Origin of the sequence: Pseudomonas sp. URIL14HWK12:I5, from assembly GCF_900176445.1 — a bacterium.
GTDB lineage: Bacteria > Pseudomonadota > Gammaproteobacteria > Pseudomonadales > Pseudomonadaceae > Aquipseudomonas > Aquipseudomonas monteilii.
This window is the reverse complement of sequence record NZ_FWXQ01000003.1, coordinates 229,469-423,472: the sequence shown is the minus strand read 5'-3', so window position 1 is coordinate 423,472 and position 194,004 is coordinate 229,469. Positions and strand designations below refer to the sequence as shown.

Genomic DNA, 194,004 nt, shown 5'->3' with positions numbered 1-194,004 from the left:
GCCAGAGCCAGAGCCAGAGCCAGAGCCAGAGCCAGAGCCAGAGCCAGAGCCAGAGCCAGTGCCGAAGGTGGGTAAGAAAAAATGACAGTTACCGCGCTGGAGCTCCTTCCGATCGAAACGATCAAGCAGCACCTGCGTGTCGATCATTCGGCTGAAGATGCGTTGATTGTGCTTTACGCCGAGTCGGCGCTGTCCTGGGCTCTGTGGTACTGCGACAACCCGAAGTTGATCGAAGCGGCTGACTTCCCGGCCAGCTTCAAAGCCGCGTTGCTCCTGTTGATCGGCCACTCGTATGCGAATCGGGAGGCCGTCGTGACCGGAACTATCGCCACAGAACTGCCGCTGGCGGTTGACTCATTACTTTGGTCCTCCCGTGATTGGAGGGGCCCTCCAGACGAGGTGACGCCATGAAGGCCGGGGATCTTCGACATCCAATAGAGATTCAGCATCTCACGGCTGTGCGCGACCCTGGCACTGGTGAGTTTGGCGATCCGGCCTGGATTAAGTTTTCCGATACCTGGGCTTCGGTAGAGCCTCTTTCCGCCAAAGATTTGATCGCTGCACAGGCGGCCCAGTCGGAAGCGACCGCCCGTATGGTCATTCGGTACCGCCCTGACATTCTCCCTACCATGCGCATCGTCCATCGCGGCCAGGTCTACAGCATCGAGGGCCCGCCCCTGGAGGACGACAAGTCCGGCCAGGAGTACCTGACCATCCTCGTATCGAAAGGGGTGAAAGATGGCTGACGGCGTCGATTTCAGCATCACAGGGTTGGATAGCCTGCTGGGGAAGCTGGAGTCGGTCAGCTATGACGTTCGTCGCAAGGGTGGCCGGGCCGCACTTCGCAAGGCCGCTCAGGTTGTTGTGCAGAAAGCTAAGGAAGGCGCCGAGCGGATCGATGACAAGGAAACCGGCCGCTCGATCGCGGACAACATCGCTCTTCGCTGGAACGGCAAGCTGTTCAAGCAGACCGGAGACCTCGGGTTCCGGATCGGCGTACTGCACGGCGCCGTGCTCAAGGATGGCGGCGCCCTCAGCCCGAACTCACCAACGCCGCATTGGCGCCTGATCGAGTTCGGTACCGAGAACATGGCCGCCGTTCCTTTCATGCGTCCGGCCCTGGCCAACAGCATCAGCGAGGTCACCAAAACCTTCGTCTCCGAGTACGAGAAGGCGATAGACCGCGCCATCCGGCGCGCTGCGAAGAAGGCTGCGTCCTCATGACTCCACCCATTTTTCAGATCTGCTCCCAGGCCGCTGACGTCACGGCGCTGCTCGGTGCCGGTGCCAATCTTCGACTCTACTCGTTCGGTGAGGCTCCGCAGGATGTGGCCAAACCGTACGCGGTGTGGCAGCTGGTCAATGGCGAGCCAGAGAACTACTTAGCTGGCCGGCCCGATGCCGACAGCGTCACCCTGCAGGTCGACGTATACGGCGTCACCGGCACCTCGGTACGCCAGGTGCGCGATGCCATACGAGACGCCATTGAGCTGAGCGCCTACGTCACCCGCTGGGGCGGCGAGAGCCGCGACCCTACCACAAAGAATTATCGAACCAGCTTCGACGTGGACTGGATTGTCCTCCGGTAGCTGATCAATCCCCCAATAGCCCGCCAAGTGCGGGTTTTCTTTTGCCCGCAATTGGAGATACCCATGGCGATTCTCGCTCAAGGCACCCAGATCTATGCCCTGGTGCCCAAGGTTGGCACCCCATCCCAGTTTGAAGTCATGGAAGTGGAGTGCGCGACCGCCTTCAACCCGGGCGGTAACCCAGCTGACCAAGTCGAGGTTACCTGCCTCAGCGACCGCGTTCGCAAGTACCTGCGCGGCCTGCGCACCCCTGGCCAGGCTTCGCTGACCCTGAACGTCGACCCGCGTAACGCCTCTCACGTGCGCCTCCACCAAATCTCGGAAGATGACTCGATCGAGAGCATCCGTTGGGTTGTGGGTTGGTCGGATGGTACCGACATTGCTCCGACCGTAGGCGTTGCCGGCGCACTGGCTGCGATCGAGTTGACCAATGGTGGTACTGGCTACACCTCGGCCCCGACCGTCGCGTTTTCGGGTGGGGGAGGCACTGGCGCCGCAGCAACCGCGATCATCGAGGATGGCAAGGTGGTCGGCTTCAACATCACCAATGCCGGCTCCGGTTACACCAGCGCGCCGAGCATCACCCTGACCGGTGGCGCAGGTTCCGGTGCGGCGGCCTCCGCAGTCCTGGGCGATGCGGATGATTTCGTCCTGCCCCCGACCCGCACCTGGTTCCTCTTCGACGGCTACGTCTCCGACTTCCCGTTCGACTTCGCGGCCAACGCGGCGGTTACTACAGCGGCCATCATCCAGCGTTCGGGCGGTTCTGCCTGGATCCGTAAAACCACCAACGCCTGAGACAAGTGATGAAGCTGACACTCGAATCGTTGAAGAAAACCGGCTCGTTCACTGGCCGGCCCGTGGCAAAGGAAATCACTTGGCGTCAAGGCGACGAGACCTTTACCGCCACGGTGTATGTGCGCCCGTTGGGCTACCAGGCGGCGGTGAGCGATGTTCTGGCGGCTGGCGGCAAGCAAGACAACATTGCTGGCCGTATCGCCGCGGCCATCTGCGACGAGGATGGCAACACTGTCTTCACCGCGCTCGACATCACCCATGGCCCGCTGGACCCGGTGGAGTTGGCCAAAGACCCAGAAAGCACCAAGCGCCTGGGGGCCTTGGACGGCAACCTCACCGTCGCCCTGATGGTGGCTATCAATGAGGTGACCAACATGGGAAAGACACCGAACTCAGCGACCTCGACGAGTTCTGGCACGAGCTAGTCCTATGCGGCGTTGGGGGTAGGACCATTGCCGAGGCGAAAGAGCGGATCAGCATCCAGGAGTTTCGCTCCTGGATGAAGTACCGCAGCCGCCGCGGCTCCCTGCACCTTGGGATGCGCTTCGAGCGTGGCACGGCTCTATTGGCCACGCTTTATGCGAACACCCACACAAAGGACGGCGGCTATACCGTTTACGACTTTATGCCTCACGAGTCCGCGCCTGCGCTGACGCTTGAGGAGGCCATGAAGATCTGGGCGTAGCCGAGCTCTGAGCCAGCGACCAGCAGGAGAAAGGTATGGCAAGTAAATCGCTGGGTACGCTGACCCTGGACTTGATCGCCAAGATTGGCGGTTTTACAGGGCCGCTTGACCAGGCCAGCCGTGAATCGCAAAAGCGCATGGCTGAGATCAAGAAGTCAGCTGAAAACCTCGGTAAAGGCATCGGTGCCGCCTTTGCCGCAGTGCCGGCCGTCGTCGCTGGTCTGGTCACCAGTTCGGCCATGGCGGCGAAGGAAATCACCAATCTTTCGAACCTGGCAGGCCTCACCACCACCGAGTTCCAGCGCTACGCTGCCGGCGCTGCTTCAGTCGGGGTAGAGCAGGACAAGCTGTCTGACATCTTCAAGGACACCAACGACAAGATCGGCGACTTTCTGGCTACCGGCGGCGGCGAGCTCAAGAACTTCTTCGAGACCGTCGCGCCAAAGGTCGGCGTGACCGCTGAACAGTTCCGCAACCTGAACAGCGCCGATGCGCTGCAGCTGTACGTGACCAGCCTGCAGAAGGCAAACGTGAGCCAGGCGCAAATGACCTTCTTCATGGAGGCGATCGCTGACGAAGCCACGGCCCTGGTGCCGCTCTTGGCTGATGGTGGCAAGAAGTTCAAGGAGTACGGGGATGCCGCGCAGCAGGCCGGCATGATTATGGACGAGCAGACCATCGGCGCTGCTCAGCAATTCAGCACAGAACTGACGGTCATCGGCCAGTACGCCAATTCTGCGAAGACAGCCCTGGCGGCCGAGTTCATGCCGGTACTGGCCCAGCTCGCAAAAGACTTGGCCGGGACAACGAAGGAGGCCGGAGGGCTTCGGAATGTTGTTGGCGAGTTCGCCAATGATTTCATCGAGGTCACCGCTGTTACCGCCAGCTTGGCGGACGGCATCGGGCGAACCTTCAAGGTGGTGGCCGCCGGTATTGTGAGTGGGTTCTCCACCACCATGGCCTATCTGCAGAGCATCGGCGCAACGGCAAATACTTTGCTCGGCGCCGTGACCTTCGGCGACATGTCGAAGGACTTCAAGGCCAACGCTGACAAACTGACAGCGGATGCCATTGACCATGCTCGAACAGCCAGCACCGTCATGGAGGAGGTTGCTGAGGCGTTTAACAAGCCTTGGTCTGGCGACACGATCCGCGCCTATGTGAAGGAGGCCCGCAAGGCTGCCTCCGAGCTTCCTAAGATCGTTCCGCCTGGTGGGCAAGGCGCCGGATTCGTCGGTCAAACGGACGAGCAGAAGGCAGCTCAGAAGGCGGCTGAAGCAGCAGCCAAGAAGCTGAATCAGTCCTTCGAGACCGCTGAGGAGAACCTGAAGCGGCAGATCACGCTGATCAATACCAGCACTGACGCCCGGAAAAACGCCACCGAGGTGGCAAAGCTGCAGTTCGAAATCGAATCCGGGAAGCTGGTCGGGATCAATGCCAAGCAGCAAGAGCGCCTGAACGGTTTAGCGGCTGAGCTTGACCGGTTGCAACAGCTGAAGAAGGCCAACGAGGACGCCGCGAAGGCCCAGGCCTTCGGCGATACGCTGTCTCAGGCGAACAGGACCGTCCGTGAAGGGTTCGACCTGGAGTTTGCCGGCGCGGGGAGCGGGGACAAGCTGAAGGAGCGGCTGAAGGCTGACCTGGCTATCCAGCAGGATTACCAGAGCCAGCTGGCAGACCTGCAGAAGCAGTACAACGGCGGCGATATCAGCGAGGAGCTGTACAAGCAGGAAACCGAACTGCTACGCCAGGCGCTTGAAGAGCGCATGGAGATCCAGCAGGACTACTACGCCCGCCAGGACGAGGCGCAGAACAACTGGCTGGACGGGGTCTCATCTGCCTGGGAGAACTACCGAGATGCCGCAGTAGATTATCAGCAGCAAGCTGCTGATTTCACGGCCAGTACTCTGGACACCATGACCAGTTCGGTTGGCGATGGCATAGCCTCGATGATCTTGGAGTCGCAGAGCCTGGGTGACGCTTTCGTTAATGTCGCTTCGACCATGGCCAAAAGCATAATCAATGCCCTCGCGCAAATGGCTGCGGAGTGGCTGGTTTATCAAGCCGTTCAGCTGGTGGTAGGTAAAGCAACGCAGGCCAGCGCCGTACCCAAGTTGATCGCGAATGCCCAGGCCACTTCGTTCCAGGCTCAGCTGGCTGCGTTCGCAAGCACGGCGGCCATCCCAATTGTCGGCCCGGCGCTTGCGCCTGGCGCGGCATTCGCAGCCGCTGCGGCCACAGCGCCAATGGTCGCGGGCGTGGCCAGCGCAGCTCTGGCAGGTATGGCGCACGACGGTATCGATTCCATTCCGGAGGATGGCACCTGGTTCCTCCAGAAGGGCGAGCGGGTGACCACTGCCGAAACCAGCGCAAAGCTCGATCGCACCCTGGAAGACGTTCGCTCCAAGCAGAGCGGTGGCGGAACAGTCGTCAACATCATCGGTGACCGAAGCAAAGCCGGCACCGTTGAGCGTCGTACAAATCCCAACGGGCAGGAGGAGACTGATGTGTTTGTTGCTGACATTTGGGGTGGAGGCGAGCGCGCGCAAGCCTTGGAGGCAGCGTACGGACTCAGGCGAAACGCGACCTAAACGGAGTGAACCATGAGCACGGAAGAAGCCCAGGTGAATGCGGGGCAGGAGTCCAGCACGGATCCAGAAGCCGCGGAGTCAATCGATGAGAAGGAACAGCTCCTGCAAAGGAGACTCGCCCGAATAGAAGAGGCGCTGGGCCTCAGCCCTCTTACATAACCTCAGTTGAGGACTGGCAATGATTCAATATCCGGCAGAACTGCCGCTTCCTCTGCAGGATGGTTATGGGCTGACCACGGTTGACCCAATACGGGCCACGCCGCTGGTGACAGGGCGAACCCGCTACCGGAAAGCGCATAGTTATGTCCCGACCGAGGTGAAGGTGAACTTCATCTTCCGAGAAGCCCAGGCTGCGCTGTTCGAAGGCTGGTACGTTTGGGCGATCAACAACGGTTTCGACTGGTTTGAGGTTACTCTTCAGACATCGTTGGGACTGAAGACTCACCAGGCGCACTTCAAGGGAATTTACCAGGGGCCAGAACTGGTTCAGGGAAATTTGCTTCGCTTTTCGGCAGTGTTGCAACTGAAGAATAGGCCGGTTCTGACCGAGGACCAGTACCTAGGCGTATCGATTGGCATGCCGCTCGATCAGTTCAACACACAGCTTTCTGGCAGCTTGGACAAGTGGTACACGAGGTACTTCGGATGAGCCTGATCGAGGAGTGCTACGCCTCGGGCAAGGGCGAACTGGTAGATACCATCGAAGCCAGGAAGGAGGGCGGCACCGTCTCCCACCTGTATTGCTCGGGATGGGAAGACCGGGTTTGCACCACCGAAGATGGACGCACGCTCACGTTCATCGCGATGGCCATGGACCTGGCCCTGCCCAAAAACGACAACAGCGCGTTCCAGAACCTAGTGCTCGGCCTGGACAACGTGACCGGCGAGGTGCAGGAGGTCGTTGAGGAGGCCAAGGCGGCAGACGAGCGCTTCATCATCACCTTCCGCCGCTACCTGGCTGAAGACCTTTCATTCCCGCAAGAGCGATATCGCATGACGCTGCTCAGCCGGGAGTATGAAGACAACGTGGCGAAGCTAACCGCCGGCTTCTTCGACCTGCTCAACACCAACGGCCTCCGCACCATCCTGACCACATCCCTGGCACCCGGCCTGGCGTACATCTGACCATGATCGAAAAATTCAAACGCGCCCCGTATCGCGAGGGTGCACGGGGGCCTTTTGCCTTCGATTGCTGGGGGCTCTGCATCGCAGTGCGCCACCAGGTGTTCGACCTGCCGCTGCTGCCCAGTCTGGGCGCCGTGGGCAAGGACAAGCTCAGGGCCAATACCGCCGCCTATCACGACCTTCGCCAAGGCATGGAGGAGTGCGTCCCGGAGCCAGGAGCCATCGCCGCCGTGTTCCGTGGGGCGCTGTGCCTGCATGTTGGCGTGGTGGTGGAAAGCGAAGGGCGCCTGAAGGTGCTGGACACAAACCCCGGCGGCGCCTGTCTCCGGACAACTGGCGAGTTCGAAGCCGCTCATCCCAAGGTGGTCTATTACCGTGATCGAGTTCTACCCGAACAAGCTGAGTGATACGGCGCCGCTCGGCACCTGGAAGACAGACCGCCGTATGACCATCGAGGCGTGGCTGAAGTCCATGGCCCCGTCGTACGAACGCCGTGAAAGCCCGCCAATCAGCGCTGTGCTGAATGACGAGGTGATCGGTCAGCACCTGTGGCACAAGGTGACGTTCAAGCCGTCAGACCTGCTCCAAATCTATCGCGAACCCAAAGGCACCGATCCATTCTCCATCACCTTCGCGCTGTTCAAGGGCGTACAGGCTGTCACGAAAATGCTCATGCCCAAGATGCCGGGCATGCCGTCCAGTGCAGGCACGCAGCAGGGCGATCCCCTGATGGATGCCAGCGCCAAGGGCAACAAGGTCAAGCTCGGCGAACCGGTGCGTCAAATCGCCGGTCACCAGCGGGTCTATCCGTCGTATCTGGCCCAGCCCCGCCGGGCATTCCTGGCGCCGCGGGACCAGCGCGTGGAAATGCTGCTGTACATCGGTGAAGGCGAATACGACGTGCCGCTGGCCAAGGTCAAGGTCGGGGAAACCCCGCTGATTTCCCTGGGCGCGGACGCCACCTTCACCGTCTACCCGCCAGGCGCTGACCTATCCGGCGATCCGGCCCACATCAACTATTTCAACGCTCCAGAGGTTGGAGCCAGTTCCAGCGGCTCGACAGGCCTGGAGTTGACCATGGCCACTGACCTGACCAGGTCGGCCACCGCCTCGGCATACCAGTTCGTTGGCGACACGATCAGCGTGCCGGCCGGCTCCGGTCAGTTCCCGGCTGACTGGTCGAACGGGATCATCGTCCGCGTGCTCGCCCCGTATACCTACACCGTCATTGACGGCGGGGCCGGGCGCGACATCGTGCGTGGTCCGCTGGACATGCTGAATCCAACGCCTGGCATGCTCATCGAGGTTGCCGGGGCGAATGCTGGCCTGTACGTCGTGCACAGCTACACGCCATACAGCCCAGCCGTTCCGGCCAACCCTGGCACTGCTTCGACGCTCACCGGTTCTGCGGCGCCCACCCGGTACGACTTCAACGTCACCCCGCTGAGCTTCACCCTGTTCCGTGGGGCGACCAACTACTCGATCACGCTGAACACCGCGACCACCAACCTGTCCGGACTGGTATCGGCGCTCAACACGCAGTTCAGCGGTAAGCCGTTCCAGGCGCAAGTGAGCGGCAGTGTGCTGCGTATCGTCGAGCTGACGCCGTTCGCCGGCCAGGCCATCACCGCTACCGGTGCCTCCACCATCCTGGGGGCTTCGCCGGTTGGCGTCACTGGCACGGCCACCACCAGCGCTGTCCCCGAGCAGCCGGCCGAGATGACCCTGGACTATGACGGCGGATCGCCGGTGGTAGGCCTGGCACTGGGTCAGGGCCTGGCAACCATCGGCCCGCGTGGCCTGCGGTACCGGATCACGGCCTTCAGCACGAGCCTGCTCGAGGTGGAACGCCTGACTGCATCCGGCTCTACCGACCCCGGCTGGCCAGGCTTCAACTCGATGCAGACGGTCAACGGACTGATCACCCTGGACGCATCGAACCTGCAGGGCGGCTACCGCGGCCCCTTCGCCTGCTGTCCGGAGAACGAGAAGGTCACTGAGATCGAGTTCTCGGTCACCTACGCCAATGGCCTGTGCGGCATCGGCCGGGAAGGGCAGATCTACGAGATCCCGACCTACTACGCCTTCGAGTATCGGGACATGGATGTGGCTGGCGCCTGGACCGTCATTGAGCTGATGAAGACGGGCGGTTCTCTGGATGCCCAAGGCTTCACCGACCGGGTGATACTGCCATACCCGATGCGGGCAGAGGCCAGGGTCCGAAAGCTGTACAAGGACCGCCCGGGGCGAATCAACGACGAGGCCCGGGACGACGCAACTTGGACGGACCTTCGCGGGAGGATGCAGAACTCGCCAACGAGCTATCCAGGCCTGACGGTGATGACCTGCAGAATACGCGGCGGCGACCGGCTCTCGGCCCAGTCGGAGAGCCAGGTCAGCGTCGAGGCAACGCGCATTCTGCCGCTGATGGAGGGCGGTACCGGCCCAAGCCGCGACATCGTGCCGTACTGCATCCACCAGCTGAAGCAGCGCGGCTACACGGACGACGACCTGGACCTGCCCGAGTGGCAGGCCTTCCATGAGATCTGTGTGGCCCGTGGCGACACCTACGACGAGACGCTGGACGCGACGATCACCGTGAAGGACATGGTGAACAACGCCCTGGCGTGCGGGTTCGGCGAGCTGGTTACGTTCCGGGGCTTGCTACGGCCAGTGCGTGACAGCGCCCGGGCAGCGTTCGATGTTACCTACGGCCCAAGGACGCAGACCTACTCGCCGCAGAACATGACCAAGATGCTCAAGATCAGCGGCGCCATGCCTTCGATCAATGACTTTGACGGCGTGGATGTGGAGTTCTTCTCACGCACCACCTGGGCGTGGGAAACGGTCGAGTGCCGCTGGCCTGGAGACCTGGGCAACAAGGTCGAGAAGATCAAGATGCCTGGCATCAGCGACAGGACCAGAGCTTGGCGCATCGGCATGCGCCGGCGGGGCCACCAGAAGTTCCGGACCGACGTCTACACCTGGGAAACCGAGATGGACGGCAGCAACAGCGGCTATCTCAGTTTTGCCGCGGTTGCCGACGACAGGCCGAAAGGGTGCCAGAGCGCGATCCTTCTGGCCTTCGAGGTGGTCGGGGCGGGAACTCTACTGACCTCGTCCGAGCCGCTGGACTTCAGCGCTGGTGGCGAGCATCTGATCGGTGTTCGCAAACAGGACGGCACGCTGTCTGGGCCGTGGACCGCCACGCAGGTGGACCCGTACACGGCGCGTGTCGATGCCCTTGACTTTACGCCGGAGGTCGATGGGCCACTGGAGCCGCCGCACATCCTGTTCGGTCCCGCAGCACGCTGGGCATACCCAACCCTGATCACCAGTTCAGACCCAGCAAACGGCAACGTCGCCATGAAGGGCATGCCCTACGACGCCCGCGTTTACACCTACGACGACCAGTCGCCACCCGCCTGATTCAACGATGCCCGGTTCCGGGATATGAGAGGAAACACATGACCGGCGCAGAATCTCTGCAGCAGTTTCAAGAGCTTGTGGCCAATGCCAACTCGCTTTTTCTGTCAGATGAAGACTTCGTGATCATCAATGGGGTCGCTAAACCTACGCTTCAGAAAGTTTATGCCGAGTTTCTGGCCAGCATGGGCGTGTACAACAGCGTCGCAGAAGGCCTGAGCAACACCAGTGGAACCGGCACAAACAACCGATTCTTCACCGTTCCAGGCACTGATGGCGTATTCGAAAGCCGCTATCGGAACGATGCCGGGTCAGCCGTTTTGGTTGGCCGATCGGCTACGGCAGAAGTCGTTTTTGACATCGATGAGCGAACCCAGGATCTCAAAACTACCCCTATGAACGACATTGGTTGGGGTGTAGCAGACCCCAAAGGAAACGTAGCGCTTGGCGTAAACAGCCAAGGGCAAACGCTGCTTCAGGATCTTGTTGCCAAGAAGATGGGGTCAGACGATGAGGCCTCAACCTTCTGGGATATAGCCTTCAAGGATAAAAATGGAAACATCGCTCTTGGATACGACAAACAAGGTCGTCTGTGGTCTGGCGGCCAGATCATCAACGGAGGTTCTGCGGCCGATACCTGGAAGGAGTTCGGACTGGGCCAAGATGACACCATTGTTCACGGTGTTGACAGTTACACAGCCTCTTACTACGTCGTGAAGGACAAGTCTTACCTTGCGCAGCTGTCCCAACTTTCTCCCTATCGGCACCTCAGCTTTGGTGTAAGCGGTGACGACCTTTTGGATGCGCAGTACCGGGCGATCAACGGATCTGCCGCCACCGGGGCAACGCTCAAGGCGATGAATGCCAGGTATTTCGTCATTGCATCGCTTACCAACGATGGCCAGTTCCGACTGGTTGATCAGACGTACTACGCGGAGAATCTTCGTCGCCTCATCGATACCATCAGGGCTTACGGTACCGAGCCCATTGTGGCTACCGAATTCCCCGCGACATCCATAGAGCATGCCCTGCTGTCGCGAGTAGCCGAGGAGACAGGCTGCGCTTTCATCGATTGCACAACGCTGAACCGGGAGGTTGGCGGCCTGCAGGTAGGTCCGTTCCATCAGGGGCATCCAGGATCTCGTACTGGCGGAGTCTTCTGGATGGCGATGCTCGATTACATCGACCGGATGCCTCGCCCGGACCGCGCCATTAAGATCTATCGGCGCCGTCAAGGTTGGCCAGTGAGTACGCCCGCAGACCTGCTGTACAAAGACAGGGTTGACCGGGCTAAGCGCTGGAAGGAGCTGACGACTTTTCATTACTCTTTTGATACCGCATCGGAAGGCAAGTACGACGAGCTTGGGCAGCTGAATTACAACGGTGAGACTCCAGGCTATACGGCTCAGGCGGACGAGTATCTGAAAATTGCCAGCGGACAGGCTGTTTCATTCACGGACTATGCGCTGCTGGAAATAACCCTGCCCGGTAACGCTACCAGCCTTGAGGCCGTCGAGATCACACTGGGCGTATCTGGCACTGCTCAGTTCTCGGTACGCGACTATTTGGATGTTGCTGCAAGCATGCCTGGCAAGATCCAGGGCTCGTCGCCAACAGATCCAACCTACCTGTCGAAGTGGGACAAGCCGCGTGGGGCATGGCGAAACCTGGGGAACTATGGAGCCGCGATCACTATTGCGCAGGCAGAGTTGTCCAGGTCGATGACCGGCAACACTCTGGTGGTTATGTTGACCGGGGCATTCAGTCTGAACGCTCTCAAAATTCGATATAAGGGCACCGAGAGAAAGTCAGACCTACGGAACTTGCGACCGTACAGCCCGGTTGGCGCAAACATGGTCACCCAGCCGCTTTGTGGCACAACTGCGCAGCAAGCATCCTGGGTTGTTACCCAAGACTCTGGCGGCCAAGGCCCGGTAATTCTGGTGCCGATCGATCAGTACAACGCGCCACGCAAGCCTGGAACATCAAACCCCGTGGACGGCGTCTCGGTAGTCACAAGCACTCGCATGCTTGGTCAAGCAGTGACCATTCCTGCGGACGAAGGCCGCCCTCGCCGGTATCGAATTACGGTCTGGGCTCGGTACTTCCCGAAGGCGTTCCTTCGCCCCGAGGTGTACCCAGGCCTTGATGCGGCTCAAGTCATTGACCGCGGCTTGAATCCGACCGCAGCCCCTGTAACCCAGCACACCTTGGATATTCGCACCCTCAAGTGTGAGATCTGGACTGGATCAAGCTATCCGACTGCTGGTGGAGCAGAGTTTCAGGACTTCGCAGCCATGCAATGGCGGCCAATCAAGTTCGACTACGACGCAGTGCCATACATCACCGGCACAACTTTAAACTTCAGGCTGTCTTGCCCAGACGGAGAGATCCAGATAGGCAAAGTCCTGATGCAGGAGATTCAGAAATGGGATTGATCATCGAAGTAACCGGAGTTGACTGGTCTGGCCGTGGATATCCATTGGCCAACGGTTTCGTGGCTAATGACAATCTTCTTGCCGGCTTCGACTTCAGGCTGCGTAGTGATCGGTTGACCGATGTGTCTGGCCGTGGCTTCACTGCGACACCGTATCGGAACAACATCAATGGTGCCGCCCTGGTAGAGGATGCCACCGTCCTGGAGAACGCATCTGGGGGGCAGGGGATCATCGTCCGGAATGGCATGCTGGATCTGAAGCTGTCAAACCGTGAGTTCCCACTGAATGGGAGCATCCACTTCACCACAATGGTCGTGGGTGGATACTCGGGAATCCCGTTTGATGCAGGGCAGCCAGGTGGAACGGCGAACATCTGCAATTTGGTCGATATGGGCAACGGCGTGAGTGCAGGCGACTGTCCGCCAGTGCTACAGCAGTACCGAGTGGATACCTCACTGGGTGCGCGTATACGCTCTTCCGCAGCTTCCAACATCGGCGCGGCAGCTGGTCTTGGTGTGAAGACCTGCTTTTTCGTAACCTACGACGGCCTGAAAGTTACCTACAAGAACATGACTACTGGTGCTTTAGTGGAGCGGACCAATGCTCAGCTTGGTATCGTTGGATCTTCACTGAAACCGGCGGTCAACTGCCCAACCTTGCGGAGTGGCAACTACCTCGTCGGAACTAGCGCTGTGATCGGCCTGTACCCAGAGCTCTATCAAGTCGCGCAGTGGGACAAGGTTCTCACTGCTGACGAAATGCAGGCCCAATACCTGTCTTCAAAGTCGCTGTTCCCTTCGATCGGTATTTGAATCAAACGTGCCGATCAGAGCGAGCTTCGTTCTCAACGTGCTCAAGCCAGGCTCTCTGCATTCTTGCATCTACGTACCGACCATCAGGCTTTCTCTCAACCGATCTCATTCGTAGTTCTGGAGTGAGCGAAGCGTGATGCTCGAACGACGGCCGCTCCGACTCGTAGAGATACTCATCTTTTGACAATCCCCGGAGATAGGTGGCTAAACGGATGAATTGGAAAAGCATGCTAGTCCTTTGGCGTAGCGATTGAGCGCGGTATTTGAGCACGCTTCGACTGAATCTTCCAACATCAAATCGCTTTCAAGGCCCGCCCAGTGCGGGCTTTTTTTGTGCCTGGAGAAAACCTATGGCAACCCCTAGAGGTATCCGGAACAACAACCCCGGCAACATCGATTTCAATCCTCGCAACGCCTGGCAGGGCCAGCTCGGTTTGGAGGTCGGCATTCAAAAGCCACGCTTCGCCCGGTTTGACCAGGCGGAGAATGGCATCCGCGCCCTGGGCAAGCTGCTGTTGAACTACCGGGGCAAAGACGGTATGCCCGGGGTTGGCCGACCAGGTATCGACACCCCACTGGAGTTCATCAGCCGCTGGGCGCCCTCCAGCGAGAACAACACCCTTGCGTACGCCCAGGCGATTGCGAAGCGCCTCGGAGTAGGCGTACGGGATTCCATCGATATTTCCAAGCCGCAGGTACTGCGCGAAGCCGTGGTCGGCATCATCGTCCACGAGAACGGCGCCAATCCGTACTCTGACCAGGTGATTGACGAGGGTGTGCGGAGAGCGCTGGCATGAAGTCCTTGGTACAGCAGGTCGCTGGCGCATGCCTGCTGATATTGATTGGTGTACTGATGGGAGCCTGGGCTTCCACACGGCACTTCCGCCCACTGCTCGACGCCGAGCAGGACCAGGTCACGAGCTGCAAGGCGGCCCGAGACAACCTCAGTGGCCTGGCGGCGGAGCAGGGCAAGGCTTTGGGCGACTTGACCCTGGCGGCGAAGGCTCGCCAGGCCGGGGCTGAGCGGGCGGTTGGCAAGGCCAAGGCCAGCGCGGAAGTCGACTACGCCGCGGCAAACCGCCTGCAGCAGGAGCGCACGGGCGGTGACCAGTGTGCGGCTGCCATCTTGATCATCGACAAGGAGCTGGGTCTATGAGGCTGGTGCTGAATTGGCATATCTGTGGGAGCGGAAGAGGCCTTATTCAGGCCGCAAGCCGCGTATTGCGTGGCCTGCCATGTGGGAGCGGGCTGGTGCTGACCCTGGGTCTAGCCGGATGCTCCGGCAAGGTAGAACCGCAGGTACAGTACGTGCGCGTCGAGGTGCCGGTGCAGGTGCCGTGCCGAACGCCTGAAGTGGCGGCGCCGGCGTGGGCTGCTGCCGGCCTGCGCAAGACCGACAGCTTGGAGATTAAGGTGCGGGCGTTGCTGGCCGAGCGCCGGCAGCGGATCGGCTATGAGAGGGAGCTGGAAGCGGCCGCGTCCAGTTGTCGTTAAGGCTCCAACTCTTCAAAAGAGAATTGAGGCTCTGCAGGCTTTAGATGGAATTTTACTAATGCTAATGCACCGTTCAAAAATGCGCAGGTGTACTGGAATAGTGCCCTGGTTCCAAATCGCTTCAGCATATGCTCAATGCTGAGATCGTCCTCTTGTCCGAAAGACATTCCTTTTTCTATTAGAGTTTCACCCATCACCAAGAGTAAGTCTTCGTTCTCTCGGAAGACATTTTGCACCCTGTCTTTGACGCTTTGTGTCTCAAACGTTAAATCACTTGCGATGTGAGCAAATTCATTTCGGAGCTTTCTGATTATCTCGAGAGATCTGATCATCGAAGGAGCGACCAACCTGAGGCGATCCGCGAGGATGATTTTAGTCCCAAAATCTCCCAAAGGACGGCCCGGGGAAAATAGATCATCAGCTTTTTCTGAAGGCTTCATGTAAGTCCTAAGGATAGCTGTGAGCGATTCATCTAACCATGCCGTAGCCAGGACAACAGTTCCGCGGTCGGTCTCATTGATAAGAGATTCAGCAACTAGTTTGAAGGCATTGGCCATTTCTAGGTTGCCATGTCTCGGATTATCATCCGCTGGTTTCATTGCTTTTCCTTAAAGGCCATTAGCCATAGATTCCATATTGTTGCAGCAGAATGCCATTGCTGCCGATGATCGGCAATTGCGCGCAAGGGACTGCACCCTTACGATACTGTATACATATACAGTATTAGGTGCAGCATGTACTTCCTCCTCGTTCGCCGCCGCGTGAATGGCGTGGCCATCCCTTCCGATCAGCTGAGGAAGGTCCAGCCACTGCGGGCCGACATCCATATTGGCGATCACCACAGCGAGCCTCTGGGCCGGGTATCGACTCAGGCCTGGGTGTTCAGCCCTGCGCCGGGGCCCGACATCATCCCGCGCCTGCATGACGCAAAGGTCAATGGCATGGCTCAACTCGGCATAAACATCAACGGCATCGAGGAGGTCGACGGCGTGCTGTACGCGCAGTCCTGGTGGTGCAGGGCAGAATGATGGCCGGGATACCGCAAGCATGGATGGATGAACTGAATGACCGATTTGCCTTGGTTACAGATCCCGATGGGCGCGCTGCCGTGCTCGACGAGATGGCCTATGCCGCCCATCGTCGTCGAGAGGTTGGAGACGACGACCTGGTTGATATGCTGGAGCTGGCGGAATCGGCACGGGCGTGGGCGCTGCTCGAGCACGAAGAAGCGTGGCACTTGGGCCTTTTCGAGTATGAGGGTTGGGTTGAGCGCGAGCCAGGAAGGATCGCTGTCGGCGGGACGCCGGGAAGGGGGTAGAGCGCTGTCTAAAACTGAGCTTATGTATCTCGGTTTTGCTGGGCGAAAGTCGGTGAAACTGGCCGAACCGTATTAGACAGTTGCGATCCGCAGGCCGCTAGCGGTGCGGCCTGAGGACCGTTTCTCACACTACTGCTGCATCATCGGGGTGTGTGCGGAAAGATCGGAGAGTGCTTTATTCATCAAAGACTTAGAGTGTAGGTCTCAACATTGTGGGGCAAATTGAGGCGTTCCGTGTTGCATGCGCGGCGCCGAGACCCACCTGAATTTTCAAGCCGCATAGGTTACCACGGCTGCCGCACCGGCAGAACCTTCAACGCCGGGCAGCGCAGGCGTGGGGTATGGCTTGTTGACATCATGGGGCTCCCATGGAAGATTGCGCCCTTTTGGCCGTGCCAAGTTAACCGTTATTGCAATCAGGTTGGTTAGTGCAGTGAGTGGAATTCGTTTTGATGTCGATGCGGTTTTTTGTATTTCCCTCGACACGCGGGATGACCGGCGCAAGCTGTTCAGTGAAACCATCGGGCGGCAGTTGGACAATGAAGTGGTCTTTCATGTCGTGGCGAAAAACAGTGACCCCAAGCGGGGTTGCTACGAATCGCACCAGCAGTTGGCACGCCACGCACTGGACAACGGGCTGGATCGAATCCTGATCTTCGAGGACGATGCCAAGGCTTATGATTTCAAGGCTTCGCGGGTGAGCTGGGTGAACCGCTTCATGCAGTCACGCTCTTTCCAGGCACTGCATCTGGGCTATTCCATGGGGCGAACCTGGCTGACGTGGTTCCCGTTCATTGCCAGGGGGCGGGTGGTTGCACTGCACGCTTATGTACTGTCGCGCGAAGGCTGCCGGATCCTGGCAGAGACGCCCTACGATGGCACGCCCGTGGATGTGGTGGTCAAGCACAAGATTCGTCAGCACTGCGTGTTCCCGATGTTGTATCGCCAACATGCGGCAGCTGTGGCAGGTAGCGATCTGGAGCAGGTAGTGCGCAATGAGGATGAGTGGTGGGAGCGCAACTGGGCCAAGCACCGGCGTTCACCGATCAAGAACTTCTGGCGTACCGTACTGCGGCTGAACTTCTGACATGTCCCATTGGCTGAGGCGCATGATTTGCGGGCTGTACAGGCACAAACCGGTCGAGGTCGAACGCCTGTTCATTGGCGAGTTCGTCATTTCGCGGCAGGTCTGTCGCCGTTGTGGCTGCCCGCTTCGCGACCTGGCCGAATATCAGTGAAAGCCACTAACTGATAGGGTAGAGGGCAGCCTTCAAGGAGCCCTGTATGGACCCGATCACCACGCTTGCCACCCGCCTGGGTGAACACCTGCGCCGCTTCAATGCACAGGTGACCACCGCCGAATCCTGCACCGGCGGCGGCATCGCCGAAGCCATCACCCGTGTACCCGGTAGCTCGGCCTGGTTCGAGGCCGGTTATGTCACTTATTCCAATGCCCAGAAAACTCGCCAGCTGGGGGTGCCAGAGGTGCTGTTCGGCCAGGTGGGCGCGGTTAGCCAGGAAGTGGTCGAAGCCATGGTCAGAGGTGCCCAGGCCGCCAGTGGCGCGCGCTTTGCCGTGGCGGTAAGCGGAGTGGCCGGGCCGGACGGTGGCTCGCCCGCCAAGCCGGTGGGTACCGTGTGGCTGGCCTGGGGCGATGGCAGCCGTGTCTTCAGCGAGCGCCGGCAGTTCGACGGTGACCGCGAGGCGGTGCGCCGACAGACGGTGATCGCCGCGTTAGACGGCTTGTTACAGCTTGGTACCGAGTAAATCGACGACAGGGGTTTGCGTGAGCGCCGGCCTGTGGAATAATACTGGCTACTTATACAGGTATTCCGGCCGTCAGGGCCACGTCGAACACGTGAGGATTTCAATGGACGACAACAAGAAGCGCGCCTTGGCTGCGGCCCTGGGTCAGATCGAACGCCAATTCGGTAAAGGCGCAGTCATGCGCATGGGCGACCACGAGCGCCAGGCGATCCCGGCCATCTCCACCGGTTCGCTGGGCCTGGACATCGCACTGGGCATTGGCGGCCTGCCAAAAGGCCGTATCGTCGAGATCTACGGCCCGGAATCGTCGGGTAAAACCACGCTGACCCTGTCGGTCATCGCCGAAGCCCAGAAAAACGGCGCCACCTGCGCCTTCGTCGACGCCGAGCACGCCCTCGACCCTGAATACGCGGGCAAGCTGGGCGTCAACGTCGACGACCTGCTGGTTTCGCAGCCGGACACCGGCGAACAGGCCCTGGAAATCACCGACATGCTGGTGCGTTCCAACGCGGTTGACGTGATCATCGTCGACTCCGTGGCCGCCCTGGTGCCGAAGGCCGAGATCGAAGGCGAAATGGGTGACATGCACGTGGGCCTGCAGGCTCGCCTGATGTCCCAGGCGCTGCGCAAAATCACCGGTAACATCAAGAACGCCAACTGCCTGGTCATCTTCATCAACCAGATCCGTATGAAGATCGGCGTAATGTTCGGCAGCCCGGAAACCACCACCGGTGGTAACGCCCTGAAATTCTACGCCTCGGTGCGCCTGGACATCCGTCGTACGGGTGCGGTCAAGGAAGGCGACGAGGTGGTCGGCAGCGAAACCCGCGTCAAGATCGTCAAGAACAAGGTTTCGCCACCGTTCCGTCAGGCCGAGTTCCAGATCCTCTACGGCAAGGGTATCTACCGCAATGGCGAAATCATCGACCTGGGTGTTTCCCAAGGTCTGGTCGAGAAGTCCGGTGCCTGGTATGCCTACCAAGGCAACAAGATTGGTCAAGGTAAAGCCAACGCCGCCAAGTACCTGGCTGAGAACCCGGCGATTGGTGCCGAGATCGAGAAGCAGATTCGCGACAAGTTGCTGACTTCTGGCGCTGTCGCTGCGGCTGGCAAAGCTGCTGCTGTCGAAGCAGATGCCGATGACATGGCCGACGCTGACGCCGGTTATTGATTGCGCGGTAGATAGCTGAACATGTCCGCCGTACTCGACACCCCCGTCGCCATTCGGCGGACAGCCATGGACCTGCTCGCGCGACGTGAGCACGGTCGCGTTGAGCTGACGCGCAAGCTGCGTCAGCGCGGCGCTTCGGATGAGCTGATCGAGCCTGAGCTCGATCGGCTCGCCGAAGAAGGGCTGCTGAGTGAAGCCCGCTACCTTGAAAGCTTTATCCGCTACCGTTCCGGTTCTGGCTATGGCCCTGCGCGTATTCGCGAAGAGCTTGGCCAGCGTGGTTTGGCGCGTGCGGATATCGAGCAGGCGCTACGCGAGAGCGAGGTGGACTGGGCAGAGCGCATGCGTGATGTGTGGCAGCGCAAGTTCGCCGGGCAGCGCCCGCAAGACCCGCGCAGCCGTGCCCAGCAGACCCGATTTCTCGCTTACCGGGGCTTCCCCATGGATTTGATCGGTCGCCTGCTCAGTGGGCGGGATCTGGATGATTACTGATCATTGCTGAAATGCCGGGGCCGCTCTGCGGCCCCAAAGCAGACGACGCTTATGAACTGACCTTCAACGCCTCCCTAGCCCGTTGCGTGGTATGCATCGGCTGCGGCTTGGCCCAGTTTTCCGGCAGGTTGATGAAATCCACCAGCTCGCGCAGCCGGCCCTGATCCCGGCCATTGAAGGCGAACGACAAGCGGGTCAGGTGGCTGAAATTACCCACCTCATGCTCGGCGCCACTGTCTGGCTGCTGGTGATACTTGCCACTCAGGCGCAAGTCGGCAAAACCCTCCTGGATGTCATACAGCGCTGCTTCGCTGAGCGGGTGGTGCATGCGGATTACGAACTGGCTCTTCAGCCAGCGGCTGGAGTGGTAGTTGCTGTAGAACTGGTTGATTTCCTCCACCGCCTCGTCGGCACTGTGCACCAGGCGTACCAGCTTCAGATCGCTGGGCAGGATGTAGCGGTTTTCTTCCAGCTGGCGGCTGATGAAGTCCAGGCAGTCTCGCCAGAAGCTACCGCCAGGCGAGTCAAGCAGCACCACCGGTACCAATGGGCTTTTGCCGGTCTGGATCAGGGTCAGAACCTCCAGCGCTTCATCCAGGGTGCCGAAACCGCCAGGGCACAGCACCAAGGCATCAGCCTCTTTGACAAAAAACAGCTTGCGGATGAAGAAAAAGTGGAACGGTAGCAGCTTGTCGGTACCGCCTACCGTGGGGTTGGCATGTTGTTCGAAGGGCAGGGTGATGTTGAAACCCAGGCTGTGCTCGCTGCCAGCGCCTTCGTGGGCTGCCGCCATGATGCCGCCACCCGCTCCGGTAATGACCATCAGATCGGAGCGTGCCAGGGTGGCGCCCAGCTCGCGGGCCAAGGCATACATCGGGTGTTCCAGCGGGGTACGTGCCGAACCGAACACGGTCACCTTTCGCCGACCTTTGTAGCGCTGCAGGGTGCGGAACGACTGGTCCAGTTCGCGCAGGGCTTGCAAGGTGATCTTGGCGCTCCAGCGGTCGCTGTCGTCATGGGCCATGCGCAGGATGGTCAACATCATGTCGCGGTACAGCGGCAAGTTGGGGCTGTCGGGTGCTACCAGTTGCAGTTGTGCGTCGATGTTGCTCAGGTCGATGTTGTTGTCGCGGAAGTGGCTGAACAGCAGTTCATTCGATTGGTAAGGCATGCAACGTCTCCTTCTGCACCAATGCCTATGACCTCAATCTAGACCGTCGCGCCCGATTGTGCCGGGTTGTTTGGCAGCGCCGCCTGTCGGCATGCACCCAATGGCGGCACGGGTTTGGTTAACTGGTAAAGCGAAACGTGTCGATGCAGGAGGTGGCGGTATGCATCGCTTGATCATCGAAGTGGACGGGCAGCTCTACCGGCTGCTGGAGAGCGCGGCCCAGGTGCATCACCTGAGCCTTGAGGCCGAGTGCTGCCGCAGGTTGGAGGGGCTGGAGTGCCAGTCACGCTACCTGCAGGCGTTGTTGGCCGAAATGCGTGCCGATGCCGCCGAAGGGCGCTGGTGCGCCCGCGAGAAGGAGCAGATGTAGCGTGATACGCGGCTGTTACTTCTTCTGGTTGCCGGCCATGCAGCTGGCACTGTCGAAGGCCTGATCCATGATTGGCTGGTTGGTCTTGTAGACAGTGAAACGGTAGACCATGACCGCGCCCTTGGACATCAGGTTACGGAACCCGCTGTTGCGGCAAACGCTGTCGCCCAGCTGGCTGCGTACCTGCTCGGGGTTGGCCTGCATGCGCTCGGCGTGGCTCTGGCGTACGCTCAGGTGGTTGACCAGCGCCTTGCCCTCTACGGTGTAACCCTGGTCGAGGATGTCCTCGTTGATGGCGCGCGGGGTGCCGACGCTGCTTTCTGTGGCAACCTTCTGCAGCATCTTGTTAAGGTCGTAGTCCTGCTTGGATGCCGCCTGTGCTGCCAAAGGCAGGGCGAGCAACAGGCTCAGGGCGGGGGCGATAAGGCGCAGCATGAATCTCTCCTGGTTCGATGACTGGCGCTTTGACATGCGCGGGTCGACGGTGTTCCGTGAAATCGCGCAAGGCAAGATCCGGGCACGGTAAAGGCCCGATTATAAAGACCGCCTTGCAGCCTGCACAGCAATTGCCCCCTGTTCTGGTAGACTGGCGCCCTTGTGTTCTCCGAGTCATCCTTGTGCCCATCTCCAAATCGACCAGAGGCCTGCCGGCATGAGCCATGCGGTAGCGCGCCTGCGCGCCGAACGCCTGGCCCGCAGCAACAAGCCATTCATCGCCCGTGGTTCGCGTGCAGAGCGTTGCCCGGATTGCCGGGTGATTGCCACCCATTGCCTGTGTGCCTGGAAACCCCGTGTACAGGCTGACTCCGGCGTGTGCCTGCTGATGCACGACACCGAGCCGTTGAAGCCTACCAACACCGGCTGGCTGATTGCCGACCTGATCGAAGACACTTCCGCTTTTGGCTGGCTGCGCACCTCGGTCGACGAGCGCTTGCTGGCCTTGCTCGACGACCCGCGCTGGCAGCCCTATATCGTCTTTCCGGGCGAGTTCGTGGCTGAACAGCGGGTGGTCAGCGAGGTGGTGCGCGAGCCGGGCAAGCGCCCGTTGTTCATCCTGCTGGATGCCACCTGGACCGAGGCGCGCAAGATGTTCCGCAAAAGCCCGTACCTGGACCGCTTCCCGGTGTTGAGCCTGCAGGCCGAGCAGATGTCGCGTTACCGCCTGCGGCGTTCCAAGCGTGATGATCACTTCTGCACGGCAGAAGTGGCCGCCATGTGCCTGGACCTGGCCGGCGACAGCCAGGCCTCGCAGGCATTGGATGCCTACCTGGATGTGTTCAGCCTGCATTACCTGAGCGGCAAGCGGCGCCTGCCGCTGGACGAGCAGGACGACACCCACCAGCGTTTGCATACCTTCCTATAGTCCAAGGGGCACAACCCCTGCTTTGGTTCATAATGACGGAGCTGGCAGCCAGGGTGGGCGAGACGGCAGGGCGATCGGCTTGACCACCCTTGACCGTGCTCGGCATCCTTGGCGCCGATTCCCCGCCGGACGCTTCCCTTACCCTCGAGCGCCTGGCACAGAACAGGATCCTTAGATCGATGGCCACTTACGAAATCCTGATTGCCGATGACCACCCACTGTTCCGTGGCGCCCTGCGCCAGGCCGTTACCCTCGGCCTGGGCCCGGATGTACGCTTGGTCGAAGTCGCGAGCATTGCCGAACTGGAAACCCGTCTGAGCGAAAAAGCCGACTGGGACCTGGTGCTGCTGGACTTGAACATGCCGGGTGCTTACGGTTTTTCCGGGCTGGTGCTGTTGCGCGGGCAATACCCGCAGATTCCCGTGGTGATGGTATCGGCGCAGGAAGAGGCTGCCGTGGTGGTCAAGTCCCGCGAGTTTGGCGCCAGTGGCTTCATTCCCAAGTCCAGCACCCTGGAAGTCATCCAGGATGCCGTGCGCAAGGTGCTCGATGGCGAGGTCTGGTGGCCGCCGCAGGCGTTCGAAAAGGTGGATGTGTCGGCTGAGGCCAAAGCCGCCAGCGAAGGCCTGGCCAGCCTTACGCCGCAGCAATTCCGCGTACTGACCATGGTCTGCGAAGGCTTGTTGAACAAGCAGATCGCCTATGAGCTGAACGTGTCGGAAGCTACCATCAAGGCCCACGTGACCGCGATCTTCCGCAAGCTGGGCGTGCGCACCCGCACCCAGGCTGCACTGCTGCTGCAACAACTTGAATCGGTTGCCAGCAACTGACTGCGCGTGGCTTCACGCTTTTTTGACCCGTGCCGGTCTAGTCTGCTGGCCTTTCCGTTGTGAAGTGACTCACATGACATCGCCATTCAAGGGCCAGACCGGCCTCAAACGCATCTTCAACGCCGCCGGCTACTCACTGGACGGCCTGCGCGCCGCCTTCAAGGGGGAGGCCGCGTTCCGCCAACTGGTACTGCTCAACGTGCTGCTGATCCCGATCGCCTTCTGGTTGCCGGTCAGCCGTGCGGAACGGGCGATCATGATCGCGGTGTGCTTGTTGGGCTTGATCGTCGAGCTGTTCAACTCAGCCGTGGAAGCGGCCATCGACCGCATCTCGCTGGAGCGTCACCCCCTGTCGAAAAACGCCAAGGACATGGGCAGCGCCGCACAGCTGGTGGCGCTGACCATGGTCGCGCTGGTGTGGGGCGTGATCCTGCTTTAAGCGATTGGCGGCAGCACGATCTCATCACTGCGGGTAAAGCCCGCGGTGAAGCTGCGGCAAAGTTCCAGAAACTCACGCATGGCCGAGGTCTGGTACTTCTGTTTGTGCCAGATGAAGTAGAACTGGCGCATCAGGTCCAGCTCGGGGGTTTCTACCGCTACCAGGCTGCCTCGGCGGAAGGCATCCCGCAGCGCCAGGCGTGAAATGCAGCCAATGCCCAGGCCCGACTCGACGGCGCGCTTGATGGCTTCGGTGTGTTCCAGCTCCAGGCGGATATTGAGGTTGGCGCGGTGATGGCGCATGGCCTGGTCGAAGGTCAGGCGCGTGCCTGAGCCTTGCTCGCGCAGTATCCACGCTTCTTGCGACAAGCTTTCGATATCGGCACGGCCCAGCGTGGCCAGCGGATGCTGCGGCGCGCAGAACACCACCAGTTCGTCCTCTACCCAGGGCTGCACTTCCAGGTCCGGGTGGTTGCAGTCACCTTCGATTAGACCCAGATCAATTTCGTAGTGCGCTACCTGCTGCACGATATGCGCTGTGTTCTGTACATGCAGCTTCACCTGGCTTTCCGGGTGGGTCTGCATGAAGCTGCCGATCAGCAGGGTGGCCAGGTAGTTGCCGATAGTCAGTGTGGCGCCAACCGCCAGCGAACCGAAACCGGACTTGCCATTGAGCAGGTCTTCGATTTCCTTGGCCTGGTCGAGCAGGGCAACCGCCTGCGGTAGTAGCTGATGGCCCAAGGCGTTGAGGGCCAGTCGCTTGCCGGCACGGTCGAACAACTGGCAGCTCGATTGCCGCTCCAGTTCGGTAATTGAAGTGCTGGCGGCCGACTGCGACAACGCCAGCAGGCTAGCGGCCCGAGAGACGCTTTGATGCTGGGCGACGGCGACGAAGACCTGTAGTTGACGAAGTGTGAATCGCATATCGATATAACCGATAACACATATCTTGATAATCCATTTAACAGATATTGTCGCTGCCCCTAAACTATCGCGCAACTGCGCGTTTTGCGCGCCGCGTTTTTCTTCAGGAGCCCCATCGATGAGCAACATGAACCACGAACGTGTCCTCAGTGTGCACCACTGGAACGACACCCTGTTCAGCTTCAAGTGCACCCGCGACCCGGGCCTGCGCTTCGAGAACGGTCAGTTCGTGATGATCGGCCTGCAGCAGGAAAGCGGCCGTCCGCTCATGCGTGCCTATTCCATCGCTTCGCCGAACTGGGAAGAGCACCTGGAGTTCTTCAGCATCAAGGTGCCGGACGGCCCGCTGACCTCGCAGCTGCAGCACCTGAAGGAAGGCGATGAGATCATCATCAGCAAGAAGCCTACCGGCACCCTGGTACTCGATGACCTGAACCCTGGCAAGCACCTGTACCTGCTGAGCACCGGCACTGGCCTGGCGCCGTTCATGAGCGTCATCCAGGACCCGGAAACCTACGAGCGTTTCGAAAAAGTGATCCTGGTGCATGGCGTGCGTTACGTGAACGAAGTGGCCTACCGCGAGTTCATCACCGAGCACCTGCCGCAGAACGAGTTCTTCGGTGAGTCGGTTCGCGACAAGCTGATCTACTACCCGACCGTGACCCGCGAGCCGTTCGAGAACCAGGGCCGCCTGACCGACCTGATGCGCAGCGGCAAGCTGTTCAGCGACATCGGCCTGCCACCGATCAACCCGCAGGACGACCGTGCGATGATCTGCGGCAGCCCGAGCATGCTCGACGAGACCAGCGAAGTGCTGGACAGCTTCGGCCTGAAGATCTCCCCGCGCATGCGTGAGCCGGGTGACTACCTGATCGAGCGTGCCTTCGTCGAGAAGTAAGGCGCAGGCTGGTACAAGAAGGCGACCCTCGGGTCGCCTTTCTTATGCTTGAACACAATCTATTCGACGCGGGTCTCGCCGCTGTACACCAGAATCTCCCTGCATCGCTTGCACAGGTACCGCCGCCCCTGGCGCACCAACTTGTGCCGCTGCGCCGTAAACGGGAAGTCACCCTGCGGGCATGGGCAGCGGTAAATGTAGCGGGTGACCGCGCGCCGTTGCACTGCGTAGTTGTGGCACCGGTTGGGCGGCAGCTCGTACACCCCGCGCATGATCAGCTGCCACTCCTCGCCATGGGCCTGGATGCGGTCGCCGAACAGCTGGTGGGCCACCAGGTGTGCCACTTCATGGGCCACGGTCTGGCGCAGGAAGTCTTCCTGGTTTTCGCGGTAGAGCTGCAGGTTGAAACGCAGCAGGTTCTCGTGCAGGTGGGCAACCCCGGCTTTTTGCCCGCGCAGCTTGAAGCTGACTTCCGGGCGCGGGAAGGGGCGTTTGAAGAAGGTTTCGGCTTGCTGGTAACAGGTTTCGACGCGTTGTCTGAGCAGCTCGGGCATGGCGGGGTGGTTCTCCTGACCGGGCATTATGCCGCAACTGCAGCGGGGGTGCCGAGCCACCGGTCAGCGCACAGCCAGAGGCCGCCTTGCGGCGGCCCCTGATTGATGCCCCAGTGTTGGTTGAATCTGTTCTAGTTGGTGTAGACGGGCCCCACGCCCAGTCCCCAGATAATCACCGTGGCGGCCATGATCGCCACCAGCACCACAAGGCCCACCGCCAGCACGGAGCTCGAGAACAGGAAGCCTTCGTCGGACGGTATGTTCATGAACGTCGGTAAGCCGACATACAGCAGGTACACCGTGTAGCAGATGGCGGCCGTGCCGATCAGCATGCCCAGCCACAAGTGCGGGTAAAGCGCTGCCAGGCCGCCGATGAACAAAGGGGTGGCGGTGTAGGTGGCAAAGGCGATGCACTGCGCCATGGACGGGTTGGCATCGTAGGTGCGCGCCATCCAGTGGATGAATGCGCCCATTACCGCCACCCCGGCGAGCATTGCCAGGTACGACATGATGCTCATCCAGATGGCGCTTTCCATGGTCAGCATCACTGCTGGGCGGTCGCCGATCACCCAGCCGACCTGGGTGGTGCCGATGAACGCCGAAACGGCGGGAATCGCCGCCAGGATAAGGGTATGCGTCAGGTACATGTGGCTGATGGTTTCTTCTTCGCCACGGATTTCCCGCCATTCCTGGTCGGGATGGGTAAACAGCCCCACAACGTGATGAATCATGCCGTCACTCCTCTCAATGTTGCCAAACGCCCCCCAGATGGAGCGCAAGCGGCCCGAGGCCCGAACACCGAAGCAAGCGGTAATGTGGCCTTATGTCGCAGTATAGGAAGCTGTTGCCGGCATAAACCGTGCTTTTTAGAGCAAATTGCGCTGTCAGGCGTACTGTTGATTACAACGAAGTCTTTATCGGAATGCCTACAGCGGCGCCGCGTTTGTGCGTAAAATAGCCGCCTTTTGTCACACCTCGCGGATTCAAGCGCTATGGGCACCCTCTCGGTCAACCAGAACAAACTGCAAAAACGCCTGCGTCGTCTCGCCGGCGAAGCCATCACCGACTACAACATGATCGAGGATGGCGACAAGGTCATGGTCTGCCTGTCTGGCGGCAAGGACAGCTACACCATGCTCGACGTTCTGTTGCACCTGCAGAAGGTGGCACCGATCAAGTTCGAGATCGTTGCGGTGAACATGGACCAGAAGCAGCCGGGCTTCCCCGAGCACGTGCTGCCGGCCTACCTCAAGGAGCTGGGCGTCGAGTACCACATCGTCGAGAAGGACACCTACTCGGTGGTCAAGGAACTGGTACCCGAGGGCAAGACCACCTGCTCGCTGTGCTCGCGCCTGCGCCGTGGCACCTTGTACACCTTCGCCGATGAAATCGGCGCGACCAAGATGGCCCTGGGGCACCACCGCGACGATATCGTCGAAACCTTCTTCCTCAACATGTTCTTCAACGGTGCGCTCAAGGGCATGCCGCCGAAGCTGCGCGCCGATGATGGCCGCAATGTGGTGATCCGCCCGCTGGCCTACTGCAGCGAGAAGGACATCCAGGCCTACTCGGACATGAAGGAATTCCCGATCATCCCGTGCAACCTGTGCGGCTCGCAGGAAAACCTGCAGCGCCAGGTGGTCAAGGACATGCTGGTGGAGTGGGAGCGCAAGCACCCGGGCCGTACCGAGAGCATTTTCCGAGCCCTGCAGAACGTGGCACCGTCGCAACTGGCCGACCGCAACCTGTTCGACTTCACCAGCCTGAAGATCGACGAAAACGCTACCCCGCGCTTCCTCGACGTGGTGAATATCTAGGCCTATGCGCGATTACCAGTGGCTGCATGAGTACTGCCTGAACCGCTTTGGCTCGGCCCAGGCGCTGGAGGCATTCCTGCCGCAGCCGCGCACGCCGGCGCAGTTGCGGGGCATCAGTGATGACCGCTACCTGTCGACCCTGGCCTTGCGTGTGTTCCGCGCCGGGCTCAAGCACAGCCTGGTGGATGCCAAATGGCCGGCGTTCGAGCAGGTGTTCTTCGGTTTCGACCCGGAGAAGGTGGTGCTGATGGGCGCCGAGCACCTGGAGCGGCTGATGCAGGATGAGCGCATCATCCGTCACATGGGCAAGCTCAAGAGCGTGCCGCGCAATGCGCAGATGGTGCTCGACGTGGCGAAGGAAAAGGGCAGTTTCGGCGCCTTCATCGCCGATTGGCCGGTGACCGACATCGTGGGCTTGTGGAAGTACCTGGCCAAGCACGGCAACCAGCTGGGTGGGTTGTCGGCGCCACGCTTTTTGCGCATGGTCGGCAAGGATACGTTCATTCCCACCGATGACATGGCGGCGGCGCTGATTGCACAGAAGGTGATCGACAAGCAACCGACCAGTCAACGCGACCTGGCGTTGGTACAGCAGGCGTTCAACCAGTGGCACGAAGAGAGCGGGCGGCCGCTGTGCCAGTTGTCGGTGATGCTGGCGCATACCGTCAACCATTGAGATTTTGGGGCCGCAGAGCGGCCCCAGATGTTAATTACCTTCGCCCGCCAGGCGCCGCTCATGCTGGAACTTCCAGCGCACATACAGCAGCCCTGCAATGAACAACCCCAGGCTCACCAGCACTTCAACCCAGCCGAACACCGCCCGCGCCGGGTCGAACGCCGCCAGCACGCCCTTGATGAAATAGATGTTCACCACGAAGCAGGTCCAGGCATGTGCCCGTGCGCTGCCTGTCAGCATGCCCGGCAACAGCAACAGCAGCGGCACCAGTTCGATCGCCAGGATCACCTCGACCCGTGCCCCGTGCAGGTTGGCAAACCACAGGTTGTTGACCACCAGCAAAGCGATCAGGCCGAAGAAAAACGCCAGGCTCAACGCTCGCGTCAGGCGCAGGCGCGGTGCCAACCATTCCAGTGGCGGCAACACCTTGGGCTTTTTAGCCACGCGCGGCCTCCAGGGCCTTGGCGGTGGTCGCCAGGCGTTGGCCAAGGGCGCGGCACAGGGCGATCTCGTGTTGGTCGAGCTCGCGCTTGCCATCGGCACCGGCATGGTGGCTGGCACCATAAGGGGTGCCGCCCCCGCGGGTTTCCAGCAAGGCCGATTCGCTGTAGGGCAGGCCCATCACCAGCATGCCGTGGTGCATCAAGGGCAGCATCATCGACAGCAGGGTGGTTTCCTGGCCGCCGTGCAGGCTGGCGGTGGAGGTGAACACGCCAGCCGGCTTGCCCACCAGTTCGCCACCCAGCCACAGGCTGCTGGTGCCGTCCAGGAAGTACTTCAGCGGCGCTGCCATGTTGCCGAAACGGGTCGGGCTGCCCAGCACCAGCCCGGCGCAGTGGCGCAGGTCGTCGAGGGTGGCGTACAGCGCGCCACTGGCCGGAATATCCGGCGCGACGGCTTCGCACTCGGTGGAGATCGCAGGCACCGTGCGCAGGCGCGCCTCCATGCCGGCCAGTTCGATGCCGCGAGCGATATGCCGGGCCATTTCGCTGGTCGAACCATGGCGGCTGTAATACAGCACCAGGATGTACGGGGCGCTCACGGCAGGATCTCCAGCACTTTTTCCGGCGGGCGACCGACCACGGCCTTGTCACCGGCGACCAGGATCGGGCGTTCGATCAGCTTGGGGTGCTGGGTCATGGCGTCGATCAGTTGTGCATCGGTCAATGCCGGGTCAGCCAGGTTCAGGTCCTTGTACGCGTCTTCACCTGTGCGCAGCAGTTGACGTGGTGTGACGCCCAGCTTGGCGAGCAGGGCCTTGAGGGTGGCGGCGTCGGGTGGGGTTTCCAGGTAGCGCACGATGGTTGGCGCCAGGCCGCGGGCTTCGAGCAGTTCCAGCGCGCCGCGGGATTTCGAGCAGCGCGGGTTATGATAGAGCGTGAGGTCGGTCATGTCGGGTCGCATCCAGCAGGGTGTGGCGGCTATTCTAACCGCAGCGACTGACCAATTTGCTTTAAAACTCGAGAAGGATTGACCCATGGCAAGGCGTCTGGCAGCAGTACTGGCCATCACCGCGAGCCTGTTGCTCGGTGGTTGCGGTGCCGATTATGGCGTGGACCAACACGGTAATACGGTTAAGGCCGAACAGATCGACGGGCACTGGCTGGTGCTCAACTACTGGGCTGAATGGTGCGGGCCGTGCCGTACCGAAATCCCGGAACTGAACGCGGCGGCCAAGCAGTGGGCGGCCGATGGCATCAAGGTGGTGGGGGTGAATTTTGATGGCTTGCAGGGTCAGGACCTGAAACAGGCCGCTGACACCCTGGGCATCGGTTTTACCGTGCTGGCCCAGGACCCGGCCGAGCGCTACGACCTGCCACGCAGCGAGGCGCTGCCGGTGACCTACATCATCGATGACAAGGGCAAGGTGCGTGAGCAGCTGTTGGGCGAGCAGACCCTGGAAGGGTTGCAGGCCAAGATCAAGGCCCTGAAAGGCGCTTGATCCAGGTGGGGCTGCAGGGCAGCCCCCCATGATATCAGCCTTCTTCAGGCCAGAATCGCAGCGGCTTGCCTTCGGCCGGCCAGAAGCGCATCTGCTCCACTGGCGACACATCCCAGCGCTGCACCGTTTCCAGTGCCTGCAAGAAGCGCTTTTCCTGCTCCATCAACGCTGGCGCGCACAGCTTGCGGGTCTTGCCGACCTTGCCGAAGCTCAGGTGCTCACCGTCCAGCGTGTACGGCGCAAACCAGTGGTTGCAACCGCCATTGCCATAGGCGCGGCCGTCGCTGGCCAGGGTCAGGGTCAGGTGGCTGTAGTCGATCAGCGGGCGTTCGCCAATCCACTCCAGCACATAGCTGCGTTCCTGCTGCAGCTTCGAAGGTTCTGCGGCGCAGCCGAGCAGGCCGGTGGCAATCAGCACGCCGGTCAGCAGATTTTTCACTCGACGCTCTCCTGGCAACGCGGGCACAGGTGTTTGTCGCCACGGCTGGCCCAGCCCAGTTCGGCAATGCGCGCGCTGGCAGCGGGTTGGCGGGCTTGTTTGCCCAGCTTGGCGTCCACGGCAAATTCGAAGTCCAGCACTGCATCGCAGCTGTCGCACTCGACCTGCCAGGTGAGGATTTCCAGCTCGTTGAACATCGGACCGCTGGCCACGGCAACCCACTGGCCGCGCGGGTTGATCAGGTGGCGCACGCTTTCCACGGTCAGGCGCATGGACAGGTCCTTGCTGCCTTTGAGGGTGACCAGCAGGGTGTCGCCTTTGTGCATCGAGCCGCCGTTGCCAGTGACCTGGTAGCGGCCTGGCACCAGTGCGCGGCACTCGATCAGGGTGTGTTGCGGGTTGAAAAGGGTGTAACGGAAATCGTGCTCGACCATGGGTCCTCCAGAAATGCCGCGTATCCTAGCATTAACCCATCACCAGATTCTGTGGATTGCCCGCCGCCCAGCGGTTGATGTTGTCCAGCGTGGTCGCGGCGATGGCATCCAGCGCCTCGCGGGTGAGGAAGGCCTGGTGAGCCGTGATGATCACGTTGGGGAAGGTCAGCAGGCGCGCCAGCACATCGTCTTGCAGGGGCAGGTCGGAGCGGTCTTCGAAGAACAGCTGGGCTTCTTCTTCGTAGACATCCAGGCCCAGGTAGCCGAGTTGGCCGCTTTTCAGCGCATCGATCAGTGCCGGGGTGTCGACCAGCGCGCCACGGCCCGTGTTTATGAGCATGGCACCGGGTTGCAGCTGGGCCAGGCTCTGTGCGTTGATCAAGTGGCGGGTGTGCTCGGTCAGCGGGCAGTGCAGGCTGATGATGCGGGCTTCGCGTAGCAACTCGGGCATGGTCAGGTAACGCGCACCGAGGGCCAGCAGTTCCGGGTTGGGGTAGGGGTCGTAGGCCAGCAGTTGGCAGCCGAAACCGGCCATGATGCGGGCAAAGGCCGCGCCGATCTGGCCGGTGCCGACCACACCGACGGTTTTGCCGTGCAGGTCGAAGCCGGTGAGCCCGTGCAGGGTGAAATCACCTTCGCGGGTGCGGTTGTAGGCCCGGTGCAGGCGCCGGTTGAGGGCCAGGATCAACGCCACGGCGTGCTCGGCCACGGCGTGTGGCGAGTAGGCTGGCACGCGAACCACCTCAAGGCCCAGACGCTGGGCTTCGGCCAGGTCGACGTGGTTGTAGCCGGCCGAACGCAGCGCGATCAGGCGTGTGCCACCGGCGGCCAGGCGCTGCAGCACCGGGGCGTCGAGTTCGTCATTGATGAAGGCACAAACGACTTCGTAGCCGCTGGCCAGGGCGGCGGTGTCGAGCGTCAGGCGGGCAGGCTGGAAGTGCAGTTCCAGGGTGCTGCCACTGGCGGCCCGGGTGAAGCTTTCCTGATCGTAGTGCTGACTGCTGAACAACAGGGCTCGCATGGTGGGGCTCCTCATTCAAAACTCGACCGCTCTGTTCAAGCGCTCAATCTGGCCTGCGCCGCCAGCCGGCTGATCGCACCGTCCAGCTCATCCAGCGCCTGCTGTGCCTGCGGACTTTCCTGCTTGAGCAAGGTCTCGCTGCGCTGGCAGGCCGCGCGCAACTGCGGCACACCGCAATAGCGCGAGGCGCCGTTCAGGCGGTGTACCTGCTCGATCAGGCCATTGCGGTCGTCTGCATCGCGGGCCGCACGAATGGCTTCGCGGTCTGCCTCCAGCGAGGCCAGCAGCATGCTCAGCATGTCGGCTGCCAGGTCCGCCTTGCCTGCCGCCAGGCGCAAGCCTTCTTCGGGGTCGAGTACCTTGAGCTCATCGCTGTTGGCCAACAGATCGGTTTGCGCCTGCCGCGGTGTGCCCAGGCTCAGCCCCGTCCATTTCATCACCACCTGGGCCAGTTGCCGTTCGCTGATTGGCTTGGTCAGGTAGTCGTCCATGCCGCCGTGCAGCAATGCGCGTTTTTCATTGGCCATGGCGTGGGCGGTAAGGGCAACGATCGGCAGCGGGTTGCCACTTTGGGTATTTTCCCAAAGCCGAATCTGCTCTGTGCAGGCGCGGCCATCCATGCCGGGCATCTGCACGTCCATCAGTATCAGGTCGAAGGGCTCGTCCTGTACGGCCTTTACCGCGGCATAACCGTTGTCTACGGCCAGCACCTCGGCGCCAAGGTCCTCTAGCAGGGTCTGGACCAACAGCAAGTTGGCGGCATTGTCGTCGACGCACAGGATTTTCGGCTGCCGCTGGCCGTTGATGCTGTTCGCTTCGCCCAGCGGGCGGCGTGGTTGCACCAGCTCCAGCAGCAGGCGGCGCAGTTTGCGGGTGCAGGTCGGCTTGGACAGCAACTGGCCATGACCATTGGGCAGGAACGGGTGGTAAAGGGCTTGCTCGGTGGTCGGGCACAGCACCACGCATTGGCAGTGGTGGCGCTCAAGCTGCTGGTGGTAGTGGCCCAGTTGCTCGGGCGACAGGGTGCCCAGGTTGGCCCCGAGCACGGCGAACTCGAACGGCTGGCCGGCCTGGCTGGCAGCTTGCACCGCTTGCAGCAGCTGGTCGTAGGAGGTGAACAGGCTGACACTGAGGCCGCAGTCTTCCAGTTGGTGTTCCAGCGCCTGACGGGCCAGCTCGTGGCCGTCGACGATGGCGGCGCGGCGGCCCAGCAGCGGCTGTAGCGCAAACGCCTCGACATCGTCGTGGGCTTTGGGCAGGTTGAGGCTGATCCAGAACTGCGACCCTTCGCCCGGGGTGCTGTCGACGCCGATTTCGCCGCCCATCTGCTCGATCAGGCGTTTGGAAATCACCAGCCCCAGGCCGGTGCCGCCGGGCTGGCGGGCCAGCGAGTTGTCGGCCTGGCTGAAGGCCTGGAACAGTGTACGTACATCCTGCGGCGACAGGCCGATACCGGTGTCCTGCACACTGATGCGCAGCTGTGCGCTGTCTTCGTGCTCGTCTTCGAGCATGGCACGTACGACGATGGTGCCTTCGCGGGTGAACTTGATGGCGTTGCTGACCAGGTTGGTCAGGATCTGCTTGAGCCGCAGCGGGTCGCCGATCAACGAAACGGGCGTGTCGCGATAGATCAGGCTGAGCAATTCCAACTGCTTGGCGTGGGCGGCCGGTGCCAGGATGGTCAGCGTATCCTGAACCAGGTCACGCAGGTTGAACGGGATGCTGTCGAGCACCAGTTTGCCGGCCTCGATCTTGGAGAAATCGAGGATCTCGTTGATGATCCCGAGCAAATTGTCGGCGGATTTCTCGATGGTGCTCAGGTAGTCCAGCTGGCGCGGCGTCATCTCGCTTTTTTGCAGCAGGTGGGTAAACCCCAGAATGCCATTGAGCGGGGTGCGGATCTCGTGGCTCATGTTGGCCAGGAACTCCGACTTGATGCGGCTGGCCTCAAGCGCCTCCTTGCGTGCCATGTCCAGCTCGATGTTCTGAATCTCGATGGTTTCGAGGTTCTGGCGCACGTCTTCGGTGGCCTGGTCGATGCTGTGCTGCAGTTCTTCATGGGCATTTTGCAGGGTTTCGGCCATGCGGTTGATACCGTGTGCCAGCTCGTCCAGCTCATGGCTGCCCATGGTTGGCAGGCGTTCTTCCAGGTGGCCGTCCTTGAGCTGGTTGACCGCGTGCTTGATGCGCTCGATGGGGCCGTTGATGGTGCGGCTCATGCGCAGCGCCAGCAGGCCGCTGAGGGCCAGGCAAGCGAGGATCAGCAACAGGCTGGTGAACAGGTTGCGATAACCGCGCAGCAGTGTGCCGTCGTGCGACAGCTCGATCTCGACCCATCCCAGCAGGCGCTCGGCCTCGGCCGGTACGGCATCGGTGGCCAGATCACGGTGGTGGCCGAAGACAGGCATCAGGTAGCGGGTGGCGTCGTTGCCGCTGCGTTGCAACAGCTGGGTGCCCGTACCACCGCTGGGGGGCTGGTTGAGCATGCTCGGGCCAGCGTGGGCCAGGCGTGTGCGGTCCGGGGCCAGGAAGGCAACGGCCCGTACATCGGACTGCTCCAGGGTCTGCGCGGCGATACGCTCCAGTTGCGCTGGCGCGAGCCGGGCCATGGCGGGGGCGGCCAGTGGCGCCAGTTGTTCGGCAATCATCTTGCCACGCTGCAACAGCTGGGTGCGCAGGTCGTTCTGTTGCAGCCAGGTGAAGTAACTGCCCAGCACCAGGGCCATCAGGCCGGCCGGCAGCAGTGCCAGCAGCAGGACCCGGCTACGGATTCCCAAGCGATCGAGCACACTCGCCTCCTGTGATGTGCCTGGATGCCGTCAAGTGGTGACGGCCAAGCCGCGAAGTTACTCCGCCTGCGGCACCATTGCACCTCTTTAGTATGTGTTTTGCGCCATTGCCGGTGCATTGGTCGCAGGGCGGTTGCCTGGCAGGCGGTGGATGCTCAATAATCGCGCAATTGAGAATGCATGGCAGTTGCCAATGAATCCTGTAGCTATTCACAACTCCACTATCCTCGCCATCGAGGATGATCCGGTGCTCGGTGCCTACCTGCACGAAGAACTGCAACGCGGCGGCTTTCAGGTGACCTGGTGCCGCAATGGCCTGGAGGGCCTGGAGACGGCCGGGCGTCAGGTGTTCGATGTGGTGCTGATGGACATCCTGTTGCCCGGGCTCAATGGCCTTGACGCGTTGGCACAGTTACGCCAGCGCAGCGCCACGCCAGTGATCCTGATGTCGGCGCTGGGTGCCGAGGCCGACCGTATCAGTGGTTTCCAGCGTGGGGCCGATGACTACCTGCCCAAACCGTTCAGCATGGCCGAGCTGCAGGTGCGCATCGAGGCCATCCTGCGTCGGGTGGCCCTTGAGCGGCGTCATCAGGCGCCGCAGGAGCAGGCCGGCGGCGGTGAGCTGCAGTTCGACGAGGGGCTGTGCGATGTGCGGCTGGATGGCCGCCTGGCAGGCCTTACACCCAGCGAATTCCGCCTGCTCGACATCCTCAACCGCAACCTCGATGACGTTCTGAGCAAGCCGTTCCTTTACCAGCAGGTGTTGCAACGCGGCTATTCGCGGCATGACCGCAGCCTGGACATGCATGTCAGCCAGATCCGCCGCAAGCTCAAGGGCATCGGCTATGACGAGCGGCAGATCCGCACCGTGTGGGGCAAGGGCTACGTGCTCAGCGCCACCGAGGCGGAGTAAGCCATGCTCGACCGCCATTCGTTGTTCTGGAAGCTGGCCATCTTGCTGGTGGGCTTCTGCCTGCTGATGATTGGCCTCAGTTATACCTGGGGCCGGCACATGGAAATCCAGAACGCTTTCCTCTCTGAGCCGGCGCGGCAAACGCTGCGTGGCTATGCCGCCGAGGCCGAGCAAGCCTGGCGTAGCGGTGGGCGGGCGGGGGTGGACCAGTGGGTGGCGGCGATGCACCAGCGCGAACGGGGCTGGGTGGGTGTGCTGGATATCAACCTGCGGCCCCTCGACAGTGCCACCCTCAACCCGCAGATCATGCAGCGCCTGACGCGCCTGCGCGGGGTCGATTGGCCTATGAGCCGTCGCAGCGTCGACCAGCCTTGGGTGCGTGTACCGTTCCCGTCGGCGCCGGAGCAGGGCATGCTGGTGATCGAACTGCCGCAACGGTTCAATCCGGACCAGTACCGCTTGCTGTGGCGCATCGTCACCAACGGCATCATCCCCGGCCTGTTCACCTTGCTGCTGTGCGTGGGGCTGTACCGCATGTTGATCGTGCCCTTGAACCAGCTGCGCGAACAGGCCAATGCCTGGCGTGCCGACCAGCTGTCGGCACGCCTGGACTCGCGCACCATCGCCCGGCATGACGAGCTGGGCGAGCTGGCCCGCGCCTTCGACCAGATGGCCGAGCGGCTGCAGGGCACGGTGGCCATGCAGCAGCAGTTGTTGCGCGACTTGTCGCATGAAATGCGCACGCCGTTGAGCCGGCTGCGGGTGGCCTGTGACGGTGAAACCGACTTGCAACGCCTGCGCGAGCGCCTGACCCGTGAAGTGGATGGTATGCAGCAACTGGTAGAAGACACCCTGCAGTTGGCCTGGCAGGACGCCGAACGTGCGCCGATGAACCTGGAGCCGATCGAAGTCCACGCGTTGTGGGAGCTGCTGGCCGAGAATGCCAGCTACGAGAACGGTTGGTCGCTTGAGCGCTTGCGCTGTGAAGTGCCGGCCGACTGCTGGGTGCAGGGCAACCTCAACCACTTGGCCCAGGCACTGGAAAACATGTTGCGCAATGCCATTCGTCACTCGCCTGCCGAGGGTGTGGTGCGCCTGGGTGGGCAGCGCGAAGGCAGTTACTGGTGGTTGTGGCTGGAAGATGAAGGCGGGGGTGTGGCAGAAGAGGACCTGGAACGGATCTTCGCGCCGTTCTCGCGGCTGGACGGTTCGCGGCCGGGGGATGGTGGTTTTGGCTTGGGGCTGAGCATCGCCCGCAGTGCCATCCAGCGCCAGGGCGGCACTTTGTGGGCGCAGAATGGCAAGCGTGGGCTGCAACTGTGGATGCGCTTGCCGTCACATGCGGTGGTCTCGGCGCGGGCGCAGGACGCCTTATAGCTTGTAGCTATATGTTCTACAGATTGCGTGATATGGCCGCGAAGGGTTTGCCGGTATGATAGGCGCCCCTGCCGTCCGGATTGTGAAATACGCCATGACCTTGCAGTACCCAACCATCGCCGATTGCGTCGGCAATACGCCACTGGTTCGCCTGCAGCGCATTGCTGGCGAAACCAGCAACACCCTCCTGCTCAAGCTCGAAGGTAACAATCCTGCCGGCTCGGTGAAAGACCGCCCTGCGCTGTCGATGATCACCCGCGCCGAGCTGCGTGGCCAGATCAAGCCCGGCGACACCTTGATCGAAGCCACCTCCGGCAACACCGGCATCGCCCTGGCGATGGCGGCGGCAATCAAGGGTTACAAGATGATCCTGATCATGCCCGACAATTCCACCGCCGAGCGTAAGGCCGCGATGACCGCCTACGGCGCCGAGCTGATTCTGGTGACCAAGGAAGAGGGCATGGAAGGTGCCCGCGACCTGGCCGAGAAGCTGCAGGCCGAAGGCCGCGGCCTGGTGCTTGACCAGTTCGCCAACGGCGACAACCCGATCGCCCACTACAACAGCACTGGCCCGGAAATCTGGCAGCAGACCCAAGGCACCATTACCCATTTCGTCAGTTCCATGGGCACCACCGGCACCATCATGGGCTGCTCGCAGTACCTCAAGGAGCAGAATCCGGCGGTGCAGATCATCGGCCTGCAGCCCATGGAAGGCTCGGCCATTCCAGGCATTCGCCGCTGGCCCGAGGAATACCTGCCGAAAATTTTCGACGCCACCCGCGTAGACCGCGTGGTCGACATGTCGCAGCAGGAAGCCGAAGACACCACCCGCCGCCTTGCCCGTGAAGAGGGCATTTTCTGCGGCGTGTCTTCCGGTGGTGCGGTCGCAGCCATGCTGCGCCTGTCCCGTGAGGTGGAAAATGCCGTGATGGTCGCGATCATTTGCGACCGCGGCGACCGTTACCTGTCCACCGGCCTGTTCGACCCGAGCTAAATGTCCAAGAAAAAAAGCAACAGCGGCCTGCGCTTTCAGCCGGCCGGCGGCAACCGTAGCCCCCAGGTCCCCGTGGGCAAGAAGCAGCGCCTGGATATCGAGCGCCTGGCCGGTGACGGCCGTGGCATTGCCTTCCTTGACGGGCGCACCTGGTTTGTCAGTGGCGCCCTGGCCGGTGAGGCCGTGGAGGCGCGCGTGCTCAATGCCCGTGGCAAAGTGGTCGAGGCCCGCCTGGAGCGCCTGCTACAGGCCAGCCCCGAGCGCCGCGAGGCGCCGTGCCGTTATTACGACCGCTGCGGAGGCTGCAACCTGCAGCACCTGCCGCACGAAGCGCAACTGGCGCTCAAACAGCGCACGCTGGCCGAACAGCTGCAGCGAGTGGCTGGCGTGCAGCCCGAGGAATGGGCCGCACCGCTGAGCGGGCCGGAATTTGGCTACCGACGCCGTGCCCGCGTGGCCGTTCGCTGGGACGTCAAGGCGCGTCAGCTGGAGGTCGGCTTCCGTGCCGAAGCCAGCCAGGCCATCATCGCCATCGACGATTGCGCGGTACTGGTACAGCCTTTGCAGTCGATTCTGCGCCACTTGCCGACGGTGCTGCGTTCGTTGAGCAAACCCCAGGCGCTGGGCCACGTGGAGCTGTTCAGTGGTACCGCCGAGGCGGTGCTGGTGCGTCATGTTGCGCCGCTGCCGGCAGAAGACCTGGCGAAACTGCAGGCGTTTTGCGAGCAGGCCGATGCCCAGCTGTGGTTGCAGGGTGAAGGTGAACCTGCGCCGGTGGACGCTACCGCACAACTGGGCTTTGCCTTGGCACCGTGGCAGCTGGAACTGGCCTGGCGCCCGGGCGACTTCGTCCAGGTGAATGCCCAGGTCAACACGGCGATGATCGAGCAGGCCCTGGCCTGGCTCGCACCGCAGGCCGACGAACGTGTGCTGGACCTGTTCTGCGGCTTGGGCAACTTCGCCCTGCCGCTGGCCCGCCAGGCGCGCGAAGTGGTGGCTGTGGAAGGTGTACAGGCCATGGTCGATCGGGCCGCGGCCAATGCCCGAAACAACAATGTGCATAACGCACGGTTTTTTCAGGCCGATTTATCGCAGCCTTTGGCAGGCACCGGATGGGCCGCCGAGGGCTTTTCTGCGGTACTCTTGGATCCACCGCGCGACGGTGCTTTCGAGGTGGTGCAAGGCATCGCACGCCTCCAGGCCAAACGGCTGGTCTACGTATCGTGCAACCCGGCCACGCTGGCGCGAGACGCCCAGGTGCTGGTCGGCCAGGGGTACCGGTTAAAAAGGGCCGGGATTCTCGACATGTTTCCTCAAACGGCGCATGTCGAGGCCATGGCGTTATTCGAAGCGGGCTAGCAGACTGGCCCCTTGGTGCGGCTTCCATGGAATGGCAGCCGCACGGTGATCGCCAGCGCATCCGCGTGGTGCGCTGTATGGAAAGGTAAAACAAAGATGGTACAGGTGAGAGTGCACCAGCCGGTCAACACCGACGGCAGTATCAATCTCGAAGCATGGTTGGACCATGTGGTAAGCGTCGATTCGGCACTGGATCGCGCAGCGCTGAAAGAGGCCTGCGAGTTTGCCCACGAGGTCGAGAAAAAGGGCAACCCGGCCAAGCATTCCTGGGCGGACGGTACGTCCAGCTTCCAGGCGGGGCTGGAGATCGCCGAAATCCTCGCCGACCTCAAGCTCGACCAGGACTCCCTGGTGGCAGCGGTCATCTACCGCTCGGTGCGCGAAGGCAAGGTCACCCTGGCTGAAGTCAGCCAACGTTTTGGCCCGGTGGTGTCGAAGCTGATCGACGGCGTGCTGCGCATGGCCGCCATCAGTGCCAGCCTCAGCCCGCGGCAGTCGCTGGTGCTGGGCTCGCAGGCGCAGGTCGAGAACCTGCGCAAGATGCTCGTGGCCATGGTCGACGACGTGCGTGTGGCGCTGATCAAGCTGGCCGAGCGCACCTGCGCGATCCGTGCGGTCAAGGCTGCTGACGACGAGAAACGCCTGCGTGTCGCGCGCGAGGTGTTCGACATCTATGCGCCGCTGGCGCACCGCCTGGGTATCGGCCACATCAAGTGGGAGCTGGAAGACCTGTCTTTCCGCTACCTCGAACCCGACCAGTACAAGCAGATCGCCAAACTGCTGCACGAGCGCCGGCTGGACCGCGAGCGCTTCATCAGCGACGTGATGAACCAGTTGCAGAACGAGTTGCTGGCCACGGGCGTGAAGGCCGATATCAGCGGTCGGGCGAAACACATCTATTCGATCTGGCGCAAGATGCAGCGCAAAGGCCTGGAATTCAGCCAGATCTACGACGTGCGTGCGGTGCGCGTGCTGGTGCCGGAAATCCGCGACTGCTACACCGCGCTGGGCATTGTGCACACGCTGTGGCGGCACATCCCCAAAGAGTTCGACGACTACATCGCCAACCCCAAGGAGAACGGCTATCGCTCGCTGCACACGGCGGTGATCGGCCCGGAGGGCAAGGTGCTGGAAGTGCAGATCCGTACCCACGGCATGCACGAAGAAGCCGAGCTCGGCGTATGCGCCCACTGGCGCTACAAGGGCACCGACGTCAAGCCGAGCTCCAACCACTACGAAGAGAAGATCTCCTGGCTGCGCCAGGTGCTGGAGTGGCACGAAGAGCTGGGCGACATCGGTGGCCTGGCCGAGCAGTTGCGCGTCGACATCGAGCCGGACCGGGTTTATGTATTCACACCGGACGGCCATGCCATCGACCTGCCCAAGGGTGCCACGCCGCTGGACTTCGCCTACCGGGTGCACACCGAGATTGGCCATAACTGCCGTGGCGCCAAGATCAACGGCCGTATCGTACCGCTGAACTACAGCCTGCAGACCGGCGAGCAGGTCGAGATCATCACCAGCAAGCACGGTAACCCCAGCCGCGACTGGTTGAACTCCAACCTGGGCTATGTCACCACCTCGCGGGCACGGGCCAAGATCGTGCACTGGTTCAAGCTGCAGGCGCGCGACCAGAACGTCGCCGCTGGCAAGACCTTGCTCGAACGTGAACTCAGCCGCCTGGGCCTGCCGCAGGTCGACTTCGAGCGCCTGGCCGAGAAAACCAACGTCAAGACCGCCGAGGACATGTTCGCCTCGCTGGGGGCGGGCGACCTGCGCCTGGCCCATCTGGTCAATGCTGCCCAGCAGTTGCTGGAACCCGAGCGTGTCGAGCAGATCGAGCTGGTGCCGCGCAAGCCTACCGGCCCGCGTACTGGCAAGCGCGGTGATATCCAGATCCAGGGGGTCGGCAACCTGCTGACGCAGATGGCCGGCTGCTGCCAGCCGCTGCCGGGCGATGCCATTGTCGGCTACATCACCCAGGGCCGTGGCGTGAGCATCCACCGCCAGGACTGCGCCTCGGTGCTGCAGCTGGCGGGCAAGGAGCCGGAGCGCATGATCCAGGTGAGCTGGGGGCCGATCCCGGTGCAGACCTACCCGGTTGACATCGTTATTCGTGCCTACGACCGCCCGGGCCTGCTGCGCGACGTTTCGCAGGTGCTGCTGAACGAGAAAATCAACGTGCTGGCGGTGAACACCCGCTCGAACAAGGAAGACAACACCGCGCTGATGTCGCTGACCATCGAGATTCCAGGCCTGGACGCGCTGGGGCGCCTGCTGGGGCGTATCTCGCAGTTGCCGAACATCATCGAGACGCGGCGTAATCGTACCCCTTGAGACTGCGGCGCCTGCTTCGAGGGTAAACCCGCTCCTACCCCTGTAGGAGTGGGCTTGCCCGCGAAGAGGGCGCCACCGAAGGACCTGCCTACATGACCTACACCCTCGAAGACCTGCTGCACCTCATGGCCCGCCTGCGCGACCCGCAGTACGGTTGCCCATGGGACCTCAAGCAGAACTACGCGAGTATCGTCCCGCACACGATTGAAGAAGCCTACGAGGTCGCCGACACCATCGAGCGCGGTGATTTCGAGCACCTGCAAGGTGAGCTGGGCGACTTGCTGTTCCAGGTGGTCTACTACAGCCAGCTGGCCCGGGAGGAGGGGCGTTTCGAGTTCGATGGCGTGGTCGACAGCATCACCCGCAAGCTGATTCGTCGCCATCCACATGTATTCCCTACCGGCGAGCTTTATGCGCCGCTGGATACCCCCAGCCTGAGCGAGGCCCAGGTCAAGTCCCGTTGGGAGGAGATCAAGGCCGAGGAGCGGGCCGAGAAAAGCACGCCCGAGCAACTGTCGCTGCTCGATGACGTGCCGTCAGCCTTGCCGGCCCTGTCACGGGCAGCCAAACTGCAAAAGCGCGCCGCCACGGTCGGTTTCGACTGGCCGGCAGCATTACCGGTGCTGGACAAGGTGCGCGAAGAACTGGACGAGGTGTTGCAGGCCATGGCCGACGGCGATGCCGATGCCCTCGAAGATGAAGTGGGCGACCTGCTGTTCGCCACCGTCAACCTGGCCCGCCACCTCAAGCATGACCCGGAAAACGCCCTGCGCCGCGCCAACCGCAAGTTCGAACGACGTTTCCGTTTTATCGAACAGGCATTGCGCGACAGTGGTCGCCCCATTGAAGATTGTCACCTTGACGAACTGGATGCCCTTTGGGGGGAAGCCAAGCGTCAGGAAAAGAACCTGCCCAGCTGCGGCTGAGCTGTTGCATAAGTGAGTGAACATTCATGAGCCTTTCCCTTCGCGACCAATTGCTCAAAGCCGGTCTGGTCAACCAGAAACAGGTCTCGCAGACCAACAAAGCTGAAAAGAAACAGAAGCGCATGGAGCACAAAGGCCAGGTCGAAGTCGACGACAGCCAGCAGCGCATGGCCAAGGAAGCCATGGCCGAAAAGGTCAAGCGTGACCAGGAGCTGAATCGCCAGCAGCAGGAAAAGGCCGAGCAGAAGGCCCGTGCTGCACAGATCAAGCAACTGATCGAAGCTACTCGTCTGCCTAAGCTGAGCACCGAGGATTACTACAACTTCGTCGATGACAAGAAGGTCAAGCGCATTGCCGTCAATGCCTTGATGCGTACCAAGCTGAGTAACGGCGCGTTGGCCGTGGTTTCTCATGCCGGTGGCTACGAGGTTATCCCTCGCGAAGCGGCGATGAAGATCCAGGAGCGCGACCCTGGCCGTATCCTGTTGCTCAATACCCATGTCGAGGAAGCGGACGAAGATGACCCGTACGCCGCCTACAAGATCCCTGATGATCTGATGTGGTAAACACGAAAAACCCCGCCTTGGCGGGGTTTTTTATTTGAAGGCTGGGTCATTGCGTGGTGCGCTGGTTTTCCAGGTCTTCCAGCTCTACGCGGTACTGGTGCGCTTCGTGTTCGTTGTGGAACATCCCCACCAGTTGACCTTGTTGGTGCACATCCCAGATCCGCATGCCGGCGGCCAGGCTTTCGTGGGACATTTTCGATTCGTCGCGTTCGGTTACTTGGACAGTCATCGGTAAACTCCACTTCTTCAGTTGGCTGCGACAGTGTGTCGCACACCCTCTTTATAGAGTTTGTTAGCAGGCTAAGTAAATAAAACAGGCATGAAACAAGTTTCATGAAGGCCAGTGCCTTTGCACAAGGGCATAAAAAAGCCCCGCACTGGGCGGGGCTTGGGATGTTGCAGGCAGTGCTGGATCAGTTGCCTTTCACCGGCTTGCCATCGACCGTGCCATCCTGCAGCACGATCACGTACTCCTTGCCATCGGTCTCTACCTGGCGCAGTTGCACCAGCAGGTAGTCCCAGTTCTTGGCGAACCACAGCTCGGTGATGCGCTTGCTCTGGCTTGGGTCGCGCACGCGCTCGACCTTCACCGCATCGACCTGGCCGGTCTTGGTGGTGACTTTTTCGGTGCCCAGCACGCGGAAGTCGTAGGTGTCGATCTCGTCACCATCAACCACCTGGTAGGTCATGCTTTTCTTGCCGGCGGCCACGTCATGCTGCAGGGCCAACTGGTAGGACGACTTGTCCAGCACGCCACGGTTCAGCGGCAGGCTGACGGCATCACCACGGTCGCTGCCGGTGACTTTCTTGCCAGTCCAGTCGAAGTTCAGGTCGACCTTCTTGGCCTTGCCCAGGCCGCCGCGCTCGAAGTGGTACTTCTGCGGCAGCAGGGTGTCGTTTTCCATGCGCAGGGTGCTTTGCTCGGTCAGGCTGGCGATCATCATGGAGGCCTTGAAGTTAAGGTCCCAGGTACCATTGGCATTCTTGACCAGGCTGCGCTCGGCGGTGCCGCTCATGGGCAGCTGCTTCCAGTCGGCGGTGTAGCTGGCCGAGAAAGGCTTCAGATCAGCTGCCTGGAGGGGCAGGGCGAGCACGGCGAGAGCCAAAAGCAGGGCGCGACGCATAAATTCTCCTAGGATCGAATCAAGTGACCGCTGGCCGCCAGGGGCTGGCCATCCAGTAATGCGCCCTGTTCGCCAAGGCGCAAGCGCCCTTCAGCGAACCAGCGCACCGCCAGCGGGTAGATCAGGTGTTCCTGACGGTGTACCCGTTGGGCCAGGCTTTCGACGGTGTCGTCAGACGCCACCGGTACCACAGCCTGTACGACCAGTGGGCCGCCATCGAGTTCCTCAGTCACGAAGTGTACGCTGCAGCCGTGCTCGGCGTCGCCTGCCTCCAGTGCCCGCCGGTGGGTATGCAGGCCCTTGTACCTGGGCAGCAGCGACGGGTGGATGTTGAGCAGGCGACCCTGGTAGTGGCGCACGAAGTCGCCACTGAGGATGCGCATGAAGCCGGCCAGCACCACCAGGTCCGGCGCAAAACCGTCGATGCGCGCAACCAGCGCGGCATCGAAGGCTTCACGGCCGTCGAACTGGGTGTGGTCGAGCACCACGCTGTCGATACCGGCCGCCGCGGCACGTTGCAGGCCGTAGGCATCGGCGCGGTTGGAAACCACCGCACGGATGCGCACCGGGCTGTCCTGGCCTTGGCAGCTGTCGATCAGGGCTTGCAGGTTGCTGCCGGAGCCCGACAGCAGTACCACTACATTGCAGGTCTTGCTCGGCATCAGTGTGCCTTGAGGTTCTGCAGCTCGACCTGGGCGGCGCCTTCGGCGGCTTCGGCGATGTGGCCGATGACCCATGGCTGCTCACCGGCGGCGCGCAGTTCGTTCAGGGCAGCTTCAACCTGGTCCTGGGCCACGCAGATGACCATGCCCACGCCGCAGTTCAGTACACGGTGCATTTCGTGCTCGTCGACGTTGCCTTTTTCCTGCAGGAAGTCGAACACCGCCGGGCGCTGCCAGCTGGCCACGTCAACCACGGCCTGGGCGTTTTTCGGCAGTACGCGCGGGATGTTGTCCAGCAGGCCGCCACCGGTGATGTGGGCCATGGCCTTGACGGCGCCGGTGTTCTTGATCAGTTGCAGCAGCGGCTTGACGTAGATGCGGGTCGGCGCCATCAGCAGGTCGGTCAGCGGCTTGCCGTCCAGCTGGGTGTTCTCGATGTCGGTAGCGGACACTTCGAGGATTTTGCGGATCAGCGAGTAGCCGTTGGAGTGCGGGCCCGAGGACGGCAGGGCGATCAGCGCGTCGCCAGTGGCAACCTTGGAGCCGTCGATGATTTCGGCTTTTTCCACCACGCCGACGCAGAAGCCAGCCAGGTCGTAGTCTTCACCTTCGTACATGCCAGGCATTTCGGCGGTTTCACCACCGACCAGCGAGCAGCCGGCCAGTTCGCAACCGGCGCCAATGCCGGTGACCACGGTGGCGGCCACGTCAACGTTCAGCTTGCCGGTGGCGTAGTAGTCGAGGAAGAACAGCGGCTCGGCGCCGCATACCACCAGGTCGTTCACGCACATGGCGACCAGGTCCTGGCCGATGCTGTCGTGCTTGTTCAGGTTCAGCGCCAGGCGCAGCTTGGTGCCGACGCCGTCGGTGCCGGAGACCAGCACCGGCTGCTTGTAGCCGGCCGGGATCTCGCAGAGGGCGCCGAAGCCGCCCAGGCCACCCATGACTTCAGGGCGTGCGGTGCGTTTTGCCACGCCCTTGATGCGTTCGACCAGTGCTTCGCCGGCGTCGATGTCTACACCGGCGTCCTTGTAGCTCAGGGAGGGTTGCTTGCTCATTGATCCAGGCCTTTAGGAGGGAGGGATTCTTAAAAACGACCAAGACGGCCAAGGCCGGCGGGTAGACGGCGGCTGCCTGAACGTCAGTGGTCTGTGAAGGCGCGCGATTTTATCAGGGTTGCCGGGCAGCGGCCATCCTCAGGCCGACGGGCAGGGCGGTAAATTGTTGAAAAAGGGCTGAGGGTGGTTGATGCGGTTGCATGTGTATAAGCTGCAAGTAGCGAGCTTCATGCTCGACTGGACAGGAATCCTCCATGCGTTTGTTCAATATTCTGGCGGTCGGCGGCCTGGCCCTGATATCGGTTGCAGCCCAGGCTGAAAATGTCGCTGGCCTTTATCAGGTGCGCGAGCCAATGGCCGGGCAGGGCGCCGAAGCCCGTACTGCCGCCACTGCCAAAGCCCTCGACACTTTGGTGCTGCGCCTGACCGGCGACCCCAAGGCAGTGCAAAGCCCGGCACTTGCCGAGTTGCGCAAAGACCCGCAGCAAATCATCAACCAGGTTGGCAGCGAGGCCGGCCCACCCGAGTCGGTGGTGGTCGAGTTCGACCCCGGTAGCACCGAACGGGCCTTGCGCAAGGCCGGCCTGGCGCTGTGGGGCAGCAATCGGCCTTCGATTCTCGGCTGGTGGCTGAATGACAGTGCCGAGGGCATCAGCCTGGTCGGTGACGGCCAGGCCAGCGCCCAGCCCCTGCGCCGTGCCGCCCAGCACCGTGGCTTGCCGTTGCGCTTGCCGCTGGCCGACTTGCAGGAGCAGCTGGTAGCCAATGCCAAGCAGGTCGAAGCCACCGACCCGGCACCTTTGCGTGAGGCCGCCGAGCGTTATGGCGCCGATGCCTTGCTGGCGGTGCATGCACAGGAAGCCGATGGCAAATGGCAGGGCAAGTGGCAGCTGTGGCTGGGCGACCAGCGTGAACAAGGCACGGCCGAAGGGGGCGACCCGGCTGCCCTGGCTGACGCGGTCATGTTGGCGGTCAGCAGTCGCCTGGCGCCGCGTTATGTCACCCGTCCGGGTGCCAGCAGCCAGATGCAGGTACAGGTGCAGGGGGTGAACCTGCAGCGCTATGCCGAGCTTGCCCGTGTGCTCGAACCCTATGGCCCACGCCTGCAAATGGCTGAAGGCACCACCCTGACCTATGGTGTGACCGGCAACCGCGAACAGCTGCGCGCCCAACTCGGCCTGGCCAAGTTGCAGGAGTTGCCCGCAGAGCAGGTGCCGGTAGCGCCCGCCACGCCAGCACCGGCAGCCGGTGAGCAACCTGCGCCGGCCCAACCTGCGCCCAAGCCGTTCGACGGCCTGCGTTTTCGCTGGTAAGGGGAGCATACCGTGACCGACGTTCGTCGCTGGATCTGGCTGGGCGCTGCCCTGCTGGTCGCTGTGCTGCTCTATAGCTTGCACAACATTCTTACCCCGTTTCTGGTCGGCATCCTGCTGGCCTACCTGGCCGACCCATTGGTTGACCGCCTGGAGCGTCTGGGGCTGTCGCGCACATGGGGTGTTGTGGTGGTATTCGGCCTGTTCACCCTGCTGTTGCTGGCCCTGCTGCTGGTGCTGGTGCCGATGCTTGCCAAGCAGCTGGTGCGCCTGTACGAGCTGGCGCCACAGATGCTCGACTGGCTTGAGCATGTTGCGTTGCCTTGGGTGCAGAGCCGCTTGGGCCTGGCTGATGGCTTCTGGAAGTTCGACAAGATCAAAGCTGCCATCGCTGGCCACATGGGCCAGACCACCGACATCGTCGGCATGCTGCTGTCGCATGCCACGGCCTCGAGCCTGGCGCTGATGGCCTGGCTGGCCAACATGGTACTTATTCCGGTGGTGGGCTTTTACCTGCTGCGTGACTGGGACCTGATGATGGCCAAGCTGCGCAGCCTGCTGCCACGCCAGCGTGAGCCGCAGGTGGTCGGGTTGGCGGGCGAATGCCACGAAGTACTCGGGGCGTTCGTGCGTGGGCAACTGATGGTAATGCTGGCCTTGGGCGTCATTTATTCGGCCGGGTTGATGCTGGTCGGGCTGGAACTGGGCCTGCTCATCGGTATGCTCGCAGGGTTGGCCGCCATCGTGCCCTACATGGGCTTCATCATAGGTATCGGTGCGGCCTTGGTGGCGGGGTTGTTCCAGTTTGGGGGCGACCTGTATCCGATGCTGGGCATCGTCGCGGTATTCATGGTCGGGCAGGCACTCGAAGGCATGGTGTTGACGCCGCTGCTGGTAGGGGACCGAATCGGCCTGCACCCGGTAGCGGTGATCTTTGCCATCCTGGCCGGTGGCGAACTGTTCGGTTTTACCGGGGTGTTGCTGGCACTGCCGGTGGCGGCCGTGATCATGGTGCTGCTGCGGCATGTGCATGACATGTACAAGGAATCGGACATGTATGCCGGGGATATCGACCCGCAGTTGTGATGTTGGGGCTGCGATGCAGCCCCCAACTTAGCGCAACTTGTTGATTTTGCTTGTGCTATCTGTTGCCGTGATTGTGCGGCCCGCCTTGCGGGTATAGACTTTGCAACATTGTTCACCAAAGGCCCCTTCGGTCCTGCTGACCGCCCGCGAGCATGAAACCACCGATCCAGTTGCCCCTGGGTGTGCGCCTGCGCGATGACGCCACCTTCATCAACTACTATCCGGGCGCCAATGCTGCGGCATTGGGCTACGTCGAGCGGCTATGCGAAGCCGACGCCGGCTGGACCGAGAGCCTTATCTACCTGTGGGGCAAGCAGGGTGTTGGCCGTAGCCACCTGCTGCAGGCTGCCACCCACCGCTTCCAGCAACGCGGCGAACCTGCTGTCTATCTGCCATTGGCGCAACTGCTCGATCGCGGCGTAGAACTGCTTGACTACCTCGCCCAGTACGAACTGGTATGCATCGACGACTTGCACGTGATTGCCGGCAAGGCGGACTGGGAAGAGGCCATGTTCCACTTGTTCAACCGCCTGCGTGACAGTGGCCGGCGCTTGCTGCTGGCCGCCTCGGCATCCCCGCGCGAATTGCCCATCAAGTTGCCGGACCTGAAGTCGCGGCTGACCTTGGCCCTGGTGTTCCAGATGCGTGGTTTGTCTGACGAAGACAAGCTGCGAGCCCTGCAACTGCGTGCTTCGCGCCGCGGCCTGCACCTCACCGACGAAGTCGGTCACTTCATCCTCACCCGCGGTGCGCGCAGCATGAGCGCGCTGTTCGACCTGCTGGAGCGCCTCGACCAGGCCTCGCTGCAGGCACAACGCAAGCTTACCATTCCGTTCCTCAAGGAAACCCTCGGCTGGTAACCCCCTGAAAACGCTGGGCCAGAGCGGAAAAACAAAAAAGTCACATCTTTTTCGATAAAATTTGCAAATGGCCATGATAGAGGGCATAGTTTCACCCTTCTAAAGGATTACAGACACGGTCGTGCCCATGCTAAAGCGCTTCGCACCCCTCGTGCCACTCGCACTCGTGACCCTGCTTTTTGGCTGCGCGGCCCAAGGCCCGGTTTCTCAGCCTCAGGATCACACCCCGGTCGCCACACAATCGGTGATCAAGGCTAAAGCTTCGTCCTCGTCGGTGTTCGGCGAGCCGGAAGAGCTGGCCACTGAAGATGACCTGGAGGCCTTCTCCAGCAACAGCAAGCCCTACCAGCTGCCCGTGCTGGCGGACAGTATTCTCGAGCGCGGCATGTCGTTGATCGGCACTCGCTACCGCTTCGGTGGTACCTCTGAAAAGTCCGGTTTCGACTGCAGCGGTTTCATCGGCTATCTGTTCCGCGAAGAGGCGGGTATGACCCTGCCACGCTCGACGCGCGAAATGATCAACGTCGATGCCCCGAAAGTGGCCCGCAACAAGCTCAAGCCGGGCGATCTGCTGTTCTTCAGCACCAACGGTCGCGGCCGCGTCAGCCATGCCGGCATCTATCTGGGTGACAACCAGTTCATCCACTCCAGCAGCCGCCGCAGCGGTGGCGTGCGCATCGACAGCCTCGGTGACCGCTACTGGAGCAAGACCTTCATCGAAGCCAAGCGTGCCTTGGCCATGGCGCCGACCAACATCGCGCGCAACTGATGGCAAAATGCTGTACCCTGCCACGGCGGCGATGCTTTGAAAAAAGCTCGCCGCCGTGCGTATTTACAGAAAGCGTCTAATCTAAATTCTCAACTCTTTTTGGCTGCAGCGCAGCAATCTCAGACAGGATGTTCTGGCCATGGTAAAGATGGCGCGCTTCGCATTTCTCTCCCTGGCAGCCTTGCTGGCGGCCTGCTCCAGCCGCGCTCCAGCGCCGGCACCTGTGGTTCAGCCGCAGGTTTCCTACAGCCAGCCAAGCCCCTCGCCGATTGCCGATGACGTATTGATCCGTGCCATTGGCCTTGTGGGTACGCCTTACCGTTGGGGTGGCAATACGCCGGACTCCGGCTTCGACTGCAGTGGCCTGATCAAGTACGTCTACCGTGATGCTGCCGGCATCAGCCTGCCGCGTTCGACGCGGGAGATGATCGTCATGCGCGCACCCACGGTGGATGCCCAGTCGCTGCAGTCCGGTGACCTGGTGTTCTTTGCTACCAGTGGTGGCTCGCAGGTCAGCCATGCCGGTATCTATGTTGGCGAAGGGCGCTTTGTGCATGCGCCCTCGACAGGCGGAACGGTGCGCCTGGACTACCTTTCCAACAGCTATTGGGCCAAGGCGTACTTGCAGGCCAAGCGGGTGATTCCGCAAGGGCACCTGGCGCAAAACCCCTGAATACCAGGGCCGTTGCCATTGCTTCTGATTTTAAGCGCGCGATACTTCAGGCGCCGCCGATTGCGACGTCAGGAGGCCTCACTCCGGCCTCCTGACGTCGCGAAGATCAAGACCAAGATCCCCGCTGCGCCGGCGTTGGTTCAAGCCTGCTTGAGCAGCAACGCCACCCCCGGAAAATACTGCCCCAGCTCGTTGTGCAATTTGCGATAGGGGTACGGAAAGTACCAGGCAATGGCACAGGCGGTATGGTTCTGCAAATCGTCGACCAGGTCCTGCAGTTCCTCGGGGCTGGCGTGCTGGCCAGCCTTCCACGGGCTGATGAACAGCGCGCCGGCTCTCAACTGACTGGGGTAGGCCACCTGGCGCGCGAGGGCAGCGGTCTGCTGCAACGCTTCGGCCATGTCCACTCGGGCAATTTTTGGCCAGCGCTGGCTGACACTGAGGTACAGCGCTTCATCGGCACTGGTGATCGACAGGTCGCAGCGCCCTTCGTGTTCGCCTTCGTCGCGCTGCTTCTTGCCGGCAAACTGTTGCAGCGCCGTGAGTTCGGCCTGCCACGCGGCTGCGGCAAGCAGCCCGGTATTCGCGGCTGCGCCATGCCAATAAGGCGCTTCGGCATCGCCAGCAAATTGATTGAAGCGGTCGATGCAGTCCCCCCAGCGCTCCAGCACCGGGGCGAGAAACTCCAGGCGCGGGTTGTTGATGATCTGGCCTCGCATGCTGCGCTCTCCTGTTATCGTTGTAATCGCGTCCAGCTGAAAGTGATGGCTATGTGATATCACTGCATTCAGTGTGGCACAACCCGGCGAATTGGCCATTACCCAGGCGCTGCCTGTTCGGCTGCAAAGCGGCCCGCTTCGATTGACGCTCCCGGTACAACCCTCTAACCTTCGCGCGTGTTTCAGGTGCCCTGCCAGCCCCGACTGGGCAGGGTGAAACTGGGAAGCCGGTGGGCGCCAGCATGGCGCGATTCCGGCGCTGCCCCCGCAACGGTAGGTGAGTCGCGGCCGCGCAGGGCCACTGGGTACAGGTACCCGGGAAGGCGCGCAGGCCCGGGCCAAAGCCCGCTCACAAGCCCGGAGACCGGCCTGTTACTGCCAACGGCATCACGGAGGGTGATGCGCGGTGCACCGTGGCGCCCTGCCATGGCCCCTGCGCGTACTCCGTTTGCCTGCCTATTACCTGTCAGCGTGCGTTGCCACGGTGCCAGCCAGCGGAGAACCCTGATGAGCGAATCCACCGAACGTGACGAACGCCACCTGGCGCGCATGCAGCGCAAGAAGGCGGTCATCGACGAACGTATCGCCAATTCCCCCAACGAATGCGGCCTGTTGCTGGTGCTGACCGGCAATGGCAAGGGCAAGAGCAGCTCGGCCTTCGGCATGCTCGCGCGCGCGCTGGGCCATGGCATGCAGTGCGGTGTTGTGCAGTTCATCAAGGGCCGCAACAGCACCGGGGAAGAGCTGTTCTTCCGCCGCTTCCCTGAGCAGGTGCGCTACCACGTGATGGGGGAGGGCTTCACCTGGGAAACCCAGGACCGCCAGCGTGACATCGCCGCCGCCGAAGCCGCCTGGGCGGTGTCGCGCCAGCTGCTGCAAGACCCAGATGTGCAGTTTGTGGTGCTGGATGAGCTGAACATCGCCCTCAAGCACGGCTACCTCGACCTGGACCAGGTGCTTTCAGACATCCAGGCCCGCCCGCCGATGCAGCATGTGATTGTCACGGGTCGCGCGGCCAAGCCTGAAATGATCGAACTGGCCGATACCGTGACCGAGATGGGTATGCTCAAGCACGCCTTCCAGGCGGGCATTCGCGCACAGAAGGGCGTTGAACTGTGAGTCAATCGCGCCATTGCCCCGCCGTGTTGATCGCGGCACCAGCCTCTGGCCAGGGCAAGACTACCGTCACCGCCGCGCTGGCCCGCTTGCACCGTAACCTCGGGCGCAAGGTGCGCGTGTTCAAGTGTGGCCCGGATTTCCTTGACCCGATGATCCTGGAGCGCGCCAGCGGCGCGCCGGTGTACCAACTGGACCTGTGGATGATCGGTGCCGAAGAAAGCCGTCGCCTGCTGTGGGACGCCGCGGGCGAGGCCGACCTGATCCTGATCGAAGGGGTGATGGGGCTGTTTGATGGCACCCCGTCCAGCGCCGACCTGGCGCGCCACTTCGGCGTGCCGGTGCTGGCGGTGATCGACGGCACGGCCATGGCCCAGACGTTCGGCGCATTGGCCCTGGGCCTGGCGCGCTACCAGGCCGACTTGCCGTTTGCCGGGGTGTTGGCCAACCGGGTGGGCAGCCTGCGCCACGCGCAACTGCTGGAAGGTAGCCTGACCCAGGGCTTGCGCTGGTATGGCGGCTTGTCGCGCGAGCGCGGCATCGAGTTGCCCAGCCGCCATCTCGGGCTGGTTCAGGCCAGCGAGCTGAACGACCTGGATGCCCGCCTGGATGCCGCCGCCGAGGCGCTTGGCGCCAGCTGCGACGCAGCCTTGCCACCGCCGGTGAGCTTTGCCGAGCCCGAAACACAAGCGTGTGCTGCTTCGCTGGCAGGGGTGCGCATCGGCGTGGCACGCGACGAAGCGTTTGCCTTTACCTACGGGGCCAACCTCGATCTGCTGCGCAACCTCGGGGCGCAGCTGGAATTCTTCTCGCCGCTGCACGACCGCGAACTACCGGCGGTGGATAGCCTGTACCTGCCGGGCGGCTACCCCGAGCTGCATCACCATGCCCTGGCCGCCAATGCGCCGATGTGCGAGGCAATCCGCGCCCATCATGCTCAGGGCAAACCCTTGCTGGCCGAGTGCGGCGGCATGCTGTACCTGCTCGATGCCTTGACCGACGTGGCAGGCGAGCGTGCCGAACTGCTGGGCCTGCTGCGGGGCGAGGCGACCATGCAGAAGCGCCTGGCGGCCCTGGCGCTGCAGGCGGTAGAACTGCCGGAGGGCACCTTGCGTGGCCATACCTACCATCACTCGCTGACCAGCACCGAGCTGGAACCGATCGCCCGTGGCCTTAGCCCTAATGGCGGGCGTGGCAACGAAGCGGTGTATCGCTCGGGCCGGTTGACGGCCTCATACGTGCATTTCTACTTCCCCTCCAACCCGGATGCGTCGGCGGCGCTGTTGCGGCCATGAGCGAACATGCCTTCAGCGACGTCGAGCGCGCCGCGATCTACCGGGCCATTGGCGAGCGTCGCGACATGCGCCATTTTGCCGGTGGCCAGGTGGCGCCAGAGCTGCTTGCCCGTTTGCTGGCCGCCGCGCATCAGGCGCCCAGTGTCGGGCTGATGCAGCCGTGGCGCTTTATCCGCATTACCCGGCGTGACCTGCGTGGGGGCATCCAGGCCTTGGTGGAGGCGGAGCGGGTGCGCACCGCCGAGGCGTTGGGCGAGCGTTCCGATGCCTTCATGAAGCTGAAGGTTGAAGGCATCAACGACTGCGCCGAGCTGCTGGTGGCGGCCTTGATGGATAACCGGGAACCGCACATCTTCGGCCGCCGCACGCTGCCGGAAATGGACCTGGCCTCGCTGGCCTGTGCCATCCAGAACCTGTGGCTGGCTGCGCGTGGCGAAGGGCTGGGCATGGGCTGGGTGTCGCTGTTCGAGCCGCAGGCTTTGGCCGCTTTGCTGGGCATGCCTGCGGGCGCCAAACCGGTGGCGGTGCTGTGCCTGGGGCCGGTCACCGAGTTCTACCCGGTGCCGATGCTGGTGCAGGAAAACTGGGCCGAAGAGCGGCCCTTGAGCGAAATGCTTTACGAGAACCAATGGGGAGAGCGTCAATGAGCGTGGCCTTGCTGACCGTGGCCGGGGTAGCCCTGGACGCTTTGCTGGGCGAACCGCAGCGGCGTCACCCGTTGGTGGCTTTTGGCAACATGGCCAGTAACCTTGAGCGCCGCCTGAATGCCGGCGGGCGCGGCTGGCGCAGCCATGGGGTGAGTGCGTGGTTTCTGGCGGTGGTGCCGCTGACCCTGGTGGCGCTGGTCTTGTCGTGGCTGCCTTACATCGGCTGGCTGGTGGATGTGCTGGCGCTGTACTGCGCCGTGGGGCTGCGCAGCCTGGGTGAGCATGTGCTGCCGGTGGCCAACGCGTTGCGCCAAGGCAACCTTGAAGAGGCGCGTCGGCGCGTCGGCTACCTGGTCAGCCGCGAAACCCGCGAACTGGACGAGCCGGCAGTGGCCCGGGCGGCCACCGAGTCGGTGCTGGAGAACGGCAGCGATGCGGTGTTCGCCGCGCTGTTCTGGTTCGTGGTAGCTGGCGCGCCGGGTGTGGTGCTGTATCGCCTGAGCAACACGCTGGATGCCATGTGGGGCTACCGTAACGAGCGCTTCGAACGTTTCGGCTGGTGCGCGGCGCGTATCGACGACGTGCTCAACTACCTTCCCGCAAGGCTGGTGGCGCTGACTTATGCGCTGCTGGGCAAGACCCGCCTGGCCCTGGCCTGCTGGCGCAAGCAGGGCCCCCTGTGGGACAGCCCTAACGCCGGCCCGGTGATGGCTGCAGGTGCCGGTGCACTGGGCGTGGAGCTCGGTGGCCCGGCGGTGTACCACGGCGAGCTTCATGAGCGGCCGCGCCTGGGCGAGGGGCCAGTGGCCGATGCCGATGCCATCGAGCGTGGTTGGGCCCTGGTGCAGCGGGGGGTGTGGTTGTGGCTGTTGTTGATCTGCCTGGGGGCTTACATCAATGCTTGAACACGGTGGCCGCCTGCTGCGCGCAGTGCAGCAGTATGGCATTCCTCGCGAGCAGTGGCTCGACCTGTCCAGCGGCATCGCGCCCTGGCCATTCCCGATCCCACCGATTCCTATGGATGCGTGGGCGCGTCTACCGGAGGTCGAGGACGGCCTGGAAGACGCTGCACGCGCGTACTACGGTGCCAGCCAGCTGCTGCCGGTAGCGGGCTCTCAGGCCGCAATCCAGGCTTTGCCGCTGCTGCGCGCCGCAGGCCGGACAGGGGTGCTGACGCCATGTTATGCCGAACACCCGTACGCCTGGCAGCGGGCGGGACATCAGTTGGTTGAGCTGGACGAGGCACAGGTTGACGCAGCGCTCGATAGCCTCGACGTGCTGGTGCTGGTCAACCCCAACAACCCGACCGGGCGGCGGGTCCCGCGTGAGAAGCTGTTGGCTTGGCATGCGCGCCTGGCTGCGCGCGGTGGCTGGCTGCTGGTCGATGAAGCGTTCATGGACAACACCCCGGCAGACAGCGTGGTGGACTGCGCGGGTCGCGAGGGCCTGATCGTGCTGCGTTCATTCGGTAAATTCTTCGGTTTGGCCGGAGTGCGGCTGGGCTTCGTCGCCGCTGAGCGCAGCCTGCTGTTGCGTCTGGCCGAGTTGCTTGGCCCTTGGACCGTCAACGGCCCGACCCGGGTGCTGGCCCAGGCAAGCTTGGCCGACGAAGCTGCGCAGCGTTTGCAGACTGAACGTTGCGCTGCTGCCAGCAAGCGCCTTGCCACCTTGTTGGCTGGCACAGGCCTGGCGCCAAGCGGCGGTTGTGACTTGTTCCAGTACGTGCGCAGCGAGCGTGCCGCGCCGTTGCATGACTTTCTTGCCCGTCGCGGCATCCTGGTGCGCCTGTTCGAAAACCCTCCGGCCGTGCGCCTGGGGCTGCCCGAGAGTGCGGCCGACGAACAGCGCCTGGCCCAGGCGCTGACCGACTATCAAAAGGAATCGGCATGACCACCCTCATGGTGCAAGGCACCACCTCCGATGCCGGCAAGAGCACGCTGGTGACCGCATTGTGCCGCTGGCTGTTGCGCCAGGGCGTCGCTGTGGTGCCGTTCAAACCGCAGAACATGGCGCTGAACAGCGCGGTAACCGCCGACGGCGGCGAAATTGGCCGCGCTCAGGCAGTGCAGGCCCAGGCGTGCCGGCTGGCGCCGCATACCGACATGAACCCGGTACTGCTCAAGCCCAACAGCGACACCGGTGCCCAGGTGATCATTCATGGCCGTGCGGTCACCAGCATGAATGCGGTGGCCTACCACGACTACAAGGCCATCGCCATGCAGGCGGTGCTTGCTTCGCACCAGCGCCTGAGTGCCGCCTGGCCGGTGGTCATGGTCGAGGGCGCCGGGTCACCGGCAGAGATCAACCTGCGGGCCGGCGACATCGCCAACATGGGCTTTGCCGAAGCCGTCGATTGCCCGGTGATCCTGGTCGCCGACATCAACCGTGGCGGCGTGTTCGCGCACCTTGTCGGCACGCTGGAGCTGCTTTCGCCCAGTGAGCAGGCGCGGGTCAAGGGCTTTGTCATCAACCGCTTCCGTGGCGACATCGCCCTGTTGCAGCCGGGGCTGGACTGGCTGGAGCAACGCACCGGCAAGCCGGTGCTGGGCGTGTTGCCCTACGTCACCGATTTGCACCTGGAAGCCGAAGACGGCATCGATGTGCGCCAAGGCGCCAAAAGCGAGCGTGTGCTCAAGGTGATCGTGCCGGTACTGCCGCGCATCAGTAACCACACCGACTTCGACCCGCTGCGCCTGCACCCGCAGGTGGACCTGCAGTTCATTGGCCCGGGCCAGCCGATTCCGGCTGCCGACCTGATCATCCTGCCGGGCTCCAAGAGCGTGCGTGGCGACCTGGCGCAACTGCGCGAGCGCGGTTGGGACAAAGCCATCGAGCGGCACCTGCGCTACGGCGGCAAGCTGATCGGCATTTGTGGTGGCCTGCAGATGCTGGGCCGTGAAGTGCATGACCCGCTAGGCCTCGAGGGCCCTGCCGGATCGAGCCCGGGGCTTGGCCTGCTGGATTACGCCACGGTGCTTGAGGCCCAGAAGCAGTTGCGCAACGTTGCCGGGGTACTGAACCTTGAAGCGGCCCCGGTTGCCGGTTATGAGATTCACGCAGGCGTCACCACCGGCCCTGGTTTGGAACAGCCTGCCGCGCAACTGGCTGATGGTCGTTGTGATGGCGCGGTGAGCGATGATGGGCAGATCCTTGCCACCTACCTGCACGGCCTGTTCGAGGGCAGCCACTCGTGCGCCGCGCTGCTGCGCTGGGCCGGCCTGGAAGATGTCCAGACCATCGATTACGAAGCCCTGCGCGAGCGCGACATCGAGCGCCTGGCCGACCTGGTGGAAAAACACCTGGACACCACGCGCTTGCGCCAACTCTGTGGGGTAGCCTGACATGCGCAGCCTGATCCTCGGTGGCGCCCGCTCTGGCAAGAGCCGCCTCGCCGAACAGTTGGCCAGTGCCAGTGGCCTGCCGGTGACCTACATTGCCACCAGCCAGCCGCTGGACGGTGAAATGAACGAACGTGTGTTGCTGCACCGCCAACGCCGTCCGGACGACTGGGGGCTGATCGAAGAACCGCTGGCCCTGGCCGCTGTGCTGCGCGCCGAAGCGGCCGAAGGCCGTTGCCTGCTGGTGGACTGCCTGACCCTGTGGTTGACCAACCTGCTGATGCTTGAAAATGACCAGCGCCTGGCTGAGGAACGAGATGCCCTGCTGGTCTGCCTTGAGCAGTTGCCTGGCACCCTGATCCTGGTCAGTAACGAAACCGGCCTGGGCGTCGTGCCCATGGGCGAGCTGACCCGGCGTTATGTCGACCTGGCCGGCTGGCTTCACCAGGCCGTGGCCGAACGTTGTCAGCGCGTTGTGCTGACCGTGGCCGGCCTGCCCTTAATGCTTAAAGGACCTGCACTATGACACAAGCCTGGTGGCGTGATGCCTGCCAACCCCTCGATAACGCCGCCATGGACCAGGCCCGCGCCCGTCAGCAGCAACTGACCAAGCCTGCCGGTTCGCTTGGCCAGCTTGAAGGCCTGGCCATTCAGCTTGCCGGCCTGCAGGGGCGGGAAAGGCCGGTGCTGGATCAGGCCGCCATCACTGTTTTTGCCGGTGACCACGGGGTGGTCGAGGAGGGTATCTCAGCTTACCCGCAGGCGGTGACCGGGCAGATGCTGCGCAACTTCCTAGGGGGTGGTGCAGCGATCAGCGTGCTGGCGCGCGAGCTGCAGGCCAGCCTCGAAGTGGTCGACCTGGGCACCATCGACCCTGATCTGGCCTTGCCGGGCGTGCACCACTTGCGCCTTGGGGCCGGTACGGCCAACTTCGCTCGCCAGCCGGCAATGACTGAAGGCCAACTGCAAGCTGCTTTGCAGGCGGGCCGCGACAGCGCGCTGCGTGCTGCCGAACGGGGTGCGCAGCTGTTCATCGGTGGCGAGATGGGGATAGGCAACACCACAGCCGCCGCCGCCTTGGCCAGCGTCCTGCTGGGCTGCCCGCCTGCTGAACTGAGCGGCCCGGGCACGGGCCTGGACAGCGCGGGTGTGAGGCACAAGGCCGAAGTCATTGAGCACGCCCTGCGCTTGCACAAGTTGCAGGCTGCGGACCCGCTGCAAGCCTTGGGTTGCGTCGGTGGCTTTGAGATCGCTGCGTTGGCGGGCGCCTACATCGCTTGTGCGCAGGCGGGTATCGCCGTACTGGTCGACGGCTTCATCTGTAGCGTTGCCGCGCTGGCGGCGGTGCGCCTTAATCCGCAGTGCCGGGCGTGGTTGCTGTTCGCTCACCAAGGGGCGGAACCCGGGCACAAAGCATTGCTCGAGGCCTTGCAGGCCGAACCGCTCCTGGCGCTGGGCCTTCGTTTGGGTGAGGGCAGTGGTGCTGCGCTCGCCGTGCCGCTGCTGCGCCTCGCCTGCGCGCTGCACGGGCAGATGGCGACGTTCGCCGAAGCTGCGGTGGCGGACCGCCCGGCATGATCCTCGACTTGTTGCGCCATGGCGAAACCGAACAGGGCGGCCTGCGCGGCAGCCTTGACGATGCGTTGACTGACAAGGGCTGGGCGCAGATGCGTGGTGCCGTGGCCGAGGCAGGGCCCTGGGAGGTGCTGGTCAGCTCGCCGCTGCAGCGCTGCGCCCGCTTTGCCGATGAACTGGGGGCGCAGTTGAATTTGCCGGTGCAACGAGAACCCGGCCTTCAGGAGCTGCATTTTGGCGACTGGGAGGGCCGAAGCGCTGCGCAGATCATGGAAGACCAGGCGGATGCTCTGGGTCGGTTCTGGGAGAACCCTTACGCCTTTACGCCACCCAATGGCGAGCCAGTCGAGGCGTTTGCCGAACGTGTGCTGGCTGCTGTCGAGCGGCTGGGCCGTCAACATGCTGGCAAGCGCGTGCTGCTGGTCACCCATGGCGGTGTGATGCGGCTATTGCTGGCCCGAGCCCGTGGCTTGCCGAGGGCGCAGCTGCTGCAGGTTGAGGTGGGGCATGGTGCGCTGGTGCGGCTGGTACCGGGTGTCGATGGCCAGTGGGTCGAGGCGTGCTGAAATGTTGCCATTCTGGATTGCCTTGCAGTTTCTCAGCAGCCTGCCCGTAAGCCTGCCTGGCATGCCGGCACCACGTGAAATGGGGCGTTCGCTGCTGTTCTACCCGCTGGTCGGGTTGCTGTTCGGCTTACTGCTGTGGCTGGCTAGCCATCTGCTGCAAGGTACGCCAGCACCGCTGCATGCCGCTTTGCTTCTGACAGTGTGGGTGTTGCTCAGTGGTGCCTTGCACCTGGATGGCCTGGCCGACAGTGCTGATGCCTGGCTGGGTGGCTTCGGCGACCGTGAACGCACCTTGCAGATCATGAAAGACCCGCGCAGCGGGCCGATTGCCGTGGTCACCCTGGTATTGGTGCTGTTGCTGAAGTTCTGCGCCTTGTGGGTGCTGGTGGAGCAGGGCATCGGAGCGCAATTGCTGCTGGCGCCCTTGATTGGTCGGGCGGCAATGTTGGCCCTGTTCCTGGGTACCCCCTACGTGCGCTCGGGTGGCCTGGGCCAAGCCCTGGCCGATCATCTGCCGCGCCGTGAGGCCTATTGGGCTTTGCTGGGCAGCGCGGTCATGTGCCTGGTCGCAGGTGGCTGGGGCGCATGCTGGATACTGTTGCTGACAGTCGCTGTATTTGCAGGGTTGCGGCAACTGATGTGCCGGCGCCTTGGCGGGACCACCGGGGATACCGCTGGCGCGATGGTGGAGTTGCTTGAGCTTGCTGTGGTGCTGGGTTTGGCCGTGGGGCTCTGAGCGATCGGTTGCTGTTACCTCCAAGGCGAAATTTCTTGCAACACCTATGACGCGGGTATATACACGTATCCATGCTGCCCAGTGAATGCATCTGTACCCATCTACGTCGCGCTGCCCGTGGGGTGAGCCGACATTACGACGAAGCGCTTGCCGGCTTTGGGGTCAATGTCGCCCAGTTTTCCCTGTTACGCCATCTGCAGCGGCTTGATCGCCCTAGCATCACGACCCTGGCCGAAGCGATGGGCCTGGAGCGCAGCACCTTGGGCCGCAACCTGCGGGTGCTTGAGGCCGAGGGGCTGTTGGCCCTGGTGGATGGCGATGACCAACGCAATCGCGTGGTGCTGCTGACCGAAGCGGGTAAGCAGCTATTGTGTGACGCCCATCCCGCCTGGGAGCAGGCTCAAACGGAGCTGGTGGAGCGACTGGGGGCAGGGCAGCGGGATGAGCTGGTGCGTTTGCTGGGCCAACTGGCCTGAATCGATACGACTATAAGCGGGTATATACCCGCAAAAACCTTGCGATGTGCTGGAGATAACGACAATGACTTCGGTGTGGCGAACCAGCGGTTGGGTATTGGTGGGGGCGGCGTTGATCCTGGCGCTTTCCTTGGGTGTGCGACATGGCTTTGGCCTGTTCCTGGCGCCGATGAGCGCCGATTTTGGCTGGGGGCGTGAGGTGTTCGCCTTTGCCATCGCCTTGCAGAACCTGATCTGGGGGCTGGCCCAACCCTTCGCCGGAGCCTTGGCCGACCGCCTGGGTGCCGCGCGGGTGGTGATCATCGGTGGCATTCTCTATGCCGTCGGTTTGATCCTGATGGGCATGGCCGATTCGGCCTTGTCGTTGTCGCTCAGTGCCGGCTTGCTGATCGGCATCGGCCTGTCCGGCACGTCGTTCTCGGTCATCCTTGGCGTGGTCGGGCGTGCTGTGCCTGCCGAGAAGCGCAGTATGGCGATGGGGATTGCCAGCGCTGCCGGTTCGTTTGGCCAGTTCGCCATGCTGCCCGGTACCTTGGGTCTGATCCAGTGGTTGGGGTGGTCGGCGGCGTTGCTGGTGTTGGGCCTGATGGTGGCGTTTATCGTGCCCTTCGTCGGCCTGCTGCGCGACCGCCCGCTGCCCAGCCATGGCGCCGAACAGACCCTGGGCCAGGCACTGCGCGAGGCGTGCTCGCATTCCGGCTTCTGGTTGCTGGCGCTGGGCTTTTTCGTCTGCGGCTTCCAGGTGGTGTTCATTGGTGTGCACCTGCCGGCCTATCTGGTAGACCAGCACCTGGCTGCAACCACCGGTACCACGGTGCTGGCCTTGGTCGGCCTGTTCAATATCGTAGGTACTTTCACTGCTGGCTGGCTGGGTGGTCGCATGTCCAAGCCGCGTCTGCTGACCGGGCTTTACTTGCTACGTGCGGTGGTAATCCTGCTGTTCCTGTGGGCGCCGGTGAGCGAGTTCAGTGCTTACCTGTTCGGTATCGCCATGGGCCTGCTTTGGCTGTCCACAGTGCCGTTGACCAATGGCACCGTGGCGACGGTGTTCGGGGTGCGCAACCTGTCCATGCTCGGCGGTATCGTCTTCCTGTTCCACCAGCTTGGGGCCTTCCTCGGTGGCTGGTTGGGTGGGGTGGTGTATGACCGCACTGGCAGCTACGACCTGGTCTGGCAGATTTCCATCCTGCTCAGCCTGCTGGCTGCCGCCCTTAATTGGCCGGTGCGCGAGCGTCCGGTTGCCCGCTTGCAGGCCCAGGCCGCATGAACCGCTACCTGGCCCGTGGGCTGCTGGCCCTTGCTGCTTTGGCGCTGTTGGCGCTGGTGTGGTGGGGCTGGCATCAGGGGGGGATGGCATTGATGCAACTGGGCATGGGTGTTTGTTAGGCGCTACCCTGCAAGCTCAAGGATCGTCATGCGGGAGAAACGAATCATGCGTGCACATTGGTTGATGGTGCCGGTGCTGGCCCTGCTAGCCAGCACATCGAGCTGGGCTGCCGATTGCCCGGCCGTGTTGCAGGGTAGCCTGCCGGAATTGCGTGGGAAGGGTCAGGTCGACCTGTGCCAGCGCTTTGCCGGCAAACCGCTGGTGGTGGTCAACACCGCCAGCTATTGCGGTTTTGCGCCGCAGTTCGAGGGGCTTGAGGCGACGTACAAGGAGTATCACGAGCAAGGCCTGGAAATGCTGGGCGTGCCGTCCAATGACTTCAAGCAGGAAGATGCCGACAGTGAGAAGACCGCCAAGGTTTGCTATGCCAACTACGGTGTCACCTTCACCATGACCAAGACGCAGCCGGTACGGGGTAAGGATGCGATACCACTGTTCGCTGAATTGGCCAGCCAGAGCAGTGCGCCGAAGTGGAATTTCTACAAATACGTGGTGGACCGTAAGGGTAAGGTGATTGGGAATTTCTCCAGCCTGACCAAACCGGATGACCCGGCGTTCAGGGCTGCTATCGAAAAGGCCATCGCTTCGCAGCAGTGAGGCGGTTTTCTGACTGTGTTTGATGCTGAGGACTGATAGCGAAAAGCGAAAAGCGAAAAGCGAAAAGCGAAAAGCGAAAAGCGAAAAGCGAAAAGCGAAAAGCAAAAAAGTGCTGGTTCTTATGTGGCGCAAAGTCCATTTGCTTTGGCGACGCCGACTCACCTTTTCGCCCTTACGGCGAGTCACTTTTTGTCAAACGCGACAAAAAGTAACCAAAAAACGCTGCGCTCCCATCATCCGGCCCCTACGCTGCGCTCCGGGGTTCCCTCACTCCGGCCTTGCTCCCGGGAGGACCGCGCTGCAGGCCCCATCCTGGGGCCCAGCGCTTGACGGGCATCCATGCCCGTCACCTCACTCCGCAAGGCCTGCGTTCGGCCTCCTGAAGTCGCGAAGATCAAGATCAAGATCAAGATCAAGATCAAGATCAAGATCAAGATCAAGAACGAGAGCGAGAGCGAGAGCGAGAGCGGGAGCGGGAGCGGGAGATGCGTCCGCTGTTGTTACTTCAGTTCGCATGCACCGTCATCGCCACCAGCCGCACCACCACCGGCCTGACCATCAACACACAGACAAACGCCACCGGCATTGCCAATTGATAGGCCTTCAGCACATTGCTGAGGTACTCCGGGTTAACCCCGGCATTGGCCGCTGTGATCACGAAGCACATCAGCAGTGCCATGATCGACGACATGTAAAAGGCAAAAACGTAAGGTGTGGCGCCCGGGCGTAACTTGCGTCGGCTGCGCGACTGGGACAGGTTCCTCATGCGAACTCCTGAAACGTGAGTGGAGGCGCAGGTTAGCAACGCATCCTCCTGCACCTGTAGACCCGCAGGATTGAGTTCTTTATAAAGAGATTCTTACGAATCCAAGGGCTCAAATGGACCTGCTCAACGCCATCCGCAGTTTCATCAAGGTTGTCGAAGCCGGCAGCATTGCCGCTGGCGCCCGCAGTCTGGGGCTCAGCCCGGCCGCGGTCAGCCAGAACCTGGCTCGGCTAGAGGGCCACTTGCAGGTGCGACTGCTCAGCCGTACCACACGCAGCATGGCTGTGACCCCCGCTGGCGCCCAGTATTACGAGCGTGTGAAGCATATCGAGCGTGACCTGGCGCTGGCCGAACAGGCGGTCACCACCCCCGACAGCGAACCCCAGGGGCGGTTATGTATTGCCTCGACTTCAGCGTTCGGTCGTCACGTGCTGGCGCCGCTGATACCTGCCTTCAGTGCCCGCTACCCATTGCTTTCGATAGAGTTGGTAACGACTGATCGCCGAGTGAACCATGCCCGAGAAGACGTCGACGTGAGCCTGCGTATTGCCCCTCAGCTGGAAGACCAGCTAATGGCCCGGCACATTGCCCGTATCCCGTTCATCTGCTGCGCCTCACCCGGTTACCTGCAAAGCGCCGGCGTACCCGCCACGCCTGAGGCCCTGCGCGACCACCGCTGCCTGGTGTTTCGCTATCCGGTGGATGGGCGCTTTCTGCGTTGGGGCTTCATGCGCGACGGCCTGCGCTTCGAGGCGGAATTCGGCAGCGTATTGATCAGCGATGACATCGATGCCCTGACCCAGATGGCCCTGCACGATGGTGGCATCACCCGCCTGGCCGAGTTCATCGTGCGGCCACACCTGGCCTCCGGTGCGCTGGTGCCCTTGTTCGAATACAGCGACCGCGGGCAAGCCTACGCCCAGACCGAGCCGATGGATATCTACCTGTGCCTGGCCGACCGTTTTGCCATGACCACCAAGGTACGCGTGTTCATGGATTATCTGCGCGAGTGCCTGGGTGACAGTTGGCAGGTGCAGGCATGAAAAAACCGCCACGGGGGCGGTTTTTTGTGTGGCGGGTACGAATCAGAAGCGGTAGGTGAGCGAAGCACCGATACCGTGGGCGCTGTTTTCGTACTTGGCCTGGTAGCTGCCTTTGGTTGCGCTTACCTGATTGACCTTGGTGTCTTCTTCCCACAGATAGGAATAGGCCACGTCGATGGTCATGTCGTCGTTCGGGCTCCAGCCGGCACCCAGGCTGAACACTTTGCGGTCGCCGGTCGGGATGCGTGGCGAGCGGTCGTGGTTGTTGGTCGGCGACTGGTCGACGGTGAAGCCGGTACGCAGTACCCACTCCTTGTTGACCTTGTACGACGCACCAATCGCGTGGGCCCAGGTGTCATGCCAGTTCTGTTCTTCGGTGATGGTCTGGAACGCCGAACCTGCCAGTGGGGCCGGCACATCGTTCTGCACGGTGATGTCTTTCAGGCGGCTCCAGCGGGTCCAGGTGCTACCTGCGTACAGGGTCCACTGGTCGTCCAGCTCATGGGTAACCGAAAGGTCGACAGACTCGGGCGTCTTGATCTTCAGGCTGGCGTCGAACTTGTTGCCGTTGAATGGCCCGATCAGCGGCGTGCTGACGCGGGTCTTGCCTTCGAGCTTGTAGTCGACCATCGAGTGGTAGGTAAGGCCGACACGGGTGCGGTCGGTGGCTTGTACCAGGATACCGATGTTGTAGCCAACGGCGGTATCGTCGCCCTTGATCTTCACTTCGCCATCGTTACGGCCAGGCGTGAACGGGTTGATCAGGTTTGAGCCCAGCTCACCCTTGATGCGGTTAATGGTCGGGCCGAAGCCGATCGAGACCTTGTCGTTGAAGGCATAGCTGACAGTCGGCTGGAAGGTGACAACCTCGACGTGGCTCTTCTTGCCCCAGTAGCGTGCGGCGTCATCGCTGCCGTAGTCGGTTACCAGGCCGAATGGTACGTAGACGCCGAAACCGACGCTCCAGTGGTCGTCGATCGGCTTGACGTAGTAACCCATCGGTACGCCAACCAAAGGCACCATGTCACCATCGGTTTCCCCCCCGAGGTTGCTGCCCCGGCCCGAGATGTCGGACTTGGCGATGACGGCAGCGCCGCCCACGGTGAATTGTTCGCGTTTGAGGCGGGACATGCCTGCCGGGTTGCCAAACACGGTGCTGGCATCTTCGGCAGAAGAGGAACGTCCCGCGAAACCTGTCCCCATGCTGCTGATGCTCTGTTCGTTGAGCGCGAAGCCGCTGGCGAGCAGTTGGCTGGAAGCAAGAGCAACGGCTACGCCGAGGGAGGTTTTGAGCATGACTTTTTTCATTATTAGAAAACTCCTTGGGATCTCCGGGGCGAAAAGCTACCAACAAATCACGCGCTGCGCTATAGCCTCAATCGCAGGAGTTAGAGCGGTTTTGTAGGACAATCCGACCAAAATTCCCTTTTTTCCGGTATTTTTGTAGGACGCGTCTCAAGATGCCTGTGGCAAGCTCCGATCTATGCAGGTATGCCAGGCGTGAGTGAAGTCGCGCAGGCGACCTTGGGGGTTGAAAATCTGTCGCCAGATGCGCGCCAGTGCCAGTAAATCGTCGGCAGCTGGCAGCGGCGTGGCCTGTTCTTCGACGAGCATCCAGGCAATGGCGGTGGAGTAGCGCAGGTTGACGGTGAGCTCCAGGTGCGGCCCGCCAAGGAAGGCGTGCTGGCTGGCCAGGCCGCGGACCAGACTGGCCAGGTCGGGATCACGGGCCAGGTAGTCGTCCCAGAGTGCCTGATGGCGGTGTTCGCCAATGCGGTAAAGGCCGTGCCCACGTCGGTCGTGCAACGCTGACCCGAGTGCCGATTGGCTGGCGGCGATGCCCAGCAACAAGGCCTCGGCGCTGGCGCAGTGACGGTTCAGGTAGACCAGGGTGGGTCGGATCACATACTGACACAATTCATTCGCCGCGATACCCATGATGCCCTCGAGCAGATAAGGGCCGGACGGGCGCTGGAGCTTGGCAGCTGGTGAATGATCAGGCCCGCCGGAAGCGGCAAGGACCGCTCGAGTTGAAGTGTAGTGTGATAATCGTGGTGTAAAGGGCTGTTTTTAAATCGTTTGCTGCCTGACGTACCGGGCTATATGCCCTCAGGCAATTACGCCGGGTACGTTCAGGCAGACTGGCGATGGGGTGATTCAGCGCTTGAATACTGCAGTATTCGCGGCTCACGCGGTAAGCGATTGGCGAGTACGGGCGATGACCGCCTGCAGCGGCTCGCTACGGCTGTACTGTTCAGGGTACAGGCGCTCGGTGTGGCAAGCGACGCCGTGTTCGTCTACCAGGGTGAAGCTGAAGCTGCCCTTGCGAGGGGCAACGATAAGGCACTTCAACGGCGAGAAGGCCTGGGAGAGGGTGCCAATGGCAGCCTGAATTTGATGATGGGTATGCATATTGTTGGAGGTTCCTGCTTTAAACACGGGGATTATGATCCGTGCATGATAGAAACGTTCCAGTGACGCCTTTATTAAGGGACGAACGAACCTGACTGGAACAGGGCAGCCAGAGGGAGCGCAATCAAAGGTGGGCGCTTGGGCTGACTGGTAGGTACTTCGGAAGGCAGGCAGCACGCCGGGGCCAAGGTTCTAGGCCGTCGGGGTGGAATCCTGATCAATCTGTCACGTGATTCGTGCTTGAGCAGCCTGAGGCTGGCGAGGGAATCATCGATTAGGCCGGTCCTGCTTTCAGCAGCGCCACTCTTGGGAGGAGGGGTTGCAAGGACGCTTGCGGCCAGAATTGACTTTCAGCTTGGTACTAACGAGGCGCACCTTACTGGAAATGCAGGCGCTTGGCAAGCACTACGTTCGTTCGGGTTAGCCGCGCAGTATGGCGTGTATTGGCATTGCTGTGAAGAGGGGGCAAATGGACCGTATCCAGGTTGATGTGCCCATTTCGTGCACTCGAATGGCGGTTTATGGTGCACTTGTTCACATTCGGGGCAACGGTTGTAACAGCCCGGCAACACGCATCGACAGCCTCGCCAATGCCTTGACTGCGCGGTTAAGTCAATGAAAAAAAACACTATTTTTAGCTGGTGAAAAAATCGTCAGTTTGACGCAAAGCCCCAATCCACGGGGCTTTGCGGGGTGTGTGAGAGGGTTGTCCACCGAGTTATCCACAGGAACTGTGGATTGTCCCGAGCGCTTGCTCTAGGACGGGCGTGCTAGCAAAGCAGTGAACTGTCCGACAATCGACATGCCTCGACAGACCGATTGGTCATCCCCTCGAAAACGTCAAGAAAAGATCATTTAAATTTTTTTCAATTCTCCAGAAATCGACAGGCCGCGGCGGAAAAAAAAGAGTAGAGTGGCGCGCCTTTCGAGTTGCCAAACCTGTTACTCATGAAGTTCCGTAGCAAACACCTCGCCAGCCCTGCGCCATCGACGCCTCCCCCCAAACGCTTTTCACTGAAAGTTGCCTTGTGGTTGCTCGACAGCCCGCGCCTGGGTGACAAGCCCCAGGTCAAGCACTTGGCTGGGCGCCTGTTGAAACAGCCGGCGCGCCAAGGCGTTGTGGTCGCACAAAGCCGCCTGGGGCAGATGCTGTGCCGTGATTGCGGCAATGCCCGTGACCGGCGGATTGGCCATGAACTGCTGCGTCAGGCCGCCCGCGCCGGTGATCGGCGGGCGCAACTGGAATATGCACGGTTGTGCCAGCACACGGAGCCTGAGCAGGCACGGTACTGGCTGGAGCTGGCGGCGGGGCAGGGGTCGCAGGAAGCGCGGCGGTTGCTGCGCCAGTGGTTCTCGGGCTGAGCACTCGGGCTGCAACAGGCAACACGCCCGCCGGGCTGATAAGCTGCGCATCAATCATCCAGGATCGTTCGGGGTAAGCATGACAGTGGATCTTGCCAGCATTCTGCTGGGCTTGGTGGCAGGCGCGTTACCCTGCCTGGGGTGGGTCATGCAGGTGCAGCGCCGCCAGGGCGCGCGACAAGGTGAGCAGGCGTTGCTTGAAGAACGCCTCAATGCCGCCCAGCTGGCCCAGGCTGGCCTGCAAGCGCAGTTGGAGGCCAGCCGCGATGAAGTCAGCGACCTCAGCGAAGCCAACACCGTCAAACAGACTCAGTTGGCCGCCCAGGGCCGTGAGCTGGAACTGCTGCAAGTCGACCGCGACAATGCCCGCGATGCCGCCCACGCCTGGAGCCTGGAGCGCGCCAGCCGGGAGGCTGAACTGCGCCGCCTGGAGGCCCAGACCGCACGCCTGGAGGCCGAGCTGCGCGAGCAGCAGGAAAGCCATCAGCAACGCCTCGAAGACCTGCAGGAAGCTCGCGATACCCTGCGCGCCCAGTTCGCCGACATGGCCACCAAGATCTTCGACGAGCGTGAGCAGCGCTTCGCCCAGACCAGCCAGCAGCATCTGGGCCAGTTGCTCGACCCGCTCAAGGAGCGTATTCATGCCTTCGAAAAGCGCGTGGAAGAAAGCTACCAGCAAGAGGCCCGCGAACGCTTTTCGCTAGGCAAGGAGCTGGAGCGCCTGCAGCAGCTCAACCTGCGCTTGTCGGACGAGGCCACCAACCTCACTCAGGCCTTGAAGGGCCAGAAAACCCAAGGCAACTGGGGTGAGCTGATTCTTGAGCGGGTGCTGGAGCATGCAGGCCTGGAAAAGGGCCGCGAGTACCAGACCCAGGTCAGCCTGAAAAGTGCCGACGGCGAGCGTTTCCAGCCCGATGTGCTGATCATGCTGCCCGGCGACAAGCAGGTGGTGGTGGACGCCAAAGTCAGCCTCACGGCGTACCAGCAGTTCGTCGCCGGCAACGACGAGGCCGCGCTCAAGCAGCACGTGCAGTCATTGCGCAGCCACGTCAAAGGCCTGTCGAGCAAGGATTACAATCGCCTCGAAGGCCTGCACAGCCTGGATTTCGTGCTGCTGTTCGTGCCTATCGAGGCGGCCTTCTCGGCAGCCTTGCAGGCTGAGCCCAACCTGTTCCAGGAAGCCTTCGACCGGCAGATCGTGATTGTCAGCCCCACCACCTTGCTGGCGACCCTGCGGGTGATCGACAGCCTGTGGAAACAGGAGCGTCAAGGCCAGAACGCCCGCGAAATTGCCGAGCGCGCCGGTTGGCTGTACGACAAGTTCGTGCTGTTCATCCAGGACCTGGACGAGCTGGGCAGCCGCCTGCAGCAGGTGGACAAGGCCTATGCCGCAGCCCGCAACAAATTGTGCGAAGGGCGCGGCAATCTGGTCAGCCGCAGCGAACAGCTGAAACTGCTGGGCGCCCGTGCCAGCAAGAGCCTGCCGGCAGACTTGCTGGAACGGGCGCTGTCCGACGAGGTGCCCGATGCAGCGGTTACTGAACCAGGCTCAGATGGCGGTTGAGCATGGCGCGCAGAGCCGCCGGCTTGACCGGCTTGGCCAGGTAGTCCAGGCCAGATGCATGCACCATGGCGATGGTTTCCTTGCTGCCGTCGGCACTGATCACCACCCCTGGCACCGGTTCACCCAGGCGCGCGCGTAGCCAGCCCATCAGCCCGATGCCGGTCTCGCCGTCATCCAGGTGGTAGTCCACCAATGCCAGGTGCGGGCGCATGCCCTTGGCCAGCAGGGCCTCACATTCGGCCTGGTTACGCGCGGTCCATACCTGGCAACCCCATCGGCTGAGCAGGCTGTTCATGCCGATCAGGATGCTGTCTTCGTTGTCCACGCACAGCACCTGCAGCCCGGCCAGCGGTTGGCCACCCTGTTCCACCGGGGCGCTCGGCGCCGGTGCGGGCTGGCGGGCAATCGGCACGCAGACCCGGAACACCGTGCCTTTGCCCGGCCATGAGCGTACTTCCAGCGGGTGCCCCAGCACCCGGCACAAGCCGTCGGCAATTGCCAGGCCCAGGCCCAGGCCTTTTTCGGCGCGGGTCTGGTGGCTGTCCAGGCGTTTGAACTCCTGGAAGATCACCTGCAGCTTGTCGTCGGCAATGCCCGGCCCCCGGTCCCACACTTCCAGCCACAGGCGTTCGCCCTGGCGGCGAGCACCCAGCAGGATCGGGCTCTTGCCATAACGCAGGGCATTGGTGAGGAAGTTCTGCAGTACCCGCCGCAGCAGCTTCATGTCGCTGTCCACCCGCAGGCGGCTGCCACGCAAGCGGAACTCCAGGCCTTTCTCGGCCGCCAGTACCTTGAATTCTGCCCCCAGGGTGTCAAACAGTTCGTTGAGGGCAAAGGGCTTGGCGTCCGGAGTGATCTTGCCGTTTTCCAGGCGCGAGATGTCCAGCAGGTCGCTGATCAGCTCTTCGGCCGAGCGCAGCGAGCTGTCCATGTGCTGCACCAACTGCTGGGCCTCTTCGTTCATGCCCTCGGCCTGCTGCGACAAGGCGGCGGAGAACAGCCGGGCGGCGTTCAGCGGCTGCATCAAGTCATGGCTGACCGCTGCCAGGAAGCGGGTCTTGGACTGGCTCACTGCTTCGGCATGGCTCTTGGCTTCCGACAGTGCCTGATTGAGCTGCGACAGCTCTTGGGTGCGCTCTGCCACCCGTTGTTCCAGGCCTTCGTTGGCGTCGCGCAGGGCCTGCTCGGCCTCGCGGAACGGGGTGATGTCGGTGAAGCTCATGACGAAGCCGCCGCCTGGCATCGGGTTGCCGATCAGCTCGATCACCCGGCCATTGGGGAACAGCCGTTCGGAGGAGTGCGCACGGCCCTGGCGCATCCAGTGCAGGCGCCGCGCCACATGCACCTGCGCTTCGCCCGGGCCGCACAGACCGCGCTCGGCGTTGTAGCGGATGATGTCGGCAATGGGCCGGCCCACGCTGATCAGGCCGTCGGGGTAGTTGAACAGCTCCAGGTAGCGCCGGTTCCAGGCCACCAGGTGCAGGTTCTGGTCGACCACGCTGATGCCCTGGTTGATGTTCTCGATGGCGCCTTGCAGCAGGGCGCGGTTGAACTGCAGCACTTCGCTGGCTTCGTCGGCGATGCGCACCACATCTTCCAGCTGCATGTCGCGGCCTTCGATGGCGGCCTTGACCACGGCGCGGGTCGACGAGGTGCCCAGTACCCCGGCCAGCAGGCGTTCAGTGTGCTCGATCCAGTCGCCGTCGGCGTTCTGGTTGGGGTTGAAGCCCTTGCCCTGGCGGTAGGCGAAGCGGATGAAACTCTGACGTGCACGCTCTTCACCCACAAAGCGCGAGGCGAGGGTCAGCAGGTCGTCGATCTGTACCGCCAGCAGCGGCTTGCTGCTGGGCCGCGCGGTTTGCTGGCCAATGAAGCGGCCGGCCTGCCAGTGCTCGGACACCCGCGTGCGCGAAAGCACCGAGACCCAGGCAAACAGGGTGAAGTTGCCCGCCAGTGACAACACCACGCCCTGGGTCAGCGGGCTGATAGGCAGGCCCAGCGGGTTGCCGTGCAGCCACGCCAGCCCCGGGAACAGTTGCAGTGACCAGCCAAGGCTGTGCGCGGTGATCGGCAGCACCAGGGTGTAGAACCACAGGAAGATACCCGCGGCAAGGCCGGCGAACACGCCGCGCCGGTTGGCCTGCTTCCAGTACAGCGCGCCAAGCATGGCCGGGGTTAGCTGGGTCACGGCGGCGAAGGCGATCTGGCCGATGGTCGCAAGGCTCGCGGTGGACCCCAGCAAGCGGTAGCTGACGTAGGCCAGCAACAGGATCACCACGATGGTTACCCGGCGCACCGAGAGCATCCAGTGGCGGAACGCCTCGAACGGCCGCTCGGCGTTGTTGCGGCGCAGCAGCCAGGGCAGCAGCATGTCGTTGGACACCATGGTCGACAGCGCCACGGCTTCGACGATGACCATGCCGGTGGCCGCCGAAGCGCCGCCAATGAACGCCAACAGGGCAAGGCTCGGGTGTGCCTCGGCCAGCGGCAGGCTGATGACGAACGAGTCGGAAATCACCGTGCCCGGCAGCAACATCTGCCCGGCCAGGGCAATCGGCACCACGAACAGCGCGGCCAGTGCCAGGTACATCGGGAACACCCAGCGCGCCAGGCGCATGTCCTGGGGTTCGATGTTCTCTACCACGGTGACATGGAACTGCCGCGGCAGGCAGATGATCGCCATCATCGCCACGGCGGTTTGCACCACCATTGATGGCCAGTTGATGGTCTCCTGCCAATAGTCCTGCAAGTGGATCGACTGGCGAGCCTGGCTGAACAGGTCGTCGAAGCCGTCATACAGGTTGAAGACGATAAAGATGCCCACCGCGAGGAAGGCCAGTAGCTTGATCAGCGATTCGAAGGCAATTGCCAGCACCATGCCGCGGTGGTGTTCGGTCACATCCAGGCTGCGTGTACCGAACACAATGGCGAACAGCGCCAGCACCAGCGACACCACCAGTGCGGTGTCCTGCACGCGGGTGCCGGTGGCATCGGCGTTGGCGCCGATCAGCAGGTTCACGCCCAGCACGATGCCTTTGAGCTGCAAGGCGATGTACGGCAGCACACCGACCAGGCAAATCAGCGCCACCACGACCGCCAGCGTCTGCGACTTGCCGTAGCGGGCGGCGATGAAGTCGGCGATCGAGGTGATGTTCTGCTGCTTGCTGATCAGCACCATCTTTTGCAGCACCCAGGGCGCGAAGATCAGCAGCAGCACCGGGCCCAGATAGATCGGCAGGAACGCCCAGAGCTGTTCGGCGGCCTGGCCGACCGCACCGAAGAAGGTCCAGCTGGTGCAATACACGGCCAGCGACAGGCTGTACACCCAGGCACGCAGTTTCGGCGGCAACGGCGTGCTGCGGCGGTCGCCATAGAAGGCGATGGCGAACATGACGGCCATATAGGCCAGGGCGACCACGGCGATCAGCCCGCTGGACAACGACATGAAGACTCCGAAGCAAAAAAGATAACGCGGTCCCGATCAATCAGTCTGGCACGCAGGTGCCGCTTCGTCAGCGCAGACGATGGTTGTAGGCGTGAGCTTGCTTGCGATTGACCTGAAACAACACATCAATCTTTTCGGGTACCCAACCCGTAAAACACCCCCGCCAGTATCACCGACAATATCAACAGGTAGAAGATCGCCCCCGGCCACAGGTGTACCAGGGCGAACCCCACCATCACCGGCCCCAGTGCCGCCCCCAGGTTGGACAGGTTCTGTGCGCCGTAATACACCCCGCGCAAGTGCTCCGGCGCAATCAGGTCGATGAACATGTACTCGGCGGGGATCACGATGATTTCGCCCAGGGTGAACACCAGCATCGCCAGGCACCAGGCCAGCACCGAACCTGCCGATGCAAAGCCCAGCAGCCCGGCGATGAACAGGGCCATGCCGGCCAGCAACCAGGGCATCAGACGCTGGCGGCTGATACGCCGGCCAATCAGGTACTGCAGGGCAATCACCGTTATTGCGTTGGTGGTCACCAGATAGCCGACCAGGCGCGCCGCCTCGGTCGGGCTGCTGGTGACGACCAGGTACTGCGAGAGGTAGGCCGTGAACTGGCCAAACACCACCGCACTCAACACCCCGCCCAACGTGAAACACACCAGCCGGCGGTCACGCGCCAGCCCCAGCGCCACTTGGCCGAAACCGGCCGCAGGCTTGTCGGCACTTGCCAGCAGGCTGCGGTCGCCCAGGCACCAATAGGCCAGGCACATGGCCAGGCCAAGCAGGGCAGAGGCGATGAATGGCATGTGGTCGTTCAGTTCCAGCATGGCCACACCCAGTAAAGGGCCGGCGGCGTAACCAACGTTGCTCAGGGTGTACTTGATGGCGAACACCTCGGCCCGTTGCTCTACCGGCAGCAGGGCGCAGAAGCCGGCCTTGGCGGCGATGTCGACCACCGCAAGGGCCAGGTTGATCAGAACCAGGCACAGGAAAAACAACAGCGCCGAACGGCTGGCGACCGCACCGACGAAGGCCAGGGCGAACGACAGGGTGCTCGCGCTGACCAGGGTGTGGTTGCGCAAGGTGTCGACCAAGTGGCCGCCATACAGGCTCAGCAGCGAGGCGATGATCAGCGCGCCACCGATCAGCAAGCCGATCTGGCTGATCGGCAGCTGGAAGTTGTCGGCCAGGTACACCACCAGGTAGGGCAGGGTGAGGGCACGGGCGACGGTGAGGGTGAAGGTGGTCAACAGCAACAGGCGTACGGTGTGCGGGTAGCGTTTGATGGCGGCGAGCATTGCCACGTCCTTGTTGTTCTGGTTTCCCGGCCACAAGCATAAGCCAGGCACTGTGTCTGGCGACAGGCGGAGGATTGACAGCACGCCACCCGCGGGGAATACTCTCGCAAAATTCATATATATGTTTAGATAACAAGACGAGAGCGAGACCCATGCACCCATTGACCGGTGATGCTCGACTGCCCCGCTACCAACAATTGCGCGACCACATGGTCGAGCAGATTGCCAATAACCGCTGGCGCCCGGGCGAGGCGATCCCGACCGAAGCGGCCCTGGCCACCGAATTCGAGATGTCGGTCGGCACCGTGCGCAAGGCCGTCGATGTGCTGGTCGCCGAAGGCGTGCTGGAACGTCAGCAGGGACGCGGCACCTTCATCCGCCGCCCGCAGTTCCAGTCTTCGCTGTTCCGCTTCTTCCGTTTCGAGGCTGCCAATGGCGAGCGTGTGGTGCCAGAAAGCCGCATCCTGTCCATCGAGCCGCTCGCAGCGCCATCGGCGGTGGCCGAGGCCTTGGGCCTGGCGGTGGGCGCCGAAGTGATCCGTATCATTCGTACCCGTCTGCTGGGTGCCCAGCCCGTCCTGGCCGAAGAAATCTGGCTGCCGCGCCAGACCTTCCAGCCATTGCTGGACGTGGAGCTGAACAGCAAGGGGCCGCTGCTGTACCCGATCTATGAAGCTCTGTGCGGCCAGGTGGTCGCCTACGCCGAAGAGACCCTGACCGCCGAAGCGGTCGACGCAGTGCATGGCCGCTTGCTGCAACTGCCGGCCGACAGCCCGGTGGTGGTGATCGAGCGTCTGGCCCGTGACTACGCCGGCAAGCCCCTGGAATGGCGCCGCTCGCGCGGCCATGCGCAGCACTTCCGCTACCGCATCGATATCCGCTAAGCCGGCCGCTTCACCCGTTTTACCTGTCTGCGCCGCGTTGCCACGGCGCAGTGGCTTCGCCTGCCCGTAACACACACACGACCAAGAAGGATAACAATCATGTTCAGCTGGTATCGCCAGATCACCTCACGGGAACGCAAGACGTTCTGGGCCTGCTTCGGCGGTTGGTCGCTCGATGCGCTGGAAGTGCAGATGTTCGGCCTGGCCATCCCCGCGCTGATCGCTGCCTTCTCCCTGACCAAGGGCGATGCCGGCCTGATCAGCGGCCTGACCCTGGTGACCTCGGCGATCGGCGGCTGGCTGGGTGGCACCTTGTCCGACCGCTACGGCCGCGTGCGTACCTTGCAATGGATGATTCTCTGGTTCTCCTTCTTCACCTTCCTTTCGGCGTTCGTCACCGGCTTCTACCCGCTGCTGTTCGTCAAGGCCATGCAAGGCTTCGGCATTGGCGGTGAATGGGCGGCTGGCGCGGTGCTGATGGCCGAAACCATCAACCCGAAATACCGTGGCAAGGTCATGGGCACGGTGCAAAGCGCCTGGGCCGTGGGTTGGGGCCTGGCGGTGGCGCTGTTCACGCTGATCTACTCGCTGGTGCCGCAGGAATTCGCCTGGCGGGTGATGTTCTTCGTCGGCCTTTTGCCAGCGCTGCTGATCATCTGGGTACGCCGCAACGTGCCAGAGCCGGACAGCTTCCAGCGCCTGCAAAAAGAAAAGGCCATCCCCGCCAGCTTCCTGCAATCGATGGCTGGCATCTTCCGCCCGGAACTGCTGCGCGTGACCCTGCTCGGCGGTTTGCTCGGCCTCGGTGCCCACGGTGGCTACCACGCAGTCATGACCTGGCTGCCGACCTTCCTCAAGACCGAACGCAACCTCTCGGTGCTGAACTCGGGCGGCTATCTGGCGGTGATCATCCTGGCGTTCTGGTGCGGTTGCGTGGTCAGCGGCCTGTTGATCGACCGCATCGGTCGGCGCAAGAACATTCTGCTGTTCGCCCTGTGCTGTGTGCTGACCGTACAGGCTTATGTGTTCTTCCCGCTGACCAACACGCAAATGCTGTTCCTCGGCTTCCCCTTGGGCTTTTTCGCCGCCGGCATCCCGGCCAGCCTGGGCGCGTTCTTCAACGAACTGTACCCGGCCGATGTGCGCGGTGCCGGGGTGGGCTTCTGCTACAACTTCGGCCGTGTGTTATCAGCGGTGTTTCCGTTCCTGGTCGGCCACATGAGTGAGTCGATGTCGCTGGGCAGTGCCATCGGCATCGACGCCGGCATTGCCTATGGCGTGGCGATGATCGCCGCCCTCTGCCTGCCGGAAACCCGTGGTCGCAACCTTGAATCTGCACCTGCGCCGGAAATGGCTGGCGCTGCCACCAAGTAACTTCACCTTGTTTGTATGAGAACCATGCCCGACGCTCCTGCTTTGCACCTGACCGCCATCGACACCCACGCCCACGTATTCAGCCGCGGGCTGAACCTGGCCAGCGAGCGGCGTTACGCGCCCAGCTACGATGCGCCGCTGGGCGACTACCTGGGCCAACTGCTGGCCCATGGTTTCAGCCATGGCGTGCTGGTTCAGCCCAGTTTCCTGGGCACCGACAACCGCTACCTGCTCAGCGCCCTGCAAACGGTGCCGGGGCAGTTGCGCGGGGTGGTGATGCTGGAGCAGGACGTCGAGCGTGAGAGGCTGGATGAGATGGCCCGGCTAGGCGTGAAGGGCGTGCGGCTGAACCTCATGGGCCAGGCGTTGCCCGACCTCACCGGTGCCCAGTGGCGGCCCTTGCTTGAACGCATTGGCGAGCAGGGCTGGCACCTGGAGCTGCATCGCCACGTGGCGGACATTCCGGCACTGGTGCGGGCGCTTGAGCCTTATGGGCTGGACATCGTGGTCGATCATTTCGGCCGGCCTGATGCCCGCCGTGGCCTGGGCCAACCGGGTTTTGCCGAGTTACTGACCCTGGGTGGGCGGGGCAAGGTATGGGTGAAGGTATCGGGTATTTATCGGTTGGAAGGCTCGCCGGAACAGAACCTCGCCTTCGCCCGGCAGGCGCTGTGTGCGCTGGAAGCGCATTACGGCGCCGAGCGGCTGATGTGGGGCAGTGACTGGCCACATACCCAGCATGAGTCGGCGGTGGGTTTCAGTACGGCTTTGGAACAGTTTGAGGCCTTGGGGTGTTCGGCGGAGTTGCGTCGGGCGCTGTTGGTGGATACAGCGCGAGCGTTGTTCGGCTTCGAATGATGGGCTGTTTCTGAGGCGACCTGGTCATTGTGGGCGTGAAGGTGCTTGCCAGTGCACGCATTTCCCATGCAGATTTGTGGCCTGACGCGCCCGGCGCGCCTCCAATTGAAAAGCCCTCAGGACCAAGGACGATGAGTCACTCCTCGCAATTCACCTTGCTCGGCAAGCGGCGCTTCCTGCCGTTTTTCATCACTCAGTCACTGGGTGCATTCAACGACAACCTGTTCAAGCAGTCGCTGATCCTGGCGATCCTGTTCAAGCTCAGCCTGGGCGACGGTGACCGTTCGATCTGGGTCAACCTGTGCGCCTTGCTGTTCATCCTGCCGTTCTTCCTGTTCTCGGCACTGGGTGGGCAGTTTGGTGAGAAATTCGCCAAGGACGCGTTGATCCGTGCGATCAAGCTGGCCGAGATCGTGATCATGGCGATCGGTGCGCTGGGCTTTATCACCAACCACCTGACGCTGATGCTGGTGGCCCTGTTTGGCATGGGCACTCACTCGGCGCTGTTCGGCCCGGTGAAGTACTCGATTCTGCCGCAGGCCCTGCGCGAAGAAGAGTTGGTCGGCGGCAACGGGCTGGTGGAAACCGGCACCTTTCTGGCCATTCTCGCCGGCACTATCGGCGCCGGGGTGATGATGTCGGCCGACAGCTACGCCACGGTGGTGGCGGGTGGCGTGGTCGGCACCGCAGTGCTCGGTTACCTGGCCAGCCGCTGGATCCCGCGGGCCGCTGCCGCTTCGCCGAGCATGCCGCTGGACTGGAACATCTTCAAGCAGTCGTGGGCGATCCTGCGCATGGGCCTGGGCCAGCCGCCGGCCGTGTCGCGCTCGATCGTCGGCAACTCGTGGTTCTGGTTCGTCGGGGCCATCTACCTTACGCAGATTCCGGCCTACGCCAAGGACTGGCTGCACGGTGACGGCACGGTGGTCACCCTGGTGCTGACACTGTTCTCGGTGGGCATTGCCCTGGGCTCGCTGCTGTGTGAGCGGCTGAGCGGGCGCAAAGTGGAAATCGGCCTGGTGCCGTTCGGCTCGTTCGGCCTGACCCTGTTCGGCCTGCTGTGGTGGTGGCATTCCGGCGATGTGCCTGCTGCAGCGGTCCCGCACGACTGGCTGACGCTGCTGGGCATGGGGCAGGCCTGGTGGATCCTGCTGTCGATCGTTGGCCTGGGCGTGTTCGGCGGCTTCTACATCGTGCCGCTGTATGCCTTGATCCAGGCCCGCACGGCCGAGGATCAGCGCGCGCGGGTGATCGCGGCCAACAACATCCTCAATGCATTGTTCATGGTGGTGTCGGCGGTGCTCACCATCATCCTGCTGGGGCTGGCGGGCTTCACCATCCCGCAGCTGTTCCTGGTGGTGTCGCTGCTCAACATCGCGGTCAACGCCTATATCTTCAGGATCGTGCCCGAGTTCACCATGCGTTTCCTGATCTGGCTGCTCAGCCATTCGATGTACCGCGTGCAGCATCGCGACCTGGAGCGCATCCCCGATGAAGGTGCGGCGCTGCTGGTGTGCAACCACGTGTCGTTCGTCGATGCGCTGCTGCTGGGCGGGGCGATCCGCCGGCCGATCCGCTTTGTCATGTACTACAAGATCTACAACCTGCCGGTGCTCAACTTCGTGTTCCGCACCGCTGGCGCCATCCCGATCGCCGGGCGTAACGAAGACCTGGCCACCTATGAGCGGGCCTTCGCGCGCATTGCCGAGTACCTGGCCGACGGCGAGCTGGTGTGCATCTTCCCGGAAGGCAAGCTGACCGGCGATGGTGAGATCGATGTGTTCAAGGGCGGCGTGAACCGCATTTTGGAAGAAACGCCGGTGCCGGTGATTCCGCTGGCCTTGCAGGGGCTGTGGGGCAGCTTCTTCAGCCGCGACCCGGCCAAGGGCTTTTTCAAGCGCCTCTGGTCGCGGGTGACCATCGTGGCCGGCGCCGCCATCCCGGTGGAGGCAGCGCGGCCAGAAACCTTGCGCGAGCAGGTCAGCCGCTTGCGCGGCAACCTGCGTTAGGGGGGAGGGTTAGCTGGCGCTGACTTTGAGGCCGACCAGGCCGCAGACGATCAGCGCCACGCTGACCAGCCGTACCAGGGCCATGGATTCGCCGAACAGGATGATGCCGGCGATCACCGTGCCGACGGCACCCACGCCGGTCCAGATGGCATAGGCGGTGCCAAGCGGCAGCTCTTTCATGGCCAGGCCCAGCAGGCCCAGGCTGATGACCATGGCGCCAACAGTAAGCACGGTGGGAATCGGCTTGCTGAAGCCGTCGGTGTACTTCAGGCCGACGGCCCAGCCGACCTCGAACAGGCCGGCGAAGAACAGGATGATCCAGGACATAGGTGTGTCTCCATCGTTTGAATGATGGGGCCGTCCCCGGAATGGTCACGCGGTGCGTCGTGAGGTCGTCCTCACCGTGACGCCATGGTGCCCAACCGTTCCCCGCCAGGCAAGTTCCAGTTAAGCGTAAGCGCTAGCCGATCAGAATCGGTACACGCCCACTTTATGGATATGCACAACAAAGTGGCTACCGGCACCTTTGGCGGCCTTGCACTGGCTGTTGTTCGCTGTCCACACCCGACCACCCTTGGTTGACACTGTTATAGCCGCTTCAGGTGTAGAGCGCGGTACCAGAACTTCCCCGTCCTGCCTACGGATTCGCCAAGGGCGGCTCGATCCGGAGTAAAGTCCCAACCGGCCATCATCGTTCAGACTCAGGACGCGATCAGACTTGCTCCCGCCGTTGGTAAACTCTTTGATGATATAGATGTCGCCATCATCCTCTTGATAGCAACCGAACCATAATGTCACCGGCAGCACCTGCGCATCCATGATGCGTAACCAGCCACTGTCGTCGATGCGTATGGGGCGTCTTTTTCCATCCTCTTCCAGGCAAATATCGCCAGTGAAAGTTTTCGAGGTGTCTAGCCTGGAGTCATCCATTGTCATCTCTATCATTCAGTCATGTGATTTAAACGGCAGGCAACGGCGCCCGCCACCGCACACCGAACGTATCTACATGGCAGAACGATACGCAGACAGAAGCTTTTCCTGGAATGCTCAAGTTGTCGGAAGGTCAGGCAACCTCCGTATGCCGAAAGGCGGGTGCGGGCAGAAACATGTCATTCAGGCCAGCACCGGCATTTCAAGACACATCAGACGCCTTGCGGAATCTCCTCCCCACCCAGCGCCTCGAACAGCACCGGCAGGAACTCGGCAAAGGTCATCATCATCAGCTGGAAGCTGGCATCGAACTGCTGCGCTGCCTCATCACCACCATCCTGCTCGGCCTGCTCCTGCAGCAGCTCTTCGAACTTCAGGCGCTTGATCACCATCTTGTCGTCCAGGATGAACGACAGCTTGTCCTGCCAGGCCAAGGCCAGCTGGGTCACCACTTTGCCGGTGCTCAGGTGCAGCTGGATTTCCTCGCCGGTCAGGTCCTGGCGTTTGCAGCGCACGATACCGCCGTCTTCGGCGGTGTCGCGCAGTTCGCACTCGTCCAGCACATAGAAGCCTTCGGCGGCCTGCTGCGACTTGACCCAGTCGGTCATGGTGGCAACCGGTGCAATTTTTACGGTGGCCGGGCGTACCGGCAGCGAGCCCATCACTTCACGCAGGGTCGACAGCAGGTCTTCGGCACGTTTGGCGCTGGCCGAGTTCACCAGGATCACGCCCTGGCGCGGGGCGATGGCAGCGAAGATCATCGAACGGCGGATGAACGCGCGCGGCAGGAAGGCCTGGATGATCTCGTCCTTGATCTGGTCGCGCTCCTTTTTATAGACCTTGCGCATCTGCTCGGTCTCGATCTCTTCGACCTTTTCCTTGACCGCGTCGTTGACCACGCTGCTCGGCAGGATGCGTTCTTCCTTGCGCGCGGCAATCAGCAGGTACTCGCCGCTGACATGCACCAGGGGAGCGTCTTCGCCTTTGCCGAACGGCGCGACGAAACCATAGGTGGTCAGCTCCTGGCTGGCGCAGGGGCGGGCCGGCTTGCTGGCCAGGGCGGCTTCCAGCGCTTCAGGCTCGAACGGGACTTCCTGGGTCAGGCGGTAGGTCAGCAGGTTCTTGAACCACATGAGGGGCAACTCTCCTTAATGCATAAGGCGGGCATTATTCTCCGTGTGGTGATCTGAGGCCAGCCCTGTCACAGGGCCAGCAGCCGCTTCTGCCTCAAAGAAACACCCGGCAACGCTAGGTCTTTGAAAGGCATGAAGTTTTTTTTGAAGAAAGTTTAAAAAGTGCTTGCCAGGGAGCAGGGCCGTCCGTAGAATGCGCGCCACACCGAGACGAAGGGTGATTAGCTCAGCCGGGAGAGCATCTGCCTTACAAGCAGAGGGTCGGCGGTTCGATCCCGTCATCACCCACCACTCGATGTATAGCGCAGCGGTAGTTCAGTCGGTTAGAATACCGGCCTGTCACGCCGGGGGTCGCGGGTTCGAGTCCCGTCCGCTGCGCCATATTCCACTTCCAGGGCCCACTGAACACCCGGAAGTAACAGAGAAAGCGACCTTAAGGTCGCTTTTTTTGTGCCTGGAATTTGATGTTTGATCAAAGTTTAAAAAAACTGCGATAAGTGCTTGCCAGAGCTGCAAGTCGCCCGTAGAATGCGCGCCACACCGAGAGACATGGGTGATTAGCTCAGCCGGGAGAGCATCTGCCTTACAAGCAGAGGGTCGGCGGTTCGATCCCGTCATCACCCACCACTCGATGTATAGCGCAGCGGTAGTTCAGTCGGTTAGAATACCGGCCTGTCACGCCGGGGGTCGCGGGTTCGAGTCCCGTCCGCTGCGCCATATTCCACTTCCAGGGCCCACTGAACACCCGGAAGTAACAAAGAAAGCGACCTTAGGGTCGCTTTTTTTGTGTCTGAATTTCAGGTGTCAGTGTTCTTCCTCCCGCAGCGTCAGCACCTCAAACCCTTCTTCAGTCACCGCTACCGTATGCTCCCACTGCGCTGACAGGCTGTGGTCACGCGTAATTACCGTCCAGCCATCCTTTAGCGCCCGGGTGCCACGTCCACCCTGATTGATCATCGGCTCGATGGTAAACACCATTCCCGGCTTGAGCTGCATGCCCATGCCACGCTGTCCGATGTGCAGCACTTCCGGCGCTTCATGCATCTGCTGGCCAATACCGTGCCCGCAATATTCGCGCACCACGCTGTAGCCCGCGGCCTCGGCATGGGCCTGGATGGCATGGCCGATATCGCCCAGCGTGGCTCCGGGGCGCACCTGTTCGATGCCTTTCCACAGCGCATCGTAGGTAGTGTCGACCAGGCGCCGGGCTTCATCGCTGATTTTCCCGATGCAGTACATCTTCGACGAGTCGGCGATGTAGCCGCCTTGCTCCAGGGTGATGTCGACGTTGACGATCGAGCCTTCCTTCAACACTTCATCGACCTTGGGTATGCCGTGGCACACCACGTGGTCCACCGAGGTATTCAGCGAATAGGGGAAGCCGTACTGGCCTTTGCTCGCAGGCCGGGCCTTGAGTGTGTCGACGATGAACGCCTCGGCGCGGTCGTTGATTTGCATCGTCGTGATGCCGGGGCGGATGAAGCTGTCGAGTTCGGCGAACACCTGGGCCAGCAATTGGCCGGCGCGGCGCATCAGGTCGAGTTGGGCGGGGGTCTTGAGGATCACTTGGGACATGGGGGGGAGGGCGGTTGCTCATGCTGGAATGTGCCCCAGCATAGCGCCAGGGGACCTCGGGTTGCCACCGTGTGGTGCGAAACCTGTGGCGGCTTCTTCGCGGGCACGCCCGCTCCCACAGGTGCGGCACCGCCCTCAGGCTTTGCGATATCCCTGTGGGGCGGGCGTGCCCGCGAAAGGGCCGGTACATCTGGCCCATTAATTGCTGACTTACTCCTCATCCAGGGCCATCAACGTCGACAGCCCACAAAACCTCACGACAAAGGCGCCGTGTTGCCCCTCGCTTGCATCAGCAAGCCGGGGCAGCCGGCGCCTTTTTGCGTTCCCTACAGGAGCCCGCCCATGGCCAACACCGCAGTACGCAGCGTTTGCCCCTATTGTGGCGTCGGCTGCGGCATCGTCATGAGCGTTGCCGACGGCAAGGTCAGCAAGGTCAGCGGCGACAAGCAACACCCCGGCAACTTCGGCCGTCTGTGCACCAAGGGTCTCACTGCGCACCTGCCGCTGACCGCCGCCGGGCGCATGGAAGACGCCTATGTACGGCAGCAGCGAAACCAGCAGCCGGCGCGCACCGGTATCGATCAGGCCATCGCCGAAACAGCCGCACGCCTGCGTGGCATCGTCGACCAGCACGGCCCCGATGCCGTCGCGCTGTATGTGTCCGGGCAGATGTCGCTGGAAGCCCAGTACCTGGCCAACAAACTGGCCAAGGGCTTTATCCGCACCCGCCACATCGAGTCCAACTCGCGCTTGTGCATGGCCAGCGCCGGCAGTGGCTACAAGCTGTCGCTTGGCGCCGATGGCCCACCCGGCAGTTACCAGGATTTCGAGCACGCCGACGTATTCCTGGTGATTGGCGCCAACATGGCCGACTGCCACCCGATCCTGTTCCTGCGTTTGCTCGACCGGATCAAGGCCGGTGCGAAGCTGATTGTGGTCGACCCACGGCGCAGCGCCACCGCCGACAAGGCCGACCTGTTCCTGCAGGTACGCCCCGGCAGCGATATGGCCTTGCTCAACGGCCTGTTGCATCTGCTACACCGTAACGGCCACACCAACCCTGGCTTCATCGCCCGCTTCACCGAAGGTTGGGACGAACTGCCAGCCTTCCTCGATGACTACAGCCCTGAGCGGGTGGCCGCCATCACCGGGTTGGCCGAGGCCGACATCATCAAGGCCGCCGAATGGATCGGCGGTGCCAGCAACTGGATGAGCTGCTGGACCATGGGCCTGAACCAGAGCATCCACGGCACCTGGCACACCAATGCGATCTGCAACCTGCACCTGGCCACCGGCGCCATCTGCCGCCCCGGCAGCGGGCCGTTCTCGCTGACCGGTCAGCCCAACGCCATGGGCGGCCGTGAGATGGGCTACATGGGGCACGGCTTGCCAGGCCAGCGCTCGGCGCTGGTGGAAGCCGACCGTGCCTTTGTCGAACAGCAATGGCAACTGGCACCTGGCAGCCTGCGCCGCGAAGGCGGCGAGGGCACGGTGGCGCTGTTCGAACAGATGAAAGCCGGTGAAGTGAAGGCTTGCTGGATCATCTGCAGCAACCCCGTGGCCAGTGTCGCCAACCGCCAGCAAGTGATCGACGGCCTGCATCAGGCCGAGCTGGTGATTACTCAGGACGCTTTCCTCGACACCGAAACCAATCGCTACGCCGACATTCTGCTACCGGCCGCGCTGTGGGCCGAAGGCGAGGGTGTGATGATCAACAGCGAGCGCAACCTTACCCTGATGCCGCGCGCCGTCGAGCCGCCAGGGCAGAGCTTGCCGGACTGGCAGATCATTGCCCGTGTGGCTTGCGCCATGGGTTATGCCGACGCCTTCGATTACGCCGATGCCGAAGCGGTGTACGAGGAAATCCGTCGCTTCCATAACCCTGCCACCGGGTACGATCTGCGCGGCATCGGTTATGCCGAACTGCGTGGGCAACCTCGCCAGTGGCCTTGCGCGCCTGGCCGTGACAGCGACCGCAGCCCGTTGCGCTACCTGAATGACGGCAGCAGCCAGGTGCTGCTGCACGATGCCCAGGGCCAGCGCCCGGCGTTGGCCTTCCCGACCGCCAGTGGCAAAGCCCGTTTCTTCGCCCGGCCTTGGTTGCCGGCACCGGAGTTGCCGAATGACGACTACCCCATGGTGCTGAATACCGGCCGTGTGCAGCACCAGTGGCACACCCTGACCAAGACCGGCAAGGTGCCGGCATTGAGCAAGCTGGAGCCCGGCCCTTTCGTCGAAATTCACCCCGAAGATGCCGCCAGGCTGGGCGTTACCGAGAAAGACCAGGTGGCCATTCGTTCGCGCCGTGGCCAGGCCGTGCTACCCGCACGCATCAGCGACCGGGTCATGCCAGGCAACTGCTTCGCACCGTTCCACTGGAACGATGTGGTCGGTGAGCAACTGGCAATCAATGCCGTCACCTGCGATGCGGTTGACCCGCTGTCGCTGCAACCCGCGTTCAAACACTGCGCCGTGGCCCTGGAGCGGGTCGCAGGCGAACGCATCGATACCCTTGAACTGAACACTGCCATTGCGGAGTCAGCCCGAATGCCAACTGCCACCCTGTCTCGTCTGCTTGGCCTGGACACCCTGCCAGCCCCGGTGTTGGCAGAAGAAGAGCGCCATTACCTGCAAGGCTTTCTGCTGGGCCTGGACCAAAGCCGTGCCGAAGGCGTACCCAGCCTGCCGGCCAATGCACCGCTGGCCGCCAGCCGTCGGTTGTTCGTCGACGGCTTGCTGGCCGGTCTGTTTGCCCAGCCTGCGGCATTGCCCGCTACGGCGTTGCCGGCGCCACGGCATCAAGTGCTGTGGGCCTCGCAGACCGGTAACGGCGAACTGTTGGCCGAGCGCTGTGCCCAACGCTTGCGCGGTGCCGGTCTGGAGGTGCAGCTCAGTTGCATGGAGGCCGTCAGCCCGCGCCAGCTACAAGGCGCCGCCAGCGTGCTGCTGATCGCCAGCACCTTTGGCGATGGCGACGCGCCAGACAGCGCCAGGGCATTCTGGCAGGCATTGCAGGGCGAAGAGGGCACCCTCTGCGCCGAGCTCCCCTATGCCGTGCTGGCCTTGGGTGACTCAAGTTACGACCAGTTCTGCGGTTTTGGCCGCAAACTCGACCAGCGCCTGGCTGAGCTGGGTGGGCGGCGCTTGTTGCAGCGGGTGGACTGCGAGCCCGACTTTGACGAAGCGTTCTGCGGCTGGCTCGAAGCGCTGCTGCCCTCGCTGGGCACTGCTGCCACACCACAACCGGTCAATGAGCCTGCGCCGGTCACGATCTATGGCAAGCAGCAACCCTGGGCCGCCGCCTTGGTGGAAAACCGCCTGCTCAATGGGCCCGGTGCAAGCAAGGAAACCCGGCAACTGGTGTTCGACCTGAGCGGCAGCGGCTTCAGCTATGCAGCTGGTGATGCCCTGGGCGTATGGCCGCGCAATTGCCCGACGCTGGTCGATGAACTGCTGGCGCTGACGCAGCTCGATGGCAAGGCCATGGTCGAGTTGAAAGGCCAGCCTGCCATGCCACTGGCCGAAGCCCTGCAAGCGCATCTGGAGATTGCCAAGGTGACCCCGCAACAACTGCAGGCCTTTGCCGGCAGTGCCCCGGACCTGCAGCGCCTGTTACAGCCCGAGTGCAAAGCCGAGCTGCAGGACTGGCTGTGGGGCCGACAGCTGGTCGATGTGCTGCGTGCTTTCCCTCAAAAAATGCCGCTGGCCAGTTGGCTCGACCTGCTCAAACCGTTGCAGCCACGGCTTTACTCGATCAGCTCCAGCCCATTGGCGCATCCGGATCAGGTGCATCTGACCGTTTCCACCGTGCGCTATGGCGAGCGTAAAGGCGTGTGTTCCAGCTTTCTGGCCGACCGTGCCCAGGCGCTGAAAGTGGCCATCTTCCCACAGGTGTCGAAGCACTTCCGGCTGCCCGAGGATGACAGCGTGCCGGTGATCATGGTTGGCCCTGGGACTGGCATTGCACCGTTTCGTGCGTTTCTGGAAGAGCGAGAAGTGCGGGGCGCGAAAGGGGGCAACTGGCTGTTCTTTGGTGAGCAGTATGCGGCGACCGATTTCTATTATCAGGAGCAGTTGCAGGCTTGGCAGGCAAGCGGCCATCTGCGGCTGGATACCGCGTTTTCCCGTGACCAGGCCGAGAAAATCTATGTGCAGCAGCGCATGCTCGAACAGGGCGCGCAGCTGTGGCAATGGTTGGAGGCGGGGGCGTACTTCTACGTGTGTGGTGATGCCCAGCGCATGGCCAAGGATGTAGATGCGGCGTTGCGTGAAATCATTGCCGAGCATGGTGGCGTGGATGCGGATACCTACATGGAGGTCTTGAGCAAGGCTAAGCGGTATCGGCGGGATGTTTACTGAAGTGCTCCAGGATGGGGAGCGTTGCACCTTGAATGTGCATTGCCTGTGGCGGCCGCTTCGCGAGTAAACCCACCCCACAGGTAAGGTGCAAGTCTGCAGACCTGTGGAGATCCCTGTGGCAGCAGGCTTGCCCGCGAAGAGGCCGGTACAGGTAACGCAATTGGCACACTCCCTGCTTTACCCAAGCTACAACAAAGCCCACTGATCAACGGCGATCAACCCGGGCCACCTACCGTGATGAATACAGGCAAAGGCGCCTGGAGCTTCGGCTCCAGGCGCTTTTTTTTTGATCGAGGATCGGCTTATGAAGGCAACAGCGAGCAGCGGGCAACGAGAGCGACTGGTCATCGTCGGCAATGGCATGGTCGGCCACCATTGCGTCGAGCAACTGGTCAGCCGCGGCGCCCACGAGCGCTTCGAACTGCATGTGTTCGGCGAAGAGCGCCAACGCGCCTACGACCGCGTACACCTGTCCGAATACTTCGGCGGCAGCTGTGCCGAAACCCTGGCCCTGTGCGAGCCCGATTTCTACACCGCCAACGGCGTGCACCTGCACCTTGGCGAATGCGTGCTGGAAATCGACCGCGAGCGCTGCGAAGTGGTTACCGCCGAAGGCCGGTACAGCTACGACCAACTGGTGCTGGCCACCGGTTCGTACCCCTTCGTACCGCCGATCGAAGGCTCCAGCGGCAACGCCCGCCTGGTCTACCGCACCCTCGACGACCTCGATGGCATCCGGGCCGCCGCCGCCAGTGCCCGTCGTGGCGTGGTGGTTGGTGGTGGCCTGCTTGGCCTGGAGGCCGCCAACGCGCTCAAATCGTTGGGCCTGGAAGCCCACGTGGTTGAGTTCGCCCCACGCTTGATGCCGGTGCAACTGGACGGCGAGGGCGGTGCCGCGCTCAAGGCACAGATCGAAGCGCTGGGCGTGGGCGTGCACCTGTCCCGCGCCACCCAGTCGATCAGCGACGGTGAAGCCTATCGCTACCGCATGAACTTCGAGGGTGGCGAGCACCTGGAAACCGACCTGATCGTGTTCTCTGCCGGTATTCGTCCGCAGGATGCCCTGGCCCGCGCCAGCGGGCTGGACATCGCCGCGCGTGGCGGGGTAGTGATCGACAACCACTGCCGCAGCAGTGACCCGCGTATCTTTGCCATCGGCGAGTGCGCATCGTGGAACGGCAGCGTGTTCGGCCTGGTCGCCCCGGGCTACAGCATGGCGCGCAACCTGGCCGCGTTGCTGACGGGGGAGGCGGCGGTCGCGTTCACCGGTGCCGACATGTCGACCAAGCTCAAGTTGCTGGGCGTGGATGTCGGCTCGATCGGCGATGCCCACGGCGCCACGCCAGGGGCACGCAGCTACCGCTTCATCGACGAAGCCAACAGTGCCTACCGCCGGCTGGTGGTGGATGCCAGCGGCAAGCGCGTGCTCGGCGCGGTGCTGGTGGGTGACAACAGTTACTACGACACCCTGCTGCAATATGCCCAGAACGGCATCGCCCTGCCGGCCGACCCGGCCGCGCTGATTCTGCCGCAAGGCGGTGGCGCGCCGGCCTTGGGCGCCGATGCACTGCCGGACAGCGCGACCATTTGCTCCTGCCACAACGTCAGCAAGGGGGCGGTGTGCGCCGCCATCGACAGCGGTTGCAGCGACCTTGCCGCAGTCAAGGGGTGCACCAAGGCTGCCACGGGCTGCGGGGGGTGTGCAGCCTTGCTCAAGCAGGTGTTCGAGCATGAACTGACGGCCCGTGGCGTCGCGGTGGACAAGAGCCTGTGCGAGCACTTTGCCTACACCCGGCAGGAGCTGTACGGGCTGGTGCGGGTGGAGGGCATCCGCACCTTCAGCGAACTGCTCGAACGCCATGGCAAGGGCCATGTGGGTTGCGACATCTGCAAGCCGGCAGTGGGCAACATCCTCGCGTCGTGCTGGAACCAGCCGATCATGGACCCGGCGCTGGTGCCACTGCAGGACACCAACGACACCTTCATGGCCAATATGCAGAAGAACGGCACCTACTCGGTAGTGCCACGTATCCCTGGCGGTGAAATCACCCCTGACAAGCTCATCGTCATTGGCCAGGTGGCCAAGAAGTACGACCTGTACACCAAGATCACCGGCGGCCAGCGCATCGACCTGTTCGGCGCCCAGCTGCACGAACTGCCGCTGATCTGGGGGGAGCTGATCGAGGCCGGCTTCGAAACCGGCCACGCCTATGGCAAGTCGACCCGCACGGTGAAGTCGTGCGTCGGCAGCACCTGGTGCCGCTACGGTGTGCAGGACAGTGTCGGCATGGCCCTGCGCCTGGAAGACCGCTACAAGGGGTTGCGCAGCCCGCACAAGCTCAAGTTCGCGGTATCGGGCTGCACCCGCGAATGCGCCGAGGCGCAAAGCAAGGACATCGGCGTGATCGCCACCGACAAAGGCTGGAACCTGTACGTGTGCGGCAACGGCGGCATGCGCCCACGGCATGCCGAGCTGTTCGCTACCGACCTGGACGACGAAACCCTGGTACGCCTGATCGACCGCGTGCTGATGTTCTACATCCGCACGGCCGACAAGCTGCAGCGCACTTCGGTGTGGCGCGAGAACCTGGAGGGCGGGCTGGATTACCTGAAACAGGTGGTCATCGAAGACAGCCTGGGCTTGGCTGGCGAACTGGAAGCGCAGATGCAGCATGTGGTGGACCAGTACGAATGCGAATGGGCCAACGCCCTCAACGACCCGGAAAAGCTCAAGCGCTTCCGCACCTTTGTCAACGACCAGCGCGCCGACCCGGACGTGCACTTCGTACGCGAACGCGAACAACGCCGGCCGGCTGCGCCGCTGCACCTGATCCCTACTGTCGAGGAGGCTGTCTGATGAACCTGTCCAATGTTGCTGTAAAAACCTGCGAGCACTGGCAGGCGGTGTGCCAGGCGCAAGACCTGGTGGCCGATTCCGGGGTAGTGGTATGGCTGGACGGGGCGCAGGTGGCGCTGTTCTACCTGCCGGGGCAGGCCCAGCCGCTATATGCGGTAGACAACCGTGACCCGCGTTCTGGCGCCAACATCATTGGCCGCGGGCTGGTGGGCAGTGTGCAGGGCGAACTGGTGGTGGCGGCGCCGTTGTACAAGCAGCATTTCAGCTTGCAGAGCGGGGTGTGCCTGGAGGATGCCGGGCAGCAGCTGCGGGTGTGGCCGGTGCGGTTGAAGGATGGGGCTGTGGAGTTGGCTGTAGCCTGATAATCATCTGCTGCCTGTTCGGGCCCTTTCGCGGGCGTGCCCGCGAAGAGGCCGGAACAGGCGGCTCAGATAACCAACCCCTGCGGCGTGCGCCCGGCAAACACATCTACCAGGCTGGCCACCACCATCTCGCCCATGCGCGTGCGCGTCTGCACCGTGGCGCTGGCCCGATGTGGCTGCAGCACCACATCTTCACGGCCGAACAACGCCTCGGGCGCGCGGGGCTCATCGGCAAACACATCCAGCGCCGCGCCAGCGATTTCACCGGCCTCCAGCGCTGCGATCAACGCGGGCTCATCCACCAGCTTGCCGCGCGCGATGTTGATCAGATACCCCTCGGCGCCCAACGCCTGCAGCACTTCACGATTGATTAGCGCCTCGCCCTTGTCGGCCGCCGCCGCGAGAATCAGTGCATCGCTGTCCCTGGCCAACTGCAGCAAATCTGCCTCGAACCCGTAAGGCACATCCAGCGCCTGCAGGTCGGTGTAGCGAATCGGGCAACCAAACGCCGCCGCCCGCTGCGCCACTGCGCGACCGACCCTGCCCATACCGACGATGCCCACACGCATGCCCGACACCTGCCGGGCCAGTGGCAACGGTGCCAGCGGCGTGGCACTGGTGGCCCAATGGCCGGCGCGTACGAAACGGTCACCGGTGCAGATACCCCGGCACAAGCCGATCAGCAGGCCGATGGCGAGGTCGGCGACGTCCTCGGTGAGGGCGCCGATGGTCGCCGTTACCTGGATGCCGCGATCTCGGGCATAGGCCAGGTCTATCGCGTCGGTGCCGACGCCATTGACCGCGATCACTTCGACGTTGGGCAAGCGCGCCATCAGTGCCTGGCTGATACCGGTGTGGCCACCGGTGATCACGCCGCGAATGTTGTTGGCATGCTGGCTGACATAGGCATCCTTGTCGGCCTGTTCGTAGTAACGGTGTACGGTGAACAGCTGTTCCAGGCGCTCACGGATTTGCGGGATGAGGATCGGGCTAAGTTGCAGGACTTCGGGTTTCATCGGTCACTCCATCAGGAACAAGGATCAGCCACGGCCAACGAACGGCATGTTGCTGGCCATCACGGTCATGTTCAGTACGTTGGCGTCCAGCGGTAGCGCGGCGATGTAGCGCACCGCGTCGGCTATATGGCGCACATCGAGCATCGGTTCGGCGGCGATTTCGCCATTGGCCTGGCGCACGCCACGGGACATGCGCTCGGACAGCTCGGTCAGGGCATTGCCGATGTCCACCTGGCTGCACACGATGTTGTAAGGCCGGCCATCCAGCGCGAGGGCTTTGGTCAGGCCCAGCACCGCATGCTTGCTGGCCGTGTAGGGCGCGGTGAACGGGCGCGGGGTGTGTGCCGAGATCGAGCCGTTGTTGATGATCCGCCCGCCTTGCGGCTGCTGGCGGCGCATCAGGCCGAACGCTGCGCGGGCACAGAGAAACACGCCATCCACGTTGGTGGCGATGACGTTGCGCCAGTTCTCCAGCGGCAGCTCGTCGACCGGCACGGCGGGGGCGTTGATGCCGGCGTTGTTGAAGATGACGTCGAGGCGGCCATGCACCTCCTCGATGGTGGCGAACAGTTGCGCGACGCTCTGTTCGTCACGCACGTCAGTGGCTACGGCCAGGGCTTCACCGCCCGCTGCCTGTATTTGTTCGACCACCGCTTGCAGTGGCTCTATACGGCGCCCGGCAAGGACCAGGCCGAAGCCATCTTCCAGCAGGGCGAGGGCGACGGCGCGGCCGATGCCGCTGCCTGCGCCAGTGACCAGTGCAATTTTCTTATGTTGGCTCATGTGAATACTCCTGGGGTTTCAGGCCGCGTCAGCGGCTTGCCCGGCAGGGCGGGGGCCTACGCGCATGTGCAGTTCGCCGATGCCATCGATGCCGGCATGCAGGGTGTCACCCGGGTTTAAAGGTGCTACGCCGGGCGGGCTACCGGTCATGATCAGGTCACCTGGGCGCAACGGCAGCTGGCGGGACAGTCGGCTGATGACCTCGGCCACCGGCCAGGTCTGCTGGCTAAGGTGTGCGCGTTGGCGTTCCTGGCCGTTCACCTGTAGCCACAGCGAGGCTGGCAGGGGCCAAGGGAGTTCGCTGGCAGGCGCGATAGCGGTCATGGGGGCCGAGGCCTCGAAAACCTTGGCGCTTTCCCACGGCAGGCCTTCGGCCTTGGCCTTGCGCTGATGATCACGGCGGGTCAGGTCAAGCCCGGCAGCAAACCCGAATACATGTTCCATCGCCTCCTGCGGGGCGATATCCGCCCCCCCTTTGGCAATGGCCACCACGAGCTCGATCTCGTGGCAGAACTCCTCGGTCTGTGGGGGGAACGGCAGCTCACCTTGTGCCTCGACCACGTTGCTCGCCGGCTTCATGAAGAACACAGGCTCCTGCGGTGCTGGCCCGTAGGACTCCGGCCAGGGATAGTTGCGGCCCAGGCAGAACACGCGGCCAACCGGGAAACGCGTATCGCTGCCGCGAATGGACAGGCTGATGATGGCCGGCGGGTTGAACAGGTAACTCATGGGGTGAATCCTCCGTGCTGGAGTGGCCAGCGTAGCCAGTGCCTGGCTGGCAAAGTTGGACGAAAGCGGGGAAGGATTGGACTTTTCCGTGCTCATGCCGCTGTCTTCAGCTCGATGCGATACAGCTTGCCGAGCAGCAGCGAATACGACAGGGTGCCCATCAGGGCCACGCCACCGATGAACCAGAAGGCCATGGCAAACGAGCCACTGGCATGCACGACCGCACCAATCACGATCGGTGTGACGATGCCGCCGATGTTCGCTGCCAGGCTGGTGATGCCGCCGGTCAGGCCGATCAGTTGCTTGGGTGCCACTTCTGAAACCGCAGCCCACGATGACGAGGCGATACCCTGGGCAAAGAACGCCAAGGTGAGAATGGCGATGCACAACACGTTGGAGTCGGTGAAGTTCACCAGCACGATCGACATGCCCAGCATCGAGCCCACCACCAGCGGTAGCTTGCGTGCGAACGACAGCGAGTAACCCTTGCGGATAAGCAAGTCAGAGACGATGCCTGCCAGCAGGATGCCGACGGTGGCGCCAATGAACGGCATCACGGCAAAGATACCGACCTTGATCAAGGTGAGCTGGCGCTCTTCGATCAGGTAGGTGGGGAACCAGGTGAGGAAGAAGTACAGTGCCGAGGTACTAGCGAACTTGCCCAGGCAGATGGCCCATACCTGGCGGTAGCGGAACAGCTCGGCCACCTGGCGCCAGTCGAAGCGGGTACGCTCTTGGCTGCTTTTGACCAGGCCGCCGCCGCCCTCGATGTAGGCCAGTTCTTCTTTGCTGACCTTCTTGCAGTTCAACGGGTCACGGTAAAGGAACAGCCACACCACGCCGAACACGATGCCGACCAGGCCGGTGCTGTAGAACACGTGGCGCCAGTCGTAGGTGGTTGCCAGCCAGAGCAGGGCACCGGTGAACAGCGCAGTGCCGAGGTACTGGCCGCACACGTAGATGCTGCTGGCCATGCCGCGTTCGCGGGCAGGGAACCACACCGTCACCGCGCGGCTGTTGGCGGGAAAAGCCGGGGCTTCCATGGCCCCGACCGCAAGGCGCAGGCCGAACAGCGAGGAGAAGCCGCTGGCCAAGCCTTGGGCGACGGTAACCGCCGACCAACTGATCAGCGACACACCATAGGTCAGGCGCGAGCCAAAGCGGTCGGCGATGAAGCCGGCGGGCACCAGGGCCAGGGCGTAGGTCCAGGCGAAAGCGGAGAAAATCAGTCCCATCTCCACCTTGTCCAAGCCTAGGTCCTTGGCCATGAACGGGGCTGCGATCGAGATATTTACCCGGTCGACATAGTTGATGATGGTCGCCACCAGCAGCAGCGACAGCATGAACCAGCGGCGGCGGGTGGGCAGGCGCTGGGCGGGGGCCGCGTCCAGCGTGTACGACGACGCTGCGCGGGGGGTAGGCGTGCTCGACATGAGTCGACCTCGTTTGTTGTTGTTGGTTGAGGTTGGGCTGCAGTCCCTTTTCTAAGGTGGTCGTACAACGCTTTGAATGCAACGGCAGGGTTAGACCGTTTTTGCCATGGAAGGAGGGGGAAGCGTGCGGTGTCCAAAAGAATCCGGGCACAGGGTTTTGAGCTGGTTAATTGCTGTGTGTCGCGTTTTAAGGGGGTTGTGACGAAATGCGGTTGCGTCGTTTTTTGTAGTCACGTTTAAATGTTGACGTCGTACAACTGGTTGTTTGCTTAACGGAGTTTGCCCATGCCACCAAAGCGCGAGGTCCCCACCTACGTCATGCAGCAGCGCAGCGAGCTGATGGATTTCCACATTCGCGATCGACGTGGGCGCCCGGCCGAAACCGCGCCGCACCGTCATGAATATTTCCAGGTCCAGATCAACCTGGGGGGAGATACGGTGCAGCACATCGGCAGCGTGCAACGCCCGTTCAAGCGCAACACACTGGCCTTCATCCTGCCGCACCGGGTGCATGTGATCCCGCATCCTGCGGACAGTGATTTCGTGGTGATCAATTTTTCCCAGACCTTCCTGTTGCCACACCTGGATTGCGACCCGATGGATCTGGAAGAAGTCTCGATCCTGCAAGCCCCGGAGCTGTCACCGTTTCGCTTCCAGGAGCACCTGGATTTTTGCCTGGAAGACGCCGATTTCGCCGAGGTGTTGCAGCTGCTTGAGCGCATGCGTGCGCTGGATGCCAACCGCCGCTTTGGCAGCCGTGAGGTGCTCAAGGGCCTGCTGTTGCAACTGATTGGCCAGGTGTGCGGGCTGTATGCTGAACCCTTGCGTATTCTGGCGGATAGCAACGCAGCGCAACTGAGCCGTCGGGCCGCGTTGAATCGCATGAGCGAGTACCTGCGCCGCCACATTGACGACCCGGACCTGAACCTGCAGAAAGTGGCCGCTGCCACGTACCTTTCCCCGACTTACCTGACCCACTGGCTGCGCAAGGAAATTGGCAAGACGTTCAGCGAGTTGGTATTGGAGCGGCGCATGCACACCGCACGTAACTACCTGCTCAATGGCAGTCGGCCGGTGGGTGAAGTGGCGCGCTTGTGCGGGTTTGCCGATGAAGCTTATTTCTCTCGGCGCTTCCGCCAGATTCACGGTTTGCCGCCAGGGCAGTTCCGCCGCCAACAGCGCGACCCGGATACGCCGCAGGTGGCGATGCGTTAAGCTTGCGGCATGAACCTCGACACCCGCATCAAATACCGCCACCTGCTGTGCTTTCTGGAGATTGCCCGGCAGGGCAGCCTGGCCAGGGCTGCCGACGTGCTCGCCATCAGCCAGCCGGCCATTTCCAAAACCCTCAAGGAACTTGAAGACCTGCTGGAAACGCGCCTGTTTGCGCGCAGCCGACAGGGTGTCGAACTGACCCCCGCCGGCACGCGCTTCATGCGTTATGCCGGGCCCAGTGTGCAGGCCCTGCGCGATGGCGTCAGCAGCCTGCGTGGTGAGGCGCGGGCGCCGTCGCAGGTGCGCATCGGCGTGCTGTCGACGGTCGAGGGCCTGCTTATGCCCGAAGTGCTGTGCCGCCTGCACCAGCGCCATGAAGCGCTGGTGATCAGTGTGGTCACCGGGGTCAGCGCGCAGCTGCTTGGCCAACTGCGGCTGGGCGAGCTGGAGCTGGTGGTCGGGCGCATGACCGACAGCCCGCAGATCCAGGGCCTGTTGTTCGAGCACCTGTACAGCGAGTCGATGAGCCTGGTGGTACGCCCGGGCCATCCGCTGCTGGCCACCTCGCCTGTCGAGCGGGGCCAGGTGGGGTGTTACCCGCTGGTGTTGCCGCCGGCGGGCACCACCATCCGCCAGCATGCCGACAGCCTGTTCGTGCAATGCGGCATCCAGATGCCGGCGCAGCGCCTGGAAACCCTGTCGCTGGCGCTGAGCCGGCGCTACCTGCTGGGTAGCGATGGGCTGTGGGTAGCGCCACGCGATGCGGTGTTGCTCGACCTGCGCCGTGGCGAGCTGGTCGAGCTAGACCTGGGCGTGCGTGAACCGGGTGGCTCTGTGGGCATTTGTCGCAATGCCGCCTTGCCGCAGAGCCTGCCGGGGCAGTGGGTGTGCGAAGTGCTGCGCGAGGTAGCGGGGCAGTACCGCGAGGGTAACTACCCCTGAGTGCCTTTCAACCCAATGCTAAAGCGAGCACTGCCGCAGCCACCTGATTTTGCGCTGTGACATTCACATCACCACAAATCAGCAGGCGTTTACTGGCGGGAACGAAGGCAATCGATGAGTTGCCATCCATGTAAAACCCAGGGTTCGGTGGGACGGCCCCAAACGCACCATGCCCCCAGGGCGAAACGAAAGTGACGTCGAGTGTGCCGTCGGCCTGATAGCGGACCGCCCGGTTATGGTTATAGAAGCTGCCTACCCCCACCAGGCGCCCTTCGTACTCGATCATGTGGTGCCACATCCCGGCGTTGGCGTCGAAGCGGACAGGCGCCCCCTTGTTGAAGTCCTGGTCGGGGGCTCCGTTGCTGGTCAACCGGATAATGTCTGGTTGCATGCTTTCATCCGCGAGCATATGCCCTCCGCATAGCGTGACAAGTGACGACACGCTGCTGCACGACAGGCCTCGATAAAAGGTGGCGTTTTCTGATTTGAAATGGCCATTGTTGCCAAAGGAAGTGTCCAGGCGGCCTTTACTGTCGATGGCGCTCAATACCGAGAACAGGTCGTCGCCTACGCCTCTCAAACTCAGCAACAGAACGCGATTGCTTCCATCAGCATGCGTTGTAGCGATAAGGCCGGTTATGCCGGCACCGTACCCAGGCAACTGCGACTCAAGGTCCAGCACCCCCTCATTACCGAAGGTTGGCTTCAGGGTGCCGTCCGGCGACAGGGCGACGAGGACGGTCTTGAAGTCGGGGGTGTGGCAGGCAATGACGTAGCCATCAGAGAGTGCGGCGGCGAAGCGGAAATTCAGCCGCTCAGCGGTCAGTCGGTCGCTATCGATAAATCCAGTGCTGGCGAAACTCTTGTCTAGCTCTCCCGTGTTCTTGAATTTCCATAGCCGGTGGGGGTTTTTGGACACTTCACCCAGGCAGAGCAGGTTGCCCTTGCGATCTTCCATAAGGCTGTAGGGAATAAACGTCTTGTCCTTTTCCATGAGCGATCCAAAGTCGACGGTGAAGCTGTGATCTCGCTCGCCGTCGCCATCCAGCAGCCAGACGGCGCTGTTGAATACCTGGGTTTCTTTATGCGATTGAAATGCGCACGCGTAGTAGCGATCTTGTCGAACGTGGCTTTTGAGGATGTCAGTGCACACTCCAGCTGATTTTGGCTCCTGTGCCAGCAGGTAAGCGTAGCCTTCGTTACCGAAGCTCCGGTCTACAGGGGCGTCACTAAGGGCGGCACTTGCCTTCAAACGGTTGCGGTCAGGCGTGGATTGTTGAAGAAAAGCTGAAATGATCGGTCGTTTCATTGAGTAAGCCTCTGGCTGGTCACGATCTGTGACTACCCGCACTATTGAAAGCGCAGGCCCTCATCCGATCTACTGGCATAAATGACAGGTCTCTTGCCCCTGGAATGGAGGGCAGTGCGACAAAAAATTGCGACAAACCCCAGGCGGTTTCTGCGTCAAGCGTCAATACTGGCCAGTGGCTGCAGTGTCTTGCATGAATAACCCTTTAACTACTGAACTTCCTTACCAAATCCCGCTCCTATGCCGGTAGCCATTGGTCATGGCCGCCTGCTAAGCTCGCGGCTTTACCCTGATTGCCCTTATGGCGCATGAACAAGGAAATAGCATGAAACAGCATCGTTTGGCGGCTGCGGTTGCCCTGGTAGGCTTGGTACTGGCTGGCTGCGACCAACAAGCTAGCAGCCCCGAGCTGAAGACTCCGGCAGAGAAAGCCTCCTACGGTATCGGCCTGAACATGGGCAAGAGCCTGGCTCAGGAAGGCATGGAAGACCTTGATTCGAAAGCAGTGGCACTCGGTATCGAAGACGCTGTTGGCAAGAAAGAACAGCGCATCAAGGATGAAGAGCTGGTAGAAGCCTTCACGGCGCTGCAGAAGCGCGCTGAAGAGCGCCTGGCCAAGGCCAGCGAAGAAGCGGCCTCTGCTGGCAAGAAGTTCCTCGAAGAAAACGCCAAGAAACCAGGCGTGGTCACTACCGCCTCGGGCCTGCAGTACGAAGTGGTCAAGAAGGCCGATGGCCCACAGCCCAAGCCTACTGACGTGGTTACCGTCCACTACGAAGGCAAGCTGATCGATGGTAAGGTGTTCGACAGCTCCGTCGAGCGCGGCAGCCCGATCGACCTGCCAGTCAGCGGCGTGATCCCGGGTTGGGTCGAAGGCCTGCAACTGATGCACGTTGGCGAGAAGTACAAGCTGTTCATCCCGGCTGAACTGGCCTACGGTGCACAAAGCCCAAGCCCGCTGATCCCGGCCAACTCGGTACTGGTGTTCGATCTGGAACTGATCGCCATCAAGGACCCGGCCCAGCTGCAAGGCGCCGAGCCGGAAGCCGAGGCCCCGGCCGAAGCCCCTGCAGAAGCGCCCGCTGAAGCACCCGCCAAGTAACACTGGCAGGTTCTTGCAAAACGCCCCGTCCTGACGGGGCGTTTTCGTTTACAACGATTGGGCGAACCTGTAACTGCTGATACTGTCCGAGGAAATGCAGCTTGTTGCTGTAGGATGTTTCTGGCGCAAATCGTTTGCGGCCAGCTACCCACGTATTGAAACGGCTGTGTAAAAAACGCCCGATCTGACCGGGGCCCTTGCCTGGCAGGCACCCGGGGTCAGAAACGTGGCCCTGTTCACAAGGTTATCCACAATAAATGTGGATAACCTGCTCTGCGTGGAGGCTCCATGAGCGCACCTTGGAATTTCGCCCGTTTTCTGCCCTTGGCCGAGCGCTTGCTCAGCCGTGGCCGGTTGCCGGCCCTGCTGTTCGCCGTGGCCCGCAAAGGGCCACGCCTCGGCCAACTGCGCGAGGATGTGAAACTGCTGCAGTCACTGTGCCTGGCATGGTGGCGCGGCGAGTACCGTGCCATCAGCCCTAAGGCCCTGGTCACCATCGTGGCCGGCCTGCTGTATTTCGTCAGCCCTATCGATGCCATCCCCGACTGGCTGCTGGGCGTGGGCTTCCTTGATGACATTGCGGTACTGGGCTGGGTGCTGAAGACCGTGGCCGACGAGTTGGCGCGCTTCAAGGCCTGGCGTGAAAGCCAGGCACCTGAGCGGCTGCGCGTGGTCGAGCGCCTTCCGGCAAGCCAGGAAACGCTGCAGCTGGAGCGCAATACGCAGTGAAAACCGCTTGAACTGCACCTCAACCGGACAGACCCCAGAGTTGGTAATATAATTGGCATAAGGGTTATGCCTACGGATTACATGCTGTAATCCTTTTTAAAGGGGTTTGTAATGGGTATTCAGGTCATCAGCCGGGACGGTCAGCCCGAGTACGCCGTGGTTCCCTGGGAGCAGTACCAGGCGCTGCTCAAGGCTGCAGGGCAGGCACCTGCCGAGGCAGTTGTCAGCGAACAGGCCGCCGCCGTTGCGCCGTTGCCGGCGTTCAGTGAAGTTGCACAGATTCGCCAGGCCAAGGGCATCGCCCCTGAGCAGCTGGCGCGCAATGTCGGGGTAAGCCCGGCCTACCTGGCCATGATCGAATCGGGCGAACGCCAGCCGGATGCAGCCATCCGCCGCGCCTTGGCCTGGCATCTGGGGGTCGCTGGCTGGAGCGAGCCGTCATGAGCCAGGTCAGGATCAGCCGTCAGCACTGGGACAACCTGCTGGGCGAGCTTGACCTGGCCCGCCGTCAACGTCACTTGCTGACCTACCGAGCGCTGATCGAGCGCTTGCAACTGCCCAGCCCGGCCATGCAGACGCTGACCGCCGCGCTGGAATACCTGGCGGTGCTGGATGCCCGTGCCGAGCAGCCGCTGCGCAGTTCGCTGGTGATCAGCCAAGGCGCCAGCCGCTTGCCGCGTACCGGCTTTTTTGAATGTGTCGAACGGCTAGGGCGGTTTGCCGGGCCGGTGGATGGCATGGAGGCGGCGTCGTGGCATGCTTCCGAGGTGGTTCGGGTGTTCGAGTACAGCTACCCCGAAACCGCCTGATTGATTGCCTGCTCCGGCCCTATCGCCGGCAGAACAGGCAAAGAATGTCTGTGGATCAAACCACAAGGCCTGTCATCGGCATCAACCACCTCCAATACATCCAGGTGCTGATGCCGCCCAAACAGCGCCTGCAACTGCCCGATGGTGGCATTCAACCGCACTGTCGGCTGCTCGGCCTGCGGCATACTCGCCAGCACCGGTAGCTCGCGCACCCCCAACTCCTGCGGCCGCCCCAGCAGGTACCCCTGCACCAGGTCCACCCCCATCTCCCTAAGCACCACCAGTTCCTCTGCCAATTCGATCCCTTCGGCAATCACCTGCGCCTTCGAGGCCCGGGCAATCTGCAGGATCGAGCCAACGAACTCGCGCTTGAGCGGGTCGCGGTGGATGCCGTCGATGAAGTGCCGGTCGATCTTCACGTACTCAGGGCGCAGCTCCGACCACAGCCGCAGGCTGGAATAGCCCGCCCCCAGGTCGTCGATGGCAATCGAAAAGCCCATGTCGCGGTAGTGGTGCAGGGCATTGGACAAGAGCTGGAAGTCGTCGGTGGGGGTGTGCTCGGTCAGCTCGATCACTACCCGGCTGGGCGGCAGACCGACCTGCTCCAGCAGTTTCAGGGTCAGGCCGGACGGGTAGTGTGGCTCCAGCAGTGATTCTGGCGAGATGTTGAGAAATAGCTTGCCCTGCAATTGCTGCTCGCTGAAGCGACGGCAGGCGCTTTCCCGGCAGACGGCTTCCAGTTCGGTCAAGCGGCCAGCCTGGCGGGCAATGGTAAACAGGTTCAACGGCGCGTGCAGCGGGCTGTTGGACGGACCACGGCTCAGTGCTTCATGGCCGAACACCCGCTGTTCGCTCAGGCACATGATCGGCTGCAACAGGCTGTGAATACTGCGTTGAGCCAGGATGGCACTCAAGGCACTGAGCTGTTCGGCAACGGTCATGACGTATTCCTGAAAATGAAAGGGCCGGGCATCTGCATGCCCGGCCCCCATATTTCACGACAGCGCGATGACTGTTTGATGACAGGTCACATTATTCTGCCATCATCGTTGCAGCGCTTTACTTCTTGGCCACCTTGGTGCTGGCACTGAGGTAGTCGATCAGGATGCGACCGGTTTCCGACAGGTAGGCGTCGTCTTCCGGCTTGGTGTTTTCATCCTCGGTCGGCAGCGCGTCCTCGTCTTCTTTCTTCAGCTCTTTGAGCGGCTCTTCACCCTTGGCCTTGCGGCGGATGTTTTCCAGGGCCAGCTGTTTGGCCTCGATGTCATCGTGGCGCGCACGGCGCTCCTGCTCGTTGAGGCTGACGGTTTTTTCATTCATCAGCTTCTGGGTCAGGGCCAGGCGGTCGCGGATGTAGGTGAACTCGGCATCCTGGTCGCTACGCGCTTCATGCTGCGCCTTGAGCTGGGCCAGGAACGGCTTGAACGGGTCGGCAGCAGGCTTGACCACCGGGCGGATGGTGTCCCATGGCATGGCCTCGGGCAGGGCGCTCTCGCCGATTTCCTTGGTGTCGATGATCGACGGGTAGTCGATATCCGGCAGCACGCCCTGGTGCTGGGTGCTCTGCCCGGAAACCCGGTAGAACTTGGCCAGGGTCAGCTTAAGCTCGCCATGGTTGAGCGGCTGGATGGTCTGCACGGTGCCTTTGCCGAAGGTCTGGCCGCCGATGATCAGCGCGCGGTGGTAGTCCTGCATGGCACCGGCGAAAATCTCCGAAGCCGAGGCCGACAGGCGGTTCACCAGCAATGCCAGCGGGCCTTTGTAGAAGGCGCCCGGGTTTTCGTCTTCCAGCACGTCGACGCGGCCGTCGCTGTTGCGCACCAGCACGGTCGGGCCTTTTTCGATGAACAGGCTGGTCAGCTCGGTGGCTTCCTGCAGCGAGCCGCCACCGTTGTTGCGCAGGTCGATGACCACGCCGTCGACTTTCTCTTTCTGCAGTTCGGTGAGCAGCTTTTTCACGTCACGCGTGGTGCTCTTGTACTCAGGGTCACCGGCGCGGTAGGCCTTGAAGTCCAGGTAGAAGGCCGGGATCTCGATGATGCCCAGCTTGTAGTCACGCCCGTCCTGCTTCAGCTTGAGCACCGACTTCTTGGCTGCCTGCTCTTCAAGCTTCACCGCTTCACGGGTGATCGACACGATCTTGCTGGTCTGGTCGCTAGGTGCATTGCTGGCCGGGATGATCTCCAGGCGCACCACCGAGCCTTTCGGGCCGCGGATCAGCTTGACCACTTCGTCAAGGCGCCAGCCGACCACGTCGACCATTTCCTTGTTGCCCTGGGCCACGCCGATGATCTTGTCGGCCGGGGCCACCTGCTTGGTCTTGGCTGCCGGGCCTGCCGGTACCAGGCGCACGATCTTGACCTGGTCGTTGTCGCTTTGCAGCACCGCACCGATGCCTTCGAGCGACAGGCTCATGTTGATGTCGAAGTTTTCGGCGTTGTCCGGCGAGAGGTAGTTGGTGTGCGGGTCGTAGGACTGGGCGAAGGTGTTGATGTAGGCCTGGAAGATATCCTCGGCACGGGTCTGGTCCAGGCGCGCCAGCTGGTTCTTGTAGCGCTTGGTCAGGGTTTCCTGGATCTGCTTGGGTTCCTTGCCGGCGATCTTCTGGCGCAGCACTTCGTCTTTCACACGTTTGCGCCACAGGTCGTCGAGCTCGGCCTGGTCCTTCATCCACGGTGCGTCCTTGCGGTCGATCAGCAAGGTTTCCTTGGTGGTGAAGTCGATCTTGTCCACGCCTTTATTCAGCTCGGCCAGGGCGAAGTCCAGGCGTTGCTTGACGCGGTCGAGGTAGCGTTTGTAGATGGTGAAGCCCGGGTCCAGGTTACCGCTCTTGAGGAAATCGTCGAATTGCGTTTTCCACTTGTCGAACTCGGCAATGTCGGCGGCGGTGAAGTAGCTGCGCGCCGGGTCCAGCAGCTTGATGTAGCTGTCGTAGATGATGACCGAACGGGCATCGTCCAGCGGTGGCTTGCTGTAGTGGTGGCGCTTGAGCAATTCCACCACGTTGAGGCTGGCGACGATCTCGTCGCGGTCCGGCTGCAGGCTGTCCCATTTGTTGGCGGCCGCCGCATTGCCGCCGAGCGTGAGGCTGCCAAGGCCGATCATGACGGCGAGGGCGGTGCTTGGTAGGAAATGCTTCATGCTGATTCGACGTGGAGGCAATTGATCACGCATAGTAGGCCGTCTTTTCCGTTGCCGGTTCCATGGAGCCGGGCAAATACTGCAAAAAGCCTGAGGTAAGCAACCCCAGGCCCAGTCATGATTCAACTATGGAGGCACTGTGAAGGCATTGCAAGGCGTTGACGGACATGTGGAGTGGGTCGAGGCCGAACGCCCGGCCTGTGACGCGGGCCAAGTGCGCATTCGCGTGGCTGCTGCGGGCCTGAACCGCGCCGATCTGCTGCAGATGAAAGGTTTGTACCCGCCACCGCCAGGTGCCAGCCCGTACATGGGCCTGGAGTGTGCCGGGGTGGTTGAGGAAGTGGGCGCCGGTGCCGACTGGCGCGTGGGCGACCGTGTGTGCGCGCTGTTGGCCAGTGGCGCCATGGCCGAGGAAGTGGTGGTCGATGCGCGTCACGTGCTGCCCGTGCCCGAGGGCCTGAGCCTGCATGAAGCCGCGGCGTTGCCGGAGGTGTATGCCACCGCCTGGTTGAACATCTTCCAGCTCGGTGCCGTGAAGGCTGGCGAGAAAGTGCTGGTGCATGCCGGCGCCAGTGGCGTTGGCTCGGCCGCCATCCAGCTGTGCAAGGCGTTTGGCAGCCCGGTGTGGGTCAGTGTCGGTTCGCAGGACCGCCTGGCTTATTGCGAAGCGCTGGGCGCGACAGGGGGCGTGGTACGTAACGAAAACCTGGACGCGCTGGAAGGCTTTGGCCCGTTCGACGTGATTCTCGACCCGGTGGGCGCCAGTTACGGTGAGCTCAACCTCAAACTGCTGGCCCGCGACGGGCGCTGGGTGATCATCGGGTTGATGGGGGGGCGCAAGTTCGAGCTGGACCTTGCGCTGGTGCTGGGCAAGCGCCTGGAGATTACCGGCTCCACGCTGCGCAACCGCGATGACGGCTTCAAGGCCGAGTTGCTGCGCGAACTGCAACAGCAGGTGTGGCCGCTGTTTGCCGAAGGGCGCCTGTCGCCGCAACTGGTTGATACCTACCCGGTGGAGTTTGCCCAGGCGGCGTATGCGGAGCTTGAGAGCAACCAGGTCTCGGGCAAGTTGGTGATGGTCATAGATCCAAGCATGGCTTGATATTGTCGGGGCTGCTAAGCAGCCCCCATGGCCCTCAAGTCCAGCTCAGAATCGGCCAGCGATTGGTCTGGGCATGCTCCCGCAACACCGCATCCGGGTTCACCACATGCGGATGGTCCACCTTCAGCAGCAATGGCAAATCATTGCGTGAATCGGAATAGAAACTCGCCCCCTCCAGGTTCTCCTGTTCCTGATCCAGCCACTCCAGCAGCCGCGTAATCTTGCCTTCGCGATACGTCAGCACCCCATGGGTCTTGCCGGTATACACCCCGTTCACCGCCTCCAGCTCGATCGCCAGATATTCGTCCACCCCCAGGCGAGCCGCAATCGGCCCGACCAGGTGCGTACCCGAAGCGGAAATGATCAGGATGCGGTCCCCGCGCTTGCGGTGTTCGGCAATGCAGCGGCAGGCGTCGCCATAGATGATCGGCTCGATCACCTCTTCAACCCACGGCTCAACCAGGTGCTCGACTTCTTCCAGGGTACGCCCGGCCATCGGCTCCAGGCTGAAGGCCATGTAGTCCTCCATCTGCAGGTGGCCCTTGCCGTAGGCTTCCATCAGTTCACGGTCGCGGCGCAGGAAGTCCTTGCCGTCGACCCAGCCCAGCCGGGCCATCTGCTCGCTCCACAGCGATGCACAGTCGCCGTGGATCAGGGTTTCGTCCAGATCGAAAATTGCCAGTGCCATTGTGTTGAATCTCCTTAGGCCACTTCCCGCAGCGCCGTGGGGTCGATCGACAAGCTTACCCGTTTTCCATCCGCGTGCAGGTCGGCCGGCGAGCGGTTGAGCACGTCGACCACCAGCTCCACGTCGCGCACTTGCACGCGGTAGCGGATCACGTTGCCCAGCAAGCTGTGGCTGCGTACCTGAGCGTCCAGTTCGCCGTGTATGCCCAGTGTGATCGACTCCGGGCGGATCGCCAGGCGGCTGGCCACCGGGCGTTGCAGCAGGCGGCTGGCGCTGTCGGCATCGAGCAGGTTGTAGTTGCCGATAAAGCCGGCGGCAAACAGGTCCACCGGCGCGGTATAGAGGGTTTCGGCATCACCGCTCTGGACGATGCGTCCCTGGTTCATCAGGAAGATGCGGTCGGACATCGTCAGCGCTTCTTCCTGGTCGTGGGTGACGAAGATGGTGGTCAGCCCCAGCTCGCGCTGGATGGCCCGGATCTGCTCACGCAGGTGCTTGCGAATACGTGCATCCAGTGCCGACAGCGGCTCGTCCAGCAGCAGCAGGCGAGGGCGGGTGACCAGCGAACGGGCCAGGGCCACGCGCTGGCATTGGCCGCCAGACAACTGGTGCGGGTAACGCCCGGCAAAGCTGCCCAGCTCCACCAGGTCCAGTGCCTCGCGCACCCTTACCTGGCTTTCGTCGGCCTTGACCTTCTGCATGCGCAGGCCAAAGGCCACGTTCTGCTCCACGGTCATGTTGGGGAACAGCGCATAGCTCTGGAACACCATGCCGATGCCGCGCTTTTGCGGGCTCACGGGCACGATGTCGTGGCCGTCGAGCAGGATCTGCCCGCTGTCCACCGGGGTCAGCCCGGCGATGCAGCGCAGCAAGGTGGACTTGCCGCAACCGGATGGGCCCAGCAGGGTGACGAACTCGCCGCGTTCGATGTGGCAGTCGATGTTCTCGAACACCGGGCTGCCGGCGTAGCTTTTTTGCAGTTTCTGTACGCTGACGAAGCTCATGTCAGGTCTTGTCCTTGTTCAGGCGGTTGGCGACCCAGGTCAGTACCAGCACAAAGGCGAAGTAGGAGATCACCAGCGCGCTGTTGAAATGGCCGCTGCTGTTGCGCATGTTGTTCAGGTACACCTGCAGGGTCTCGTAACGGGTGCCGACCAGCAGGTTGGCGAACACGAACTCGCCAAACAGGAACGAAAACGACAGCAGCAACGCCACCATCAGGCCCTTGCGCAGGTTCGGCAGCACCACCAGCAGCGCGGCCTGCCAGGTGCTGGCGCCCAGCAGTTGGGCAGCGTCCATCAGGTCGCGCAGGTTGATGGCTTGCAGGTTGTTGGTGATGGCCCGGTACATGAACGGCAGGGCGATGGTGAAGTAGCAGCCGATCAGGATCCACGGCGTGCCGACCATGGCCATCGGCCCGCTGCCGTACAGCTGCAGCAGCCCCACCGACGACACTACCGGTGGCACCGCGAAGGGCAGCAGGATGAGAATGTTCATCAGCGCGTCCAGCCTGGGAAAGTGGTAATGCACCACGAACAGCAGCGGCAGAATCAGCACCACCGACAGCAGCAGTGCGCCCACGCACACCAGCAACGACTGGCCGAAAGCGGCCAGGAAGCGTGGCTCGCTCCACAGCGCCGCATACCATTTCAGGGTCAGGCCGCTGGGCAGCAGGCTGGCAGACCAGCTGGTGGCCAGCGAGTAGAGCAGGGTGCCGGCCAGTGGCAGCAGCAGGATCAGGAACAGCAGGTAGACCACGGCGCGGTGGTACCAGCCGCCGGAACGGGCGTCAGCGCGCATGGTAGCTCCTCTTCAACAGCCATTGGTGTACCACCGTGACCAGCGTCATCAGCCCCACCAGCACCATCGCCAGGGCGCTGGCCAGGTTGGGGTCGAGGCTGATGTCGCCGGCCACCAGGCCGGCGATGCGGATCGGCAGTACGTTGAAATTGCCGGTGGTCAACGCGTACACGGTGGCATAGGCCCCCAGGGCGTTGGCCAGCAGGATGACGAAGGTGCCCAGCAGTGCCGGGGTGAGTACTGGCAGGCCGATGTGCCGCCAGTATTGCCAGTGGCTGGCGCCCAGCAGCGCGGCCGACTCGCGCCAGTCTTCACGCAGGGCGTCGAAGGCGGGGTACAGCAGCAACACACCCAGCGGGATCTGGAAGTAGGTGTACACCAGGATCAGCCCGCTTTTGGAATAGATGCTGAAGTCTTCCAGCAGGCCGACTTGCTTCAGCAGCAGGGTCAGTGCGCCATTGAAACCGAGCAGGATGATGAAGGCGAACGCCAGCGGCACCCCGGCAAAGTTGCTGGTCATGTTGGCGAAGGCGCTGACGAAGTCGCGCAGTTTCGAGTCCACCTGGCGCAGCGAGTAGGCGCCGAGGGTGGCGATGACGATGCCGAACAGGCTCGACCAGAAGCTGATCTCCAGGCTGCGTTGCAGGGCTTGCAGGTAGAACTTCGAGCTGAAGACCTTGCTGAAGTTTTCGACGCCCCAGCCGGCTTCCGATTGCACGCTGTTGATCGCCACCCAGACCAGCGGGGCGACCTGGAAGATGACGAAGAACACGGCGAACGGCAGCAGGCAGAGCAGGGCCAGATAGCGGCCACGGTTCACTTGAGCAACTCCCGGCACACCGTTTTGTCGTGCGCGGCACCCAGCAGTTCACAGATGGTCCCGCACAGCTCGGTCTGCAGCGGCTTGGCCGCCGGGTCCAGGCTGAAGGCCTCGCCAAAGACGAACAGCGGCACTTCGCGCTCTTCGGTCAGCAGCCCATTGTGCGAGCGGTCATTGTTCATGCCGTGGTCGGCGGTGACCAGCACCTGGTAACCCTCTTCCAGCCAGCCTGGCAGGTAGTCGGCCAGCAGGATGTCAGCACTGCGTGCGGCGTTGCGGTACTGGCTGCTGTCCAGGCCGTGGCGGTGGCCGACGTCGTCGATGCTCATCGGGTGCACCAACAGGAAGTTGGGGGCGTGGCGGCGGCGCAGGTATTCACCGTCGGCCAGTAGGTGCGAATCGGGGTAGCGGTCGTCCCAGTAGAACAACCCATGCTGGATCGGCAGTTTCGGCGCGTGGGTGTGGCGGTCGCGCTGCGGGTCGAAGGGTGAGCGGTTATACAGCTCGCTCATCCAGTGATAGGCCGCTGCTGCGGTGCCCAGATTGGCCTCGCGGGCGTAGTGGAACACACTGCGCTGGTTGGACAGGCGGTTGACGTTGTTGTGCACGATGCCGCTGTCGATGGGGGGCACGCCGGTGAGGATGCACTCGTACAGCGGCCGCGACAGCGACGGCAGTTCGCATTCCACGCGGTACAGCGCGGCGCGGTCGGCCTCGACGTAGGCGTGCAAGTGGCCCATGGCATGGTGGGCGACCTGGTAGTTGAGACCGTCCAGCAGGACCAGGATGACATTGTGTTGCATGGTGGCTCCAGTCATAAACCGCGTTGGCTTCTTCGCGGATTTACCCGCGAAGAAGCCGGATCAGGCACTACAAAAGCTGGCCTTTTACTCCATCTCGATGATCACTTGCTCCTGCCACATCTGCGGCAGTTTCTTCGAGGTGGCTTCCCAGGCTTCGGCATTCTTGATTGGCTGAGCCGCCTTGTACTGCTCGTTCGGCAGCAACTTGGCTTGCACATCCGCCGGCAGCGTCAGGTGCTCGGCACGGATCGGCCGGGCATGCCCCTTGGCCAGGTTGATCTGCCCGGCATCGCTGAAGATGTATTCACGCGTCAGCTTGGCTGCATTGGGGTGCTTGGCGTACTTGTTGATGATGGTGGTATAGCCGGAGATCACCGTACCGTCCGACGGGATCAGCACTTCGAAACGCTTGGGGTCGATCTGCTCGCGGTAGCTCAGGCCGTTGAAGTCCCACACCACGCCGACCTCGACCTCGCCCTTCTCGATGGTCTGGATGGTCGGGTTGGCCAGCGACAGGCGCTTCTGCTGGGCCAGTTTGGTGAACAGCTGCAGGCCCGGGGCCACGTTGGTTTCGTCGCCCTTATAGGCAATGGCCGCCGCCAGTACACCGTTGGCAGCCTGTGCGGCGGTGCCGACGTCACCGATGGCCACCTTGTACTTGCCTTTTTCCAGGTCATGCCAGGAGGTTGGGCGTTCGCCTTCCTTCACCAGGTCCTTGTTGATGATGAACGCAATGGTGCCGGTATAGGCCAGCGCCCAGTGGCCGTCCTTGTCTTTGGCCCACTCCGGTACCTGGTCCCAGGTGCTGGGCTTGTACGGCTGGCTGACGCCCTTGGTCACGGCGATGGGGCCGAAGGCGGCACCCACGTCGCCGATGTCGGCGCTGGCGTTGTCCTTCTCGGCTTCGAACTTGGCGATTTCCTGCGCCGAGCTCATGTCGGTGTCGCTGTGCTTGAGGCCGTACTTGCTGGCCAGGTCTTCCCAGGTGCCTTTCCAGTTGGCCCAGGCATCGGGCATGCCCACGCTGTTGACGGTGCCTTCCTTGCGGGCGGCGTCTTCCAGGGCCTTGAGGTCCGCGGCCATGGCCGAGGTGCAGAACGCGATGGCCGAACCGAGCAGTGACGCCATGAACAACTTTTTCATCCGTAGCTCCTTGGGTGGGTGCCTTTTTACGATCGTTGTTATGAGTGAAGCCGTTGCCTGGAACCTTTGGTCTAGGTCAGCAAACCTTGAGCCAAGGTAGGCCGCTTGCGTGACAGTTTGATGTAGGGAAGGGCGCGCTCAGCGTGTCAAAGGCCCTTGGCTCTACAGCGTAGACCATGGTGACCCCCCGGTTTTGCTGGGCTGGCCCGATTCTGGCAACAGCACGGTTGCAGCGTTGTCACGGGATGTTCATCAGCCCTGCCTAGGCTTGCACTATTCTCCAAGTGCCCTGTTCTGGGGCTGGACTAGTCCAGATAGGTAACCTTTGATGCAGTCGATGCCACCGCGTGCGGTAACAGCCATCTGCCATGCCCTGCAGGAGCAGATCGAGCACGGCCTGCTGGCCCCGGGGGGCAAGCTGCCGGCCGAGCGCAAACTCAGTGAGGTGTTCGACACGACGCGGATCACCCTGCGTGAGGCACTGGCGCAGCTGGAGGCCCAAGGCCTGATCTACCGTGAAGAACGCCGCGGCTGGTTCGTTGCGCCCGAGCGGCTGACCTACGACCTGATCGAACGCAGTCACTTCCATGCCATGGTGCGCGACCAGGGGCGGGTGGCCAGTACCGAGCTGCTGTCGGCGCGCTTGCAGCCAGCCTCGGCGGCCATCTGTGCCCGCTTGCAGCTTCCGGCCTTGTCCAGTGTGGTGCGTATCTGCCGGTTACGGCGGATCGATGGGCGGGCGGTGCTGTATGCCGAGCATTACCTCAACCCCCGTTACTTTCCGGGGATTCTCGAACAGGACCTGGCGCAATCGCTTACCGAGATATATGGGCGGGTGTATGGCATCCGGTACGGGCAGGTGTGCTTCGAGATCCTGCCGACGGCGTTGCCGGTGGAGGCGGCGGGGGCGTTGAAGGTGTCGACGGGCAGCCCGGGGCTGCACATCACCCGCGTCAACAGCGACCAGCATGGGCATCTGATCGACTGTGACCTGGAGTATTGGCGGCATGATGCCATCCGCATTCGTGCCGTGGTGGGGTAGGCCCTAGCTGGAGGCGCCTGATTGCGCCATTCCACCACCACCCGCAGTCACCACCTGCACCGACAACCGTGGTGTCGCCAAGTCCAGCCCTGCCTCATCCAGCTGCCGCTTCAGCGCCAGGTTGAAGGCCCGCGACACTTCCCACTGCTTGATCGGCGCCGTCTTGAACCGCGCCCGCAAGATCGCCGACCCCGACTCGAAACTCTCCACCCCTTGCAGTTCCAGTGGCGACCAGATGTTGCGGCGCATCAGCGGGTCATTGCGCAGTTTTTGCCCCACTTCCCGAATCAGCGTGATCGCCTGGTCGATGTTCATGCTGTGCGGAATCGCCACGCGGAAAATCGCATAGCCAAACTCCCGCGAGTAGTTCTTGATGCTCTTGATCTCGCTGAACGGGATGGTATGCACGATGCCGTCAATGTCCCGCAGGCGCACGGTACGAATGGTCAGCCCCTCCACCGTGCCGAGGTGCCCGCCCACGTCCACGTAGTCGTCGATGGCCAGCGAGTCCTCGATGATGATGAACAGCCCGGTGATCAGGTCCGCCACCAGCGACTGTGCGCCAAAACCGATGGCCAGGCCGATCACACCGGCACCGGCCAGGAGTGGGGTGACGTTCATGCCCATGTTGGCCAGGGCGACGATCACCGCGATGATGAAGATGACCACGAACATCACGTTGCGGATCAACGGCATCATGGTTTGCGCACGGGCGTTGGCCAGGCCCCGGCGCGAGCGCACCAGGGCATGGTGCACGGCGGTGTCGGCAAGGATCCACACCAGCCAGGCGACGATCAGTGTGCCGGCAAGGCCCAGCAGGCGCAGGCTGATGTCGTGGCCATCGCCCTCTGCGAAGCTGATCATCGACAGGCCCCACACGCGCAGGCCCAGCTCGATGAAGACCAGCCAGATGAACAGGTGTACCAGCAGGTAGCCAAAGTTGCGCAGGCGCTCGGCATACACGGCCTGGCGCTTGTTGGCACGTTTGGGGTTGGCCGCATGGCGGCGTACCAGGCCGTTCAGCACCATGCACACCACCACCAGTACCGTGCACATCAGTGACTGGCGCAGGGCGGTGCTGGTGTCGCCCGCCGAGACGAAGGTGGCGAACAGCGAAATGGCCACCAGAATCAGTGCCGGAATGAACCAGAAGCTGCCGAGAATCTCGATGGTGTCGCTCAGGGTGCGCCGGGTCAGGCGCCGCGACAGCGGCTGGTTGCGGATCAGATGGGCGATGGGGCGGCGAAAGCGCAGGATGAACAGCCCGGTGCACAGCGCAGCGATGACGTTGGCCAAGGTGGCCAAGGCATGGGCCAGGTGGGTACCCAGTGCAACCAGCATGCGCGGGTCGCTCATGGCCTCGCCAAACGCAGCGAAGCTGCCGATCAGCCACAACGGGCGGAACGCCTGGCGCCGCAGGATGTGCAGGGCGCGGTGGCGGTGCGGGCCGTCCAGCAGCGAAAAGGCGATGACGCAGATGGCCGAGAAGCAAGTGCCCACGACCAGCGCGTAGGCCAGCACCATGGCCAGCGATTTGCCCAGCGACGGCGGCAGCACGAAGCTCAGGTAAACGGTGAATACCAGCGCCACCAGCCATGGGCCGAGCTTGCGCAAGGCAAAGCGCACCAGGTCCCAGGTGCGCGGGTGCTGCGGCAGTTCTTCGCTCAGGCCAAAGCGCAGGCGTATCCGGTGGCCGACCCAGTTGAAGGCATAGGCCAGCACACTCCACACGGCAATGACAGCGGCAAAGCCGAACAGGATGGCTGGCCACTGGTGCACCGGCACCATCAGTTCGGTCAGTTCCGCCTGGGCCTGTTCGATTTCCGCCGCCCAGCGGTGGAACGGGCTGGCGTCGCCGCTGAACTGTTTTTCGAAGTCATGCAGGGCGCCGCCGATCAGCCCGAGTACGCCCTGTTCGACGCTGGGTTGCGACTGCCTGGTCGCGTCGCGCAGCTTTTTCAGGTCGGCCAGCAGCTTGGCCCGCTGTTGGTCGTTTTCGAGGTTCTTGATCACCTCGTCCAGCGACTTGCCCAGCGGCTCGGTGGCCTCCGGTTGCGCAGGCGCACTGCCACCCAGCAGGCCAGGCAGGCCCGCCGCCTGTACCGGGGTGATGAACAGCAACAGCAGCAGGAACAGGTAACGCAGGAGGGCAGGCACTGGCAAATCTACCTCAGGTCAAACGATTGACCGAGTGTAGAGGTTTATGACGGCAGTTTCTCAAGGATCTTCCAGCAGGTGAGGCCGAAGATACCCAAGGTGCCGATCCACATCATCAGTACGCCGATATTGCGTTCGCGCATGCTGAAGCCGATGGTCAGCAGCATCAGGAACAGGAACACCGGCACGAACAGGGACAGAAACGGGGACATGGACAGCAATCCTTTTGCAGTGGGGCCATGTATCAAGCATAGCGCTTGGCAAGCGAGGCGGGATTGACCTTGAGCAGGTCCGGCCCTTTCGCGGCTAAACCCGCGAAGAGGCCGGACCTGTGTACATCAAGGCAACTCGCGGCTACGGTAGAAGGCAGTCAGCACCTTCACCAGGTGCGCCAGGTCATGGCTGCCGCACAGTTCACGAATCGAATGCATGGCAAAGGTCGGTAGCCCGATGTCCACCGTGCGCACACCCAGGTGGCTGGCGGTAATCGGCCCGATGGTCGAACCACAGCCCATGTCGCTGCGCACCACAAAGCTCTGCACCGGCACTTCCTCGGCCATGCACAGGTGGCGGAAGAACCCGGCGGTTTCGCTGTTGGTGGCGTAGCGCTGGTTGTTGTTCACCTTGATCACAGGCCCAGCGTTCAGCTTGGGCCCGTGGTTGCCGTCGTGCTTGTCGGCGTAGTTGGGGTGCACGCCGTGGGCGTTGTCCGCCGACACCATCAGCGAGCGCTGAATGGTGCGCACGTAGGCGTCGCCATCCGGCAGCAGGCGCTGCAGGGTCTGCTCCAGCATCGGGCCATCGGCGCCGCAGGCCGAGCAGCTGCCGACTTCTTCGTGGTCGTTGCACACCAGCACGCAGGTTTCATCACTGTCGGCGGCCAGCAAGGCTTGCAGGCCGGCGTAGCACGACAGCAGGTTGTCCAGGCGGGCGCCGGCGATGAAGTCGCCGTTCAGGCCGACCAGTGCAGCATCCTGGGTGTCGTAGAAGCTCAGCTCGTAATCCAGCACTACGTCGGCGATCAGCTCGTGCTCGCGGGCCAGTTGCTCGGTGAGCAGGGCGCGGAAGTCGATGCGCTCGTCTCCGGCCACCTGGGCGAGGATGGGCGGTAGCTCGTTCTGCGGGTTGATCGCCCAGCCTTCATTGGCGGTGCGGTTCAGGTGAATGGCCAGGTTGGGGATGATCGCGATCGGCAGCTTGAAGTCGATCAGCTGGCTTTCAACCTTGCCGTCACGGCGGTAGGTAACGCGCCCGGCCAGCGACAGGTCGCGGTCGAACCACGGCGCCAGCAGGGCACCGCCATACACCTCGACCCCCAGTTGCAGGAAGCCCTGGCGCTGAAGCTCGGGCTGCGGTTTCACCCGCAGGCACGGGCTGTCGGTGTGGGCGCCGACCATACGGATGCCGTTCAGCAGGGGGGCTTGCTTGCCCAGCTTGATGGCGATGATCGAGGAGTCGTTACGGGTGACGTAATAGCGGCCGCCAGGCACGGTGGCCCAGCTGTCACGCTCGTCCAGGCGCTGGTAGCCGGCCGCTTCCAGGCGCTGGGCCAGGCTGGCGGTGGCGTGGAAGGGCGTGGGGGAGGCCTTGAGGAAGTCGATAAGGCCAGAATTCAGTGCGTCGCGCATAGCTCACTCCAGACAGCAGTGGCGCGAGTTTAGCGTATTAAGTCGACAAATTGTGTCTGCCTCCTCGCGGGCTCGCCCGCGAAGAGGCAGGTGCAGCCACGCAGAAATCAGAAAGGTGCAGGGCACTCGAACTTCAACCGCTCCCCGGACACCGGGTGGGTGAAGCTCAGCATCGAGGCATGCAGGCACAGCCGCTCATGTGCCGCCAGTGCTTCGGGGTTGGCATACAGCCGGTCACCCAGCAGCGGATGCCCGATCGACAGCATGTGCACGCGCAACTGGTGCGAACGCCCGGTAATCGGCGTCAATTCCACCCGGCAGTAATCACCACAGCGCTCGACGATGCGCCAGAAAGTCAGCGCATGCTTGCCCTGCTCGTGGTCCACCACATGCCGTGGCTTGGTTGGCGGGTCGTAGCGCAGTGGCAGGTCGATGCTGCCGCTGTCCAGCGCCGGTTGGCCCCAGCACAACGCGGTGTAGGCCTTTTCGGTTTCGCGGTCGTGAAACTGGCGGGACAGCTCGCGGTGGCTGTCGGCATCGCGGGCCAGCAGGATGATGCCGGAGGTTTCCCAGTCCAGGCGGTGCACGATCAGTGCATCGGGGTAGCCGTTTTCCTGCAGGCGGGTGATCAGGCAGTCCTTGTTGTCTTCGGCGCGGCCGGGCACCGACAGCAGCAGGGTCGGTTTGTTGATGACCAGGATGGCGGCGTCTTCGTGCAGGATCTGGATGTTGGACAGCGGCATTGCTTGGTCTCTATTAAATCGGGAGAAAAAAGCGGGGCCGCTTTGCGGCCCATTCGCGGCACAAGGCCGCTCCTACAGGGGAACGCGATCCCTTGTAGGAGCGGCCTTGTGCCGCGAATGGGCTGCGAAGCAGCCCCGGCTTTCAGCCAGATCAGCGATCCGGCAGGGTGATGTTCAGCTCCAGAATCGAGCAGCTGCCCTGGTTTTCCAGCTCGATATGCACATCATCGTTGCCGATGTTCACATACTTGCGGATGACTTCCAGCAGTTCTTTCTGCAGCGCCGGCAGGTAATCCGGTTCGCTGCGTTGGCCGCGCTCGTGCGCCACGATGATCTGTAGACGCTCTTTCGCTACCGACGCGCTGGTCTGTTTCTGTCTGCCACGAAAGAAGTCAAAAAGGTTCATGGTTTACTTGCCTCCAAACAGGCGCGCGAAGAATCCTTGCTTCGGCACTTCGATGAACCGCAGGGGCTTCTCTTTGCCCAGCAGACGGTCGACGGTATCGCTGTAGGCCTGGCCGGCATCGCTCTGGTCGTCGAGGATGACCGGGATACCCTGGTTGGAAGCCTTCAGCACGGCCTGGGACTCGGGGATCACGCCCTTGAGCTTGATCGCCAGGATTTCTTCGACGTCGGCGATGCTCAGCATTTCGCCCTTTTCCACACGCTCGGGGTGGTAGCGGGTGATCAGCAGGTGTTCCTTGATCGGCTCTTCGCCGTTTTCGGAGCGGCGCGACTTGCTCGACAGGATGCCCAGCATGCGGTCGGAGTCACGTACCGAGGACACTTCCGGGTTGGTGACCACGATGGCTTCGTCGGCGAAGTACATGGCCAGGTGCGCGCCTTTTTCGATACCGGCTGGCGAGTCGCAGATGACGAATTCGAAGTCTTTCTTCAGCTCCATCAGCACCTTTTCAACGCCTTCCTGGGTCAGCGCGTCCTTGTCACGGGTCTGGCTGGCGGCCAGCACGTACAGGTTCTCGAGGCGCTTGTCCTTGATCAGGGCCTGTTGCAGGTTGGCTTCGCCGTTGACCACGTTGACGAAGTCGTACACCACGCGGCGCTCGCAGCCCATGATCAGGTCGAGGTTACGCAGGCCCACGTCGAAGTCGACGATGACGGTCTTGTGGCCACGCAGTGCGAGGCCGGTACCAATGGCGGCGCTGGTGGTGGTCTTGCCCACACCCCCCTTGCCGGAAGTAACCACGAGAATCTTGGCCAAGGTGTTTCACCCCTAAAATAGTCGGGACACGGGTCCCTGCAAATAACTGAAATAGCTTAAATAACGGCAACGGTAAAAAAGTTGCTCTAAAAATGCTGGCAAGTATCCGTTAAAGACGGGTGATGTTCAACACGTCACCAGACAGGCTGACTTGCACGCCGGTGCCCCACAGCGGGTCGCGGCGCAGGTCTTCGCAGACCTTGTACTGGCCGGCGATCGAGACCATTTCTGCGGTCATCTGCTGGCAGAAGATACGCGCCTTGGTGTTACCTTTGATGCCGGCCAGGGCGCGGCCGCGCATGGCGCCGTACACATGGATGTTGCCATCGGCCAGAAGTTCCGCACCCGGGCTGACCGAAGCGGTAACGATCAGATCGCCACCTTGGGCGTAGATCTGCTGGCCGCCGCGTACCGGCGAGGTAATGATGCGGGTCGGGCGCACTTCGGGTTCCGGTGCCGGTGGTGGTGCCGGGGCCGGCTCGGGCTTCCTGACCACCTCGGGCTCTGGCTCCAGTGGCCGCTCGCGGGCGCCGGAAGGCGGCAGTACCGGCAGGTCGATGGCGATGGCGGCGGCGATGTCCTCGATGCGGTTGGCGCGGATGGCCAGGGTACGCAAGCCGTGGTGGCGGCAGATCCGCATCAAGCCGGGCAGGTCGATTGCCCCTTCGTCGGCTGGCAGTTTGTCCAGCGCCAGCACCAGCGGCGTGTTGCTGAAGAAATTCGGTGCCTGGGCGACTTTGGCCGCCAGCTGGCGGTCGAGGGCTTCAAGGTCATTGCGCGCCAGTTCCAGTACGGTAATGGCGAGCATGCTGCCCTTGAGCTGGAACACGGAGGCGGTGTCGGGTGTGTGGTTTGGGCTCATGGTCTGCATAGACGGCTTGTTGCGAAAAAAGTGCCCTGACTTATAACGAGAACACCGGTTGCCCGCAACATGCACTGATCCGTTGTAGAATGCGCGGCCTTTGTCTTTCCGGATGCTTCAATGGAACGCCCGCGTTTTCGTCCCTATTACCTTCACCCCAAGTTCTGGGGCCTGTGGCTGGGCCTGGGCCTGCTGTGGCTGGTGGTCCAGTTGCCGTACCGGGTGCTGTTGAAAATCGGTGCCGGGTTGGGTGCCGTGATGTATCACTTTGCCGGTGAGCGTCGGCGCATTGCCGCACGCAACCTGGAGCTGTGTTTCCCGGAGCTGTCGGTCGACGAACGGCAGCGTTTGCTCAAGGCCAATTTTGCGTCCACCGGTATCGCCTTCTTCGAAATGGCCATGAGCTGGTGGTGGCCCAAGGCCAGGCTGGCGCGCCTGGCCCATGTCGAAGGGCTGGAGCATCTGCAGGCCGCCCAGCAGGCGGGGCAGGGCGCCATTCTGATGGCGGTGCACTTCACCACGCTGGAAATCGGCGCGGCGCTGCTAGGCCAGCAGCACACCATCGACGGTATGTACCGCGAACATGGCAATGCGCTGTTCGACTTCATCCAGCGCAGTGGGCGTGAGCGGCATAACCTCGACTCGCTGGCGGTGGAGCGCGAGGACGTGCGCGGCATGCTCAAGCTGCTGCGTTCGGGCCGCGCGATCTGGTACGCACCGGACCAGGACTACGGCGCCAAGCAAAGCATTTTCGTGCCGCTGTTCGGTATCCCGGCAGCGACGGTAACCGCCACTACCAAGTTTGCCCGGCTGGGCAAGGCGCAGGTGATTCCGTTCACCCAGAGGCGCCTGGAGGATGGCAGCGGCTATCGGCTGGTGATCCACCCGCCATTGGAAGACTTCCCTGGCGAGAGTGAAGAGGCTGATTGCCTGCGCATCAACCAGTGGGTTGAAAGTGTGTTGCGCGAGTGCCCTGAGCAATACTTGTGGGCGCACCGCCGGTTCAAGTCGCGGCCTGAGGGTGCGCCGCGGTTGTATGACAAGAAAAAGCGCTGAAAACAGCTGAACCAGGAAGGATGCCATGGCCCCACCTCCGGTAACCGGTCTTATCCTTTCTGGCGGTGGCGCCCGCGCTGCCTATCAGGTCGGCGTACTGGCCGGCATCGCCGAGTTGCTGCCTGCCGGTGCGCACAACCCCTTTCCGGTCATCGTCGGCACGTCTGCCGGGGCCATCAACGCGGTTACCCTGGCCAGCGGTGCCACTCACTTCAACGATGCGGTGCAACGGCTTACCACCTTCTGGCAGAACTTTCGCAGCCACCAGGTCATTCGCAGCGACTGGCCCGGCGTGGTGCGCCAGGCCAGTCGCTTCGTTGGCCACAACCTGCTAGGTATTGGAGGCCCGGCACCCGTGGCGCTGCTGGACAGCAGTCCATTGCGAGGCTTGCTGGAAGCACACCTGAACCTGGACGGCATTGGCCATTCCCTGGTCGCCGGGCAGTTGCGCGCCGTGGCAATCACGGCCTTTGGCTACGAGTCTGGTCAGGCGGTCACCTTCTACCAGGGCCGTGGCAGCATCGAGGCCTGGCTGCGCCATCGCCGCATCGGCCTACCCACGCAGCTGACCATCGACCACCTGCTGGCCAGCGCGGCAATTCCGCTGCTGTTTGCCCCGGTGCAACTGGGCGACGAGTTTTACGGCGACGGCGCAGTACGCCAGTCGGCGCCTATCAGCCCGGCCTTGCACCTGGGCGCCAGCCGGGTGCTGGTGGTCGGGGTCAGCGGCAACCCGCAGCGGCCGGCACCACCGTTGCCGACCCAGCGGGTGTTCAGCGGGCAGCAGCCGAGCCTGGCACAGATTGGCGGGCACATGCTCAACAGCACGTTCATTGATAGCCTGGAAGACGATATCGAACTGCTGCAGCGGCTCAACCACCTCAGCCGGCTGTTGCCGGCGCACCTGGACGCCCGTCGCCTGGGGCTGGCGCCGATCGACGTACTGGTGGTGGCGCCCAGTCAGCCGCTGGACGAGATTGCCGCGCGGCACCGGCGTGAGCTGCCGGCGGCGTTGCGCTTGTTCCTGCGTGGGCCGGGGGCGACGCGGACCAGCGGGGCGGGGGTGTTGAGCTATTTGCTGTTCGAGGCGAGCTATTGCAGTGAGCTGATCGAGTTGGGGCGGCGGGATGCTCTGGCCAAGAAGCGGGAGTTGTGTCAGTTCCTGGGGGTTTGATGTTGCCTGCACTGGCCCTTTCGCAAGTGAACCCGCGAAAGGGCCGGCACAGGTTTACTCGGCTATCTGCAACTTGCGCGCCTGGGTATACACATACCGCACCTTTTCATACTCGAACGGCGAGTTCAGCTGCCCATAGCGGAATTTGGTGGTATAGCGCTTGTCCACCACCTGCAAGGCAAAGATTTCCGGGTGGTCGGTGCTGGCTTCGGCCATATTCAGGTAGTTGATGGCCTGCTCGCCCGCATAGTCAACCACCAGCCCGGTGGTATCGCGCAGGTTCGATGGCCCCAGCACCGGCAGCATCAGGTACGGCCCGTCTGGCACACCATAGAACCCCAGGGTCTGGCCGAAGTCTTCGCTCTGGCGCGGCAGGCCCATGCTGGTCGCCGGGTCCCATAGCCCACCCACACCAATGATGGTGTTGAACATCAGCCGCGCCGTGATCTCCGCCGAACGCTTGGCTTTCAGCTGCAGTACGCTGTTGAACAGGTTCGGCACATCACCGATGTTGTTGAAGAAGTTGCTCACCCCGGTACGCACGAAGCGCGGGGTGACGTACTGGTAGCCACTCACCAGCGGCAGCAGCACCCATTGGTCCAGGCGGTAGTTGAAGTGGTAGATGCGCCGGTTGATCGACTCCAGCGGGTCGTACACGTTCAGCGCCTCCAGGGTAGAGCGCTCGAACTCGCGCTGGTCCAGCCCGGGGTTGAATTTCAACTCGCGCAGCGGGTCGAGAAAGCCGTCTGCTTCGGGCGCCAGCGGTGTGGCAGTCACCTGAGGGTCGGCTTCGACCACGCTGGCCCGTGGGGCGGTTTCGGCGGCCAGCGCGTGGCCGGCGGCAAGCAGGGCAGTGGCGAAGAGGAGTTTGTTAACCACGGAAGAACTCCAGCATGGCGTCACTGTTGACGCGGTAATTGAGGTTGCCGCAATGGCCGCCATGGGGATAAAGGGTCAGCCGGTCACCAAACACCTTGCGCAGGAAGCCGATATCGCCGGGGCCAAGGATGACGTCGTCAGCGTTGTGCATCACTGCAATCTTGTCGCTGCTGCGCAGGTAGTCTTCCAGGGCATACAGGCTTACCTGATTGACCAGTTGCAGGATGCTGTTGCCGTCGGTGCGGGCGCGCCACATGGGGATCACCTGCTCGGTCATGTAGCAGTCGAAATCGCACTGCAGGGCACGTTTGAAGAACGGCGTGAGGCTACTGCCCTCGGTGATCGGGAACTTCGGCGGAATGATCAGGCCGCGGCGGTTGATCAGGTCGGAGGTAAAGGCAATGTCGGCCGCCGAGAAGCGGAACGAGGTGCCGATCAGCATGGCCATCTGTTCATTGGACAAGTGCTGGCGCGACTGCTGGAAGTCGTACAGCAGGGCGTCATTGAGGTCGATGTAGCCCTTGTCCTGGAAGTAGCGCGTGAGCTTCTGCAACATCAGCTCGTAGAAGGTGGTGCTGCGGTCGATGCCCTTGACCTGGGTTTGCACCAGCTTGTCCAGGTTGTTGATCGAGGTGTACAGGTTGACCGGTGGGTTCAACAGCAGCACGCGCTTGAAGTTGAAGCTGCGGCGGGTTTCGTCCAGGTGGCTGACGAAGGCCGCATCCAGCGCACCCAGGCTATAGCCGGTGAGGTAGAAGTCACTGACTGGCAGGCGCGGGTGCTGCGCGCGCACGGCTTGCATCACCCGGTACATGTCTTCGGCGTCGTCCTTGCTGACACCGGGGGTGGCAAAGCGCGAAGCGGCGCTCATGAAGTCGTAGCTGGTGGGCGACGACAATTGCACTACGTGGAAACCGGCCTGGTAGAACAGCTTTTTCAGGTATTCGTTGATGCTGCTGGTGTACGGTGCGCCGGTGCCCGCGATGATGAAGATCAGCGGCGCCTCGCGGTCCTGGCGGGCCAGGCGGTACTTGAGTTTTTTCACTGCCCAGAAGTTGTCGGGCAGGGTGAACTCGCGCTCCGGGCGCAGGTTGAGGCTGTAGTCGGACTGGTTGATTTCGTCGTCGCTGGGCAGGGTAGGGCGCTGGTCCGGCGGCGTGGTGGCGATGGTGGCCTCGAACGGGTTGGTCAAAGGGAAGCCGTAGCTGGCGGCGTCGATATCCCGCGCCGAAGCGGCCGCAGCCATGAGCAGGCTGCCGAGCAGGGCAGCGAGGCGCAAAGATCGAAGCATGTAGTCCCCCAAAAGAACGCAAGGTCGAGCGGTGTGCAGGCTAGGACCACATCAACGCGGGCAAAGTTGCCTGGCGCGGTGGCCTTTGGTGTGCCTGTTATCTGCAACATAGCTGCAGGGTTGTGATTTTGCCTTACATCGGGGCATAAGCGATCATGGATGCTTTCGATTACCGCTATTGGAGAACGGGATGTCTCGTACGCTGCCGGCTGCGCTGCTTGTGCTGTTTCTTGGGCTGTGGCTTGCAGCCAGTTATGGCGTGCGTTACGGCTTGATGGAGGACGGGCAGTGGGTGGGGTTGTGCACGACACCCGCGGCGTACTGGCAGTGTGAGGTCCGGTCGTTGTTGGGGTTGGGCATTCACCATCAGGTGATGGCCTGGTCTGGGCTGGGCCTTGCGCTGTTGGCGCAGGTGGTGACCGGCCGCACCGGCGGGTGGCTGGCGGTGCTGGCCTTGGTTTTTGCGGTACCAGCGCTGGTGCTGTATACCGCCAGCATTGCGGTGTTTGCGCTGGTCCTGGCGGGGTTGCGGTTGGTTCGGTAATTGCGGTGGGGCTCAAAGGTGCATGCCTTGGGTACTGTGGTGGGGCGGCGCTCGATCTGCGCGCCATCTCAACAATCAAGCCGGACGCAGCCGCAAGCTGCGCCACAAAGCCGCGGTCATTAGCACGCTCACCACCGCCCAACCCCAAGCCTGCTGGTTCTCCAGCCCTTCCACGAACAACTGCGGCGCCACCCCGGCCCCGACAATGAACGCCAGCAACGCCACCTCTGCCCGCCGTGCCCGCACCGGCCACAGCACATACACCAGCGCCGGCAACGCCAGCGCCGCACTGGGGAAGCTGCGGTAGCGAGGGTCGAACACCATCGCCAGCATGCTCACCGCTGCGGCGAAGCCCGCCGCCAGCAACATCCAGCCTGCCCGTGCCTGCAGCCAGGCGAACAGGCGCTCGCGCCAACCGGCCCGCTGCGCCAAGGCCAGCAGCGCGTGGGCCAGCACCAGCAGGTTCAACCCGGCCAGCGTCACCGCCCATACCCACTCCCCGGCAAAGCGCGCATGGGTGCGCATCAGCTCACCCCACAACCCCAGGCATCCGGTGCCAAACGCCGCCAGCAATGGCAGCAGCAAGGCTGCCTGAACCGTTGCGGGGCGCCCGGCAAGTAACAGCATGGCCAGCATCGACAATGCACTGGCCAGCAACCACTGCGGCCAGTAATGCAGGTTGCTCACCGGCCCCTCCAGCACGCCCTTGTCCTGCCGGTCTGCATCGTAAAGCCCCCAGTAACCGCCGACGGCCCCCTCGTTGGCACGTTTCCAGGGTTGGTCGAATGCTTCGATCAGGTTGTAGCGCCAGCCGTTGCTCTCAGCCATGGCCACAAAACCGCGAATGAAACGCGCCTCGTTGACCCGGCTGGGCACTGCGGTTTCGCGCTGGCGGCCTTCGCTGGGCCAGCCGGTTTCGCCGATCAGGATGTCTTTGGGTGCGAAGCGTGTGCCGAACACCCTGCGCACATCGGCCACATGGGCCAAGGCTTCGTCGATACCGCGAGGGTCGTCTTCCCAGTAGGGCAAGAGGTGGATAGTCAAGAAGTCCACCTGCGGCGCTACCTGCGGGTGCTGCAGCCAGAACTCCCATACATCCGCGTAGGTCACCGGCACCTTCACCTGGCTCTTCACACGGGCGATTAGCGTGGCCAGGTGTGCGCCGGTCACCTCTTTGCGCAGCAAGGTTTCGTTGCCGACGATCACCGCGCTGACCACATCCGGGTTGGCGTTGGCGGTGGCAATCAGCAGGTCGATTTCCCTGTCGGTATCGGCCGGGTGGGCGTTAACCCAGGCACCGAGCATCACTTTCAGGCCATGCTTGCGCGCCAGCGCGGGGATTGCCTCAAGACCGGTCATGGAATAGGTACGGATGCACTGGAATCGCTCAGCCAGCAAAGCAAGGTCGGCGTCCATCCGCGCCGGGCGCAGGCGAAACGGCTGATCGTAGGGCGATTGGTCCTTGTCGAACGGCGTGTAGGACGCGCATTGCAACTTGTGCGACGGGCTGGCCGCATCCGGCAGGTGAACCGGCTTGCCAAGCCCGTACCAGAGCCCTGCAAGCCCGAGCAGGGCCAACAGGCAGGCAAGCAGGTACAACGGCAACAGCAGGCGGGCAGAGCTGGGCATCGGGCGGTCCATCGTCAGGCGCAAAAGGGTAGATAGTAGCCCGGCGCCAAAGCTTTGGCATGCAAGGATCGCGCAGGTCGGCGTAAGCCGATGGCGCTAATGGCACAGTGCTGTCGCATATGGGGCGGGTACAGGTCGCAGCTGGATCAGGTCGCCCGGTGTTGCAGGCAGATGATGCAATCTCCTAGACCTGACGAGGGGATGCTTTGATGGCTGCGATAAAAAGAATGCGACGTTTACTGGGTGTGGGCACCGCCCTGGTAATGGCCATGAGCGCTGCACAGGCAATGGCCAAAGAAGTAAGCATCGGTTACGTGGATGGGTGGGCCGACAGCGTGGCCACCACCAACGTGGCTGCAGAAGTGATCAAGCAGAAGCTCGGCTACGACGTGAAGTTGCAGGCCGTGGCCACGGGCATCATGTGGCAGGGTGTGGCAACCGGCAAGCTCGATGCCATGTTGTCGGCCTGGTTGCCCGTCACCCATGGCGAGTACTGGGCCAAGAACAAGGACAACGTGGTCGACTACGGCCCTAACTTCAAGGACGCCAAGATCGGCCTGATCGTGCCCGAGTACGTCAAGGCGGTGAGCATTGCCGACCTCAAGACCGACAGCAGCTTCAAGCAGAAGATTGTCGGCATCGACGCCGGCTCCGGCGTAATGCTCAAGACCGACCAGGCCATCAAGGACTACGACCTGACTGGCTACAAGCTGCAGGCAAGCTCCGGCGCGGCCATGACCGCAGAGCTGGGCCGTGCCTATGCCAAGCAGCAGTCGATTGCGGTCACTGGCTGGGTACCGCACTGGATGTTCGCCAAGTGGAAGCTGAAGTTCCTCGAAGACCCGAAAGGCGTGTATGGCGCGGCGGAAACCGTGAACAGCATCGGCAGCAAGGAACTGGCGACCAAGGCGCCGGAAGTGGCGGAGTTCCTGAAGAAGTTCAACTGGCAGTCCAAAGACGAGATTGGCGAGGTGATGCTGGCGATCCAGGAAGGGGCCAAGCCTGAAGCAGCGGCCAAGGATTGGGTGGCCAAGCACCCTGATCGCGTGAAGGAGTGGACTGGCAAGTAAATGCGCTTGGCGTTGTACTTTCAGCGCCTGTGAGATCGAGCGCCGCGCGGGCGGCGCTCGATCTTGCAGGCGCTGAAAGAGCAACGGCAAGCACCTTTCAGCCCTCACCCATTCAGCTCTTTGTTTCAAATCCGGTAAAACACCGTTGCATCTAAGACTAAGGTCGTCTGGTTGCCGTCCAACAGCCGCATAAAGTAAGGGCGTGGGTTTCATCCCCTACCTGTGCTGCTAGGACAAAAACAATGAACGACAGCATTTACCTCTCGATACAAAACAGCCCCCGTTTCAAGGAGCTGGTCACCAAACGCGAACGGTTCGCCTGGATTCTCTCGGCGATCATGCTCGGCCTTTACTGCGCCTTCATCCTCCTGATTGCCTACGGTCCTCAAGTACTGGGCGCCAAGCTCAGCCCTGAGTCGTCGATTACCTGGGGCATTCCCCTGGGCGTCGGCCTGATCGTTTCGGCATTCGTCCTGACCGCCATCTACGTACGCCGCGCCAACGGCGAATTCGATGAGCTGAACAAGGCCATCCTGAAGGAGGCGCAACAATGATTCGCCACGCCAAAACCCTGGCCGTACTGGCCTGCGGAGCCTTCGCACCCGCCGTGTGGGCTGCCGATGCCCTGACCGGCGAGGTGCAGAAACAACCGCTGAACGTTTCCGCCATTGCCATGTTCGTGGCCTTTGTCGCCTTCACCCTCGGCATCACCTACTGGGCCTCCAAGCGCAACAAGTCAGCGTCGGACTACTACGCTGCCGGCGGCAAGATCACTGGCTTCCAGAACGGCCTGGCAATTGCCGGCGACTACATGTCGGCCGCCTCGTTCCTGGGTATTTCCGCGCTGGTGTTCACCTCTGGCTACGATGGCCTGATCTACTCCATCGGTTTCCTGGTCGGCTGGCCGATCATCCTCTTCCTGATTGCCGAACGCCTGCGCAACCTGGGCAAGTACACCTTCGCCGACGTGGCCTCGTACCGCCTCGGGCAAAAGGAAATCCGCACCCTGTCGGCGTCCGGTTCGCTGGTGGTGGTGGCGTTCTACCTGATCGCCCAGATGGTCGGTGCCGGCAAGCTGATCGAGCTGCTGTTCGGCCTGGACTACCATGTGGCGGTGATCCTGGTGGGTATCCTGATGTGCCTGTACGTGCTGTTCGGCGGCATGCTGGCCACCACCTGGGTACAGATCATCAAGGCCGTGCTGCTGCTGTCCGGTGCCAGCTTCATGGCGCTGATGGTCATGAAACACGTGGGCTTCGACTTCAACACCCTGTTCTCCGAAGCCATCAAGGTACACGCCAAGGGCGAAGCGATCATGAGCCCGGGTGGCCTGGTCAAAGACCCGATCTCGGCGTTCTCGCTGGGCCTGGCGCTGATGTTCGGTACCGCAGGCCTGCCGCACATCCTGATGCGCTTCTTCACCGTCAGTGACGCCAAGGAAGCCCGCAAGAGCGTGCTGTACGCCACTGGCTTCATCGGCTACTTCTACATCCTCACCTTCATCATCGGCTTTGGCGCCATCCTGCTGGTCAGCACCAACCCAGACTTCAAGGACGCCGCTGGCGCCCTGCTGGGTGGTAACAACATGGCGGCGGTGCACCTGGCCAATGCCGTGGGTGGCAGCGTGTTCCTGGGCTTCATTTCGGCGGTCGCCTTCGCCACCATCCTGGCGGTGGTTGCCGGCCTGACCCTGGCCGGTGCCTCGGCGGTGTCCCACGACCTGTACGCCAGCGTATGGCGCAAGGGCAAGGCCAACGACAAGGACGAGATCCGCGTATCGAAGATCACCACCGTCGCCCTGGGCGTGCTGGCGATCGGCCTGGGTATCCTGTTCGAGAAGCAGAACATCGCCTTCATGGTGGGCCTGGCGTTCTCCATCGCGGCCAGCTGCAACTTCCCGGTGCTGCTGCTTTCGATGTACTGGAAAAAGCTCACCACCCGCGGCGCCATGATTGGCGGCTGGCTGGGCCTGGTGAGTGCGGTGACGCTGATGATCCTCGGCCCGACCATCTGGGTGCAGATCCTCGGCCACGAGAAAGCCATCTACCCGTACGAGTACCCGGCGCTGTTCTCGATGGCCATTGCCTTCGTCAGCATCTGGTTCTTCTCGGTCACCGACAAGTCCAAGGCGGCTGACGACGAACGTGCGCTGTTCTACCCGCAGTTCGTGCGTTCGCAAACGGGCCTGGGTGCCAGTGGGGCGGTGTCTCACTAACGCTTGAACGCTGATACACAACGCCCCGCCAGTCGGGGCGTTGTCGTTTCTGGCTGATCGTCTTTCAAGTCGTTGGGAAATTTCCGAAGCCCGTTCGGAACGGTCCTAGTTAGCGGCGAGCTGCAAAGTTGAACAATCTCCTTGCTCACCGGAAAAGTCCGGTAGGCATTACCTTATCAAGGAGATAGCCCCCCGTGAAACGTTCGCTGCTTGCCCTGCCCCTGACCCTGCTGTTTGCCGGTGCCGCCTTTGCCGTTGACCCTATCGAGAAGCAAGTGCAAATCGTCGCGCAGGTGCCGACCGATGCCTTCTTCGTCGAGCCAGTCGGCGGCAACTGGATGAACGATCCGCAAGAAATGGTCTGGAACTCCTATCAGCAAAAACTCGACCCGATCCGCAAGGAACTGCAGGTCAAGAGCACCGTCGGCCCGATCACTGCCTACCTGGTATCGCCGGCAGTGATCGCCAGCGGTACCCACAACATCGGCCTGGACGTGACAGTGGGCGATACCGTCCTGAAGACAACGCCAGCTGAGGTCGTCAGCGCTGCGCAAGCGGCCTCGGGCGCCACCGTCGGTTTCAACGTCGCGGCCCAGGCGGCCCCCTCGACCGGGTATGAGCCAGGCAACTATCAAGGCTTGGTGAGCATGATCTTCGAAACCGCTGCGCCCTGATTCCGCCCCCAGCGTTCATCAACGTTTCCTGCACCGGCCTTCGCTTCTAGCGAGGGGCGGGCAGGTCTTGCCTGCAAGCGATGCCCATGACCGATCACTCTTTCATCGCTGCCACACGCTGCTGGCTGACGCTGGCCGCCACCCTTGCGCTATGGTCCGTAACAGGCCCGGCAGTGAGTGCTAACTTGGGTGCGGCCGAAGGATTGCCGAAGGAATTCGAGGCGCATTTCTTCGACGTGCCATTGGCCGTTCGGGTCGACTTGGATGGCCGCTACTTGGGCGACGCTATGGTAGTCCTCGACCGCGATCAGCGTGTGCAGCTACTTGAATTCACCGACACCCTCGAAAGCCGCGAGCCCGAAAGCCTGCGCCGCCGCTGGCGGGAGCGGCTGGCCAATCCTCGATACCTGGGGGATTGCCGGGGAGACTGCCCTGACGGCTTGCGTGCCGTGCATTACAGCCTGGTCAATTCGCAGTTGTCTTTGCTGACCGACCAGGCCGAAGTGTCCGGCACCGCTGAGCGCTATCACCGCCTGCCAGAACAGGGCAGCCATGGCCTGCTGCTGCGCAACCAGCTCAACCTGCTGAATGATGGCCAGGCAACCAGTGGCCGATACGCCTTGCAGGGGCAGGGCAGTGTCGGGCAATGGACCGCCTTGGCCGAAGGCCAACTCGACCGTGGCAGTGACAACCGCCAGGGCACCCGCTACCGGGTCGACCAACTCTATGGTGAACGCCTGGTAGAGGACCATTTCTACCGCCTGGGGTACTTCACCCCCGGCGCCCAAGGGCTGACGCGCCAGCCCAGGCTGATGGGAGCCAGCCCAGACACCACCGTGGGGGTGATGTTCGGCAGCAGCGACAGCTTGCTGATCGACAGCGCGGCGCCCAGTGCCACGCCGATCTATGTCACCCCCAACCGCCCGGCAATCGCCGAAATCTATCGCAACGGCGTGCTGATCAACAGCCAGCCCGTGCAGCCCGGTTTGCAGACACTCGACACCAAAGTGCTGCCAGGCGGCATCTATGAAGTCGAGGTGCGCCTGGTCGAGGATGGCCAGGAAAGCTCGCGCAGCCAGGCATTCATCTACAAGCCTGGCAACTGGCGCAGCACGGATGCCCCTTGGCGCTATAACCTGTACCTCGGGCAGCAGACCCACCAGTTCAGCAACTGGCAGCATGACAAGGACGATACCCTCGCCGCCGGAGTGCTGGCCAATTACCTGCTGCACCCGCGCGCAATCCTCGGCTTGTCTGCCCAACGCATCGACGATGCCCTGCAGTATGGAACGTCGCTGGACTGGGACGTGCGTGACCGTTTCAAGTTGTATGGCAACCTGTTCCAGGCCCAAGGCCATGGCAACGGCTATGATCTGCAGCTGATCCATGCCTATGAAGGTGGTTCGCTGGTAGCCAGCCACAGCCGCAGTTGGCTGGCCCGGTCGCAACGGGATCGACAGGACGACCAAGCCGCGCGGCCATTCCAGGCGCGCCAGACGCAATCGTCCTTGTCGCTGAGCCACCGGCTGGACCCGCGCAACACCGCCAGTGTGCGCCTGTCCCACAGCAGCGGCGGTGATGCCGGTACCGGTGTCGATCTGGGTTGGTCCTACTACGGTCGGCTGCTGGGCTCCGATGCCAACTGGCGCCTGACGCTGTTCGACCGCCCCGGCAACAGCGCCACCGGTGATGCACGCAGCCGAGGGGTCAACCTTAGCCTCAGCATGAGCCTGGGTGGCAATGGGCGGCGTGTGTCTGCCAGCGTCGGCAGCCGCACATCACGCGATGGCGGCCGCGATCTCAACACGTCGCTTGGCTATCAGCAGGACGTCGAACTTGGGCCCCTGCGCAGCGTTGGCGCCACCCTCAGCGCCGATCGCTATGGTGCAGGCCTGGAGGGCGAGACCCAGTTCGAGAGCCAAGTGCTGCATGGCGATGCCTACGTGCAGCGTTCCTCGTACAACGGTGAATTCAGCGGTGGCCTTAACCTGGAAAGCCTGGTTGCCATCGGTGCTGGCAAAGCTGCCGTCAGTGGCCAGTACCTGCCGCATCAGGCGGCGCTGATCGTCGATGTAGACAGCGACATCGACGGCCTGAAGTTGCGTGCCGACGATGCGCTGGGCGCCAACTTGCACCCTGGGCGCAACATCATCCCAGTGACGCCTTACAAGGCCGGGCATGTGCAATTCGATTTCGACAATGGCGATACCACGGCGGCGGTAATCCAGCCGTCGAGCATGGATTATCACCTTAACCGTGGAGGCATCGAATACCGCCAGTTGCGTGTGTTGCGCACGGTGACCGTGCTGGGGCGTTTGCTCGATGGCCAAGGGCAACCTCTGCGCGGCGCCCAGGTGGTCAATCACGCCAGCCGCAGTGTCAGCGAGGCCGATGGTTTTTTCGCCGTGGAAATGAGCCACACCACACCCACCCTGGACGTTCGCCTGCGCGGCCAGGCGTTGTGCCTGCTGCGTCTGGACCTGGCCACTTTGCCTCGTGAAGGCGACGTGCTGTTGGCCGGCGACCAGCGCTGCCTGCCTGAGTACGCGACGTCGGTGGGCATGGCGCGGGAGCCAGCCCAATGAATACCGGCAGCCGCTTTTCCGAAGGCGTTTTCAGAAACGTCCTACTGCTTTCCTCGTGGCCGCTAGCTGCGCTGAGCAATAACCTAACCCAATGGACCCAGGGAGCTTTGCAATGAGAGTGCCCCAGATACTGGCCATCGCACTGTTGGCCATGCCGCTGGCTGCAGCGGCCGCACCCGAGCTGAATATCGGTGGTTTGTATGACTACCTTGACGGCAACAAAAGTACCCTGCTCAAGAAGGTGCGCAATGGCGGCGACAGCACGGCGTTCGTCAAGGTCAGTGTCGTCGAGCTGGTGTATGACGAAGCTGGTGTAGCGCGGGAGATCGACACCGAAGGCCTGCCGCTGGAGCAACGAGGCCTGGTCGCCAGCCCCGCCCGGTTGATCGTGCCGGCCAAGGGCATGCAGGTGGTGCGCCTGCTGTATCGCGGCTCGCGGGCCGAGGAACGCTATTTCCGCCTGCGCTTCATGCCCGTGTTGCCAGAGTTGGGTGACGGATTTGCCGTGGACGAGCAACAGGCCCAACAGTATCGAGACAGCCTCAGGGCGGGAGTGAATTTGCTGGCCGGTTTTGGTTCGCTGCTGTTCGTCAGGCCTGCGCAGGCGCACTACCAGACGCCGGTCCGGCGGGAGGGCGGGTTGTTGACCGTGGTCAACGAGGGCAATGCCACCGTGGTGCTTGACCATTTTCGTCAGTGCCGCGCACCGCAGGAGGCTTGCGAGCCGGCCACCAAGCATCACTTGCTACCTGGGCGTAGCCGCCAGTTTGAGGGGGATGTTGCGCACGTTCACCAGTTCGAGCTTCACGAAGGTGACCAGCGCACGGCCATGGTATTGAAGCGATGAAAGTGTTGATGAAGCTGCTGGCAGGTTCCTGGTTGGGAGGCGTACTGTGGCTTGCCCCACCCGTTGCTTTGGCACTCGATGTGACGATAACGGCGCAGTATCTGGGAGGGGGAACGGGGCGGTTCGACAACACCACGCCGCCAGGTGGATTGTGCAGCAGCTGGTTCGCTACATGCAGGACCCGCACGACGGTAACGTTACCCATTACCTACGATAAGAAAACCACCAAGGGCGCTGCCGATCCACGCGATCTTTTCTATGTCGGCTTGCCGGCGAAGCGTGAGGTCGATATCTATCACGATACAACCGGCGAATCGCGACGCCTTACGTTCGAGTGGACGGCCCTCAGTCAGCGAGTGCAGATTGCCAGTCATTTTTATAATCACCCGCTTTACAATCTGACCCTTAGTGGCGGGTGCAGAGCGGTGGGGAGTGTTAGTCAGGAACGGCCCGCCAAGGTCAGCTACCTATGGGATATCACCCAGCCGTCGGCCCCTTCACCTTGCTGGGGCTTTGGTCGGGCTGCACCGAACGGACGGGTGGAAATTGCTTCGGTACTGGAAACCAGCGTTGCTTATGCAATGAACATCACCCCCCCTTTTCGGATGCCAAGTGGCACCTACCGGGGCAGCGTGACTTACAGTATTGGCCCTGGCGGCGACTTTGACTTTGGCAACGATGTCACAGCCCTGAGCGGCAACAGCCTGACCGTAAACTTCGTGCTCGATGTACAGCACGCTTTCCTCTTCGAGTTCCCGCCAGGCTCCGAGCGTGCGGTGCTGGAGCCGCCAGGTGGCTGGCAAGCCTGGCTGGCCGGCGGCAAGCCACCCCAACGGCTCAATCGCGACCTGCCATTCAGGGCCTGGTCAACAGGCCCGTTCAAGGTTTACAAGCTCTGCCAGTACGATGTGGGTCCCGAGTGCGGGATTCGCAACGAGCACAATGATCAGGTGCCAGTACTGGTCGCACTCACCCTCCCAGGGGGTATCCAGCACGCTGGGGGGCAGGTTGAACGCCTTGCCCTGCCAAGTGGCGCTCAGGCGGCGCTGCAGTTCGACGCTGTGACACCGACCCTCAACCGTCGCGGCCAGCTGCATTTCGACGTTGACAGGAGCCAGGTGCAAAACATGCTGAAGCATCCCGGCAGTACTTACACCGGGCAGGTAACCGTCGTCTTCGATGCTGAACTGTAGGCATCACCAACGAGAGAGGCACCATGCACACAGCCCTGGTGGTCGATGACCACCCCTTTATCCGCGCTACCGTCTGCATGCTGTTGCGCCAGCAGCGTGTGCAGGTGGTTGGCCAGGCGGACAATGGCATAGACGCCGTGCGCCTGGTACGCGAGTTGGCGCCGGACCTGGTGATCCTCGACATTGCGATGCCAGGCCTGGACGGGTTGGAAGTGATCGCCCGGATCAAAGCCTGCGGCCTTGCGTGCAAGGTCGTGGTGCTGACCTCGCAACTGGCCGAAGCTTATTCACTGCGTTGCCTGCAGGCCGGTGCCGCAGGTTATGTGGCCAAGACCGATGACCTGGACGAACTGGGCAAGGCCGTCGCTGCCGTGCTGTCGGGCTTCACCTACTACCCTGAAGTGGCGATGAGCTCGGTTTGCAGGCGCGACCTGCGCACCAGTGAAGCCCAGTGCATTGCCAGCCTCACCGACCGTGAATTGACGGTGCTGCTGTACCTGGCCCGTGGCTATGGCAACAAGGCCATCGGTGAAACCATGCTGTTGAGCAACAAGACCATCAGCACCTACAAAACGCGCCTGCTGGAAAAGCTCAGGCTCACTTCGGTCGTTGACCTGGCGGATTTCGCACGCCGCAATCAACTGATCTGAACGTGCTTTTGCGTGACGCTGAAGCCATGTCGGTGGCGTTGATCCATGTCGTTGCGTGTACTGGTGGTAGATGATGCGTTGATCAACCGCTTGTTGCTGTCACAACAGCTCGATCATCTCGGGCATCAGGTTCAACTGGCCGAAGACGGCGCACAGGCGCTACGCCTGTGGCTCGGTGGTCATTTTGATGGGGTGATCACTGACTGCAACATGCCCCGGCTTGACGGGTATGCCCTGGCGCGCGCCATCCGTGAGCACGAGCGGCGCAGTGGCCGGCCACAGTGCCGGGTTATCGGCATGACAGCTACGTTTACACCCGCGGTTCGGGCGCGTTGCCGCGCAGCCGGGATGGATGACTGCCTGCTGAAGCCGCTGAGCCTGAAGCGCCTGGTACAAACGTTGGCCCCGATCTGCCCTGCAGTGCTCGACATTGAACATGTGCAGCGCCTTGTGGGTAATGACAAGGCAGCACTGCACGCGTTACTGGAAGCGTTGCGCTCCAGCAACGCTCAAGACTTTCAGCAACTGAGCGAGTTACAGGAGAACGTTGAGGCCTTGGGCCTACTCGCCCATCGCATCAAAGGGGCTGCGCGCATCGCCCGCGCCAGGGAGGTGGTTTACCAGTGCGAGCGTCTGGAACGCCAATGTAGCGACAAGACGCTCGCACCCGTCGACCTGAAAAGGGACGTGGAGGCACTTCGCCAAGCGATGCTGTATCTGGATCGCCAACTGGCCTCACACGCCCTGCGGTCAAATCATGCCGAGTAACAGGAGCACCAGCAGAATCACCAGTACCACGCCCACGATGCCCGAAGGGCCGTAGCCCCAGCTACGCGAGTGTGGGAAGACCGGTAAGCCACCAATCAGCAGAAGGATCAGGATGATGATGAGAATCGTGGTCATGACGGAATCCTTGCATGGTTGAGGGTCAAGGGCCTCTAACGGCTGGCCTCTTGTAAGTAAGGACCGGCGCCGCGCGGGAAAGATTCCATTTGTGTGCAGCCGGGCGGGCGTAACTGACCATGGAGTCATGCCCACCCATTCACTACCCTGATGAACCCTGCCTGTGCGCCTGGTCTTGATTAGACTCGCTGCACAACCACTTGGAACAAGGCCAGCCACCATGCAAAACCGCATCATGATCACCGGCGCCGGGTCCGGCCTCGGCCGCGAGATCGCCCTGCGCTGGGCGCGTGAGGGCTGGCGCCTGGCGCTGGCCGATGTCAATGAAACCGGCCTGCGCGAAACCCTGGCGCTGGCCCGCGAAGCGGGCGGCGATGGCTTCGTTCAGCGCTGTGACGTGCGTGACTATAGCCAGCTGACAGCCCTGGCCCAGGCCTGCACCGAGCAGTTCGGCGGTATCGACGTGATCGTCAACAATGCCGGTGTTGCCTCGGGCGGGTTCTTCGCCGAATTGTCGCTGGAAGACTGGGACTGGCAGATCGCGGTCAACCTGATGGGCGTGGTCAAGGGCTGCAAGGCCTTTTTGCCGCTGCTGGAGCGCAGCAAGGGCCGCATCATCAACGTCGCCTCGATGGCCGCGCTGATGCAGGGGCCGGGCATGAGCAACTACAACGTGGCCAAGGCCGGTGTGTTGGCCCTGTCGGAAAGCCTGCTGGTGGAACTGCGCCAGCTGGAGGTGGCGGTGCATGTGGTGTGCCCATCGTTCTTCCAGACCAACCTGCTGGACTCGTTCCGTGGCCCGAACCCGGCGATGAAGGCGCAGGTTGGCAAGTTGCTGGAAGGCTCGCCGATCAGCGCGGCGGACATTGCCGACTACATCCATCAACAGGTCGCCGCTGGCGAGTTTCTCATCCTGCCGCACGAGGCAGGGCGACAAGCCTGGCAACTGAAACGCCAGGCCCCTGAGCGGCTGTATGACGAGATGGCCGAAATGGCGGTGAAAATGCGCGCAAAAGCCCAATCGCGATGAATGGTCTGTAGGAGAAGCTACCCGGCAATGTAGGGCTCTTCTGAATAGTGATGGAGCTATTGAGTAGCCGAATGCCTACGAGGCAGGCTCTGGTTTTCCCGTTGGCAGGAGGATCGGAACATGCTGGTAATAGGGCGCGAAGTAGGCGAGATCATCGTGATCGGTGATGACATCCGGATAATGGTGGTAGAGACCCGGGACGGGGTCGTGCGCTTTGGCGTCGATGCCCCGCGTGAGGTGCCGGTGCATCGGGCCGAGGTGTACAAGCGCATCAAAGCGGCGAAGCAGGGCAAGGCCTGACCCGCTATTCCAGTAGCTCACGGGGCACGTCATGCTTGGCCAGCAACTGGCACTGCTGGCTCTCAAGGTCGAACAGGATGAACGCCTGCCCCTTGGCCAATGCCTGGCGTACCCGCAGCACCCGGGTTTCCAGTGGGGTATCGTCGCCATTGTCGGTGCCGTCGCGGGTGACGAAGTCTTCGATCAGGCGGGTCAGGGTTTCGGCTTGCAGTTGGTCGTAGGGGATCAGCATGGCAGGTGTTGTCTGAAGTAGGTGTGGGCATGCTACGCGAAACATTCGATATTTTGGGGACGCAAAGCGGCCCCAAACGTCCTCAACCTTTATTGCCAACCAGGCTGTCCACCGCCGGCACCCGCGTGTCGCTCTCCATTTGCGCATCATGCTCCAACTGGTGGCTGAAGCGCTCGAGCGAAGCATTGGCCGGCTGCGAGTCGCTGGCGAACACCGGTGGGCTCAGCAGGTAAGCCGACAACAACCGGCTCAGCGCTGCCAGGCTGTCGATATGGGTGCGCTCATACCCATGGGTGGCATCACAACCGAATGCCACCAGCGCCGTACGAATATCGTGCCCCGCGGTCACCGCTGAATGGGCGTCGCTGAAGTAATAGCGGAACAGGTCGCGCCGCACCGGCACGTCGTGGTCGCCGGCCAGTTTCAGCAGGTGCCGGGACAGGTGGTAGTCGTAAGGCCCCGACGAATCCTGCATGGCCACGCTCACCGCGTGCTCGCTAGACGCTTGGCCGGGCGCTACCGGGGCAATGTCGATGCCGACGAACTCGCTGACATCCCAGGGCAGGGCGCCCGCCGCTCCCGAGCCGGTTTCTTCGGTGATGGTGAACAGTGGGTGGCAGTCGATCAGTGGTTGCTGACCGCTTTCAACCACGGCCTTCAGTGCCGCCAGCAGCGCGGCTACGCCGGCCTTGTCGTCCAGGTGTCGGGCGCTGATGTGGCCGCTTTCGGTGAACTCGGGCAAGGGGTCGAAGGCCACGAAGTCACCAATGCTCACGCCCAGCGCCTCGCAATCGGCACGGGTGGCGCAATAGGCATCCAGGCGCACTTCCACATGCTCCCAGCTCACCGGCATCTGGTCGATGGCGGTGTTGAAGGCGTGCCCGCTGGCCATCAGCGGCAGCACGCTGCCACGGTATACGCCAGTATCGGTGAATACGCTGACACGACTGCCTTCGGCGAAGCGGCTGGACCAGCAACCCACCGGTGCCAGGGCCAGGCGGCCGTTGTCCTGCAGCTGGCGCACGCTGGCACCGATGGTGTCCAGGTGGGCGGATACGGCACGGTCGGGGGAGGTTTGCCGGCCCTTGAGCGTGGCGCGGATGGTGCCGCGCCGGGTCAGCTCGAAGGGGATGCCCAGCTCGTCCAGGCGCTCGGCCACGTAGCGCACGATGGTGTCGGTGAAACCGGTGGGGCTGGGGATGGCGAGCATCTCCAGCAGCACGCGTTTGAGGTATTCGAGATCGGGTTCGGGATGTCGGTCGGACATGGTCGGGGACTCCTTTAATCCTGTGCTGGCCTCTTCGCGGGCATGCCCACGAAGAGGCCAGCAGCCTTTACGCCAGAGGCCGGCTATGCGGAAACAGCAGGTCGATAAAACGCTCGGCGGTAGGCTGCGGTTCATGGTTGGCCAACCCGGCACGCTCGTTGGCCTCGATGATCACGTACTCCGGCTGCCCGGCATCGCGCACCATGAAGTCCAGCCCCACCACCGGTATCTCCAGTGCCCGCGCAGCGCGCACGGCAGCGTCTGCCAGTACCGGGTGCAGGCGTTCGGTCACGTCTTCCAGGGTGCCGCCGGTGTGCAGGTTGGCGGTGCGCCGCACGGCCAGGCGCTGGTCGGCGGGCAATACGTCGTCATAGCCAAAGCCTGCCGCCCGTAACGTGCGCTCGGTTTCATCGTCCAGCGGAATGCGGCTTTCACCAGCGGTTGCCGCCTGGCGACGGCGGCTCTGGGCATCGATCAACTGGCGGATGCTATGCCTGCCGTCGCCCAGCACCTGGGCCGGGTGGCGGATGGCAGCGGCCACCACTTCGTAGCCGATCACCACGATGCGCAGGTCGAGCCCGGCATGAAAGCTCTCCAGCAGCACGCGGCTGTCGAACTGGCGGGCGTGCGCCACGGCGCGGGTGATGTCGTCGATGCAGGTCAGGTTTACCGCCACGCCCTGGCCTTGCTCGCCATCCACCGGCTTGACCACCACTGCGCCATGCTCATCGAGAAACGCCAGGTTGTCGTCAGCATTGCCCGCCAGCTGCTGCGCCGGCACCTGCAGCCCGGCGTTGTGCAGCGCATGCCGGGTCAGGCGTTTGTCCTGGCACAGGGTCATGGTCACGGCGCTGGTCAGGTCACTGAGCGATTCGCGGCAGCGAATGCGCCGCCCGCCCAGGCTCAGGGTGAACAGGCCGCCAGCGGCATCGTCTACCTGCACGTCGATACCCCGGCGCAGGGCTTCGTCAACGATGATGCGGGCGTAGGGGTTCAGCTCGGCTTCAGGGCCCGGGCCCAAAAACAGCTGCTGATTGATGCCGTTCTTGCGCTTGACCGCAAAGGTGGGCAGGTTGCGAAAGCCCAGTTTCTGGTACAGGCGCTTGGCCTGGCGGTTGTCATGCAGCACCGACAGGTCGAGGTAGGCCAGGCCCCGGCTCATGAAGTGCTCGATCAGGTGGCGCACCAGCACTTCACCCACGCCGGGGCGGGTGCACTGCGGGTCCACTGCCAGGCACCACAGGCTGCTGCCGTGCTCCGGGTCGTCGAAGGCCTTGGCGTGGTTCAGGCCCATGACGCTGCCGATCACCGCGCCGCTGTCTTCGTCTTCGGCTAGCCAGAACACCGGGCCGCCCAGGTGCCGGGGGGTCAGCAGCGTGGCGTCCACCGGCAACATGCCGCGTGCTTGATACAGGGTGTTGATGGCCTGCCAGTCGGCCGGGTTCTGTGCCCGGCGTACGCGAAAGCCGCGGAACACCCGCTGCGCCGGACGGTAGTCGGTGAACCACAGGCGTAAGGTGTCGGACGGGTCGAGAAACAGCTGTTGCGGCGCCTGGGCCAGCAACTGCTGTGGCGCGGCCACGTACAGGGCGATATCGCGTTCGCCGGGGCGTTCGTCCAGCAGGTCATTCGCCAGACTGACCGGGTTGGGGTAGGTGTGGCCGATCAGCAGCCGGCCCCAGCCACAATGCACGGCACGTGGCTGGTCGTGGGGCTGGCTGCCGTCGCCGGCCAGGCGTGCCTGCAGGCGCTCGTAGGATGGCGCCTGGCCGCGCAGCAGGCGCTGACCGTAAGCGATTTCATGGGCTTTCATCGGTCAGATTCCTTGTTCGCTCAGCCACAGGTTAAGCGCCGCCAGTTGCCATAGCTTGGATCCGCGCAGCGGTGTCAGCTGGCCATGCGGATTGCTGAGCAGGCGGTCGAGCATGGCCGGGTTGTACAGCCCACGGTCCTGGCTGGGGTCGGTCAGCAGCTCGCGTACCCAACCCAGGGTGGCGCCTTCCAGGTGCTTCAGGCCCGGTACCGGGAAGTAGCCCTTCTTGCGGTCGATCACCTCATGCGGGATCACCCGTCGCGCTGCCTGCTTGAGCACCTGCTTGCCGCCGTCGGGCAATTTGAAGCGCGCCGGAATGCGCGCCGACAGTTCCACCAGGCGGTAGTCGAGGAACGGTGTGCGTGCCTCCAGGCCCCAGGCCATGGTCATGTTGTCCACGCGCTTGACCGGGTCGTCCACCAGCATCACCGTACTGTCCAGGCGCAGGGCCTTGTCCACTGCATCCCGGGCACCGGGGCGGGCGAAGTGTTCGCGTACGAAGTCGCCGGCCGCGTCGGTTTCCAGTAGCCAGGGCGCCTGCACGGTGTTGCGGTACTCGGCGTGGCTGCGGTCGAAGAACGCGTCGCGATAGGCGGCATAGGCATCCTCGGCGCCGTCCACCTGCGGGTACCAGTGGTAGCCGGCGAACAGCTCGTCCGCGCCCTGGCCGCTTTGCACGCCCTTGCAATGCTTGGCCACTTCCCGTGACAGCAGGTAGAAGGCGATGCAGTCGTGGCTGACCATCGGCTCGCTCATGGCACGGAACGCGGCCGGCAGTTGGTCGATGATCTCGTGTTCGGCAATGCGCAGCTGGTGGTGGCGTGTGCCGTAGTGTTTGGCGATCAGGTCGGAATACTGGAACTCGTCGCCACGTTCGCCGCCAGCGTCTTCAAAGCCGATGGAGAACGTCGACAGGTCGTCCACGCCCACTTCGCGCAGTAGGCCGACCAGCAGGCTGGAGTCGACCCCGCCGGACAGCAGCACACCCACGTCCACTGCAGCACGCTGACGGATGGCCACAGCGTCGCGTGTGGCGTCGAGCACGCGGGTGGTCCAGCCTTCCAGGTCCAGCTCGCGCTCGTCCGGGTTGGAGCCGTATTTCAGCTGCCACCAGGTCTGGCGTTCCACTTCACCATGGCAGTCGATGCGCATCCAGGTGCCGGGCTCCAGCTTCTGCACATTGGCCAGCAAAGTGCGCGGTGCCGGTACCACAGCGTGGAAGTTCAGGTAATGGTTGAGCGCCACCGGGTCGAGCACAGGGTCGATGTCGCCACCCTTGAGCAGGGCCGGCAGGGTCGAGGCGAAGCGCAGGCGCTCGCCGTTGCGCGACAGGTACAGGGGTTTGACGCCCAGGCGGTCGCGGGCCAGGAACAGGCGCTGGTTGTCGCGCTCCCAGATGGCCAGCGCGAACATGCCGTTAAGCTTGGGCAGCAACGCCGCGCCCCAGGCGTGGTAACCCTTCAGCAGCACCTCGGTATCGCCGTCGGACCAGAAGGTATAGCCCAGGTCCTGTAGCTCCTGGCGCAGTTCGGGGAAGTTGTAGATGGCACCGTTGAAGGCCAGTGACAGGCCCAGGGTGTTGTCGACCATCGGCTGCGCCGAACCGTCGGACAAGTCCATGATTTTCAGGCGCCGGTGGCCCAGGGCGATCGGGCCCTGGCTATGGAAGCCCCAGGCATCCGGGCCACGCGGGGCCAGGTGATGGGTGATGCGCTCTACCGCAGCCAGGTCGGCTGGGCGAGGGGCTTGGTCGATGGGGGTGAAACGCAACTCTCCTGCTAATCCGCACATAAGTCCTTACCGGTTTTTCCGTTGGGGAGGGGGTGCCCCGGATTAGGGCACCTTAAGGAACTGACCTATGTGATTTTTGAGAGTTTTAGAACGATTTGTTATATGAGGTTGAGAGGGTAGGTGCTTGTCGTGAGCTTTGTGGTGTTGCGCGAATCGAGCGCCGCGCGGGCGGCGCTCGATCTCACAGGCGCAGCAAATCCGTCGGCAAGCCCCCGATGCAATCACTTACCCCGAATCAGCTTACGCAACGCAAACCGGTTCGGATGACAAGCCTCCGCCACTGCCCGCGGCAACGGCAACGGTTCCCCGCAGACCCAAGCCGCCACCAGCTCGCCACTTAGCGGCGCCGTGATCAACCCGCGCGACCCGTGCCCGCTGTTCACATACAACCCCTCCAGCCAAGGGCAGGCCACATCCGGCACCTGACGCGCATCCCGGCTCAGCACCGCATATGCCTGGGCAAACGCCTGCACATCAGCTACCGGCCCCACGATCGGCAGGTAATCCGGGCTGGTGCAACGGAAGGCTGCGCGCCCCTGCAACTGCTCAGGGGCCAACTCGGCTGTGCCCAAGCGCTGCGCCAGGTCGACGGAAATCTCGTCCAGCAGCGCCAGGTTGCCCTGGTGTTCGGCAACCGTTGGCGCCAGGTCTTCGCTGTGGAAGTCGAAGCTTGCGCCCAAGGTATGCTCGTCCCCGCGGGGTGGCGCTACATAGCCCTCTGCGCATACCACCGTGCTGAGCATGCGGCTGCTGGCAGTGGCCGGCAGCCGGGTAATCTGCCCGCGAATACGTTTGAGCGGCAACTGTGCGCAAGGCTCGAAACGCCGAACGTCGGCGGCACCGGCCAGGATGACCACAGGCGCACTGGCCAGCAGGCGCTCACCCGCCCAGGCTTGCCACTGGTCATCCACCTTGCGCAGCTCAAGCACTTCCTGGTGTGTCATCAGCTGAATCCCCGGGTGCTGCAACTGCTGCTGGCACAGGGCAGGCGGGTGCACCCAACCGCCTTCGGGGTAGAACAGGCCGCCGGCAGGCAGGGCCACACCGGCAATGGCTTCGGCCTCGGTGCGCGTCAGGGTGTGTAGCAAGGCGTGGTCGAAAGCGGCAGCCAGCTTGCCTTGGCGTTCGGCCTCTTTGCTGTCGAAGGCCAGTTGCAGCACCCCGCAGGCATCCCAGTCCTGGCCACGCTGCAAGCGCTCGAGCTGGCGACGGGTGTAGCCGAAGCCGGACAGGATCATTTGCGACAGCGCGGTGCCATGCGCAGACAGCTTGAGGTACAGCACCCCCTGCGGGTTGCCCGAGGCTTCCCGGGCCGGTGCATCGTGGCGTTCCAGCACGGTCACCTGCCAGCCACGCCGGGCCAGGCTGGCAGCGGTTGTGCTGCCAGCGAGCCCGGCTCCGATCACGAGCGCTTCACGCGGTCCTGGAATGGCCGGCGGGCGCGCATACCAAGGCGCATTGGGGCCGGGCCGGGGGCCGACGTAAGCGCCGCTCATCACTTCCCACTTCTTGCCGATGCCCGGCACCTTCTTCATGGCGAAGCCGGCTTCGACCAGGCTGCGGCGTACCCAACCCGTGGTGGTGAAGGTGCCCAGCACGGTGCCGGCGTGCGACAGCCGCGCCAGTTGCGCGAACAGCTCCGGGGTCCACATGTCGGGGTTCTTCGCCGGGGCGAAACCATCGAGGAACCACACATCGATCTGCGCATCGAGCTGCGGCAGCTGTTCCAGTACATCACCGACCAGCAGCGTGAGGGTGACCCTGCCCTCGGCGAAGGTGAATTGCTGGAAGCCCTGGTGAACCGCCACGTATTGCGCCAGCAGCGGCTCGGTGTAGGCGGCAAGCTCCGGCCACAGGTTTACTGCGCGGGCCATGTCGGCCAGGCTGAGTGGGTATTTCTCGACGCTGACGAAGTGCAGCCGCGCGTTGCTGTGGGCATGTTCTTCAAACAGCTGCCAAGCGCAGAAAAAGTTCATGCCAGTGCCAAAGCCGGTTTCGCCGATCACCAGGCAGGCGTGCGGGGCCAGGTTGGCAAAACGCTCGGCCAGGCGGGTCTGGCCGAGGAACACATGCTTGGTTTCTTCGATGCCTTCGTTGACCGCGAAGTAGACGTCATCGTATTGCCGCGAGTGGGGGCGGCCCTGGTCGTCCCAGTCGATCTGGGCATGCTGGAGGAGGGTGGACATGGTTGGCTCGGTTGCAGCAGATGGGCGGGATTTTATGCCATCTGGTGATTTTGCACAGGCACAGGCGGCCCACAAATCCGCTAGTCTTGCTTATCCATTGAAGGAGCCAGTGCATGTTTGAATCCGCCGAAATCGGCCACAGCATCGACAAGGAGGCTTACGACGCCGAGGTACCCGCTTTACGCGAGGCCCTGCTCGAAGCCCAGTACGAACTCAAGCAGCAGGCGCGTTTCCCGGTGATCGTGCTGATCAACGGCATCGAAGGTGCCGGCAAGGGTGAGACGGTAAAACTGCTCAACGAGTGGATGGACCCGCGCATGATCGATGTGCTCACCTTCGACCAGCAGACCGACGAAGAGCTGGCTCGCCCGCCGGCCTGGCGCTATTGGCGGGCCTTGCCCCCCAAGGGGCGGATGGGCGTGTTCTTCGGCAACTGGTACAGCCAGATGCTGCAGGGGCGGGTGCACGGGGTATTCAAGGATGCCGTGCTCGACCAGGCCATCATGGGCGCCGAGCGGCTGGAGCAGATGCTGTGCGATGAAGGTGCGCTGATCATCAAGTTCTGGTTCCACCTGTCCAAGAAGCAGATGAAGGCGCGGTTGAAATCGCTCAAGGACGACCCGCTGCACAGCTGGAAGATCAGCCCGCTGGACTGGCAGCAGTCCGAAACCTACGACCGTTTTGTGCGCTTTGGCGAGCGCGTGCTGCGCCGCACCAGCCGCGACTATGCGCCGTGGCATATCATCGAGGGCGTCGACCCGAACTACCGTAGCCTGGCGGTAGGGCGCATCCTGCTGGAAAGCCTGCAAGCCGCGCTGGCCCACAACCCCAAGGGCAAGCACCAGGGCAACGTGGCCCCGCTGGGCCGCAGTATCGACGGCCGCAGCCTGCTGGGCGCCCTGGACATGACCCTGCGGCTGGACAAATCCGACTACCAGGAACAGCTGGTCACCGAACAGGCCCGCCTGGCCGGCCTGCTGCGCGACAAGCACATGCGCAGGCACGCGTTGGTGGCGGTGTTCGAAGGCAACGACGCTGCCGGCAAGGGCGGCGCCATCCGCCGGGTGGCGGCGGCGCTGGACCCGCGCCAGTACCGTATCGTGCCGATTGCCGCACCCACCGAAGAAGAACGCGCGCAGCCTTACCTGTGGCGATTCTGGCGGCATATCCCGGCACGCGGCAAGTTCACCATTTTCGACCGATCCTGGTATGGCCGGGTGCTGGTCGAGCGGGTGGAGGGCTTCTGCAGCCCGGCCGACTGGATGCGCGCCTACAGCGAGATCAACGACTTTGAAGAGCAGTTGGTGAATGCCGGCGTGGTGTTGGTCAAGTTCTGGCTGGCGATTGATCAGCAGACCCAGCTGGAACGTTTCGAGGAGCGTGAGCAGATCCCGTTCAAGCGTTACAAGATCACCGAGGACGACTGGCGCAACCGCGACAAGTGGGACGACTACGTCCAGGCCGTAGGCGACATGGTCGACCGCACCAGCAGCGAGATTGCGCCGTGGACGTTGGTAGAGGCCAACGACAAGCGCTGGGCGCGGGTTAAGGTGTTGCGCACCATCAACCAGGCGCTCGAGGCGGCGTTTGCCAAGGACAAAAAATAGCTGAAGTGCTCGGCTGCCTGTACCGGCCTCTTAGCGGGCAAGCCCGCGAAGAGGCCGGTACAGGTTATAGGTGGTTCAGCCTTTACCACCCGGTGCCAGCATGTTCTCCGGCCTTACCCACTGGTCGAACTGCTCATTGGTCAGGTACTTCAACTCCAGCGCCGCCTCGCGCAAGGTCTTGCCCTCGCTATAAGCCTTCTTGGCAATCTCCGCCGACTTGTCATAGCCAATATGCGGGTTAAGCGCCGTCACCAGCATCAACCCGCGCTCCAGGTGCTCAGCCATCTGCCCGGCATCCGGCTCGATACCCGCCACGCAGTGCTCCTGAAAGTTGCGACAGCCATCCGCCAGCAACTCGATCGACTGCAACAGGTTATGGATGATCACCGGCTTGAACACGTTCAGTTGCAAGTGCCCTTGGCTGGCGGCAAAGCCGATGGCCGCGTCGTTGCCCAGCACCTGGCAGGCCAGCATCGACAGTGCCTCGCACTGGGTAGGGTTGACTTTGCCCGGCATGATCGAGCTGCCGGGTTCGTTGGCTGGCAGGCGCACTTCGGCCAGCCCGGCGCGAGGGCCGGAACCGAGCAGGCGCAGGTCGTTGGCAATTTTCATCAGGGCCACGGCCAGGGTCTTCAGGGCGCCCGCCAGGCTGGTCAGCGGTTCGTGGCCGGCGAGGGCGGCAAACTTGTTTGGCGCAGTGACGAACGGCAGGCCGGACTCCGCCGCCAGTTCGGCAGCGATGGCCTCGGCAAAACCATGCGGTGCATTAAGGCCGGTACCCACGGCGGTGCCGCCCTGGGCCAGCTCACAGACCGCCGGCAGGGTGGCGCGGATGGCTCGCTGGGCGTAATCGAGCTGGGCAACGAAGGCCGAGACTTCCTGGCCGAAGGTGATTGGCGTGGCATCCATCATGTGCGTGCGGCCGGTCTTCACCAGCTTTTGGTGGCGCGCCGACAACTCGGCCAGGCCCGACGACAGTTCGGCGATGGCCGGCAGCAGTTTTTCATGCACTGCCTGGGCGGCAGCAATGTGCATGGCGGTGGGGAAGCAGTCGTTGGAGCTTTGCGAGCGGTTGACGTGGTCGTTGGGGTGCACCGGTGCCTTGCCGCCACGGCCCTTGCCGGCCAGTTCGTTGGCGCGCCCGGCAATCACTTCGTTGACGTTCATGTTGCTCTGGGTGCCGCTGCCGGTTTGCCAGACGACCAACGGAAACTGGTCGTCATGCTGGCCATCCAGCACTTCGTCGGCGGCCTGTTCGATCAGCCGGGCGATGTCGGCCGGCAGGGCGCCATTGCGGTCGTTGACGCGTGCAGCGGCCTTCTTGATCAGCGCCAGGGCGTGCAGCACCGCAAGGGGCATGCGTTCCTTGCCAATGGCGAAGTTGATCAGCGAACGCTGGGTCTGCGCACCCCAATAGGCGTCCTCCGGAACTTCGACCGGGCCCAGGCTGTCTGTCTCGATACGGCTCATTCTGTACGCACTCCTGTGTAGTTCGAATTCGCAGTTTAGGCCCTGAATCGACAGAGCGGTTCCGTCGCTCGTCGTGCCACTTGAGCACATCGCCACCACGGCGCAGAATGCTCTACTCTGAGGTACCCGCCTCCCTCTCTTTGAAGGAAATGCAATGACCCGTCTCCGTGTCCTTTGTGCCGCCGTTGCCCTGGTTTGCGCCAGCGGCCAGGTGCTCGCTGCCACCGCCAGCCATAACGCTGCTGCCGAGAAGTTCCTGACCCTGGCCAACGCCGACAAGCTGGGCACCCCGGTTTATATGCAAGTGCAGCAGATGTTCGCCCAGCGCTTCGCCCAGACCAAGGCCCCGGCCGCCAAGCAGCCGGTACTGGAAAGCTATCAGGCCAAGGCCAACGCCGCACTGGACAACGCCATCGGCTGGAACAAGCTGAAGCCGAAGATGGTCGACCTGTACACCCAGACGTTCACCGAGCAGGAACTGAAAGACCTGGTCAAGTTCTACGAATCGCCGCTCGGCAAGAAAGTGCTGCGTGAAATGCCCAAGGTCACCCAGCAGTCGGCCCAGCTGACCCAGCAGAGCCTGGAACCCGCAGTACCGGTGGTGAACAAGCTGCTGGAAGACATGACCAAAGAGCTGGACCCGAACGCGGGCAAGGCCGCCGCTCCGGCGAAGAAGTGAGTACGCCGCAATGACCATGCAGCAGCGCATTGAACAGCAACTGGCGGCCCTGGCGCCGGAACACCTGCAAGTGCTCAACGAAAGCCACATGCACAGTCGTGGTCAGGAGACCCACTACAAGGCAGTGATCGTCAGCGAGCAGTTTGCCGGGTTGAACAGCGTCAAGCGCCACCAGAAGGTGTACGCCACCATGGGTGAGCTGATGGGCGAAATTCACGCCCTGGCCATCCATACCTACACCGCCGAAGAGTGGGCCAAGGTCGGCGTTGCACCGGCCTCGCCGGTGTGTGCGGGCGGCGGGCACTGAAACCTTTCTGTCGTTCTGGTAGAATTCGCAACGCGCCGCTTGTCGGCGCGTTTTTATTTGTCAACCCGGTCCGCCCCTTACGAGGGCAACCACCTGGAGAACCTGCTTCATGTCTCAAGCCATCGTCGTCGCGGCGCTGTACAAGTTCGTCACCCTGGAAGACTACGTCGAGCTGCGTGAGCCGCTGCTCAAGGCCATGCTCGACAACAACGTCAAAGGCACCCTGCTGCTGGCCCACGAGGGCATCAACGGCACCGTGTCGGCCACCCGCGAAGGCATCGATGGCCTGCTGGCCTGGCTGCGCAACGACCCGCGCCTGGTCGATGTCGACCACAAAGAGTCGTACTGCGACGAACAGCCGTTCTACCGCACCAAGGTCAAGCTCAAGAAAGAAATCGTCACCCTCGGCGTGCCAGGCGTAGACCCCAACCAGGCGGTCGGCACCTATGTCGAGCCCAAGGACTGGAACGCCCTGATCAGCGACCCGGAAGTGCTGCTGATCGACACCCGCAACGACTACGAAGTGGCCATTGGTACCTTCAAAGGTGCCATCGACCCCAAGACCGAGACCTTCCGCGAGTTCCCGGAGTACATCAAGGCCAACTTCGACCCGAGCAAGCACAAGAAGGTGGCCATGTTCTGCACCGGCGGCATCCGTTGCGAAAAAGCCTCCAGCTACATGCTCGGTGAAGGCTTCGAGGCGGTCTATCATCTTAAGGGCGGTATCCTGAAATACTTCGAGGAAGTGCCTCAGGAAGAAAGCCTGTGGGACGGCGACTGCTTCGTCTTCGACAACCGCGTCACGGTGCGCCATGACCTGAGCGAAGGCGAGTACGACCAGTGCCACGCCTGCCGCCACCCGATCAATGCAGAGGAGCGCGCGTCCGAGCACTATTCGCCAGGGGTCAGCTGCCCGCATTGCTGGGACACCTTGAGCGAAAAGACCCGGCGCAGTGCCATCGATCGGCAGAAGCAGATCGAGCTGGCCAAGGCCCGCAACCTGCCGCACCCGATCGGTTACAACTACAAAGCCGAGGCTTGAGGCATGTCTGCACGCCTGATCTATGTGATGGACCCGATGTGCTCCTGGTGCTGGGGTTTCGCGCCAGTGGCGGCGGCCCTGATCGCCCAGGCGCGTGAGGCCGGTATCGCCACCCGTCTGGTGGTGGGCGGGCTGCGCACGGGTGGCAGTGCGCTGGACAGCTCTACCCGCAAGTACATCCTCGAACACTGGCAGGCGGTGGCCGACGCCACCGGCCAGCCGTTCCGCTTCGAGGGGGCCATGCCCGACGGCTTCGTCTACGACACCGAACCGGCCTGCCGTGCCCTGGTCACGGCCCGCGAGCTGGACGCCGAGCGCGTCTGGCCGCTGCTGGCGCTGATTCAGCGTTCGTTCTACGAGCAGGGCGTGGATGTGACCACCGCGCCGCAGCTGGTCGAGCTGGCCGAGCAGGCGGGCTTCGACCGTGCCGTGTTCGCCGAAACCTTCGCCCGTGCCGATACCCGTGCGGCCACTGCGGCCGACTTCAGCTGGGCACAGGACCTGGGTATCGCCGGTTTCCCGACCTTGCTGGCCGAGCGCAACGGCCAACTGGCCCTGCTGACCAACGGCTACCAGCCGCTGGAGCGCCTGCAACCCTTGCTCGGCCGTTGGCTGCAGCAGGCCGCCTGTGCTTGATGCGCCTGGGTCACCCGACCCGGTACCGGGCAAGCCATACACTGCGGCCGATCGACTGAGCTGGGCGGAAATCCGCCGTCTGGCCCTGCACCACAAGCAAAACCTCTGGTCCGCCAACCTCATCGCTGTGCTGGCGGCGTGTTGCAGCGTGCCCATTCCGCTGCTGCTGCCGCTGCTGGTGGATGAAGTGCTGCTGGGCCATGGCGATGCCGCGCTGAAGTGGATGAACCACCTGCTGCCGTCCAGCTGGCAGGTGGCAGCCGGCTACATCGGCCTGATGCTGGTGCTCACCCTGTGCCTGCGCCTGGCGGCGCTGGCGTTCAACGTGATCCAGGCCAAGCTGTTTGCCGGCTTGGCCAAGGACATCGTCTACCGCCTGCGAATTCGCCTTATAGAGCGGCTCAAGCGCATTTCGCTGAAAGAATACGAAAGCCTGGGCAGCGGCACGGTAACCACTCACCTGGTCACCGACCTGGACACCCTCGACAAGTTCGTGGGCGAAACCCTCAGCCGTTTCCTGGTGGCCATGCTGACGTTGACCGGCACGGCGGCAATCCTGATCTGGATGCACTGGCAGCTGGCGTTGCTGATCTTGCTGTTCAACCCGCTGGTGATCTACTTCACCGTGCAGCTGGGCAAGCGCGTCAAACACCTGAAAAAGCTCGAAAACGACAGCACCGCGCGTTTTACCCAGGCGCTGGCGGAAACGCTCGATGCCATCCAGGAAATCCGTGCCGGCAACCGCCAGGGCTACTTCCTGGGCCGCCTTGGCCTGCGTGCCCGCGAAGTGCGCGACTACGCTGTGGATTCGCAGTGGAAAAGCGATGCCAGTGGCCGTGCCAGTGGCCTGCTGTTCCAGTTCGGCATCGACATTTTCCGGGCAGCCGCCATGCTCACCGTGCTGTTCTCCGACTTGTCGATCGGCCAGATGCTGGCGGTGTTCAGCTACCTGTGGTTCATGATCGGCCCGGTCGAACAGCTGCTCAACCTGCAATACGCCTACTATGCCGCTGGCGGTGCGCTGAGCCGCCTCAACGAGCTGCTGGCGCGTGCTGACGAGCCGCAGTACCCTGCCGCCTGCGACCCGTTCGTCGGGCGTGACACGGTGGGTATAGAGGTGCGCGACTTGCGTTTTGCCTATGCCGACGAGCCAGTGCTGGATAACCTGGACCTGTCCATCGCCCCGGGTGAAAAGGTAGCGATTGTCGGTGCCAGTGGCGGCGGCAAAAGCACCTTGGTGCAACTGTTGCTGGGCCTCTATAGCGCCCAGGCCGGTACCATCCGCTTTGGGGGGGCCAGCCTGCAGGAAATCGGCCTGGAAACCCTGCGTGAAAACGTGGCGGTGGTGTTGCAGCACCCGTCACTGTTCAACGACACCGTACGCGCCAACCTGAACATGGGCCGCGACTGCAGCGACGACGCCTGCTGGCAAGCGCTGCGCATCGCTCAGCTGGATGCCACCGTTGCGGCCTTGCCGCAGGGCCTGGACAGTGTGGTGGGGCGTTCCGGCGTGCGCTTGTCCGGCGGCCAGCGTCAGCGCCTGGCCATCGCCCGCATGGTGTTGGCCGAGCCCAAGGTGGTGATCCTCGACGAGGCCACCTCGGCGCTGGACGCTGCCACCGAGTACAACCTGCATCAGGCATTGGCGCGCTTCCTCAGCGGCCGTACCACGCTGATCATCGCCCACCGCCTGTCGGCCGTGAAACAGGCCGACCGGGTGCTGGTATTCGATGGTGGGCATGTCGCCGAAGAGGGTGGCCACCAGCAACTGATTGCCGAGGGTGGGTTATACGCCAAGCTTTATGGGCACCTGCAGCAAAGCTGACGTTCAAACTGTACAAATCCCCCGATTCCCTGTCATAAAAATCCCCTCCACAACGATGGCAAATGGCCTACGCTGTGCTTGTCTGGGTTGATTTGCGCCTTATCTGCTCTGTGACAGGGAATCCATGAAGGGACATCGCACTCTAGAAGCGCCAAAGTTGCTCGGCATCACCTGGCCCTTCATCGCCGTTGTGGTCTTCCAGGTAGCGTTGGGCAGCCTCAGCCTTTATACGCTGTCGGCCGTGCGCGCCTATGTCGCGGGCGAAAGCCTGTGGTCCAAGGCCCAGAAAGACGCCATTTACTACCTTAACCTGTACGCCGAAACCCGCGACGACAGCACCTATCAGCGCTATCGCCAAGCCATTACCGTGCCGCAGGGTGACCACCAGTTGCGCGAGGTGCTCGACCAGCCCAGCCCTGATCTGGATGCGGCGCGCCGGGCGGTGCTGCAGGGTGGCAACCACCCCGACGATGTCGAGCGGATCATCTGGTTCTACCGCAATTTCCGCAACATCAGCTATATGCAGACAGCCATCGACTACTGGGACATTGGCGACGATTACCTGGCCAAGCTCGATGTGCTGGCTGGCGAGATGCGCCAGAGCTTTGCCACCGGCCCGGTAGACGCCCAGGCAGTGAGTGCCTGGAAGGCCCGTATCGTCACCATCAACGAGGGTGTCACACCCGCCGCCAAGGCGTTCAGTGATGCGCTGGGTGAAGGCTCGCGCATGCTGTTGCGGGTGCTGCTGATCACCAACCTGCTGACGGCCATGTTTCTCATTGCTATCGCGTGGCGCCGCTCCAGCAAGCTGCTGGCCCAGCGCCAAGCCTTCGCCAGTGCCCTGCAGGAGGAAAAGGAGCGGGCACAGATCACCCTGCAGGCCATTGGTGATGCGGTGATCACCACGGATGTGGAGGGCAGTATCGGCTACATGAACCCGGCCGCCGAGCAACTGACCCACTGGCAGTCTGGTCAGGCCCAGGGCCTGCCGTTGTCAGCGCTGTTCAGCTTGGTAGACGAGCAGGCTGAAGAAGATGGCAGCAGCCTGGTCGAGCAGGTGCTTAGCGGTAGCCTCAAGGGCGGCGCGGAGCATGCCCGGCTGATTCAGCGCCTGGATGGCAGCACCGTGTCGATCAACCTGGTAGGCTCGCCCATCGTCAGCGATGGCCAGGTCAGCGGCATCGTACTGGTACTGCATGACATGACCCAGGAACGCCAGTACATCGCCAACCTGTCCTGGCAGGCCACCCACGATGCCCTGACCGGCCTGGCCAACCGCCGCGAGTTCGAGTACCGCCTGGAGCAGGCGCTCAATGACCTGGCGCGCCAGGCTGGGCGGCATTCGCTGATGTTCCTTGACCTCGACCAGTTCAAGCTGGTGAACGACACCTGCGGCCACGCCGCCGGTGACGAGCTGCTGCGGCACATCTGCGCCGTGCTGCAATCCGGCCTGCGTGAAGGCGATACCCTGGCGCGGCTGGGGGGTGACGAATTTGGCGTGCTCCTGGAAAACTGCCCGCCCGACCAGGCCGAGCGCATTGCCGAACAGTTACGCCAGATGGTGCAGAGCCTGCATTTCGTGTGGAAGGGACGGCCGTTCGTCACCACGGTCAGTGTTGGCCTGGTGCACATGGCCCAGGCCCCCGGTACCCTCGAAACCTCGCTGCGCGCTGCCGACATGGCCTGCTACATGGCCAAGGAAAAGGGGCGCAACCGCGTGCAGGTGTACCACGCCGATGACAGTGAGCTGTCCATGCGCTTTGGTGAAATGGCCTGGATCCAGCGCTTGCATGTGGCCCTGGAAGAAAACCGCTTCTGCCTGTACGCCCAGGAAATTGCCCCGCTGAAAACGTTCGAAGGCCCGGGCCATATCGAAATCCTGCTGCGCCTGCACGACGAAAGTGGCCGTACCATTCTGCCCAGCAGCTTCATTCCGGCAGCCGAGCGCTATGGCCTGATGACCGCGCTGGACCGCTGGGTGGTGCGCAATGTGTTCCAGGTCATCCGCCAATGCCTGGACGAACGGCGTGAAGGGCCGCTGTCGATCTGCGCGATCAACCTGTCAGGGTCGAGCATCGGCGATGACAAGTTTCTCGAGTACCTGCAGCGGCTCTTTGTCGAATACGCCATCCCGCCACGGATGATCTGTTTCGAAATCACCGAAACCAGCGCCATTGCCAACCTGGGTAGCGCCATCCGCTTCATCAACGAGTTGAAGGGGCTGGGCTGCCGCTTCTCGCTCGATGATTTTTGCGCTGGCATGTCTTCGTTCGCCTACCTCAAGCATTTACCCGTGGATTTCCTGAAAATTGACGGCAGTTTCGTCAAGGACATGCTCGACGACCCGGTCAACCGGGCCATGGTCGAGGTCATCAACCATATCGGCCATGTCATGGGGAAACGCACCATCGCCGAGTTCGTCGAAACACCCTTGATCGAGCAGGCCCTACAGGAAATAGGCGTGGATTACGCCCAGGGTTACCTGATCGAACGCCCGCAGGTGTTCACCTGTGACAGTCTGCAGCGCCAACGGATCGCCGCCCGGCCTCTGTTGCAGCGCGCACCTGGCACGTTTCGCTAGCTAGAAATCACAAGGATCAAGGAGCTGAAAGTGATTGATGCATTCGTTCGTATCGGGCCTTTGATGGACCCCGCCAGCTACCCACAGTGGGCCCAGCAACTGATTGAAGACTGTCGCGAAAGCAAGCGCCGAGTGGTCGAGCACGAGTTCTATGCGCGCCTGCGCGATGGCCAGCTCAAGCAGTCGACCATTCGCCAGTACCTGATCGGTGGCTGGCCGGTGGTGGAGCAGTTTTCGCTGTACATGGCCCACAACCTGACCAAGACCCGTTATGGGCGGCACCAGGGCGAAGACATGGCGCGGCGCTGGTTGATGCGCAATATCCGGGTTGAGCTGAACCACGCCGACTACTGGGTGAACTGGTGTCAGGCGCATGGCGTGCACCTGCATGAGTTGCAGGCCCAGGAAGTGCCGCCCGAGCTGAACGGGTTGAACGACTGGTGCTGGCGCGTGTGCGCTACCGAGAACCTGGCCATTTCCATGGCGGCGACCAACTACGCCATCGAGGGGGCTACCGGGGAGTGGTCTGCGGTGGTGTGCTCGACCGACACCTATGCACTGGGCTTCCCGGAGGACCAGCGCAAGCGGGCGATGAAGTGGCTGAAGATGCATGCCCAGTATGACGATGCGCACCCGTGGGAGGCGCTGGAGATCATCTGTACCCTGGCGGGCGAGAACCCGACGCTGGGGCTGCGCACCGAGCTGCGCAGGGCGATTTGCAAGAGTTACGACTGCATGTTCCTGTTCCTGGAAAGGTGCATGCAACTGGAAGGGCGCCAGCAGGGCCGCCTGCGCCCGGCGTTGGCAGCGGGCTGATCTGCTTTCCTGTACCGGCCTCTTCGCGGGCAAGCCCGCGAGAGGCCGGTACAGGTTTATTGGGCGTTGAACGCCTGCCCATTCACCCCGGTGCTGTCCGGCCCCATCAGGTACAGGTACACCGGCATGATCTCTTCGGGCAGCGGGTTGTTCTGCGGGTTCTCGCTGGGGTAGGCCTGGGCGCGCATCGCCGTGCGCGTGGCGCCCGGGTTGATGCTGTTGGAGCGTACCGGCGCCACGCCTTCCAGCTCGTCGGCCAAGGTCTGCATCAGGCCCTCTGTGGCGAACTTCGACACGCCATAGGCACCCCAGTAGGCCCGGCCCTTGCGCCCGACGCTGCTGCTGGTGAACACCACCGAGGCGTCTTGCGACAGTTTCAATAGCGGCAGCAGGGTGCTGGTGAGCATGAAGGTGGCATCGACGTTGATGTGCATCACGCGCATGAAGTTGTCGCCCGACAACTGCTCCAGCGGCGTGCGCGGGCCGATGATCGAGGCATTGTTCAGCAGGCCGTCCAGGCGGCCGAACTGATCCTCGATCATCACCGCCAGCTCGTCGTACTGGTGGGGCAGGGCGGTTTCCAGGTTGAACGGGATGACCACCGGTTGCGGGTGCCCGGCGGCTTCGATCTGGTCGTAGACCTCGTTCAGGTTGGCCTCGGTCTTGCCCAGCAGCAGCACGGTGGCGCCCAGTGCGGCGTAGGCCTTGGCGGCCGCGGCACCGATGCCGCGGCCGGCACCGGTAACCAGGATGACCCGGCCTTGCAGCAGGTCGGGGCGGGCGGTGTAGTCGAACATGGTAGGTCCTTCGTGTTCGTTGGCGGGGGTCAGCAGCCGCACAGCGCGCTGTCGATCACTTTGCGCAGTTCCAGCGGGTGGTCCACCACCACGTCGGCACCCCAGTTGTTAGGGTTGTCCTCTGGATGAATATAGCCGTAACGCACCGCCGCCGTGCGGGTGCCGGCGTCGCGGCCAGACTCGATGTCGCGCAGGTCGTCACCGACGAACAGCACGCTGGCCGGGTCCAGGTCCAGGGTCTTGCAGGCCAGGATCAGCGGCTCGGGGTCGGGCTTGCTGTTTTTTACATGGTCCGGGCAGATCAGCAAGGCCGAACGCTCGGCCAGGCCCAGCTGCTGCATGATCGGCTCGGCGAAACGCACCGGCTTGTTGGTGACCACGCCCCACACCAGGTTGCCTTTCTCGATGTCGGCCAGCAACTCGGCCATGCCGTCGAACAGCTTGCTGTGCACCGCGCAGTCGCGCTGGTAGCGCTCCAGGAACTCCAGGCGCAGGGCCTCGAAGCCTTCGGCATCCGGGTCCATGGTAAACGTGGCGGCTACCATGGCGCGGGCACCGCCCGAGATCACGCCACGGATCAGGTTGTCGTCAACGGCCGGCAGGCCGCGCTCGGCGAGCATGGCCTGGCAGATGGCGATGAAGTCTGGCGCCGTGTCCAGCAAGGTGCCGTCCATGTCGAAGAGTACTGCTCGCAAACGCATGCTCATTCCTCGCGCAGGGTCTGGATCATGTAGTTGACGTCGACGTCGCTGTTGAGCTTGTAGTGCTTGGTCAGCGGGTTGTAGGTCAGGCCGATGATGTCTTTGACTTCGAGGCCGGCAGCGCGGCTCCACGCGCCCAGTTCGGATGGGCGGATGAACTTCTTGAAGTCGTGGGTGCCGCGCGGCAGCATCTTAAGGATGTACTCGGCGCCGACGATGGCCAGCAGGTAGGCCTTGGGGTTGCGGTTGATGGTGGAGAAGAACACCTGGCCACCCGGCTTGACCATGCGGTAGCAGGCGCGAATCACCGAAGACGGGTCGGGCACGTGCTCGAGCATTTCCAGGCAGGTGACCACGTCGAACTGTTCGGGCATTTCTTCGGCCAGGGCTTCGGCGGTAATCTGCCGGTATTCCACCTGCACGCCGGACTCCAGCTGGTGCAGTTGGGCCACGGCCAAGGGGGCTTCGCCCATGTCGATACCGGTTACCGTGGCACCGCGCAGGGCCATGGCTTCGCTGAGGATGCCGCCGCCGCAGCCGACGTCCAGCACCTTCTTGCCGGCCAGGCTGGCGCGTTCGTCGATCCAGTTGACGCGCAGCGGGTTGATTTCGTGCAGCGGCTTGAACTCGCTTTCGCGGTCCCACCAGCGGTGGGCCAGCGCTTCGAACTTGGCGATTTCGGCGCGGTCGACGTTGCTCATTGAACAGTCCTCTGAAACTTCGCAAAATTGCGCCGGAGTATACCCGAGCGCTCGGCCCCGAGGGTCGCTATAATCGCCGGCTTTTGATATCCGAACGACGGGGAGAGGCGATGCGCGAGCGACTTTTGGCGGCGGAGAAGGTGACCGGGATCCGCTGGCAGGGCGGCGTCTTGCACCTGCTCGACCAGCGCCTGCTGCCCTCGGATGAACGCTGGCTGGCCTGCGACAATGTCGCGCAGGTGGCGGCGGCGATCCGTGACATGGCGGTGCGCGGCGCTTCGGCCATCGGCATTGCCGCCGCTTACGGCCTGGTGCTGGCCCTTGAGGAGCGGCTGGCCGAAGGTGGCGATTGGGAAATGGACCTTGAAGAGGACTTCCTCTGCCTCGCCGAGGCGCGTCCCACCGCCGCCAACCTGTTCTGGGCGCTGAACCGCATGCGCGAGCGCCTGCAGCGTCTGCGCCCGTATGAAGATGTGCTGGCAGCACTGGAGGCCGAAGCCGTGGCCATCCATGAAAGCGACCGTGAAGCCAACCTGACCATGGCTCAGCAAGGCATCGAACTGATTCGCCGTCACCAGGGCAATGCCCAGACCCTGCTCACCTATGGCAATGCCGGTGCGCTGGCCAGCGGCGGCTTTGGTACCGCGTTGGGGGTGATCCGCGCCGGCTACCTCGAAGGCATGGTCGAGCGGGTGTATGCCGGCGAAACCCGCCCCTGGCTGCAAGGCTCGCGCCTGACCGCCTGGGAGCTGGCCAACGAAGGCATCCCGGTCACCCTGTGCGCCGACTCGGCGCTGGCGCACCTGATGAAGACCAAAGACATCACCTGGGTGGTGGTGGGCGCGGACTGCATCGCTGCCAACGGCGACGTGGCCAGCAAGATCGGCACCTACCAGCTGGCGGTCAGCGCCATGCACCACGGTGTGCGCTTCATGGTGGTGGCGCCGAGCACCAGCATCGACCTGAACCTGGCCACTGGCGAGGATATTCCGCTGGAAGAGCGCGCGTCCGACGAACTGCTGGACATTGCCGGTACCCGGGTGGCGCCGGATGTGGAGGTGTTCAATCCGGTGTTCGACGTGACCCCGGCCGACCTGATCGATGTGATCGTGACCGAGCGAGGCATTGTCGAACGCCCTGATACCGCCAAACTGGCGCAGTTGATGTGCCGCAAGCGGTTGCATTGAGCTGGAGATCGAGCGCCGCGCGGGCGGCGCTCGATCTCTCAAACACCGAAAAACTAAAGGCAAGCACCCCCGTGCCACATCTCCCCACCGCCCCCGCCTTTGTGATAACATCCGGCAGTTTCCAGGACCGCCCATCACGGCGGCCTTCATTGCGCAGATCCATGGCACAACTCATTGATTTGTCGTAAGTCGTCGCACCCTTATGCGCTGCGGCGGCGAGCTTCGTTCGGCCCTTGATGGAGCTGCGAAGTTTCACCAGAAAAAGGAATCAGGCTTCTCATGGGCGAACTGGCCAAAGAAATCCTCCCGGTCAATATCGAAGACGAACTGAGACAGTCTTACCTCGACTACGCGATGAGCGTGATTGTCGGGCGAGCGCTGCCCGATGCGCGTGACGGCTTGAAGCCCGTGCATCGTCGCGTTCTCTATGCGATGAGCGAACTGGGCAACGACTGGAACAAGCCGTACAAGAAATCCGCCCGTGTGGTCGGTGACGTGATCGGTAAGTACCACCCGCACGGCGACACTGCGGTCTACGACACCATCGTGCGTATGGCCCAGCCGTTCTCGCTGCGCTACCTGCTGGTCGACGGCCAGGGCAACTTCGGTTCGGTGGACGGCGACAACGCCGCAGCCATGCGATACACCGAAGTGCGCATGACCAAGCTGGCCCACGAGCTGCTGGCCGACCTGCACAAAGAAACCGTCGACTGGGTGCCCAACTACGACGGCACCGAGCAGATCCCGGCGGTCATGCCGACCCGTATTCCCAACCTGCTGGTCAACGGCTCCAGCGGTATCGCCGTGGGCATGGCGACCAACATCCCGCCGCACAACCTCGGTGAAGTCATCGACGGCTGCCTGGCGCTGATCGACAACCCGGAAGTCACCATCGATGAGCTGATGCAGCACATCCCGGGCCCGGATTTCCCGACTGCCGGCATCATCAATGGTCGCCAAGGCATCATCGAGGCCTATCGTACCGGCCGTGGCCGCATCTACATGCGTGCCCGTTCCGAAATCGAAGACATCGACAAGGTCGGCGGCCGCCAGCAGATCGTCGTGACCGAGTTGCCGTACCAGCTGAACAAGGCGCGCCTGATCGAAAAGATCGCCGAGCTGGTAAAAGAGAAGAAGATCGAAGGCATCACCGAGCTGCGCGACGAGTCCGACAAGGACGGCATGCGCATCGTCATCGAGCTGCGTCGCGGCGAGGTGCCGGAGGTGGTGCTCAACAACCTCTATCAGCAAACCCAGCTGCAGAGTGTGTTCGGTATCAACGTGGTGGCCCTGGTCGACGGCCGTCCGCGCCTGCTCAACCTCAAGGACCTGCTCGAAGCGTTCGTCCGTCACCGCCGTGAAGTGGTGACCCGGCGTACCGTGTTCGAGCTGCGCAAGGCCCGCGAACGCGGCCACATCCTTGAAGGCCAGGCGGTCGCGCTGTCCAACATCGACCCGGTCATCGCCCTGATCAAGGCCTCGCCGACGCCGTCCGAAGCCAAGGAAGCCCTGGTTTCCACGCCGTGGGAATCCAGTGCCGTGCAGGTCATGGTCGAGCGCGCCGGCGCCGATTCCTGCCGCCCTGAAGACCTGCCAGAGCAATACGGCCTGCATGACGGCAAGTACTTCCTGTCGCCAGAGCAGGCCCAGGCCATTCTCGACCTGCGCCTGCACCGCCTGACCGGCCTTGAGCACGAGAAGCTGCTGGCCGAGTACCAGGAAATCCTCGAGCAGATCGGCGAGCTGATCCGCATCCTCAGCAGCGCCGAGCGCCTGATGGAAGTGATCCGCGAAGAGCTGGAAGCCATCCGTGCCGAATACGGCGATGCCCGGCGTACCGAAATTCTCGATGCGCGCCACGACCTCAGCTACGGCGACATGATCCCGGAAGAAGAGCGTGTGGTCACCATCTCCCACGGCGGCTACGCCAAGACCCAGCCGCTGTCCGCCTACCAGGCCCAGCGCCGTGGCGGCAAAGGCAAGTCGGCTACCGGGGTGAAGGACGAGGACTACATCGAGCACCTGCTGGTCGCCAACAGCCACGCTACCTTGTTGCTGTTCTCCAGCAAGGGCAAGGTGTACTGGCTGAAAACCTACGACATCCCTGAAGCGTCCCGCGCTGCCCGTGGTCGCCCGCTCGTCAACCTGCTGCCGCTGGAGGAGGGTGAGCGCATCACCGCCATGCTGCAGATCGACCTCGAGGCCCTGCAGCAGAGCGCTGGCGCCGAAGAAGAGCTGGACGAGGCGGAAGATGCCGTACTCGAAGGCGAAGTGGTCGAGGCCGAGGAAGTCGACGAAGAAGACGGCGATACCCCTGAGTGGGTGGCCGAGCCGACTGGCGCCTACATCTTCATGGCCACCGCTTCGGGTACCGTGAAGAAGACCCCACTGGTGCAGTTCGCCCGTCCGCGCTCCAACGGCCTGATTGCCCTCAAGCTGAAAGAAGGTGACACCCTGATCGCTGCCGCCATTACTGACGGCGCCAAGGAAGTCATGATGTTCTCCGACGCCGGCAAGGTGATCCGCTTCGCTGAAAGCGTGGTGCGCGAAATGGGCCGTAACGCCCGTGGCGTACGCGGCATGAAGCTGGGCAAGGGGCAGCAGATCATTTCCATGCTGATCCCGGAATCGGGTGCGCAGATCCTGACTGCCTCCGAGCGTGGCTTCGGCAAACGCACCCCGCTGTCCAAGTTCCCGCGTCGCGGCCGCGGTGGCCAGGGCGTGATCGCCATGGGTACCAAAGGGCGCAACGGTCTGCTGATCGGCGCCATCCAGGTGCAGGAAGGCGAAGAGATCATGCTGATCTCCGACCAGGGTACGCTGGTGCGTACACGGGTAGGTGAGGTGTCCAGCCTGGGCCGTAACACCCAGGGCGTGACCTTGATCAAGCTGGCTACCGACGAGACGTTGGTGGGCCTGGAGCGTATCCAGGAGCCTTCCGAGGACGAACTCGATGATGTGATCGAGACGGACGAAGAGGGCGTCGAGGCTGAGGCGCCAGACAACGAAGAAGCTGCTGGCGCCGAAGAGGCCCCGCAGGAGTAAGCAAGCGTAAACCCGAGCGGGGCGACCAAGGTCGCCCCGTTTGACTGAATAGGCCGGGCATTGCCTGGCCCTGTGGGAGCGGGCTTGCCCGCGAATGAGGCGCCGCGTTGTATGGCACCGGCTTCGCCGGTGTTCGCGGGCAAGCCCGCTCCCACAGGGTTCCCGCAGAACTAGCTGTTTAGATCTATTAGAGCGAGAGTGGATGTGAGCAAACGAGCCTTTAACTTCTGCGCAGGCCCTGCCGCGCTTCCTGACGCTGTTTTGCAGCGCGCCCAGGCCGAAATGCTGGACTGGAACGGCAAGGGCTTGTCGGTGATGGAAATGAGCCATCGCAGCGACGACTACGTGGCCATCGCCGAAAAGGCCGAGCAGGACCTGCGTGACCTGCTGTCCGTCCCCTCCAACTACAAGGTGCTGTTCCTGCAGGGCGGCGCCAGCCAGCAGTTCGCTGAAATCCCGCTGAACCTGTTGCCGGAAAACGGCACTGCCGACTACATCGAAACCGGCATCTGGTCGAAAAAAGCCATCGAAGAAGCGCGCCGCTTCGGCAATGTCAACGTCGCCGCCAGCGCCAAGCCTTACGACTACCTGGCGATCCCGGGCCAGAACGAGTGGAACCTGACCAAAAACGCCGCCTACGTGCACTATGCATCCAACGAGACCATCGGTGGCCTGCAGTTTGACTGGGTGCCGGAAACCGGTGACGTCCCGCTGGTGGTCGATATGTCGTCCGACATCCTCTCGCGCCCCATCGACGTGTCCCAGTACGGCCTGATCTACGCCGGTGCGCAGAAGAACATCGGCCCGAGTGGCCTGGTGGTGGTGATCGTGCGTGAAGACCTGCTGGGGCATGCCCGCAGCAGCTGCCCGACCATGCTCGACTACAAGGTTTCAGCTGACAACGGCTCGATGTACAACACCCCGGCCACTTACTCCTGGTACCTCTCGGGCCTGGTCTTCGAGTGGCTGAAAGAGCAGGGGGGCGTCGACGCCATGGAGCAGCGCAACCGCGCCAAGAAAGAGCGTCTGTATGGCTTCATCGACAACAGCGATTTCTACACCAACCCGATCAGCCACAACGCCCGTTCGTGGATGAACGTGCCGTTCCGCTTGGCTGACGAGCGCCTGGACAAGGCCTTCCTTGCCGGTGCCGATGCCCGTGGCCTGCTCAACCTCAAAGGCCACCGCTCGGTGGGCGGCATGCGCGCTTCCATCTACAACGCCCTGGGCCTGGAAGCAGTGGAAGCGCTGGTGGGCTACATGGCTGAATTCGAGAAGGAGCACGGCTGATGTCCGAACAGGAGCTCAAGGCGCTGCGCGTACGCATCGACAGCCTCGACGAGAAAATCCTCGAGCTGATCAGCGACCGCGCCCGTTGCGCCGAAGAAGTGGCCCGGGTCAAGACCGCCTCGCTGAAAGAAGGCGAGAAGCCGGTGTTCTACCGCCCTGAGCGTGAGGCTGCGGTGCTCAAGCGCGTGATGGAGCGCAACAAAGGCCCGCTGGGCAACGAAGAGATGGCGCGGCTGTTCCGCGAAATCATGTCCTCGTGCCTGGCCCTGGAAGAACCGCTGAAAATCGCCTATCTCGGCCCTGAGGGTACTTTCACCCAGGCGGCGGCCATGAAGCACTTTGGTCACGCGGTGATCAGCCGCCCGATGGCAGCCATCGACGAAGTGTTCCGTGAAGTGGCGGCCGGTGCTGTCAATTTCGGCGTGGTGCCGGTGGAAAACTCCACCGAAGGCGCTGTCAGCCATACCCTGGACAGCTTCCTTGAGCACGACATGGTGATTTGCGGCGAGGTCGAGCTGCGTATCCACCACCACCTGCTGGTGGGCGAAAATACCAAGACCGACAGCATCACCCGTATCTACTCCCACGCTCAGTCGCTGGCCCAGTGCCGCAAGTGGCTGGACGCGCACTACCCGAACGTGGAGCGCGTCGCTGTATCGAGCAATGCCGAGGCCGCCAAGCGCGTCAAGGGTGAGTGGAATTCGGCGGCGATCGCCGGTGATATGGCAGCCAACCTGTATGGTCTGACTCGCCTGGCCGAGAAGATCGAAGACCGCCCGGACAACTCCACGCGCTTCCTGATGATCGGTAACCAGGAAGTGCCGCCGACGGGCGACGACAAGACTTCGATCATCGTTTCGATGAGCAACAAGCCCGGTGCCTTGCACGAGCTGCTGGTGCCGTTCCACCAGAACGGCATCGACCTGACCCGCATCGAGACCCGCCCGTCGCGCAGCGGCAAGTGGACCTACGTGTTCTTCATCGACTTCGTTGGCCACCACCGCGACCCGCTGATCAAAGCGGTGCTGGAGCAGATCAGCCAGGAGGCTGTGGCGCTGAAGGTGCTGGGCTCTTATCCGAAGGCGGTGCTTTGATTCAAGGCCCCATAGGGTCCAGCAGGCTGTCTTGATTTCTGAACAGGGTTCGCACCAGTGGTAAATGCAGCAAAAACCAAACCCGCACCCATCATCAACCGCCTGGTCGTGGTCGGTCTCGGCCTGATCGGCGGCTCTTTCGCCAAGGGCCTGCGTGAAAGCGGCCTGTGCCGCGAAGTGGTCGGTGTCGACCTGGATGCCCCTTCGCGCAAGCAGGCTGTGGCCCTGGGCGTGGTCGATCGCTGCGAAGAAGACCTCGCTGCCGCTTGCGTGGGTGCCGATGTGATCCAGCTGGCCGTGCCGATCCTGGCCATGGAAAAAGTGCTGGCCCGCCTGGCCCGGCTCGACCTGGGTGACGCGATCATCACCGATGTCGGTAGCGCCAAGGGCAATGTCGTCCGTGAGGCGCGCGTCGTCTTCGGGCAGCGCTTGCCGCGCTTCGTCCCCGGCCACCCCATCGCCGGTTCCGAGCAGAGCGGGGTAGAGGCCTCCAACGCTGCCCTGTTCCGCCGTCACAAGGTCATCCTCACGCCGCTGGCCGAAACCGATCCTGCCGCGCTAGCGCTGGTCGACCGCCTGTGGCGTGCGCTGGATGCTGATGTGGAGCACATGTCGGTCGAGCGCCATGATGAAGTGCTGGCAGCCACCAGTCACTTGCCGCACTTGCTGGCCTTTGGCTTGGTCGACTCGTTGGCCAAACGCAATGAAAACCTCGAGATCTTCCGGTACGCTGCGGGAGGTTTCCGCGATTTCACAAGAATCGCTGGCAGCGACCCGACCATGTGGCACGACATCTTCCTCGCCAACCGCGACGCTGTCTTGCGCACGCTAGATACATATCGCAGCGATCTCGACGCCTTGCGCGACGCGATCGCTGAAGGGGACGGGCACCAGCTGCTGGGTGTATTCACCCGCGCACGGGTTGCCCGCGAGCATTTCAGTAAAATCCTGGCCCGCCGGGCCTATGTGGACGCTATGAACGCCAACGATCTGATTTTCCTGGCCCAACCGGGTGGCCGCCTGAACGGGCGTATTCGTGTACCGGGCGACAAGTCGATTTCCCATCGCTCGATCATGCTCGGCTCGCTGGCCGAAGGCACCACCGAAGTCGAAGGCTTCCTCGAAGGTGAAGACGCGCTGGCGACCCTGCAGGCATTCCGTGACATGGGTGTGGTCATCGAGGGCCCCAACCACGGTCGCGTGACCATTCACGGCGTTGGCCTGCACGGCCTCAAGCCACCACCCGGGCCGCTCTATGTAGGTAACTCCGGCACCTCGATGCGCCTGCTGTCGGGCCTGCTGGCCGGCCAGCCGTTCGACGTCACCATGACAGGCGACGCTTCGCTGTCCAAGCGCCCGATGAACCGTGTGGCCAACCCGCTGCGCGAAATGGGCGCCGTGGTCGAGACAGGTCCGGAAGGCCGCCCACCGCTGACCATTCGCGGTGGTAGCAAGCTCAAGGCATTGACCTACACGCTGCCGATGGCCAGCGCCCAGGTCAAATCGTGCCTGTTGCTGGCCGGCCTGTACGCCGAAGGCAAGACCACCGTCACCGAGCCTGCGCCAACCCGTGACCACACTGAGCGGATGCTGCGCGGCTTTGGCTATGCGGTCGAGTCGAACGGCCCGGTTGCCTCGCTGCAGTCCGGTGGCAAACTCACCGCTACCCGCATCGAAGTGCCGGCGGACATTTCCTCGGCAGCGTTCTTCCTGGTGGCAGCTTCGATCGCTGAAGGCTCCGAGCTGGTGCTGGAGCACGTAGGCATCAACCCGACCCGTACCGGCGTGATCGACATCCTGCGCCTGATGGGCGGCGACATTACCCTGGAAAACCAGCGTGAAGTCGGCGGCGAGCCGGTGGCTGATCTGCGTGTGCGTGGTGCCAAGCTCAAGGGCATTGATATCCCGGAAGAACTGGTACCGCTGGCCATCGACGAGTTCCCGGTGCTGTTCGTGGCCGCCGCCTGCGCCGAAGGGCGTACCGTGCTGCGTGGCGCCGAAGAGCTGCGGGTGAAGGAATCCGACCGTATCCAGGTGATGGCTGACGGCCTGATCACCCTGGGCATCCAGTGTGAACCGACCCCGGATGGCATCATCATCGACGGTGGCCAGTTGGGCGGTGGCGAAGTGCATGGCCACGGTGACCACCGCATTGCCATGGCTTTCAGCGTGGCCTCGCTGCGCGCCAGCGCGCCCATCCGCATCCATGACTGCGCCAACGTCGCCACCTCGTTCCCCAACTTCCTGGCGCTGTGTGCCGAAGTGGGTATCCGCGTGGCGGAAGAGGGCAAGTCGTGAATTCGCTGGCGCCGGTTATCACCATCGACGGGCCTAGCGGCTCGGGCAAGGGCACGGTCGCCGGCCTGCTGGCTCGCGAGCTGGGCTGGAAGCTGCTGGATTCGGGTGCGCTGTACCGCTTGCTGGCGTTCAACGCCAGTAATCACGGTGTCGACCTCACCAACGAAGAGCTGCTTACCAAGCTTGCCGCCCATCTGGATGTGCAGTTCATCGCCGCCGAGCCCGGTAAGCTGCAACAGATCATCCTTGAGGGTGAAGACGTCAGTAACGTCATCCGTACCGAAACGGTAGGTGCGGGTGCGTCGATGGTGGCTTCGCTGCCGGCGGTGCGTGATGCCCTGCTGGTGCGTCAGCGTGAGTTCCGCGAGGCGCCGGGCCTGATCGCCGACGGTCGCGACATGGGCACCGTGGTGTTCCCCGACGCGCCGTTGAAGGTCTTCCTTACCGCCAGCGCGGAGGAGCGCGCACGTCGTCGCTACCTGCAGTTGAAGGGCAAGGGTGAAGATGTTAGTCTGTCGAGTCTGCTGGATGAGATTCGTGCGCGTGATGAACGCGACACCCAACGTGCAGTGGCCCCGCTGAAACCAGCGGTCGATGCCATTCAGTTGGACTCTACCGAGTTGTCCATCGAGCAGGTGTTGCAACGTATCAGGAGCGAGATCGCCCAGCGCGACCTCCTCTGATAGCCAGGAGAGCAGGCAGGGGCACCAGTCAACGTCCTGCCGGCTTTCCTTTACTTAAAACAGACCCACATTGTCTGGAATGTGGCGAGGGCGTTTGTTTCGCCCGAATTTACAGGAATTAAAATGAGCGAAAGCTTTGCAGAACTCTTTGAAGAAAGCCTGAAAACCCTCAATCTTCAGCCGGGTGCGATCATCACCGGTATCGTTGTCGACATCGACGGCGACTGGGTTACCGTACACGCTGGCCTGAAGTCCGAGGGCGTCATCCCGCTCGAGCAGTTCTACAACGAAGCTGGCGAGCTGACCATCAAGGTCGGTGACGAAGTGCACGTTGCGCTGGACGCGGTCGAAGACGGCTTTGGCGAAACCAAACTGTCCCGTGAAAAAGCCAAGCGCGCCGAGTGCTGGATTGTTCTGGAAGCAGCTTTCGCCGCCGAAGAAGTGGTCAAGGGCGTTATCAACGGTAAGGTTAAGGGCGGCTTCACTGTCGACGTTAACGGCATCCGTGCGTTCCTGCCGGGCTCCCTGGTTGATGTCCGCCCAGTGCGCGACACCACCCACCTGGAAGGCAAAGAGCTGGAATTCAAGGTCATCAAGCTGGACCAGAAGCGCAACAACGTTGTCGTTTCCCGTCGCAGCGTGCTGGAAGCCGAGAACTCCGCCGAGCGCGAAGCCCTGCTGGAAACCCTGCAGGAAGGCCAGCAAGTCAAAGGTATCGTCAAGAACCTCACCGACTACGGCGCATTCGTGGACCTGGGCGGTATCGACGGCCTGCTGCACATCACCGACATGGCCTGGAAGCGCATCAAGCACCCATCGGAAATCGTTAACGTTGGCGACGAAGTCGACGTACGCGTTCTGAAGTTCGACCGCGAGCGCAACCGCGTTTCGCTGGGTCTGAAGCAAATGGGCGAAGATCCGTGGGTAGCTATCACTGCCCGTTACCCAGAAGGTACTCGCGTACAAGCTCGCGTTACCAACCTGACCGACTACGGCTGCTTCGCTGAGCTGGAAGAAGGCGTTGAAGGTCTGGTACACGTTTCCGAAATGGACTGGACCAACAAGAACATCCACCCGTCGAAAGTCGTTCAGGTTGGCGACGAAGTGGAAGTCATGGTTCTGGACATCGACGAAGAGCGTCGTCGTATCTCCCTGGGTATCAAGCAGTGCAAGTCCAACCCATGGGAAGACTTCTCCGGCCAGTTCAACAAGGGTGACAAGATCACCGGTACCATCAAGTCGATCACCGACTTCGGTATCTTCATCGGCCTGGACGGCGGCATTGACGGCCTGGTTCACCTGTCCGACATCTCCTGGAACGAAACCGGCGAAGAAGCCGTACGTCGTTTCAAGAAGGGCGACGAGCTGGAAACCGTCATCCTGTCGGTCGACCCAGAGCGCGAGCGCATCTCCCTGGGCATCAAGCAGCTGGAAGACGATCCGTTCTCCAACTTCGTTGCTGTCAATGACAAGGGCGCTATCGTCAAGGGCATCGTGAAAGAAGTTGACGCCAAAGGCGCCATCGTCACTCTGGCCGACGACATCGAAGCCACTCTGAAAGCTTCCGAAATCAGCCGTGACCGCGTTGAAGACGCGCGTAACGTTCTGAAGGAAGGCGAAGAGATCGAAGCCAAGATCATCAGCGTTGACCGCAAGTCCCGCGTTATCAGCCTGTCGATCAAATCGAAAGACGACGCTGAAGAGCGCGAAGCCATCCAGAGCCTGAAAAACGCTCCGGAAGCGGCTGCCGACACCACCATGGCTGCGCTGCTGCGCGAAGCAATGGCCAAGCAGAACTGAGTTCTGTTTGATCGGTAAAAAAGGGCGACCCTCGGGTCGCCCTTTTTTTGGAGTTGGTTTTGTTTTGTGGTGTTCGCCGTTGGCTTTGCGGTGTTGCGCAAATCGAGCGCCGCCCGCGCGGGCGGCGCTCGATTGCCGCTCCAACACAAATGTATCGCCGGACACCTAAAAGCTCCCGCCGGCTAGACCATTCTTGCAAAACTTCAATCTTGAATTTTTTTATTAAGTCAAGAACCACCCTGTTCAAATCCTTCCCGGCGTGCTACAAACTGGTTGAGCAATGATCTAGCTGCTTGATAACGAAGGGAAAAATATGACGAAGTCGGAGCTGATCGAACGTATTGTCACCCATCAAGGGCTGCTCTCGTCCAAGGACGTGGAGCTGGCCATCAAGACCATGCTTGAGCAGATGTCACAATGCCTTGCTACCGGCGATCGCATCGAGATCCGCGGTTTTGGCAGCTTCTCGCTGCACTATCGTGCCCCCCGCGTGGGCCGTAACCCGAAGACCGGTCAGTCGGTCAGCCTCGAAGGCAAGTTCGTGCCGCACTTCAAGCCCGGCAAAGAGTTGCGCGATCGGGTCAATGAAGACGAGCATGATGAGGTTCATACCTGATCCCTCAAGGAGCAATCTGATGCGTAACCTCAAGCGCGCCCTGGCGGCGGTATTCGTGCTGCTGTTGGCGGCCGTGGTGCTGTTCTTCGTGCTGGAAAACCAGCAAACCGTGTCGTTGGTCCTGTTCGGCTGGGCTGCTCCGGCAATGCCGGTTGCCGTGCTGGTGTTGGCCGCGTTGGTGATTGGCCTGGCAGTCGGGCCATTGTTGGGTGCCTACGGCGTGCAGCGCAGCAAGCGCAAGATCAGGGCGTCTGCCCGGCAGGCGGCACTGAGCGGTAACTAGGGAAATTTCCTACGCTCGCTTAGGAAAGCGTCACCTATGCATGCTCTGGTCGTCGTGGAGTAATAGCGCACTTCATTTTCGGCCCAGGTGAGTGTGCGCAGCATGGACTATCCCAGCCTTTCCCATCACGGTGGTGCCCGCAGCGTTACCGGGTCTTGTCACCAACTGCATCTCGCCCCATTCACCAGCCTGCTGGTCGACTGCGGCCTGGAGCAGGGCGCCGAGGCAGCGCAAGGCGCAGGCGCTGCGTCGCTCGGCTTTGACGTGCATGGCATCGAGGCCCTGATCATCACGCATGTGCATCTGGATCACGTTGGCCGTATTCCTGCGCTGCTGGCCGCCGGTTACCGCGGCCCCATTCTGTGCAGTGAGCCTTCCGCACAGCTGCTACCACTGGTGCTGGAAGACGCCTACAAGCTGAGCGTCAGCAGTGACCCTGCCCAGGTGGCGCGGTACCTCGAATTCGTCTGCGACCTTATCGTGCCCCTGCCGTTCGAGCAGTGGCACACGCTGGTCGAGCGCCCAGGCCTTGGCTGTCGCATTCGCTTGCAGCGCGCGGGTCATCTGCTGGGCTCGGCGTATATCGAGTGCGACATGCAGCATGGGCAGTCCAATAGCCGCTACGTGTTTTCTGGTGACCTGGGGGCGTGTGGCAATCCCTTGTTGCGCCCGCTACAGCCGCCAGAGCGCGCCGACGTGCTGGTGCTGGAAAGTACCTATGGTGACCGCTTGCATCCGCATGTCGGCGACCGCAGGCAGCGGCTGGAAGATGCCATCGATCGGGCCTTGGCTGACAAGGGCACCCTCCTCATTCCGGCGTTCAGTCTGGGTCGCACCCAAGAACTGCTGTACGAGCTGGAAGGCATACTTCATCGCAAGGCATTGCTGGGTAGCGCCGGCCCGGGCCCCGATGGCGACCCGATTGACTGGTCGCAACTGCCCATTATCCTCGACTCGCCTTTGGCTCAGCGCATTACCAGCGTATATCGGAACTTGCATGACTACTGGAATGCCGAAGCCAGGGCGCGCCTGGCCGAGGGGCGCGACCCGCTGGGTTTCAGCCAGCTGATCAATGTAGACACCCATGCGCGCCACCAGCAGGTGGTCAACTACCTCAAGAGCACCGGGCGCCCGGCGATCGTGATCGCCGGCAATGGCATGTGCTCGGGTGGGCGCATCGTCAATTATCTCAAGGCCATGTTGGGGGATTCGCGGCATGAGGTGATGTTTGTGGGCTATCAAGCCAAGGGCACGCCGGGGGCGGTGATTCAGGCTGGCGAGGGGGCGGAAGGGTTCGTGCAGATTGATCTGGACGGAAGAATGTACGAGGTGCGGGCGAAAGTCATGACGCTATCGGGGTATTCCGCACATGCTGATCAGGCAGGTTTGGTGCAGTTTGCGCTGGGTGGTCAGGCGCAGCCAGGCAAGGTGCTGTTGGTGCATGGTGAGAGGGGGGCAAAGGCCGCTTTGCACAAGGCCTTGATGCAACATGCAGAGCGGGCGGGTGAACCTCTGGAGGTCTTCGTCCCCTGAACCCTTGGTCTGACAACGGTGAGCTGGCCGACGCAAGGCGGGAACTAATCCCGGCAGCGTTCATCTACTGCGACTAACCCTGGCGCTGGGTGTGTAAGATGTTGGCATAATGCCGCTACCCTCATGAGGGCGTGCGCCTTGCCGAGTTCGATGCAGTCGCTCGTGATGTTTTGGTATGCCAGAAACCGTGTACGCAGTCAGACCCAAGGAAAAACACAAGAAATGCGCAATGACCTTGAGCGCCGCAGTAGCGATAGTGAAGAAGTTGACCTGTTGGAGTTTCTGGAAGGGGTGTGGCGGCAAAAGCTACTCATCTTTCTGGTCACGGTAGCCGTCACGGCAGTTGCACTGGCTTATGCACTGTTGGCCAAGCCTGTTTATGAGGCCAAAATATTTTTGGCGGCACCGGCGACAAGTGATATAGCAGATCTCAACTATGGCCGCACCCAGCAGACTGGGTTGGAGCCATTCACGTCGCGTAAGGTTTTTGACATCTTCGTTGAACATCTGAACGGTGAAACACTGCGACGTCAGTTCTTTAAAGAATTTTACATGCCCTCGGTAGTGGCGGGGCAAGGGGCGCAAGGGGCATTGTATGCTGCGTTCAATGGCTCCTTTGATGTCGTGCAACTGGCGGGTGAGCCGCCGCGCGCCTATGTTGCCTTCCGTGGGCGTGACCCTGCCGTGGTGTCCCGGTGGGCAACCGCTTATGTCGAGAAGGCCGGCGCAGCCGCCAAGGCCGAAGTCCTGCACGATGCCACCAGGGAGGCTCAGGTCCGTGCCAATGCACTGCAACTGGAACTCGACAACCTGCGTGAAAGCGGCCAGCAGCAACGTGAGGACAAGATCATCCGTTTACAAGAGGCGCTGCAGATTGCAACGGCCATTGGCCTGCAAAACCCGCCGCTGATAAGCGGTGAAGTTTCCAGGGCGCTGTCTGGCAAAATGGACGGCGAGCTGACTTACATGCGCGGCAGCAAGGCGCTGGCCGCCGAGATTGCCAGTTTGCAGCAGCGTAAAAGTGAAGATGCATTCATTCCTGAACTCAGGGAAGTACAAACCAAACAGCAGTTTTATCAAGGGATGGTAGGGGCGCAGCGCCATGTGAGTGTTTATCAGCTTGACGGCACCATAGAGCAGCCTGATGTACCGATTAAACCAAAACGGAACTTGATCATTGCCCTGGGTGTAATTGCTGGGTTGGCCCTCGGTTGCCTGATCGCAACCCTGAAATACGCCATGCAAAATTTGCAAAGGCGCCGGGCCTGCCCCAAAAATGAATAGCAACGCGCAGGTCGCATTTAGCGAGAGACATTTGCCGTGTAAACGGTGAAACTGCAGGAATAAAGGGGGCGGCGCGACGGGCCCTCACAAAAAAATCATGCCAAAGGTTTACCGATGAAGCTTGTTCAAACGAACATTCCCGATGTTGTCATAGTGGAACCCGCCGTGTACGAGGATGATCGCGGGTGGTTCACGGAAACCTTCAATGAAACCCGCTTTCATGGCGCACTGCTGGAGCTTGGCTTGAGCAAGCCCCGTGCGTTCGTCCAGGACAACCACTCGATGTCCCATCGTGGCGTGTTGCGCGGGCTGCATTTTCAGCGCGCACCGCATGCGCAGGGCAAGCTGGTCAGGGTAGTGCGCGGTGCGGCCTATGACGTCGCCGTCGACATCCGCCCAGGCTCGGCAACATTCGGGCAGTGGGTGGGGGTGGAGTTGACCGAGCGCAACAACCGTATGCTGTGGATTCCCGAGGGTTTCGCGCACGGTTTTATCGCTCTGGAGGACGAAACGCACTTTCTGTACAAAACCACGGATGTGTACAACAAGGACGCCGAAGGCAGTATTCACTGGGATGACCCTGACCTGGCCATTGACTGGCCAATGCGCGATGGCCTCATCGTCAGTGAAAAGGACAACCAGGCCCCGTCATTCCGGCACCACCTGAACTCCGCCGAAGAAGGGGCCCTGGCCCAGATCGAACTGTTCAAGGTGCTGGGTGATCACCGTGGCCAGTTGGTTGCCCTGCAAGCCCTGGACAATGTGCCATTCGCCATACAGCGCGTGTATTACCTTACCGAAACGCTGCCAGGGGTTTCCCGTGGCTTTCACGCGCACAAGGCTCTCAACCAGCTGGCCATCTGCGTGTCCGGGCGTTGCCGGATGCTCATGGATGACGGTACCACCCGCACAGACCACTGGCTGGACGCTTTCAACAAGGGCATCCTGATTCCGCCCATGGTCTGGCACGAAATGCATGATTTCAGCCCCGACTGCGTGCTGTTGGTGTTGGCCGACGCACATTACGACGAGGGCGACTACATTCGTGACTACACCACGTTCACGGAGCTGAAGCGCAATGCCTAGCATTCATCAACTGGCCGATGTGAAAAGCGACGCTATCGGCGAAGGCACCCGGGTCTGGCAATTCGTGGTGATCATGAACGGTGCGAAAATCGGGCGTAATTGCAACATCTGCGCCCATACCCTGATTGAAGGTGATGTGGTGCTTGGGGATAACGTGACGGTCAAGTCCGGCGTTTATCTGTGGGACGGTACCCGCATTGCCGATGACGTGTTCATCGGCCCCAATGCCACGTTTACCAACGACGCGATGCCGCGCTCCAAGGTTTATCCGGAGCAGTTCAATGGCATTACCCTGGAGCGTGGCGCCAGCATTGGCGCCAATGCAACGTTGTTGCCAGGCATCGTCATTGGCGAGTACGCCATGGTGGGGGCAGGAGCAGTGGTGACCAAAGACGTCCCGCCTTATGCCGTTGTCGTAGGGAATCCAGCAAAAATTATCAGGGTGATAGACCGCAATGGTTAAGTTTCTCGATCTGCAAGGTGTGAACGCACAATACCGTCAGGCATTGATCGATGCCTGCACCGAGGTCATCGACTCGGGTTGGTACATCATGGGTGAGAAGCTCAAGCAGTTCGAAGCCCAGTTCGCCAGCTACTGTGGGGTAAAGCACTGCATTGGTGTAGCCAACGGCCTTGACGCGCTGATTCTGACCTTGCGTGCCTGGAAGCAGTTGGGGCGTATCGCCGAAGGCGACGAGGTGCTGGTACCCGCCAATACTTACATTGCCACCATTCTGGCTATCACCGAGAACAAGCTGGTGCCCGTGCTGGTTGAGCCTGATGAAGGCAGCTTCAACCTGGGGGCGCACAACCTTGCACAAGCACTGACCCCACGCACCCGCGTGATCATGCCGGTGCATCTGTATGGCCGGCTTGCCGACATGCCGGCGATCAACGCGTTCGCGAAGCAACATGGCCTGCTGGTGCTGGAAGATTCTGCTCAATCGCACGGTGCCGAGCTGGACGGGCGGCGGGCAGGTGCCTGGGGTGATGCCTCGGGCTTCAGCTTCTACCCGGGCAAGAACCTCGGGGCGCTCGGGGACGCCGGCGCAGTCACCACCAACGACGATGCGTTGGCAGAGACCTTGAAGTCGCTGCGCAACTACGGTTCGCATGTGAAATACATGAACATTTACCAGGGGGTGAACAGCCGTCTGGACGAGCTACAGGCGGCGCTGTTGAGCGTGAAGCTTGCGTACCTGGACAGCGAGACCCGCCTGCGCCAGCAGGTTGCACAGCAGTACCTGGCCGGCATCGACAACCCGGCCATCCAGTTGCCTGACCCGGGCGTTGCCGGCCAGCACGCCTGGCACCTGTTCGTGGTGCGCAGCGAGTGCCGTGACCAGTTGCAGCAGCACCTGGCACAACAGGGGGTACAAACCCTGGTGCATTACCCGATACCGCCGCACCGGCAACAGGCCTACCCGCAGTTGGCCGACCTTTCGCTACCGCTGACCGAACGTTTGCATGAGCAAGTACTGAGCCTGCCCATGGACCCGACCCTGACTGTGGACGCTATCCAGCACGTCATTGACGCTTGCAACAGCTTTCCGCGTCCTTGAGTGCCAGGTATGACCCTGATCAGAACTAGCCTGCTCAATGCCATAGCGGTTGCGGTAAAGATGGCCACCTTGCTTGGCCTGAACAAAGTGCTGGCCCTGTACGTAGGGCCAGCCGGTTACGCGGCCATTGGCCAACTGCAGAATGCGGTGACCATGTTCACCACCTTGGCCAGCGGTGCCGTCAGCACTGGCGTAACCAAGTACACGGCGGAGTTCGCCGAACAGCCCGAAGAGCAACGCAAGGTCTGGAGAACCGCCGGTACACTGTCGGTACTGGTTTCGCTGCTGCTCGCGGTGCTGATTATCGTGCTGCGCAAGCCCCTGGCCGGTTGGTTCTTCAACGATGAATCGTTGGCGACAGTGCTGCTGTGGTTTGCCGCCACGCTGGTGTTTTTTGCCTTCAACTCGTTGTTGCTTGGCGTGCTCAACGGCAAGAAGGATGTGCCGCGTTATGTGCTGGCCAATATCTTCGGTAGCCTGATTTCGCTGGTAGTCACCTGTGTACTGACCATTCAGCTTGGGTTGTACGGTGCGCTGGTGGCCTTGGCGGTGTACCAGTCGCTGAGTTTCGTGGCTACCTTGCTGATCTGCATGCGTACGCCCTGGTTCCAGTTTGCCGATTTCTTTGGACGGCTGGATCGCCAGGCGTTGGCGCGGTTATCGAGGTTTGCGTTGATGGCGGTGGTCACGGCCTGCTCCCTGCCGGTGTGCCATGTGTTCCTGCGCGACTACCTGGGTAACACCTTCGGCTGGGCACAAGCGGGCTATTGGGAAGCCATGTGGCGACTGAGCTCGGCATACCTGATGTTGATTACCACCACCCTGGCGGTTTATTACCTGCCACGGTTGTCCGAAATCAAGGATGCCGGCGAGCTGCGCAAGGAGATTTTGCAGGGTTATAAACTGATTCTGCCCATGACCATCCTGGCCGGGCTGGTTATCTACCTGCTGCGCGACTTCATCATCCAGGTGCTGTTTTCCGATTCGTTTCTGCCAATGCGCGAACTGTTCGCCTGGCAGATGGTGGGCGACAGCCTGAAGATTGCCAGTTGGCTGATGGCCTACCTGATGCTGGGCAAGGCTTTGACGCGGCTGTACCTGGTGACGGAAATCCTCGCTACGCTCTCGCTTTACGCCTTGACGGTGTACCTCACGCAACTCTGGGGTTATGACAAGGTCACACTTGCCTACGCCGTCAATTACCTGTTGTACGCGATCGTCATGTATTTCGCGGTCTTTCGCCGGTTGCCGTCGATTGTCGCTGATTCGGCACGGAGCTGAGCAATGAAACAAGTGGTGGAGCAGCTGCAGGCACGCATACTGAACGCAGCACCCGGGCCGGCATTGGCTCAGGCGCAAATTTATGGTGCGCTGCTCTGGGCCGTGGACTTGAACATCTATGAGGCAGCGTCACTGGAGCGCCACCTGACCGCCCAGTGCGCCAGCCTGGTCACGGTGCCGGCCACCAATGGCCTGTCGCGGGGCTGCCTGCATGTGGTCAGCGAGCCCTACCTGCAAGGCGGGCACACCCGGTTGATGGAGCGCCTGGCGCACATGCACGAGGGGCCCGTGGACCTGTTGGTTACACGCAGCGCCAAACCTCAGGTGCTCGAACGGCTGGCCGGCTTTTTTGCCCATATCGAACAGGCGCGTGGCGATGACCCGTGTGCCCGTCTGCAATCCATCGTCGACACCCTTGCCCAATACGACAAGGTGGTGCTGCACATCCACCCGGACGACATCATCACCACTGTGGCGTGTGGCCTGCTGAAACTGCAGCGTGGCGCTGCGGTGACGGTGTATTTCGTCAACCACGCAGACCACGTCTTCAGCTTCGGCGCTTCGGTGGCCGATGTGTATTTCGAGATCAGCGCATACGGCCACCATCTGGACAAGAAAAAGCACCTCACCTGCCAGAAGAGCTTCCTGGCGATCCCGATCGAGACCAGCGGCGCAAAAGTACCGGATGCAATGCCCACGCATGAGCGGATCAAGGTGTTCAGCGCAGCTTCTGCTGCCAAGTACAAGCCCCATGGCGGCCTGGACATGCGCCCGTCGATCACGGCTATTCTCGACAGGTTTCCGAACGCCGAATGCTGGATCATTGGTGCCAACCCGCTGACCAACACCTGGTGGTGGACAGTGAAACTGCGTTACCCCACGCGCTTTTTCATCCGCCGGCACCTGCCGTACAAGGACTACCTGGCTTTCGCCGAAAAAGCTGACTTCTACCTGGACAGCTACCCTATACCCGGCGGCACGGCGTTCGCCGAGCAATTGCTCAAGGGCCGGCGTTGTGTTGGGCTGGTTGCGCCGATCCAGGGCTATTCTCCCGCCGACAGCCTGAAGGTGGCCAGCGTCGATCAGTTGCTGGCCAGCATCGAGCAGCCGCAGCCCAGTGCATCGGTGGTCGAAGCCGTGCAGCAGGTGAACTCGGTAGAAGCGGTGAAGGCGCGGTACCTGGCCTGCATCGAACGGGGTGAATACAGCGAAAACCAGCTGGCGACCATGCTGCCGTGGTCGGGCAACCTCGATTTCATGAAACCGACAGGTAAGGTGACTAGCATGGTCCCTGCGGATGTCTTCGACGCCCTGTGCCGTACGGACACAAACCTGGCGTTGCGAGCGCTGCTTTCCTACGCCTGGGTGCCGCGCATCAAGATTTTGATCAAGGTCACGCTGTTGCGGCTGGCCAGGTTTGCCAGAGCGCGAGGGTGAGTGTGATCAAGATCTTTATCGGCGTGCTGTTCTGCCTGCTTTTCTTGAGCGATTACATCGTGCTGACATTGGGGCTGGGCAGCGTCTTTGCCGGCTGGCGCGAAATGATCAGCCTGTTGCTGGTCATGTGGCTGCTGCTGCGTGCCTTGGCCAGCATCACGGCGCGCGGTACGGTCAACCTCGAGGTGGGGCGGTCGTTGCTGATCGTCTTGTTCTTCGCCTTCCTGTACCTGCTGTTCGGCGACTTGAGCGCAGGTTCGGTACGTATGTTCCGGGCATTGGCAGTGCCAGTGTTCGTCGGTATGGCAGTGGCCATCTGGGCGCAGGCGGTGTCGACCGAGAAAAAGCTGCGCCATGTGTACTGGTCGGTGCTGGCCATGAGCGTGCTGACCGGCATGTATGCGTTGTACCAGTACCTGACGATCTCTACGGCCGAGCAGTTCTGGTACTGGCCGTTGCTTTCCGCCAAAGGCTACGAGTTGCAGCCCTACAACTCGATGCGTGATGGATTGCCGCGGATTTCCGGCTTTTTCACCGGCACCCTGGAGTTTTCCGCAGTCATTCTCAACACCGCCGCCATGACGCTCGCCGTGCTGCTCAGCGGGCGAAACTGGCCGCTTACCCGGCGCCTGTTGCTGGGCACTGCGTTTGTGCTGCTGTGTGGGTTGATTGTGATCGGTTCGGTGCGCACGGCCATGATCGGCCTGGTGTGCATTTGCGCGATGTTGGTGGTAGCCCGTGTGCTGCGTACGGCCTGGCTGATTTCGCTGGTGGGCTACCTGCAGTTCGTTGGCCTGACCGTTGCCATCTTCGCCTACCTGTCGATGGGCTACACCCAGGATTTGTCCGCGTTGGACCGTGAACGCCAGTGGCTTCACATGTACCAGGTGCTGAACGCGCACCCCATGGGCTACGGCTTCGGCTCGGTGGGCCCAGGCCAGCCTTACTGGTTCGATTCGTTCTGGCTCAACCTGTTGGCCACCTGCGGATGGGTCGGTGCGTTGATCATGGCGGGGTTGATTCTTTGGTATCACAAGCTGGTGGTGATCATCGTCCGGGACAGGCGACATGTGAGTGCGTGGAAAAACGGTTTGGGCAACTTCGTGATTGCCAGTTACCCGTTCTTCCTGAGCTCGTTCTTTTTCCAGTCCTATACGAACAGCGTGGTCCTTTACATTTTCGCGATCGTGGTGATGGTGATCATTGGTGAAAACAGAAGAACAAAAGTTGAGCTTGGCAGTACTGATCGTTCTGTATCGGAAAACTAGTCAGGACTCGATTGCCCTGCAGTCGCTGCTCGCACAACAGGCATTGCTGCATGATGAGGGTATCGACTTGCAACTGTACGTCTGGAACAACTCGCCCGGCGTGGCGCAGCCGTGCCCGGGCGTACGCTGGTTCGAGGCGGACAACCAGCGGCTTTCGGTGATCTACAACCAGGTGGCCAAGGAGGCATTCGCCTCCGGGGTCGAGCTGTTCATGATCTCGGATGACGACACCAACTACTCGACCATACGCCTGTCCAGTTGCCTGGCGCAGATTGGCCAGGTGCGCAGCGCACCGGAGGGCGAGCAGGTGGGGGTGTTCATGCCCCGGCTGGTCAGCCATGGGCAATTGGTCAGCCCCGGCCAGCGCTGGTTGTTCATGGGCCGCCTTACGCCCGATGTGGCCCCCGGCCTTGTGGCGTCGAAAAACCTGCTGGGCATCAACAGCGGGCTGATCTTCACCCGCGAGTGCTTTCAGCGCATGAGACCGTTCTATGACGAACGGCTGCGCTTCTACGCCACCGATACCGACTTTTTCATTCGCTACGAGGGGTATTTCCCCAAAGCCTGCGTGCTGGATGTGGAAATAGACCACGACCTGTCCGAGCACAGTGCCGATACCCCAGCGCGGGCCTTGTTCCGCTTCGAGGAAATGATCCACGGCCTGCGTATCAGCTTCCATTCCCACAGCTTGCTGCAGCGCGGCCTGCTTGACCTGTACCTGGTCTATGCCGCCATCCGCAAGGCCGTGGCCTACCGCAGCCCGGCCTTTGTCAAAGCCTTGTTTACCCAGGGGAGGGCTGTGAAATGATGCATGCCTTGCTCGAAAAACTGGTGTTGCTGATCAAGAAACGCCCCATGGTCATCGACCGGCGTATCTCTTCGGGCTATCTGCTGGGGCTGATGATGAGCAAGCTGATAATGGCCTGCCGCGGGGTGATTCGCCTGCGCCGGGGGCGGCTGGCATTCATTGGCTCGGGGGTGACGCTGAAAGAAGTGGGCAAGATCGAATATGGCCCGGGGCTGGTGATCGACCAGGGCTGCTTCGTCGATGCCTTGTCCAATGACGGCATCCGCTTTGGCACAGCCGTGTCGTTGAACAAGCACATCATCATCGAATGCACCGGCAGCCTGGCCAACATCGGCAAGGGCCTGGTGATAGGTGACAACGTCGGCCTGGGCGCCGGTTGCTTCCTGGGTTGTGCCGGTGGCATCGAGATTGGCAGCGACACCATCATCGGCAACTTTGTCAGCTTCCATTCGGAAAACCACAATTTCGAAGACCCGCTGCAACCCATTCGGCTGCAGGGCGTAACCCGCCAAGGCATCAAGGTTGGCCGCAACTGCTGGATCGGCGCCAAGGTGACCGTGCTCGATGGCGCGGTGATCGAGGAGGGTTGCGTGTTTGCCGCAGGGGCGGTGGTAGCTGCGGGCGTGTACCGCAAGAACTCGATTTACGGTGGCGTGCCGGCCAAGTTCATCAAGGCGCGCGTCGCTGAAGAAGGGGTGGCATGAAAACGTTGCACTTTGTTCATCTGCTGAATGACTACAGCGGGAGCCCCCGGGTACTGAACCAGACCATCAATGCGCTGCAGCAAAGCGGTGCTGACTGCACCCTGCATGTGGGCAGCAGCGGCCACGGTGTGCTTGACGAACTGCAGGTGCGCACTTGCAAGTTCGCTTACAAACGCTTCGACAACCGCTGGGTGACCCTGCTGGCCTACGCGTGTTCGCAAGTGGCGCTGTTCTTCAGCCTGCTACACAAAGTGCGGCCGGGGCAGGTTGTGCTGGTCAATACCATGCTGCCGTTTGGCGCTGCCCTCGCTGCCCGCTTGCGTGGTGCCAAGGTGGTTTACCACGTGCATGAAACCTCCATACGGCCTGCGGTGCTCAAGGTGTTTTTGCGCCGGGTGATCGCCGGCTGCGCCAGCAAGGTGGTCTATGTGTCGAAGTACTTGCAGGTACAGGAAGGTGTAGCCGGGGTGCCGGCGGTGACTGTTTACAACGGCCTTGCCGAGGCGTTTCAGCAGCAGGCAATGGCCACGCCGTACCAGCACCTGCATGGTGGCCGTTTCAATGTACTGATGCTGGCGTCACTGAAGGGCTACAAGGGGGTGGACGAGTTTGTTGCGCTGGCCACGGCATTGGCTGGGGACCCGGCCCTGACGTTCACGCTGGTGCTCAATGCCAGCCCGGAGGAAGTGGACGTCTATTTCGCCAGCAAGGCGCTGCCGAAAAATCTCACGCTCAGCCCCGCCAGTGCCGACGTGGCGAAGTTTTACCGTGAGGCGAGCCTGGTGCTGAACCTGTCCCATGTGGACGGGTGGGTAGAAACCTTTGGCCTGACCATACTTGAGGCGATGGCTTTTGGCATTCCGACTATCGTGCCCCCGGTAGGCGGCCCGGTGGAGCTGGTCAGTGATGGGGTAGAGGGCTACCAGATCGACTCGAAAAACCATCAACAACTGGTGCGTACGGTTGCGCACCTGTCGCAGGACCCACAGCTGTGCCAGGCAATGTCCGAGCGCGCACGCATGAAAGCGAGTGAGTTTTCCACCGCCAACTTCCAGAAAAATATCGTGATGGTGTTTGATGACCTATAAGATTGCAGTAATTGGTACGGTAGGTTTGCCCGCCCAATACGGTGGTTGGGAAACGTTGACCGAACAATTGGTGCGCAACCTGCCAGGTGACTGCGAGCTCACCGTCTATTGCAGCGCACCGCATTACCCCGAGCGCCCGCAGTTTTTCGAGCGTGCCCGCCTGGTTTACCTGAACCTCAAGGCCAATGGCGTGCAAAGCATTCCGTACGACGTGCTGAGCATGCTGCACGCCTACCGCAAGCACGATCTGATGCTGATCCTGGGTGTTTCCGGCTGTATCGCCTTGCCATTCATGCGTCTGCTTACGCGTAAGCCGATCGTGGTGAACATCGACGGCTATGAGTGGAAACGCGCCAAATGGTCCAACTTCGCTCGCTGGTTCCTGAAGCTCTCTGAAGCCGTGGCCGTGCGCTTTGCCCATGCGGTCATCACCGACAACAAGGTGCTGCAGGAGTACGTGACCGCCGAATACAACAAGCCCAGCGAACTGATTGCCTATGGTGGTGATCAGGCCCGTGCGGGTGAGCCAACCGAGCAAGCGCGGCAGGCTTACCCGTTCCTGGGGGCGCCATACGCTTTCACGGTGTGTCGCATCGAACCGGAGAACAACATCCACGTCATTCTCGAGGCTTTTGCCGGGTCTGGCATGCCGTTGGCGATCATCGGCAACTGGAACCACAGCGAGTACGGCGTACAACTGCGCAAGCAATATGAAGGGGTGAGCAACATTCACCTGCTGGACCCGATCTACGATGTGGAGCAGTTAAGCCCGCTGCGCAGCAATGCCACGGTGTACCTGCATGGCCACAGCGCTGGCGGCACCAACCCGTCGCTGGTCGAAGCCATGTGGCTGGGCCTGCCGGTGGTGGCCTTCGATGTGTCGTTCAACCGCGCCACCACCGAGGACCAAGCGTTGTACTTTGCCGACAGCGCCTCGCTACGCAAGCATGTGCAGGCACTGCTGGGTGATGAGCCCGCGCGGGCGCAACTGTCGGCGCGCCTGCATGAAATTGCCAACCGCCGTTACCGCTGGTCGGTGGTCGCAGACCAGTACCGCAGCGTGTTCACCCGCCTGCTGGGCCAGGAGGGGAGAGCTTGATGGCCGGGCAAGACAACGCCCAACGCCCAGCCGTCCTGACCACCGGCGGTAGCGGTTTTGTCGGCAAGGTGTTGCTGCAGCGGCTCGCTGAAGGTGCGCGCTGGGCACCGCGCGCGCTGGTGCGGCAATTGCCTGCCCGGCAGCTGGCAGGTGTCGACTACCGGTCGTTTAGCGAACTGACGGCGGTGGACGCGGCATCCGGGCACTTCGAGCAGGTGGATACCGTCATCCACCTGGCGTCCCGCGTGCATGTCATGCACGAAACCGCCGCCGACCCCCTGGCCGAGTTCCGCCGGGTAAACGTGGAGGGCACCCTTAGCCTTGCCCGTGCTGCGGCCCAGGCCGGTGTTCGGCGCTTCATTTTTGTCAGCTCGGTGAAGGTGAATGGCGAAACCACCGACGGCCGCCTGCCTTTCACCGCTGACGAAACCCCTGCGCCATCGGACCCCTACGGCATTTCCAAACGTGAAGCCGAAGAAGGTCTGCGCCAACTGGCGGCCCAAACCGGCCTGGAAGTGGTGATCGTGCGCCCGGTGCTGGTGTACGGCCCAGGTGTGAAAGCCAACTTCCGCAGCATGATGAACTGGCTGAGTAAAGGTGTGCCGCTGCCGTTTGGCGCCATACACAACAAGCGTAGCCTGGTGGCACTGGACAACCTGGTGGACCTGCTGGTGACGTGCATCGACCACCCGGCGGCGGCCAACCAGACCTTCCTGGCCAGCGACGGCCACGACCTGTCCACCACCGAGTTGCTGCAACGGTTGGGCAAGGCACTGGGCAAACCCGCCAGGTTGCTGCCGGTGCCCGCCGCCTGGTTGAAGGGGGCGGCAACGCTAGCCGGCAAGGGTGGCCTGGCGCAGCGGCTGTGCGGGTCGCTGCAGGTGGACAGTGGCAAAGCCCGTACGCTGCTGGGCTGGCAGCCCCCGCTGGATGTGGACCAGGCACTGCGGGCCACGGCACTCAACTTTTTGAAAGAGCAAGACAAATGATGGCATGGTGGCTTATTCCCCTGGTAGCAGGGGCATCTCTGCTTCTGACCGCAGCGCTGCGGCGCTACGCACTGAACAAGCAGATCATCGATGTGCCCAATGCGCGTAGTTCGCACACTGTGCCTACCCCACGGGGTGGCGGCGTGGCCATTGTGCTGAGCTTTCTGGCCAGCTTGCTGGTGCTGGGCATGGCCGATGCCGTGCCGTTGGCGGCGCTGGTGGCCATTGGTGGTGCGGGGGCGCTGATTGCGGTCATCGGCTTCATGGACGACCACGGCCACATCGCCGCTCGCTGGCGCCTGCTCGGCCACTTCGCCGCAGCCGTGTGGATGCTGTACTGGCTGGGTGGCCTGGCGCCGCTGCAGGTGTTTGGCTTTACCCTCGACCTGCAGTGGTTCGGCTACATTCTGGCGGCGTTCTACACCGTATGGATGCTCAATCTCTATAATTTCATGGACGGCATCGATGGCATTGCCAGCATCGAAGCGGTCACCGCCTGCTTGGGCATGGTGCTGCTATCGGCCCTGGCCGGTGCGCCGCAGTTGATGGTGCTGCCACTGTTGCTGGCGGCGGCGACGCTGGGCTTTCTGTTCTGGAACTTCCCGCCCGCCAAGATCTTCATGGGCGACGCCGGCAGCGGCTTCCTTGGCATCGTGCTGGCGGGTTTGTCGCTGCAGGCTGCCTGGGCCTCACCTCAACTGTTCTGGTGCTGGCTGATTCTGCTGGGCGTGTTCGTGGTAGATGCCACATTTACCCTCATCCGCCGCTTGCTGCGCGGTGACAAGGTGTACGAAGCGCACCGCAGCCACGCCTACCAGTTTGCCTCTCGTCACTTTGGCAAGCACCTGCCAGTGACCTTGGCGGTGGCCGCGCTCAACCTGTTCTGGCTGCTGCCAGTGGCCTTGTGCGTGCTGTTGCTGGGCCTGGACGGTGTGTGGGGCGTTGTTATCGCCTACCTGCCATTGGCGTATTTGGCCGTGCGCTGGCGCGCCGGTGAGCTCGAACACTAGCTAAAGTGATAGGACGAAGACAGTAGACATGTCACTTTGGAAAGCCCTCAGAGGTTCTATGGATAAGCTGCGCTCAAGACTGCTTGGACTACCTCGGCGCCACAAACGGCTGATTCAGGTAGCGACTGATGTGATTCTGGTCTGGTTCGCGCTGTGGCTGGCGTTTGTCGTGCGCCTGGGTATCGACGACCTGGCCAATCCTGTTCGTGACCACACTTGGCTGTTCATCACGGCGCCGATCATCTCCATCCCGTTATTCATCCGCTTCGGCTTGTACCGGGCGGTGATGCGCTATTTCGGCAATGATGCGCTGATCGCCATCATCAAGGCCGTGACCCTGTCAGCGCTGATTCTCGGCTTCATCATTTACTGGGCCAGCAACCACCAGAACGTGGTGCCTCGCTCGATCACCTTCAACTACTGGTGGCTGAGCCTGATCATGGTCGGCGGCCTGCGCCTGGCCATGCGCCAGTACTTCCTCGGTGACTGGTTCGCCACCGCCGTGCAACATGTGCCTTTCGCCAACCGCGACGACGGGCTGCCACGGGTTGCCGTCTATGGCGCCGGTTCTGCCGGCAACCAACTGGTGGCGGCCCTGCGCATGGGCAAGGCCATGCGTCCTGTGGCGTTCATCGACGACGATGCCAGCATCACCGACCGGGTGATCGCCGGCCTGCAGGTGTACCAGCCAGAACAGCTGCAACGCATGATCGATGACACCGGCGCCGAAGAAATCCTGCTGGCGCTGCCCTCGGTCAGCCGCAGCCGCCGCCGCGAAATTCTCAACCTGCTTGAAGGCTACCCGCTGCACGTGCGCAGTGTGCCCGGCTTCATGGACCTGGCCAGCGGCCGGGTGAAGGTGGACGATATCCAGGAAGTGGACATCGCCGACCTGCTGGGCCGTGACGCGGTACCGGCACAAGATGACCTGCTGCAGCACTGCATCATCGACCAGACCGTGATGGTGACGGGGGCCGGCGGCTCGATCGGTTCCGAGCTGTGTCGCCAGATCCTGGGGCAAACACCGCGTACGCTGCTGCTGTTCGAGCACAGTGAATTCAACCTGTACACCATTGCTGGCGAACTGGAGCAACGTATCCTGCGCGAAGGCCTGGCCGTGCAACTGATCCCGATACTGGGCTCGGTCCGCGACCAGGCCAAGATGCTGGACGTGATGCGTGCCTGGCAGGTAGATACCGTGTACCACGCCGCCGCCTACAAGCACGTGCCCATCGTCGAGCACAACATTGCCGAGGGCCTGTCGAACAACGTGTTCGGCACGCTGTACACCGCCCAGGCGGCGCTGCAGGCTGGCGTGTCCAACTTCGTGCTGATTTCCACCGACAAGGCCGTGCGCCCCACCAACGTCATGGGCAGCACCAAGCGCCTGGCCGAAATGGTGCTGCAGGCCCTCAGCAACGAGCTGGCGCCGGTGCTGATGGGGGACACCGGCAATGTATCGCAGGTGAACAAAACCCGTTTCACCATGGTGCGCTTCGGCAATGTGCTGGGTTCGTCGGGCTCGGTCATCCCGTTGTTTCACAAACAGATCAAGAACGGCGGGCCACTGACCGTGACCCACCCGAAAATCACCCGCTACTTCATGACAATCCCCGAGGCTGCGCAGTTGGTGATCCAGGCCGGCTCCATGGGGCAGGGCGGCGATGTGTTCGTGCTGGACATGGGCGAGCCGGTGAAAATTGTGGAACTGGCCGAAAAAATGATTCACCTGTCGGGCTTCAGCATCCGCTCCGAGCGAAACCCGCTGGGCGATATCGCCATCAACTTTACCGGCCTGCGCCCAGGCGAAAAACTGTACGAAGAATTGTTGATTGGCGACAACGTGATTGCCACACGCCACCCCATGATCATGAGCGCCAACGAAGACTACCTGCCCTGGGATGTGCTGAAGCAACGCCTGGATGCATTGAAAACCGCAACTTCGACGGATGACTTTGCCACTGTGCGCCAGTTGCTGCGCGACACCGTGAGCGGCTACGTGCCCGGCGGGGAAATTGTGGACTGGCTGTACCAGCGCCGGCGGCTGGAGCCCTGAACGCTGTACTGACAAATAGAACAGGCGTTGCCGGCACAGGAGCGCCCACATGAACTTCAAACGCTGTGAAGTTTGAAAGCAGGAATTGGGAAGAACTGAACAATGACTATTCTGGTAACGGGTGGTGCGGGTTTCATTGGTGCGAATTTCGTGCTGGACTGGCTGGCCGGTAGCGACGAGCCCGTGGTCAACCTCGACAAGCTCACCTATGCAGGCAACCTGCAAACCCTCAGCAGCCTGCAGGGCGACAAGCGCCACATCTTCGTGCATGGCGATATCGGCGACTCCGAACTGGTAACCCGCTTGCTGAAGGAGCACCAGCCGCGCGCGATCGTCAACTTCGCCGCCGAGTCCCACGTCGACCGCTCGATCCATGGGCCCGAAGACTTCATCGAAACCAACATCGTCGGCACCTTCCGCCTGCTGGAAGCCGTACGTGCCTACTGGGGCGGCCTGGATGAACAGTCGCGCCAGGCGTTCCGCTTCCTCCATGTGTCCACCGACGAGGTGTACGGCTCGCTGGCTGCCGACGAACCGGCCTTCACCGAAACCCACCAGTACCAGCCCAACAGCCCGTACTCGGCCAGCAAAGCCGCCAGTGACCACTTGGTGCGTTCCTACCACCACACCTACGGCCTGCCGGTGCTGACCACCAACTGCTCGAACAACTACGGCCCGTATCACTTCCCGGAAAAGCTCATCCCGCTGATGATCGTCAACGCCCTGGCCGGCAAGCCACTGCCGGTGTACGGTGACGGCCAGCAAATTCGCGACTGGCTGTATGTAAAAGACCACTGCAGCGCCATCCGCCGTGTGCTGGAAGCCGGCACCACCGGTGAGGTGTACAACGTAGGCGGCTGGAACGAAAAGCCCAACCTGGAAATCGTCAACCGCGTGTGCGCCTTGCTGGACGAACTGCGCCCGCGCGCCGACGGCAAGCCTTACGCCGAGCAGATCACCTACGTGACCGATCGCCCCGGGCACGACCGCCGCTATGCCATCGACGCCCGCAAGCTGGAACGCGAGCTGGGCTGGAAACCTGCTGAAACCTTCGAAACCGGCATTCGCAAAACCGTTGCCTGGTACCTCGACAACCAGGAATGGGTGCAGAACGTACAGTCTGGCAGCTACCGCGAGTGGGTTGAAAAGAACTACGCAGGGCGCTCGGCATGAAAATTCTGCTACTGGGCAAGGACGGCCAGGTAGGTTGGGAGCTGCAACGCAGCCTGGCCCCGCTGGGCCAGGTGCTGGCGCTGAACAGCCGCAGCCAGTCGCACTGCGGCGACCTGGCCAACCTTTCAGGCCTGGCCGAAACGGTACGCGCCTATGCCCCCGATGTGATCGTTAACGCCGCTGCCTACACCGCCGTCGACAAGGCAGAAAGCGAGCGCGAGCTGGCCTTCAAGGTAAACGCCGAGGCCGTGGGTGTGCTCGCCCGTGCTGCCGCCGACTGCGGCGCACTGCTGGTGCATTACTCCACCGACTACGTATTCCCGGGGCAGGGCGCCCAGGCCTGGCGCGAAGACGACAGTGTCGGCCCGCTGAATACCTACGGCGCAAGCAAGCTGGCGGGCGAGCAAGCCATCCAGGCTGCCGCCTGCCAGCACCTGATCTTCCGTACCTGCTGGGTGTATGCCGCCCGCGGCAACAACTTTGCCAAGACCATGCTACGCCTGGCTGCCGAACGCGACAGCCTGGGTGTGATCGACGATCAGTTCGGCGCCCCCACTGGCGCCGAACTGATCGCCGACATTACCGCACACGCCATCACCGCCACCCGAGCCAATCCGGCTTTGGCTGGCCTGTATCACCTGGCGGCCGGTGGCGAGACCACCTGGTGCGGCTACGCCCGCTACGTGCTGGAACAGTCAGCAGCCCAAGGCGTGGCATTGAAAGCCCACGCCGAACAGGTCAACCCGTTGACCACGGATGCCTATCCGACCCCGGCCAAGCGACCGGCTAACTCGCGTCTCGATACCAACAAACTGCAGAAGGCTTTTGCCCTGACTCTGCCAGACTGGCGCCAGGGAGTGGCCCGCATGCTCAAGGAAATTCACGAGAAATGACCACTATGAAGCGTAAAGGCATCATTCTGGCGGGCGGGTCGGGTACCCGCCTGCACCCAGCGACCCTGGCAATTTCCAAGCAGCTGTTGCCGGTGTACGACAAACCGATGATCTACTACCCGCTGACCACATTGATGCTGGCGGGCATCCAGGACATTCTGATCATCTCCACCCCGCAAGACACCCCCCGCTTCGAGCAACTGCTGGGCGACGGCCATCAGTGGGGCATCAATATCACCTACGCCGTGCAGGCCTCGCCAGACGGTTTGGCACAAGCCTTCCTGATTGGTGAAGACTTCATCGGCAACGACCTGTCGGCGCTGGTGTTGGGCGACAACATCTATTACGGCCACGACTTCCAGCAGTTGCTGCGCAATGCCATGGGCCGCGACGAAGGCGCCAGCGTGTTTGCCTACCATGTGCATGACCCCGAGCGTTATGGCGTGGTTGAGTTCGATGACAAGGGCAAGGCAATCAGCCTGGAAGAAAAGCCTGCCAAGCCGAAGTCCAGCTATGCCGTGACCGGGTTGTATTTCTACGACAAGGACGTGGTCGAGATTGCCAAAGGCATCAAGCCGTCTGCGCGGGGTGAACTGGAGATTACCGATCTGAACCGGGTGTACCTGGAGCAGAACCGGCTGTCGGTGGAGATCATGGGGCGCGGGTATGCCTGGCTGGATACCGGGACGCACGATTCGTTGCTGGAGGCTAGCGGGTACATCGCCACGATTGAGCGGCGGCAGGGGCTGAAGGTGGCTTGCCCGGAAGAGGTGGCGTACAGGCAGGGGTGGATTGGGGCGGAGCAGCTGTTGAAGCTGGCTGAGCCGTTGGCCAAGAATGGGTATGGGCAGTATTTGAAGCGGTTGGTGGGGGATAGGGTTTATTGAATCAGGCCTTGAGCCTTATCTGACTATGGGAAATAGACGATGAAGTATGAGCTGCATACTCGCCTTCATCATCTGCATCTTTGTCTGATGCATTTCAGGATCACGCTTGGCTCCCTTGGTCTTGGTCGAACTGTACGCCCCGACTTGAGGTAGTGCAGTTCGATCAACGCAACCAGCCCGCTCCAACGCCCAATCGGTCTCACTTCGGCTAAAAACGCTCGTGGCGGGGCTGCTCGCGTTTACCAGCGTACTCGAAATCGGAAAGCTCATCTGACTAATGGGCAGACTTGTGCGAGATTGGTTGAACGGGGGCTATTTCAGCACAGGTCGGGCGACCTGTGCTCATTTGGTCGGAGAATCCTTAACTGTCTATTCAACTTGGGCACTGAACCTTACATGCGATCGGTGAAAGGCGCTCGAATGCATGGCTAGAAAGCTGGCTCATTGTTGCGCCCTCTGACAACTTCAAGGCGACGGTGAAACTAGCGACAGGGTCGGTGGAGATAAATTCTAAACAAGAATTTTCAAGAATTTTTCCGAATTTAATGGAGTGCCAGCCGCGAATATCGGGCTCGGTCTGGCCAAAGACTAATCGACCACCGGCGGAGCTTAGCGAAAACAAACTTCCACTGATGCCGCCTCCGTGGAGAGTGAAGACGCCCGGGTCGCTTTGATTGATCATGATACTAGGTCCAAAAAGAAATCTTTGAACTTTGGCCTCTGAAAACTCCCAAGAGGATGAGGCTTTATCTATTTTAATAATGTCGTTTATCCAGATTTCATCAGGCCAACAAACTATTATGGTCCTCGTAGCTGAAACAGTGCCATCCTGCGTTGTGTAGTGGCACTTCACCTCAAAGCCTGAATCGGTCTCGCAGAAATAATCAATTGATCCCAAAATCCGGCCGAAGGTCTTGATGATTTCTATTCGACGCTGATGATCGAAAGCTACTGGATATATACCTGAGTGCGCAGTCGCTGAATCAACATATCTACCAAATCCCGCCTCTCTATCGTAAGAGTAAGAGCCCGCATCAATTAGAATATCTACTCCTTTATACCTTAGCGTAATGCTGGAGTCGTCCATCTGCTTGTGAGTTTCTGCTCTAGATCCGCACTGCAAGGAAAGATAGAAATCATCGTTCTTGACAACTGCAAATCCGGAGTCAGGGAAAATCTTTGACTGATTGATAGATGTTTTATTCAATAAGATTACAGGAGAATCCCCCACTGGGGGGATGCTGCCGTCTTGGCGTATGCAATGGCGCAACGAAATTTCAGCACGATTTATAATGTTTCTTAAATTCGAAAATTCAGGCGATATCAATTCTTCAGTATCAAGTAAGTTGCAAAAAATCTGATAAAGCTCAAGGTTATAATTGTGGTAGCCTATGGTGTTCTCATTGCATAAGCCGTCTTTGCAGAAGGCTTTCGTTGCAAGGCTCAAGGTTCTGGATGTGGAGATACTATAATATTTTTTTCTTAAGTCGCTGGACGAAGAGAAGAAATGACTTGCAGTGGCAAGTGCTATGTTGCACATGAGTCCGTGATTGGATTCGTGAAAATTTTCATCAGAAGAGAGCCATTCTAAACATCGATAAAGCTCAGAATAAACTCGGAAGCGTATATCTTTGTGTTCGGTTTTAGAGTTGTGTGTGATTTGTAGGTATTTGATAAGGACATTAACGCGAGTGGCTGTTGAGTGATCGCCAGATGGGATCGATTCAACATACAACCTATTTTCTGGTGTGGTTACAAACTGCAAGAAGCTCTCAATGCTTTGAGTTGCTATCGAAAGAAAAATTGGCTTTCTATTCAGCTCAAAGGTTGACAGCAAGCAGCCTGCGAAGTTAAGGGATAGTAGCCACAAAACATTAGAGTTATTGTTGCTTTTAAATTTGCGTCTCCAATCGATCCGCGTCAATTCTCCCAGTTCAATTTCTTCGCAATATTTAGCCAGGGGGAAGCGTAGAAATCCGTTTTCGTTGAAATTTTGATTGGTTAGAGGGGCAAAATCTTGCGGAATTTTAGTGAAAGTCTGAGAAAAGGAATGGTTGGATTTAGTGGTTAAGTCCTGTGGGCTTTCTTGCGGAAGTTTATTGTGGTGTGATTTGTATGAGTTCACGAAAATCCAATTGGATTTTTCAAATTCGACGGGCTCTTTCGCGATCTTCAAAAACCCAGCGACTTGGTAGTTGCCTGTAATTTTTTTTGTGTCAAAGTTAAATGAGGGGCTTGGTGAATAGCGGGAGGTATGAATCCTCTCATTATTTCTGAAAATGTAGTATGCAAACTGGGCATTCTCTAAGCTTTCATTTAACAGGATTAAGCAATTTATCTTCCCATTAATTAACTCTGCTTGGACCTTTTGAATTCTCTTCATTTTCCATCCTGGATGACTTTCTGTGTGATTCATTTTATAGAAAGAATGATCACCCAACGCAATGCAGCTTGCGTTCTGATCGTGTGGTGCGTAGCCGTTTTACCGGAATGCTGCTGCCGGTCGATGAGAAGTGGCCGGGGTGGAGGGCGCACCTAGGTGTTCAGTTCCAGAGAGTCATGGTACATCCTTAGCGCCTCATGAGGAGGATGCATTTTGGAAGGACGTATCCATGGCTCAGCCCGCACGACGCCGAGTATCCGAGCCGAGCTCCAGACGTCGCAAGAGTCCAATCGAAAGCTCGCCGCCCGCTATCGACTGAGCGTGAAGACCGTCATCAAATGGCGATCACGAGCCACCACGCAGGATTCTCGGATGGGGCCAGCCAAACCATGTAGTGCCAAGCTGACAGCCGGTGAGGAGTCGATGTTGGTCGAGTTCCGATAGCGGACAATGATGCCCCTGGACAACATGCTGGGTCACCTACTTTCCACAATCGAGCCGCAGCGCCTTATAGCACTGTCTGGTGCGTCACGGGGTCAACCAAGCGCCCAAAAGCGGAACCGCAGCCAAACGTGGCAAGTTCGAAAAAATGGAGATGGGCTATCTGCACATCGATAGCTCGGAGTTACGTCTTGAGAGCGGCAAGCAGCCCTTGATCGTGGCGATTGATCGCGTAACGAAGTTTACCTACGTTGCGTTTTCGACTCCGCGACAAAATCGGGAGCACAGCATCGGGGATCAGTCGAGTGCCTTGAAAGTGGGGTTCTGGAGCACTTACGAAGGATTCAGAAGTAGCGCTAGGTCAGTGGCGTTGCTAATGGTAGCTAAGAGATGATGGCTAGATCATAATCAGAGCTCGGTTTCTGACCCACCGCTGATAAGCAAGTGGGTCGGAAACGCTCAAGTGATCAGGCAGAGTTGAAGGCGCTATTGAGCGCTATTGATGCCAAGCTGCTGTGCTTTCGAAGAGAGTGCTGCAATCGGTTGTGGCAACGTTTCAGTTTTAATTACTTCACGTCCGATCAGCTCTGATCCAACCATGCTCAGGTGGCCGCGATCGTAGTAAAGCAGCGCATCACCTTGATAAGCAGAGCAAACCCCGTTTTTACACACCTGATCCCGCACGCCAAATGTGCTGACGTTTGGATATCGGCTTGCCAGCTCCATCAGGTAGGTATTTGTCTCGCTATCTGACGTTGATGCAAATGTCGACTTTGAAGCGCAATCCATTCCTGGGAAGCGAATGGACTTAGCGCTGCACATGCGATCCAGCTCTTCAAAAACAGGTACGTTCAAGGCGATTATCACTTGATTGCCATTACTGGCCAATTCGGCGACAGTCTTCTCGAACTGAGTTTTGCCATTTGCTCTGGCATAGTTTTC

Annotated in this window: 189 protein-coding genes, 4 tRNA genes, 3 pseudogenes and 1 riboswitch (1 of these 197 running past the window's edge); of the genes and pseudogenes, 132 read left to right on the top strand and 64 right to left on the bottom strand. The window is 62.0% G+C overall.

The annotated features are described in order from the left end of the window. The first annotated feature begins 81 nt into the window (after positions 1 to 81). The 19 genes and pseudogenes from B9A31_RS10160 (at position 82) to B9A31_RS10080 (ending at position 14,958) form a co-directional block, all read left to right on the top strand. Positions 82 to 411 (top strand): head-tail connector protein, encoded by a 330-nt coding sequence (locus tag B9A31_RS10160; RefSeq protein ID WP_084296939.1) that lies wholly within the window; start codon positions 82 to 84, stop codon positions 409 to 411. Beyond that, complete coding sequence (locus B9A31_RS10155) at positions 408 to 746, top strand: phage head closure protein (protein ID WP_084296938.1); 339 nt, start codon at positions 408 to 410, stop codon at positions 744 to 746. Before B9A31_RS10160 ends, B9A31_RS10155 begins: the two co-directional genes overlap by 4 nt. Continuing rightward, positions 739 to 1,224 carry an HK97-gp10 family putative phage morphogenesis protein gene (locus B9A31_RS10150; protein WP_084296937.1) on the top strand — a complete coding sequence of 162 codons (486 nt, stop codon included), beginning with the start codon at positions 739 to 741 and terminating at the stop codon, positions 1,222 to 1,224. The genes B9A31_RS10155 and B9A31_RS10150 overlap by 8 nt, the downstream gene beginning before the upstream one ends. After that, positions 1,221 to 1,589 carry a DUF3168 domain-containing protein gene (locus tag B9A31_RS10145; protein WP_084296936.1) on the top strand — a complete coding sequence of 123 codons (369 nt, stop codon included), beginning with the start codon at positions 1,221 to 1,223 and terminating at the stop codon, positions 1,587 to 1,589. The genes B9A31_RS10150 and B9A31_RS10145 overlap by 4 nt, the downstream gene beginning before the upstream one ends. Positions 1,590 to 1,652: 63 nt before the next feature. After that, positions 1,653 to 1,982: pseudogene (locus B9A31_RS27465) on the top strand (phage tail tube protein); the annotation flags it as partial. 132 nt (positions 1,983 to 2,114) lie between these two features. Beyond that, on the top strand, positions 2,115 to 2,387 hold the full coding sequence (locus tag B9A31_RS27460; protein WP_256576193.1) for a phage tail tube protein: 273 nt from the start codon (positions 2,115 to 2,117) through the stop codon (positions 2,385 to 2,387). An 8-nt stretch (positions 2,388 to 2,395) separates the two neighbouring features. Beyond that, positions 2,396 to 2,812 carry a phage tail assembly chaperone family protein, TAC gene (locus B9A31_RS10135; RefSeq protein WP_084296934.1) on the top strand — a complete coding sequence of 139 codons (417 nt, stop codon included), beginning with the start codon at positions 2,396 to 2,398 and terminating at the stop codon, positions 2,810 to 2,812. 74 nt (positions 2,813 to 2,886) lie between these two features. Further along, the gene (locus B9A31_RS10130) at positions 2,887 to 3,072 is read left to right on the top strand and encodes a phage tail assembly protein T (RefSeq protein WP_371851088.1); all 186 of its coding nucleotides are present in this window, start codon (positions 2,887 to 2,889) and stop codon (positions 3,070 to 3,072) included. Between the two features lie 35 nt (positions 3,073 to 3,107). Beyond that, positions 3,108 to 5,663, top strand: a complete 2,556-nt coding sequence (locus tag B9A31_RS10125) for a phage tail tape measure protein (RefSeq protein ID WP_084296932.1) — start codon at positions 3,108 to 3,110, stop codon at positions 5,661 to 5,663. Between the two features lie 12 nt (positions 5,664 to 5,675). Next, positions 5,676 to 5,822: a hypothetical protein gene (locus B9A31_RS27290; RefSeq protein ID WP_178092341.1), complete on the top strand. Its 147-nt coding sequence runs from the start codon at positions 5,676 to 5,678 to the stop codon at positions 5,820 to 5,822. Between the two features lie 19 nt (positions 5,823 to 5,841). Then, complete coding sequence (locus tag B9A31_RS10120; protein ID WP_084296931.1) at positions 5,842 to 6,312, top strand: transposase; 471 nt, start codon at positions 5,842 to 5,844, stop codon at positions 6,310 to 6,312. Then, positions 6,309 to 6,788, top strand: coding sequence for a DUF1833 family protein (locus tag B9A31_RS10115; RefSeq protein ID WP_084296930.1), 480 nt, complete (start codon positions 6,309 to 6,311; stop codon positions 6,786 to 6,788). Before B9A31_RS10120 ends, B9A31_RS10115 begins: the two co-directional genes overlap by 4 nt. Positions 6,789 to 6,790: 2 nt before the next feature. Then, positions 6,791 to 7,195 (top strand): hypothetical protein, encoded by a 405-nt coding sequence (locus B9A31_RS10110; RefSeq protein WP_084296929.1) that lies wholly within the window; start codon positions 6,791 to 6,793, stop codon positions 7,193 to 7,195. After that, positions 7,164 to 10,217 (top strand): host specificity factor TipJ family phage tail protein, encoded by a 3,054-nt coding sequence (locus B9A31_RS10105; RefSeq protein ID WP_084296928.1) that lies wholly within the window; start codon positions 7,164 to 7,166, stop codon positions 10,215 to 10,217. Before B9A31_RS10110 ends, B9A31_RS10105 begins: the two co-directional genes overlap by 32 nt. Before the next feature lie 38 nt (positions 10,218 to 10,255). Next, positions 10,256 to 12,652: an SGNH/GDSL hydrolase family protein gene (locus B9A31_RS10100; protein WP_084296927.1), complete on the top strand. Its 2,397-nt coding sequence runs from the start codon at positions 10,256 to 10,258 to the stop codon at positions 12,650 to 12,652. Then, positions 12,643 to 13,464: a hypothetical protein gene (locus B9A31_RS10095; protein WP_084296926.1), complete on the top strand. Its 822-nt coding sequence runs from the start codon at positions 12,643 to 12,645 to the stop codon at positions 13,462 to 13,464. Before B9A31_RS10100 ends, B9A31_RS10095 begins: the two co-directional genes overlap by 10 nt. Positions 13,465 to 13,814: 350 nt before the next feature. Beyond that, positions 13,815 to 14,261: a structural protein P5 gene (locus B9A31_RS10090; RefSeq protein WP_084296925.1), complete on the top strand. Its 447-nt coding sequence runs from the start codon at positions 13,815 to 13,817 to the stop codon at positions 14,259 to 14,261. Continuing rightward, on the top strand, positions 14,258 to 14,620 hold the full coding sequence (locus B9A31_RS10085; RefSeq protein WP_084296924.1) for a hypothetical protein: 363 nt from the start codon (positions 14,258 to 14,260) through the stop codon (positions 14,618 to 14,620). Before B9A31_RS10090 ends, B9A31_RS10085 begins: the two co-directional genes overlap by 4 nt. Before the next feature lie 92 nt (positions 14,621 to 14,712). Then, a complete protein-coding gene (locus tag B9A31_RS10080) occupies positions 14,713 to 14,958 on the top strand; it encodes a hypothetical protein (protein WP_143512036.1) in 246 nt (81 codons plus the stop codon). Here the strand turns inward: B9A31_RS10080 and B9A31_RS10075 are convergent. Further along, the gene (locus B9A31_RS10075; RefSeq protein WP_084296922.1) at positions 14,955 to 15,557 is read right to left on the bottom strand and encodes a hypothetical protein; all 603 of its coding nucleotides are present in this window, start codon (positions 15,555 to 15,557) and stop codon (positions 14,955 to 14,957) included. The two genes, B9A31_RS10080 and B9A31_RS10075, sit on opposite strands and share 4 nt — an antisense overlap. Before the next feature lie 135 nt (positions 15,558 to 15,692). Here B9A31_RS10075 and B9A31_RS10070 point away from each other — a divergent pair, with 135 nt between their 5' ends. The 7 genes from B9A31_RS10070 to recX all read left to right on the top strand — a co-directional run bounded on the left by B9A31_RS10070 (position 15,693) and on the right by recX (position 19,706). Then, positions 15,693 to 15,986, top strand: a complete 294-nt coding sequence (locus tag B9A31_RS10070) for a hypothetical protein (RefSeq protein ID WP_084296921.1) — start codon at positions 15,693 to 15,695, stop codon at positions 15,984 to 15,986. Continuing rightward, positions 15,983 to 16,276: a hypothetical protein gene (locus B9A31_RS10065; protein WP_027614973.1), complete on the top strand. Its 294-nt coding sequence runs from the start codon at positions 15,983 to 15,985 to the stop codon at positions 16,274 to 16,276. The genes B9A31_RS10070 and B9A31_RS10065 overlap by 4 nt, the downstream gene beginning before the upstream one ends. Before the next feature lie 433 nt (positions 16,277 to 16,709). After that, the gene (locus tag B9A31_RS10060; RefSeq protein ID WP_019099316.1) at positions 16,710 to 17,363 is read left to right on the top strand and encodes a glycosyltransferase family 25 protein; all 654 of its coding nucleotides are present in this window, start codon (positions 16,710 to 16,712) and stop codon (positions 17,361 to 17,363) included. A gap of 1 nt (position 17,364) precedes the next feature. Further along, positions 17,365 to 17,514 (top strand): hypothetical protein, encoded by a 150-nt coding sequence (locus B9A31_RS27190; RefSeq protein WP_155951169.1) that lies wholly within the window; start codon positions 17,365 to 17,367, stop codon positions 17,512 to 17,514. 46 nt (positions 17,515 to 17,560) lie between these two features. Continuing rightward, a complete protein-coding gene (locus B9A31_RS10055; protein WP_084296920.1) occupies positions 17,561 to 18,043 on the top strand; it encodes a CinA family protein in 483 nt (160 codons plus the stop codon). 103 nt (positions 18,044 to 18,146) lie between these two features. Continuing rightward, on the top strand, positions 18,147 to 19,214 hold the full coding sequence (gene recA, locus B9A31_RS10050; protein WP_016715435.1) for a recombinase RecA: 1,068 nt from the start codon (positions 18,147 to 18,149) through the stop codon (positions 19,212 to 19,214). Between the two features lie 21 nt (positions 19,215 to 19,235). Then, complete coding sequence (gene recX / locus B9A31_RS10045; RefSeq protein ID WP_016715436.1) at positions 19,236 to 19,706, top strand: recombination regulator RecX; 471 nt, start codon at positions 19,236 to 19,238, stop codon at positions 19,704 to 19,706. A 49-nt stretch (positions 19,707 to 19,755) separates the two neighbouring features. Here recX and B9A31_RS10040 read toward each other — a convergent pair whose 3' ends face one another. After that, complete coding sequence (locus tag B9A31_RS10040) at positions 19,756 to 20,877, bottom strand: LOG family protein (protein ID WP_019099313.1); 1,122 nt, start codon at positions 20,875 to 20,877, stop codon at positions 19,756 to 19,758. Positions 20,878 to 21,037: 160 nt separating this feature from the next. On the opposite strand from B9A31_RS10040, the gene B9A31_RS10035 reads away from it, so the two are divergent. After that, positions 21,038 to 21,247: a hypothetical protein gene (locus B9A31_RS10035; protein WP_019099312.1), complete on the top strand. Its 210-nt coding sequence runs from the start codon at positions 21,038 to 21,040 to the stop codon at positions 21,245 to 21,247. 15 nt (positions 21,248 to 21,262) lie between these two features. Here B9A31_RS10035 and B9A31_RS10030 read toward each other — a convergent pair whose 3' ends face one another. After that, complete coding sequence (locus tag B9A31_RS10030; protein WP_019099311.1) at positions 21,263 to 21,682, bottom strand: quorum-sensing-regulated virulence factor family protein; 420 nt, start codon at positions 21,680 to 21,682, stop codon at positions 21,263 to 21,265. 217 nt (positions 21,683 to 21,899) lie between these two features. Here B9A31_RS10030 and B9A31_RS10025 point away from each other — a divergent pair, with 217 nt between their 5' ends. From B9A31_RS10025 to B9A31_RS10015, 3 genes are all read left to right on the top strand, one after another. Beyond that, positions 21,900 to 22,610, top strand: coding sequence for a tRNA-uridine aminocarboxypropyltransferase (locus B9A31_RS10025; protein ID WP_016715441.1), 711 nt, complete (start codon positions 21,900 to 21,902; stop codon positions 22,608 to 22,610). 179 nt (positions 22,611 to 22,789) lie between these two features. Further along, on the top strand, positions 22,790 to 23,440 hold the full coding sequence (gene erdR / locus B9A31_RS10020; RefSeq protein WP_016715442.1) for a response regulator transcription factor ErdR: 651 nt from the start codon (positions 22,790 to 22,792) through the stop codon (positions 23,438 to 23,440). 73 nt (positions 23,441 to 23,513) lie between these two features. Next, entirely contained in the window at positions 23,514 to 23,879 is a 366-nt protein-coding gene (locus B9A31_RS10015) for a diacylglycerol kinase (RefSeq protein WP_010952700.1), read from the top strand. Here B9A31_RS10015 and finR read toward each other — a convergent pair. Then, complete coding sequence (finR, locus tag B9A31_RS10010; RefSeq protein ID WP_016715443.1) at positions 23,876 to 24,802, bottom strand: LysR family transcriptional regulator FinR; 927 nt, start codon at positions 24,800 to 24,802, stop codon at positions 23,876 to 23,878. The two genes, B9A31_RS10015 and finR, sit on opposite strands and share 4 nt — an antisense overlap. A 118-nt stretch (positions 24,803 to 24,920) precedes the next feature. Between finR and fpr the strand changes: the two genes are divergently transcribed. Then, complete coding sequence (fpr, locus tag B9A31_RS10005) at positions 24,921 to 25,700, top strand: ferredoxin-NADP reductase (protein ID WP_004375483.1); 780 nt, start codon at positions 24,921 to 24,923, stop codon at positions 25,698 to 25,700. A 59-nt stretch (positions 25,701 to 25,759) separates the two neighbouring features. Here the strand turns inward: fpr and B9A31_RS10000 are convergent, their stop codons facing one another. Together B9A31_RS10000 and B9A31_RS09995 are read right to left on the bottom strand one after the other, a co-directional pair. Continuing rightward, entirely contained in the window at positions 25,760 to 26,254 is a 495-nt protein-coding gene (locus tag B9A31_RS10000) for a SprT family zinc-dependent metalloprotease (protein ID WP_016715444.1), read from the bottom strand. 131 nt (positions 26,255 to 26,385) lie between these two features. Continuing rightward, entirely contained in the window at positions 26,386 to 26,985 is a 600-nt protein-coding gene (locus B9A31_RS09995; protein WP_003252385.1) for a Yip1 family protein, read from the bottom strand. Positions 26,986 to 27,246: 261 nt separating this feature from the next. Between B9A31_RS09995 and ttcA the strand changes: the two genes are divergently transcribed. Continuing rightward, on the top strand, positions 27,247 to 28,071 hold the full coding sequence (gene ttcA, locus B9A31_RS09990; RefSeq protein ID WP_016715445.1) for a tRNA 2-thiocytidine(32) synthetase TtcA: 825 nt from the start codon (positions 27,247 to 27,249) through the stop codon (positions 28,069 to 28,071). A 4-nt stretch (positions 28,072 to 28,075) separates the two neighbouring features. Next, positions 28,076 to 28,747: a DNA-3-methyladenine glycosylase I gene (locus B9A31_RS09985; protein WP_019099310.1), complete on the top strand. Its 672-nt coding sequence runs from the start codon at positions 28,076 to 28,078 to the stop codon at positions 28,745 to 28,747. Between the two features lie 30 nt (positions 28,748 to 28,777). Here the strand turns inward: B9A31_RS09985 and B9A31_RS09980 are convergent, their stop codons facing one another. Genes B9A31_RS09980 through arsC form a run of 3 tightly spaced genes read right to left on the bottom strand, consistent with a single transcriptional unit; the run spans position 28,778 to position 30,139 of the window. Beyond that, positions 28,778 to 29,191, bottom strand: a complete 414-nt coding sequence (locus B9A31_RS09980; protein ID WP_016715447.1) for a DUF2069 domain-containing protein — start codon at positions 29,189 to 29,191, stop codon at positions 28,778 to 28,780. Further along, positions 29,184 to 29,789 carry an NAD(P)H:quinone oxidoreductase gene (wrbA, locus tag B9A31_RS09975; protein ID WP_016501124.1) on the bottom strand — a complete coding sequence of 202 codons (606 nt, stop codon included), beginning with the start codon at positions 29,787 to 29,789 and terminating at the stop codon, positions 29,184 to 29,186. Before wrbA ends, B9A31_RS09980 begins: the two co-directional genes overlap by 8 nt. Further along, positions 29,786 to 30,139 (bottom strand): arsenate reductase (glutaredoxin), encoded by a 354-nt coding sequence (gene arsC, locus B9A31_RS09970; RefSeq protein ID WP_016715448.1) that lies wholly within the window; start codon positions 30,137 to 30,139, stop codon positions 29,786 to 29,788. The genes wrbA and arsC overlap by 4 nt, the downstream gene beginning before the upstream one ends. 85 nt (positions 30,140 to 30,224) lie before the next feature. Here arsC and B9A31_RS09965 point away from each other — a divergent pair, with 85 nt between their 5' ends. Then, positions 30,225 to 30,689, top strand: coding sequence for a TlpA disulfide reductase family protein (locus B9A31_RS09965; RefSeq protein ID WP_019099309.1), 465 nt, complete (start codon positions 30,225 to 30,227; stop codon positions 30,687 to 30,689). A gap of 34 nt (positions 30,690 to 30,723) precedes the next feature. On the opposite strand, the gene B9A31_RS09960 is transcribed toward B9A31_RS09965, so the two are convergent. The 4 genes from B9A31_RS09960 to B9A31_RS09945 are packed head-to-tail and all read right to left on the bottom strand — an operon-like array spanning position 30,724 to position 35,372. Continuing rightward, entirely contained in the window at positions 30,724 to 31,128 is a 405-nt protein-coding gene (locus tag B9A31_RS09960; RefSeq protein ID WP_019099308.1) for an META domain-containing protein, read from the bottom strand. Beyond that, a complete protein-coding gene (locus B9A31_RS09955; protein WP_084296919.1) occupies positions 31,125 to 31,562 on the bottom strand; it encodes a hypothetical protein in 438 nt (145 codons plus the stop codon). The genes B9A31_RS09960 and B9A31_RS09955 overlap by 4 nt, the downstream gene beginning before the upstream one ends. Before the next feature lie 31 nt (positions 31,563 to 31,593). Continuing rightward, positions 31,594 to 32,583, bottom strand: coding sequence for a 2-hydroxyacid dehydrogenase (locus tag B9A31_RS09950; RefSeq protein WP_019099306.1), 990 nt, complete (start codon positions 32,581 to 32,583; stop codon positions 31,594 to 31,596). 35 nt (positions 32,584 to 32,618) lie between these two features. Beyond that, a complete protein-coding gene (locus tag B9A31_RS09945) occupies positions 32,619 to 35,372 on the bottom strand; it encodes a response regulator (RefSeq protein ID WP_084296918.1) in 2,754 nt (917 codons plus the stop codon). A gap of 193 nt (positions 35,373 to 35,565) precedes the next feature. On the opposite strand from B9A31_RS09945, the gene B9A31_RS09940 reads away from it, so the two are divergent. From B9A31_RS09940 to B9A31_RS09910, 7 genes are all read left to right on the top strand, one after another. Then, a complete protein-coding gene (locus B9A31_RS09940; protein WP_019099304.1) occupies positions 35,566 to 36,285 on the top strand; it encodes a response regulator transcription factor in 720 nt (239 codons plus the stop codon). A gap of 3 nt (positions 36,286 to 36,288) precedes the next feature. Further along, on the top strand, positions 36,289 to 37,662 hold the full coding sequence (locus tag B9A31_RS09935) for a sensor histidine kinase (RefSeq protein ID WP_084296917.1): 1,374 nt from the start codon (positions 36,289 to 36,291) through the stop codon (positions 37,660 to 37,662). Positions 37,663 to 37,756: 94 nt separating this feature from the next. Then, on the top strand, positions 37,757 to 38,656 hold the full coding sequence (gene cysM / locus B9A31_RS09930) for a cysteine synthase CysM (protein WP_025754883.1): 900 nt from the start codon (positions 37,757 to 37,759) through the stop codon (positions 38,654 to 38,656). Further along, positions 38,657 to 40,015 carry a 23S rRNA (uracil(1939)-C(5))-methyltransferase RlmD gene (rlmD, locus tag B9A31_RS09925; protein WP_019099301.1) on the top strand — a complete coding sequence of 453 codons (1,359 nt, stop codon included), beginning with the start codon at positions 38,657 to 38,659 and terminating at the stop codon, positions 40,013 to 40,015. Positions 40,016 to 40,111: 96 nt separating this feature from the next. After that, positions 40,112 to 42,352, top strand: a complete 2,241-nt coding sequence (gene relA, locus B9A31_RS09920; RefSeq protein ID WP_019099300.1) for a GTP diphosphokinase — start codon at positions 40,112 to 40,114, stop codon at positions 42,350 to 42,352. 92 nt (positions 42,353 to 42,444) lie between these two features. Then, positions 42,445 to 43,278: a nucleoside triphosphate pyrophosphohydrolase gene (gene mazG / locus B9A31_RS09915; RefSeq protein WP_025754884.1), complete on the top strand. Its 834-nt coding sequence runs from the start codon at positions 42,445 to 42,447 to the stop codon at positions 43,276 to 43,278. A 26-nt stretch (positions 43,279 to 43,304) separates the two neighbouring features. After that, the gene (locus B9A31_RS09910; protein ID WP_060501857.1) at positions 43,305 to 43,844 is read left to right on the top strand and encodes a DUF2058 domain-containing protein; all 540 of its coding nucleotides are present in this window, start codon (positions 43,305 to 43,307) and stop codon (positions 43,842 to 43,844) included. A 46-nt stretch (positions 43,845 to 43,890) separates the two neighbouring features. Here B9A31_RS09910 and B9A31_RS09905 read toward each other — a convergent pair whose 3' ends face one another. The 4 genes from B9A31_RS09905 to purM form a co-directional block, all read right to left on the bottom strand. Further along, entirely contained in the window at positions 43,891 to 44,073 is a 183-nt protein-coding gene (locus tag B9A31_RS09905; protein WP_016715461.1) for a hypothetical protein, read from the bottom strand. A 184-nt stretch (positions 44,074 to 44,257) separates the two neighbouring features. After that, on the bottom strand, positions 44,258 to 44,968 hold the full coding sequence (locus tag B9A31_RS09900; RefSeq protein WP_016715462.1) for a DUF3108 domain-containing protein: 711 nt from the start codon (positions 44,966 to 44,968) through the stop codon (positions 44,258 to 44,260). Between the two features lie 8 nt (positions 44,969 to 44,976). After that, positions 44,977 to 45,630, bottom strand: coding sequence for a phosphoribosylglycinamide formyltransferase (gene purN / locus B9A31_RS09895; RefSeq protein WP_019099299.1), 654 nt, complete (start codon positions 45,628 to 45,630; stop codon positions 44,977 to 44,979). Further along, on the bottom strand, positions 45,630 to 46,688 hold the full coding sequence (purM, locus tag B9A31_RS09890; protein WP_003252437.1) for a phosphoribosylformylglycinamidine cyclo-ligase: 1,059 nt from the start codon (positions 46,686 to 46,688) through the stop codon (positions 45,630 to 45,632). Before purM ends, purN begins: the two co-directional genes overlap by 1 nt. A gap of 254 nt (positions 46,689 to 46,942) precedes the next feature. On the opposite strand from purM, the gene B9A31_RS09885 reads away from it, so the two are divergent. The 5 genes from B9A31_RS09885 (at position 46,943) to B9A31_RS09865 (ending at position 51,389) form a co-directional block, all read left to right on the top strand. Next, positions 46,943 to 48,001, top strand: a complete 1,059-nt coding sequence (locus B9A31_RS09885; RefSeq protein WP_084296916.1) for a DUF2066 domain-containing protein — start codon at positions 46,943 to 46,945, stop codon at positions 47,999 to 48,001. A gap of 12 nt (positions 48,002 to 48,013) precedes the next feature. Further along, complete coding sequence (locus tag B9A31_RS09880) at positions 48,014 to 49,087, top strand: AI-2E family transporter (protein WP_019099297.1); 1,074 nt, start codon at positions 48,014 to 48,016, stop codon at positions 49,085 to 49,087. 152 nt (positions 49,088 to 49,239) lie between these two features. Next, on the top strand, positions 49,240 to 49,947 hold the full coding sequence (hda, locus tag B9A31_RS09875; RefSeq protein WP_003252443.1) for a DnaA regulatory inactivator Hda: 708 nt from the start codon (positions 49,240 to 49,242) through the stop codon (positions 49,945 to 49,947). Positions 49,948 to 50,074: 127 nt separating this feature from the next. After that, positions 50,075 to 50,716 carry a C40 family peptidase gene (locus B9A31_RS09870; protein ID WP_019099296.1) on the top strand — a complete coding sequence of 214 codons (642 nt, stop codon included), beginning with the start codon at positions 50,075 to 50,077 and terminating at the stop codon, positions 50,714 to 50,716. Positions 50,717 to 50,855: 139 nt separating this feature from the next. Continuing rightward, positions 50,856 to 51,389, top strand: a complete 534-nt coding sequence (locus B9A31_RS09865) for a C40 family peptidase (protein WP_016715467.1) — start codon at positions 50,856 to 50,858, stop codon at positions 51,387 to 51,389. A 140-nt stretch (positions 51,390 to 51,529) separates the two neighbouring features. On the opposite strand, the gene B9A31_RS09860 is transcribed toward B9A31_RS09865, so the two are convergent. Further along, the gene (locus B9A31_RS09860) at positions 51,530 to 52,108 is read right to left on the bottom strand and encodes a hypothetical protein (RefSeq protein ID WP_084296915.1); all 579 of its coding nucleotides are present in this window, start codon (positions 52,106 to 52,108) and stop codon (positions 51,530 to 51,532) included. A 167-nt stretch (positions 52,109 to 52,275) separates the two neighbouring features. Next, positions 52,276 to 52,496, top strand: a riboswitch (cobalamin riboswitch). Between the two features lie 119 nt (positions 52,497 to 52,615). Between B9A31_RS09860 and cobO the strand changes: the two genes are divergently transcribed. The 14 genes from cobO (at position 52,616) to B9A31_RS09795 (ending at position 63,841) form a co-directional block, all read left to right on the top strand. Next, positions 52,616 to 53,227, top strand: coding sequence for a cob(I)yrinic acid a,c-diamide adenosyltransferase (gene cobO / locus B9A31_RS09855; protein WP_016715469.1), 612 nt, complete (start codon positions 52,616 to 52,618; stop codon positions 53,225 to 53,227). Then, on the top strand, positions 53,224 to 54,519 hold the full coding sequence (locus B9A31_RS09850; RefSeq protein WP_019099294.1) for a cobyrinate a,c-diamide synthase: 1,296 nt from the start codon (positions 53,224 to 53,226) through the stop codon (positions 54,517 to 54,519). Before cobO ends, B9A31_RS09850 begins: the two co-directional genes overlap by 4 nt. Continuing rightward, the gene (gene bluB / locus B9A31_RS09845) at positions 54,516 to 55,166 is read left to right on the top strand and encodes a 5,6-dimethylbenzimidazole synthase (RefSeq protein ID WP_084296914.1); all 651 of its coding nucleotides are present in this window, start codon (positions 54,516 to 54,518) and stop codon (positions 55,164 to 55,166) included. Before B9A31_RS09850 ends, bluB begins: the two co-directional genes overlap by 4 nt. Continuing rightward, complete coding sequence (cbiB, locus tag B9A31_RS09840) at positions 55,163 to 56,071, top strand: adenosylcobinamide-phosphate synthase CbiB (RefSeq protein WP_016715472.1); 909 nt, start codon at positions 55,163 to 55,165, stop codon at positions 56,069 to 56,071. The genes bluB and cbiB overlap by 4 nt, the downstream gene beginning before the upstream one ends. Next, entirely contained in the window at positions 56,064 to 57,056 is a 993-nt protein-coding gene (cobD, locus tag B9A31_RS09835; RefSeq protein WP_019099293.1) for a threonine-phosphate decarboxylase CobD, read from the top strand. Before cbiB ends, cobD begins: the two co-directional genes overlap by 8 nt. Then, entirely contained in the window at positions 57,053 to 58,507 is a 1,455-nt protein-coding gene (locus B9A31_RS09830; RefSeq protein ID WP_084296913.1) for a cobyric acid synthase, read from the top strand. Before cobD ends, B9A31_RS09830 begins: the two co-directional genes overlap by 4 nt. A 1-nt stretch (position 58,508) precedes the next feature. Next, the gene (gene cobU / locus B9A31_RS09825; protein WP_025754891.1) at positions 58,509 to 59,030 is read left to right on the top strand and encodes a bifunctional adenosylcobinamide kinase/adenosylcobinamide-phosphate guanylyltransferase; all 522 of its coding nucleotides are present in this window, start codon (positions 58,509 to 58,511) and stop codon (positions 59,028 to 59,030) included. Further along, on the top strand, positions 59,027 to 60,082 hold the full coding sequence (gene cobT, locus B9A31_RS09820; RefSeq protein WP_025754892.1) for a nicotinate-nucleotide--dimethylbenzimidazole phosphoribosyltransferase: 1,056 nt from the start codon (positions 59,027 to 59,029) through the stop codon (positions 60,080 to 60,082). The genes cobU and cobT overlap by 4 nt, the downstream gene beginning before the upstream one ends. Further along, positions 60,079 to 60,645 (top strand): histidine phosphatase family protein, encoded by a 567-nt coding sequence (locus tag B9A31_RS09815; RefSeq protein ID WP_019099291.1) that lies wholly within the window; start codon positions 60,079 to 60,081, stop codon positions 60,643 to 60,645. Before cobT ends, B9A31_RS09815 begins: the two co-directional genes overlap by 4 nt. A gap of 1 nt (position 60,646) precedes the next feature. Further along, positions 60,647 to 61,381 (top strand): adenosylcobinamide-GDP ribazoletransferase, encoded by a 735-nt coding sequence (locus B9A31_RS09810; protein WP_025754894.1) that lies wholly within the window; start codon positions 60,647 to 60,649, stop codon positions 61,379 to 61,381. A 71-nt stretch (positions 61,382 to 61,452) separates the two neighbouring features. Further along, the gene (locus B9A31_RS09805; RefSeq protein ID WP_016715479.1) at positions 61,453 to 61,857 is read left to right on the top strand and encodes a MarR family winged helix-turn-helix transcriptional regulator; all 405 of its coding nucleotides are present in this window, start codon (positions 61,453 to 61,455) and stop codon (positions 61,855 to 61,857) included. A 64-nt stretch (positions 61,858 to 61,921) separates the two neighbouring features. Continuing rightward, positions 61,922 to 63,124: an MFS transporter gene (locus B9A31_RS09800; protein WP_084296912.1), complete on the top strand. Its 1,203-nt coding sequence runs from the start codon at positions 61,922 to 61,924 to the stop codon at positions 63,122 to 63,124. Further along, positions 63,121 to 63,243, top strand: coding sequence for a hypothetical protein (locus B9A31_RS27455; protein ID WP_016715481.1), 123 nt, complete (start codon positions 63,121 to 63,123; stop codon positions 63,241 to 63,243). The genes B9A31_RS09800 and B9A31_RS27455 overlap by 4 nt, the downstream gene beginning before the upstream one ends. A 46-nt stretch (positions 63,244 to 63,289) precedes the next feature. Continuing rightward, complete coding sequence (locus tag B9A31_RS09795) at positions 63,290 to 63,841, top strand: glutathione peroxidase (RefSeq protein WP_019099289.1); 552 nt, start codon at positions 63,290 to 63,292, stop codon at positions 63,839 to 63,841. Between the two features lie 505 nt (positions 63,842 to 64,346). On the opposite strand, the gene B9A31_RS09790 is transcribed toward B9A31_RS09795, so the two are convergent. Next, complete coding sequence (locus B9A31_RS09790; RefSeq protein ID WP_027615810.1) at positions 64,347 to 64,607, bottom strand: DUF2798 domain-containing protein; 261 nt, start codon at positions 64,605 to 64,607, stop codon at positions 64,347 to 64,349. Positions 64,608 to 64,720: 113 nt separating this feature from the next. Here B9A31_RS09790 and B9A31_RS09785 point away from each other — a divergent pair, with 113 nt between their 5' ends. Further along, the gene (locus B9A31_RS09785) at positions 64,721 to 65,650 is read left to right on the top strand and encodes a LysR family transcriptional regulator (protein WP_019097076.1); all 930 of its coding nucleotides are present in this window, start codon (positions 64,721 to 64,723) and stop codon (positions 65,648 to 65,650) included. 42 nt (positions 65,651 to 65,692) lie between these two features. Here the strand turns inward: B9A31_RS09785 and B9A31_RS09780 are convergent, their stop codons facing one another. The 3 genes from B9A31_RS09780 to B9A31_RS09770 all read right to left on the bottom strand — a co-directional run bounded on the left by B9A31_RS09780 (position 65,693) and on the right by B9A31_RS09770 (position 68,062). After that, the gene (locus B9A31_RS09780; RefSeq protein ID WP_019097077.1) at positions 65,693 to 66,958 is read right to left on the bottom strand and encodes an OmpP1/FadL family transporter; all 1,266 of its coding nucleotides are present in this window, start codon (positions 66,956 to 66,958) and stop codon (positions 65,693 to 65,695) included. Positions 66,959 to 67,105: 147 nt separating this feature from the next. Beyond that, on the bottom strand, positions 67,106 to 67,588 hold the full coding sequence (locus tag B9A31_RS09775; protein ID WP_019097078.1) for a hypothetical protein: 483 nt from the start codon (positions 67,586 to 67,588) through the stop codon (positions 67,106 to 67,108). Positions 67,589 to 67,837: 249 nt separating this feature from the next. Further along, a complete protein-coding gene (locus B9A31_RS09770; protein WP_016715487.1) occupies positions 67,838 to 68,062 on the bottom strand; it encodes a hypothetical protein in 225 nt (74 codons plus the stop codon). 948 nt (positions 68,063 to 69,010) lie between these two features. On the opposite strand from B9A31_RS09770, the gene B9A31_RS09765 reads away from it, so the two are divergent. Together B9A31_RS09765 and rmuC are read left to right on the top strand one after the other, a co-directional pair. Then, positions 69,011 to 69,424 (top strand): tetratricopeptide repeat protein, encoded by a 414-nt coding sequence (locus tag B9A31_RS09765; protein WP_033693674.1) that lies wholly within the window; start codon positions 69,011 to 69,013, stop codon positions 69,422 to 69,424. A 193-nt stretch (positions 69,425 to 69,617) separates the two neighbouring features. Continuing rightward, entirely contained in the window at positions 69,618 to 70,988 is a 1,371-nt protein-coding gene (rmuC, locus tag B9A31_RS09760) for a DNA recombination protein RmuC (protein ID WP_161751474.1), read from the top strand. Here the strand turns inward: rmuC and B9A31_RS09755 are convergent. Next, the gene (locus B9A31_RS09755) at positions 70,960 to 74,433 is read right to left on the bottom strand and encodes a PAS domain-containing hybrid sensor histidine kinase/response regulator (protein WP_019097080.1); all 3,474 of its coding nucleotides are present in this window, start codon (positions 74,431 to 74,433) and stop codon (positions 70,960 to 70,962) included. The two genes, rmuC and B9A31_RS09755, sit on opposite strands and share 29 nt — an antisense overlap. A gap of 125 nt (positions 74,434 to 74,558) precedes the next feature. After that, positions 74,559 to 75,734 carry an MFS transporter gene (locus tag B9A31_RS09750; protein ID WP_025755014.1) on the bottom strand — a complete coding sequence of 392 codons (1,176 nt, stop codon included), beginning with the start codon at positions 75,732 to 75,734 and terminating at the stop codon, positions 74,559 to 74,561. Between the two features lie 152 nt (positions 75,735 to 75,886). On the opposite strand from B9A31_RS09750, the gene B9A31_RS09745 reads away from it, so the two are divergent. The 4 genes from B9A31_RS09745 to B9A31_RS09730 all read left to right on the top strand — a co-directional run bounded on the left by B9A31_RS09745 (position 75,887) and on the right by B9A31_RS09730 (position 80,859). Next, on the top strand, positions 75,887 to 76,618 hold the full coding sequence (locus B9A31_RS09745) for a GntR family transcriptional regulator (protein ID WP_019097082.1): 732 nt from the start codon (positions 75,887 to 75,889) through the stop codon (positions 76,616 to 76,618). A 99-nt stretch (positions 76,619 to 76,717) separates the two neighbouring features. Next, positions 76,718 to 77,992: an MFS transporter gene (locus B9A31_RS09740; RefSeq protein ID WP_027615808.1), complete on the top strand. Its 1,275-nt coding sequence runs from the start codon at positions 76,718 to 76,720 to the stop codon at positions 77,990 to 77,992. A gap of 24 nt (positions 77,993 to 78,016) precedes the next feature. Then, a complete protein-coding gene (locus B9A31_RS09735; protein ID WP_027615807.1) occupies positions 78,017 to 78,850 on the top strand; it encodes an amidohydrolase family protein in 834 nt (277 codons plus the stop codon). 131 nt (positions 78,851 to 78,981) lie between these two features. Next, positions 78,982 to 80,859: a 1-acyl-sn-glycerol-3-phosphate acyltransferase gene (locus B9A31_RS09730; RefSeq protein WP_019097085.1), complete on the top strand. Its 1,878-nt coding sequence runs from the start codon at positions 78,982 to 78,984 to the stop codon at positions 80,857 to 80,859. A 9-nt stretch (positions 80,860 to 80,868) separates the two neighbouring features. On the opposite strand, the gene sugE is transcribed toward B9A31_RS09730, so the two are convergent. From sugE to rdgC, 3 genes are all read right to left on the bottom strand, one after another. Beyond that, on the bottom strand, positions 80,869 to 81,186 hold the full coding sequence (sugE, locus tag B9A31_RS09725) for a quaternary ammonium compound efflux SMR transporter SugE (RefSeq protein WP_012270979.1): 318 nt from the start codon (positions 81,184 to 81,186) through the stop codon (positions 80,869 to 80,871). A 141-nt stretch (positions 81,187 to 81,327) separates the two neighbouring features. Then, complete coding sequence (locus B9A31_RS09720; protein ID WP_084296911.1) at positions 81,328 to 81,789, bottom strand: hypothetical protein; 462 nt, start codon at positions 81,787 to 81,789, stop codon at positions 81,328 to 81,330. 212 nt (positions 81,790 to 82,001) lie between these two features. Further along, entirely contained in the window at positions 82,002 to 82,922 is a 921-nt protein-coding gene (gene rdgC / locus B9A31_RS09715; protein ID WP_016715497.1) for a recombination-associated protein RdgC, read from the bottom strand. Between the two features lie 215 nt (positions 82,923 to 83,137). Here rdgC and B9A31_RS09710 point away from each other — a divergent pair. From B9A31_RS09710 to B9A31_RS09695, 4 genes are all read left to right on the top strand, one after another. Further along, positions 83,138 to 83,213: transfer RNA gene (locus tag B9A31_RS09710), tRNA-Val, on the top strand. A gap of 13 nt (positions 83,214 to 83,226) precedes the next feature. Beyond that, a tRNA-Asp gene (locus B9A31_RS09705) sits at positions 83,227 to 83,303 on the top strand. Between the two features lie 170 nt (positions 83,304 to 83,473). Further along, positions 83,474 to 83,549 (top strand) — tRNA-Val (locus tag B9A31_RS09700). 13 nt (positions 83,550 to 83,562) lie between these two features. Beyond that, positions 83,563 to 83,639: transfer RNA gene (locus B9A31_RS09695), tRNA-Asp, on the top strand. An 87-nt stretch (positions 83,640 to 83,726) separates the two neighbouring features. Here the strand turns inward: B9A31_RS09695 and map are convergent. Continuing rightward, entirely contained in the window at positions 83,727 to 84,497 is a 771-nt protein-coding gene (gene map, locus B9A31_RS09690; RefSeq protein ID WP_025754895.1) for a type I methionyl aminopeptidase, read from the bottom strand. Between the two features lie 342 nt (positions 84,498 to 84,839). Here map and B9A31_RS09685 point away from each other — a divergent pair, with 342 nt between their 5' ends. The 3 genes from B9A31_RS09685 to nirD all read left to right on the top strand — a co-directional run bounded on the left by B9A31_RS09685 (position 84,840) and on the right by nirD (position 92,075). After that, the gene (locus B9A31_RS09685) at positions 84,840 to 88,856 is read left to right on the top strand and encodes a bifunctional nitrate reductase/sulfite reductase flavoprotein subunit alpha (RefSeq protein WP_084296910.1); all 4,017 of its coding nucleotides are present in this window, start codon (positions 84,840 to 84,842) and stop codon (positions 88,854 to 88,856) included. 304 nt (positions 88,857 to 89,160) lie between these two features. Then, positions 89,161 to 91,713 (top strand): nitrite reductase large subunit NirB, encoded by a 2,553-nt coding sequence (nirB, locus tag B9A31_RS09680; RefSeq protein ID WP_027609470.1) that lies wholly within the window; start codon positions 89,161 to 89,163, stop codon positions 91,711 to 91,713. Then, a complete protein-coding gene (nirD, locus tag B9A31_RS09675; RefSeq protein ID WP_025754898.1) occupies positions 91,713 to 92,075 on the top strand; it encodes a nitrite reductase small subunit NirD in 363 nt (120 codons plus the stop codon). The genes nirB and nirD overlap by 1 nt, the downstream gene beginning before the upstream one ends. A 65-nt stretch (positions 92,076 to 92,140) precedes the next feature. On the opposite strand, the gene B9A31_RS09670 is transcribed toward nirD, so the two are convergent. The 4 genes from B9A31_RS09670 to B9A31_RS09655 all read right to left on the bottom strand — a co-directional run bounded on the left by B9A31_RS09670 (position 92,141) and on the right by B9A31_RS09655 (position 96,036). Next, entirely contained in the window at positions 92,141 to 93,091 is a 951-nt protein-coding gene (locus B9A31_RS09670) for a 2-hydroxyacid dehydrogenase (RefSeq protein ID WP_016715503.1), read from the bottom strand. Positions 93,092 to 93,115: 24 nt separating this feature from the next. After that, complete coding sequence (locus tag B9A31_RS09665; protein WP_084296909.1) at positions 93,116 to 93,874, bottom strand: SDR family oxidoreductase; 759 nt, start codon at positions 93,872 to 93,874, stop codon at positions 93,116 to 93,118. Between the two features lie 18 nt (positions 93,875 to 93,892). Then, on the bottom strand, positions 93,893 to 94,603 hold the full coding sequence (locus B9A31_RS09660; protein WP_016715505.1) for a fumarylacetoacetate hydrolase family protein: 711 nt from the start codon (positions 94,601 to 94,603) through the stop codon (positions 93,893 to 93,895). Between the two features lie 92 nt (positions 94,604 to 94,695). Beyond that, positions 94,696 to 96,036, bottom strand: coding sequence for an MFS transporter (locus B9A31_RS09655; RefSeq protein WP_016715506.1), 1,341 nt, complete (start codon positions 96,034 to 96,036; stop codon positions 94,696 to 94,698). 285 nt (positions 96,037 to 96,321) lie between these two features. Here B9A31_RS09655 and B9A31_RS09650 point away from each other — a divergent pair, with 285 nt between their 5' ends. Together B9A31_RS09650 and pcaQ are read left to right on the top strand one after the other, a co-directional pair. Continuing rightward, positions 96,322 to 97,251, top strand: a complete 930-nt coding sequence (locus tag B9A31_RS09650; protein ID WP_016715507.1) for a helix-turn-helix transcriptional regulator — start codon at positions 96,322 to 96,324, stop codon at positions 97,249 to 97,251. 9 nt (positions 97,252 to 97,260) lie between these two features. Next, the gene (gene pcaQ, locus B9A31_RS09645) at positions 97,261 to 98,193 is read left to right on the top strand and encodes a pca operon transcription factor PcaQ (RefSeq protein ID WP_084296908.1); all 933 of its coding nucleotides are present in this window, start codon (positions 97,261 to 97,263) and stop codon (positions 98,191 to 98,193) included. Between the two features lie 7 nt (positions 98,194 to 98,200). Here pcaQ and B9A31_RS09640 read toward each other — a convergent pair whose 3' ends face one another. Next, a complete protein-coding gene (locus B9A31_RS09640; RefSeq protein WP_025754900.1) occupies positions 98,201 to 99,502 on the bottom strand; it encodes a delta-60 repeat domain-containing protein in 1,302 nt (433 codons plus the stop codon). A 325-nt stretch (positions 99,503 to 99,827) separates the two neighbouring features. Here B9A31_RS09640 and B9A31_RS09635 point away from each other — a divergent pair, with 325 nt between their 5' ends. The 4 genes from B9A31_RS09635 (at position 99,828) to B9A31_RS09620 (ending at position 102,142) form a co-directional block, all read left to right on the top strand. After that, complete coding sequence (locus B9A31_RS09635; RefSeq protein ID WP_019097094.1) at positions 99,828 to 100,604, top strand: FKBP-type peptidyl-prolyl cis-trans isomerase; 777 nt, start codon at positions 99,828 to 99,830, stop codon at positions 100,602 to 100,604. Positions 100,605 to 100,892: 288 nt separating this feature from the next. Continuing rightward, entirely contained in the window at positions 100,893 to 101,333 is a 441-nt protein-coding gene (locus B9A31_RS09630; protein ID WP_019097095.1) for a YkvA family protein, read from the top strand. A 111-nt stretch (positions 101,334 to 101,444) separates the two neighbouring features. After that, positions 101,445 to 101,777, top strand: coding sequence for a helix-turn-helix domain-containing protein (locus tag B9A31_RS09625; RefSeq protein WP_016715512.1), 333 nt, complete (start codon positions 101,445 to 101,447; stop codon positions 101,775 to 101,777). After that, the gene (locus B9A31_RS09620; protein WP_016501064.1) at positions 101,774 to 102,142 is read left to right on the top strand and encodes a hypothetical protein; all 369 of its coding nucleotides are present in this window, start codon (positions 101,774 to 101,776) and stop codon (positions 102,140 to 102,142) included. The genes B9A31_RS09625 and B9A31_RS09620 overlap by 4 nt, the downstream gene beginning before the upstream one ends. On the opposite strand, the gene B9A31_RS09615 is transcribed toward B9A31_RS09620, so the two are convergent. Together B9A31_RS09615 and B9A31_RS09610 are read right to left on the bottom strand one after the other, a co-directional pair. Then, entirely contained in the window at positions 102,124 to 103,083 is a 960-nt protein-coding gene (locus tag B9A31_RS09615; RefSeq protein ID WP_019097096.1) for an EAL domain-containing protein, read from the bottom strand. The genes B9A31_RS09620 and B9A31_RS09615 overlap by 19 nt on opposite strands. Positions 103,084 to 103,201: 118 nt before the next feature. Further along, entirely contained in the window at positions 103,202 to 105,283 is a 2,082-nt protein-coding gene (locus tag B9A31_RS09610; protein WP_016715514.1) for a carboxy terminal-processing peptidase, read from the bottom strand. 139 nt (positions 105,284 to 105,422) lie between these two features. On the opposite strand from B9A31_RS09610, the gene B9A31_RS09605 reads away from it, so the two are divergent. Continuing rightward, positions 105,423 to 106,385: an NAD(P)H-quinone oxidoreductase gene (locus B9A31_RS09605; RefSeq protein ID WP_016715515.1), complete on the top strand. Its 963-nt coding sequence runs from the start codon at positions 105,423 to 105,425 to the stop codon at positions 106,383 to 106,385. A 34-nt stretch (positions 106,386 to 106,419) separates the two neighbouring features. Here the strand turns inward: B9A31_RS09605 and B9A31_RS09600 are convergent, their stop codons facing one another. The 6 genes from B9A31_RS09600 to B9A31_RS09575 form a co-directional block, all read right to left on the bottom strand. Then, the gene (locus B9A31_RS09600) at positions 106,420 to 107,073 is read right to left on the bottom strand and encodes an HAD family hydrolase (protein ID WP_019097097.1); all 654 of its coding nucleotides are present in this window, start codon (positions 107,071 to 107,073) and stop codon (positions 106,420 to 106,422) included. Positions 107,074 to 107,087: 14 nt separating this feature from the next. Next, positions 107,088 to 108,077, bottom strand: coding sequence for an ABC transporter ATP-binding protein (locus B9A31_RS09595; protein ID WP_016715517.1), 990 nt, complete (start codon positions 108,075 to 108,077; stop codon positions 107,088 to 107,090). A gap of 1 nt (position 108,078) precedes the next feature. After that, positions 108,079 to 108,873, bottom strand: coding sequence for an ABC transporter permease (locus tag B9A31_RS09590; protein WP_019097098.1), 795 nt, complete (start codon positions 108,871 to 108,873; stop codon positions 108,079 to 108,081). Beyond that, positions 108,863 to 109,693, bottom strand: a complete 831-nt coding sequence (locus B9A31_RS09585; protein ID WP_016715519.1) for an ABC transporter permease — start codon at positions 109,691 to 109,693, stop codon at positions 108,863 to 108,865. Before B9A31_RS09585 ends, B9A31_RS09590 begins: the two co-directional genes overlap by 11 nt. Continuing rightward, positions 109,690 to 110,496, bottom strand: a complete 807-nt coding sequence (locus tag B9A31_RS09580; protein ID WP_019097100.1) for an alkaline phosphatase family protein — start codon at positions 110,494 to 110,496, stop codon at positions 109,690 to 109,692. Before B9A31_RS09580 ends, B9A31_RS09585 begins: the two co-directional genes overlap by 4 nt. 84 nt (positions 110,497 to 110,580) lie before the next feature. Next, on the bottom strand, positions 110,581 to 111,639 hold the full coding sequence (locus B9A31_RS09575; RefSeq protein ID WP_016715521.1) for an ABC transporter substrate-binding protein: 1,059 nt from the start codon (positions 111,637 to 111,639) through the stop codon (positions 110,581 to 110,583). A gap of 328 nt (positions 111,640 to 111,967) precedes the next feature. On the opposite strand from B9A31_RS09575, the gene B9A31_RS09570 reads away from it, so the two are divergent. Then, complete coding sequence (locus B9A31_RS09570; protein WP_016715522.1) at positions 111,968 to 112,681, top strand: UTRA domain-containing protein; 714 nt, start codon at positions 111,968 to 111,970, stop codon at positions 112,679 to 112,681. Between the two features lie 3 nt (positions 112,682 to 112,684). Here the strand turns inward: B9A31_RS09570 and B9A31_RS09565 are convergent, their stop codons facing one another. From B9A31_RS09565 to minC, 7 genes are all read right to left on the bottom strand, one after another. Further along, the gene (locus B9A31_RS09565) at positions 112,685 to 114,838 is read right to left on the bottom strand and encodes a mechanosensitive ion channel family protein (RefSeq protein WP_025754902.1); all 2,154 of its coding nucleotides are present in this window, start codon (positions 114,836 to 114,838) and stop codon (positions 112,685 to 112,687) included. Positions 114,839 to 114,882: 44 nt separating this feature from the next. Then, a complete protein-coding gene (locus tag B9A31_RS27285) occupies positions 114,883 to 115,050 on the bottom strand; it encodes a hypothetical protein (protein ID WP_016715524.1) in 168 nt (55 codons plus the stop codon). Positions 115,051 to 115,176: 126 nt separating this feature from the next. Then, entirely contained in the window at positions 115,177 to 116,466 is a 1,290-nt protein-coding gene (locus tag B9A31_RS09560) for a M18 family aminopeptidase (protein ID WP_016715525.1), read from the bottom strand. Positions 116,467 to 116,573: 107 nt separating this feature from the next. Further along, positions 116,574 to 117,209 (bottom strand): RluA family pseudouridine synthase, encoded by a 636-nt coding sequence (locus B9A31_RS09555; RefSeq protein WP_011532730.1) that lies wholly within the window; start codon positions 117,207 to 117,209, stop codon positions 116,574 to 116,576. Positions 117,210 to 117,360: 151 nt separating this feature from the next. Beyond that, positions 117,361 to 117,615, bottom strand: coding sequence for a cell division topological specificity factor MinE (gene minE, locus B9A31_RS09550; RefSeq protein ID WP_003252572.1), 255 nt, complete (start codon positions 117,613 to 117,615; stop codon positions 117,361 to 117,363). A 3-nt stretch (positions 117,616 to 117,618) separates the two neighbouring features. Next, positions 117,619 to 118,431, bottom strand: a complete 813-nt coding sequence (gene minD, locus B9A31_RS09545; RefSeq protein ID WP_019097102.1) for a septum site-determining protein MinD — start codon at positions 118,429 to 118,431, stop codon at positions 117,619 to 117,621. 109 nt (positions 118,432 to 118,540) lie between these two features. Then, entirely contained in the window at positions 118,541 to 119,302 is a 762-nt protein-coding gene (gene minC, locus B9A31_RS09540; RefSeq protein ID WP_019097103.1) for a septum site-determining protein MinC, read from the bottom strand. Between the two features lie 111 nt (positions 119,303 to 119,413). Between minC and B9A31_RS09535 the strand changes: the two genes are divergently transcribed. Beyond that, the gene (locus tag B9A31_RS09535; RefSeq protein ID WP_019097104.1) at positions 119,414 to 120,349 is read left to right on the top strand and encodes a lipid A biosynthesis lauroyl acyltransferase; all 936 of its coding nucleotides are present in this window, start codon (positions 119,414 to 119,416) and stop codon (positions 120,347 to 120,349) included. A gap of 25 nt (positions 120,350 to 120,374) precedes the next feature. Next, a complete protein-coding gene (locus tag B9A31_RS09530; protein WP_025754903.1) occupies positions 120,375 to 121,523 on the top strand; it encodes a patatin-like phospholipase family protein in 1,149 nt (382 codons plus the stop codon). Between the two features lie 54 nt (positions 121,524 to 121,577). Here B9A31_RS09530 and B9A31_RS09525 read toward each other — a convergent pair whose 3' ends face one another. Next, the gene (locus tag B9A31_RS09525) at positions 121,578 to 122,402 is read right to left on the bottom strand and encodes an MlaA family lipoprotein (RefSeq protein WP_027609478.1); all 825 of its coding nucleotides are present in this window, start codon (positions 122,400 to 122,402) and stop codon (positions 121,578 to 121,580) included. Continuing rightward, positions 122,395 to 123,693, bottom strand: a complete 1,299-nt coding sequence (locus B9A31_RS09520; RefSeq protein WP_016715531.1) for a serine protein kinase PrkA — start codon at positions 123,691 to 123,693, stop codon at positions 122,395 to 122,397. The genes B9A31_RS09525 and B9A31_RS09520 overlap by 8 nt, the downstream gene beginning before the upstream one ends. Positions 123,694 to 123,883: 190 nt before the next feature. Here B9A31_RS09520 and B9A31_RS09515 point away from each other — a divergent pair, with 190 nt between their 5' ends. Further along, positions 123,884 to 124,237 carry a hypothetical protein gene (locus tag B9A31_RS09515; protein ID WP_016715532.1) on the top strand — a complete coding sequence of 118 codons (354 nt, stop codon included), beginning with the start codon at positions 123,884 to 123,886 and terminating at the stop codon, positions 124,235 to 124,237. A 75-nt stretch (positions 124,238 to 124,312) separates the two neighbouring features. Here B9A31_RS09515 and B9A31_RS09510 read toward each other — a convergent pair whose 3' ends face one another. Then, positions 124,313 to 125,878, bottom strand: a complete 1,566-nt coding sequence (locus tag B9A31_RS09510; RefSeq protein WP_084296907.1) for a glycoside hydrolase family 17 protein — start codon at positions 125,876 to 125,878, stop codon at positions 124,313 to 124,315. Positions 125,879 to 126,075: 197 nt separating this feature from the next. Between B9A31_RS09510 and B9A31_RS09505 the strand changes: the two genes are divergently transcribed. From B9A31_RS09505 to B9A31_RS09465, 9 genes are all read left to right on the top strand, one after another. Beyond that, entirely contained in the window at positions 126,076 to 126,936 is an 861-nt protein-coding gene (locus B9A31_RS09505; protein ID WP_019096998.1) for a glycine betaine ABC transporter substrate-binding protein, read from the top strand. 242 nt (positions 126,937 to 127,178) lie between these two features. After that, positions 127,179 to 127,490: a DUF485 domain-containing protein gene (locus tag B9A31_RS09500; protein ID WP_016715535.1), complete on the top strand. Its 312-nt coding sequence runs from the start codon at positions 127,179 to 127,181 to the stop codon at positions 127,488 to 127,490. Beyond that, the gene (locus B9A31_RS09495; RefSeq protein WP_016715536.1) at positions 127,487 to 129,151 is read left to right on the top strand and encodes a cation acetate symporter; all 1,665 of its coding nucleotides are present in this window, start codon (positions 127,487 to 127,489) and stop codon (positions 129,149 to 129,151) included. Before B9A31_RS09500 ends, B9A31_RS09495 begins: the two co-directional genes overlap by 4 nt. Before the next feature lie 194 nt (positions 129,152 to 129,345). Beyond that, the gene (locus B9A31_RS09490) at positions 129,346 to 129,825 is read left to right on the top strand and encodes a CS1 type fimbrial major subunit (RefSeq protein ID WP_019096997.1); all 480 of its coding nucleotides are present in this window, start codon (positions 129,346 to 129,348) and stop codon (positions 129,823 to 129,825) included. Positions 129,826 to 129,911: 86 nt separating this feature from the next. Then, on the top strand, positions 129,912 to 132,410 hold the full coding sequence (locus B9A31_RS09485) for a CS1-pili formation C-terminal domain-containing protein (protein WP_084296906.1): 2,499 nt from the start codon (positions 129,912 to 129,914) through the stop codon (positions 132,408 to 132,410). A gap of 112 nt (positions 132,411 to 132,522) precedes the next feature. Further along, positions 132,523 to 133,257: a hypothetical protein gene (locus B9A31_RS09480; RefSeq protein ID WP_019096995.1), complete on the top strand. Its 735-nt coding sequence runs from the start codon at positions 132,523 to 132,525 to the stop codon at positions 133,255 to 133,257. Beyond that, a complete protein-coding gene (locus B9A31_RS27280; RefSeq protein WP_174244666.1) occupies positions 133,254 to 134,450 on the top strand; it encodes a hypothetical protein in 1,197 nt (398 codons plus the stop codon). The genes B9A31_RS09480 and B9A31_RS27280 overlap by 4 nt, the downstream gene beginning before the upstream one ends. A gap of 23 nt (positions 134,451 to 134,473) precedes the next feature. After that, a complete protein-coding gene (locus B9A31_RS09470; RefSeq protein ID WP_019096993.1) occupies positions 134,474 to 135,100 on the top strand; it encodes a response regulator transcription factor in 627 nt (208 codons plus the stop codon). Between the two features lie 45 nt (positions 135,101 to 135,145). After that, positions 135,146 to 135,868 carry a response regulator gene (locus tag B9A31_RS09465; protein ID WP_025754906.1) on the top strand — a complete coding sequence of 241 codons (723 nt, stop codon included), beginning with the start codon at positions 135,146 to 135,148 and terminating at the stop codon, positions 135,866 to 135,868. Here B9A31_RS09465 and B9A31_RS09460 read toward each other — a convergent pair. Beyond that, positions 135,851 to 136,003 carry a DUF3309 family protein gene (locus B9A31_RS09460; protein ID WP_012271016.1) on the bottom strand — a complete coding sequence of 51 codons (153 nt, stop codon included), beginning with the start codon at positions 136,001 to 136,003 and terminating at the stop codon, positions 135,851 to 135,853. The genes B9A31_RS09465 and B9A31_RS09460 overlap by 18 nt on opposite strands. A gap of 220 nt (positions 136,004 to 136,223) precedes the next feature. Here B9A31_RS09460 and B9A31_RS09455 point away from each other — a divergent pair, with 220 nt between their 5' ends. Both B9A31_RS09455 and csrA read left to right on the top strand, forming a co-directional pair. Further along, the gene (locus B9A31_RS09455) at positions 136,224 to 137,033 is read left to right on the top strand and encodes an SDR family oxidoreductase (protein ID WP_019096991.1); all 810 of its coding nucleotides are present in this window, start codon (positions 136,224 to 136,226) and stop codon (positions 137,031 to 137,033) included. Positions 137,034 to 137,153: 120 nt separating this feature from the next. Next, the gene (csrA, locus tag B9A31_RS09450) at positions 137,154 to 137,333 is read left to right on the top strand and encodes a carbon storage regulator CsrA (RefSeq protein ID WP_019096990.1); all 180 of its coding nucleotides are present in this window, start codon (positions 137,154 to 137,156) and stop codon (positions 137,331 to 137,333) included. A gap of 4 nt (positions 137,334 to 137,337) precedes the next feature. Here csrA and B9A31_RS09445 read toward each other — a convergent pair whose 3' ends face one another. The 5 genes from B9A31_RS09445 to mnmC all read right to left on the bottom strand — a co-directional run bounded on the left by B9A31_RS09445 (position 137,338) and on the right by mnmC (position 144,622). Then, on the bottom strand, positions 137,338 to 137,565 hold the full coding sequence (locus B9A31_RS09445) for a YheU family protein (protein ID WP_004575803.1): 228 nt from the start codon (positions 137,563 to 137,565) through the stop codon (positions 137,338 to 137,340). 82 nt (positions 137,566 to 137,647) lie between these two features. Further along, on the bottom strand, positions 137,648 to 138,832 hold the full coding sequence (locus tag B9A31_RS09440; protein ID WP_025754907.1) for an osmoprotectant NAGGN system M42 family peptidase: 1,185 nt from the start codon (positions 138,830 to 138,832) through the stop codon (positions 137,648 to 137,650). Positions 138,833 to 138,899: 67 nt separating this feature from the next. After that, positions 138,900 to 140,645, bottom strand: a complete 1,746-nt coding sequence (ngg, locus tag B9A31_RS09435) for an N-acetylglutaminylglutamine synthetase (RefSeq protein ID WP_019096988.1) — start codon at positions 140,643 to 140,645, stop codon at positions 138,900 to 138,902. Positions 140,646 to 140,648: 3 nt separating this feature from the next. Then, the gene (locus tag B9A31_RS09430; protein WP_027614781.1) at positions 140,649 to 142,436 is read right to left on the bottom strand and encodes an N-acetylglutaminylglutamine amidotransferase; all 1,788 of its coding nucleotides are present in this window, start codon (positions 142,434 to 142,436) and stop codon (positions 140,649 to 140,651) included. Between the two features lie 221 nt (positions 142,437 to 142,657). Further along, positions 142,658 to 144,622, bottom strand: a complete 1,965-nt coding sequence (gene mnmC, locus B9A31_RS09425; protein WP_025754729.1) for a bifunctional tRNA (5-methylaminomethyl-2-thiouridine)(34)-methyltransferase MnmC2/FAD-dependent 5-carboxymethylaminomethyl-2-thiouridine(34) oxidoreductase MnmC1 — start codon at positions 144,620 to 144,622, stop codon at positions 142,658 to 142,660. 113 nt (positions 144,623 to 144,735) lie between these two features. On the opposite strand from mnmC, the gene pap reads away from it, so the two are divergent. Continuing rightward, positions 144,736 to 146,229 (top strand): polyphosphate:AMP phosphotransferase, encoded by a 1,494-nt coding sequence (pap, locus tag B9A31_RS09420; RefSeq protein WP_019096985.1) that lies wholly within the window; start codon positions 144,736 to 144,738, stop codon positions 146,227 to 146,229. Between the two features lie 75 nt (positions 146,230 to 146,304). Here pap and B9A31_RS09415 read toward each other — a convergent pair whose 3' ends face one another. Continuing rightward, complete coding sequence (locus tag B9A31_RS09415) at positions 146,305 to 147,699, bottom strand: class II fumarate hydratase (RefSeq protein WP_019096984.1); 1,395 nt, start codon at positions 147,697 to 147,699, stop codon at positions 146,305 to 146,307. A 154-nt stretch (positions 147,700 to 147,853) separates the two neighbouring features. On the opposite strand from B9A31_RS09415, the gene B9A31_RS09410 reads away from it, so the two are divergent. The 7 genes from B9A31_RS09410 (at position 147,854) to B9A31_RS09380 (ending at position 155,585) form a co-directional block, all read left to right on the top strand. Continuing rightward, positions 147,854 to 148,378: a DUF2059 domain-containing protein gene (locus B9A31_RS09410; RefSeq protein ID WP_003252642.1), complete on the top strand. Its 525-nt coding sequence runs from the start codon at positions 147,854 to 147,856 to the stop codon at positions 148,376 to 148,378. A gap of 10 nt (positions 148,379 to 148,388) precedes the next feature. Continuing rightward, on the top strand, positions 148,389 to 148,685 hold the full coding sequence (locus B9A31_RS09405; RefSeq protein ID WP_016715010.1) for a BolA family protein: 297 nt from the start codon (positions 148,389 to 148,391) through the stop codon (positions 148,683 to 148,685). Between the two features lie 109 nt (positions 148,686 to 148,794). After that, complete coding sequence (locus B9A31_RS09400) at positions 148,795 to 149,727, top strand: oxygen-dependent tRNA uridine(34) hydroxylase TrhO (protein ID WP_016715011.1); 933 nt, start codon at positions 148,795 to 148,797, stop codon at positions 149,725 to 149,727. 3 nt (positions 149,728 to 149,730) lie between these two features. Beyond that, positions 149,731 to 150,363: a DsbA family protein gene (locus tag B9A31_RS09395; protein ID WP_016715012.1), complete on the top strand. Its 633-nt coding sequence runs from the start codon at positions 149,731 to 149,733 to the stop codon at positions 150,361 to 150,363. Continuing rightward, the gene (locus B9A31_RS09390) at positions 150,356 to 152,188 is read left to right on the top strand and encodes an ABC transporter ATP-binding protein (RefSeq protein WP_019096981.1); all 1,833 of its coding nucleotides are present in this window, start codon (positions 150,356 to 150,358) and stop codon (positions 152,186 to 152,188) included. Before B9A31_RS09395 ends, B9A31_RS09390 begins: the two co-directional genes overlap by 8 nt. A 124-nt stretch (positions 152,189 to 152,312) precedes the next feature. After that, on the top strand, positions 152,313 to 154,769 hold the full coding sequence (locus B9A31_RS09385; protein ID WP_025754730.1) for an EAL domain-containing protein: 2,457 nt from the start codon (positions 152,313 to 152,315) through the stop codon (positions 154,767 to 154,769). A 30-nt stretch (positions 154,770 to 154,799) separates the two neighbouring features. Beyond that, on the top strand, positions 154,800 to 155,585 hold the full coding sequence (locus B9A31_RS09380; protein WP_016715014.1) for a TenA family transcriptional regulator: 786 nt from the start codon (positions 154,800 to 154,802) through the stop codon (positions 155,583 to 155,585). Between the two features lie 56 nt (positions 155,586 to 155,641). On the opposite strand, the gene B9A31_RS09375 is transcribed toward B9A31_RS09380, so the two are convergent. From B9A31_RS09375 to ubiG, 3 genes are read right to left on the bottom strand one after another with little or no spacing between them, the layout of a single operon-like run. Next, positions 155,642 to 156,382 carry a YciK family oxidoreductase gene (locus tag B9A31_RS09375; RefSeq protein ID WP_020371284.1) on the bottom strand — a complete coding sequence of 247 codons (741 nt, stop codon included), beginning with the start codon at positions 156,380 to 156,382 and terminating at the stop codon, positions 155,642 to 155,644. Between the two features lie 29 nt (positions 156,383 to 156,411). Next, on the bottom strand, positions 156,412 to 157,083 hold the full coding sequence (gene mupP / locus B9A31_RS09370; RefSeq protein ID WP_025754731.1) for an N-acetylmuramic acid 6-phosphate phosphatase MupP: 672 nt from the start codon (positions 157,081 to 157,083) through the stop codon (positions 156,412 to 156,414). 2 nt (positions 157,084 to 157,085) lie between these two features. After that, entirely contained in the window at positions 157,086 to 157,784 is a 699-nt protein-coding gene (gene ubiG, locus B9A31_RS09365) for a bifunctional 2-polyprenyl-6-hydroxyphenol methylase/3-demethylubiquinol 3-O-methyltransferase UbiG (RefSeq protein WP_016715017.1), read from the bottom strand. A 110-nt stretch (positions 157,785 to 157,894) separates the two neighbouring features. Here ubiG and mtnA point away from each other — a divergent pair, with 110 nt between their 5' ends. The 28 genes and pseudogenes from mtnA to rfbA all read left to right on the top strand — a co-directional run bounded on the left by mtnA (position 157,895) and on the right by rfbA (position 190,238). Then, entirely contained in the window at positions 157,895 to 158,971 is a 1,077-nt protein-coding gene (mtnA, locus tag B9A31_RS09360; RefSeq protein ID WP_084296905.1) for an S-methyl-5-thioribose-1-phosphate isomerase, read from the top strand. 279 nt (positions 158,972 to 159,250) lie between these two features. After that, positions 159,251 to 162,016: a DNA gyrase subunit A gene (gyrA, locus tag B9A31_RS09355; protein WP_016715019.1), complete on the top strand. Its 2,766-nt coding sequence runs from the start codon at positions 159,251 to 159,253 to the stop codon at positions 162,014 to 162,016. 204 nt (positions 162,017 to 162,220) lie between these two features. Further along, on the top strand, positions 162,221 to 163,306 hold the full coding sequence (gene serC / locus B9A31_RS09350) for a 3-phosphoserine/phosphohydroxythreonine transaminase (protein WP_026020335.1): 1,086 nt from the start codon (positions 162,221 to 162,223) through the stop codon (positions 163,304 to 163,306). Next, on the top strand, positions 163,306 to 164,400 hold the full coding sequence (pheA, locus tag B9A31_RS09345; protein WP_016715021.1) for a prephenate dehydratase: 1,095 nt from the start codon (positions 163,306 to 163,308) through the stop codon (positions 164,398 to 164,400). The genes serC and pheA overlap by 1 nt, the downstream gene beginning before the upstream one ends. Before the next feature lie 90 nt (positions 164,401 to 164,490). Beyond that, the gene (locus B9A31_RS09340; protein WP_025754733.1) at positions 164,491 to 166,698 is read left to right on the top strand and encodes a bifunctional prephenate dehydrogenase/3-phosphoshikimate 1-carboxyvinyltransferase; all 2,208 of its coding nucleotides are present in this window, start codon (positions 164,491 to 164,493) and stop codon (positions 166,696 to 166,698) included. Beyond that, positions 166,695 to 167,381 (top strand): (d)CMP kinase, encoded by a 687-nt coding sequence (gene cmk / locus B9A31_RS09335; protein WP_016715023.1) that lies wholly within the window; start codon positions 166,695 to 166,697, stop codon positions 167,379 to 167,381. The genes B9A31_RS09340 and cmk overlap by 4 nt, the downstream gene beginning before the upstream one ends. A 123-nt stretch (positions 167,382 to 167,504) precedes the next feature. Then, the gene (rpsA, locus tag B9A31_RS09330; RefSeq protein ID WP_003252673.1) at positions 167,505 to 169,181 is read left to right on the top strand and encodes a 30S ribosomal protein S1; all 1,677 of its coding nucleotides are present in this window, start codon (positions 167,505 to 167,507) and stop codon (positions 169,179 to 169,181) included. A 313-nt stretch (positions 169,182 to 169,494) separates the two neighbouring features. Beyond that, positions 169,495 to 169,797: an integration host factor subunit beta gene (gene ihfB / locus B9A31_RS09325; RefSeq protein WP_016715025.1), complete on the top strand. Its 303-nt coding sequence runs from the start codon at positions 169,495 to 169,497 to the stop codon at positions 169,795 to 169,797. 19 nt (positions 169,798 to 169,816) lie between these two features. Further along, positions 169,817 to 170,080: a lipopolysaccharide assembly protein LapA domain-containing protein gene (locus B9A31_RS09320; protein WP_016715026.1), complete on the top strand. Its 264-nt coding sequence runs from the start codon at positions 169,817 to 169,819 to the stop codon at positions 170,078 to 170,080. Between the two features lie 102 nt (positions 170,081 to 170,182). Further along, positions 170,183 to 171,613 carry an MBL fold metallo-hydrolase RNA specificity domain-containing protein gene (locus B9A31_RS09315; RefSeq protein ID WP_084296904.1) on the top strand — a complete coding sequence of 477 codons (1,431 nt, stop codon included), beginning with the start codon at positions 170,183 to 170,185 and terminating at the stop codon, positions 171,611 to 171,613. Between the two features lie 222 nt (positions 171,614 to 171,835). After that, the gene (locus B9A31_RS09310) at positions 171,836 to 172,897 is read left to right on the top strand and encodes a Wzz/FepE/Etk N-terminal domain-containing protein (protein ID WP_019096973.1); all 1,062 of its coding nucleotides are present in this window, start codon (positions 171,836 to 171,838) and stop codon (positions 172,895 to 172,897) included. A gap of 114 nt (positions 172,898 to 173,011) precedes the next feature. Then, positions 173,012 to 173,551, top strand: a pseudogene (gene rfbC, locus B9A31_RS27450) (dTDP-4-dehydrorhamnose 3,5-epimerase); the annotation flags it as partial. Between the two features lie 57 nt (positions 173,552 to 173,608). After that, the gene (locus tag B9A31_RS27445) at positions 173,609 to 173,983 is read left to right on the top strand and encodes a sugar 3,4-ketoisomerase (RefSeq protein ID WP_225850706.1); all 375 of its coding nucleotides are present in this window, start codon (positions 173,609 to 173,611) and stop codon (positions 173,981 to 173,983) included. Beyond that, positions 173,976 to 174,446 (top strand): acyltransferase, encoded by a 471-nt coding sequence (locus tag B9A31_RS09300; RefSeq protein ID WP_019096971.1) that lies wholly within the window; start codon positions 173,976 to 173,978, stop codon positions 174,444 to 174,446. Before B9A31_RS27445 ends, B9A31_RS09300 begins: the two co-directional genes overlap by 8 nt. Further along, positions 174,439 to 175,545, top strand: a complete 1,107-nt coding sequence (locus B9A31_RS09295; protein ID WP_019096970.1) for a DegT/DnrJ/EryC1/StrS family aminotransferase — start codon at positions 174,439 to 174,441, stop codon at positions 175,543 to 175,545. Before B9A31_RS09300 ends, B9A31_RS09295 begins: the two co-directional genes overlap by 8 nt. Before the next feature lie 9 nt (positions 175,546 to 175,554). After that, on the top strand, positions 175,555 to 176,826 hold the full coding sequence (locus tag B9A31_RS09290) for an O-antigen translocase (protein WP_019096969.1): 1,272 nt from the start codon (positions 175,555 to 175,557) through the stop codon (positions 176,824 to 176,826). A gap of 3 nt (positions 176,827 to 176,829) precedes the next feature. Further along, positions 176,830 to 178,263 carry a hypothetical protein gene (locus tag B9A31_RS09285; protein ID WP_025754735.1) on the top strand — a complete coding sequence of 478 codons (1,434 nt, stop codon included), beginning with the start codon at positions 176,830 to 176,832 and terminating at the stop codon, positions 178,261 to 178,263. 2 nt (positions 178,264 to 178,265) lie between these two features. Next, positions 178,266 to 179,531 carry a hypothetical protein gene (locus tag B9A31_RS09280; protein WP_178092340.1) on the top strand — a complete coding sequence of 422 codons (1,266 nt, stop codon included), beginning with the start codon at positions 178,266 to 178,268 and terminating at the stop codon, positions 179,529 to 179,531. Continuing rightward, entirely contained in the window at positions 179,491 to 180,339 is an 849-nt protein-coding gene (locus B9A31_RS09275) for a glycosyltransferase family protein (protein ID WP_025754736.1), read from the top strand. Before B9A31_RS09280 ends, B9A31_RS09275 begins: the two co-directional genes overlap by 41 nt. Beyond that, positions 180,336 to 181,043 carry an acyltransferase gene (locus tag B9A31_RS09270; protein WP_019096965.1) on the top strand — a complete coding sequence of 236 codons (708 nt, stop codon included), beginning with the start codon at positions 180,336 to 180,338 and terminating at the stop codon, positions 181,041 to 181,043. The genes B9A31_RS09275 and B9A31_RS09270 overlap by 4 nt, the downstream gene beginning before the upstream one ends. Further along, positions 181,040 to 182,131 carry a glycosyltransferase family 4 protein gene (locus B9A31_RS09265; protein ID WP_019096964.1) on the top strand — a complete coding sequence of 364 codons (1,092 nt, stop codon included), beginning with the start codon at positions 181,040 to 181,042 and terminating at the stop codon, positions 182,129 to 182,131. Before B9A31_RS09270 ends, B9A31_RS09265 begins: the two co-directional genes overlap by 4 nt. Then, positions 182,121 to 183,230, top strand: a complete 1,110-nt coding sequence (locus B9A31_RS09260) for a DUF1972 domain-containing protein (protein ID WP_084296902.1) — start codon at positions 182,121 to 182,123, stop codon at positions 183,228 to 183,230. The genes B9A31_RS09265 and B9A31_RS09260 overlap by 11 nt, the downstream gene beginning before the upstream one ends. Continuing rightward, the gene (locus B9A31_RS09255; protein WP_084296901.1) at positions 183,230 to 184,219 is read left to right on the top strand and encodes a UDP-glucose 4-epimerase family protein; all 990 of its coding nucleotides are present in this window, start codon (positions 183,230 to 183,232) and stop codon (positions 184,217 to 184,219) included. Before B9A31_RS09260 ends, B9A31_RS09255 begins: the two co-directional genes overlap by 1 nt. Then, positions 184,216 to 185,229 carry an MraY family glycosyltransferase gene (locus tag B9A31_RS09250; RefSeq protein WP_084296900.1) on the top strand — a complete coding sequence of 338 codons (1,014 nt, stop codon included), beginning with the start codon at positions 184,216 to 184,218 and terminating at the stop codon, positions 185,227 to 185,229. Before B9A31_RS09255 ends, B9A31_RS09250 begins: the two co-directional genes overlap by 4 nt. A 58-nt stretch (positions 185,230 to 185,287) precedes the next feature. Then, complete coding sequence (locus tag B9A31_RS09245; RefSeq protein WP_019096960.1) at positions 185,288 to 187,285, top strand: polysaccharide biosynthesis protein; 1,998 nt, start codon at positions 185,288 to 185,290, stop codon at positions 187,283 to 187,285. A 102-nt stretch (positions 187,286 to 187,387) separates the two neighbouring features. Further along, entirely contained in the window at positions 187,388 to 188,458 is a 1,071-nt protein-coding gene (gene rfbB, locus B9A31_RS09240) for a dTDP-glucose 4,6-dehydratase (RefSeq protein WP_025754738.1), read from the top strand. Further along, the gene (gene rfbD / locus B9A31_RS09235) at positions 188,455 to 189,351 is read left to right on the top strand and encodes a dTDP-4-dehydrorhamnose reductase (protein ID WP_084296899.1); all 897 of its coding nucleotides are present in this window, start codon (positions 188,455 to 188,457) and stop codon (positions 189,349 to 189,351) included. Before rfbB ends, rfbD begins: the two co-directional genes overlap by 4 nt. Before the next feature lie 5 nt (positions 189,352 to 189,356). Further along, the gene (gene rfbA, locus B9A31_RS09230; RefSeq protein WP_019096958.1) at positions 189,357 to 190,238 is read left to right on the top strand and encodes a glucose-1-phosphate thymidylyltransferase RfbA; all 882 of its coding nucleotides are present in this window, start codon (positions 189,357 to 189,359) and stop codon (positions 190,236 to 190,238) included. Between the two features lie 110 nt (positions 190,239 to 190,348). On the opposite strand, the pseudogene B9A31_RS27440 reads toward rfbA, so the two are convergent. From B9A31_RS27440 to B9A31_RS09215, 3 genes and pseudogenes are all read right to left on the bottom strand, one after another. Next, positions 190,349 to 190,500, bottom strand: a pseudogene (locus tag B9A31_RS27440) (IS5/IS1182 family transposase); the annotation flags it as partial. A 111-nt stretch (positions 190,501 to 190,611) separates the two neighbouring features. Beyond that, positions 190,612 to 192,621, bottom strand: a complete 2,010-nt coding sequence (locus B9A31_RS09225) for a heparinase II/III domain-containing protein (protein WP_159453277.1) — start codon at positions 192,619 to 192,621, stop codon at positions 190,612 to 190,614. Positions 192,622 to 193,548: 927 nt separating this feature from the next. Further along, on the bottom strand, positions 193,549 to 194,004 hold the 3' end of the coding sequence (locus B9A31_RS09215; RefSeq protein WP_084296897.1) for an acyltransferase family protein. 1,515 nt of this gene lie beyond the right edge of the window; the window shows 456 of its 1,971 coding nt (coding positions 1,516-1,971); the start codon falls outside the window, past its right edge — the gene reads right to left on this strand; its stop codon occupies positions 193,549 to 193,551.

Coding starts and splice junctions, on each gene's coding strand:
- B9A31_RS10160 (WP_084296939.1), top strand. CDS start 82: ATGACAGTTACCGCGCTGGAGCTCCTTCCGATCGAAACGATCAAGCAG.
- B9A31_RS10155 (WP_084296938.1), top strand. CDS start 408: ATGAAGGCCGGGGATCTTCGACATCCAATAGAGATTCAGCATCTCACG.
- B9A31_RS10150 (WP_084296937.1), top strand. CDS start 739: ATGGCTGACGGCGTCGATTTCAGCATCACAGGGTTGGATAGCCTGCTG.
- B9A31_RS10145 (WP_084296936.1), top strand. CDS start 1,221: ATGACTCCACCCATTTTTCAGATCTGCTCCCAGGCCGCTGACGTCACG.
- B9A31_RS10135 (WP_084296934.1), top strand. CDS start 2,396: ATGAAGCTGACACTCGAATCGTTGAAGAAAACCGGCTCGTTCACTGGC.
- B9A31_RS10130 (WP_371851088.1), top strand. CDS start 2,887: ATGAAGTACCGCAGCCGCCGCGGCTCCCTGCACCTTGGGATGCGCTTC.
- B9A31_RS10125 (WP_084296932.1), top strand. CDS start 3,108: ATGGCAAGTAAATCGCTGGGTACGCTGACCCTGGACTTGATCGCCAAG.
- B9A31_RS27290 (WP_178092341.1), top strand. CDS start 5,676: ATGAGCACGGAAGAAGCCCAGGTGAATGCGGGGCAGGAGTCCAGCACG.
- B9A31_RS10120 (WP_084296931.1), top strand. CDS start 5,842: ATGATTCAATATCCGGCAGAACTGCCGCTTCCTCTGCAGGATGGTTAT.
- B9A31_RS10115 (WP_084296930.1), top strand. CDS start 6,309: ATGAGCCTGATCGAGGAGTGCTACGCCTCGGGCAAGGGCGAACTGGTA.
- B9A31_RS10110 (WP_084296929.1), top strand. CDS start 6,791: ATGATCGAAAAATTCAAACGCGCCCCGTATCGCGAGGGTGCACGGGGG.
- B9A31_RS10100 (WP_084296927.1), top strand. CDS start 10,256: ATGACCGGCGCAGAATCTCTGCAGCAGTTTCAAGAGCTTGTGGCCAAT.
- B9A31_RS10095 (WP_084296926.1), top strand. CDS start 12,643: ATGGGATTGATCATCGAAGTAACCGGAGTTGACTGGTCTGGCCGTGGA.
- B9A31_RS10090 (WP_084296925.1), top strand. CDS start 13,815: ATGGCAACCCCTAGAGGTATCCGGAACAACAACCCCGGCAACATCGAT.
- B9A31_RS10085 (WP_084296924.1), top strand. CDS start 14,258: ATGAAGTCCTTGGTACAGCAGGTCGCTGGCGCATGCCTGCTGATATTG.
- B9A31_RS10075 (WP_084296922.1), bottom strand. CDS start 15,557: ATGAAACCAGCGGATGATAATCCGAGACATGGCAACCTAGAAATGGCC.
- B9A31_RS10070 (WP_084296921.1), top strand. CDS start 15,693: ATGTACTTCCTCCTCGTTCGCCGCCGCGTGAATGGCGTGGCCATCCCT.
- B9A31_RS10065 (WP_027614973.1), top strand. CDS start 15,983: ATGATGGCCGGGATACCGCAAGCATGGATGGATGAACTGAATGACCGA.
- B9A31_RS27190 (WP_155951169.1), top strand. CDS start 17,365: ATGTCCCATTGGCTGAGGCGCATGATTTGCGGGCTGTACAGGCACAAA.
- B9A31_RS10055 (WP_084296920.1), top strand. CDS start 17,561: ATGGACCCGATCACCACGCTTGCCACCCGCCTGGGTGAACACCTGCGC.
- recA (WP_016715435.1), top strand. CDS start 18,147: ATGGACGACAACAAGAAGCGCGCCTTGGCTGCGGCCCTGGGTCAGATC.
- recX (WP_016715436.1), top strand. CDS start 19,236: ATGTCCGCCGTACTCGACACCCCCGTCGCCATTCGGCGGACAGCCATG.
- B9A31_RS10040 (WP_019099313.1), bottom strand. CDS start 20,877: ATGCCTTACCAATCGAATGAACTGCTGTTCAGCCACTTCCGCGACAAC.
- B9A31_RS10035 (WP_019099312.1), top strand. CDS start 21,038: ATGCATCGCTTGATCATCGAAGTGGACGGGCAGCTCTACCGGCTGCTG.
- B9A31_RS10030 (WP_019099311.1), bottom strand. CDS start 21,682: ATGCTGCGCCTTATCGCCCCCGCCCTGAGCCTGTTGCTCGCCCTGCCT.
- B9A31_RS10025 (WP_016715441.1), top strand. CDS start 21,900: ATGAGCCATGCGGTAGCGCGCCTGCGCGCCGAACGCCTGGCCCGCAGC.
- erdR (WP_016715442.1), top strand. CDS start 22,790: ATGGCCACTTACGAAATCCTGATTGCCGATGACCACCCACTGTTCCGT.
- B9A31_RS10015 (WP_010952700.1), top strand. CDS start 23,514: ATGACATCGCCATTCAAGGGCCAGACCGGCCTCAAACGCATCTTCAAC.
- finR (WP_016715443.1), bottom strand. CDS start 24,802: ATGCGATTCACACTTCGTCAACTACAGGTCTTCGTCGCCGTCGCCCAG.
- fpr (WP_004375483.1), top strand. CDS start 24,921: ATGAGCAACATGAACCACGAACGTGTCCTCAGTGTGCACCACTGGAAC.
- B9A31_RS10000 (WP_016715444.1), bottom strand. CDS start 26,254: ATGCCCGAGCTGCTCAGACAACGCGTCGAAACCTGTTACCAGCAAGCC.
- B9A31_RS09995 (WP_003252385.1), bottom strand. CDS start 26,985: ATGATTCATCACGTTGTGGGGCTGTTTACCCATCCCGACCAGGAATGG.
- ttcA (WP_016715445.1), top strand. CDS start 27,247: ATGGGCACCCTCTCGGTCAACCAGAACAAACTGCAAAAACGCCTGCGT.
- B9A31_RS09985 (WP_019099310.1), top strand. CDS start 28,076: ATGCGCGATTACCAGTGGCTGCATGAGTACTGCCTGAACCGCTTTGGC.
- arsC (WP_016715448.1), bottom strand. CDS start 30,139: ATGACCGACCTCACGCTCTATCATAACCCGCGCTGCTCGAAATCCCGC.
- B9A31_RS09965 (WP_019099309.1), top strand. CDS start 30,225: ATGGCAAGGCGTCTGGCAGCAGTACTGGCCATCACCGCGAGCCTGTTG.
- B9A31_RS09955 (WP_084296919.1), bottom strand. CDS start 31,562: ATGGTCGAGCACGATTTCCGTTACACCCTTTTCAACCCGCAACACACC.
- B9A31_RS09950 (WP_019099306.1), bottom strand. CDS start 32,583: ATGCGAGCCCTGTTGTTCAGCAGTCAGCACTACGATCAGGAAAGCTTC.
- B9A31_RS09940 (WP_019099304.1), top strand. CDS start 35,566: ATGAATCCTGTAGCTATTCACAACTCCACTATCCTCGCCATCGAGGAT.
- B9A31_RS09935 (WP_084296917.1), top strand. CDS start 36,289: ATGCTCGACCGCCATTCGTTGTTCTGGAAGCTGGCCATCTTGCTGGTG.
- cysM (WP_025754883.1), top strand. CDS start 37,757: ATGACCTTGCAGTACCCAACCATCGCCGATTGCGTCGGCAATACGCCA.
- rlmD (WP_019099301.1), top strand. CDS start 38,657: ATGTCCAAGAAAAAAAGCAACAGCGGCCTGCGCTTTCAGCCGGCCGGC.
- relA (WP_019099300.1), top strand. CDS start 40,112: ATGGTACAGGTGAGAGTGCACCAGCCGGTCAACACCGACGGCAGTATC.
- mazG (WP_025754884.1), top strand. CDS start 42,445: ATGACCTACACCCTCGAAGACCTGCTGCACCTCATGGCCCGCCTGCGC.
- B9A31_RS09910 (WP_060501857.1), top strand. CDS start 43,305: ATGAGCCTTTCCCTTCGCGACCAATTGCTCAAAGCCGGTCTGGTCAAC.
- B9A31_RS09905 (WP_016715461.1), bottom strand. CDS start 44,073: ATGACTGTCCAAGTAACCGAACGCGACGAATCGAAAATGTCCCACGAA.
- B9A31_RS09900 (WP_016715462.1), bottom strand. CDS start 44,968: ATGCGTCGCGCCCTGCTTTTGGCTCTCGCCGTGCTCGCCCTGCCCCTC.
- purN (WP_019099299.1), bottom strand. CDS start 45,630: ATGCCGAGCAAGACCTGCAATGTAGTGGTACTGCTGTCGGGCTCCGGC.
- purM (WP_003252437.1), bottom strand. CDS start 46,688: ATGAGCAAGCAACCCTCCCTGAGCTACAAGGACGCCGGTGTAGACATC.
- B9A31_RS09885 (WP_084296916.1), top strand. CDS start 46,943: ATGCGTTTGTTCAATATTCTGGCGGTCGGCGGCCTGGCCCTGATATCG.
- hda (WP_003252443.1), top strand. CDS start 49,240: ATGAAACCACCGATCCAGTTGCCCCTGGGTGTGCGCCTGCGCGATGAC.
- B9A31_RS09870 (WP_019099296.1), top strand. CDS start 50,075: ATGCTAAAGCGCTTCGCACCCCTCGTGCCACTCGCACTCGTGACCCTG.
- B9A31_RS09865 (WP_016715467.1), top strand. CDS start 50,856: ATGGTAAAGATGGCGCGCTTCGCATTTCTCTCCCTGGCAGCCTTGCTG.
- B9A31_RS09860 (WP_084296915.1), bottom strand. CDS start 52,108: ATGCGAGGCCAGATCATCAACAACCCGCGCCTGGAGTTTCTCGCCCCG.
- cobO (WP_016715469.1), top strand. CDS start 52,616: ATGAGCGAATCCACCGAACGTGACGAACGCCACCTGGCGCGCATGCAG.
- bluB (WP_084296914.1), top strand. CDS start 54,516: ATGAGCGAACATGCCTTCAGCGACGTCGAGCGCGCCGCGATCTACCGG.
- cbiB (WP_016715472.1), top strand. CDS start 55,163: ATGAGCGTGGCCTTGCTGACCGTGGCCGGGGTAGCCCTGGACGCTTTG.
- cobD (WP_019099293.1), top strand. CDS start 56,064: ATGCTTGAACACGGTGGCCGCCTGCTGCGCGCAGTGCAGCAGTATGGC.
- B9A31_RS09830 (WP_084296913.1), top strand. CDS start 57,053: ATGACCACCCTCATGGTGCAAGGCACCACCTCCGATGCCGGCAAGAGC.
- cobU (WP_025754891.1), top strand. CDS start 58,509: ATGCGCAGCCTGATCCTCGGTGGCGCCCGCTCTGGCAAGAGCCGCCTC.
- cobT (WP_025754892.1), top strand. CDS start 59,027: ATGACACAAGCCTGGTGGCGTGATGCCTGCCAACCCCTCGATAACGCC.
- B9A31_RS09815 (WP_019099291.1), top strand. CDS start 60,079: ATGATCCTCGACTTGTTGCGCCATGGCGAAACCGAACAGGGCGGCCTG.
- B9A31_RS09810 (WP_025754894.1), top strand. CDS start 60,647: ATGTTGCCATTCTGGATTGCCTTGCAGTTTCTCAGCAGCCTGCCCGTA.
- B9A31_RS09805 (WP_016715479.1), top strand. CDS start 61,453: ATGCTGCCCAGTGAATGCATCTGTACCCATCTACGTCGCGCTGCCCGT.
- B9A31_RS09800 (WP_084296912.1), top strand. CDS start 61,922: ATGACTTCGGTGTGGCGAACCAGCGGTTGGGTATTGGTGGGGGCGGCG.
- B9A31_RS27455 (WP_016715481.1), top strand. CDS start 63,121: ATGAACCGCTACCTGGCCCGTGGGCTGCTGGCCCTTGCTGCTTTGGCG.
- B9A31_RS09795 (WP_019099289.1), top strand. CDS start 63,290: ATGCGTGCACATTGGTTGATGGTGCCGGTGCTGGCCCTGCTAGCCAGC.
- B9A31_RS09790 (WP_027615810.1), bottom strand. CDS start 64,607: ATGAGGAACCTGTCCCAGTCGCGCAGCCGACGCAAGTTACGCCCGGGC.
- B9A31_RS09785 (WP_019097076.1), top strand. CDS start 64,721: ATGGACCTGCTCAACGCCATCCGCAGTTTCATCAAGGTTGTCGAAGCC.
- B9A31_RS09780 (WP_019097077.1), bottom strand. CDS start 66,958: ATGAAAAAAGTCATGCTCAAAACCTCCCTCGGCGTAGCCGTTGCTCTT.
- B9A31_RS09775 (WP_019097078.1), bottom strand. CDS start 67,588: ATGGGTATCGCGGCGAATGAATTGTGTCAGTATGTGATCCGACCCACC.
- B9A31_RS09770 (WP_016715487.1), bottom strand. CDS start 68,062: ATGCATACCCATCATCAAATTCAGGCTGCCATTGGCACCCTCTCCCAG.
- B9A31_RS09765 (WP_033693674.1), top strand. CDS start 69,011: ATGAAGTTCCGTAGCAAACACCTCGCCAGCCCTGCGCCATCGACGCCT.
- B9A31_RS09755 (WP_019097080.1), bottom strand. CDS start 74,433: ATGTCGTTGTCCAGCGGGCTGATCGCCGTGGTCGCCCTGGCCTATATG.
- B9A31_RS09750 (WP_025755014.1), bottom strand. CDS start 75,734: ATGCTCGCCGCCATCAAACGCTACCCGCACACCGTACGCCTGTTGCTG.
- B9A31_RS09745 (WP_019097082.1), top strand. CDS start 75,887: ATGCACCCATTGACCGGTGATGCTCGACTGCCCCGCTACCAACAATTG.
- B9A31_RS09740 (WP_027615808.1), top strand. CDS start 76,718: ATGTTCAGCTGGTATCGCCAGATCACCTCACGGGAACGCAAGACGTTC.
- B9A31_RS09735 (WP_027615807.1), top strand. CDS start 78,017: ATGCCCGACGCTCCTGCTTTGCACCTGACCGCCATCGACACCCACGCC.
- B9A31_RS09730 (WP_019097085.1), top strand. CDS start 78,982: ATGAGTCACTCCTCGCAATTCACCTTGCTCGGCAAGCGGCGCTTCCTG.
- sugE (WP_012270979.1), bottom strand. CDS start 81,186: ATGTCCTGGATCATCCTGTTCTTCGCCGGCCTGTTCGAGGTCGGCTGG.
- B9A31_RS09720 (WP_084296911.1), bottom strand. CDS start 81,789: ATGGATGACTCCAGGCTAGACACCTCGAAAACTTTCACTGGCGATATT.
- rdgC (WP_016715497.1), bottom strand. CDS start 82,922: ATGTGGTTCAAGAACCTGCTGACCTACCGCCTGACCCAGGAAGTCCCG.
- map (WP_025754895.1), bottom strand. CDS start 84,497: ATGTCCCAAGTGATCCTCAAGACCCCCGCCCAACTCGACCTGATGCGC.
- B9A31_RS09685 (WP_084296910.1), top strand. CDS start 84,840: ATGGCCAACACCGCAGTACGCAGCGTTTGCCCCTATTGTGGCGTCGGC.
- nirB (WP_027609470.1), top strand. CDS start 89,161: ATGAAGGCAACAGCGAGCAGCGGGCAACGAGAGCGACTGGTCATCGTC.
- nirD (WP_025754898.1), top strand. CDS start 91,713: ATGAACCTGTCCAATGTTGCTGTAAAAACCTGCGAGCACTGGCAGGCG.
- B9A31_RS09670 (WP_016715503.1), bottom strand. CDS start 93,091: ATGAAACCCGAAGTCCTGCAACTTAGCCCGATCCTCATCCCGCAAATC.
- B9A31_RS09665 (WP_084296909.1), bottom strand. CDS start 93,874: ATGAGCCAACATAAGAAAATTGCACTGGTCACTGGCGCAGGCAGCGGC.
- B9A31_RS09660 (WP_016715505.1), bottom strand. CDS start 94,603: ATGAGTTACCTGTTCAACCCGCCGGCCATCATCAGCCTGTCCATTCGC.
- B9A31_RS09655 (WP_016715506.1), bottom strand. CDS start 96,036: ATGTCGAGCACGCCTACCCCCCGCGCAGCGTCGTCGTACACGCTGGAC.
- B9A31_RS09650 (WP_016715507.1), top strand. CDS start 96,322: ATGCCACCAAAGCGCGAGGTCCCCACCTACGTCATGCAGCAGCGCAGC.
- pcaQ (WP_084296908.1), top strand. CDS start 97,261: ATGAACCTCGACACCCGCATCAAATACCGCCACCTGCTGTGCTTTCTG.
- B9A31_RS09640 (WP_025754900.1), bottom strand. CDS start 99,502: ATGAAACGACCGATCATTTCAGCTTTTCTTCAACAATCCACGCCTGAC.
- B9A31_RS09635 (WP_019097094.1), top strand. CDS start 99,828: ATGAAACAGCATCGTTTGGCGGCTGCGGTTGCCCTGGTAGGCTTGGTA.
- B9A31_RS09630 (WP_019097095.1), top strand. CDS start 100,893: ATGAGCGCACCTTGGAATTTCGCCCGTTTTCTGCCCTTGGCCGAGCGC.
- B9A31_RS09625 (WP_016715512.1), top strand. CDS start 101,445: ATGGGTATTCAGGTCATCAGCCGGGACGGTCAGCCCGAGTACGCCGTG.
- B9A31_RS09620 (WP_016501064.1), top strand. CDS start 101,774: ATGAGCCAGGTCAGGATCAGCCGTCAGCACTGGGACAACCTGCTGGGC.
- B9A31_RS09615 (WP_019097096.1), bottom strand. CDS start 103,083: ATGACCGTTGCCGAACAGCTCAGTGCCTTGAGTGCCATCCTGGCTCAA.
- B9A31_RS09610 (WP_016715514.1), bottom strand. CDS start 105,283: ATGAAGCATTTCCTACCAAGCACCGCCCTCGCCGTCATGATCGGCCTT.
- B9A31_RS09600 (WP_019097097.1), bottom strand. CDS start 107,073: ATGGCACTGGCAATTTTCGATCTGGACGAAACCCTGATCCACGGCGAC.
- B9A31_RS09595 (WP_016715517.1), bottom strand. CDS start 108,077: ATGAGCTTCGTCAGCGTACAGAAACTGCAAAAAAGCTACGCCGGCAGC.
- B9A31_RS09590 (WP_019097098.1), bottom strand. CDS start 108,873: ATGCGCGCTGACGCCCGTTCCGGCGGCTGGTACCACCGCGCCGTGGTC.
- B9A31_RS09580 (WP_019097100.1), bottom strand. CDS start 110,496: ATGCAACACAATGTCATCCTGGTCCTGCTGGACGGTCTCAACTACCAG.
- B9A31_RS09575 (WP_016715521.1), bottom strand. CDS start 111,639: ATGAAAAAGTTGTTCATGGCGTCACTGCTCGGTTCGGCCATCGCGTTC.
- B9A31_RS09570 (WP_016715522.1), top strand. CDS start 111,968: ATGCAGTCGATGCCACCGCGTGCGGTAACAGCCATCTGCCATGCCCTG.
- B9A31_RS27285 (WP_016715524.1), bottom strand. CDS start 115,050: ATGTCCCCGTTTCTGTCCCTGTTCGTGCCGGTGTTCCTGTTCCTGATG.
- B9A31_RS09560 (WP_016715525.1), bottom strand. CDS start 116,466: ATGCGCGACGCACTGAATTCTGGCCTTATCGACTTCCTCAAGGCCTCC.
- B9A31_RS09555 (WP_011532730.1), bottom strand. CDS start 117,209: ATGCCGCTGTCCAACATCCAGATCCTGCACGAAGACGCCGCCATCCTG.
- minE (WP_003252572.1), bottom strand. CDS start 117,615: ATGAACCTTTTTGACTTCTTTCGTGGCAGACAGAAACAGACCAGCGCG.
- minC (WP_019097103.1), bottom strand. CDS start 119,302: ATGCAGACCATGAGCCCAAACCACACACCCGACACCGCCTCCGTGTTC.
- B9A31_RS09535 (WP_019097104.1), top strand. CDS start 119,414: ATGGAACGCCCGCGTTTTCGTCCCTATTACCTTCACCCCAAGTTCTGG.
- B9A31_RS09530 (WP_025754903.1), top strand. CDS start 120,375: ATGGCCCCACCTCCGGTAACCGGTCTTATCCTTTCTGGCGGTGGCGCC.
- B9A31_RS09520 (WP_016715531.1), bottom strand. CDS start 123,693: ATGCTTCGATCTTTGCGCCTCGCTGCCCTGCTCGGCAGCCTGCTCATG.
- B9A31_RS09515 (WP_016715532.1), top strand. CDS start 123,884: ATGTCTCGTACGCTGCCGGCTGCGCTGCTTGTGCTGTTTCTTGGGCTG.
- B9A31_RS09510 (WP_084296907.1), bottom strand. CDS start 125,878: ATGGACCGCCCGATGCCCAGCTCTGCCCGCCTGCTGTTGCCGTTGTAC.
- B9A31_RS09505 (WP_019096998.1), top strand. CDS start 126,076: ATGGCTGCGATAAAAAGAATGCGACGTTTACTGGGTGTGGGCACCGCC.
- B9A31_RS09500 (WP_016715535.1), top strand. CDS start 127,179: ATGAACGACAGCATTTACCTCTCGATACAAAACAGCCCCCGTTTCAAG.
- B9A31_RS09495 (WP_016715536.1), top strand. CDS start 127,487: ATGATTCGCCACGCCAAAACCCTGGCCGTACTGGCCTGCGGAGCCTTC.
- B9A31_RS09485 (WP_084296906.1), top strand. CDS start 129,912: ATGACCGATCACTCTTTCATCGCTGCCACACGCTGCTGGCTGACGCTG.
- B9A31_RS09480 (WP_019096995.1), top strand. CDS start 132,523: ATGAGAGTGCCCCAGATACTGGCCATCGCACTGTTGGCCATGCCGCTG.
- B9A31_RS27280 (WP_174244666.1), top strand. CDS start 133,254: ATGAAAGTGTTGATGAAGCTGCTGGCAGGTTCCTGGTTGGGAGGCGTA.
- B9A31_RS09470 (WP_019096993.1), top strand. CDS start 134,474: ATGCACACAGCCCTGGTGGTCGATGACCACCCCTTTATCCGCGCTACC.
- B9A31_RS09465 (WP_025754906.1), top strand. CDS start 135,146: ATGTCGTTGCGTGTACTGGTGGTAGATGATGCGTTGATCAACCGCTTG.
- B9A31_RS09460 (WP_012271016.1), bottom strand. CDS start 136,003: ATGACCACGATTCTCATCATCATCCTGATCCTTCTGCTGATTGGTGGC.
- B9A31_RS09455 (WP_019096991.1), top strand. CDS start 136,224: ATGCAAAACCGCATCATGATCACCGGCGCCGGGTCCGGCCTCGGCCGC.
- csrA (WP_019096990.1), top strand. CDS start 137,154: ATGCTGGTAATAGGGCGCGAAGTAGGCGAGATCATCGTGATCGGTGAT.
- B9A31_RS09445 (WP_004575803.1), bottom strand. CDS start 137,565: ATGCTGATCCCCTACGACCAACTGCAAGCCGAAACCCTGACCCGCCTG.
- B9A31_RS09440 (WP_025754907.1), bottom strand. CDS start 138,832: ATGTCCGACCGACATCCCGAACCCGATCTCGAATACCTCAAACGCGTG.
- ngg (WP_019096988.1), bottom strand. CDS start 140,645: ATGAAAGCCCATGAAATCGCTTACGGTCAGCGCCTGCTGCGCGGCCAG.
- B9A31_RS09430 (WP_027614781.1), bottom strand. CDS start 142,436: ATGTGCGGATTAGCAGGAGAGTTGCGTTTCACCCCCATCGACCAAGCC.
- mnmC (WP_025754729.1), bottom strand. CDS start 144,622: ATGTCCACCCTCCTCCAGCATGCCCAGATCGACTGGGACGACCAGGGC.
- pap (WP_019096985.1), top strand. CDS start 144,736: ATGTTTGAATCCGCCGAAATCGGCCACAGCATCGACAAGGAGGCTTAC.
- B9A31_RS09415 (WP_019096984.1), bottom strand. CDS start 147,699: ATGAGCCGTATCGAGACAGACAGCCTGGGCCCGGTCGAAGTTCCGGAG.
- B9A31_RS09410 (WP_003252642.1), top strand. CDS start 147,854: ATGACCCGTCTCCGTGTCCTTTGTGCCGCCGTTGCCCTGGTTTGCGCC.
- B9A31_RS09405 (WP_016715010.1), top strand. CDS start 148,389: ATGACCATGCAGCAGCGCATTGAACAGCAACTGGCGGCCCTGGCGCCG.
- B9A31_RS09400 (WP_016715011.1), top strand. CDS start 148,795: ATGTCTCAAGCCATCGTCGTCGCGGCGCTGTACAAGTTCGTCACCCTG.
- B9A31_RS09395 (WP_016715012.1), top strand. CDS start 149,731: ATGTCTGCACGCCTGATCTATGTGATGGACCCGATGTGCTCCTGGTGC.
- B9A31_RS09385 (WP_025754730.1), top strand. CDS start 152,313: ATGAAGGGACATCGCACTCTAGAAGCGCCAAAGTTGCTCGGCATCACC.
- B9A31_RS09375 (WP_020371284.1), bottom strand. CDS start 156,382: ATGTTCGACTACACCGCCCGCCCCGACCTGCTGCAAGGCCGGGTCATC.
- mupP (WP_025754731.1), bottom strand. CDS start 157,083: ATGCGTTTGCGAGCAGTACTCTTCGACATGGACGGCACCTTGCTGGAC.
- ubiG (WP_016715017.1), bottom strand. CDS start 157,784: ATGAGCAACGTCGACCGCGCCGAAATCGCCAAGTTCGAAGCGCTGGCC.
- mtnA (WP_084296905.1), top strand. CDS start 157,895: ATGCGCGAGCGACTTTTGGCGGCGGAGAAGGTGACCGGGATCCGCTGG.
- gyrA (WP_016715019.1), top strand. CDS start 159,251: ATGGGCGAACTGGCCAAAGAAATCCTCCCGGTCAATATCGAAGACGAA.
- pheA (WP_016715021.1), top strand. CDS start 163,306: ATGTCCGAACAGGAGCTCAAGGCGCTGCGCGTACGCATCGACAGCCTC.
- rpsA (WP_003252673.1), top strand. CDS start 167,505: ATGAGCGAAAGCTTTGCAGAACTCTTTGAAGAAAGCCTGAAAACCCTC.
- ihfB (WP_016715025.1), top strand. CDS start 169,495: ATGACGAAGTCGGAGCTGATCGAACGTATTGTCACCCATCAAGGGCTG.
- B9A31_RS09320 (WP_016715026.1), top strand. CDS start 169,817: ATGCGTAACCTCAAGCGCGCCCTGGCGGCGGTATTCGTGCTGCTGTTG.
- B9A31_RS09315 (WP_084296904.1), top strand. CDS start 170,183: ATGGACTATCCCAGCCTTTCCCATCACGGTGGTGCCCGCAGCGTTACC.
- B9A31_RS09310 (WP_019096973.1), top strand. CDS start 171,836: ATGCGCAATGACCTTGAGCGCCGCAGTAGCGATAGTGAAGAAGTTGAC.
- B9A31_RS09300 (WP_019096971.1), top strand. CDS start 173,976: ATGCCTAGCATTCATCAACTGGCCGATGTGAAAAGCGACGCTATCGGC.
- B9A31_RS09295 (WP_019096970.1), top strand. CDS start 174,439: ATGGTTAAGTTTCTCGATCTGCAAGGTGTGAACGCACAATACCGTCAG.
- B9A31_RS09290 (WP_019096969.1), top strand. CDS start 175,555: ATGACCCTGATCAGAACTAGCCTGCTCAATGCCATAGCGGTTGCGGTA.
- B9A31_RS09285 (WP_025754735.1), top strand. CDS start 176,830: ATGAAACAAGTGGTGGAGCAGCTGCAGGCACGCATACTGAACGCAGCA.
- B9A31_RS09270 (WP_019096965.1), top strand. CDS start 180,336: ATGATGCATGCCTTGCTCGAAAAACTGGTGTTGCTGATCAAGAAACGC.
- B9A31_RS09265 (WP_019096964.1), top strand. CDS start 181,040: ATGAAAACGTTGCACTTTGTTCATCTGCTGAATGACTACAGCGGGAGC.
- B9A31_RS09260 (WP_084296902.1), top strand. CDS start 182,121: ATGACCTATAAGATTGCAGTAATTGGTACGGTAGGTTTGCCCGCCCAA.
- B9A31_RS09255 (WP_084296901.1), top strand. CDS start 183,230: ATGGCCGGGCAAGACAACGCCCAACGCCCAGCCGTCCTGACCACCGGC.
- B9A31_RS09250 (WP_084296900.1), top strand. CDS start 184,216: ATGATGGCATGGTGGCTTATTCCCCTGGTAGCAGGGGCATCTCTGCTT.
- B9A31_RS09245 (WP_019096960.1), top strand. CDS start 185,288: ATGGATAAGCTGCGCTCAAGACTGCTTGGACTACCTCGGCGCCACAAA.
- rfbB (WP_025754738.1), top strand. CDS start 187,388: ATGACTATTCTGGTAACGGGTGGTGCGGGTTTCATTGGTGCGAATTTC.
- rfbD (WP_084296899.1), top strand. CDS start 188,455: ATGAAAATTCTGCTACTGGGCAAGGACGGCCAGGTAGGTTGGGAGCTG.
- rfbA (WP_019096958.1), top strand. CDS start 189,357: ATGAAGCGTAAAGGCATCATTCTGGCGGGCGGGTCGGGTACCCGCCTG.
- B9A31_RS09225 (WP_159453277.1), bottom strand. CDS start 192,621: ATGAAGAGAATTCAAAAGGTCCAAGCAGAGTTAATTAATGGGAAGATA.